This is a genomic window from Pseudomonas sp. LY-1 (assembly GCF_053502595.1).
The window spans coordinates 5,885,370-6,115,231 of sequence record NZ_CP094353.1; the positions used below are offsets into that span (position 1 = coordinate 5,885,370).

At 58.9% G+C, this 229,862-nt stretch carries 207 protein-coding genes, 2 tRNA genes, 1 other RNA gene and 11 pseudogenes (2 of these 221 cut by a window edge); 107 read left to right on the top strand and 114 right to left on the bottom strand.

What is annotated here, in order from left to right; all coding sequences use genetic code 11:
- The 10 genes from nusA to rlmE all read right to left on the bottom strand — a co-directional run.
- Positions 1–468: the 5' end (the start) of a transcription termination factor NusA gene (gene nusA, locus MOQ67_RS26990; RefSeq protein WP_008057419.1), read on the bottom strand. The gene continues 1,014 nt to the left of window position 1, outside the view; 468 of the gene's 1,482 nt are visible here — the first part of the coding sequence; its start codon is at positions 466–468; its stop codon lies off the left edge, out of view.
- 47 nt (positions 469–515) lie between these two features.
- A complete protein-coding gene (gene rimP / locus MOQ67_RS26995) occupies positions 516–974 on the bottom strand; it encodes a ribosome maturation factor RimP (RefSeq protein WP_026140087.1) in 459 nt (152 codons plus the stop codon).
- A gap of 141 nt (positions 975–1,115) precedes the next feature.
- Positions 1,116–1,192, bottom strand: a tRNA-Met gene (locus MOQ67_RS27000).
- A gap of 96 nt (positions 1,193–1,288) precedes the next feature.
- Positions 1,289–1,374: transfer RNA gene (locus MOQ67_RS27005), tRNA-Leu, on the bottom strand.
- Between the two features lie 22 nt (positions 1,375–1,396).
- A complete protein-coding gene (gene secG / locus MOQ67_RS27010; RefSeq protein ID WP_010206600.1) occupies positions 1,397–1,780 on the bottom strand; it encodes a preprotein translocase subunit SecG in 384 nt (127 codons plus the stop codon).
- 4 nt (positions 1,781–1,784) lie between these two features.
- The gene (tpiA, locus tag MOQ67_RS27015) at positions 1,785–2,540 is read right to left on the bottom strand and encodes a triose-phosphate isomerase (protein WP_026140086.1); all 756 of its coding nucleotides are present in this window, start codon (positions 2,538–2,540) and stop codon (positions 1,785–1,787) included.
- A gap of 66 nt (positions 2,541–2,606) precedes the next feature.
- Complete coding sequence (gene glmM / locus MOQ67_RS27020) at positions 2,607–3,944, bottom strand: phosphoglucosamine mutase (protein WP_017847420.1); 1,338 nt, start codon at positions 3,942–3,944, stop codon at positions 2,607–2,609.
- A gap of 16 nt (positions 3,945–3,960) precedes the next feature.
- On the bottom strand, positions 3,961–4,812 hold the full coding sequence (folP, locus tag MOQ67_RS27025; RefSeq protein ID WP_169884830.1) for a dihydropteroate synthase: 852 nt from the start codon (positions 4,810–4,812) through the stop codon (positions 3,961–3,963).
- 8 nt (positions 4,813–4,820) lie between these two features.
- On the bottom strand, positions 4,821–6,731 hold the full coding sequence (gene ftsH, locus MOQ67_RS27030) for an ATP-dependent zinc metalloprotease FtsH (RefSeq protein WP_017847418.1): 1,911 nt from the start codon (positions 6,729–6,731) through the stop codon (positions 4,821–4,823).
- Positions 6,732–6,931: 200 nt separating this feature from the next.
- Positions 6,932–7,582, bottom strand: coding sequence for a 23S rRNA (uridine(2552)-2'-O)-methyltransferase RlmE (gene rlmE, locus MOQ67_RS27035; RefSeq protein ID WP_017847417.1), 651 nt, complete (start codon positions 7,580–7,582; stop codon positions 6,932–6,934).
- A gap of 105 nt (positions 7,583–7,687) precedes the next feature.
- Here rlmE and MOQ67_RS27040 point away from each other — a divergent pair, with 105 nt between their 5' ends.
- Positions 7,688–7,996: a YhbY family RNA-binding protein gene (locus MOQ67_RS27040; RefSeq protein ID WP_017139256.1), complete on the top strand. Its 309-nt coding sequence runs from the start codon at positions 7,688–7,690 to the stop codon at positions 7,994–7,996.
- 9 nt (positions 7,997–8,005) lie between these two features.
- On the opposite strand, the gene MOQ67_RS27045 is transcribed toward MOQ67_RS27040, so the two are convergent.
- The 8 genes from MOQ67_RS27045 to grpE all read right to left on the bottom strand — a co-directional run bounded on the left by MOQ67_RS27045 (position 8,006) and on the right by grpE (position 18,472).
- On the bottom strand, positions 8,006–8,410 hold the full coding sequence (locus MOQ67_RS27045) for a hypothetical protein (protein WP_017847416.1): 405 nt from the start codon (positions 8,408–8,410) through the stop codon (positions 8,006–8,008).
- A 28-nt stretch (positions 8,411–8,438) separates the two neighbouring features.
- On the bottom strand, positions 8,439–8,915 hold the full coding sequence (greA, locus tag MOQ67_RS27050; protein WP_017847415.1) for a transcription elongation factor GreA: 477 nt from the start codon (positions 8,913–8,915) through the stop codon (positions 8,439–8,441).
- Positions 8,912–12,133, bottom strand: coding sequence for a carbamoyl-phosphate synthase large subunit (gene carB / locus MOQ67_RS27055; protein WP_017847414.1), 3,222 nt, complete (start codon positions 12,131–12,133; stop codon positions 8,912–8,914). Before carB ends, greA begins: the two co-directional genes overlap by 4 nt.
- A gap of 105 nt (positions 12,134–12,238) precedes the next feature.
- The gene (gene carA, locus MOQ67_RS27060) at positions 12,239–13,375 is read right to left on the bottom strand and encodes a glutamine-hydrolyzing carbamoyl-phosphate synthase small subunit (protein WP_026140083.1); all 1,137 of its coding nucleotides are present in this window, start codon (positions 13,373–13,375) and stop codon (positions 12,239–12,241) included.
- A gap of 259 nt (positions 13,376–13,634) precedes the next feature.
- Complete coding sequence (dapB, locus tag MOQ67_RS27065) at positions 13,635–14,441, bottom strand: 4-hydroxy-tetrahydrodipicolinate reductase (RefSeq protein ID WP_026140082.1); 807 nt, start codon at positions 14,439–14,441, stop codon at positions 13,635–13,637.
- A 10-nt stretch (positions 14,442–14,451) separates the two neighbouring features.
- Positions 14,452–15,576 carry a molecular chaperone DnaJ gene (gene dnaJ, locus MOQ67_RS27070; RefSeq protein ID WP_017847411.1) on the bottom strand — a complete coding sequence of 375 codons (1,125 nt, stop codon included), beginning with the start codon at positions 15,574–15,576 and terminating at the stop codon, positions 14,452–14,454.
- 316 nt (positions 15,577–15,892) lie between these two features.
- Entirely contained in the window at positions 15,893–17,809 is a 1,917-nt protein-coding gene (dnaK, locus tag MOQ67_RS27075) for a molecular chaperone DnaK (RefSeq protein ID WP_017847410.1), read from the bottom strand.
- Between the two features lie 102 nt (positions 17,810–17,911).
- Positions 17,912–18,472: a nucleotide exchange factor GrpE gene (gene grpE / locus MOQ67_RS27080; RefSeq protein WP_017847409.1), complete on the bottom strand. Its 561-nt coding sequence runs from the start codon at positions 18,470–18,472 to the stop codon at positions 17,912–17,914.
- Between the two features lie 254 nt (positions 18,473–18,726).
- Between grpE and recN the strand changes: the two genes are divergently transcribed.
- Positions 18,727–20,400, top strand: a complete 1,674-nt coding sequence (gene recN / locus MOQ67_RS27085; RefSeq protein ID WP_046382039.1) for a DNA repair protein RecN — start codon at positions 18,727–18,729, stop codon at positions 20,398–20,400.
- A gap of 89 nt (positions 20,401–20,489) precedes the next feature.
- Here the strand turns inward: recN and fur are convergent, their stop codons facing one another.
- A complete protein-coding gene (gene fur, locus MOQ67_RS27090) occupies positions 20,490–20,894 on the bottom strand; it encodes a ferric iron uptake transcriptional regulator (protein ID WP_026140081.1) in 405 nt (134 codons plus the stop codon).
- Positions 20,895–20,992: 98 nt separating this feature from the next.
- Between fur and MOQ67_RS27095 the strand changes: the two genes are divergently transcribed.
- Complete coding sequence (locus MOQ67_RS27095; protein ID WP_017847406.1) at positions 20,993–21,520, top strand: outer membrane protein assembly factor BamE; 528 nt, start codon at positions 20,993–20,995, stop codon at positions 21,518–21,520.
- A gap of 63 nt (positions 21,521–21,583) precedes the next feature.
- On the opposite strand, the gene MOQ67_RS27100 is transcribed toward MOQ67_RS27095, so the two are convergent.
- Entirely contained in the window at positions 21,584–21,886 is a 303-nt protein-coding gene (locus tag MOQ67_RS27100) for an RnfH family protein (RefSeq protein ID WP_104904440.1), read from the bottom strand.
- Positions 21,879–22,313 (bottom strand): type II toxin-antitoxin system RatA family toxin, encoded by a 435-nt coding sequence (locus tag MOQ67_RS27105; RefSeq protein ID WP_017847404.1) that lies wholly within the window; start codon positions 22,311–22,313, stop codon positions 21,879–21,881. Before MOQ67_RS27105 ends, MOQ67_RS27100 begins: the two co-directional genes overlap by 8 nt.
- A gap of 168 nt (positions 22,314–22,481) precedes the next feature.
- On the opposite strand from MOQ67_RS27105, the gene smpB reads away from it, so the two are divergent.
- Positions 22,482–22,964, top strand: a complete 483-nt coding sequence (gene smpB, locus MOQ67_RS27110) for an SsrA-binding protein SmpB (protein WP_017847403.1) — start codon at positions 22,482–22,484, stop codon at positions 22,962–22,964.
- A 38-nt stretch (positions 22,965–23,002) separates the two neighbouring features.
- Here smpB and MOQ67_RS27115 read toward each other — a convergent pair whose 3' ends face one another.
- A complete protein-coding gene (locus tag MOQ67_RS27115) occupies positions 23,003–23,770 on the bottom strand; it encodes an FCD domain-containing protein (RefSeq protein WP_017847402.1) in 768 nt (255 codons plus the stop codon).
- A gap of 261 nt (positions 23,771–24,031) precedes the next feature.
- Between MOQ67_RS27115 and MOQ67_RS27120 the strand changes: the two genes are divergently transcribed.
- From MOQ67_RS27120 to MOQ67_RS27175, 12 genes are all read left to right on the top strand, one after another.
- Positions 24,032–25,726: a lactate permease LctP family transporter gene (locus tag MOQ67_RS27120; RefSeq protein WP_017847401.1), complete on the top strand. Its 1,695-nt coding sequence runs from the start codon at positions 24,032–24,034 to the stop codon at positions 25,724–25,726.
- Between the two features lie 136 nt (positions 25,727–25,862).
- Positions 25,863–26,687: a (Fe-S)-binding protein gene (locus MOQ67_RS27125; RefSeq protein WP_198717770.1), complete on the top strand. Its 825-nt coding sequence runs from the start codon at positions 25,863–25,865 to the stop codon at positions 26,685–26,687.
- Entirely contained in the window at positions 26,684–28,135 is a 1,452-nt protein-coding gene (locus MOQ67_RS27130; RefSeq protein WP_198717771.1) for a LutB/LldF family L-lactate oxidation iron-sulfur protein, read from the top strand. Before MOQ67_RS27125 ends, MOQ67_RS27130 begins: the two co-directional genes overlap by 4 nt.
- Positions 28,135–28,806: a LutC/YkgG family protein gene (locus MOQ67_RS27135; RefSeq protein ID WP_198717772.1), complete on the top strand. Its 672-nt coding sequence runs from the start codon at positions 28,135–28,137 to the stop codon at positions 28,804–28,806. The genes MOQ67_RS27130 and MOQ67_RS27135 overlap by 1 nt, the downstream gene beginning before the upstream one ends.
- Complete coding sequence (locus MOQ67_RS27140; RefSeq protein ID WP_198717773.1) at positions 28,803–31,613, top strand: FAD-binding and (Fe-S)-binding domain-containing protein; 2,811 nt, start codon at positions 28,803–28,805, stop codon at positions 31,611–31,613. The genes MOQ67_RS27135 and MOQ67_RS27140 overlap by 4 nt, the downstream gene beginning before the upstream one ends.
- A gap of 137 nt (positions 31,614–31,750) precedes the next feature.
- Complete coding sequence (locus tag MOQ67_RS27145) at positions 31,751–32,035, top strand: hypothetical protein (RefSeq protein WP_198717774.1); 285 nt, start codon at positions 31,751–31,753, stop codon at positions 32,033–32,035.
- Positions 32,036–32,137: 102 nt separating this feature from the next.
- Positions 32,138–32,531: a transfer-messenger RNA gene (gene ssrA / locus MOQ67_RS27150) on the top strand.
- Positions 32,532–32,895: 364 nt separating this feature from the next.
- A complete protein-coding gene (locus MOQ67_RS27155; protein WP_448675717.1) occupies positions 32,896–33,111 on the top strand; it encodes a hypothetical protein in 216 nt (71 codons plus the stop codon).
- Positions 33,112–33,160: 49 nt separating this feature from the next.
- Positions 33,161–34,588 carry an ATP-binding protein gene (locus MOQ67_RS27160; RefSeq protein ID WP_217855393.1) on the top strand — a complete coding sequence of 476 codons (1,428 nt, stop codon included), beginning with the start codon at positions 33,161–33,163 and terminating at the stop codon, positions 34,586–34,588.
- Positions 34,589–37,276, top strand: a complete 2,688-nt coding sequence (locus MOQ67_RS27165; RefSeq protein WP_448675718.1) for a Z1 domain-containing protein — start codon at positions 34,589–34,591, stop codon at positions 37,274–37,276. It begins immediately after the preceding gene.
- Positions 37,269–38,252, top strand: coding sequence for a PD-(D/E)XK motif protein (locus MOQ67_RS27170; protein ID WP_448675719.1), 984 nt, complete (start codon positions 37,269–37,271; stop codon positions 38,250–38,252). The genes MOQ67_RS27165 and MOQ67_RS27170 overlap by 8 nt, the downstream gene beginning before the upstream one ends.
- Entirely contained in the window at positions 38,249–40,324 is a 2,076-nt protein-coding gene (locus MOQ67_RS27175; RefSeq protein ID WP_448675720.1) for an AIPR family protein, read from the top strand. The genes MOQ67_RS27170 and MOQ67_RS27175 overlap by 4 nt, the downstream gene beginning before the upstream one ends.
- A 410-nt stretch (positions 40,325–40,734) precedes the next feature.
- Here the strand turns inward: MOQ67_RS27175 and MOQ67_RS27180 are convergent, their stop codons facing one another.
- A complete protein-coding gene (locus MOQ67_RS27180) occupies positions 40,735–42,390 on the bottom strand; it encodes a DNA cytosine methyltransferase (protein WP_448675721.1) in 1,656 nt (551 codons plus the stop codon).
- Positions 42,391–42,704: 314 nt separating this feature from the next.
- Here MOQ67_RS27180 and MOQ67_RS27185 point away from each other — a divergent pair, with 314 nt between their 5' ends.
- Positions 42,705–43,163, top strand: a complete 459-nt coding sequence (locus MOQ67_RS27185; protein ID WP_448675722.1) for a very short patch repair endonuclease — start codon at positions 42,705–42,707, stop codon at positions 43,161–43,163.
- A 326-nt stretch (positions 43,164–43,489) separates the two neighbouring features.
- Here the strand turns inward: MOQ67_RS27185 and MOQ67_RS27190 are convergent, their stop codons facing one another.
- On the bottom strand, positions 43,490–44,248 hold the full coding sequence (locus MOQ67_RS27190; RefSeq protein WP_198718828.1) for an SDR family NAD(P)-dependent oxidoreductase: 759 nt from the start codon (positions 44,246–44,248) through the stop codon (positions 43,490–43,492).
- A 168-nt stretch (positions 44,249–44,416) separates the two neighbouring features.
- On the opposite strand from MOQ67_RS27190, the gene MOQ67_RS27195 reads away from it, so the two are divergent.
- A complete protein-coding gene (locus MOQ67_RS27195) occupies positions 44,417–45,349 on the top strand; it encodes a helix-turn-helix domain-containing protein (RefSeq protein WP_232925429.1) in 933 nt (310 codons plus the stop codon).
- Positions 45,350–46,153: 804 nt separating this feature from the next.
- On the opposite strand, the gene MOQ67_RS27200 is transcribed toward MOQ67_RS27195, so the two are convergent.
- Complete coding sequence (locus tag MOQ67_RS27200) at positions 46,154–48,121, bottom strand: sigma-54-dependent Fis family transcriptional regulator (RefSeq protein WP_052743382.1); 1,968 nt, start codon at positions 48,119–48,121, stop codon at positions 46,154–46,156.
- Between the two features lie 392 nt (positions 48,122–48,513).
- Between MOQ67_RS27200 and MOQ67_RS27205 the strand changes: the two genes are divergently transcribed.
- The 7 genes from MOQ67_RS27205 to MOQ67_RS27235 all read left to right on the top strand — a co-directional run bounded on the left by MOQ67_RS27205 (position 48,514) and on the right by MOQ67_RS27235 (position 56,684).
- Complete coding sequence (locus MOQ67_RS27205; RefSeq protein WP_198717805.1) at positions 48,514–50,655, top strand: hydantoinase/oxoprolinase family protein; 2,142 nt, start codon at positions 48,514–48,516, stop codon at positions 50,653–50,655.
- A gap of 37 nt (positions 50,656–50,692) precedes the next feature.
- Complete coding sequence (locus MOQ67_RS27210) at positions 50,693–53,011, top strand: hydantoinase B/oxoprolinase family protein (RefSeq protein WP_046487660.1); 2,319 nt, start codon at positions 50,693–50,695, stop codon at positions 53,009–53,011.
- Between the two features lie 75 nt (positions 53,012–53,086).
- Positions 53,087–53,587, top strand: coding sequence for an acetone carboxylase subunit gamma (locus tag MOQ67_RS27215; protein ID WP_017847353.1), 501 nt, complete (start codon positions 53,087–53,089; stop codon positions 53,585–53,587).
- Between the two features lie 109 nt (positions 53,588–53,696).
- Entirely contained in the window at positions 53,697–54,149 is a 453-nt protein-coding gene (gene secB / locus MOQ67_RS27220; protein ID WP_046487662.1) for a protein-export chaperone SecB, read from the top strand.
- 573 nt (positions 54,150–54,722) lie between these two features.
- On the top strand, positions 54,723–55,316 hold the full coding sequence (locus tag MOQ67_RS27225; RefSeq protein WP_198717803.1) for a LysR family transcriptional regulator: 594 nt from the start codon (positions 54,723–54,725) through the stop codon (positions 55,314–55,316).
- Positions 55,274–56,056 carry a class I SAM-dependent methyltransferase gene (locus tag MOQ67_RS27230; RefSeq protein WP_198717802.1) on the top strand — a complete coding sequence of 261 codons (783 nt, stop codon included), beginning with the start codon at positions 55,274–55,276 and terminating at the stop codon, positions 56,054–56,056. Before MOQ67_RS27225 ends, MOQ67_RS27230 begins: the two co-directional genes overlap by 43 nt.
- Before the next feature lie 25 nt (positions 56,057–56,081).
- Positions 56,082–56,684: a gamma carbonic anhydrase family protein gene (locus MOQ67_RS27235; RefSeq protein WP_102616936.1), complete on the top strand. Its 603-nt coding sequence runs from the start codon at positions 56,082–56,084 to the stop codon at positions 56,682–56,684.
- Between the two features lie 257 nt (positions 56,685–56,941).
- On the opposite strand, the gene MOQ67_RS27240 is transcribed toward MOQ67_RS27235, so the two are convergent.
- The 3 genes from MOQ67_RS27240 to MOQ67_RS27250 form a co-directional block, all read right to left on the bottom strand.
- Positions 56,942–58,306, bottom strand: coding sequence for a hypothetical protein (locus MOQ67_RS27240; RefSeq protein WP_198717801.1), 1,365 nt, complete (start codon positions 58,304–58,306; stop codon positions 56,942–56,944).
- Between the two features lie 399 nt (positions 58,307–58,705).
- Positions 58,706–58,984, bottom strand: a complete 279-nt coding sequence (locus MOQ67_RS27245) for a hypothetical protein (protein WP_017847346.1) — start codon at positions 58,982–58,984, stop codon at positions 58,706–58,708.
- 83 nt (positions 58,985–59,067) lie between these two features.
- Positions 59,068–59,985 (bottom strand): LysR family transcriptional regulator, encoded by a 918-nt coding sequence (locus MOQ67_RS27250; RefSeq protein WP_017847345.1) that lies wholly within the window; start codon positions 59,983–59,985, stop codon positions 59,068–59,070.
- 101 nt (positions 59,986–60,086) lie between these two features.
- Here MOQ67_RS27250 and ilvD point away from each other — a divergent pair.
- Positions 60,087–61,916 (top strand): annotated as a pseudogene (gene ilvD, locus MOQ67_RS27255) (dihydroxy-acid dehydratase); the annotation flags it as partial.
- Positions 61,917–62,085: 169 nt separating this feature from the next.
- Here the strand turns inward: ilvD and MOQ67_RS27260 are convergent.
- On the bottom strand, positions 62,086–62,529 hold the full coding sequence (locus MOQ67_RS27260) for a tautomerase family protein (RefSeq protein WP_017847343.1): 444 nt from the start codon (positions 62,527–62,529) through the stop codon (positions 62,086–62,088).
- A 95-nt stretch (positions 62,530–62,624) separates the two neighbouring features.
- Between MOQ67_RS27260 and MOQ67_RS27265 the strand changes: the two genes are divergently transcribed.
- Positions 62,625–63,587 carry a GlxA family transcriptional regulator gene (locus MOQ67_RS27265; protein WP_198717799.1) on the top strand — a complete coding sequence of 321 codons (963 nt, stop codon included), beginning with the start codon at positions 62,625–62,627 and terminating at the stop codon, positions 63,585–63,587.
- Positions 63,588–63,639: 52 nt separating this feature from the next.
- Here MOQ67_RS27265 and MOQ67_RS27270 read toward each other — a convergent pair.
- Positions 63,640–63,948: pseudogene (locus MOQ67_RS27270) on the bottom strand (winged helix-turn-helix transcriptional regulator); the annotation flags it as partial.
- Here MOQ67_RS27270 and MOQ67_RS27275 point away from each other — a divergent pair.
- Together MOQ67_RS27275 and MOQ67_RS27280 are read left to right on the top strand one after the other, a co-directional pair.
- Entirely contained in the window at positions 63,871–64,509 is a 639-nt protein-coding gene (locus tag MOQ67_RS27275; protein ID WP_332874902.1) for a hypothetical protein, read from the top strand. The pseudogene MOQ67_RS27270 and the gene MOQ67_RS27275 overlap by 78 nt on opposite strands.
- A 113-nt stretch (positions 64,510–64,622) precedes the next feature.
- Complete coding sequence (locus MOQ67_RS27280) at positions 64,623–65,219, top strand: NADPH-dependent FMN reductase (protein ID WP_082118832.1); 597 nt, start codon at positions 64,623–64,625, stop codon at positions 65,217–65,219.
- A 67-nt stretch (positions 65,220–65,286) separates the two neighbouring features.
- Here the strand turns inward: MOQ67_RS27280 and MOQ67_RS27285 are convergent, their stop codons facing one another.
- Together MOQ67_RS27285 and MOQ67_RS27290 are read right to left on the bottom strand one after the other, a co-directional pair.
- Positions 65,287–66,321 carry an alpha/beta hydrolase family protein gene (locus tag MOQ67_RS27285; RefSeq protein ID WP_198717798.1) on the bottom strand — a complete coding sequence of 345 codons (1,035 nt, stop codon included), beginning with the start codon at positions 66,319–66,321 and terminating at the stop codon, positions 65,287–65,289.
- Between the two features lie 129 nt (positions 66,322–66,450).
- On the bottom strand, positions 66,451–67,314 hold the full coding sequence (locus tag MOQ67_RS27290) for a LysR family transcriptional regulator (protein ID WP_017847337.1): 864 nt from the start codon (positions 67,312–67,314) through the stop codon (positions 66,451–66,453).
- A 108-nt stretch (positions 67,315–67,422) separates the two neighbouring features.
- Between MOQ67_RS27290 and MOQ67_RS27295 the strand changes: the two genes are divergently transcribed.
- Positions 67,423–67,815, top strand: a complete 393-nt coding sequence (locus MOQ67_RS27295) for a tautomerase family protein (protein ID WP_017847336.1) — start codon at positions 67,423–67,425, stop codon at positions 67,813–67,815.
- Positions 67,816–68,131: 316 nt separating this feature from the next.
- Here MOQ67_RS27295 and MOQ67_RS27300 read toward each other — a convergent pair whose 3' ends face one another.
- Positions 68,132–69,019: a LysR family transcriptional regulator gene (locus tag MOQ67_RS27300; protein WP_017847335.1), complete on the bottom strand. Its 888-nt coding sequence runs from the start codon at positions 69,017–69,019 to the stop codon at positions 68,132–68,134.
- A gap of 131 nt (positions 69,020–69,150) precedes the next feature.
- On the opposite strand from MOQ67_RS27300, the gene MOQ67_RS27305 reads away from it, so the two are divergent.
- Together MOQ67_RS27305 and MOQ67_RS27310 are read left to right on the top strand one after the other, a co-directional pair.
- On the top strand, positions 69,151–70,188 hold the full coding sequence (locus MOQ67_RS27305; protein ID WP_126588657.1) for an SDR family oxidoreductase: 1,038 nt from the start codon (positions 69,151–69,153) through the stop codon (positions 70,186–70,188).
- Positions 70,185–70,748, top strand: a complete 564-nt coding sequence (locus MOQ67_RS27310) for a histidine phosphatase family protein (RefSeq protein ID WP_017847333.1) — start codon at positions 70,185–70,187, stop codon at positions 70,746–70,748. The genes MOQ67_RS27305 and MOQ67_RS27310 overlap by 4 nt, the downstream gene beginning before the upstream one ends.
- A 57-nt stretch (positions 70,749–70,805) precedes the next feature.
- Here MOQ67_RS27310 and MOQ67_RS27315 read toward each other — a convergent pair whose 3' ends face one another.
- Together MOQ67_RS27315 and MOQ67_RS27320 are read right to left on the bottom strand one after the other, a co-directional pair.
- Positions 70,806–71,000: a hypothetical protein gene (locus MOQ67_RS27315; protein WP_017847332.1), complete on the bottom strand. Its 195-nt coding sequence runs from the start codon at positions 70,998–71,000 to the stop codon at positions 70,806–70,808.
- A gap of 32 nt (positions 71,001–71,032) precedes the next feature.
- Entirely contained in the window at positions 71,033–71,290 is a 258-nt protein-coding gene (locus MOQ67_RS27320; protein WP_104904411.1) for a hypothetical protein, read from the bottom strand.
- 119 nt (positions 71,291–71,409) lie between these two features.
- On the opposite strand from MOQ67_RS27320, the gene MOQ67_RS27325 reads away from it, so the two are divergent.
- Positions 71,410–72,285: a WYL domain-containing protein gene (locus tag MOQ67_RS27325; protein WP_017847330.1), complete on the top strand. Its 876-nt coding sequence runs from the start codon at positions 71,410–71,412 to the stop codon at positions 72,283–72,285.
- On the opposite strand, the gene MOQ67_RS27330 is transcribed toward MOQ67_RS27325, so the two are convergent.
- A complete protein-coding gene (locus MOQ67_RS27330; protein ID WP_232925402.1) occupies positions 72,251–72,910 on the bottom strand; it encodes an ankyrin repeat domain-containing protein in 660 nt (219 codons plus the stop codon). The genes MOQ67_RS27325 and MOQ67_RS27330 overlap by 35 nt on opposite strands.
- Positions 72,892–74,361 carry a hypothetical protein gene (locus tag MOQ67_RS27335; protein WP_198717797.1) on the bottom strand — a complete coding sequence of 490 codons (1,470 nt, stop codon included), beginning with the start codon at positions 74,359–74,361 and terminating at the stop codon, positions 72,892–72,894. The genes MOQ67_RS27330 and MOQ67_RS27335 overlap by 19 nt, the downstream gene beginning before the upstream one ends.
- A 550-nt stretch (positions 74,362–74,911) precedes the next feature.
- Between MOQ67_RS27335 and MOQ67_RS27340 the strand changes: the two genes are divergently transcribed.
- The 5 genes and pseudogenes from MOQ67_RS27340 to MOQ67_RS27360 all read left to right on the top strand — a co-directional run bounded on the left by MOQ67_RS27340 (position 74,912) and on the right by MOQ67_RS27360 (position 80,956).
- The gene (locus tag MOQ67_RS27340; protein WP_198717796.1) at positions 74,912–75,844 is read left to right on the top strand and encodes a chemotaxis protein CheV; all 933 of its coding nucleotides are present in this window, start codon (positions 74,912–74,914) and stop codon (positions 75,842–75,844) included.
- Positions 75,845–75,920: 76 nt separating this feature from the next.
- Positions 75,921–77,063, top strand: coding sequence for an HD-GYP domain-containing protein (locus MOQ67_RS27345; protein ID WP_232925403.1), 1,143 nt, complete (start codon positions 75,921–75,923; stop codon positions 77,061–77,063).
- Positions 77,064–77,507: 444 nt separating this feature from the next.
- Positions 77,508–78,458: pseudogene (locus tag MOQ67_RS27350) on the top strand (PDC sensor domain-containing protein); the annotation flags it as partial.
- A gap of 111 nt (positions 78,459–78,569) precedes the next feature.
- Complete coding sequence (locus MOQ67_RS27355) at positions 78,570–79,358, top strand: methyl-accepting chemotaxis protein (RefSeq protein ID WP_448125612.1); 789 nt, start codon at positions 78,570–78,572, stop codon at positions 79,356–79,358.
- A gap of 158 nt (positions 79,359–79,516) precedes the next feature.
- Entirely contained in the window at positions 79,517–80,956 is a 1,440-nt protein-coding gene (locus tag MOQ67_RS27360) for an ArnT family glycosyltransferase (RefSeq protein WP_017847324.1), read from the top strand.
- Between the two features lie 14 nt (positions 80,957–80,970).
- Here the strand turns inward: MOQ67_RS27360 and MOQ67_RS27365 are convergent, their stop codons facing one another.
- Complete coding sequence (locus tag MOQ67_RS27365; RefSeq protein WP_017847323.1) at positions 80,971–81,459, bottom strand: TIGR00645 family protein; 489 nt, start codon at positions 81,457–81,459, stop codon at positions 80,971–80,973.
- A gap of 163 nt (positions 81,460–81,622) precedes the next feature.
- Here MOQ67_RS27365 and MOQ67_RS27370 point away from each other — a divergent pair, with 163 nt between their 5' ends.
- Entirely contained in the window at positions 81,623–83,446 is a 1,824-nt protein-coding gene (locus MOQ67_RS27370) for a hypothetical protein (protein ID WP_082118835.1), read from the top strand.
- A 6-nt stretch (positions 83,447–83,452) separates the two neighbouring features.
- Here MOQ67_RS27370 and MOQ67_RS27375 read toward each other — a convergent pair whose 3' ends face one another.
- On the bottom strand, positions 83,453–83,770 hold the full coding sequence (locus MOQ67_RS27375; protein ID WP_017847321.1) for a PA4575 family protein: 318 nt from the start codon (positions 83,768–83,770) through the stop codon (positions 83,453–83,455).
- Between the two features lie 179 nt (positions 83,771–83,949).
- A complete protein-coding gene (locus MOQ67_RS27380; RefSeq protein WP_017847320.1) occupies positions 83,950–86,388 on the bottom strand; it encodes a Lon protease family protein in 2,439 nt (812 codons plus the stop codon).
- Between the two features lie 267 nt (positions 86,389–86,655).
- On the opposite strand from MOQ67_RS27380, the gene MOQ67_RS27385 reads away from it, so the two are divergent.
- The 5 genes from MOQ67_RS27385 (at position 86,656) to MOQ67_RS27405 (ending at position 90,449) form a co-directional block, all read left to right on the top strand.
- Positions 86,656–87,144: a DUF3015 domain-containing protein gene (locus tag MOQ67_RS27385; protein ID WP_017847319.1), complete on the top strand. Its 489-nt coding sequence runs from the start codon at positions 86,656–86,658 to the stop codon at positions 87,142–87,144.
- Positions 87,145–87,236: 92 nt separating this feature from the next.
- Positions 87,237–89,090: an Lnb N-terminal periplasmic domain-containing protein gene (locus MOQ67_RS27390; protein ID WP_198717794.1), complete on the top strand. Its 1,854-nt coding sequence runs from the start codon at positions 87,237–87,239 to the stop codon at positions 89,088–89,090.
- A gap of 34 nt (positions 89,091–89,124) precedes the next feature.
- Positions 89,125–89,430, top strand: coding sequence for a chorismate mutase (locus tag MOQ67_RS27395; RefSeq protein ID WP_198717793.1), 306 nt, complete (start codon positions 89,125–89,127; stop codon positions 89,428–89,430).
- 94 nt (positions 89,431–89,524) lie between these two features.
- Positions 89,525–89,881, top strand: a complete 357-nt coding sequence (locus MOQ67_RS27400) for a hypothetical protein (protein ID WP_026140185.1) — start codon at positions 89,525–89,527, stop codon at positions 89,879–89,881.
- 70 nt (positions 89,882–89,951) lie between these two features.
- On the top strand, positions 89,952–90,449 hold the full coding sequence (locus MOQ67_RS27405; RefSeq protein ID WP_017848264.1) for a GreA/GreB family elongation factor: 498 nt from the start codon (positions 89,952–89,954) through the stop codon (positions 90,447–90,449).
- Here the strand turns inward: MOQ67_RS27405 and gdhA are convergent.
- Both gdhA and ettA read right to left on the bottom strand, forming a co-directional pair.
- Positions 90,446–91,783, bottom strand: a complete 1,338-nt coding sequence (gene gdhA / locus MOQ67_RS27410) for an NADP-specific glutamate dehydrogenase (protein WP_017848265.1) — start codon at positions 91,781–91,783, stop codon at positions 90,446–90,448. The two genes, MOQ67_RS27405 and gdhA, sit on opposite strands and share 4 nt — an antisense overlap.
- A gap of 299 nt (positions 91,784–92,082) precedes the next feature.
- Positions 92,083–93,747, bottom strand: a complete 1,665-nt coding sequence (gene ettA / locus MOQ67_RS27415; protein ID WP_017848266.1) for an energy-dependent translational throttle protein EttA — start codon at positions 93,745–93,747, stop codon at positions 92,083–92,085.
- Between the two features lie 285 nt (positions 93,748–94,032).
- Here ettA and MOQ67_RS27420 point away from each other — a divergent pair, with 285 nt between their 5' ends.
- Both MOQ67_RS27420 and glyA read left to right on the top strand, forming a co-directional pair.
- On the top strand, positions 94,033–97,884 hold the full coding sequence (locus tag MOQ67_RS27420; protein WP_026140186.1) for a sensor domain-containing protein: 3,852 nt from the start codon (positions 94,033–94,035) through the stop codon (positions 97,882–97,884).
- Between the two features lie 247 nt (positions 97,885–98,131).
- Positions 98,132–99,385, top strand: a complete 1,254-nt coding sequence (gene glyA, locus MOQ67_RS27425) for a serine hydroxymethyltransferase (RefSeq protein ID WP_017848268.1) — start codon at positions 98,132–98,134, stop codon at positions 99,383–99,385.
- Between the two features lie 186 nt (positions 99,386–99,571).
- On the opposite strand, the gene yjiA is transcribed toward glyA, so the two are convergent.
- The 3 genes from yjiA to MOQ67_RS27440 form a co-directional block, all read right to left on the bottom strand.
- The gene (yjiA, locus tag MOQ67_RS27430) at positions 99,572–100,531 is read right to left on the bottom strand and encodes a GTPase (protein ID WP_198717311.1); all 960 of its coding nucleotides are present in this window, start codon (positions 100,529–100,531) and stop codon (positions 99,572–99,574) included.
- A gap of 156 nt (positions 100,532–100,687) precedes the next feature.
- Positions 100,688–100,885 carry a YbdD/YjiX family protein gene (locus tag MOQ67_RS27435; RefSeq protein WP_017737420.1) on the bottom strand — a complete coding sequence of 66 codons (198 nt, stop codon included), beginning with the start codon at positions 100,883–100,885 and terminating at the stop codon, positions 100,688–100,690.
- 15 nt (positions 100,886–100,900) lie between these two features.
- Positions 100,901–102,967 carry a carbon starvation CstA family protein gene (locus tag MOQ67_RS27440; RefSeq protein WP_017848270.1) on the bottom strand — a complete coding sequence of 689 codons (2,067 nt, stop codon included), beginning with the start codon at positions 102,965–102,967 and terminating at the stop codon, positions 100,901–100,903.
- Positions 102,968–103,142: 175 nt separating this feature from the next.
- Between MOQ67_RS27440 and MOQ67_RS27445 the strand changes: the two genes are divergently transcribed.
- Complete coding sequence (locus tag MOQ67_RS27445) at positions 103,143–103,511, top strand: PilZ domain-containing protein (RefSeq protein WP_126588655.1); 369 nt, start codon at positions 103,143–103,145, stop codon at positions 103,509–103,511.
- A gap of 54 nt (positions 103,512–103,565) precedes the next feature.
- On the opposite strand, the gene radA is transcribed toward MOQ67_RS27445, so the two are convergent.
- From radA to katB, 3 genes are all read right to left on the bottom strand, one after another.
- On the bottom strand, positions 103,566–104,933 hold the full coding sequence (gene radA / locus MOQ67_RS27450) for a DNA repair protein RadA (RefSeq protein WP_017848272.1): 1,368 nt from the start codon (positions 104,931–104,933) through the stop codon (positions 103,566–103,568).
- A gap of 35 nt (positions 104,934–104,968) precedes the next feature.
- On the bottom strand, positions 104,969–105,517 hold the full coding sequence (locus tag MOQ67_RS27455; RefSeq protein ID WP_046381982.1) for an ankyrin repeat domain-containing protein: 549 nt from the start codon (positions 105,515–105,517) through the stop codon (positions 104,969–104,971).
- A 138-nt stretch (positions 105,518–105,655) separates the two neighbouring features.
- Complete coding sequence (gene katB, locus MOQ67_RS27460; protein WP_126588656.1) at positions 105,656–107,197, bottom strand: catalase KatB; 1,542 nt, start codon at positions 107,195–107,197, stop codon at positions 105,656–105,658.
- Between the two features lie 287 nt (positions 107,198–107,484).
- Between katB and mscL the strand changes: the two genes are divergently transcribed.
- Positions 107,485–107,901: a large-conductance mechanosensitive channel protein MscL gene (mscL, locus tag MOQ67_RS27465; RefSeq protein WP_017848275.1), complete on the top strand. Its 417-nt coding sequence runs from the start codon at positions 107,485–107,487 to the stop codon at positions 107,899–107,901.
- Positions 107,902–107,946: 45 nt separating this feature from the next.
- On the opposite strand, the gene MOQ67_RS27470 is transcribed toward mscL, so the two are convergent.
- Entirely contained in the window at positions 107,947–108,723 is a 777-nt protein-coding gene (locus MOQ67_RS27470; protein ID WP_198717312.1) for a ferredoxin--NADP reductase, read from the bottom strand.
- Positions 108,724–109,123: 400 nt separating this feature from the next.
- On the opposite strand from MOQ67_RS27470, the gene MOQ67_RS27475 reads away from it, so the two are divergent.
- Both MOQ67_RS27475 and MOQ67_RS27480 read left to right on the top strand, forming a co-directional pair.
- Positions 109,124–109,834 (top strand): helix-turn-helix transcriptional regulator, encoded by a 711-nt coding sequence (locus tag MOQ67_RS27475; RefSeq protein ID WP_046381979.1) that lies wholly within the window; start codon positions 109,124–109,126, stop codon positions 109,832–109,834.
- A 169-nt stretch (positions 109,835–110,003) separates the two neighbouring features.
- Positions 110,004–111,128, top strand: coding sequence for a methyltransferase (locus MOQ67_RS27480; protein ID WP_046482168.1), 1,125 nt, complete (start codon positions 110,004–110,006; stop codon positions 111,126–111,128).
- 68 nt (positions 111,129–111,196) lie between these two features.
- Here the strand turns inward: MOQ67_RS27480 and MOQ67_RS27485 are convergent, their stop codons facing one another.
- Genes MOQ67_RS27485 through MOQ67_RS27495 form a run of 3 tightly spaced genes read right to left on the bottom strand, consistent with a single transcriptional unit; the run spans position 111,197 to position 113,825 of the window.
- Positions 111,197–111,364: a DUF2474 domain-containing protein gene (locus tag MOQ67_RS27485; protein WP_017848279.1), complete on the bottom strand. Its 168-nt coding sequence runs from the start codon at positions 111,362–111,364 to the stop codon at positions 111,197–111,199.
- 12 nt (positions 111,365–111,376) lie between these two features.
- Positions 111,377–112,384, bottom strand: a complete 1,008-nt coding sequence (gene cydB, locus MOQ67_RS27490; protein ID WP_017848280.1) for a cytochrome d ubiquinol oxidase subunit II — start codon at positions 112,382–112,384, stop codon at positions 111,377–111,379.
- Between the two features lies 1 nt (position 112,385).
- The gene (locus tag MOQ67_RS27495) at positions 112,386–113,825 is read right to left on the bottom strand and encodes a cytochrome ubiquinol oxidase subunit I (RefSeq protein ID WP_017848281.1); all 1,440 of its coding nucleotides are present in this window, start codon (positions 113,823–113,825) and stop codon (positions 112,386–112,388) included.
- A 317-nt stretch (positions 113,826–114,142) separates the two neighbouring features.
- Here MOQ67_RS27495 and MOQ67_RS27500 point away from each other — a divergent pair, with 317 nt between their 5' ends.
- The gene (locus tag MOQ67_RS27500) at positions 114,143–115,381 is read left to right on the top strand and encodes an MFS transporter (RefSeq protein ID WP_017848282.1); all 1,239 of its coding nucleotides are present in this window, start codon (positions 114,143–114,145) and stop codon (positions 115,379–115,381) included.
- Between the two features lie 48 nt (positions 115,382–115,429).
- Here the strand turns inward: MOQ67_RS27500 and MOQ67_RS27505 are convergent, their stop codons facing one another.
- The gene (locus MOQ67_RS27505; protein WP_046482566.1) at positions 115,430–115,876 is read right to left on the bottom strand and encodes a DUF4879 domain-containing protein; all 447 of its coding nucleotides are present in this window, start codon (positions 115,874–115,876) and stop codon (positions 115,430–115,432) included.
- Positions 115,877–116,098: 222 nt separating this feature from the next.
- On the opposite strand from MOQ67_RS27505, the gene MOQ67_RS27510 reads away from it, so the two are divergent.
- Both MOQ67_RS27510 and trmA read left to right on the top strand, forming a co-directional pair.
- Entirely contained in the window at positions 116,099–117,394 is a 1,296-nt protein-coding gene (locus MOQ67_RS27510) for an NCS2 family permease (RefSeq protein WP_017848284.1), read from the top strand.
- A complete protein-coding gene (trmA, locus tag MOQ67_RS27515) occupies positions 117,391–118,470 on the top strand; it encodes a tRNA (uridine(54)-C5)-methyltransferase TrmA (protein WP_017848285.1) in 1,080 nt (359 codons plus the stop codon). Before MOQ67_RS27510 ends, trmA begins: the two co-directional genes overlap by 4 nt.
- 6 nt (positions 118,471–118,476) lie before the next feature.
- Here the strand turns inward: trmA and MOQ67_RS27520 are convergent, their stop codons facing one another.
- A complete protein-coding gene (locus MOQ67_RS27520) occupies positions 118,477–118,914 on the bottom strand; it encodes a DUF2442 domain-containing protein (RefSeq protein WP_126588938.1) in 438 nt (145 codons plus the stop codon).
- Positions 118,911–119,339: a DUF4160 domain-containing protein gene (locus MOQ67_RS27525; protein ID WP_126588939.1), complete on the bottom strand. Its 429-nt coding sequence runs from the start codon at positions 119,337–119,339 to the stop codon at positions 118,911–118,913. Before MOQ67_RS27525 ends, MOQ67_RS27520 begins: the two co-directional genes overlap by 4 nt.
- Positions 119,340–119,612: 273 nt before the next feature.
- On the opposite strand from MOQ67_RS27525, the gene aroQ reads away from it, so the two are divergent.
- Entirely contained in the window at positions 119,613–120,053 is a 441-nt protein-coding gene (aroQ, locus tag MOQ67_RS27530) for a type II 3-dehydroquinate dehydratase (RefSeq protein WP_017848288.1), read from the top strand.
- Positions 120,054–120,058: 5 nt separating this feature from the next.
- On the top strand, positions 120,059–120,907 hold the full coding sequence (locus MOQ67_RS27535; protein ID WP_046482177.1) for a shikimate dehydrogenase: 849 nt from the start codon (positions 120,059–120,061) through the stop codon (positions 120,905–120,907).
- A gap of 64 nt (positions 120,908–120,971) precedes the next feature.
- Here the strand turns inward: MOQ67_RS27535 and MOQ67_RS27540 are convergent, their stop codons facing one another.
- Together MOQ67_RS27540 and quiC are read right to left on the bottom strand one after the other, a co-directional pair.
- Positions 120,972–121,637, bottom strand: a complete 666-nt coding sequence (locus tag MOQ67_RS27540) for a TetR/AcrR family transcriptional regulator (RefSeq protein WP_017848290.1) — start codon at positions 121,635–121,637, stop codon at positions 120,972–120,974.
- A gap of 81 nt (positions 121,638–121,718) precedes the next feature.
- Positions 121,719–123,617, bottom strand: coding sequence for a 3-dehydroshikimate dehydratase QuiC (quiC, locus tag MOQ67_RS27545; RefSeq protein ID WP_017848291.1), 1,899 nt, complete (start codon positions 123,615–123,617; stop codon positions 121,719–121,721).
- A gap of 210 nt (positions 123,618–123,827) precedes the next feature.
- Between quiC and MOQ67_RS27550 the strand changes: the two genes are divergently transcribed.
- Complete coding sequence (locus MOQ67_RS27550; RefSeq protein ID WP_046482183.1) at positions 123,828–125,162, top strand: MFS transporter; 1,335 nt, start codon at positions 123,828–123,830, stop codon at positions 125,160–125,162.
- A gap of 1 nt (position 125,163) precedes the next feature.
- On the opposite strand, the gene MOQ67_RS27555 is transcribed toward MOQ67_RS27550, so the two are convergent.
- Positions 125,164–126,042, bottom strand: a complete 879-nt coding sequence (locus MOQ67_RS27555; RefSeq protein WP_126588940.1) for a DMT family transporter — start codon at positions 126,040–126,042, stop codon at positions 125,164–125,166.
- A 185-nt stretch (positions 126,043–126,227) separates the two neighbouring features.
- Here MOQ67_RS27555 and MOQ67_RS27560 point away from each other — a divergent pair, with 185 nt between their 5' ends.
- From MOQ67_RS27560 to MOQ67_RS27570, 3 genes are read left to right on the top strand one after another with little or no spacing between them, the layout of a single operon-like run.
- Positions 126,228–126,641 (top strand): lipoprotein, encoded by a 414-nt coding sequence (locus MOQ67_RS27560; protein WP_126588941.1) that lies wholly within the window; start codon positions 126,228–126,230, stop codon positions 126,639–126,641.
- Positions 126,642–126,685: 44 nt separating this feature from the next.
- Complete coding sequence (gene ypfJ, locus MOQ67_RS27565) at positions 126,686–127,573, top strand: KPN_02809 family neutral zinc metallopeptidase (protein ID WP_017848295.1); 888 nt, start codon at positions 126,686–126,688, stop codon at positions 127,571–127,573.
- Entirely contained in the window at positions 127,574–128,554 is a 981-nt protein-coding gene (locus tag MOQ67_RS27570; RefSeq protein WP_198717313.1) for an alpha/beta hydrolase, read from the top strand.
- Positions 128,555–128,674: 120 nt separating this feature from the next.
- Here MOQ67_RS27570 and MOQ67_RS27575 read toward each other — a convergent pair whose 3' ends face one another.
- From MOQ67_RS27575 to MOQ67_RS27585, 3 genes are read right to left on the bottom strand one after another with little or no spacing between them, the layout of a single operon-like run.
- Positions 128,675–129,274: an HAD family hydrolase gene (locus MOQ67_RS27575; RefSeq protein ID WP_126588943.1), complete on the bottom strand. Its 600-nt coding sequence runs from the start codon at positions 129,272–129,274 to the stop codon at positions 128,675–128,677.
- Complete coding sequence (gene tesB, locus MOQ67_RS27580) at positions 129,271–130,140, bottom strand: acyl-CoA thioesterase II (protein WP_017848298.1); 870 nt, start codon at positions 130,138–130,140, stop codon at positions 129,271–129,273. Before tesB ends, MOQ67_RS27575 begins: the two co-directional genes overlap by 4 nt.
- 38 nt (positions 130,141–130,178) lie before the next feature.
- The gene (locus MOQ67_RS27585; RefSeq protein ID WP_046381964.1) at positions 130,179–130,748 is read right to left on the bottom strand and encodes a GNAT family N-acetyltransferase; all 570 of its coding nucleotides are present in this window, start codon (positions 130,746–130,748) and stop codon (positions 130,179–130,181) included.
- A 76-nt stretch (positions 130,749–130,824) separates the two neighbouring features.
- On the opposite strand from MOQ67_RS27585, the gene MOQ67_RS27590 reads away from it, so the two are divergent.
- Together MOQ67_RS27590 and MOQ67_RS27595 are read left to right on the top strand one after the other, a co-directional pair.
- Positions 130,825–131,745, top strand: coding sequence for a histone deacetylase family protein (locus tag MOQ67_RS27590; protein WP_126588944.1), 921 nt, complete (start codon positions 130,825–130,827; stop codon positions 131,743–131,745).
- 171 nt (positions 131,746–131,916) lie between these two features.
- Positions 131,917–133,143: a TIGR03862 family flavoprotein gene (locus MOQ67_RS27595; RefSeq protein WP_126588945.1), complete on the top strand. Its 1,227-nt coding sequence runs from the start codon at positions 131,917–131,919 to the stop codon at positions 133,141–133,143.
- A gap of 124 nt (positions 133,144–133,267) precedes the next feature.
- Here the strand turns inward: MOQ67_RS27595 and MOQ67_RS27600 are convergent, their stop codons facing one another.
- Both MOQ67_RS27600 and yedA read right to left on the bottom strand, forming a co-directional pair.
- Positions 133,268–134,602, bottom strand: a complete 1,335-nt coding sequence (locus MOQ67_RS27600; RefSeq protein WP_126588946.1) for a DEAD/DEAH box helicase — start codon at positions 134,600–134,602, stop codon at positions 133,268–133,270.
- Positions 134,603–134,662: 60 nt separating this feature from the next.
- On the bottom strand, positions 134,663–135,559 hold the full coding sequence (yedA, locus tag MOQ67_RS27605) for a drug/metabolite exporter YedA (RefSeq protein ID WP_057005123.1): 897 nt from the start codon (positions 135,557–135,559) through the stop codon (positions 134,663–134,665).
- 160 nt (positions 135,560–135,719) lie between these two features.
- Here yedA and MOQ67_RS27610 point away from each other — a divergent pair, with 160 nt between their 5' ends.
- The gene (locus MOQ67_RS27610) at positions 135,720–136,181 is read left to right on the top strand and encodes an Lrp/AsnC family transcriptional regulator (protein WP_046381959.1); all 462 of its coding nucleotides are present in this window, start codon (positions 135,720–135,722) and stop codon (positions 136,179–136,181) included.
- 180 nt (positions 136,182–136,361) lie between these two features.
- Here the strand turns inward: MOQ67_RS27610 and MOQ67_RS27615 are convergent, their stop codons facing one another.
- From MOQ67_RS27615 to MOQ67_RS27625, 3 genes are all read right to left on the bottom strand, one after another.
- Complete coding sequence (locus tag MOQ67_RS27615; RefSeq protein ID WP_017848307.1) at positions 136,362–136,973, bottom strand: 3'-5' exonuclease; 612 nt, start codon at positions 136,971–136,973, stop codon at positions 136,362–136,364.
- Positions 136,974–137,019: 46 nt separating this feature from the next.
- Positions 137,020–137,496 (bottom strand): LabA-like NYN domain-containing protein, encoded by a 477-nt coding sequence (locus tag MOQ67_RS27620; protein WP_017848308.1) that lies wholly within the window; start codon positions 137,494–137,496, stop codon positions 137,020–137,022.
- Positions 137,497–137,624: 128 nt separating this feature from the next.
- Positions 137,625–138,389 (bottom strand): DUF2076 domain-containing protein, encoded by a 765-nt coding sequence (locus MOQ67_RS27625; RefSeq protein ID WP_017848309.1) that lies wholly within the window; start codon positions 138,387–138,389, stop codon positions 137,625–137,627.
- 181 nt (positions 138,390–138,570) lie between these two features.
- Here MOQ67_RS27625 and MOQ67_RS27630 point away from each other — a divergent pair, with 181 nt between their 5' ends.
- The 6 genes from MOQ67_RS27630 to MOQ67_RS27655 all read left to right on the top strand — a co-directional run bounded on the left by MOQ67_RS27630 (position 138,571) and on the right by MOQ67_RS27655 (position 144,633).
- The gene (locus MOQ67_RS27630; protein WP_046381956.1) at positions 138,571–139,230 is read left to right on the top strand and encodes a YciC family protein; all 660 of its coding nucleotides are present in this window, start codon (positions 138,571–138,573) and stop codon (positions 139,228–139,230) included.
- A gap of 40 nt (positions 139,231–139,270) precedes the next feature.
- The gene (locus MOQ67_RS27635; protein WP_126588947.1) at positions 139,271–140,359 is read left to right on the top strand and encodes an endonuclease/exonuclease/phosphatase family protein; all 1,089 of its coding nucleotides are present in this window, start codon (positions 139,271–139,273) and stop codon (positions 140,357–140,359) included.
- Between the two features lie 459 nt (positions 140,360–140,818).
- Positions 140,819–141,745, top strand: coding sequence for a Pycsar phage resistance system effector protein PycTIR (gene pycTIR / locus MOQ67_RS27640; RefSeq protein ID WP_010562503.1), 927 nt, complete (start codon positions 140,819–140,821; stop codon positions 141,743–141,745).
- Between the two features lie 80 nt (positions 141,746–141,825).
- Positions 141,826–143,370 carry a Pycsar phage resistance system uridylate cyclase PycC gene (gene pycC / locus MOQ67_RS27645; RefSeq protein WP_003127475.1) on the top strand — a complete coding sequence of 515 codons (1,545 nt, stop codon included), beginning with the start codon at positions 141,826–141,828 and terminating at the stop codon, positions 143,368–143,370.
- Positions 143,367–144,140, top strand: coding sequence for an E2 domain-associated cysteine-rich protein (locus MOQ67_RS27650; protein ID WP_073624886.1), 774 nt, complete (start codon positions 143,367–143,369; stop codon positions 144,138–144,140). The genes pycC and MOQ67_RS27650 overlap by 4 nt, the downstream gene beginning before the upstream one ends.
- 319 nt (positions 144,141–144,459) lie before the next feature.
- Positions 144,460–144,633: a hypothetical protein gene (locus MOQ67_RS27655; RefSeq protein WP_016712140.1), complete on the top strand. Its 174-nt coding sequence runs from the start codon at positions 144,460–144,462 to the stop codon at positions 144,631–144,633.
- A 731-nt stretch (positions 144,634–145,364) separates the two neighbouring features.
- Here the strand turns inward: MOQ67_RS27655 and ltrA are convergent.
- On the bottom strand, positions 145,365–146,633 hold the full coding sequence (gene ltrA / locus MOQ67_RS27660) for a group II intron reverse transcriptase/maturase (protein WP_010562502.1): 1,269 nt from the start codon (positions 146,631–146,633) through the stop codon (positions 145,365–145,367).
- 519 nt (positions 146,634–147,152) lie between these two features.
- Positions 147,153–147,665 (bottom strand): annotated as a pseudogene (locus tag MOQ67_RS27665) (IS5-like element ISPst7 family transposase); the annotation flags it as partial.
- Between the two features lie 342 nt (positions 147,666–148,007).
- Between MOQ67_RS27665 and phnC the strand changes: the two are divergent.
- The 6 genes and pseudogenes from phnC to MOQ67_RS27695 all read left to right on the top strand — a co-directional run.
- Positions 148,008–148,835: a phosphonate ABC transporter ATP-binding protein gene (gene phnC, locus MOQ67_RS27670; protein ID WP_003118432.1), complete on the top strand. Its 828-nt coding sequence runs from the start codon at positions 148,008–148,010 to the stop codon at positions 148,833–148,835.
- On the top strand, positions 148,832–149,695 hold the full coding sequence (phnD, locus tag MOQ67_RS27675; protein ID WP_010562501.1) for a phosphate/phosphite/phosphonate ABC transporter substrate-binding protein: 864 nt from the start codon (positions 148,832–148,834) through the stop codon (positions 149,693–149,695). Before phnC ends, phnD begins: the two co-directional genes overlap by 4 nt.
- 8 nt (positions 149,696–149,703) lie before the next feature.
- On the top strand, positions 149,704–150,531 hold the full coding sequence (phnE, locus tag MOQ67_RS27680; RefSeq protein ID WP_010466252.1) for a phosphonate ABC transporter, permease protein PhnE: 828 nt from the start codon (positions 149,704–149,706) through the stop codon (positions 150,529–150,531).
- A gap of 8 nt (positions 150,532–150,539) precedes the next feature.
- Positions 150,540–151,550 carry a phosphonate dehydrogenase PtxD gene (ptxD, locus tag MOQ67_RS27685; RefSeq protein WP_003127732.1) on the top strand — a complete coding sequence of 337 codons (1,011 nt, stop codon included), beginning with the start codon at positions 150,540–150,542 and terminating at the stop codon, positions 151,548–151,550.
- A complete protein-coding gene (locus tag MOQ67_RS27690) occupies positions 151,544–152,413 on the top strand; it encodes a LysR family transcriptional regulator (RefSeq protein WP_003127731.1) in 870 nt (289 codons plus the stop codon). The genes ptxD and MOQ67_RS27690 overlap by 7 nt, the downstream gene beginning before the upstream one ends.
- A 107-nt stretch (positions 152,414–152,520) precedes the next feature.
- Positions 152,521–152,826: pseudogene (locus MOQ67_RS27695) on the top strand (IS5/IS1182 family transposase); the annotation flags it as partial.
- 97 nt (positions 152,827–152,923) lie between these two features.
- Here MOQ67_RS27695 and tnpB read toward each other — a convergent pair.
- The 6 genes and pseudogenes from tnpB to MOQ67_RS27725 form a co-directional block, all read right to left on the bottom strand.
- The gene (gene tnpB, locus MOQ67_RS27700; protein ID WP_010562499.1) at positions 152,924–153,259 is read right to left on the bottom strand and encodes an IS66 family insertion sequence element accessory protein TnpB; all 336 of its coding nucleotides are present in this window, start codon (positions 153,257–153,259) and stop codon (positions 152,924–152,926) included.
- Positions 153,256–153,573, bottom strand: a complete 318-nt coding sequence (gene tnpA, locus MOQ67_RS27705) for an IS66-like element accessory protein TnpA (RefSeq protein ID WP_010562498.1) — start codon at positions 153,571–153,573, stop codon at positions 153,256–153,258. Before tnpA ends, tnpB begins: the two co-directional genes overlap by 4 nt.
- Positions 153,574–153,632: 59 nt before the next feature.
- The gene (locus MOQ67_RS27710; RefSeq protein ID WP_017340928.1) at positions 153,633–154,127 is read right to left on the bottom strand and encodes an inositol monophosphatase family protein; all 495 of its coding nucleotides are present in this window, start codon (positions 154,125–154,127) and stop codon (positions 153,633–153,635) included.
- Positions 154,127–154,429 (bottom strand): hypothetical protein, encoded by a 303-nt coding sequence (locus MOQ67_RS27715; protein ID WP_003298444.1) that lies wholly within the window; start codon positions 154,427–154,429, stop codon positions 154,127–154,129. The genes MOQ67_RS27710 and MOQ67_RS27715 overlap by 1 nt, the downstream gene beginning before the upstream one ends.
- Before the next feature lie 90 nt (positions 154,430–154,519).
- The gene (locus tag MOQ67_RS27720) at positions 154,520–155,920 is read right to left on the bottom strand and encodes a DEAD/DEAH box helicase (protein WP_003127305.1); all 1,401 of its coding nucleotides are present in this window, start codon (positions 155,918–155,920) and stop codon (positions 154,520–154,522) included.
- Positions 155,917–156,324, bottom strand: a pseudogene (locus MOQ67_RS27725) (hypothetical protein); the annotation flags it as partial. The pseudogene MOQ67_RS27725 and the gene MOQ67_RS27720, both read right to left, overlap by 4 nt.
- Before the next feature lie 75 nt (positions 156,325–156,399).
- On the opposite strand from MOQ67_RS27725, the gene MOQ67_RS27730 reads away from it, so the two are divergent.
- Entirely contained in the window at positions 156,400–157,491 is a 1,092-nt protein-coding gene (locus MOQ67_RS27730; RefSeq protein WP_034114923.1) for an IS630 family transposase, read from the top strand.
- 4 nt (positions 157,492–157,495) lie between these two features.
- Here MOQ67_RS27730 and MOQ67_RS27735 read toward each other — a convergent pair whose 3' ends face one another.
- A complete protein-coding gene (locus tag MOQ67_RS27735; protein ID WP_448675967.1) occupies positions 157,496–157,678 on the bottom strand; it encodes a hypothetical protein in 183 nt (60 codons plus the stop codon).
- Between the two features lie 104 nt (positions 157,679–157,782).
- On the opposite strand from MOQ67_RS27735, the gene MOQ67_RS27740 reads away from it, so the two are divergent.
- Complete coding sequence (locus tag MOQ67_RS27740; protein ID WP_010562496.1) at positions 157,783–158,004, top strand: helix-turn-helix domain-containing protein; 222 nt, start codon at positions 157,783–157,785, stop codon at positions 158,002–158,004.
- A gap of 132 nt (positions 158,005–158,136) precedes the next feature.
- On the opposite strand, the gene MOQ67_RS27745 is transcribed toward MOQ67_RS27740, so the two are convergent.
- From MOQ67_RS27745 to hrpB, 5 genes and pseudogenes are all read right to left on the bottom strand, one after another.
- Entirely contained in the window at positions 158,137–158,565 is a 429-nt protein-coding gene (locus tag MOQ67_RS27745) for a hypothetical protein (protein WP_010562495.1), read from the bottom strand.
- A gap of 2 nt (positions 158,566–158,567) precedes the next feature.
- Positions 158,568–160,616 carry a hypothetical protein gene (locus MOQ67_RS27750; protein ID WP_003132545.1) on the bottom strand — a complete coding sequence of 683 codons (2,049 nt, stop codon included), beginning with the start codon at positions 160,614–160,616 and terminating at the stop codon, positions 158,568–158,570.
- Positions 160,613–162,541 (bottom strand): hypothetical protein, encoded by a 1,929-nt coding sequence (locus MOQ67_RS27755; RefSeq protein WP_003132543.1) that lies wholly within the window; start codon positions 162,539–162,541, stop codon positions 160,613–160,615. Before MOQ67_RS27755 ends, MOQ67_RS27750 begins: the two co-directional genes overlap by 4 nt.
- The gene (locus MOQ67_RS27760) at positions 162,538–164,004 is read right to left on the bottom strand and encodes a site-specific integrase (RefSeq protein WP_003132541.1); all 1,467 of its coding nucleotides are present in this window, start codon (positions 164,002–164,004) and stop codon (positions 162,538–162,540) included. Before MOQ67_RS27760 ends, MOQ67_RS27755 begins: the two co-directional genes overlap by 4 nt.
- 55 nt (positions 164,005–164,059) lie before the next feature.
- Positions 164,060–166,183 (bottom strand): annotated as a pseudogene (gene hrpB, locus MOQ67_RS27765) (ATP-dependent helicase HrpB); the annotation flags it as partial.
- Positions 166,184–166,272: 89 nt separating this feature from the next.
- On the opposite strand from hrpB, the gene MOQ67_RS27770 reads away from it, so the two are divergent.
- The 7 genes from MOQ67_RS27770 to MOQ67_RS27800 all read left to right on the top strand — a co-directional run bounded on the left by MOQ67_RS27770 (position 166,273) and on the right by MOQ67_RS27800 (position 175,692).
- Entirely contained in the window at positions 166,273–168,561 is a 2,289-nt protein-coding gene (locus MOQ67_RS27770; protein WP_448675723.1) for a hypothetical protein, read from the top strand.
- Complete coding sequence (locus MOQ67_RS27775) at positions 168,545–170,620, top strand: integrase (RefSeq protein ID WP_448675724.1); 2,076 nt, start codon at positions 168,545–168,547, stop codon at positions 170,618–170,620. The genes MOQ67_RS27770 and MOQ67_RS27775 overlap by 17 nt, the downstream gene beginning before the upstream one ends.
- Positions 170,617–171,222, top strand: a complete 606-nt coding sequence (locus tag MOQ67_RS27780; RefSeq protein WP_448675725.1) for a hypothetical protein — start codon at positions 170,617–170,619, stop codon at positions 171,220–171,222. The genes MOQ67_RS27775 and MOQ67_RS27780 overlap by 4 nt, the downstream gene beginning before the upstream one ends.
- Positions 171,219–172,634 carry a tyrosine-type recombinase/integrase gene (locus MOQ67_RS27785; protein WP_448675726.1) on the top strand — a complete coding sequence of 472 codons (1,416 nt, stop codon included), beginning with the start codon at positions 171,219–171,221 and terminating at the stop codon, positions 172,632–172,634. Before MOQ67_RS27780 ends, MOQ67_RS27785 begins: the two co-directional genes overlap by 4 nt.
- A 413-nt stretch (positions 172,635–173,047) precedes the next feature.
- Positions 173,048–173,473 carry a hypothetical protein gene (locus MOQ67_RS27790; RefSeq protein WP_046482213.1) on the top strand — a complete coding sequence of 142 codons (426 nt, stop codon included), beginning with the start codon at positions 173,048–173,050 and terminating at the stop codon, positions 173,471–173,473.
- Positions 173,470–174,291, top strand: a complete 822-nt coding sequence (locus MOQ67_RS27795) for a hypothetical protein (RefSeq protein ID WP_046482215.1) — start codon at positions 173,470–173,472, stop codon at positions 174,289–174,291. Before MOQ67_RS27790 ends, MOQ67_RS27795 begins: the two co-directional genes overlap by 4 nt.
- Positions 174,292–175,497: 1,206 nt before the next feature.
- Positions 175,498–175,692 (top strand): hypothetical protein, encoded by a 195-nt coding sequence (locus MOQ67_RS27800; protein ID WP_448675727.1) that lies wholly within the window; start codon positions 175,498–175,500, stop codon positions 175,690–175,692.
- An 83-nt stretch (positions 175,693–175,775) separates the two neighbouring features.
- On the opposite strand, the gene MOQ67_RS27805 is transcribed toward MOQ67_RS27800, so the two are convergent.
- From MOQ67_RS27805 to MOQ67_RS27815, 3 genes are all read right to left on the bottom strand, one after another.
- Positions 175,776–176,045 (bottom strand): DUF3800 domain-containing protein, encoded by a 270-nt coding sequence (locus tag MOQ67_RS27805; protein ID WP_046482219.1) that lies wholly within the window; start codon positions 176,043–176,045, stop codon positions 175,776–175,778.
- Between the two features lie 61 nt (positions 176,046–176,106).
- Positions 176,107–176,475 (bottom strand): hypothetical protein, encoded by a 369-nt coding sequence (locus tag MOQ67_RS27810; RefSeq protein ID WP_277784099.1) that lies wholly within the window; start codon positions 176,473–176,475, stop codon positions 176,107–176,109.
- 168 nt (positions 176,476–176,643) lie between these two features.
- Complete coding sequence (locus MOQ67_RS27815) at positions 176,644–177,516, bottom strand: restriction endonuclease (protein ID WP_277784098.1); 873 nt, start codon at positions 177,514–177,516, stop codon at positions 176,644–176,646.
- A 569-nt stretch (positions 177,517–178,085) separates the two neighbouring features.
- On the opposite strand from MOQ67_RS27815, the gene MOQ67_RS27820 reads away from it, so the two are divergent.
- Together MOQ67_RS27820 and MOQ67_RS27825 are read left to right on the top strand one after the other, a co-directional pair.
- A complete protein-coding gene (locus MOQ67_RS27820) occupies positions 178,086–178,574 on the top strand; it encodes a hypothetical protein (protein ID WP_448675728.1) in 489 nt (162 codons plus the stop codon).
- A 307-nt stretch (positions 178,575–178,881) separates the two neighbouring features.
- Positions 178,882–179,043, top strand: a pseudogene (locus MOQ67_RS27825) (arsenate reductase); the annotation flags it as partial.
- Positions 179,044–179,180: 137 nt separating this feature from the next.
- On the opposite strand, the pseudogene MOQ67_RS27830 reads toward MOQ67_RS27825, so the two are convergent.
- The 3 genes and pseudogenes from MOQ67_RS27830 to MOQ67_RS27840 form a co-directional block, all read right to left on the bottom strand.
- A pseudogene (locus MOQ67_RS27830) lies at positions 179,181–179,432 on the bottom strand (hypothetical protein); the annotation flags it as partial.
- Positions 179,433–179,434: 2 nt separating this feature from the next.
- On the bottom strand, positions 179,435–179,905 hold the full coding sequence (locus tag MOQ67_RS27835; RefSeq protein ID WP_169864251.1) for a hypothetical protein: 471 nt from the start codon (positions 179,903–179,905) through the stop codon (positions 179,435–179,437).
- Positions 179,906–179,947: 42 nt separating this feature from the next.
- Entirely contained in the window at positions 179,948–180,343 is a 396-nt protein-coding gene (locus tag MOQ67_RS27840) for a DUF6957 family protein (protein WP_017337050.1), read from the bottom strand.
- Between the two features lie 157 nt (positions 180,344–180,500).
- Here MOQ67_RS27840 and MOQ67_RS27845 point away from each other — a divergent pair, with 157 nt between their 5' ends.
- Both MOQ67_RS27845 and MOQ67_RS27850 read left to right on the top strand, forming a co-directional pair.
- On the top strand, positions 180,501–180,956 hold the full coding sequence (locus MOQ67_RS27845; protein WP_017337049.1) for a helix-turn-helix domain-containing protein: 456 nt from the start codon (positions 180,501–180,503) through the stop codon (positions 180,954–180,956).
- Between the two features lie 206 nt (positions 180,957–181,162).
- Positions 181,163–181,789, top strand: a complete 627-nt coding sequence (locus tag MOQ67_RS27850; RefSeq protein ID WP_448675729.1) for a hypothetical protein — start codon at positions 181,163–181,165, stop codon at positions 181,787–181,789.
- Between the two features lie 94 nt (positions 181,790–181,883).
- On the opposite strand, the gene MOQ67_RS27855 is transcribed toward MOQ67_RS27850, so the two are convergent.
- The 4 genes and pseudogenes from MOQ67_RS27855 to MOQ67_RS27870 all read right to left on the bottom strand — a co-directional run.
- Complete coding sequence (locus MOQ67_RS27855; RefSeq protein WP_031318513.1) at positions 181,884–182,918, bottom strand: AAA family ATPase; 1,035 nt, start codon at positions 182,916–182,918, stop codon at positions 181,884–181,886.
- Positions 182,903–184,465, bottom strand: a complete 1,563-nt coding sequence (locus tag MOQ67_RS27860; RefSeq protein ID WP_017337046.1) for an ATP-dependent nuclease — start codon at positions 184,463–184,465, stop codon at positions 182,903–182,905. The genes MOQ67_RS27855 and MOQ67_RS27860 overlap by 16 nt, the downstream gene beginning before the upstream one ends.
- 224 nt (positions 184,466–184,689) lie before the next feature.
- Positions 184,690–184,818, bottom strand: a pseudogene (locus MOQ67_RS27865) (DEAD/DEAH box helicase); the annotation flags it as partial.
- 129 nt (positions 184,819–184,947) lie between these two features.
- Positions 184,948–185,328 (bottom strand): annotated as a pseudogene (locus MOQ67_RS27870) (DEAD/DEAH box helicase); the annotation flags it as partial.
- 183 nt (positions 185,329–185,511) lie between these two features.
- Here MOQ67_RS27870 and MOQ67_RS27875 point away from each other — a divergent pair.
- A complete protein-coding gene (locus MOQ67_RS27875) occupies positions 185,512–185,931 on the top strand; it encodes a hypothetical protein (RefSeq protein WP_017848313.1) in 420 nt (139 codons plus the stop codon).
- 15 nt (positions 185,932–185,946) lie between these two features.
- On the top strand, positions 185,947–186,840 hold the full coding sequence (locus MOQ67_RS27880) for a cation diffusion facilitator family transporter (protein ID WP_017848314.1): 894 nt from the start codon (positions 185,947–185,949) through the stop codon (positions 186,838–186,840).
- Here the strand turns inward: MOQ67_RS27880 and MOQ67_RS27885 are convergent.
- Positions 186,837–187,856 (bottom strand): DUF6515 family protein, encoded by a 1,020-nt coding sequence (locus MOQ67_RS27885; protein WP_126588949.1) that lies wholly within the window; start codon positions 187,854–187,856, stop codon positions 186,837–186,839. The two genes, MOQ67_RS27880 and MOQ67_RS27885, sit on opposite strands and share 4 nt — an antisense overlap.
- A 114-nt stretch (positions 187,857–187,970) precedes the next feature.
- A complete protein-coding gene (locus tag MOQ67_RS27890; RefSeq protein ID WP_026139890.1) occupies positions 187,971–189,176 on the bottom strand; it encodes an ISL3 family transposase in 1,206 nt (401 codons plus the stop codon).
- A 411-nt stretch (positions 189,177–189,587) separates the two neighbouring features.
- On the opposite strand from MOQ67_RS27890, the gene MOQ67_RS27895 reads away from it, so the two are divergent.
- Both MOQ67_RS27895 and MOQ67_RS27900 read left to right on the top strand, forming a co-directional pair.
- Positions 189,588–190,067, top strand: a complete 480-nt coding sequence (locus MOQ67_RS27895; protein ID WP_003194418.1) for an Lrp/AsnC family transcriptional regulator — start codon at positions 189,588–189,590, stop codon at positions 190,065–190,067.
- Positions 190,068–190,232: 165 nt separating this feature from the next.
- Positions 190,233–190,442 carry a DUF2788 domain-containing protein gene (locus MOQ67_RS27900; protein WP_026140189.1) on the top strand — a complete coding sequence of 70 codons (210 nt, stop codon included), beginning with the start codon at positions 190,233–190,235 and terminating at the stop codon, positions 190,440–190,442.
- Here the strand turns inward: MOQ67_RS27900 and MOQ67_RS27905 are convergent.
- The 4 genes from MOQ67_RS27905 to MOQ67_RS27920 all read right to left on the bottom strand — a co-directional run bounded on the left by MOQ67_RS27905 (position 190,437) and on the right by MOQ67_RS27920 (position 196,887).
- Entirely contained in the window at positions 190,437–191,072 is a 636-nt protein-coding gene (locus tag MOQ67_RS27905) for a pseudouridine synthase (protein ID WP_017848317.1), read from the bottom strand. The two genes, MOQ67_RS27900 and MOQ67_RS27905, sit on opposite strands and share 6 nt — an antisense overlap.
- A 71-nt stretch (positions 191,073–191,143) precedes the next feature.
- Positions 191,144–192,616: an AMP nucleosidase gene (gene amn, locus MOQ67_RS27910; protein WP_162231494.1), complete on the bottom strand. Its 1,473-nt coding sequence runs from the start codon at positions 192,614–192,616 to the stop codon at positions 191,144–191,146.
- 155 nt (positions 192,617–192,771) lie between these two features.
- Positions 192,772–194,424, bottom strand: coding sequence for an acyl-CoA dehydrogenase family protein (locus tag MOQ67_RS27915; RefSeq protein WP_126588950.1), 1,653 nt, complete (start codon positions 194,422–194,424; stop codon positions 192,772–192,774).
- A 69-nt stretch (positions 194,425–194,493) separates the two neighbouring features.
- Positions 194,494–196,887: a hybrid sensor histidine kinase/response regulator gene (locus tag MOQ67_RS27920; RefSeq protein ID WP_126588951.1), complete on the bottom strand. Its 2,394-nt coding sequence runs from the start codon at positions 196,885–196,887 to the stop codon at positions 194,494–194,496.
- Positions 196,888–197,175: 288 nt separating this feature from the next.
- Here MOQ67_RS27920 and MOQ67_RS27925 point away from each other — a divergent pair, with 288 nt between their 5' ends.
- The 4 genes from MOQ67_RS27925 (at position 197,176) to MOQ67_RS27940 (ending at position 200,696) form a co-directional block, all read left to right on the top strand.
- Positions 197,176–197,973 (top strand): hydroxymethylpyrimidine/phosphomethylpyrimidine kinase, encoded by a 798-nt coding sequence (locus MOQ67_RS27925; protein WP_026140190.1) that lies wholly within the window; start codon positions 197,176–197,178, stop codon positions 197,971–197,973.
- 18 nt (positions 197,974–197,991) lie between these two features.
- Positions 197,992–198,621 carry a thiamine phosphate synthase gene (gene thiE / locus MOQ67_RS27930; protein ID WP_017848322.1) on the top strand — a complete coding sequence of 210 codons (630 nt, stop codon included), beginning with the start codon at positions 197,992–197,994 and terminating at the stop codon, positions 198,619–198,621.
- An 11-nt stretch (positions 198,622–198,632) separates the two neighbouring features.
- Entirely contained in the window at positions 198,633–199,916 is a 1,284-nt protein-coding gene (gene hemL / locus MOQ67_RS27935; protein WP_046482400.1) for a glutamate-1-semialdehyde 2,1-aminomutase, read from the top strand.
- A 225-nt stretch (positions 199,917–200,141) separates the two neighbouring features.
- Positions 200,142–200,696 (top strand): tetratricopeptide repeat protein, encoded by a 555-nt coding sequence (locus tag MOQ67_RS27940; protein ID WP_017848324.1) that lies wholly within the window; start codon positions 200,142–200,144, stop codon positions 200,694–200,696.
- Positions 200,697–200,738: 42 nt separating this feature from the next.
- On the opposite strand, the gene MOQ67_RS27945 is transcribed toward MOQ67_RS27940, so the two are convergent.
- Positions 200,739–201,065 (bottom strand): DUF1820 family protein, encoded by a 327-nt coding sequence (locus MOQ67_RS27945; RefSeq protein WP_003194436.1) that lies wholly within the window; start codon positions 201,063–201,065, stop codon positions 200,739–200,741.
- 131 nt (positions 201,066–201,196) lie between these two features.
- Between MOQ67_RS27945 and miaB the strand changes: the two genes are divergently transcribed.
- The 5 genes from miaB to lnt all read left to right on the top strand — a co-directional run bounded on the left by miaB (position 201,197) and on the right by lnt (position 206,573).
- Positions 201,197–202,522, top strand: a complete 1,326-nt coding sequence (miaB, locus tag MOQ67_RS27950) for a tRNA (N6-isopentenyl adenosine(37)-C2)-methylthiotransferase MiaB (RefSeq protein ID WP_017848325.1) — start codon at positions 201,197–201,199, stop codon at positions 202,520–202,522.
- A 184-nt stretch (positions 202,523–202,706) separates the two neighbouring features.
- Complete coding sequence (locus tag MOQ67_RS27955) at positions 202,707–203,708, top strand: PhoH family protein (protein WP_017848326.1); 1,002 nt, start codon at positions 202,707–202,709, stop codon at positions 203,706–203,708.
- Entirely contained in the window at positions 203,701–204,159 is a 459-nt protein-coding gene (gene ybeY, locus MOQ67_RS27960; protein ID WP_017848327.1) for an rRNA maturation RNase YbeY, read from the top strand. Before MOQ67_RS27955 ends, ybeY begins: the two co-directional genes overlap by 8 nt.
- Before the next feature lie 42 nt (positions 204,160–204,201).
- On the top strand, positions 204,202–205,041 hold the full coding sequence (locus tag MOQ67_RS27965) for an HlyC/CorC family transporter (RefSeq protein WP_017848328.1): 840 nt from the start codon (positions 204,202–204,204) through the stop codon (positions 205,039–205,041).
- A gap of 8 nt (positions 205,042–205,049) precedes the next feature.
- Positions 205,050–206,573 carry an apolipoprotein N-acyltransferase gene (lnt, locus tag MOQ67_RS27970; protein ID WP_017848329.1) on the top strand — a complete coding sequence of 508 codons (1,524 nt, stop codon included), beginning with the start codon at positions 205,050–205,052 and terminating at the stop codon, positions 206,571–206,573.
- 124 nt (positions 206,574–206,697) lie between these two features.
- On the opposite strand, the gene MOQ67_RS27975 is transcribed toward lnt, so the two are convergent.
- Entirely contained in the window at positions 206,698–207,459 is a 762-nt protein-coding gene (locus MOQ67_RS27975; RefSeq protein WP_079444780.1) for a YdcF family protein, read from the bottom strand.
- A 107-nt stretch (positions 207,460–207,566) separates the two neighbouring features.
- Positions 207,567–207,884, bottom strand: coding sequence for a hypothetical protein (locus tag MOQ67_RS27980; RefSeq protein ID WP_046381934.1), 318 nt, complete (start codon positions 207,882–207,884; stop codon positions 207,567–207,569).
- Positions 207,885–208,146: 262 nt separating this feature from the next.
- On the opposite strand from MOQ67_RS27980, the gene leuS reads away from it, so the two are divergent.
- The 5 genes from leuS (at position 208,147) to MOQ67_RS28005 (ending at position 214,237) form a co-directional block, all read left to right on the top strand.
- Complete coding sequence (leuS, locus tag MOQ67_RS27985) at positions 208,147–210,753, top strand: leucine--tRNA ligase (RefSeq protein WP_046381933.1); 2,607 nt, start codon at positions 208,147–208,149, stop codon at positions 210,751–210,753.
- Positions 210,754–210,842: 89 nt separating this feature from the next.
- Complete coding sequence (locus tag MOQ67_RS27990; protein WP_017848334.1) at positions 210,843–211,448, top strand: LPS-assembly lipoprotein LptE; 606 nt, start codon at positions 210,843–210,845, stop codon at positions 211,446–211,448.
- Between the two features lie 39 nt (positions 211,449–211,487).
- Positions 211,488–212,525: a DNA polymerase III subunit delta gene (gene holA, locus MOQ67_RS27995; RefSeq protein ID WP_046381932.1), complete on the top strand. Its 1,038-nt coding sequence runs from the start codon at positions 211,488–211,490 to the stop codon at positions 212,523–212,525.
- A gap of 160 nt (positions 212,526–212,685) precedes the next feature.
- A complete protein-coding gene (gene arfA / locus MOQ67_RS28000) occupies positions 212,686–212,850 on the top strand; it encodes an alternative ribosome rescue factor ArfA (protein ID WP_003176285.1) in 165 nt (54 codons plus the stop codon).
- Between the two features lie 61 nt (positions 212,851–212,911).
- On the top strand, positions 212,912–214,237 hold the full coding sequence (locus MOQ67_RS28005) for a lytic murein transglycosylase (RefSeq protein ID WP_046381931.1): 1,326 nt from the start codon (positions 212,912–212,914) through the stop codon (positions 214,235–214,237).
- 128 nt (positions 214,238–214,365) lie between these two features.
- Here MOQ67_RS28005 and MOQ67_RS28010 read toward each other — a convergent pair whose 3' ends face one another.
- The 13 genes from MOQ67_RS28010 to MOQ67_RS28070 all read right to left on the bottom strand — a co-directional run bounded on the left by MOQ67_RS28010 (position 214,366) and on the right by MOQ67_RS28070 (position 226,852).
- Positions 214,366–215,298 carry a S66 peptidase family protein gene (locus MOQ67_RS28010; RefSeq protein ID WP_126588952.1) on the bottom strand — a complete coding sequence of 311 codons (933 nt, stop codon included), beginning with the start codon at positions 215,296–215,298 and terminating at the stop codon, positions 214,366–214,368.
- A gap of 151 nt (positions 215,299–215,449) precedes the next feature.
- The gene (gene lipA / locus MOQ67_RS28015; protein WP_162231495.1) at positions 215,450–216,451 is read right to left on the bottom strand and encodes a lipoyl synthase; all 1,002 of its coding nucleotides are present in this window, start codon (positions 216,449–216,451) and stop codon (positions 215,450–215,452) included.
- Between the two features lie 26 nt (positions 216,452–216,477).
- On the bottom strand, positions 216,478–217,125 hold the full coding sequence (gene lipB / locus MOQ67_RS28020; protein ID WP_017848339.1) for a lipoyl(octanoyl) transferase LipB: 648 nt from the start codon (positions 217,123–217,125) through the stop codon (positions 216,478–216,480).
- The gene (locus tag MOQ67_RS28025; RefSeq protein ID WP_017848340.1) at positions 217,125–217,400 is read right to left on the bottom strand and encodes a DUF493 domain-containing protein; all 276 of its coding nucleotides are present in this window, start codon (positions 217,398–217,400) and stop codon (positions 217,125–217,127) included. The genes lipB and MOQ67_RS28025 overlap by 1 nt, the downstream gene beginning before the upstream one ends.
- Positions 217,401–217,485: 85 nt before the next feature.
- On the bottom strand, positions 217,486–218,643 hold the full coding sequence (locus MOQ67_RS28030; protein WP_102616986.1) for a D-alanyl-D-alanine carboxypeptidase family protein: 1,158 nt from the start codon (positions 218,641–218,643) through the stop codon (positions 217,486–217,488).
- 183 nt (positions 218,644–218,826) lie between these two features.
- Entirely contained in the window at positions 218,827–219,825 is a 999-nt protein-coding gene (locus MOQ67_RS28035) for a septal ring lytic transglycosylase RlpA family protein (protein WP_017848342.1), read from the bottom strand.
- Positions 219,825–220,835: a lytic murein transglycosylase B gene (gene mltB, locus MOQ67_RS28040; RefSeq protein ID WP_017848343.1), complete on the bottom strand. Its 1,011-nt coding sequence runs from the start codon at positions 220,833–220,835 to the stop codon at positions 219,825–219,827. Before mltB ends, MOQ67_RS28035 begins: the two co-directional genes overlap by 1 nt.
- 17 nt (positions 220,836–220,852) lie before the next feature.
- Positions 220,853–221,956 carry a rod shape-determining protein RodA gene (rodA, locus tag MOQ67_RS28045; protein WP_017848344.1) on the bottom strand — a complete coding sequence of 368 codons (1,104 nt, stop codon included), beginning with the start codon at positions 221,954–221,956 and terminating at the stop codon, positions 220,853–220,855.
- A 31-nt stretch (positions 221,957–221,987) separates the two neighbouring features.
- Entirely contained in the window at positions 221,988–223,886 is a 1,899-nt protein-coding gene (gene mrdA, locus MOQ67_RS28050; RefSeq protein ID WP_017848345.1) for a penicillin-binding protein 2, read from the bottom strand.
- 15 nt (positions 223,887–223,901) lie between these two features.
- A complete protein-coding gene (gene rlmH / locus MOQ67_RS28055) occupies positions 223,902–224,369 on the bottom strand; it encodes a 23S rRNA (pseudouridine(1915)-N(3))-methyltransferase RlmH (RefSeq protein WP_003176297.1) in 468 nt (155 codons plus the stop codon).
- A gap of 9 nt (positions 224,370–224,378) precedes the next feature.
- Complete coding sequence (gene rsfS / locus MOQ67_RS28060) at positions 224,379–224,873, bottom strand: ribosome silencing factor (protein WP_003176298.1); 495 nt, start codon at positions 224,871–224,873, stop codon at positions 224,379–224,381.
- A gap of 69 nt (positions 224,874–224,942) precedes the next feature.
- A complete protein-coding gene (gene nadD, locus MOQ67_RS28065) occupies positions 224,943–225,587 on the bottom strand; it encodes a nicotinate-nucleotide adenylyltransferase (RefSeq protein ID WP_017848346.1) in 645 nt (214 codons plus the stop codon).
- Positions 225,587–226,852 carry a glutamate-5-semialdehyde dehydrogenase gene (locus tag MOQ67_RS28070; RefSeq protein ID WP_126588953.1) on the bottom strand — a complete coding sequence of 422 codons (1,266 nt, stop codon included), beginning with the start codon at positions 226,850–226,852 and terminating at the stop codon, positions 225,587–225,589. Before MOQ67_RS28070 ends, nadD begins: the two co-directional genes overlap by 1 nt.
- A 174-nt stretch (positions 226,853–227,026) precedes the next feature.
- Between MOQ67_RS28070 and MOQ67_RS28075 the strand changes: the two genes are divergently transcribed.
- Together MOQ67_RS28075 and MOQ67_RS28080 are read left to right on the top strand one after the other, a co-directional pair.
- A complete protein-coding gene (locus MOQ67_RS28075) occupies positions 227,027–227,710 on the top strand; it encodes a DNA-3-methyladenine glycosylase (RefSeq protein ID WP_126588954.1) in 684 nt (227 codons plus the stop codon).
- A gap of 25 nt (positions 227,711–227,735) precedes the next feature.
- Positions 227,736–229,046: a bifunctional DedA family/phosphatase PAP2 family protein gene (locus MOQ67_RS28080; protein ID WP_448675730.1), complete on the top strand. Its 1,311-nt coding sequence runs from the start codon at positions 227,736–227,738 to the stop codon at positions 229,044–229,046.
- Here MOQ67_RS28080 and MOQ67_RS28085 read toward each other — a convergent pair.
- Positions 229,040–229,255: a hypothetical protein gene (locus tag MOQ67_RS28085; protein WP_026140195.1), complete on the bottom strand. Its 216-nt coding sequence runs from the start codon at positions 229,253–229,255 to the stop codon at positions 229,040–229,042. The genes MOQ67_RS28080 and MOQ67_RS28085 overlap by 7 nt on opposite strands.
- 102 nt (positions 229,256–229,357) lie before the next feature.
- Positions 229,358–229,862 carry the 3' portion of an LON peptidase substrate-binding domain-containing protein gene (locus tag MOQ67_RS28090; RefSeq protein WP_017848351.1) on the bottom strand. It continues 86 nt past the right edge of the window, so 505 of the gene's 591 nt are visible here — the last part of the coding sequence; its start codon lies beyond the right edge, outside the window; its stop codon occupies positions 229,358–229,360.

The window sequence follows — 229,862 nt, forward strand, 5'->3', positions numbered from 1 at the left end:
CAGGTCGACGATCACGTTGTCGCGGGTAACTTTTTTCACGGTGCCGGAGATGATTTCACCCAGGCGCTCGCGATAGGCGTCAACGACTTGAGCGCGCTCGGCCTCGCGAACCTTCTGCACAATGACCTGCTTGGCAGTTTGTGCAGCAATACGGCCGAACTCGATCGATTCGATCTTTTCTTCGACAACATCACCGACCTTGGCGCCAGGGTGCGTTTCAGCGACCTTGCTCGGCCAGGTTTCGATGGCCGGATCATCAAGATCGGCTTCTTCAACGACCGTCCAGCGACGGAAAGTTTCATAGGCACCGGTGTGGCGGTTGATTTCCACACGCAGATCAACTTCGTCTTCAAAACGCTTTTTGGTCGCAGTGGCCAGGGCCAGCTCCAGCGCTTCAAAAATCACGTTTGCCGGTACGCCCTTTTCATTGGATACCGACTCAACAACCAGCAGTACTTCTTTGCTCATCGTACGCCTCGCCTTTCGCAAGCCATTGGATCCGCGGGATCCGCGTCTCAGTCAAAACTGGGAATAATGTTGGCCTTGTCGATCATATCGATCGGCAACAGGAACTCATGGTCTTCTACTTGCACCACGACATCCTGCTCTTCTACACCGCGCAGAAGGCCCTGAAAATTGCGTCGCCCTTCAAAGGGAGATCGCAGCTTGATTTTCACTTGTCCACCGGCAAATTTTGCAAACTGCTCGAGAGTGAACAGTGGGCGTTCCATGCCAGGCGAGGAAACTTCGAGGGTGTACTCAACGGCGATTGGATCTTCAACATCCAGGACACCACTGATCTGACGGCTGACAATGGCACAATCGTCCACCAGCACGCCGCCCTCTTTATCAATATAAACGCGCAACATTGAGTGGCGACCTTGAGCCGAAAACTCAATACCCCAGCATTCATAGCCCAGGGCCACGACCACCGGGGCCAGCAAGGCCTGCAACTCTTCTAGCTTGCTCGACACCTGAACCCCCTCGTGCATGTATGTGCATGCTGTGCAAAATAAAAAAATGGGCGAAACGCCCATCCTTGAAACGCCGTCGAATAGCGGCGTTGAAAGTGTCCAGCTAACAAAAAGCCCCTTAATAAGGGGCTCCGCTAAAACTGGTTGCGGGGGCCGGATTTGAACCGACGACCTTCGGGTTATGAGCCCGACGAGCTACCAGACTGCTCCACCCCGCGACAAAGCTGGGGCGGAAGTATACGACCGATCCCTTACAGGGTCAATGTAACCTTCCACCTACAAGAAAGCCCGCAACAGCGGGCTCTCCTGATAATTGGTACCGAGAAGGGGACTCGAACCCCTACACCCTATGGGCACAACCACCTCAAGGTTGCGTGTCTACCAATTCCACCACCTCGGCAATACAGCGTTTACAACCCTTCTTACTTCTGCTCTTGAGCTGGAGGCACGTCAGTCGCTGGAGTAGCCGACTTTTGCTCTTGAAGCACCGGGACATCATCAGAAGCCGGTTTTGCTTTTGGTACTTCCAATACTGCTGGGTTTGGCAAACCTACTTGAGTCAGCACATGAGCTTTCTCTTTAGCAAAGTAACCTAACCCTAAGCTGGTTATGAAGAAACCTGCGGCAAGTATAGCAGTAAACTTACTAAGAAAGGTAGAGGAACCTTGGCTTCCGAACACAGTATTTGAAGCACCTGCACCGAAAGACGCACCAGCATCCGCACCTTTACCCTGTTGCAACAAAACCAGGGCAACTACGCCCAGGGCAGCCAACAGATGAAAAACGACTACGACTGTTTCCAGCATTTTTTCAGTTTCCCGCGGCGCGACAAATCGCACCGAACTCATCTGCATTCAGGGAAGCTCCACCAATGAGCCCCCCATCGATATCCGGCATGCCGAACAGTTCGACCGCATTGGCCGCCTTCACGCTGCCGCCGTATAGAAGCCGCACACCTTGTGCGACCTCAGAATTCTCTGCCGCCAACTGCGCGCGGATAGCTGCATGCACATCCTGCGCCTGTTGCGGTGTTGCAGTCAGCCCGGTGCCAATGGCCCAGACCGGCTCGTAAGCGATGACTGCCTTCGCAAACGCACCAACACCCAGCTCCTCGATGATGCTGCCCAGCTGACGCGAGACAACTTCAAGAGTCTTGCCCGATTCGCGCTGTTCAAGGGTCTCCCCTATGCACAACACCGGAATCAAGCCACAAGCCTGTGCCGCTGCGAACTTGCGATTGAGCGTCCCATCCCGTTCGCCCATCAACTGACGGCGCTCGGAGTGCCCGACAAGCACGTAGGAACAACCCGCATCAACCAACTGACTTGGCGAAATCTCGCCTGTCAGCGCACCTTGCATGGGTTCCATTGCGCAATTCTGCGCGCCGACCTGAATCGACTTACCTTTCAAGCCATCAACCACTTGGTTGATATGCAAGCAAGATGGAAAAACCGCGATATCAACACCGCTCGGCAAGGCCAAGTGACGAAGGCCATTGATCAGCTCAGCGACACTGGCGCGGGTACCGTGCATCTTCCAGTTACCAGCTACCATAGTGCGACGCATGCTGTACCTCGTCGGTCAAAGTGGGCGCAGATGTTACCCAACCACACCATCACTGGCAAGCCGAATTCAGGAGCAAACTTCAGTTACTAGTTTTGCCAGGTCTTCGGCATGCCCGCGAACCAGGGTTTCGTCCTCACCTTCGACCATGACGCGCACCAGCGGCTCTGTGCCGGACTTGCGCAGCAACACGCGCCCACGCCCCGCCATTGCCAGGGTCACGCGCTCGCAGGCCGCTTTGACAGCCGGGTGTTCGATTGGGTTGTCGCCACCGGCAAAGCGCACATTGAGCAGCACTTGCGGGCACTTGCGCAGGGCTTGACGCGCCTGGGCCAGGCTTTCCTGGCGACGGCGCAACGCCAACAGCACCTGCAGCGCGGCGATGATCGCGTCGCCCGTGGTGGTGTGCTGGAAGCACACGACATGCCCGGAGTTCTCGCCACCAATCTGCCAATTGCGCTCCAGCAGTTCGGCAATCACATAACGATCCCCGACATTGGCACGCACAAAAGGAATGCCCAGCTCGCCCAATGCCAACTCCAGCCCGAGATTGCTCATCAGCGTACCGACGACACCACCCTGCAAGCGGTTACGCTCATGCAGGTCGCGGGCAATGATGAACATCAAGTCATCGCCATCAACCACGGCGCCGGTGTGATCCACCATCAGCACGCGGTCGCCGTCGCCATCAAAGGCAATACCCAGGTCGGCATGCTCGGCCAGGACGGCAGCCTGCAATTGCTCCATATGCGTGGAGCCGCAGTTTTCGTTGATGTTCAACCCGTTAGGCTGGGCCGACAGTACCGTCACTTCCGCACCCAGCTCCTTGAACACGCTCGGCGCCACTTTATAGGTCGCACCATGGGCACAGTCGACGACGATCTTCAGCCCGGCGAAATTGGTGCTGCTTGGCACACTGCTCTTACAGAATTCGATATAACGGCCAGAGGCGTCGTTGATCCGCGACACCTTGCCCAGCTTGCTGGACTCGACCACCGTCATCGGCGCATCCAGCAGCTCTTCGATCATCAGCTCGATCTCATCCGGCAGCTTGGTGCCCTGCCCCGAGAAGAACTTGATGCCGTTGTCATCATGAGGATTGTGCGAAGCACTGATCACAATGCCGGCTTCGGCATGGAAGGTACGCGTCAGGTAAGCGATCGCCGGGGTCGGCATCGGGCCCAGCAGCATTACATCGGCACCGGCGGCGGACAAACCGGCCTCCAGCGCAGACTCAAACATATAGCCTGAGATACGCGTGTCCTTGCCCACCAGGATGCGGCACGCGCCCATGCTGCGGAACGCCATGCCTGCCGCCCAACCCAGCTTGAGCATGAAATCGGGGGTAATCGGAAACTCGCCGACCCGACCACGGATACCGTCGGTGCCAAAGTATTTCTTTGTCATAAGTGCTCCATCATTCTTATTCGGCCGATTCTACTGCGGCAATCATGCGGACAACATCCACGGTCTCAGCGACATCATGCACACGCAAGATACGCGCACCCTTGGTCACAGCAAGTGCCGCCAGCGCCAACCCACCATAAAGCCGCTCGCCCACCGGGCGATTCAGCGCCAGACCTATCATGCTCTTGCGCGAAACGCCGACCAACAAAGGTCGACCCAGGGCATGCAAGGCTTCCATATGCTTGAACAGACTTAGATTGTGCTGCAGGGTCTTGGCGAAACCAAACCCCGGATCGAGGATGATCTTGTCGGCAGCGATCCCTACGGCGGCGCATTGAGCAATGCGATCAGCCAGGAACCCGCTCACTTCGCCAACCAGATCATCGTAGTGCGGATTGTCCTGCATGGTGCCGGGCTCGCCCAGCATATGCATCAGGCACACCGGCAGGCCGGTCGCCGCGGCGGCGTCCAGCGCGCCATCACGCTGCAACGAACGCACATCGTTGATCAGCCCCGCACCCAGGCGCGCCGTTTCGCGCATCACCGCCGGGGTCGATGTATCCACGGAAATGATCACATCCAGCTCGCGAGCGATGCGCTCGACGATCGGCGCCACCCGCTCCAGTTCCTCCACGGGAGAAACCACGCGAGCACCGGGCCGGGTCGACTCGCCGCCGACATCGATCAAGGTCGCACCCGCCACCACCATCGCCTCGGCGTGACGCAACGCAGCATCGAGCTGATTGAAGCGACCACCATCGGAAAAGGAATCGGGGGTTACATTAAGAATGCCCATGACATGCGTATGGGCCAAATCAAGAACCCGGCTGCCGCAAGGCAACCGGGTGGAGGACGACGCAAAAGTCATTTCAAACCTTAGTGGTCAGCTGCAGGACCGCCGATCGGGTTTTCGGGGCGTTCGTTCTGAACCACTGGCGGCGTGCCAGAGGTGCCCGAACCACCTTCCCAATCGCGAGGTTCACGCGGTGTACGGCCCGCCATGATGTCGTCGATCTGATCGGCATCAATGGTTTCGTACTTCATCAGCGCATCCGCCATGGCATCCAGCTTGTCGCGGTTGTCGGTGAGGATCTGCTTGGCCGTGCCGTAGCACTGGTCAATGATGCTGCGCACTTCGGAGTCGATCAGCTTGGCTGTCTCACCGGAGAAGCTGGCACTTTGACCGCCACCGCCACGCCCCAGGAACACTTCACCTTCTTCCTCGGCGTACATCAAAGGACCGAGTTTTTCCGACAGGCCCCATTTGGTCACCATGTTCCGCGCAATCTGGCTGGCACGCATGATGTCGTTGGAAGCACCGGTGGTGACACCGTCGAAGCCCAGGGTCATCTCTTCAGCAATCCGGCCGCCGTACAGCGAGCAGATCTGACTGATCAACGCACGCTTGGAGAGGCTGTAGCGATCCTCTTCCGGCAGGAACATGGTCACACCCAGCGCCCGACCACGAGGAATGATCGACACTTTGTAGACCGGGTCATGCTCAGGCACGACGCGCCCTACGATAGCGTGACCAGCTTCGTGATAAGCGGTGTTCTGCTTCTCTTTCTCGGACATGACCATGGATTTGCGCTCGGCGCCCATCATGATCTTGTCTTTGGCCAGTTCGAACTCTTTCATTTCCACGATGCGCTTGCCGGTACGGGCCGCAAACAGCGAAGCCTCGTTCACCAGGTTGGCCAGGTCGGCACCGGAGAAGCCAGGCGTACCGCGGGCAATCACGGCCGGAGCGACGTCGTCGCCCATGGGCACTTTACGCATGTGGACTTTCAGGATCTGTTCACGACCACGGATATCCGGCAAGCCCACCACAACCTGACGGTCGAAACGGCCTGGACGCAGCAATGCAGGGTCCAACACATCCGGACGGTTGGTTGCGGCAATGACGATGATGCCGTCATTCATTTCAAACCCGTCCATCTCCACCAGCAACTGGTTGAGGGTCTGCTCACGTTCATCGTGACCACCGCCCATGCCAGCACCACGATGGCGACCAACGGCGTCGATTTCATCGATGAAGATGATGCATGGCGCGTGTTTCTTGGCCTGCTCGAACATGTCGCGAACACGGCTGGCACCAACGCCGACGAACATTTCGACGAAGTCCGAACCGGAAATGGTGAAGAACGGCACCTTGGCTTCACCGGCAATCGCCTTGGCCAGCAAGGTTTTACCGGTACCCGGCGGGCCGACCATCAGCACACCGCGTGGAATGCGGCCACCCAGGCGCTGGAACTTGCCCGGATCACGCAGGAACTCGACCAGCTCACCCACTTCTTCCTTGGCTTCGTCGCAACCAGCGACGTCAGCCAGGGTGGTCTTCACCTGGTCTTCGGAGAGCAGGCGCGCCTTGCTCTTGCCGAAACTCATCGGCCCGCCCTTGCCTCCTGCACCGCCTTGCATCTGGCGCATGAAGAACATGAACACGGCGATGATCACCAGGATCGGGAAGCTCGCCACCAGGAGTTGAGTCCAGATGCTCTGCTGCTCAGGCAGCTTGCCTTCGACGATTACGTGGTTATCCACCAGGTCGCCGATCAGACCGTTGTCCTGGATTGCCGGACGAATGGTCTTGAAGCCGTCGCCATCGTTGCGCTTGCCGGTAATCACGTAGCCATCAACCGCTACGCGCTCGACCTTGCCATCCTTAACTTGCTGGATGAAGTCGGAATAGTTGAGGGTCTGCGGCTCGTTAGGGCTGGAGAAGTTGTTCATCACCGTCACCAGGACAGCCGCGATGATCAACCACAGGATCAGATTCTTTGCCATATCGTTCAATTAACTACCCTCTGAAGCAAGCTCCGCTACTGGCGCGCGCTTCGCATGATATTCACCAGCCTAACTTACTACATTACCTACAACTCTGGCAGGCGCCGTCTGTAACCCTTTGTGAAACTTTGACTACACAATATTCGTAAAGCTTCGTGACGAAAGCGATATAAAAAAACCTATCGACTCCCCTCAAACCTTCAAAGGCGCTCATCACTCGCTGCACCTTCGATACCGCGGAACCCCCGCGCCAGCAGATATTGCTCGCGAGACCGATCCCGTGAGGAGTCCGGTTTGCGCATCTGCACCTTATCGAACAGCTTGCGGATGTTCTTGTGGTACTCGTCGAAACCCTCGCCCTGGAAGACCTTGACCAGGAAATCACCACCCGGACGCAATACCCGCCCCGCCAGATCCAGCGCCAACTCGCACAGAAACATGGCTCGCGGCATATCAACAGCCGGTAATCCACTCATATTGGGGGCCATGTCGGAAATCACAAGGTCCACCTGCGAATTTCCCACAGCCTGCAGGATCTCAGCTAACACCGCGTCCTGGGTAAAGTCACCATGGACGAAGGTCACATCCGGGATGCTGTCCATCTCCAGGATGTCGGAAGCGATCAACCGGCCTTGCCCGCCAATCAGACGACTGGCCACCTGGGACCAGCCACCCGGGGCGGCGCCCAGGTCGATCACGCTCATGCCGGGACGGAACAGTTTGTCCTTGTCCTGAAGCTCCAGCAGCTTGTAGCTGGCCCGGGAACGGTAGCCGTCCTTTTGCGCCTTTTTGACGTAAGGGTCGTTGAAATGCTCTTGCAGCCACTTAAGGCTAGTTTTGGAACGGGCCACGGGCCACCTCGAAAATAAAACGGGTCGTGATTAACTGGGCGGTCCCGGACTCGCTCGGGTAAACTGGCCGCCGCTTTTTACAAGATCAGACGCAGGGGTCAGATTATGCCGCTCACTCAAGAGCAGAAGAAACAGTACAAATCCATTGGCCACCATCTGAAACCAGTTTTGATCGTGGCCGACAACGGTTTGACTGAAGGTGTGTTAGCCGAACTTGAACGCGCATTGGGCGATCACGAACTGATCAAGATCAAGGTCAACATCCTTGACCGCGAAGCGCGCCTGGCCGCCATTGCAGAACTGTGCAAGGTTGGCAAGGCAGACCTGGTTCAGGTCATCGGCAAGATGGCACTGCTGTATCGCAAGAACTTCAGCGTCAACAAGCAACTGTCGAACGTTCATCGCTTCAAATGACAACAAGGGTCACGGGCGTGCTTCGCGCGCCCCGCCACTCCACCCAGGCGCCGGTTGCATCACCAGCACCAAGCCGGAAAACCCTAGCACAAGATAGCTGAATAGCTGCCAGCGCAACGCTTCCGGCAGCCACACATGCACGATGCAATACATTGCACATGCATACAGCGCCATCAACAGCAGTTGGCCGCGAATATCCCGCCACAAACTCCCCAAGCCTTCGGCCTTGATCAGCACCAGCGCCTGAAGCGTCACGCACGCCGCCGCAAAACCCACCAGCAGCGCACTCAGTAATCCATCGATCTCATCGATCAACAACGGCGCCAGGCCAATCAGGCCCAACGCCGGTAACACGCCAATATGCAACAACCACAGGCCGCCCACCCACAGCATCTGGGCAAACTGCCAAAGCATGGCGCCCGCACGAAGCGGGCGCCGCCTTTCAGACATGGCGAACTTCAACAATCTCGTACTCGATCACGCCACCGGGCGTTTTCACAACCACCACATCACCCTCTTCCTTGGCAATCAAGGCACGGGCCAGTGGCGAACCGACGGAGATCTTGCCGAGTTTGAAGTCAGCTTCGTCTTCACCGACGATGTGGTACACCACGCTTTCGTCGGTTTCGACATTGGCGATTTCCACCGTGGTGCCGAAAATCACTTTGCCGGTGTGCGGGATGGTCGTGACGTCGATGATGACCGCATTCTGCATACGGCCTTCGATGTCACGGATCCGCGCCTCGACCATACCCTGCTGCTCGCGGGCAGCGTGGTATTCGGCGTTTTCCTTCAAGTCACCCAGCTCGCGGGCCGTACCGATGTCCTGGCTCAGCTTTGGACGTACGACCTTGGTCAGATGGGCGTGCTCCTCTTCCAGGGCCTTGGCGCCCCGAACGGTCATTGGGTATTTGATCATGCCTTCAATCCTGCGTGTAGATCCTGCAAGCGACGCACGGTCTTTTCCGGACCGAACTTGAGCGCTTCGCAGATAGCTTCGCCAGCAGCAATGGTCGTGGTGCAGTAGATCTTGTGCTGCAAGGCATTACGACGAATGGAGTAAGAATCCGCAATCGACTGACGACCCTCAGTGGTGTTGATGATCAGAGTGACTTCGTCATTCTTGATCATATCGACCACATGCGGACGGCCTTCCGTCACCTTGTTCACGCGACGCACTTTCAGACCCGCCGCTTCAATCAGCCTGGCGGTCCCGGCGGTGGCCACGATCTCGAAGCCCAAGTTGATCAGATCACGGGCCACGCCTGCAACCAGTGGCTTGTCATCGTCGCGCACGCTGATGAAAGCAGTACCGCCGGTCGGCAGCACTTCGCTGGCGCCCATCTGGGCCTTGGCGAACGCTTCACCGAAAGTATCGCCCACGCCCATCACTTCACCGGTGGACTTCATCTCTGGGCCCAGGATCGGGTCCACGCCAGGGAATTTGGCGAATGGGAACACCGCCTCTTTCACGCTGTAGAAGTTCGGAATGATTTCCTTGGTGAAGCCGATTTCCTTCAGGGTCTTACCGGCCATCACGCGGGCAGCGATCATGGCCAGGGACACACCGATGCACTTGGACACGAACGGCACGGTACGCGAGGCGCGCGGGTTGACTTCGATGACGTAGATGTCTTCGCCTTGCAGCGCCAACTGTACGTTCATCAGGCCGACCACACCCAGTTCCAGGGCCATTTTCTTGACCTGTTCGCGCATCTCGTCCTGGATGTGCAGTGGCAGCGAGTAAGGCGGCAGCGAGCACGCGGAGTCACCGGAGTGAACGCCCGCCTGTTCGATGTGCTGCATGATTGCGCCGATGACCACGTCAGTACCGTCGCAAACCGCATCCACGTCCATCTCGATGGCGCAGTTGAGGAAGTGGTCCAGCAGCACCGGGCTGTCGTTGGACACTTTCACCGCATCACGCAGGTAACGCTTGAGTTCTTCTTCTTCGTAGACGATTTCCATCGCCCGACCGCCCAGTACGTAGGACGGACGCACCACCAGCGGGTAGCCGATCTTGCTGGCCGCACGCAGGGCTTCGTCTTCGCTGCGCACGGTAGCGTTTGGCGGCTGACGCAGGTTCAGGCGCTCGACCATTTGCTGGAAGCGCTCACGGTCTTCGGCACGGTCGATGGCGTCTGGGCTGGTGCCGATGATCGGCACGCCAGCGGCTTCGAGGGCGCGAGCCAGTTTCAGCGGGGTTTGGCCGCCGTACTGGACGATCACGCCTTTAGGCTTCTCGACGCGCACGATTTCCAGCACGTCTTCCAGGGTGACCGGCTCGAAGTACAGGCGGTCGGAAGTGTCGTAGTCGGTGGAAACGGTTTCCGGGTTGCAGTTGACCATGATGGTCTCGTACCCGTCTTCGCGCAGGGCGAGGGCGGCGTGTACGCAGCAGTAGTCGAACTCGATGCCCTGGCCGATACGGTTCGGACCGCCACCCAGGATCATGATCTTGTCGCGGCCCGACGGCGCGGCTTCGCACTCTTCCTCGTAGGTGGAGTACAGGTAGGCGGTGTCGGTGGAAAACTCGGCGGCGCAGGTGTCAACGCGCTTGTAGACCGGGAAGATGTCCAACTTGTGGCGATGAGTGCGCAGGTTTTTCTCAGTCACACCCAGCAACTTGGCCAGGCGCTGGTCGGAGAAACCTTTGCGCTTGAGGCGGAACATGGTGTCGCGGTCGATGCTGGCCAGACCCAGGGTCTTGACCTTCTCTTCTTCCTTGATCAGATCTTCGATCTGCACCAGGAACCACGGATCGATCATGTTCATGCCGAAGATGTCTTCGACGGTCATGCCGGCGCGGAACGCGTCAGCGACGTACCAGATACGCTCGGCACCCGGCACGGTCAGCTCGCGCTTGAGCACGCTCATGCTTTCCGGATTGCTCAGGTCGAGCTTCTCGTCCAGGCCGCAAACGCCGACTTCGAGGCCGCGCAGGGCTTTCTGCAGGGATTCCTGGAAGGTCCGGCCAATGGCCATGACTTCGCCGACCGACTTCATCTGGGTGGTCAGGCGCGCGTCAGCCTTGGGGAACTTCTCGAAGGCGAAACGTGGCAGCTTGGTCACGACGTAGTCGATGGACGGCTCGAAGGACGCCGGGGTCTTGCCGCCGGTGATGTCGTTCGACAGTTCGTCCAGGGTGTAACCCACAGCCAGCTTGGCCGCGACCTTGGCGATCGGGAAACCGGTGGCTTTCGAGGCCAGGGCCGACGAACGGGACACACGCGGGTTCATCTCGATCACGACCATGCGGCCGGTGTTCGGGCAGATACCGAACTGCACGTTGGAACCGCCAGTCTCCACGCCGATCTCGCGCAGTACCGCCAGGGAGGCGTCACGCAGGATCTGGTATTCCTTGTCGGTCAGGGTCTGTGCCGGAGCAACGGTGATCGAGTCACCGGTGTGCACGCCCATCGGGTCGAAGTTCTCGATGGAGCAGACGATGATGCAGTTGTCCTTCTTATCGCGGACAACCTCCATCTCATATTCTTTCCAGCCGATCAGGGATTCGTCGATCAGCAGCTCTTTGGTCGGCGACAGGTCCAGGCCGCGGGCGCAGATTTCTTCGAACTCTTCACGGTTGTACGCAATACCGCCACCGGTGCCGCCCATGGTGAAGGACGGACGGATGATGCACGGGAAGCCCAGGGTCTCGAGGACCGCATTGGCTTCTTCCATGCTGTGGGCGATACCGGAACGCGGGCACGCCAGGCCGATGGACTTCATCGCCTTGTCGAAGCGCGAACGGTCTTCGGCCTTGTCGATGGTGTCGGCGTTGGCACCGATCATCTCAACGCCGAATTTTTCCAGGATGCCTTCGCGCTCCAGGTCGAGGGCGCAGTTCAGGGCGGTCTGGCCGCCCATGGTCGGCAGCAGTGCGTCCGGACGCTCTTTCTCGATGATCTTGGCAACGGTCTGCCACTTGATCGGCTCGATGTAGGTGGCGTCGGCCATGGCCGGGTCGGTCATGATGGTGGCCGGGTTGGAGTTCACCAGGATGACGCGGTAACCCTCCTCGCGCAGGGCTTTACAGGCCTGGGCGCCGGAGTAGTCGAATTCGCAGGCCTGGCCGATCACGATCGGGCCAGCGCCGAGAATCAGGATGCTTTTTATGTCTGTACGTTTTGGCATGGGTTTGTCACTCAAATCCGCAGGTCAGTCGGCAAGCCGTCTTGAACAATCTTTGAAGAGCCTGCGGGGGCCACCGACAGTCGGGGCCGCCCGCAGGCCGCTCAGTCAGCGTCGCTTGGCCATCTCATTGATGAAACGGTCGAACAGCGGCGCTACGTCGTTCGGGCCCGGGCTGGCTTCAGGGTGGCCCTGGAAGCTGAACGCACTCTTGTCGGTGCGCTCGATGCCTTGCAGGGAACCGTCGAACAGCGACTTGTGGGTCGCACGGACGTTGGCCGGCAAGGTCGTTTCATCCACCGCAAAACCGTGGTTCTGGCTGGTGATCATCACTACGCCGGTGTCCAGGTCCTGTACAGGGTGGTTCGCGCCGTGGTGGCCGTGCCCCATTTTCAGGGTCTTGGCGCCGGAGGCCAGAGCGAGCAGCTGGTGGCCCAGGCAGATACCGAACACCGGGATCTCGGTCTCCAGCACGTCCTTGATCGCCTTGATGGCGTAGTCGCATGGCTCAGGGTCACCCGGGCCGTTGGACAGGAACACGCCGTCCGGCTGCAACGCCAGGACGTCGCTGGCAGGGGTTTGCGCCGGCACCACGGTCACGCGGCAACCGCGCTCGACCAGCATGCGCAGGATGTTGTACTTGATGCCGTAGTCGTAGGCCACTACGTGGTAGGGCAGATCAGCGGCGTCGATGGTCGCGTGGCTGTCGGTCTTCAAGTCCCAGACAGTGGAGCGCCAATCGTACTGTTCCTGGGTGCTGACGACTTTCGCCAGGTCCATGCCCTTCAGGCCAGGGAAGCCTTGCGCCGCAGCAATTGCCGCAGCCTCGGAGATATTCTCACCGACCATGATGCAGCCGTTTTGCGAGCCTTTTTCACGCAGGATGCGTGTCAGGCGGCGCGTATCGATACCGGCGATCGCCACAACGTTGTTGGCTTTCAGGTAATCGGACAGCGACATCGTGCTACGCCAGTTGCTCGCAACCAGTGGCAGGTCACGAATCACCAGGCCCGCGGACCAGACACGATTGGACTCGACGTCTTGCGGTGTAGTACCGGTGTTGCCAATGTGCGGATAAGTCAGGGTAACGATCTGTTGGGCGTAGGAAGGATCGGTAAGGATTTCCTGATAGCCGGTCATGGCAGTGTTAAACACCACCTCTCCAACGGTTTGACCGTCGGCTCCAATGGCTTCGCCGCGAAAAATGCTGCCATCAGCAAGGGCGAGTATGGCTGGCTTAGTCAAGAAGACCTCCCGTAAATAAAGCCTGAAAGGGCGATCGCAGGTTGTAAAAAAGCGGAGTGACGTATGGACACGTCACCCCGCTTTTTCACTGAATTATTCTGCGCGCTTTTAGTGGACACACTAAAGCTGTAGCTTACAGAAAAAGGCTGTTTTGGTCCACCGCTAATGAGCCTTAAAGGCAGGAGAATGCGACAGGACGTCGCTTAGCGGGTAAAAACGGGGCCTTAGGATAATCCCGAGGCCCCATTTTAGCTACTGATTAGTGCAGATCCAGCACATCGCGCATGTCATACAGACCCGGCGCACGCCCATCCAGCCACAGCGCGGCACGCACCGCACCCTTGGCGAATGTCATGCGGCTGGAGGCTTTGTGCGTGATTTCCAGACGCTCGCCTTCAGTGGCGAACAGCACGGTGTGATCACCGACGACATCGCCACCACGAACGGTGGCAAAACCAATGGTGTCACGCGCACGCGCGCCGGTATGACCTTCACGCCCGTACACCGCCACCTTCGACAAGTCGCGACCCAGGGCATCGGCGATAGCCTCACCCATGCGCAACGCGGTTCCCGACGGCGCATCGATCTTGTGGCGATGATGGGTCTCGATGATTTCGATATCCGCCTCATCGCCCAGCACGCGCGCCGCCAGATCCAGCAGCTTGAGCGACAGGTTCACGCCCACGCTGAAGTTGGCGGCAAACACGATGGGAATATCCTTGCCCGCCTCGACCAGCAACTGTTTCTGCTCAGCGCTCAAGCCGGTGGTGCCGATCACCATGGCCTTGCCCGCCTTGCGGCAGAACGCCAGGTTTTTCAGCATCACGTCCGGCAGCGTAAAGTCGATCAGCACGTCGAATTCGTCCGCCACCTGCTCCAGGTTGCCGGACAACGACACGCCGATACGCCCCAGCGAAGCCAGCTCACCGGCATCGGCGCCGATCAGCGTACTGCCTGGGCGAACGATCGCCGCGGTCAGGCCGGAGGCCGGCGAGCGCTGCTGTACCGCTTCGATCAGGGTTTTACCCATGCGCCCGGCAGCGCCCATTACGGCTATACGTCGCATACTCAATTCCTTACAAGTCGCCGAAGAAGCGCTTCACGCCATCGAAGAAGCCCGTGGTTTTCGGCGAGTGGGAGTCGTCTCCTTCCAGCGAACTGCGGAACTCTTCGAGCAACTCGCGTTGGCGACGGCCCAGATTGACCGGCGTTTCCACCGTGACACGGCACATCAGGTCGCCCGCACCGCCACCACGCACCGGCGCCACGCCTTTGCCACGGATACGGAACTGCTTGCCGGTCTGCGTCCCCTCAGGGATCTTGAGCTTGACCCGACCATCCAGGGTCGGAATCTCCAACTCGCCGCCCAGCGCCGCGTCGACGAAACTGATCGGCACTTCGCAGAACAGGTGCTTGCCGTCGCGCTGGAAGATCGAGTGCTCGCGCACATTGATCACCACATACAGGTCACCCGTCGGGCCACCCTGGGTCCCCGCCTCGCCTTCGCCCGACAGGCGAATGCGGTCACCGGTATCCACGCCCGCCGGTACTTTGACCGACAGGGTTTTGTACTCTTCGACACGCCCTTCACCATGGCAGGCATCGCACGGGTCAGAGATGATCTTGCCTTGGCCTTGGCACCGCGGGCAGGTTTGCTGCACCGAGAAGAAGCCCTGCTGCATGCGGACCTGACCGATACCACCGCAGGTCGGGCAGGTGATCGGCGAGGAGCCTTTCTTGGCCCCCGAACCGTCGCACGGCTTGCAGTTGACCAGCGTCGGCACGCGGATATTTACGCTGGTGCCGCGCACGGCTTCTTCCAGGTTCAGTTCCAGGGTGTAGCGCAGGTCGCTACCGCGCTGGGCACCGCCACGCTGACCGCCGCGGCCACCACCGAAGAAGTCGCTGAACACATCGCCGAAAATATCGGAGAAGTTCTGGCCGCCGAAGCCGGCACCGCCGCCACCCATGCTCGGGTCGACGCCGGCGTGACCGTACTGGTCGTAGGCCGCACGCTTGTTGGGATCACACAGGCATTCGTAGGCCTCGTTGGCCTCTTTGAACATTTCTTCGGATTCTTTGTTATCCGGATTACGGTCCGGGTGGTGCTTCATCGCCAGGCGACGGTAAGCCTTCTTCAGGTCCGCCTCGCTGGAACCGCGCTCCACACCCAATACTTCGTAATAGTCACGCTTTGCCATAAGTCTTTGCACTCTTAAGGACGTTCAGCCAGACCCTCCTGAGCCTTGCCGAACTCGTTGAGCCCCAATACAGGCCCGGACCCAACTCACGTCAATTCAACGATCCTGGTCATAACTGCTTTCAGCCAGGGACCCGGCCAAAAACGCGGTGACTGTCGCCGGAAAGCAGGAGCATTCCCGATCACACCGCCAGCATCCGAGCCTTGTCGCATGCTGTAAAAATTCGCATACCCCAGACACGCCAACGCGGGAGCAAGCTCCCGCGCGGCGACATCCTACCAGTCACCGCTTGATAGCGGTCAACCGGCCAAGCAGATTACTTCTGCTCTTTGACTTCTTCGAACTCGGCATCGACAACGTCATCGTGCTTGGCTTCAGGCTCTGCCTGATGCGCGGCACCGTCAGCTGGCTGACCTTGCTCGGCGTACATTTTCTGAGCAACCGGCGCGGAGACCTTCGACAGTTCCTCAACCTTGGCTTCGATGGCCGCCTTGTCGTCGCCTTTAACTGCGGCTTCCAGGGCAACCAAGGCCGCTTCGATTGCGGTCTTCTCTTCGGCAGTCACTTTGTCGCCAGCTTCAGCGATCATTTTGCGCGTCGAGTGAACCAGTGCGTCGCCCTGGTTACGGGCAGCCGCCAACTCTTCGAACTTCTTGTCAGCCTCGGCATTGGTTTCCGCATCACGAATCATCTGCTGAATTTCTTCATCAGACAGACCGGAGTTGGCCTTGATGGTGATCTTCTGCTCTTTGCCGGTAGCCTTGTCTTTGGCGCCTACGTGCAAGATGCCGTTGGCGTCGATGTCGAAGGTCACTTCGATTTGTGGCACGCCACGTGGTGCTGGCGGAATCTCGGCCAGGTCGAACTTGCCCAGGGACTTGTTCTGCGCCGCTTGCTTACGCTCACCTTGCAGCACGTGAATGGTCACGGCGCCCTGGTTGTCATCGGCCGTCGAGAACACTTGCGATTTCTTGGTAGGAATCGTGGTGTTTTTCTCGATCAGCGCAGTCATCACGCCACCCATGGTTTCGATACCCAGGGTCAGCGGGCTGACGTCCAGCAGCAATACGTCTTTCACGTCGCCGGCCAGTACCGCACCCTGGATGGCAGCACCCATGGCAACAGCTTCGTCCGGGTTCACGTCTTTACGTGCTTCTTTGCCGAAGAACTCGGTCACCAACTTCTGAACCAGTGGCATACGGGTCTGACCGCCGACCAGGATCACGTCGTTGATCGCACTCACTTCGATGCCGGAGTCTTTCAGCGCGATGCGGCAAGGTTCGATGGTGCGCTGAACCAGGTCTTCAACCAGCGCTTCCAGCTTGGCGCGCGAGATCTTCACGTTCAAGTGCTTAGGACCGGTAGCGTCTGCAGTGATGTACGGCAGGTTAACGTCGGTCGACTGAGCCGAAGACAGCTCGATCTTGGCTTTCTCGGCAGCTTCTTTCAGACGCTGCATGGCCAGCGGGTCACCCTTGAGGTTCATGCCGCTTTCTTTCTTGAACTCGTCAACGAGGTAGTCGATCAGACGGATGTCGAAGTCTTCACCACCCAGGAAGGTGTCGCCGTTGGTGGCCAACACTTCGAACTGGTGCTCGCCGTCAACTTCCGCGATTTCGATCACGGACACGTCGAAGGTACCGCCACCCAGGTCATAAACGATGACAGTGTGGTCGCCCTTGGCTTTGTCCATGCCGTAGGCCAGAGCGGCTGCGGTTGGTTCGTTGATGATACGTTTTACGTCCAGGCCCGCGATGCGGCCGGCGTCTTTGGTCGCCTGGCGCTGGCTGTCGTTGAAGTAGGCCGGAACGGTGATCACCGCTTCAGTCACGGCTTCACCGAGGTAGTCTTCGGCGGTTTTCTTCATCTTTTTCAAGATTTCAGCCGAGATCTGTGGCGGCGACATTTTCTGGCCGTTCACTTCAACCCAGGCGTCACCGTTGTCAGCCTTGGCGATTTTGTAAGGGACCATCTTGATGTCTTTCTGTACGACTTCTTCCTCGAACTTACGCCCGATCAGACGCTTCACCGCGTACAGGGTGTTGTGCGGGTTGGTCACCGCCTGACGCTTGGCCGACTGACCGACGAGGATTTCGCCGTCGTTGGCGTAAGCAATGATCGACGGCGTAGTACGCGCGCCTTCGGCGTTTTCGATGACTTTTGCAACGCCGTTTTCCAGCACGGAGACGCAGGAGTTGGTGGTCCCCAGGTCGATACCGATAATTTTGCCCATGATTTACTCTCCCGAAACTTGAATTTGGATGCCGCAGCAGTGGTGGCTAACTGCGGTAGCACTTAAACGCTTGACTTATAAATGGGGGCCTTGCGGCGTATTTCAAGCCTGCTCATCAATCGAAGGTGAAACCGGTGCAGGCGCCTTGCTGACCACGACCATTGCCGGACGCAGCAGGCGACCGTTGAGCTGGTATCCCTTCTGGAATACTTTCAACACGCTGTTTGGCTCAAGGTCATGACTTTCCTGCATCGCCATGGCCTGGTGATGCTCGGCATTGAACGGCTCGCCGCCTTGCGGATCGACAGCCTCCAACTGATAACGCTTCAGGGTGTCCTGGAACATTTTCAGGGTCAGCTCGATACCTTCACGCATCGGGCGGATGTTTTCGTCGTCCGGGTTGGACAACTCAAGGCCGCGCTCCAGGCTGTCGATGATCGGCAACAGATCACCGGCGAATTTTTCCAGCGCGAACTTGTGGGCCTTTTCTACATCCTGCTCGGCACGGCGGCGGACGTTCTGCAGATCGGCGGCAACACGCAAAGATTGATCCTGCGCAGCGGCCAATTGCTCTTCGAGCACTTGCACACGAGTCGCCAGCTCATCACCGGCAGCCGAATTGGCGTCTGGAGTTTGCGTATCCTGCGTCTGTTCGTCAGCCATAGATTTCTCCTTTCAAAATCATGCGCGAACTCAACTCGCGCTTCTGTTCCGGTATATGGGGCCACAATTTCCAGGTTCAAGGGTGCGGGCGTCACCAAAAGTCTTTCATCTGATCCAGATCAATTCCGACCCATTCATTCCTCTTCGCACTAAAAAAAACATCGAAGCAAGCAAATCGAGCTAAGCGCCAGGATTGTCAGCCCGGAACAAAACACTGTATAAATAACCAGACCTAAAGCCTGGGAGCGGCCGTCATGCTCGTGCACCTGTCCGTACATAACTACGCCATCGTTGAACATCTGGATCTCGAACTGGATCGCGGGATGAGCGTAATCACAGGCGAAACCGGCGCCGGCAAGTCGATCATGCTCGACGCCCTCGGCCTGACCCTGGGCGACCGCGCCGACAGTGGCGTGGTACGCCCCGGCGCAGACAAGGCCGACATCCTGGCGACCTTCGACCTGGCGGACATCCCCGAAGCCGAAGCCTGGCTTGCCGAGCGCGACCTTAATAATGAAGGGCCGTGCATCCTGCGCCGGGTCATCACCGCCGAAGGCCGCTCCCGTGGCTACATCAACGGCACGCCCTGCCCGCTGGGTGACTTGAAAGCCCTGGGCGAGCTGCTGATCGATATCCACAGCCAGCACGAACACCAATCCCTGCTCAAAACCGACACCCATCGCCGCCTGCTCGATGAATACGCCGGCGCCACCGACCTCGCCCGCCAGGTCCAGCTCGCCGCCCAACGTTGGCGCCAGACCCGCCTGGAACTGGAGCGCCTCTCCAATTCCGGCGACGAGCAACGCGCACGCCACCAATTGCTCAGCTATCAACTCGAAGAGCTCGAAAGCCTTGGCCTCGGCGAAAGTGAGCTGGAACAGCTTGAGCAGGAACACAAGAACCTCACCAACGCCGAAACCCTGCTGGGTATTTGCCGCCAGGTGGTGGAGCAATGCAGCGAGAGCGACTCGGGCAATGTGCTCAATGCACTGACCGTCAGCCTCAATCGGCTGTCCAGCGTGAACAATGCGTCCGGCTCGCTGAATGAAGCCACGACCTTGCTGACCAGTGCGCAAATCCAGGTAGAAGAAGCCGTAGGCGAACTGAACCGCTTCCTCGATCACTTCGACGCCGACCCGGCACGCCTGCAGGAAATAGAAGAACGCCTGGACACCATCTACACCCTGGCGCGCAAACATCGGATCCAGCCGACTGAAGTGGCAACGATGCAGCAGAAGCTGCTGGATGAAATCGAAACCCTGAACGCGAATGACGAGTCCATTGAGCGCCTGGGCGACGAACTGGCTTCTTTCGCCCGCCATTACCAAGAGAAGGCCCGCGAACTGAGCGATCTGCGCCATCAAGCCGCCACGAGCCTGGCCAGCGCGGTCGAGCAGGAAATCCAGCGCCTCGGCATGCCCGGCGGCCGCTTCACCATCGAACTGCACAGCAATACCAGTGCCGAACTGCAGCCCCACGGCCTGGAACAGGTAGAACTGCTGGTCAGCGCCAACCCAGGGCAACCGCTCAAAGCGCTGGCAAAAGTCGCCTCCGGGGGCGAACTATCGCGGATCAGCCTGGCGATTCAGGTGATCACCGCCCAAACCTCACGGGTGCCGACGCTCGTCTTTGACGAGGTGGACGTTGGCATTGGTGGCCCGACCGCAGAAATTGTCGGCCAACTGCTGCGTCGCCTGGGGGATCGCGGCCAGGTACTGACGGTTACCCACTTGCCCCAGGTAGCCGCCCAAGGGCATCAGCATTTGTTTGTACACAAAGTACGCGGCAGCGATGCGACACACACGGCGGTGTCCAAGCTGAACAAGTCGGAACGCGTGGAGGAAGTCGCGCGCATGCTCGGCGGTATCGACCTGACCAAGGAGTCCCTGGCCCACGCGAAGAAAATGGTGGTGGCGGCGAAGGCCTGACCGAACCGGCAATTTTCTCTCTGTAGAAAGCACGAAGGCGACCCGGGGGTCGCCTTCAATCGTTCCGCAGAGCGAATCTGCGTCGATTTTTACTTTTTCTTACGTACGTAAAGAACCAAATTGTGGTCCGACAGATCGTAGCCATGCTCCTCGGCAATTGCCTTCTGCAGCCGCTCGATTTCCGGGTTGGTGAATTCGATAACCTCACCAGTGTCCACGTCGACCATGTGGTCGTGATGACCACCATCAGCCAATTCGAACACTGCGTGACCGCCGTCGAAATTATGACGAACCACCAGCCCCGCGGCTTCAAACTGGGTCAGCACGCGGTAAACCGTGGCCAGGCCAACGTCCTCATTGGACTCCATCAGCGCCTTGTAAACATCCTCGGCACTCATGTGGCGCTGCTCAGCAGAATCGAGCATTTGTAGAATCTTGACGCGTGGCAGAGTCACTTTAAGACCGGCTTTGCGTAGTTCGCTATTTTCAACCATGGTTAGCTTTCTCGCGGATGCTGCTTCGCAGCTTCTCTTAATACGGGTATGATCGGCGTTTACGTTGTCCCAGCCAAGATAGTGGAAGTCGCCCACCGATGCAAAACACCAAGCTCTTGCTAACCAGTTTCACCTTTGTGGGACTGCTCGCACTCGCCGGTTGTTCATTCCCCGGGGTTTACAAAATCGACATCCAGCAGGGCAATGTCGTCACGCAGGACATGATAGACCAGTTACGCCCGGGAATGACCCGACGGCAAGTACGGTTTATTATGGGTAACCCCCTGCTGACTGACACTTTCCACGCCGATCGCTGGGATTATCTCTACAGCATCCAGCCTGGGGGCGGTGAACGCCAACAGGAACGCGTCAGCGTCATCTTTAATGGCAATGATCAACTGGTCAGTCTGTCCGGCGATTTCATGCCCGGCGTAAGCCGCGATGACGCCTTGCTGGGCAAGGATAACGGCACCAACGTGACTGCGCCTGCGCAGGAAGCCGAGAAGCCAAAATCCGAAGTACCGGCCAAGCCTGGCTCATTGCTCGACAAGATCCAGAAAGACGTCGACCGCGTACAAACAGTTCCAGTCCCGACGCCACAGCCTCTGGACACCAGCCCGCAGTAAGTTTGCGACGCTCGATAAAAAGCCCGGCATGCCGGGCTTTTTGTTGCCTGCAGATTCGCCGGCCTATGAACGCTGTTGCTTGGCCAACGCCGCCTTGGCCGCACGCAGCCGCCGCACTTCTTTGGGGTCGGCCAGCAGCGGGCGGTAGATCTCTATACGATCACCTGACTGCACGGTGCAGGTATCGGGGTCGACCACTGCCTTACCGAATACCCCCAACGGGCAATCAGCAAGGTTCACCTCAGGAAAGTGCGCAGCAATCCCCGACGCCTGCACCGCAACCCGCAGGCTCGTACCCGCTGGCACCGCAACCGCTACCAACACCTGGCGATCCACGCCGGCATACACCACTTCAATCTCAACCATGCAGTTGCTTGGCTCGCTGACAGAATGCGTCGACCAGGGTATTGGCCGCCTGATTGAACAAAGGCCCCAGCGTCGCCCGCACAATGGGCCCCGCATAATCGAAAGACAGATCCAGGCTGATCTTGCAGGCTTTCTCGGTCAACGCCTTGAACACCCAGACACCATGCAATTGGGTAAACGGCCCTTCCTGCAGATTCATTTCAATGGACTTGCCCGGCACCAGGACATTGCGTGTCACAAAGTGCTGGCTGAGCCCCCCCTTGGCCACCCCGACACTGGCAACCATGTGCTCATCACCGCCTTCCAGCACCTCGGCGGTCGAGCACCAAGGCAGGAATTCCGGGTAACGCGCCACGTCGTTGACCAGGTCATAAAGCACCTGGGCCGGATAGGGCAGCAGGGCCGAACGTTGAATATGCGTCGTCATGTGAGCGTTATTTCCACAGCTGAGCGGCAAACATCGCGAAAGAACAACCCGATCCGCGAGAGAAAAAAACCAAAGAACTGCCGGTATTGTCCGGGATTCGTCCAACACGCTCAAGCACGCAGGTTGACCGTAGCCGACACGCTCGCAACGCCCTATAATGCCGCCCCTATGGCTAAACAAAAGAAACACCCCACAGGGACCATCGCGCAGAATAAAAAAGCGCGACACGATTACTTCATCGAACATCGGTTCGAGGCTGGTCTGGTCCTGGCCGGCTGGGAAGTAAAAAGTCTGCGTGCCAGCAAGCTGCAACTGGTCGACAGCTATGTGCTGCTCAAGGATGGCGAGGCATGGCTGCTCGGCAGTCATATCACCCCGCTGACCACCGCGAGCACGCACGTGATTGCCGACCCGGTACGCACACGCAAGCTGCTGCTCAATGCCCGCGAACTGGACAAGCTCGCCGCCGCCGTACAGCAGAAAGGCTATGCCTGCGTCTGCCTGTCCTGGTATTGGAGCAAGCATCTGGTCAAGTGCGAGATCGCACTGGGCAAAGGCAAGAAGGAATACGACAAGCGTGACACCGAGCGCGAGCGCGATTCCGACCGCGAACTGCATCGCGCCGTGCGCAACAAGGGCAAGGAAGAATAATCCTTGTGCCGCTGTAGCCTAGGGCGCTTGGCCCCTGGCTACATGCCCTTGCGCCGCGCCGCCCGGGCCACGCGCTGAACTTCCTGACGTACTTCCTCCAACACCTCCTGCACATACAACAGGTGACGTGTTGAGACTTCCCGCGCTTGCTCGGCCCGCCCCTCGATGATCGCCAGGTACAAATCCCGGTGCTGACTGATCAGCATATCTCGGGTTTCCGTGCGCTGCTGGTACATGCCGCCAATGTTGGTCACCACGTTCCGCTTGAGCAGGTCGAACAACCCGCGGATGGTGTGCAACAGCACAGCATTGTGGCTGGCCTCGGCGATGGCCAAGTGAAACCGCGCATCCGCGGCCCCCTCCTCTGCGCGGCTGACCTTATCGTCGCGCGCGTAACAATCCTGTAGCGCTTCAAAGGCTGCCGTCAGCCGCTCACGGTCGACTTCGGTAGCACGCAATGCCGCGTAATAGGCACAGGACGCTTCGAGGGTTTGGCGAAACTCCAGCAAATCACGCTGCGCCTCGGGATTGTTTTCCAGCAGGTGCAACAACGGATCGCTGAACGTCGAGCCCAACGAATCAGACACATAATTGCCACCGCCCTGGCGACTGACCAGCAACCCCTTGGCCGCCAGTTTCTGAATCGCCTCACGCAGCGAGGGGCGCGAAACGCCGAACTTTTCAGCCAACGCGCGCTCGGCCGGCAAGCGCTCGCCCGATTTCAGCGTGCCCTCAAGGATCATGCCCTCAAGCTGCTCGACAATATCGTCAGACAAACGGCGCTGACGCACCTGATCAAACCCCATAACTCTCTCTCCACGATCCCGACCACTCGCCGGGGCCTCTATTCTGGCCTATCGCAACGCTTGCAGCACCCATCAGAACATCTTCGATTGATGCGATCAGAGCGCCCGCCCTCCCGCTTAAGAGCAAAGTTTCGCAGGCGGCAAATTGACACATACCTGCCTAGGCTTTTACTCTAGCCAACAGCGGCTGTAAATTGGTATTACCAATTACCCAAGCCGACTAAAATGTGCCTAACCAACAACAATTAGGGGCCACCCCATATGCAAACCTGGCAACAGCTCTACAGCCCGCTCGGCAGCCTCGGCCTGTCCGCACTGGCCGCCGTTATTCCAATCGTATTTTTCTTCCTGGCTCTGGCCGTGTTTCGCCTTAAAGGCCACGTCGCCGGCAGCATCACGCTGGCGCTGTCGATCCTGGTGGCGATCTTTGCCTTCCAGATGCCGGTGGACATGGCACTGGCCGCTGCCGGCTATGGCTTTGCCTATGGCCTGTGGCCCATCGCCTGGATCATCGTCGCTGCGGTATTTCTGTACAAACTGACGGTCAAGAGCGGCCAGTTCGAGATCATCCGCAGCTCGGTACTGTCGATCACCGACGACCAACGCCTGCAGGTCTTGCTGATCGGCTTCTGCTTCGGCGCCTTCCTGGAAGGTGCCGCCGGCTTCGGTGCTCCTGTGGCGATTACCGCCGCGCTGCTGGTCGGCCTGGGCTTCAACCCGCTGTACGCCGCCGGCCTGTGCCTGATCGCCAACACCGCGCCCGTCGCCTTCGGTGCCCTCGGGATTCCGATCATCGTCGCCGGGCAAGTGACCGGCATCGACGCATTCAAGATCGGCGCCATGACTGGTCGCCAATTGCCACTGCTGTCGCTGTTCGTTCCGTTCTGGCTGGTGTTCATGATGGACGGCCTGCGCGGCGTGCGCGAAACCTGGCCGGCCGCCTTGGTGGCAGGCTTGAGCTTTGCCATCACCCAATACTTCACCTCCAACTTCATCGGCCCGGAACTGCCGGACATCACCTCGGCCCTGGCCAGCCTGGTTTCCTTGACTCTGTTCCTGAAAATCTGGCAACCCAAGCGCACCGCCGGCGCGCAGATTGCCGGTGCGACCTCCAGCGCAACGATCACCGCCAGCGCCGGCGGCTTCGGCCTGCCACGCAGCACTGTCGCTTCGCCCTACAGCCTGGGGCGAATCTTCAAAGCCTGGTCGCCGTTCCTGATCCTGACCGTGCTGGTGACCATCTGGACCCTCAAGCCCTTCAAGGCGATGTTCGCCGCTGGCGGCTCAATGTACAGCTGGGTGTTCAACTTTGCGATCCCGCACCTGGACCAACTGGTGGTCAAGGTTGCGCCTATCGTGACCAACCCGACGGCCATCCCCGCGGTATTCAAACTGGACCCGATTTCAGCGACCGGCACTGCGATTTTCTTTTCCGCGCTGATCTCGATGCTGGTATTGAAGATCGACATCAAAACTGGTCTTACCACTTTAAAAGAGACCTTCTACGAACTGCGCTGGCCGATCCTGTCCATCGGCATGGTGCTGGCATTCGCGTTCGTCACCAACTACTCGGGCATGTCCTCGACCATGGCATTGGTCCTGGCCGGCACCGGCGCAGCCTTCCCGTTCTTCTCGCCGTTCCTCGGCTGGCTGGGGGTTTTCCTGACAGGCTCCGACACCTCGTCCAACGCCCTGTTCAGCTCGTTGCAAGCCACCACCGCCCACCAGATCGGTGTCAACGACGTCCTGCTGGTCGCGGCAAACACCAGCGGCGGCGTGACCGGCAAGATGATTTCGCCGCAATCGATCGCTGTGGCCTGCGCCGCTACCGGCCTGGTCGGCAAGGAATCCGACCTGTTCCGCTTCACCCTCAAGCACAGCCTGTTTTTCGCCACCATCGTCGGGCTGATCACACTGGCCCAGGCCTACTGGTTCACCGGCATGCTGGTGCATTGAGACCACAGGTAATCACGCAATAACCGACGCCGAACCGCGATTTCGGCGTCAGCTCTCCACAACCCTTCTGCCGGGCCGCTGAACACGCTGCGGCCCTGATGGACGGACAACCGGGACCACCCGGAGAACGCGCCTGATGAGCGAGCTTTTTTACAACGCCGTGCCGAATGCCACCCGTGTCGCGCCGCCTCTGGCCGAGCCACGCGAATACCCCCACGAAAAACCGCAGAAGGTCTACCTGTTCGGCACCTGCGTGGTCGATCTGTTTTATCCCGAAGCCGGCATGGACGCGATCCGCCTGCTGGAACGCGAAGGGATCTGCGTGGATTATCCCCAAGGGCAAAGCTGCTGCGGGCAACCGGCCTACACCTCGGGCTATACCGACCAGGCCCGACAAGTGGCACGCGCGCAACTGGCGCTGTTCGCCGGCGACTACCCGGTGGTGGTGCCATCCGGCTCCTGTGCCGGCATGTTACGTGAGCACTACGCCGACCTCTTCAAGGACGAACCCGACACCCTCAAACAAGTGCAGGCCCTCGCGGCCCGGACTTATGAGTTGGCGGAGTTCCTGTTGTTCGTGTGCAAGGTGCAACTCAACGACAGCGGGGCGCCGGTCAAGGTCGCCCTGCACACGTCGTGCTCCGCGCGTCGGGAAATGAACACCCACCTTCACGGCCGCGAACTGCTGGCCCAATTGCGCAATGTCGAACGCGTCGACCACAGCCACGAAAGCGAATGCTGTGGCTTTGGTGGGACGTTCAGCGTGCGTATGCCAGACATTTCCGGCGCAATGGTGGCCGACAAGACCCGAGCCTTGCAGGACTCCGGCGCCCATCAAGTACTGAGTGCTGATTGCGGTTGCCTGATGAACATCAATGGCGCCCTGGAGAAACAACAGGCGGCCTTACGCGGGCAACACCTGGCCAGCTTTCTCTGGCAACGCACCGGGGGTGAACGATGAACGCCGCGCTGATTCCCACCGTTGAGGTGTCAGAAGACTTCCGCACCCGCGCCCACCAGGCACTGGGCGACGCGCAACTGCGAAACAACTTTCGCAATGCGATGGATTCCCTGATGAGCAAACGGGCGGCGTCTTTCAGCGACGCCCACGAACGCGAACACCTGCGCGCCCTCGGTAACGCGGTGCGCGCCCGCGCCCTGTCGAAGCTGCCCGACCTGCTCGAACAACTGGAAGCCAACCTGACCCGAAACGGCGTGACCGTGCATTGGGCAGAAACGGTTGAAGAGGCCAATGCGATCGTGCTGTCGATCATCCGCCGGCGCGAAGCCACGCAGGTGATCAAAGGCAAATCCATGGTCAGCGAAGAGATGGAGATGAACCACGTACTCGCCGCCCAAGGCATCGAATGCCTTGAGTCGGACATGGGTGAGTTTATTGTTCAACTCGACCATGAGAAGCCGTCCCACATCATCATGCCGGCGATCCACAAGAACGCCAGCCAGGTCGCGTCGCTGTTCCACGAAAAACTCGGCGTGGAGTACACCAAGGATGTCGACCAGTTGATTCAGATTGGTCGCCGCGTGCTGCGGGAAAAGTTCTTCGAAGCAGATATCGGCGTCTCCGGCGTCAACTTCGCCGTGGCCGAAACCGGCACGCTGCTGCTGGTAGAAAACGAAGGCAACGGGCGTATGTCGACCACAGTGCCACCCGTGCATATCGCCGTGACCGGCATCGAGAAGGTCGTGGAAAACCTGCGCGACGTGGTGCCGTTGCTGTCGCTGCTGACCCGCTCCGCGCTCGGTCAGCCGATCACCACCTACGTCAATATGATCTCCGGCCCGCGCAAGGCCGATGAGCTCGACGGCCCCGAAGAAGTCCACCTGGTGCTGCTGGACAACGGACGCAGCCAGGCGTTTGCCGACAGCGAATTGCGTCAGACACTCAACTGCATTCGCTGCGGCGCCTGTATGAATCATTGCCCGGTGTATACCCGAATCGGTGGCCATACCTACGGCGAGGTCTACCCCGGCCCTATCGGAAAAATCATCACACCGCATATGGTCGGCCTGGCAAAAGTACCGGACCATCCCAGTGCGTCTTCGTTGTGCGGTGCTTGTGGAGAAGTGTGTCCGGTAAAAATTCCGATCCCGGCCTTGCTGCGCCGTCTGCGGGAAGAGAACGTAAAAGCGCTGGATAGCCCACACCCCGTGATGCGCGGCCAAGGCAGCAAGTATTCGCGCCAGGAGCGGTTCATCTGGAACGCCTGGGCCAAGCTCCACAGCTCACCGACGCTGTACCGCCTGTTCACATTCGCCGCCACGCGCCTGCGCGCCCTCGTACCGAACAACGTCGGGCCATGGACGCAAAACCATAGCGCGCCTAAACCCGCCGCCCGTTCGCTGCATGACCTGGCACGCGAGCATTTGGCCAAACAGGGAGCGCGTTGATGAGCGCCAAGCAAAATACCCTCGGCAAATTGCGCCACAGCCTGACGGGCACAACACCAGTGCCCGACAACTTCGATGAGACCCTGGTCACACAGATCTACACCTACCCGCCAGAGCAGCGCATCGCACAATTGCGCAAGCTGATGGAGGCGGTGCATACCGAGATCCACCTGACCCGCGGCGCCGAATGGCCAGCTTTACTCGCGCAGCTGCTGCAAAAACGCGAGCTGCCCAGCCTGCTCATCGCGCCGACAACCGAGCATGGGCGGCGCATCACCGAGCACTGGTCGAACCATCCGCAATTGCCGCAGCTCAAAGCCTACGACCGCCCTGTGGAAGAATGGAAAGCCGAGCTGTTTAATGACACACCGGCCAGCCTGACCACGACCCTCGGCGCCATCGCCGCCACCGGTAGCCTGATTCTGTGGCCCACGCGAGAAGAACCGCGACTGATGAGCCTGGTGCCGCCGGTACACTTTGCACTGCTCAAGGCCAGCGAGATTTACGACAACTTTTATCAGGTCCAGCAGCAATTCGCCTGGGCCCAAGGCATGCCCACCAATGCCCTGCTGGTGTCCGGCCCGTCGAAGACCGCTGACATCGAACAAGTTCTGGCTTATGGCGCCCACGGTCCGAAGGACCTGGTGGTGCTGATCCTGGAGGACCAATGAGTCTGCCTGCCGCTTTCCTTGCTGACGTCGCACAGCTGATCCCGAAAATTCGTCGCTTCGACGACCCACTTTCCACCTTGGCATTTGGCACAGACGCCAGTTTTTACCGACTGATCCCACAGCTGGTGATTCGCGTCGAGTCGGAAGACGAAGTGGTGGCGCTGCTGAAACTGGCCCAGCGCGATCATGTTCCGGTGACCTTCCGCGCAGCGGGCACCAGCTTGTCCGGGCAGGCCATCAGCGATTCGGTGCTGATCGTACTGGGGGACAACTGGAACGGCCGCGAAATTCGTGGGCAAGGCACGCAGATCCGCCTGCAACCCGGCGTGATCGGTGCCCAGGCCAACGCCTGGCTGGCGCCATTCGGGCGCAAGATCGGGCCGGATCCGGCGTCGATCAACGCCTGCAAAATCGGTGGCATCGTCGCCAACAATGCCAGCGGCATGTGCTGCGGTACGGCGCAAAACACCTACCACACCCTGGCCGGAATTCGCCTGGTGCTGGCCGATGGCAGCCGCCTGGACACCGAAGATACCGCCAGCGTCGCGGCATTTCGTCAGCAGCACGGCGCGCTGCTTGAACGCCTGGCCACACTCGGGCGGGAGACGCGGGCAAACGCTGAACTGGCCGCCAAAATCCGCCACAAATATCGTCTGAAAAATACCACCGGCCTGTCACTCAACGCCCTGGTGGATTTCGATGAGCCGCTGGATATCCTCAGCCACCTGCTGGTGGGCTCCGAAGGCACCCTGGGCTTTATCAGCGCAGTGACTTACGACACCGTCATCGACCACCCGAACAAAGCCTCGGCGCTGATCGTATTCCCCGATGTCGAGACCTGCTGCAATGCGGTGACCGTCCTGAAAACCCAACCGGTCTCAGCGGTTGAGCTGCTCGACCGACGCAGCATGCGTTCGGTGCAGGACAAACCCGGCATGCCCGCCTTCGTACAACATCTATCGGAAAATGCCTGCGCACTGTTGATCGAATCCCGTGCGGCATCGCCCTCTTTGCTCCAGGAGCAACTGGCGCTGATCATGGCGTCCCTGGCGGCGTTTCCGGTGGAAAAACAGGTCGACTTCACCGAAGACCCGGTGGAAAACGCCCGCCTGTGGGCGATCCGCAAAGACACCTTCCCCGCCGTCGGCGCCGTGCGCAAAACCGGCACTACGGTGATCATCGAAGACGTGACGTTCCCGGTCGAGCAGTTGGCCATCGGCGTTAACCGTTTGATCGAGCTGTTCGACAAACACCACTACGACGAAGCCATCCTTTTCGGACACGCTCTGGAAGGCAATCTGCACTTTGTGTTCACCCAAGGCTTCAACAGCAGCGAAGAAGTCGCACGCTACCAAGCGTTCATGGACGACGTCGCCCAACTGGTGGCCGTAGAATTTGGCGGCTCACTGAAAGCCGAGCATGGCACCGGCCGCAACATGGCGCCGTTCGTCGAGCTGGAATGGGGCAGCGACGCCTATCAACTGATGTGGCAACTCAAACGCCTGCTCGACCCCAACGGTATTCTCAACCCGGACGTGGTGCTCAGCGAAGATCCGCAGATCCACCTTAAACACCTCAAGCCGCTGCCTGCCGCCGACGAGCTTGTGGATAAGTGTATCGAGTGCGGTTTCTGCGAGCCGGTATGCCCGTCGAAAGGCCTGACCTTGAGCCCGCGCCAGCGCATCGTGATCTGGCGCGATATCCAGGCGAAGAAACGCGCCGGCATCGACACCACTGAACTGGAAACGGCCTACCACTACCAGGGCATCGACACCTGCGCCGCCACCGGGTTATGCGCCCAGCGCTGCCCTGTGGGAATCAACACCGGCGACTTGGTGAAAAAACTCCGGGCCCGCGACGCCGACCATACAAAAACCGCCGAATGGTTGGCCATCCACTTCGCCACTGCGCTACAAGGCGCGCGCTTTACCCTGCACGTCGCCAACGGCGCACGCATGCTGTTGGGCGCGCCGCGCCTGGCCAAGTTGTCGGCCACAGTGAGCAAGTTGTCCAAGGGACAAATCCCACAATGGACCAACGCCATGCCGCAACCGGAAAAAGCCATTCGCTTCAGCCCGGCAGTGACCGATGAGCGGCCACGCGTGGTCTACCTCGCGGCATGCGTCTCACGCGCCATGGGCCCGGCGGCTGGCGATAAAGAGCAAACGTCGCTGTACGACAAAACCCGCGGTCTGCTGGAAAAAGCCGGCTACCAAGTCGTCTTCCCCGACAACCAGGACAACCTGTGCTGCGGCCAGCCTTTCGCCTCCAAGGGCTATGCCGAACAGGCCGAACACAAGCGCCAGGAACTGATCGGCGCCTTGCTCCACGCCAGCCGCGGCGGCCTCGACCCGATCTACTGCGACACCAGCCCCTGCACCCTGCGCCTGGTGCAAGACCTGGGCGAAACACGCCTGGACCTGTACGACCCGGTACGATTTATCCGCACACACCTGATGGACCGCCTCGACTTCATACCGCAGGAAGCACCGATCGCCGTACACGTCACTTGCAGCACCCAGCACCTCGGGGAAAGCCAGGCCCTGATCGACCTGGCCCGCCGCTGCGCGAAAACCGTGGTGATCCCGGAAGGCATCCACTGCTGTGGTTTTGCCGGCGACAAAGGCTTCACCACCCCGGAACTCAACGCCCACTCCCTGCGCTCGCTGAAAGACGCCGTGCAATATTGCAGCGAAGGCATCTCCACCAGCCGCACCTGCGAGATCGGCCTGAGCCAGCATGGCGGCATCGATTACCACGGGCTGGTCTACCTCGTGGACCGCGTAACCCGACCGAGGGCGCACTAATCCTGCACAAAAACAGAACCCCTGCGCGGCGACGTAGTCATCTGCATAGGCCTCGGCGATCGAGGCTCATCAGTGATGTCGCTGGCAGCCCTTGAACGCCAGCAGCGTCGAGCCCTTTTTCGCAAGGAGATACCCTTATGAAGCATTCCGCTCTTGCTGGCGTGTTCATTGCCGCTGCGATGCTGGCCTCACCGGTGTTTGCCGCCGGAAAAACCGACCAGCTTTGTCAGATTAATCTCGACAAAATCAACAACGGCAAAGCCCTGCTCGCCACCGACACCACTGGCAAAAGCGGCGAAATCGACACCGCCGTGTCTCAAGCCAAAGCCGCCCACGCAGCAGGTGATGACAAGAGGTGCATAGAGATCACGTCCAAAGCCCTGCAAGACCTACAGAACAGCGACAAAGGCGCCAATCAGTAACACCCCGACGCTCATGGCCAACCTTCGGGTTGGCCTTCTGTGACCGTTTGGCGTACACTGCACAGGCTTGTCACTCACTAAGAAACAACGAGTTACAAGCACGGGGCCGTTTAGGATTCGACGCCGGTCGCGAAACTTTAGGTGCATGCCGAGTTGGTAACAGAACTCGTAAATCCACTGTTGCAACTTTCTATAGTTGCCAATGACGAAACCTACGGGGAATACGCTCTCGCTGCGTAAGCAGCCTTAGCCCTTCCCTCCTGGTACCTTCGGGTCCAGCAATCATCAGGGGATGTCTGTAAACCCAAAATGATTGTCATATAGAACAGAATCGCCGTGCAGTACGTTGTGGACGAAGCGGCTAAAACTTACACAACTCGCCCAAAGCACCCTGCCCGTCGGGTCGCTGAGGGTTAACTTAATAGACACGGCTACGCATGTAGTACCGACAGCGGAGTACTGGCGGACGGGGGTTCAAATCCCCCCGGCTCCACCACTTCAACATCTAAAGACGTCCACGGACGTCTTTTTTTGTGCCTGAAATCCAGTGAACACAGGGGTTTCAGCGCTTATGGGGGCTTTTCAGGTTTTCTGAGTTCCAGGCGCTTTGGTATCCCAGGTGGTATCCCGGACTGCCAGATGCTATTTTCAGGATACCAAAACGGTGCTGGAGGTAGCCCCCATGCCTACTAACGCAACCCGCCTCTCCGATCGCCAGCTCAAGGCAGTCAAGGCAACTGGTAAAGACTTCGTCCTCAAACGCAGCAGAAAACCTGCTTCAAAAGCTTCCTAATAGCCCCTTGGACGATGACATTTTCGGTTCTGAGACTGTTGGGACCGTTTGCTATGAGGTGGCCCTTATGCAAAACCTAGAAGTCGGGCCGCAGCTGGACTTCAAAGGCCATAGATATGTCTTCGAGCAGCGAGAAAGTCAATTTGCCACCATGGTCGGACTATATGTGGCAGATGCCGCGTTCGAGAGCTATCGACAACAACCGCATTTCAGATACGCTCGCCTGATGGAAGACAAAAAACGTTCAGCAGGGGCTCTTCCCCAGCGTCATGTGGCGAATTGAATGGGGACATATGAGGCATGTAAATAATCCTCCTGACGCGTCCGCGCTGATGGCCTCGGCGCGTAGCTTTGGGAATTACGACCTGTCGAGTGCTCTTGCAGATCTAATAGACAACAGCATCAAGGCAAGAGCCCACAGCATCGATATCAAATGCATCAGGAAGGATGATGGGCCCGAGGTCAGAATTTTGGACGATGGATCCGGAATGACAGCGGTTGAACTTCATCGGGCGATGAGACCCGCCAGCACTAACCCCAATGAGGAACGGGCTCCTGATGACCTCGGCCGTTTCGGGTGGGGCATGAAGTCGGCATCACTTTCACAATGCCGGCACTTGACCGTTGTCACGAGACAGAATGGCGCTCTGTCCGGCGCGTCTTGGAATCTGGATGATATCGCCAACTGGAAGATGGGAGTTCTTGATCCCGATGAGATTGAAGCTCAAGTCGATCAGCGCCTGCTTGAGCGCGACGGGACAGAGATCATCTGGAGCATGTGCGATCGCCTGTCCGAATATGGTCAAGTTGGCGGCAGGGGCTTCAATGATCTAGTCGCGCACGCCCAAAAGAAGCTGTCGCTCATTTTCCATCGCTATCTGGGAGGCGAGGAAGGCCTTCGGAAACTCAGAATCAGTTTCAATGGTAGCGTGCTGAAGCCGACGGATCCTTTTCTCCGCAACCATAATGCAACGCAGGCCCAGCCGAAGGAAGTTCTTAACTTCGATGGCCAGCCTATTGGGGTGCAGGCCTTCATACTACCGCACTATTCGAAGTTAACTGCGGGCGAGCACGATCAGCTCGGCGGTGAAGAAGGTTTCGTTCGCAATCAAGGTTTCTATGTTTACCGACAGCACCGGCTCATCATACACGGGACTTGGTTTCGACTGGTGAGGCACGGCGAGTTGTCACAACTTGTCCGGATCGCCGTCAACATCCCCAACGCCCTCGATGCGATATGGAAGATCACGCTCGACAAGGCAGACGCACAGCTGCCTTCGGGGCTCAAAAGCCGTTTGAAGGACATCGTCGGCGGACTCAAGAGCAGATCGGGAAAGGTATTTCAGTCCCGCGGCGGACGAATTCGCGAAGGAACTGGAAAAACGTCAGTCTGGGCTAAATACGTGCGAAACGGTGAGGTTCGCTATTACATCAACCGCGAGCACCCGTTGATAACCGGTATGCTAGAGGACGAGGATAGAGACAGAGCCAAAGCCTTTTCGGCAGCGCTCGGAATCATCGAAGACTGCTTCCCAATTATAAGCATCGGCGAGGACTATTCGTCTCGCCCGGAAATGATGAATCAGGGCGTACTAGACAGGGATAGATTTCTCGACAAATTCGACACAGCCCTCCCCTCACTGCTGCTTCACTCAGGCGGCGACATGAAAGCGCTGCGTGAACTTCTTGCATCAACTGAACCGTGGGCTAGTCAAGCCGACCTCGTCGTAAAACACCTCAAGGACAAAGGGTGGTGGTAAATGTTTGATAGCGAACTTGCGTATTTCCGCTCGATAATCAACAAGCAACATGGCGAAGACATTGCCCAAGGACAAGGCTTACCCGAAGGTGCGATCACTTCTATCGTTCGCAACGGGCCGTTTCAGCACCTTGGTGAACCAGCAATCAATGCGATTATCCGCGAATTGGAAGCTAGTTTTACGGTTACCCAGAAGCGGGGGGCGGTTATCACAAAAGGCCACCGGCCCTGGCTGGCAACAATGCGGCCAGCTCTTGACTTCTATTACTGGAATCGCCTACGCAAATACTATCTCGAGACGGGGACTCTCCCGTCGCCCGTGCTTGCCACCCTCGACTCCGACACGGATGAAATTCTCGACCAATGCGGCAATCCGAAAGACGAATTCTACGGCGCAGTTCGCGGCATGGTCATGGGAAATGTCCAGTCGGGCAAGACCACCAACTACTCTGCGCTGATCTGCAAGGCAGCCGACGCGGGCTATCGTGTAATTATCCTACTCGCAGGGATAACCAACTCGCTGCGCGCCCAGACGCAGGAACGAATTGACGAGACATTCATCGGCAAGGTCTCGATGTTTGGCGCGGCTGCACAGCAGTCGCTGCCGATCCAGAATTATGCAGCGACGCGGCGAATCCCCTCTTACGGCACAACTCGGGTAGCCGATTTTTCGAGCGGCACGGATGGAATCTATTTCGGTCTATCAGGTCATCAGGAGCCGATGATCTTCATAACCAAAAAAAACAAATCCATCCTTGAACGTCTCGCACACTGGATAGAGAAACAGGGAGAGACGGGCGGCTATGACCTGCCACTTCTGCTGATCGACGACGAAGCCGACAATGCGTCTATCAACACGGCCACTGACCCCAAGCGGACTACTGCCATCAACGGTATCATTCGACAGATTTTGTCGCGTTTTCCGCGCTCGGCATATATCGGTTATACCGCTACACCGTTCGCCAACATCTTCATCGACCCGGAAACGACGGCGGAAATGGAGACGGATGACCTTTTCCCCGGAAACTTTATCAAGGCGCTTGATCCGCCTACCAATTATGCAGGTTCACATCGAATTTTCCGAGAGGGCGGTGACTTACGCTCGAGCATGGTCAAGGTCATTGATGACTATCGAGCGCTGCTGCCGCTGAGACACAAAAGCGGAGACAATGTGACCGACATCCCGGAAAGTCTGCGCCACGCGATCCGTGTATTTTGCATAACGAGGGCAATAAGGGTATTCCAAGATAAGGGCAAAGCCCACTGTTCGATGATGATCAACGTCAGCCGATTCAATGCCATCCAAGACAAGATTCTCGGACTCGTTTACGAATATCTTACGGAGATCAAGGACGCAGTCTCGGTCCATGCATCGCTGCCGCTTGATGAGATCAACGATGACATCATGGCTCATCTCGAAAACAGTTTCACGGTCGAGTTCGGTAACTCTGGGCTCAACTGGCGCGATCTTCTCGAAGTTCTTAATGAAGGTGTCCAATCCATCGAAGTCCGCACCGTCAATATGCGGGGTGGCAAGCTCGATTATTCACTGCGCAAATCAGAAGGTCTTCATGTAATCGCCATCGGCGGGCTGGCGCTTTCACGCGGCCTCACGCTCGAAGGCCTCACGATCTCCTATATCCTGCGGAACGCTACTGCAAGCGACACCCTTATGCAGATGGCTCGCTGGTTCGGCTACCGACCGGGCTATGAGGAATATTGCCGCCTCTATCTGCCGCAGGTGTCCTTCGACCATTACGAATTTGTAGACGAAGCGACAGAAGAACTTAGAAGCGAGATCAAGCGTATGCAGGCCGCACGCCGCACACCGCGCGATTTCGGCCTCAAAGTCCGGCAGAGCCCGCTCGCCATCCGGGTAACTGCGGCAAACAAGATGCGGACGGCGGAAAAGCTTAAAATCGCTCAGGACTATTCCGCGCGTCACATCGAGGGTTTCGCGCTTCCAAATGATCCTGTCATCGGAAAAGCCCATCGCAATGCGGTCGAAAAATTTCTCATCGCGCTCGGAAGCCCCACTGAAATACACAAGGGCTATATTCACTGGGCCGCGGGCGGGCGAGACGTACTCAGTCTCATGCGCGAATTCCAGTTCGTGGATCATCCCGATCTCTCAGTGATTTCCGATACATCCCTTCTAGGGGACTATGTTCAGGACCGCGTCACGGATGAACTCGAAAAATGGGATGTGGTACTTCCCATGCGCCAGTCGGGCGACTCTACTCCATTTGCTGGTCAGAAGATCAATTTGAGGTCTCGGGACCAAGGAACAGTTCAGAAGGGCACTTATCGAGTTTATGGCAGCAAGAATCGCGTTGCCGATCCTGGGGACGCGCAGATCGGCCTGTCAGACTCACAGAAGGCAAAGGCAGATGCTGCCTACCGTGCTGAAACATACAAGAAGGAACGCGCCGCGTGTTCTGTACGAGAGCGGCCGATGATGTTGGTGCATGTCTTCAATGCGAAGCTGCGCGACGATCGAAACGATCGTGACGAGGATCTCAAACTTAACGATCCCATCGTCACGCTTTCTTTCTGCATGCCCGAGACAGGTAAACCCGCCAAGGAGAGAACCTACCAAGTGAATGCTGTCTATCGGCAGCAACTTGAGCACTTTGCCGCTGAGGAAGACGATGACTCTGAAGCGATGATGGAGGCTCAAGATGCTTAGTGAATGGAAAGCGATCGTGCCGCCAACAGACCCAGGTTGCTACAACATTCGACTTGCTGACAGCAGCCATCCGCTCGATTTCAGGATCGGCCGTGACTTTCACGGATGTTTTATCTTCCAGCTCGATGGCGAGTGCGCTTTGCCTGGAGTTCCTGACCTGCCGAAGATGTCGGCAGTGACCTGCGAGGTCCATCCGATGGCCGCTGGGCGTTCAAGATTAGTGCTGAGCCTGGGTGATGCTGCCGATCTCAGAAATTTCGCCCTTATGTGCAAGAGCCTCATGCTTGCAACAGACAAGTTTGCACCGACACAGTCCGGAAAGGGGCTGATTCAAGCCATCAAGGAGGTCCACCGTTGGCAGGAGATGCTGAGCCATAGGACCGACCGCATACTGTCAAAAGGCGAGCAGATTGGCCTGGTCGGCGAAATGCTGTTTCTACGGGATGTTCTTAGTGACCGCATCGGTTGGAATGCTGCAATCAAATGCTGGAATGGCCCTAGCGGTCATGAGCAGGATTTTGTCGTCGCCGGCACCATCTTTGAGGTCAAGACTCAGGTGGTGACTGCCGACCGGCGAATTCGGATTTCCTCCGAAGATCAACTCGATCCAGTCCAGGGGCGCATCCTGCTCTGCAATCAGGGAATCGCACCGCTGCCATCCACTGCCCCATCAGCTCGGACTCTCAATGCTCTTGTGTCAGAGATTCGAGAAGCTTTTGCCGAGGCTGGAGCAAACGCCTTGGAACTTTTTGAGATCGCTCTACTGGAAGCGAGATATCAGGAGCGGCAGGAATATAACGAAGAAAGCTGGGTTCTCATTGACCGTATTTTCTATGAGGTGTGCACTACCTTTCCTCGTATCGAGCGCAGTGATCTCCGCCCCGGCGTAGAGAGGGTTACCTACAGCATTCGGGTGAGCGACTGCATTCCCTTCATCATCAGCCATGATGATGCCTTTGAGGGAGTCGAAGCATGAGCGATTTGCAGCAAGCATTCGAAGTGCTACGAGAGGATATTCTTCTAGAAGCGGAGGTACGGGGCGTCTTCCAGCAAGAGGCTTTTTTCGAGCTCTATGCCGCATCGGCGTCAGACAACGGCGACACCATCGACTTGGAGTACACCCACAGTCACAAGGAAGGTGGACGGAGGCCATACCGAATCGACGGCTATGGGTTTGATACCGATCGCGGAACGCTCTATCTCGCCGTCTGCGATTACCGGGACGGAAAGGAACTGGAGTCTATACATAATGACCGCCTAACCTCAGTGTTCAAGCAAGCAACCGCCTTTTTCGAAAATGCCTGTTCATCGGTGTTCATCAATTCAATTGAAGAAACAAGTCCAGCATTTGCAGCGGCCTATCCCATCTATTCAACACGTGATCTCATCAAGAGAGTTCGCATCATCCTTTTTTCCAACGCCCGCCTGGCGACCAAACGACCGCCTCAGCTGGGCGAGCAAGTAGGCGGATTGCCGACTGTTTATAGCGTACTTGACGCGACTCGTTATTTCGAAATCCAAAAAAGTTTTCAAATTCCTGAGTCTATCGAAGTCAATATCGCAGAAATTGCCGGAGAGCCTATTGCCTGCCTCAAGGCCTCGACAAACACCGAAGAACATCAATCCTACCTCCTAGCCATTCCGGGCCCGGTGCTTGCTGAAGTCTACGGTCTATACGGAGCACGACTGCTCGAACAGAACGTCCGGACCTATCTCCAGGCTAAAACGAAGGTGAACAAGGGTATTCTGGAAACAATCAAGAAGACGCCAGAGATGTTCTTTGCTTACAACAACGGCCTAACCGCGACCGCATCAGCGGTTAAGCTCGAGATACTGGAAGACGGGCAGCTAGGAATTGCAGCTATTCATAACCTTCAGATCGTGAATGGCGGCCAAACGACGGCGTCTATCCTATACGCAAAGGATGTCGCAAACTCACCGCTCGAGCGTGTCTATGTGCAAATGAAACTCTCAGTAGTTCCACCTGCCCATATCGAGCAGGTCGTACCAAAAATTTCGCGATACGCCAACACTCAGAATCGTATCTCAGAGGCAGACTTCTTCTCGAGCCATCCGTTCCATCTGCAAATGGAGCGTTACTCCCGGATAATGACAGCACCACCTCAGAACGGTGCGATGACGGGCGACAAATGGTTCTATGAGCGCGCACGCGGGCAGTACCGCGACGGCATGGCGTACGCGTCCGTGGCAGGAAAGAAAAAATATCAGTTGGAGTATCCTAGGGAAAAGATTATCGAAAAGACCGACCTTGCGAAGTATCTCCTGAGTTTCGAAAGAAAGCCTTACATTGTATCTAGAGGCGCGCAGAAAGCCTTCATGGGGTTCGCCGATCAAACCGCGAAAGCTTGGAAGTCCGCTCCTACCCAATTTAACGAACTTTGGTATAGAAATGCTTGCGCGATGGGGCTGATATTCCGCTGGACCGATAAGCATGTTGCTGGCTCCGACTGGTACAAAGATGACCGAGGCTATAAATCCCAGACAGTTGCCTATACGCTTTCTTGGATTGCCGAGGAGATCGATCGCCAAGGCAAGGCAAGCCTAAACTGGGGACAAATCTGGAATACTCAATCCGTCCCGGAAGAGCTTCAAGAGCTTATCGCCTCTCTTGCCCCACAGGTTGCTGCCGCTCTCAGAAATACTTCTGCAAATGTTCGGAACGTCGGCGAGTACTGCAAACTGGAAATTTGCTGGCAAAATATCAGAGCTGCAGAATTCAACGTTCAGGCAGTACCTGATCATTTGGTGCTCGACGAAAATGAGATGACGCAAGAGAAAAAAGAAGCGAAGTCGTCTGCAAGGATCGATAGTGAAATCGACTTCGACGTGCTCCTTCACATGCTCGGACCCAAGGCCGAAATTATTCGTCAGACTGCCGAGCAGCATAGATTCCTGTCGCCAAAGGCTGACAGGGCCCTTCAGAAGATAGGATCGGGAGATCTCAACCTAGCAAGGCCAGATAAGAATGCAGTCAAGCTGCTTGTGAAGAGAATGGCGGAGGAAGGGATGCCAGTCGAAGATATGTAGGACGGCCTAACTAACGTATTCTGCCGAGCAGAAAGCCGATCTTGTGCGCTCGTTGAGCAGTGGTCACAATTCACCTCCAGCAATGCTGCCAACGCAGCCTGTCACAAGCTCGCCGTTAGGCATGAGCGAGTGGAGTGAGGTATCACTGGCGACAGCTCCATTGCACTGCATCGTGGTTTCCTAATGCTAGTTAGTACATTAGCTAAGGAGCAAAATGACCAACCACTACCGCCTGCGAGGCGCCTTTGGGCTGGTTCAGTAGCACTTTTTCGTGGGCCAAGATCACCAACGACCTAGTAACCACCAATACGCTACCGACCGTTGTCCGGAGCTCGCCCAATTTTCAAGTTTTCGCGACATCTTGCAGCTCAACTCTCGATAACTAGAGAGACAGTTGCGGTTTGCACCTGTCATTCACCCATAACATCTTTAGTTTCGGAAATACGCCGACAAACAACGTCATAGACTATTTTTGCGATTCTGTTCGCCAGTAGAGGCGGTACCGCATTACCCACTTGATGGTACTGCTGAGTTCGATTCCCTTCAAAATAGTAGTTATCCGGGAATGTCTGGAGCCGCGCAGCCTCGCGAACGGTCAGACTACGGCATTGCGCTGGGTCGTAATGGATAAAATAGTGCCCATCCTTCGAGATATGGCTAGTGATAGTCGTGGCCGGAAATTCTGCAAGCTGCACCCGGAAGCGGTCACTGAACTTACCGCTTTCCCAATTCTTATGAGCGGGCGCAAGGCCAGGAAGTGAGAATTGCTGATGGCCCTTGGGAGAATACTTATTGTGCGCAGCGAAGGTGCTAGCAAAGACGTATCGTCGCAGGTCCGAGCGCATATGGCTGCGGGCGTCGTGACTCATCCAATATTTGATATTGGCATCGTGATACCAAGCATCCAGCGATGGTATCCCTGTATTACCCTGACCTTTCTCCTTTGGCACCCTTTCAGCGCCTGAACTCCGCGGCGCATCGAAGAGTGCTCGCCGGGTAGCTTGAAGTGGGGAGATCATTTCGCCACTATCAAGCTCGGCATAATGCAGCAACTCATCTACTTCATCGGCAACAGTTCGATACCATTCTTCCTGACAATCCGAGCGCCGCGATAGCTTGCTTCTCAGCCTAGGAAGTTTGCCTATGGCTTGCTGAACCGACACTGGGTCAGTTTTTGTCAAAAGCTCATGCTCAGGAACGTTACCGTTCTCATCTAGAGCTATCCCAAGAAGGATGACGCGATGGCGGGCTTGTGGAATTCCGTACTTTTCAGCTTCGATGATATATGACTTTGGTTTCACACTGTCTATACAATCTAAAAAGCTGAACGCCTCCTCGGAAACCAGTGAACATATCTTGTATTTCTGCCCGCCCTCTTTGTTATCTAGTGCTTTGCTAGGATCAACCAGATCTTGCAGAATCTGCGAGAAAATCCCTTTGCCTCCGACTTTGGACGACAAGATACCTTTGACGTTTTCCATGACAAAGACGGTAGGTCGGTAGTCTTTGATGATGCGTAGATAATCCTTGTACAGAAAATGCCTATTATCATTCTCCGCGACGTAATCCTTCTTGGCTTTGTTTCTGGCTCGACCCACGATCGAATATGCTTGGCATGGAGGCCCGCCGATGAGTACCCATGGACGCCCTATCTTATTCAACCTAGCTTTGATGAGTCCATTTAACTCTTTGTCGCCCTCCTCCGAACCCAAGGTTATCTGCCGTGCTTCCTGCTCGGCACGGTTCCAGAATGCCGCGGTTTCAGGGGTGCTGCTAGGCTTTTCTGCCTCTCCATTGCAGTAACGGTAATAGTCCTGCAGCCCGGCAGGGTATTCGCGCTTGAGCAATCGGTAGTAAGCACGAAGTCTTAGCGTCCTCCTGGCAACAGGATCCATTTCAGCAGAAACGATGATATCGAAGTGCTTGCCTTCTCCTGAGGATGAAAAACCCTCACCCAACCCGCCAGGTCCAGCGAAAAGGTCGACGATCTGGATAGCATCCTCAACCGCAATAGCTGGCTTGGCGATCGTGTTTGGCGGGAAAAGGGAGTTCTGGTAGTCAATCATGGGCATCAATGGTCTAGATATCAGGAATGCAACAGCGTATGCAGCAGAGCCGCGCTACTTTACTAGGATTAGGGCGGTAGCGCAGCTACAGCCGCTCTGGCGACGATTACATCTACTCGGTGCCCATTTTGAAGTGGCCATCAAGTCAACCTGCAGCGGCGGAAACACAATTCCAGGTCACGGTCCATCCCTTGGCACACTAAAAACATTCCCAAATCCCCTAGAGGCCGTAAATAGAACAGTGATTTATATGGACTTAGCGAGCGCCAAGTCGTAACCCTACGCGAGAGTAGCCGCATCTGAGGGAAAGATTGATGGATATCGTCAGTAAAGAAGTCAGGTCTCGCATGATGGCCAGCATCCGCAGCAGCAATACAGCTCCGGAGATGAAGGTTCGGAAGCTGCTGCATAGGAATGGCTTCAGGTATCGTCTGCATTCACGGGAGCTACCAGGTCGCCCCGACGTGGTGTTGCCTCGCTACCGCGTCTGCATATTCATTCATGGCTGCTTCTGGCATAGGCACCCCGGGTGCAGATATGCGACCAACCCCAGTTCTCGCGAAGATTTCTGGCGCTTGAAATTCGAGCAGAACGTGAAGAGAGATACGATAAACAGAAGCGCGTTGCTACAACAGGGTTGGCGCGTCTTCGAGCTATGGGAGTGCGGGATCCGCAAACCGGAAGCAGAACTCAAATGGCTTCTGGAAGCTGTGCCTAATTGTAATCAACAATTCATCTCTTGGCCCTCTTTGCCTGCCGTCACCTCTAGCTGACCTCGATGCTCAGGCTCGGCGCCACAACTGCTCGTCGAGAGGCAAAGAATACTCGTCGCGGTATTCCAATTGGTATTCCGCCTAAAAGTAAAAAAAGATATTTACTATATAAATCATTTTCTTACCAGAGCAATTCAAATTACCCCGGCTCATCTAAAGACGTCCACGGACGTCTTTTTTTGTGCCTGAAACCCAGTAAATACGCCGGATAATAACCGTCTGGGCAAGGCCCCTTTTGTCGTTGATGCGACCAGATCAACCAATCACATGAACAGGATCGCAGGCCCAGTCGGTCAACACGGTGTAAGTGACAGAAATAGGCCCTATCAGGCTCCGGCGGGGACGCTCATCCCTCCATCCGCCATGACGACGGCGCCCAAAATATAAGATGCCCGCTCTGAGGCTAGAAACGCGACGACTTCAGCGATTTCCTCGGGCTGAGCGGCACGTTTGATCGGCGTCTTTTCACCATGCTGGGCAAGGAACCCAGGGCCGTCTTCAACAACATCGTTGAGGATATTGGTCACAACATCTCCGGAGCCGACTGCATTGACGCGTATACCGTAGTCAATGACCTCCAGGGCCAACGTGCGAGTCAGTTGGGCCAGCGCACCTTTTGAAGCGGTATAAGCCGCAATCGTAGGAAACGCCTGGTAAGCCGCATAGGACGCGATGTTGATAATGGCACCCGTTCGATTCGGGATCATCGCCTTTATGGCTTCCCGAGCATGTAAAAATGCCGCCGTGACATTGACCGCCTGGATACGCTCCCAATCATCGCGAGTCATGTCCACGACCAATTTGTTTATGATGATTCCGGCGTTATTGACCAATATATCCAGACGGCCAAAGTGTGTTATCGCTGTCGCCACTGCTGTTTCGGCAGCGCCATCTTCAGTGATATCCGCAATCAGTGGAACTAGGCCGGGCCGGGCGAGTTGCTCGACTGTCGGACTTTTGTCTTCAGCTACCACTTTAGCCCCGCGCTCATGCAGCATCAGGGCGACAGCCCGGCCAATCCCACTCGCTGCACCGGTCACCAGAACCACCCGACCTTCGAATTCACCACGTGTATCAACCGTCATCTTTCTCTCCAGAGAAGGCATCCAGCCGCAACAACTGCTGCTGTAGACGACGACACCTTCTCCCATTCTTTCGCGCGGTTCTGCCGCACTTTTGCCGGGCTGTCGGGATTTTGCTTTTAGTCGCCTGGACTCGCTACTCTGTCGACCCATCACTCGCGAAAACATGCCATGGCAACGCTTGGCCAACCATCCCGTTCAGATCATCATGAGCGGATTCCCGCCCATAAAATGCCGGACTACCTACCCGCTACGGCCCATCAGCCTTTTGGCCAAAGTTTGAACTCGCAGGTGCAGGTACAGATATTCAGGCATCGAACCACCCAGCAGAGTCTGATGATTCCTGCTGTCGCAGAACCTCTGCTTGTTCTGATCGTTTCAGGTGCTGCCGTCATAGAAGAGCGCATTGGGAACGAAGAGTGGACGGCCACCCCTGTCGCTGCTGGCGACTTTTTTCTGACAACGTCGCCCCTCCCCTATGAAATGCGATGGCAAACACAAAGCGATGGGGGCTTTGAAGTGATGCATGTCTATCTCAGCCAGCATCTGCTGGATCTTGCCGCGCGGGATATTGTTTCGTGTCCCGACGGAGTCCCGCGGCTACGAGAGGTTTCCGGCGAACGAGATCCCGAAGTTACGGGGCTGATGAGATCCCTCTATCACGAAGTGACTTCAAACCCGCAAGCCAGCTCTCTGTACCTACAAGGCGTAGGCCAAGCGCTTGCTGTGCATTTGGCCCGACGCTATGGCGACGGCAGCGAACCGTCCAAACGTATGAACGCCTTACCGGCCTACAAACTCCATAAGGCCATTGCGACCCTGCAAACAGGGATGGGCAGTGCATTCAGCCTGGACAGACTGGCATCCGAAGCGGGCATGAGCGTTTCGCACTTCAGTCGCCTGTTCAAGAAAGCAACAGGACGGAGCCCATCCCAGTACTTTATTCATCTGCGGATGGAAACGGCGCGGGAGCTGCTTCTGGAATCCGACCTCAGCATCCTGAACGTCGCCCTTGAGGTTGGCTATGCCAGCCCAAGTTATTTCGCTCAATTGTTCAGACGTCATACCGGCATAACGCCGCGTGAATACCGTCATCGGAGTTAAGTTCAGGTGCGCTGGTATGGACGGCCTACACCTGGCTAACTCGCGACTGCTGGTCGAACTGCTTGTCAGCGCCGCTAAAGCCTAAAACAAGGCAAAAACCGTAATCGTGCGAAAACGTCATTTTTTCACGCGGCTACGTGAAATCCGAGTCCAGCACCCTCTGCTCAAAACAGGGATTTCAATCTCAGACGTGTACTTTTCTGTCGTGAAAACCGAGACCGACTTTTTCAACAGAATCGGCCGGTTTCTGCCTGCTATCCCGAAAGCGGTAAATATGTCACTGCTTATCATGAACGCCAAGAAATGTTGCCAGATGGAACTTAACCGGCCGAGGGGAGGGTAAAGGGAGGTATTCCAATCAAAATTGAAAACAAACATTAACCATAATAATCAAGAGTATAAAAAACCGATTCAGATTACCCCAGCACTCATTTGCATCGCTCTTGACCAGGCGCTTGCATTCGACCTGACCAACGATTGCAACGGACTTGACCAGCACGCTTAGTAACCATGATCGGCAGAGAGCTGTTCATTGCTGCCGGTAACGACAGGCAGAAATCGGCCCATAGCGATCATTTTTTAACACCGGCCATGCCGCTACTCCGCAAACATCCGCGGAGCGGAAAGGCAGTGTCTTCGTGAGCCAACGCATCGAGGGGAATCTGCGGAGTAGACGAAAATATGCACTTTCAAGCCTATCCGGTTTTACTTTCGGCATAGCGGTGGGGCTCCTCACTTCCGGTAGCCGAGTGCCATTCGGGTCGGAGTGATTTATTTTTATTCACTCCGCCCTCCCCTAATGCGTCAGTCGGGGCGGGGCAGGTCATATTTTTTCAGTTTGCTATAGAGGGTGCTCTTGGCGATATTCAATGCCTTGGCCGCGCGGGTCAGGTTGCCGCCCTGCTCGAGAATGACTTCGGCGATCACCGCTTTCTCGGCCGACTCCAGGGGATGGTCACTGGCTTCCTCAACTCTAGCGGCCGAAGCGCAAAGGGTCACCGGCAAATCGGCGGGGGTCAGTTCGCCGCCATCGCAGAGGAAATAGGCGGCCGTCACCAGGTTGCTCAACTCCCGAATATTGCCGGGCCAGGAGTGGCCTTCGAGCGCGGTCTGTAAATCCAGGCTAAGCCGCTTGGGTACGCCGCCATGCTGTTCGACCAGCCGTGCCAGGATATGCTCGGCCAGCAGGGTCGTGTCCCCCCGTCGTTCTCGCAGGGCAGGCAGGGTCAGGGTCATGGACGAGATGCGGTAGTAGAGGTCCATCCGGAAGCGCCCTGCTGCGACCTCCTCGGTCAGGTCGCGATTGGTGGCGGCGATCAGGCGGAAGTTCACCTTGCGTGGACGGGTTTCACCGACCCGGCAGATTTCCAACTCCTGTAGCACCCGCAGGAACAGGGGTTGCAGGTCCAGGGGCATCTCGCCGATCTCGTCCAGAAACAGGGTTCCCCCATTGGCGGCCTCGATCTTGCCGGTCATCCCGCCACGCCGGGCGCCGGTAAAGGCCCCCTCCACATAGCCAAACAGCTCTCCCGCTAGCAGGTCACGGGACAGGCCGCCGCAATTGAGGGCGATGAAGGCGCCCTCGCAATGGGGGCCGGCCTCGTGCATCGCGTTGGCAAACAGCTCCTTACCGACGCCGGTCTCGCCCTGCAGCAAAATGGGGATGGGCGCTTTGGCCAGGCGTTGCGCCTGCTGTACGGTTTTGAGAAACAGCGGGCTCTGGCCGATCAGACGAGAAAAGCCTGCATGACGGGTCGTCTCCTGGGTGCGTTTGTCGTCCTTCTCCACGCGCGTAGTGCGCGGTCTGGGAAAGGGGATCACCGCGAAGTAACCGATCGTTTCTCCACGGTGGCGGACCGGCTCGATCCATTCTCGCGCTAACCGCGGCAGAATCAGTTCCACCCGTGGCGCCAGACGCCCCTCCCCGTTCAGGGAGAGGACGGGACTATAGGGGGTAAGGTCCAGCTTGATGCCGTGCGCCGCCAGCACACGCTCCGCGTGCCCATTGCCGCGCACCAGTCGCCCCTCCAGATCCATCAGCAACAGGCCGTCATTGCCAGGGGACGTAAAGCGCCCCAGGGTTTCGCCCAACAGCAGTTCGCGCTTGGACAGCAGCAGGTGAGCCAGTTGCCCTTCGATACGGTGGGCACCGGAGACGGCCAGCGCCAGACAGTAATCGTGCTGGGTGTTCTTGAGCCCGGAGATATTGACTGCGCCGAGCACCTTGTTTTCGAAGGGATCCCTGATGACGGCGGCGGAGCAGGTCCAGTTGCTGATGTTTGCACAGAAATGTTCGTAGGCGTGTACCTGCACCGGAGAGCCGATACGCAGCGCCGTACCTATGGCATTGGTCCCCGCAACACTCTCGGCCCAGTTGGCGCCAGGCACGAGCCGGAATTGATTGGCCAGTTCCAGCGTCTTCGGATCGCCGTGGCTGCGCAGGATCACGCCGGAAGGGGCCACCAGGTGCATGATGGTGCCGGATTGGGCCAAGAGATCGTGGGCATCACGCATGATGGTTTCCGAGGCACAGATCAGCTCCTGGTGAGCGGCCCGGATCTTCTCCAATTGCGCACTCTTGAGGTCGATGGCCTGCTTGGCCACCAGAGGGTTCACCTCTTTAGAGACACAACGTTGCCACGAGGCTTTGATCACCGAGCGGACGGTTTCGTCGGGAAGGGTGCCGATGCTCAGTAACCGTTCCCGCGCATCGGCGATGCGCCCGGGTTGCTCAACAGCCACCGATCTGCGTAATGGCGGGTTCTGCTTCATGATAGTCACCCCTTTAATTCTATTTATTATTAGAGAAGCTGTTCTTAGCTTGACCCCACCTTGACCTATTTACAATTGTTGGTTCAGGCCAAATCTGCGCCGATGATGCACTCTTTCTTTCTCATCCCAACGCTACTACCTGGAAGAGTTCGATTAGCGGTCGATAGGCGACCGATTTTCGAACGCAATACCATCCACTAAAGTTGGTTTTTTTAAAAAAACGAATGTTTTCTATTATTTTTGTTGGCTTATTTTTTGTTGGCACAACCGCTGCTATGTATTCAAGCAGTTGTCCAGGCCGGTGGGTTTGGATGACCTCATGTGCCGCTCCTGATCGGGAACGGGCAAACAGCGTCAGCAATCCGCAATAAGAATAATTAGAGGATATAACTTTGAATCAATTAGCGAATCCAGTAGAAGTCCTCGGTATTGATGCCGGTGGCACTATGACTGATACCTTTTTTGTGCGGGCCGACGGGACGTTTGTCGTCGGCAAAGCGCAGAGTAACGCCAACGAATCCCAGGCGGTGCTGGAGTCCAGCAAGGACGCCCTGGCCCATTGGGATAGAACGGTGGAGGATGTTTTCCCCGAAATGGTGACCTGCGTCTTCTCGGGAACCGCCATGCTCAACCGCGTCGTGGGACGCAAGGGGCTGCGTACCGGGCTGATCGTCAGCAAGGGATTTGAAGATTTTCACCGTATGGGGCGCGCCGTCCAGAGCTATCTGGGTTACGCCTTCGAGGATCGCATTCACCTCAATACCCATCGCTATGACGATCCCCTGGTGAGCATCAAGGACACCCGCGGCGTCACCGAACGGATCGACTCCAAGGGCAATGTGGTGATTCCGCTGCGCCTCCACGAGGCCCGGGAGGCCGCGCGGGAACTGATCGAACAGGGCTGCAAGACGATCGTCATTAGTCTACTGAGCTCCTACCTGAACGGGCATCACGAAAAGGCCGTCCGCGATGTCTGCAAGGAAGTCGCCCGGGAGATGGGGGTCGAGATCCCGGTGTTCGCCTCCGTGGACTACTACCCGATGCGCAAGGAAAGCCATCGCACCAACACCACCATCCTGGAGGCTTACGCGGCCGAACCATCCCGCGCCACCCTGGGGACCATCAGCAACAGCATGAAGGATGTCGGCGGCCAGTTCGACCTGCGGGTCATGGCCAGCCATGGCGGCACCATCAGCTGGAAAGCCAAAGAGCTGGCACGATCCTTAGTATCGGGACCGATCGGCGGCGTGATCGGGGCCAAATTTCTGGGTGAAAAACTTGGCTACGAGAATATCGCCTGTTCCGACATCGGCGGGACCAGCTTCGACATGGCGCTGATCACCAAGAACAATTTCGCCATCCATAAAGACGGGGATATGGCGCGCCTGGTGCTTTCTCTGCCGCTGGTGGCGATGGACTCCATCGGTGCCGGCGCCGGGAGCTTCGTGCGCATCGACCCCCATGCCAATGCCATCAAGCTAGGGCCGGACAGTGCGGGCTATAAGGTCGGTACCTGCTGGCCGGAAGGGGGGCTCGATACCGTCTCCGTGACCGACTGCCACATCATCCTCGGCTATCTGAATCCCGAGAACTTCCTCGGCGGGATCCTGAAACTGGATGTCGAGCGGGCGCGGCGCGAGATTGAGCGTCAGATCGCCGCCCCCCTGGGGCTCTCGGTGGAGGACGCTGCCGCCGGGGTCATCGAGCTGTTGGATCTCTCCCTGCGCCAGCATCTGCGCGCCATGATCACCGGCAAGGGCTACAGCCCCTCCGACTTCGTCTGCTTCTCTTACGGCGGCGGCGGTCCCGTGCATGCCTATGGCTATACCAAGGGGCTGGGCTTCAAGGAGACCATCGTGCCCGCTTGGGCGGCCGGCTTCTCCGCCTTCGGCTGTGCGACCGCCGATTTCGAGTATCGCTACGACAAAAGTGTCGATATCGGTATCAACGAGAAGTCCACCACCGAGGATATCAGCGCGGCAACTACCACCCTGCAGGCGGCCTGGAACGAACTGCGCATCAAGGTTCTGGAAGAGTTCCGGATCAACGGTTTCAAGGACGAGGAGGTCACTCTGACCCCCGGTTACTCCATGCAATACCTGGGGCAGTTGAACGATCTGGAAATCGATTCGCCGGTGGCGGAACTGTCCGGTGCCGAGGACTGGGACGACCTGGTGCAGTCGTTCAACGATACCTACGCGCGGGTTTACGCCGACGCCGCGCGATCGCCGGAATTGGGTTACGGGATCACCGGCGCCATCATGCGTGGCTCCGTGGAAACCAAGAAACCGAATATTCCGGAGGAGCCGGAAGCCGGCCCTACTCCACCTCCTGAATCACGCTTGGGTACCCGGCCCTTCTATTACGAAAAAGAGTGGGTCGACGCCGCTATTTATCATATGGAAAAGCTCAAGCCCGGTAACGAAATAAAAGGTCCTGCGGTCATCGAATCCGATGCCACTACTTACGTTATACCGCCGGGATTCCAGACTTTCCTGGATGTGAACCGTCTGTTCCATCTGATCGAATGCTAACTACCCAATTATAAATATAACAAGTAGAGGTCCTCTCATGACTATTCAAGAAACCTATGTCCAGGCGGGAAAACTGCTGGATAGCGGACTAACGCTCAATGATTATCGCAATCTGATTCTGCAACGCACGGAAAAAACCGGGTACTACAACGGCTTGGAACGGCTGGAATTTAAAGAGTCGGACCCCATCGGTTATGAACGGATCTTTTCCAAGCTCCGTGCGGGGTTGGTCAATTCCCGTGAAGTGGCCAAGAAGATTGCGGCATCGCCCATCGTCGAGCAGGAGGGGGAGCTGTGCTTTACCCTCTATAACGTGGCAGGGGACTGTATCGCCACCTCCACGGGAATCATTATTCATGTGGGGACCATGGGCGCCGCCATCAAATACATGATTCAGAATAACTGGGAATCTAACCCCGGAATTAACCCAGGTGACATGTTCACCAACAACGATTGCCAGATCGGCAACGTTCACCCTTGCGATATCGCCACCATCGTACCGATTTTCCATGAAGGTCAGTTGATCGGCTGGGTTGGCGGCGTGACCCACGTCATCGATGTGGGCGCGGTGGGCCCGGGCTCCATGTCCAACGGCCAGGTCCAGCGCTTCGGTGACGGAGTGCAGATCACCTGTCGTAAGACTGGCATCAATGACACACCGCTGCGGGATTGGCTCCACGAGAGCCAGCGCAATGTGCGCACCCCCAAGTATTGGATCCTGGACGAGAAGACCCGTATCGCCGGCTGCCATATGATCCGCGATCTGGTCGAGGAGACGGTCCGCGAAGAGGGTCTCGCCGCCTATACAAAATTTGCCACGGAAGTGATCGAGGATGGCCGGCGCGGGCTCATCAGCCGGATCAAGGCAATGACCATTCCCGGCAAGATCCGCACCGTCGCCTTTGTGGACGTGCCCTATATGCACGAAGATGTGGTCGTTCCGCCCTTCGCCAAGATCGATACAATCATGCATGCCCCTTGCGAAATCACGGTAAAACCCGACGCCACCTGGCGCCTCGATTTCGAGGGCTGCAGCCGCTGGGGCTGGCACACCTACAATGCCAACCCGGTGGCCTTCACCAGCGGCATCTGGGTCATGATGACCCAATCCCTGGTGCCCACCGAACGGATCAATGACGGTGCCCGTTACGCCACCGAATTCCGGATGCCCAAAGGCACCTGGACCAATCCGGATGACCGCCGTACCGCCCACGCCGATGCCTGGCACTTCCTGGTCTCTTCCTGGAGTTCCCTGTGGCGCGGCGTGAGCCGGACCTATTTCGGCCGCGGCTATCTGGAGGAGGTCAACGCGGGCAACTCCAACCCCTGCAACTGGCTCCAGGGTGGCGGTATCAACCAGGAAGGCGAGATCCATGCCGTCAACAGCTTCGAAACCGCGGCCTGCGGCACGGGCGCCTGCGCTGTCAAGGATGGCCTGAATCACGCCGCGGCAATCTGGAATCCCGAAGGGGACATGGGCGATATCGAGATTTGGGAACTGGCCGAACCCCTGCTCTATATGGGACGGACCATCAAGACCAATACCGGCGGTTACGGTAAATACCGCGGCGGTCTCGGATTCGAAACCCTGCGCATGGTCTGGGGTTCCGCCGATTGGACCATGTTCTTTATGGGCAACGGCTATATGAACAGCGACTGGGGGCTGATGGGCGGTTATCCGGCCGCGACCGGTTACCGCTTCGAAGCCCATAACACCGGTCTTTTGGATCGCATCAAGGCGGGCAAGTCGCTGCCCCTGGGTAAAGATCGTGACCCCGGCACCTGCGAATTCGAGAAACACCTCGACGCCGGTGCGCGGGTTAAGCGCGATAAGCAGTGCATCACCACCGAAACGATCTTCGAAAATGGCGATCTCTACCTCAACTACCTGCGTGGCGGTCCGGGCTTCGGTGATCCCTTGGATCGCGATCCGGCGGCGGTCGCCGAAGACCTCAACCAGAACTTCGTGCTGCCGGAATTTGCCCAAAAGGTTTACGGCGTAGTGATCTCCCAGAACAAAGCCGGCGACTGGGTAGTAGATGAAAAGAAAACGGCGGCACGCCGGCAGGCGATCCGCCAGGAGCGGATCGCCCGGGGCCAACTGACCCATCAATGGATGGAGCAGGAGCGTCAGAAAATTCTGGATAAGAAGGCATCGGTCCAGGTCCAGCAGATGTTCGCCTCCAGCTTTTATCTGTCAGAGAAGTTCCTCGCCGAATTCAAAACGTTTTGGGATCTGCCGGCCAGCTGGGAATTGAAAGAGGAAGAACTCGATATACCCATGTTTGGCGCCAAACACCATATGGATCTGAGCGAATTACCCGATGTTCACCCCGTGATCATGACCGAACAGTGATTGTCTACGAAGGGGATGCCTGAGCGTCCTCTTCAATGGCATCTCACAATTCAAAAAATAAAAGAGAGACTGATTATGTCAACTTATACCAAAAAACAAGTGTCCGATTTGGTCAAAGGGGATTTGGACTGGGATACTCTGCACCGCATGTTATCTTTGCCCAAGGACAAAGAGCGCTATGCCAATTACGTTGCCGTGTTGCAGGAGCAGGTATCCTGGAATGATAAGATCATCATGCCCTTTGGTCCTCACCTGTTTCTGGCAGAAACCCAGCAAGATAAAAAACTTGTCACCAAATGCTCCTGTGGTCATGAGTATGGCGATTACCAAAAAAACTGGAAGCTCAATGCGCTGATCTACGTGCGTGACAGCAAAGAGAAGATGCAGGAAGTTTATCCCACGCTGATGGCCCCAGACACCAATTGGCAGGTCTATCGTGAATACTATTGCCCAAGTTGTGGAGTGATGCACGATATCGAGGCCCCCACGCCCTGGTATCCGGTCATTCACGACTTCCAGCCGGATCTGAAAGCCTTGTTTGATTGGCTGGATCTGCCCGCCCCCGTGAACGCTTAATCGGCGTCCGCCCTAAGTGATACCCCGGCCGGACTCCGGCCGGAGTATTCCCAAGATTCCTCCCGTTGCAAGCCTGTTTAATAAACTAAAATGCATTATGAGGTGTGACATGTTGGATAAAAATAAAAATACCCACAGCGCCGAACAACCGTTCTTCGCATTACAAAAAATCTATATTAAAAGTTCATCCTTCGAAGCGCCGAATGCGGCGAAGGTTTTCAAGCAGAACTGGAAACCTGAGATCAGCCTGGATTTGAATGTCAGCCACGAATCGATCGGTGATGGCATCTATGAAGTGGTGCTGTCCATATCGGTCACCGCAAAAAACGACGGTATTCTCGCCTTCTTGGTCGAGGTCGACCAGGCCGCACTGTTTGTGATCAAAGGTTTCCCCGAGCAGAAACTGGATGAAGCCCTCAACTCCGCCTGCCCTCTGGTCATGTTTCCTTATATTCGTGAAACCCTCGACACCCTCATGCTGAAGGGGTGTTTCCCGCCGCTGATGCTGGCCCCCGTCAACTTCGATGCGCTCTATACGGAAAAAAATAGAGCCTGTGCTTAGAACGGGAACCAGGTTCGCGGGCTGAGGCCGATACTGAATTCGCCATACGCTTACAGCAATCATGTAGGGTCAGCCGTTCAGCGCACATGAAACCCGCCTGTTCTAGATGTGGCGAATTTCACAGCTGGGTCGCCGGCGGCTGGTTGCGATCGGCGAAGGTTGGGAAAGTGACTCAGAGCCAAATCCTGGTGGTGGTCAGTGGTGATACGCCGCTCCCCCTGCCGTCTGACGTCCGCGATATTCATCTGCGTTTCGATGACAATATCCGCAAGCGTTGTTCCGTTCAGCCCTCGATGATCTGTTGAGCTGAGGAGACTGATTTATGAATCTACCGCCTGAACGGCTTCCAATTTATAGAGAGAATACAAACTCGACAGTCAATTATAGTTGACGACTTGCGATTTGGTTCAACCGGGGCGAGTTCCCCGCATTAGTCTTCCTGCTTCAATCGATCCGGCTTTTCGGATTACGGCCAGTATGAAATGTATGTGATGGCAATACTGCCATGAGTACACGGATGTTCATGACCACGCGTTTTTAACGTTATTAACGCTGGTTCACAGGAAGGTTGACATGCTGGATCGCCAACAGTTGGAAGCATTTGCCTGCGTCATAGAACATAAGAGCTTTGAGCGTGCTGCATCGGCCCTTAATATTACCGACGGCGCTCTTTCGCAACGGATCAAGTCACTGAAAAACTCTCTTTCAACCATTTTAATTATTCGAGAACGGCCCATTCACCCCACGTCGGCAGGCCAGGCTTTACTACAGCACGCCTCGGCCTTGCGTTCGCTTGAACATGATGTTCTTAAGTTGCTCTCGCACAAAAGCAGTATGAGCTCAAAAGTTGCCATTGGCGTACATCCCGATTCACTCAATACATGGTTCGCACCGTTACTGATCGAACTGATGCGCGCTGAGCAGGTTTGCGTAGAAATCATCTCGGATGATCGATGCTCTAGTTTGAATATCCTCAAACGCGGTGACGTGCAAGGACGTGTATCGGTCGTTGCCGATGCGCTTGATGGCTTTGAAGTTCATCCACTGGCCATAGCGCATGCCTTCGTGAGCTGCTCGGGGTCTCGATCGCGCGATTTCCTTGTCACTATGTGCCGTCATTACCCATGGTTCAGGATGCTGTACTGGCCAGCCTCGGCTACACACTGATGCCTGCGGACATCGCTGCGCCGTTTCTGGAGGACGGACAACTGGTCAATCTGATGCCGCAAAGCAGTTCTACATGCTTACTACGCACAACTCGTCCGGGAATAATCACGACTCAGATTGCGCTTCGTGCCCTTCCCCGTCGGCTGCTGGCACTTGACTGCAATGAAACCAGTATCAAGGAAACGCGCGCGCAGCTCTCCAGCGCGGGAGTCAACGACGCACAGGTTCGTCAATGCAATCTCTATGACGACGCCCTGACCGAACCAGGGCAATACGACTTCAGCTATGCGCGGATGGTATTCCAGCATTTATCCGACCCATTGAGTGCGTTGCGCAACATCCACCGGAGTCTCGCTATCGGTGGACGACTCTGTATTTGCGACATCGACGACCGCTGGTTCGGCGCAGCGCCTCAACCTCCCGAGCTGCAATCTTTCCTGGCCCGTGTTGCACGGGCTCAGGCCGCTCGCGGCGGTGATCGCCATGTGGGCAGCAAGCTGGCAAATTACCTTGAGGAAACCGGCTACAGTGACATCCGCTGCAGCATGTTACTGGTGTCCACGTCGCTGATTGGTGCAACGGCATTTTGTGACCTGGTCTTTGGTTACAAGATGGAAGTGATCCCACAAGCCGAACTCGAACAGGCTCAGCGTGAAATGGCTGCGATCAAGGAAAGTATCGAGAGCCCAGGCGGCTGGGCGGGGATCGGGGTATTGTTCGTTTCTGGAGAAAAACAGTAACTGAATGGAATCACGGGAGCATTGTATGCCTGACAAAGCCAAACCGGACTCCGCTGTACGCCAGCAAATCGCCGCCACGGCGCGGATTGCATCGAGCGCTATCCTGGAAGGCAATATTTCTATCGGAGCGGGTACCGTTGTAGGTCATGGCGCGGTCCTCGTTGCAGAAGGGGGTACGCTGATGATCGGAGAGAACTGCATCATCATGGAAAATGCGGTAATTCGCAGTACGGCCCATGATGATTGCCACATCGGTAACCATGTGATGGTGGGGCCGCACAGTCATTTGAGCGGCTGCAGGATCGACGATGAAGTGTTTGTCGCGACCGGCGCCTCGGTCTTTAACGGTGCTTGCATCGGCAAAGGCGCGGAGGTTCGCATCAATGCTGTGGTTCATATCAGAACCAGGGTAGAAGCCGGCGCGACACTGCCGATTGGCTGGGTCGCCGTGGGCGATCCGGCGCAATACTTTTCCCCCGACCAGCACGAGCAGATCTGGAACGTACAGAAAGAACTGGATTTCCCCCGCTACGTTTTTGGCGTCGACCGCAACAGTGATGGTGTTGTCAGGCAAATGATGGAACGTTACGCACGCTTCCTGCGCAAGCAGCAGGTGGACGATGAATGACGAGTCCGAGCGCACCAGCGGACTAACAATTATCGATGGCCATAGTCACATTGCTTCGACGCACTTCACTCCCATGAGTTTCCTTGAAGGCGTGGCAGACAATATCGAGGTGAGACTTCGGCCGGCCGACGCCTTAATCGTGTTACTGAACTGACTGCGCTTACAGCGCTCTCAACTGGCTCCCAGCTGTTGTCTAATCCTGGCCGTAGCATCAAAGCTGAAGTTGCTGCAACTCAGTACCCCTTTGACCGTAGACCTCACCAAAACCAATACGGCAAAAACTTGGGTGTCGGCTCATTGGCCAACTCCAGGTGGTAAGTAACCGAGTTAAAGAAAAACATGTCCAGTATGAGGAAGGCGACAGCACCAAAAGAGAAAGTCACAAATTCACGATGTGGATGCATGCTGAAACGTGTCACCATCCAGGGCCTAACGGCAACAAGGGCAATCAACCCCATGGAAGCACCGAGATAGTTCGGCTGAAGTGGAGTCGTCGCATACAGACCATGAATAAACGCGAGCAGTAACACTCCCAGGCCAACCACTGGCAGGTTTAAGCAAAACCTCAGCAGTTTGTCTCGGGTACTTGCAAAGAGAGCGCTGCGATCCACGAAGATGTAGGCAGCCAACAAGGAAATAGCGGGTGTAATTGAAAGTATGTAACGCGCCTTCTTGGAGCTTGGAATCGTGAACAGTACGATCACCACAAGGAGCCAGCCCGAGAGATACAAGAGCATGTTCGTGGCCGGATCAGGTGAGCGTTCAAAAAAGCACTTCCCCTTCTTGACGATAACGTTCAAAGCGATAAGAGCTGTTACGCCATAGGTCAGCAAGCCGGCAGAGAAATAGAAGTAATAACGGGACGAGTGATCACTGCCAAACCGCCCCAACCCTTGCATGATCAATACCTCTTGTAGAAACGCGTCTCCACCTTGTACGTAGGCAGCCCATGTCAGCACCGCAATGCCTGTGGCCAGGACCAAGCCCGCCAGCAAGCAAAACACAACCAGCATGCGCCATTGCTTGCTCAAAAAATAATAAGCGGCGACCACACTGGCAGGGCCGATCAGACCAATAGGGCCACGAAATGCAAAGCCCAGCGCAAGGCCCGCGAGCACAAGCAGCAAGCGAAAACGCTGTTTGTATACCTCTCCCGTGTAGGCCAGATAAAAACACACCACTGTAAAAAGCGCGGGGTATATATCCAGTGCCAAGGAGTTCACGCCGTCCAGAAATGACCAGGTGAACAGGGCAAACACAACACCATATGCGCCCCATTTTTTCTCATGCAATGCACCGAGCTTGTAAACAAACACCAGCATCAAGGCCGCGGCAACACAGAAAGGAAGGCCCATTGAAAGAATCGATACACGACCAAACGGCAAAGAAACCAGATAAACAAGGAGCGTATTGATCACCGTGTAATCGGGATATGGCCGCAGATCATCCGCAATTGGAAACAGCGTCACCCCATGCGCGAGCATATATTGAGCAAAATCGACAAAGCGCGTTGTGTAATTGAGCACAGCAGGCTTGTATTGCAGCACTGCGAATATGAGAAATGTCAATATAAAAATAAATGAGCATGGCTTTTTTACAGCCATTTCCTTTAGCACTTTCATGTGGACCTGCTATCCCAAAAAACTCGCAGGCTAGCATTTTGCTTTTTGCGCCATCCAGATAAAAACAGTGAAAAGTTGTTAAACAACATGCGACCTATTGACTCAACTAATCAACTAGCATGCGAGTTCTGAACATCAGCTGAACACACTCTAAAAATATGCAAACAGCCCGACACCGGTATTGACTCTCTCACCAATAAACTCTATGGATTCGCCAATTTCGAACTATCGAGCACGGACTAGCACGTACATCGGCGTCATGTTGCATCCAGGGAAATCCCCCGCCGTCGGGTGATATTCGTCATTGCCCGTGTTGTAACCCACCGCACGGTCTATGGCAGCGCCGACCACCGTGGGCTCCAGATCATCAAGATAGAACGGGCCCTCCAGGCCAATGCATCACCAGTTCACAATCATCGGCAACCCGGGACGGAAATCGTGTGCCTGGCCGCTGGCGCCATGATCGATTTCCAGTAAGAGCAGGTGTTCATCACCCTGAACAATTTCAAATCCTTTCAGCTGGTTTGCGCAGGTGGCAGCGGTCGAAAACGCGTGGTGGTCGGGCATGATAACGCGCAACGATGTCATCTCGCGAAAGCCGTTGGGATGTTCAAACGGCTGCGCTCGCTCAGCAGGCGCCTCATCTGGCCTCTTGGCAAACGAAAGAAAAAACCACATCGGTATTAATTCCCTTTAATCCCAGGCGTTGATTGCCCAACCATGCGGCCACAGGTTAACAACCTCACTCGCCCGGCCTAGGATCAACTCATGTCCAGTTCGAGCAATTGACTGGCCATGTGCAGGAAGTTGGCAAGCGTCGGTGTCGTATCGTCGCGGCGGTAAACCAGGCCTGTTTCCAGATGCGGCGCATTATCTTCCAAAGCGAGATAGCGCACCCCCGAGCGAGCGAGATGGCGCAATGACGCCGGCACCAGCGCGATGCCCATGCCTGCCGATACCAAGCTAATGATCGTCTGCATCTGAATAGCGTGCTGGGCAATATGCAGGCTACCGCCGCACGCGGCGTAGTAGCCGGTGACCAGGTCATAGAACGCCGGTGCCGCACGCCTGGGAAAGACCACCAGCGGGCAAGATATCATCGCGTCCGAAGATAACCGGCCCTCCACATCGACCAGGCGCCCGTCCGCCATCCACGCTTGCGGCACAGCGGCAATCAGTGGCTCGACGACCAAAGACCGGTAGGCCAATTGATCGGGGATCGTGGCCCACGGGTTGGCAATGACAATGCCTGCGTGCCCCTTGCCCTCGAGCAGCGCAGCGATCTGAAGATCACTGGTAGCCTCCATCAACGAAAGTTCCACCGCCGGGTACAGGCTGCGGAACCGTTGGACCAGCACGGGAAGAATGCTGTAGTCAGCGGTACTGACAAACGACAGCTCCAACCCGCCGGCATCGCCGCGAAGGATGGCTTGCGCTGTATGACCCAGCGCATCGATAGCCCCCAGCGCGGCCCGCACCTGAGGTAGCCATTGCTCGGCGAACGGGGTCAGCGCCACGCTGCGCTTGGTCCGTACAAACAGCGAGGCGCCGACTTCGCGCTCCAGCGCCATGATCGACTGGCTCAACGGCGGCTGGGTCATGCACAGGCGTTGCGCTGCCAGGCTGAAATGCAACGTCTGGGCGACAGCGACAAAATGCCTGAGCTGGCGAACATCCATTCCTTATACCTCCAGAGACTTAATAAGCATTAAATAATATATTTCACAGCCATCCAACCGATCTTTAGCCTGAGTCCATACCGTCAGCCCAGGAGGACTCAATGCCCGCTTATCGTTCGAGAACCACTACCCATGGCCGCAACATGGCCGGTGCCCGCAGCCTGTGGCGCGCCACAGGCATGACCGATGACGACTTCGGCAAACCCATCATTGCCATCGCCAACAGCTTTACGCAGTTTGTTCCAGGCCACGTACACCTCAAGGACCTCGGCCAACTGGTTGCCGGCGAAGTGGCGGCGGCCGGTGGCGTGGCGAAGGAGTTCAACACCATCGCCGTCGACGACGGTATCGCCATGGGCCATGACGGCATGCTCTATTCACTGCCCTCGCGGGAACTGATCGCCGATGCCGTTGAATACATGGTCAACGCGCATTGCGCCGATGCGCTGGTGTGCATCTCCAACTGCGACAAAATCACCCCCGGCATGTTGATGGCTGCCACGCGCCTAAACATTCCGACCGTGTTCGTTTCTGGCGGGGCGATGGAGGCGGGGAAAGCGGTAATCAACGGCACGCGCCAGTCTCTGGACTTGATCGACGCGATGGTGATCGCCGCCGATGACGCCTATAGCGACGAGGAAGTCGCCGCGGTCGAACGCGCCGCCTGCCCCACCTGCGGCTCATGCTCCGGCATGTTCACCGCCAACTCAATGAACTGCCTGACGGAAGCGCTTGGCCTGGCATTGCCCGGCAATGGCACGGTGCTGGCGACTCATGTTGAGCGTGAGGGCTTGTTTCGCCAGAGCGGGCGGCTGATCGTCGAGTTAGCCAAACGTTGGTATGAACAGGACGACGCACGTGCGTTGCCGCGCAACATTGCCAACCGCGCGGCGTTTGCAAACGCCATGAGCCTGGACATCGCCATGGGCGGCTCGACCAACACGGTCCTTCACCTGTTGGCAGCTGCGCGCGAAGGCGGCGTGGCGTTCAACATGGCCGACATTGACCGGCTGTCTCGCCAAGTCCCGTGGCTGTGCAAAGTCGCGCCCGCCTGCAGCGATGTACACATCGAGAACGTGCATCGCGCCGGTGGCATCATGGCGATCCTTGGCGAGTTGGACCGCGCAGGCTTGATCGACACAAGCCTTCCGACAATCCACGCGCCCACCTTGAAAGATGCGCTGGATCGCTGGGACATCGCCCGTAGCCCAGACCAGCAAGTACAGACATTTTTCCGCGCCGCGCCGGGCAATGCCCTCACCCAGCGAGCCTTCAGTCAGTCAGCGCGCTGGGATGACCTGGACACAGACCGGTCAACGGGCGCGATCCGATGCGCTGAACAGGCTTTCAGCAAGGACGGCGGCCTCGCGGTGCTGTTTGGCAACCTGGCGCCGGAGGGCTGTATCGTCAAAACAGCCAGCGTCGCCCCCTCCATGTTGGTGTTCGAAGGCAAAGCCGTGGTTTTCGAAAGTCAGGAGGCGGCGGTGGCTGGCATCCTTGGCGACCAGGTGGTGCCTGGCGATGTGGTGGTCATCCGCTACGAAGGCCCCAAGGGCGGCCCTGGTATGCAGGAAATGCTCTACCCCACCAGCTATCTCAAATCCAAAGCGCTGGCCAAGTCCTGCGCGCTTTTGACCGACGGGCGATTTTCGGGCGGCAGCTCGGGCCTGTCCATCGGCCATGTCTCACCGGAAGCGGCGGAAGGTGGACTGATAGGCCTGGTGGAAACAGGGGACGTGATCAAGATCGATATTCCCAACCGTTCCGTTGAACTGAGGGTCGATGAGGCAACGTTGAACCAGCGTTACCACTCGATGGATGCCAAGGAAGGGCAAGCCTGGCAGCCCGCCGCACGGGCGCGAAAAGTGTCGGCGGCACTTCAGGCCTACGCGGCACTGACATCGAACGCGGCTCGCGGTGCGGTCAGGGATGTGACGCAGGTTCAGCATCGAGCTGGCGGCAGGCGAGCATCCCCCCTGCCCCACCGCGAATCGCAACACTACCGCCAACCGTTTTTCTCGACAGGGACTGAAACAACCGACGGTTCGACCGGGGGACGAATAAGCGTACAGGTGTACGCTTTCTGGCGGGCGCCTATCGTTAGTCAGCGAGATGTCCGTATCCGGCTGCACGGGTGAAGTCGGCCAAATGCCAGATCTCACCGTTCGCCCCCCACGTTCCGTCGACAACCTCCTCGATCTGTATCGAGCTCAGCAACCGGCGCTGATCCCCCGCCGCCAGGTTCGATTGTAGGGCGCCATGCAGTTCACTCACGTAGCGCTGGCGCATCGGTGCATCAAGGACGCCGGCGGGCACCTTGACGATGACCATGCACGGGACAACCTGGGCATGAGGAGCAACGCCTCCGCACAGCCATTGATCGGCCTGCACTTCCTCAATCAACACCCAGCACAACATACGTTGCTGAGGGGCATCGCCCATGTGTTCATTAATCATCGCCACGTCGCTCACGCTTCGAAGCAACTGGTGGCGCTGTGGCAGGTTGAAAGCGCCGGTAGGCACCTTGATCAGGATGTTTGGCATGGCGAAACCTCGCGGTTAACTGGAGGCGCCATTGGGCCAGTTATCCCTTCCCTCGATAAGTGACCGATTCGTCTTCTTTCGGGCATAATCGGACAATGTACGATTTCACTGTCCTCGTCTTTCCCGGGGCGTTCGCCTCGAGCGTCGCAGCCACCCTGGACATCCTCGACACCGCCGCAATACTTGCGCAGCGGCGCGGCCTTGCCGTGCCGCGCTGGCGCGTGTGTGGGCCGCAGCCAGGGTTGATTACGCTGGGCCAAGGCATGCTGCTGCAGGTTGACGCGCTGACCACAGATGTCGAGGACAACTCCTGCTGGGTCATTCCGGGCCTTGGCATCAGCGACTTCGACGTGCTGCGGCAGCGGCTTGAGGAAGACGTGGTCCTTCGGGCCCTGCCAGCACTGAAGGCACATGTGAATCAAGGCAAGGAGATTGCCGCCTCATGCTCGGCGGTCTTTCTCCTGCATGCCGCCGGGTTGCTCACGGGGCGACGGGTGACGACTTCCTGGTGGCTCGCCCCTTGGCTGTCGAGCATGGCGCCTGACTGCATTGTCGACCCCAACGTCATGGTGCTCCGCGATCCGCCGCTGACGACCGCCGGTGCAGCCTTCGCACAAACCGACTTGATGCTGCACCTGCTGCGCAGACGTCTGTCGCCGGAACTCGCCGACGCGGTGGGCAAGGCTCTGCTGCTCGATGGCCGGCAATTGCAGTCCCCCTTCATCAATCCGGCAATCATGGCCCAGGGCAATACGCTGGTCGCCAACCTCACCGCCTACATCGAAGCACGCCTGCCCCATCCGCCCAGTGTGCCAAGCCTTGCGGCATACGTCGGCATGTCTGAGCGAACGCTGTCGCGGCACCTTCGAAAAGCAACCGGTCTTTCAACTCGCAATCTGATCCAACGCGTGCAATTGAACAGAGCCCGCGTGCTGCTGGAAACCAGCAGGTACTCCGTTGAATCTATCGCCGTGCAGGTGGGATACCAAGATGCCACGGCCCTGCGGCGACTCATGCGCCGCCTGTTGAACGCCTCGCCAAAACAACTGCGCCAGTGAGTTCTAACCGCTGGCAGCCCTTGAGTGCCGCACTCATCCGCTGCACGGCGCCTCACTCAATCCGGTCAGCCACGCACCCGAACCGCTGACGCATGCCCGCGCTGGCCGCGGGTCCGGCCTGCACGCTGCACTGGTCCAGGGGCACAAGACGGCCATCGGCGACATCCGCCATCATCGGCAGCACCGGCCGCCCCGTCTCCCGCTCGACAATCTGCACGCTTTCCCCTTCTGGCGCGTAATGGCGATTGCCCCAGGCCACGAAGGCCATGAGCACCACGCGGAAATCTTCGCCCTTGGCCGTCGGCACGTACTGGTAACGCAGCGGGCGCTGACTGTAAGGCTGACGCTCGATCAGGCCCGCGATGGTTTCGTCATGGGTGAAGGCGCCGGCCTGCTGGTCATCGAAGAGTTGCAACATGCCTTGGCACGCGGCGCCACACCCATCGCCGAGCTGGTGGGCTATGGCACCAGCGCCGACGCGTACCACATGACCGCCGGGCCCGAAGATGGCGACGGCGCCCGCCGCGCCATGCAACAGGCATTGCGCCAAGCCGGCGTGGACGCATCCCAGGTTCAGCACCTGAATGCCCACGCCACCTCGACCCCGGTGGGCGACAAAGGCGAACTCGCGGCAATCAAAGCCCTGTTCGGCACAGACAGCGGCCTTGCGATCAGTTCGACCAAGTCCGCCACTGGCCACCTGCTGGGCGCTGCGGGGGGGATCGAGGCGATCTTCACCGTACTTGCGCTGCGCGATCAGGTAGTTCCGGCGACACTCAATCTGCAAACTCCGGATGCCGCTGCCGAAGGCCTGAACCTGATTCGCGGCCAGGCCCAGCACCTGCCCATGGAATATGCGCTGTCCAATGGCTTCGGTTTCGGCGGGGTCAACGCCAGCGTGCTGTTCCGACGCTGGATCTAAAACCGGATATTGCGTCCGGCTTCAGTGTGGTTGAGGTCTCGGCACCGAGAGGTCGAGACCTCAACATCGGGTGCCGCCAAGCTCCCCGCTGAGCGCTGGATGGCTATGCCGCAATGGTGAACGAAGCTCAGCTCGTGCGAAACTTCACCGACTCACGAATCACGAACGGTGTTGAAATGGTGCGTTTGCTTGCTGTCTCGGGAAGTCTGCGTCAGGCCTCTTCCAACTCAATTTTGCTACGCGCAGTTGAGCATCTATGCCCCGAAGAGGTACAGGTCGCACATTACGAAGGCATCGCTGAATTGCCTCACTTCAACCCGGACCTGCTCGAGAATCCCCCCGAGTCAGTCTTGGCGTTGCGCGCAATTATCGGGCAGGCGGATGGGCTGTTGGTTTCGTGCCCCGAGTACGCTCGAGGTATTCCCGGCGCATTCAAGAACATGCTCGATTGGCTGGTAAGCAGTGAAGAGTTTCCGGGCAAGCCTGTCGCGCTGTTCAACGCATCGCCCAGAGCCAGCCACGCGCAAGCGGCATTGCGGCTGGTCCTGGAAACGATGTCGGCGAGCATCATCGAGCAAGCGTCAATCACGGTTAACCTCCTGTCCAGCCAGTCGAGCGCCGAGGGCATTGCCGCCGACCCGGTGATGGGCCCGTTGATCCGTACTGCGCTCGGCGCGTTTAAACGGCGTCTCGAAACTCAGGAGCCTTGAGGCTCCAACATCGCTTGTCGAGTGGTTGCCCGCACGCATTGATTGCCAACGCTGGCCGCCAGTGCATTCACTGGCTGGCTCTGGCGTGAACCCACGCGTTTATCGTTTCAAGGGCACCTGGGGCGTAGGCAAGACGACCTTCCATGAGGAACCTCATCGTGGTGAACCAGGACCATTCGCTGGTGAGTTGCGTGTTGTAAGCCGCCGCCTTGAGTAGCCCATGGGTTGCATCCGGTATGACTTCAATCCGGTTGGCGGGATGGTTGCCGCCGAGCGCCTTTCGGTAGAGGGCTGCGCTGGCTTCGGGATCGACATTCAGATCGTCCGCGCCCCACAGCGCAAGCAGCGGAATGTCGAGTTTTTCCAAGGCACCGGTTGCGTCTTCGTGAAGATTGCGCCGCACAAACGCCCAGCGTTCTGCGCTCATGCCGTCCAGAAGGGCAACCGGCGGCACCTGCGCAGAGGCAAACAAACGCTCATCGGCGGCGGCGATCCGAGCCATCGTTGCGTCGATGTCGGGCTCGGACATCCCCGTGCGTTGCAACCGCGTCCGCGTGTAATAGTCACCTTGTCGTTGCCAGGATACCGCGCCCCCGACAAGCACCAGAAAGTCCGCATCCCCCGATGCCAGGCGGGGCAGTACCCAGCCGGCTTGTGAAAACCCAAGCGCACCGACAGGGATTGCTGGCAGCCTACTGCGCAGGGCAGACAACGCGCTGCGCACGTCCACGTAGCGGTCCGTCATCGACTGGCTGAGCCAATTCCCCGGCGAATCCCCAATGCCCGGTTTATCCCACGAAACAACCGCAATGCCGGCATCGAGAAGCGCGTTGATGAGTGGATCGTAACCCTGCTGCGACGTGCGATCCTGGGGGCCATCCCCGTGAACCAGAACCACTGCCGCTGTTGCCGCACGGTCGGGCAGCCAGAGCGTGCCGGCCAGGCGCAACCCATTTGCGTCGAATGCAAACGGTTCGCTGGCTCTGCGATCCAGACCATAAGTGTCAAGCCGCGCGAGAACAAGCAACGCGATAGCCACGATGAGACAAACGACGGCAATCAACTTTACGCGGTAACGTTTCATCCAGATTTCTTTATGCATAGTCACTCCTTTTTTCCCTTCAAGAGTTCCGGCTGACGGGCCCGAATCTCAGTGCCAATCCCTGACGCAGTGCATGCATTTCGCAACGCCCCCGTAGCGCCCTAGCGGCGCTGCTGGCTTCTCGGACGATTAACTGAACTGGCTCGCAAGCATTTCCCTGACGGCCCCGACCAAGGGCGATTCGCCAGGACGAGGGGGCAACAGGCTGAACTCAACATCCGGCAATCCCGGTAAATGGTGCGCCGACTGGCAGACCTGCGCGCCCATCGGTACAGCGGAGGCATTCAGACAAGCGACGCCCAAACCTGCCAATAACGCTGATTGCAGCCCCGCGACGCCGGACGCCGAATGCGCAACCACATAAGGCACCTCGTGAGCCTCCAAGGTCTCTCTGGCGAGGCGCTGCAGGCTGCACCCCTGCGGCAGTACCAAAAGTGGCAACGGGGTGTTTTCCTCCCGCTCAGCCTCGAACCCCGCGACCGACACCCAACGCAACGCCTCCCGTCGCACCGGCAAGCCCTCAGGCAGGCTGCGCCCGTCGAGAATTCGCATGGAAAGGCCGATATCGAAGTCGCCTGAATCTGCCCCGCTCTCGATTTGCATGCTCTTGCGTACCGACACATGCAGGCGAAGGTGCGGATAGCGCACTCGCAGTTTCTTCAACAGGTCGGCGATCGAGCTGGGCAGAAAGTAGTCGGTGATAGCCAGCCGCAACTCGCCGACAAAGGTCACGCCACGCACGCTTTCAAGGGCACGCTCACTCAAGGCAAGCATGTCGCGTGCGTGGACCAATAAGCGTTCGCCAGCCGGTGTCGGCCTGACGCCTTTTTTACCCCGCTCCAGCAACGTAACCCCGGTGAAGGCCTCGAGCTTGCGCAATTGCTCGCTTAACGCCGACTGCGACCGACACAACTTAGGCGCCGCCTGCGCGAGGCTGCCTGACTCCATCGCAACCGCGAAGGCTCGCAAAAGTTCGAGATCAAAGGGGCGCATGCTCATCCTGCCGTTTTTCCGAAGGATACGATCATATCTTCCGGCTTTTCAGCACTCAAGCCACTCCTTACTCTGAGCCAGACATTTACTTCCGACGAGGACTCCAACATGCCCGGCATCACACTCAAAATCTCTGGCCAACCTGACCTTGCGCGAGTCCAGGGGATCGTTTCCCAGCTCACCGCGCTAACCTGCGATGTGCTGGAGAAACGCCCGGAGCAGACGCTGGTGATGGTGCATTTCGTGCCTCATGAGCAATGGTTCATCAACAGTTGCTCGCTGGCCGAACTGGGTTACAACTCGTTCCGGCTGGAGGTCACCATCACCGATGAGACAAACACCAAAGCGCAGAAGGCGCGCTTTCAGCGTGAGGCTTTCGCGCTATTGGCCGAGGAAATCGGCAACCTGCATCCACACTCCAACATCCACCTCATCGATTGCAGGGCCAGTGCGTATGGGTATGGCGGCGTGAGCCAGGAATACAAACATCACCATCCCTGAAGTACTGCACGTGAACGGCGGGCTGTACATCGCCGGATGAGCCTTGCGCGCCTCGTTTTTTTGCCCGTTGAGCGGTCAAGCGAGAAATGAGCGCGCGCCCTTCAGGGGCGCGGGTTCATGGGGCCAGCGGCCGCACTTACGCGCTGGCAACCTGCAAAGAGCTACGCACCTTGCCTGGGCTGCTGCCGGTGATGCGCCGAAACCAATGACCAAAGGAATCCCCCGACGCAAATCCCAGGTGCTGTGCCAGGGTCTCGTTGGAGTGTTCGCCTGCCAGGCCTCGGTATGCCTCTTCGCGATCCGCACTGCGACGTTGTCAGCTCGCCCTTTGATGCGTGCCGACGCAGAGGACTTCGAGCAACACCTGCTCCAAGATGTCAAAGAAACATCTGATGTGCGCCTGTTTCAACGCCTGAGGCCGGGTTACCAGATAGACCTCCATCTCTGGAAGTTCCAACTCGGGGAACAACTCCGTCAGGCCCTTCGCCAGAATACGCGGCAGTACAGCCACGCCCATGCCTTGCCGCACCGACTCCAGTTGGACGGCGAACGAGTTCACGCTGATTTGCGCACGGTCCAGGCCCGCAGCCTTTGCGGCACGCATTTGAGGCAACATATCCAGCGGAGGAAGCAAGGCGATGTTGACCGCCGTAGCCAGGGTCACCCCGGGAGATCGCTTCAGGTACCCGGCCTCAGCGAAGACGCCATAGGCGAGCTTGCCGATGGGTCGATAAATCAACGATGGCTCGCCCAGGTGCGCTGTGCGTATGGCGATATCCGCCACCCCGCGGACGATCTTGTGAAAGTCGGTGGCGACCAGTAACTCCACGGAACAGCGCGGATGCAGGGCCGTAAACCGGCTCGCGGCGTCCAACACACAAGAAGAAAACCCCTCGCCGGCACTGACCAGCACGCTGCCACATAGCGCTGCGTGTTCCCCGGACAACTCCGCCGCCGTCTGACGCCTCAAGCCCGCCTCTGCTGCCACCGCGACGTCCACCAGGGCTTGGCCCCGCGAGGTCAACCAGCAGCCTTCAACGCCGCGTTCAACGAGCGGCTCACCCAGGGCCGCTTCCAGCTGGGTCAGGCGACGGGACACGGTAGACGCCGCGATCCCCAGCAACTGGCCAGCTTGAAGAAAACTGCCACGCCGCGAGACCGCCAACAGAAGACGAAGATCGTCCCAATTTGCCTGCAACGCCATACCTCCCGTCCTCCAGGGTTTGCATATATGCAAAGCCATTATGCAGTAGTCGCTGTTTTTCAGACGCCGCCTCAACGGTATATCTACCGGCCTTCGAAACGACTGGAATGAAATGTATGACTATGGACCCCATGCGCAACGCATTCGTCACTGGCGCAACCGGCTTGCTGGGCAACAACCTGGTGCGGGAACTGGTCGCACACGGCTACGCCGTCAAAGCCCTGGTCCGCTCACGGGCCAAGGGTGAGCAGCAGTTCAACGACCTGCCGAGCGTGGAACTGGTCGTTGGCGATATGGCCGACACCGACGCGTTCGCAACATCGTTGCAAGGCTGCGATACGGTGTTTCATACCGCAGCGTTCTTTCGCGATAACTACAAGGGCGGCAGCCACTGGGAAGCGCTCGAAAAGATCAATGTCGCCGGTACGCAAGCCCTGCTTCACCAGGCCTATCGCGCGGGAGTCCGCCGCTTCGTGCATACCTCGTCGATTGCCGTGCTCGACGGAGCCCCCGGCACCTCTATCGACGAGACATGCCTGCGGGCCGAAGCCGATGCGGATGACTACTACCGCAGCAAGATCCTCGCCGAGCGTGTCGTCTTGACGTTCCTTGAAACCCATCCCCAAATGCATGCCTGCATGGTGCTGCCCGGCTGGATGTGGGGCCCGGGCGATATGGGCCCGACCTCCTCCGGACAATTGGTCAAGGACGTGATCAACGGCAAGTTACCCGGGCTGATCCCCGGCACTTTCTCCGTGGTCGATGCCCGCGATGTGGCATGTGCCCAGATCGCCGCCGCCAAACATGGGCGGCGAGGAGAGCGCTACCTCGCGGCCGGTCGCAACTTGACCATGCGCCAGTTGGTACCTGTGCTGGGGCGTATCGCGGGCGTCAAAACCCCTGTTCGGCAACTGCCAGTGCCCGCGCTGTACCTGTTGGCGGCGGTGCAGGAGGTTTACGCGCGCATTACCGGCAAGCCTATTTTGCTGAGCATGGCGACGTTGCGCCTATTGATACGAGAGGAGCACCGTACCTGTTTTAACCACCACAAGAGCGAACAGGAGCTTGGCCTGAGTTTTCGAGTGCTGGAGCAGACCGTTTCTGACACTGTGGCGTGGTATCGGAAACATGGCGTGGTTAAGCCAAACAAGGACGAAAACACACGATGAGCAAAACCATCATCCTGATGCGTCACGGCCAGCCCAAGATGGCCGCGCGCGAAAGAATCTCAATGTTCGAGATGAAAGACTGGATCGAGCAATACAACCGATCCGAAATCATCCGCCATCCGGCTCCGGACGCCAGCCAGCAACTCGCCGCAGCCGCCACCCTGGTTGTTTCAAGCAGCGCGCCTCGTGCGCTGACCTCGGTCGAGGTGCTCGGGCTGAAGCCTGCTGTCGTCGACGCGCTTTTCTGCGAAGCGCAACTGCCTTATGGCCGTTGGCGATTGCCCCGGCTATCGCCGTTTACCTGGGCATTTATCTTCCGGGTCTTATGGCTGTGCGGTTACTCACGCAATATCGAATCCGCTGGCGCCGCAAGGTTGCGCGCCAACACGGCCGCTCAACGACTGCAGTCCCTCGCCGGTGAAGGGCCGGTTCTGCTGCTCGGTCATGGCGTGATGAATCGAATGATCGCCAAACACCTGCTCGCAGACGGTTGGACCCGCCAACAGCACAATGGCAGCCAATATTGGAGCGCGACGGTATATCAATACGCTGGTGTATAGACGGTGATCGGCTGAGCGTCGCCAAGATCCACGCGTTCAGCCTGTAGCTGTCGACGCCTACCGCCGCGCCACAAACTCCGCCACCGCCGCCTCCAGCCACCCGGCCGCGCGCATTTTCAGGGCTGTGCTGCCGCATTTCGGACAGCTCGCGAACCAGTCGCCGGGCATCAGCGCGTCACTGCGCGGCGCAATGGTTTTCTTCCACTTGCAGTCTTCACACACAAAGGTGAAGGGTCTGGGTTTTATCGGCATGAATGGATTCTCCTGGATGGCGATACTGCGGATTATTCTGTGACCGGGAGCAGCGCTTGCAGCAATTCCAGCTTGCGCTGCAACTGCGCGACGTGTTCTCGCTCGGCGCGCAACGCCGACCGCAGCTCGCGGTTTTCCACTTCCCAGATCTGCGCCAAACGCAGATCCTTCTGATAATGGGCAACCATTTTCCAAAGCTCGCTCAACTTCAAACAATGCTGTACCAGCACCAGCAGGATGATCCCCATCACCGCCAATGCCCCCGTCGAAACCACTTCCGACATACTCATGTTCACATCCTTCCATCCCTTCGAGATATTCAGAAGACAGCGACACGATATGTAGTGATTTACGACAGGTCTAGAATGTAGACTTATACAGGTAAAGTATTCACGCACATGGAGCAGGTATGAAACGCAAGCAATCCATCGAACAAGTGCGCTGGGACCTGGCACTTCGCTATCGTTTGATCGAGACCGTCGCCTGGTGGGAAGGCCGCCTGACCACGGGGCACTTGATCCAGAGCTTCGGCATCAGCCGCCAGCAAGCCTCCAAGGACATCAATACCTACATCAATGAACATGCGCCCCGAAACTTGACATATGACAAGCAACGCAAGGGCTATGTACCGAGCAAACACTTCAAGCCGCTGTTCATCGATGACAGCGCCAGTGCCTACCTGCACCTGCTTTACCAGAACAATGAACGGGCGCCGCACATCGAAGGCCTGGCCCTGGCTTATGCCCATACCAAGGTGCTCGAAGTGCCGGACCGGCCGATCCGGCCAGAGATCCTGCGCCCCTTGCTCGCGGCATGCCGCGACGGTCTGCGCCTGGAGACCGAGTACGTATCGCTCAATACCCCGAACGTGGAAATCCGCCTGATTGCCCCTCACACCCTGGTGTACACCGGGATGCGCTGGCATGTGCGCGCTTACTGCGAGAAGAATCGGCAGTACCGCGACTTTGTGCTGAGCCGCCTGCGCGGTGAGCCGGACCTGCTCGACGCGTCGCAGAACACACGGGAACTGGACGAAGACTGGAATACCGAAGTGCCGATCATCTTCGCCCCCGATGGCCGCTTGAACGCGGCGCAGCAGGCCATCATCGAAACCGACTTCGGCATGACCGACGGGCAACTGGTGGTGTCCAGTCGCAAGGCACTGGTGAAGTACGTCTTGCGCCGCTATCAGGTCGACCCGCGCAACCAGGCGACCAACCCCGAGGCCCAGCAGATCGTGGTCACCAATCTCAAAGAGTTGAGACCGTGGTTGATGCATGATTGAGGCGCATGTCCTGCCAGAGGCGCAGCGCACGCAGGCAATTGTCGATCTCGGCCGCGAGTAAGCGCTGTGCCAGTTCATGCTGGCCGTTGAGCTGAGCAATATTGCGCAGCGTATTGCCCTGGTGATTCTTCGCGCCCAGATCAAGACCGAACGTCATGGCGCGGTCGATGAAGTACCGCGCAGCCTTCAAGTGGCCATTGAGCAGCAGCCAATGCAGTGGCGTGTTCCCCAGCCCATCGCGGTCATTGAGGCTGGCACCCAGGCGGTAGCGGGCTTGCAGGGTTTTGACATTGCCGTATCGCGCAGGCAGGTGGATGTATTTGTCGTGGGGCATGAAGCTGCCCAGGCCGGCCCAGCCGCGAATCTGCGGGTTGCCCTGGGCACCGAGTGACTCCAGCGTGTCGATCAGGCCGCTGCGGTTCAGCCGGTAAGCCATGTCCAGCGGCGTATCGCCCGCCAGGTCGCGCTGATTCAAGCCGGACGGATCGAGAGGCGGCGCCTCATCGAACAGCACACAGAGGTGCCAGTCGCTGAGGCCAAGCTCGGCGCGATCATCGATGCGCTCAAACAGAGTGATCGGCCGCCCCGCACACAACGTCGTGAGCGTCACGCCTCGAGCGAACATGCGCCGAAGAAACGCTCGAAGAGCGGCGTAGGCAAATGCTTGTCGTCCAGCAAACCGAAGTGCTTGCCCACGTTGCGCCCCAGGGCCATCAGTGTGTTTGCGCTGTTTTTCGTGCCGGCGTACCCGGCGCTCAAGATCGACTCGACACGCGCGTCACCGGTCGACTCTCGCTGATACGCCCGCCCCGTGATCATGACGTCTACCAGACACACACTGACGCGCTCATCGCCCAAGGTGAAAGGCTCCAGCGCCTCGCTCGCCAAGACGGCACGCAAGCCGTCCTCGCCACCGGCGACAATCCGCTCTAGCGCTTCGAGTGAGCGGTCGAAGAGGTCGAACTCCTGCATCGAAAACGCAAAACAGTAGTCCTGAGCGGTAGCCCGCGAGATCGGACGCGCGTGGTGCGGATGAGTCGACAACCAGTCAACGAACGAGGCTTTATCGCTTTTTCCACCCTGGCGACGGAACAGCAGATAGTCGTTGATGACCTGACTGAAAGGGTTCCCCGTCGGCACCCAGCCCGTGCTGTCACGTTCGGGTTCCGGCAGGTCAACCACCGGCACGGCTGACTTAGGCGGCCACCCAAAGCACCGCAGGTCATAGCCAAGCACAAACAGGCTGGCCTCGAACGCATGGCACCGCGCAGGCAGCGCGCCTTGCTCGGCGAACCAGCCGGTGCGCTCAAGCACGGCGCGGATAATCCAGCCCAACCGCACTTGCCAGCGGGCCCATGTCTCATAGCTGATCGAAGAGAACTGAGGCGCGGCCAGGCCGTTCAAAAATGCTCCGGGGTTGCGGATCTGGCTGCCACGAGCGGCTCCGGACGGGAAAGCCAGCAAGGGTTTGCCGCTCCCCGTCCATTGCTGGCGAAACAGTGAATACAGCATGCCTATCGCTGCGCCGACGCGGCTGTCATAGATGGGGGAGCCCGACGAATCAAACAACGCATGAATCTTGGTCAGGCCCGCATCGAAACGCTCGACGCTGATCGCATCGAGATCATCCAGGTCATTTTTGCCGTCGAGCGACATCAGCCTGGCCATCTTTTGCAGATAGCTCGACAGCTTGCCGTTTGCGGCCAGCCGGTGCAAAAACGGAATGGCGCCCCGCACGCCGCCCCAACGAAGAATCTGCAGGCAGGCCTGAAGCGCTTGCTGGTCATTCCCCTGATTGACCGCACTCGTCAGCCATTCGCGAAGTTGCCCGAGAGAGCGTTGGGTTTCAGCCCAGGTGCGTGAATCCACCGAGCATTGGTGAGCATCCTGCCAGCTTGCCTTCCAGCAATAGTGCCCAAGCACCTGCTCGATGCCCTGGACATCAGCCGTCAAACCGCCAGGCACGAATTTGCTCGACTTGAAGCGCAGCTTGAAGGTCAGCGTCGGCAAATTCGCTGCAAGCCATGCGATGAAGGACTCAATTTCAGGTTGCGCCAGGAACTTTTCGCGCTGCATGCAGACCACCTTGCCAGTAATATCGAATGGCCACACCCTAAGCAAAATCAGCGACCCCGTCCACGATGTTTGTCCGTACAGGTAAACAAATGGAGCAGGTTCTCAGGCCCAGGCTAGACGCTTCTCGACCATCGCCAGGGTTCGGCCGAAACAGATATATGAGCTATTCAGACACCCCGCTTCTGTTTACACGCGGCCCATCGACTTATGCATCGGCGTGCCTTTGCAACGCATGTGCGAGATCGATATGCCCGGCACCCGCAAGGATCATCAGCGGCGGTCATGCCTCGACTCCGCCTAGGGCTATATGAATTATCGAATGTTGCAGATCATCTAAAACCTTCGATCTAAATCATTCTCAACAATAACAAACAATAAGTTAGCCAACTAAGCATTTAAAACAACTGTGCGAAAAGACATTCACCTGACTTCATATCGTTTTAACGACAAACCCTGGCATTCTTTTATTTTCACATATATTTTACATCCCCCTACATATGCTAATGTCATTACGACATCAGCGCTGTTCAACCAGGTTTAAGGAGTGTGTATGACCGGTGTACTGGCCTCCGTTAACAGCCGCACACAACTGGTCGGGCAGAACAGGCTCGAACTGTTGCTGTTCCGCTTCAACAATCACCAACTGTACGGGATCAACGTATTCAAAGTTCGTGAAGTTATCCGCTGCCCGAAGTTATCATCGATACCAAAGTCTAATAACAATATTTGTGGCGTGGCCAATATCCGAGGTCTCTGCATCCCTATTCTTGACCTGGCCATGGCAACGGGACTGCCCGGAGTCGAGGATCAGGAAAGCGCTTTTATAATACTTACGGAGTACAACAATCGCGTTCAGGGTTTCCTCGTCTACGCGGTCGAACACATCGTCAATCTGAACTGGGAAGACATCCACCCGCCGCCCAAGGGCAGTGGTGAGAACAATTACCTGACGGCCGTCACCCGCACGGACGACCGCCTGGTCGAGATCATCGATGTTGAAAAGGTGCTGACAGAAATATCGCCATCGTCCGAGGAAATATCCAGCGGCGTAATCGATCACGAAGTCACCCAGCAGGCGCGACACCTGCGGGTGTTGACCGTGGACGACTCGATGGTCGCGCGCAAACAGGTGACCCGCTGCCTGGAAACCGTGGGCGTCGAGGTAGTGGCCTTGAACGATGGCCGACAAGCGCTGGACTACCTGCGCGCCATGCTCGACGAAGGGCGCAAGCCGGATGAGGAGTTTCTGATGATGATCTCCGACATCGAGATGCCGGAGATGGACGGCTACACCTTGACCGCCGAGATCCGCAACGACCCGCGCATGGCCAACCTGCACATTGTGCTGCACACCTCGCTCTCGGGGGGCTTCAACCAGGCCATGGTCAAGAAAGTCGGGGCCGACGACTTCCTGGCCAAGTTCCGCCCCGATGACCTGGCCGGCCGCGTCGTCTCACGTATCAAAGCCGTCAACACGAACTGACGCTCTACGACAACAACACTCAAGCCAAGGAGGCTGTAAGGAAACGAATAAGAACAAAATCAACAGAGGGCAAATCATGTTGAAATGTAATGAGCTCTATCATCTGGCGCCAGACAGCGGCGAGGCCAGGCCCTTCTGGCAAGGCCGCGCACGCGACGCGCAGGCGGATATCCAATGCGCCATGGGCTGCGGCGCGCAACTACCCGAGACACCCCAGTCAGCAGAGCCGCCCTCTGCGCCCGCAGCGGCGACGATCACTCCCACCTGCATGAACGACGAGCTTGTTGCCGCCCAGGAAATCTGTGCCCGCGCCAAGACTGCCGTGGTCGAGATGTTCAGCCATGTCCGCATGGGCCGCGCCCTGGAGTTGGAGAATATCAGCGTACTGGTCGACGACATTTCCGCGTCGATCGCCCGCCATCCCAACGCCTTTATCAGCCTGGCACGCCTGAAAAGCCTCGACGATTACACCTACATGCATTCGGTCGCCGTGTGTGCATTGATGATTGCCCTGGGCAACCAGTTGAACCTGCCTGCCGTGTTGATTCGCCGGGTCGGGATGGCCGGCCTGCTGCATGACATCGGCAAAATGGCCATACCGGGCGCGATCCTCAACAAGCCCGGGCGCTTGAGCGGTGACGAATTACAACTGATACGCACGCACCCGCTGGAAGGTGAGAAAACCCTGCTGGCGACTTCGCAGATGTGCGACATGGTCGTGGATGTCTGCCTGCATCATCATGAGCGGGTGGACGGCAGCGGCTACCCCCATCAGTTGGTCGGCGACCAGATCAGTCTTTTTGCGCGAATGGCCGCCGTTTGCGATGTCTACGATGCAATCACCTCGGATCGTTCCTACAACCAAGGCTGGGACCCCGCGGTCGCCATCCAGCAAATGTCGACATGGGACGGGCATTTCGACGACGAGGTGTTCCGCGCGTTTTTGAAGTCCGTGGGTATTTATCCGGTGGGGTCTATCGTTCAGTTGAAAAGTGGCAGTATCGGCGTGGTGATCGAACAACACCCCGACTCTTTATTGACGCCAAAGATTAAGTTGTTCTTCGTGCCGGTGTTGAATATTTATATCACCCCAAAAATAATCGACCTGAGTGATCCCGAACAAACCGATCGCATCATTGCGCGCGTGCCGTCACAGCGTTATGGCTTTAAAAACACCGAACGTCTCTGGCTCGACGATGAGGCGCCCGAGCAGAACTAAGCGACGCCCCAGCTGTACTGCATTTATATGCTCAAGCAGCCCATGATCAAGCAGTAAGCCTTGCGAACAAAAAAAAACTGAAATGCCGCCATCCAATTATGTCGGCAACTACTAGCGTGGGCAGGAAATACCATGAAATTCAACTCATTACAGACTCGGATTTGCTTCACCGCCGGACTCTGCCTGTTAATCTCTTGCGCGAGCCTGGTGTTATATGGGTTGTACTCCTCAACCGCCAATCAAGCCTACGTGGGCACCGAAGTTTCAACATTGATCGAAAGCGGCACCATTCGCGAAGTACAAAACCTGGCGGAGTCCCGTGCCAATGCGATCAGGGCGAAACTGCAAAATGCCTTGGACTCGGCACGCACGCTGGCCAATACGCTGGGCGCGAGTAAAAGTGCGCAAAGCCCGCTGGCACTGGGCCGCGATCAAATCAATACAATGTTGCTCAGCGTGCTCAAGGACAACCCCGACTTCAACGGCACGTATTCGTGCTGGGAGCCGGATGCGGTGGATGGCCAGGACCAAGCGTTTCGTAACAACGAAGGCGGCAACAACCCGTTGACCGGCCGCTTCACGCCCTATTGGACACGCGGCTCGGACGGCCATATCGCCGTGCAACCGCTGGTCGAATACGACTCCGATGCCCGCCACCCCAATGGCGTGCTCAAGGGCGGCTGGTACAGCGGCCCCCGGGACACCCTGAAAGAAAGCGTGCTCGACCCCCTTCCCTACGTGGTGCAAGGCAAAAATGTGTGGCTGACCACGCTCTCGGTGCCGATCACCGCCAATGGCAAGTTTTACGGCGTGGTCGGCGCAGACTTCGACATCTCGTTTATCCAGAAACTCAGCGAGCAAATGTCCGCCGACCTCTACGGCGGCAAAGGTTCGGTGTCGATCCTGAGCAACCAGGGCTTGGTGGTCGCCGACAGTAAACGGCCGGAACTGATCGGCCAGTCATTGAAGGCATTGCTACCCGACACCTGGGACAAGGTGCTGGCCAATGTGCAAAAAGGCCAGGGCGACAGTCGCCTCAACCAGGACTCCCAGGAAATCGAAGTACAGATGCCGATCATCCTGGGCCGCACCGAAAAACCCTGGGCCATCTTGATCCACCTGCCCAAGGCGGTGGTCATGAGCCAGGCGATTGCCCTGGAGAAGGAACTGCAATCCCGTGGCGTCAGCAGCAGTATCTGGCAGGTCTCGGTCGGCCTGGGTATCTCGGTACTGGCATTGCTGGCGCTGTGGTTCGCCACCGCAAAAATCGTCGGGCCGATTCGTGAAGCCGCCGCCTTGGCTGCCACTATCAGCCTGGGGGATTTCTCGCGTCGCCTGGTGCAAAAATCCGACGATGAAGTCGGCCAGTTGTCCTTGGCCTTGAACGAGATGTCCGAAAGCCTGCAGCGTCAGGTCCGTGTGGCTGAACGTATCTCCGAAGGCGATCTGGACCTGGAAGTGCGTTTGTCTTCCCCCAACGACACGTTGGGCAAGTCCCTGGAAAAAATGGTCGGCAACTTGAACACCTTGATTTCCCAAGTGCAGGCCAGCGCCACGCAAATCACCGGCAGCTCCGCACAGGTCACCGAGTTGAGCCAGTCGTTGTCCGATGGTGCGTCCAACTCGGCGTCGTCCATCACTGAGATCAGTGCCGTCATGACGCAAATGGCCGCGCAGACCACCGACAACGCCGCCAACGCGAAAAAGGCCGACGAACAATCCCAGGCCTCACGCGCCGACGCCGGGGAAAGTGACAAGCTGATGAGCGAACTGATCGCCGCCATGACCGAAATCGACAACTCGGGCAAAGACATCACCGCGATCATCACCACCATCGACAACATCGCCGCCCAGACCAACCTGCTGGCCTTGAACGCGGCGATCGAGGCGGCACGCGCCGGTGAATTGGGCCGTGGTTTTGCCGTCGTCGCCGATGAAGTCAGGAGCCTCGCCGCCCGCAGTGCCGAAGCGGCCCAGCAAACCGCGGCGCTGATCGCCGACTCGTCGACCAAGACACAGCGCGGCATGGTCATCGCCGGTCGCACGGCCGACTCGTTGCGAAACATCGTCACCGGCACCAGCACCGTTTCCAGCCTGGTGTCGCTGATCTACCAAGCCTCGAGTGAACAGGCGTCCGGCTTGCAGCAAGCCAGTATCGGCCTGGAGCAGATCGACGAAGTCACCCAGCAGAATCAGGCCAACTCCCAACAATGCGCGGTGGCCGCCCGCAACCTGTCGGAACGGGCCAGCTCCATGCAACAAGGGTTGAGCCGGTTTAAAGTCAAAGCGACATAACCCCCATCCGCAATGAAGCCGGGGCGGAAATAAATCACCGCCCCGGTCCCCCTGCACAAACCTCGTACCCATTCATGAAATATTAAGAATCGCCCCCCTATACTCACCGATTGCGAGCCGTTCCCTCGAACGGCCCCCTGCCCCGGTAACCAGCCCCCATGACGCGTCCCGTTCCTCTGCTGCTCCTGCTTGCTGGCCTGTTGTTCTTCTTCGCCCTTGGTAACCATGAACTGCAAGGCTCCACCGAAGCCCGCGTCGGCGGGATCGCCATGGCCATGCACCTGGACAACGACTGGGTGGTGCCACGGCTGTTCCGTGAGCCGTTCCTGGAAAAACCGCCCCTGAGCCTGTGGCTCGACGCCGGCGCGATCCGCCTGTTTGGCGGCACGCCCGGGGCCGTGCGCCTGGCCTCGGCGTTCGCCGGGTTGTTCAGCGTGATGCTGCTTTACGGGATGCTGCGCACGTTCGGGCGGCCAAAGACACTGGCGTTCTGCGCGGCGCTGATCCTGGCGACCATGGCCAGTTACTGGAGCAATGTGCGCGGCGTCGGTGAAGATGCATTGCTCAGCCTGGGTGTGACCACCGCGCTGCTGGCGTTCTACCAGGCCATGCGGCCGGCGTCCGAGCGCCAGGGCTCAACCGCCTGGGCGTGGGCCCTGTTCACGGCCGGGATGGTGATCGCCACCCTGAGCAAAGGCGTGCTGGGCCTGGCGATGCCGGGCATCGTGATCTTTGTGTACCTGGCCTGCACCAGTTGGATGGACAAACGCCTGCGCATCGGCGACTGGCTGCGGCCGGCACTGTTTACCCTGCTGGCCTTGGTGCCACTGCTGATCTGGCTGGGGTTTCTGTTCCAGCGCGGCGGGCTGCAGGCGGTGGGCGAAGTGCTGTGGACCAACAGCGTCGGGCGGTTCAGCGGCTCGTTTGTCGAAGCCGGGCACTACGAACCCTTCTACTACTACATCGCCAAACTGCCCGAAGCCTTTTTGCCGTGGAATATCCTGGTGTACCTGGGGTTGTGGCACTTCCGTAAAAGCCTGGTGCGCAACCGCTACCGTCTGTTTTTCTGCGTCTGGCTGGTGGCGCAATTCACCCTGCTGACCCTGGCTTCCAGCAAGCGCACCGTATACCTGATGGCGCTGACGCCAGCCGCCGCCGTACTGGCTGCGGAATATGCGCAGGTGCTGCTGCACTGGCTGAAAGATCACAAACCGGCGCTGTATAAGCGGCATAAAATCGTGATTGGCGGCGTGTTCACCGTGCTCATCGCCTGCTACCTGAGCGCTGCTTTCTGGTTCGCGCCAAAAGCCGATAAAAAACAGTCCTTCGTGCCCGTGATGAGCCAGATCCAGGCGCTACAGGCCGAAGGTAAAAAGGTCGCGTTGTTCCGGCCCAACGAGCGCATCGACGGCGCCAGCGTGTTCTATCTGCAGGCCTACTTGCCGATTCTGCAAACCGAACCCGAACTGCACAGTTACCTGGACGCCGCCCCCGGCAACGTCGCGCTGCTGGATAACACGGAGCAACTGACCGGCAAGGTCACGGTGATCAAGGAGATGGCAATCAATCGCCAGCCTTACTACTTCATCGGGCAGTAAGGCCGGCGCGGGGATCAGTGCTTGGTGAGCTTGTCCAGGTAACCCATGGCGAACGCCGAGACCACAAAGGTCATGTGGATGATCACGTACCACATCAAATGCTGCGGATCGACGTTCTTGGCATCCATGAAGATGCGCAGCAGGTGGATGGAGGAAATCGCCACGATGGAGGCGGCCACTTTCATCTTCAGCGAGGAAGAGTCCATGGTGCCCAGCCAGTTGAGCTTTTCCTTGTTTTCATCGATGTCCAGCTGCGAGACGAAGTTCTCGTAGCCGGAGATCATCACCATCACCAGCAGGCCGCCGACCAGTGCCATGTCGATCAACGACAACAGCAGCAGGATCACTTCCGATTCGAGCATGCTGAAGATATTGGGAACGACGTGAATGATTTCCTGGAAAAATTTCAATGCCAGGATCAACAAGCCCAGGGACAACCCCAGGTAGATCGGCGCCAGCAACCAGCGCGAGGCGTACATCGTATTTTCGATAAAGCGTTCCATTGAATCTCACACAGCGTGGTTAGAAATGACGGTGAGTATACCAGCCGCTACCCAACACCTGTGACCGCGAGAAAACTGACCTGAGTGGCATCTGTAAGAGCGTTTTTCTGCTAGTGTCGAGGCCATCAACTCGGCTCAAAGACGTCGGACAGGAAAACTCAAGATGATGGATGTGCGTTCCCCTTGGGCCAGCATCGGCCTGTGTGCGGCATTGCTGCTGGCCGGTGGCTGTTCTCCCAGCGACGAGCAAAAGCAGACCACCCTTGAAGAGAAAACCAAGCAGTTCGAACAGTCGCTCGACAGTATCCAGGACCCCAAACTGCGCGACGCCATCACCGACCTCGGCGGTTCGCTGTTGTTGCTGGAACGGGCGCGGGTCAAGCTCGCAAGCAAGCCCATCGAAGCCGAATACGGCGAAGACAGCCTGGCCCTGCTCAAGCACTACCCCACGCCCCAGGCCCTGGTCGACACCTACATCAATGGCCTGTTCGTGCTGCGCAAGACCTCCCACTCCGACTACCTGACCGATCTGCAGCCGGTGTTCCCGTTCAACTTCAACACGCCCGACCAGTTCCCGTTCCCCCATGGCCTGGAATGGCAGTCGGTGACCTTGAGCAACAGCAAAGTCATCCCCTTCCAGCCGGAATGGTCGGAAACCGATCCCGGCATCCAGTTGAGCCCCAGCAGTTCCAACCTGACCAACCCCGATGACCTGACGGTGACCTACCCGTTCATCGACGGCATCGAGACCGACAACAAGAGCCAGCCGCAGCCCGTCAGCCTCAAAGGTACGGTCGAGGTGGTCGCGCCGGGCAAGGTGCTGACGTTCGACCTGTCGAAAAAAGACCTCGGCCACCCACGCACCGAGGGCAATATCACCCTCAACCTGCTGAGCCTGGAAAAAAACTACGCCGAGATCGAACTGACCAACCACGAACCGCTGGCGGCGGAGGTCGGCGACGAATCACCGGACCCGTTGCTGGTGCAGGCCCGCGACAGTACCGGGCAGTTCCTCACGCGCTCGGGCTCGATCAACGAAAATGCCGCGCAGGTGGCGTTCTACGAGAAACAACTGGCGCAGATGCAAAAGCAGAAAGCCTGGTCGGACGCGTTTGAGAAACAACTGACGGACGAGCAGAAAGCCTTCGAACACCAGCAAAGCAGCCATTACGCCAAGGTCTACTTCAATGGCCTGATCGACACGCTGCAGGTCGACGTGCTGGATTTTTCCAAGGCCACGCTGACCCGCAAGGACCTCGACCTGCCCGTATTGCGCTTCGACAAAAACAGCCTGCAGAAAACCGTGCAAGCCTTGCCGATGGCGGTAACGGTGTATGACGACAGCACCGCCAGTTGGCTGAAAACCGCGACGATGACCGAGGACCAGCTGAAAAACAGCGTGACCATCAGCCAGTCCGTCGAAGATGCCAGCGCCGCGCATATCGTGTTTGACCACCCCTACACCTTCAACGACGAATTGGCGGGCACCGAACGCAACAGCGACGAAGCCCCGGTGACGTTTTTCACAGCCAATGAAAAAGGCGAGCGCGGCGAGCCCATCGAGTTGCCGAGCGAAGCCTTCGAGCTGAACCCTGCACGCGGCACGCTCACCTACGACCTCAACCTGTTCCCGGAGAACCCGGCGTTTGTGGTGGGCTCGATTCCGCTGTTCCTGGCCAGCATCGACCAAGCCACGATCGACGTGGCCAAGCTGCCCAAGGGCCTGTCGCTCAAGGACAACGCGCTGATCGTCGACCAGGCGCAGTTCCCGTCCGACAGCTGGCGCTTCTATGCCAAGGACGCCAGCGGCAACTACCTCAAGGAAATCCTCGGGGTCAGCCACCACGCCGAGGAATACGGCACGGCGTTGTTTGATGTGCATTACTTCTACGGCCAGCCGACCCAGCTGGAAAGCTACCAGCGTACCAACCTGAGCACCGTGCAATACGGCTTCGAGGTCAAGCTGGACAAGCCCGAAAGCAAATAACCGGGCCTACAAGGCCAGGCATTCCTGCCCGTTATTGAGCTGGCGCAGGTGGGCCTGCAGATGCAGGCACCAGATCTGCGGCTCCTGCGCCAGCTCGTAGCCTTGCTGGGTCAGGTTTTCGACGATCGATTGCAGGAAGGTTTCGGCCACGAACGGCCCGGGAAACGGTCCCTGGGATTTGATGGTCGAAGGCTGCTCGCCGGTCATTCCAGCGGCAAACAACAACGTCCACATCCCGTTATCCCCCGCGAGAGGGCGAATGGAGCATTCGATGCGAGTGCCCAGGCCCAGACACTGGCGGGTCAGGCAAAGGTTGCGCGGCATGGCGGCGACCCTCGGTAGATCGGCGTTCAGCCTCAAGCACGGCGAGACTGTTTCTATCCTGCGACTCCGGTGGATATCCCTAGTGCTCAGAATAGAAGAAAAACGCGATAAACCAAGGTTGTAGAGACCAACGGGCGTTGGCCCCCAACCTGGAGTCAATTTAGTGGCGGGCTAACCGATCAGCTCGGTTTGGCTTCCGCCTGCGCGTGCAGCGCCAGTTCCTTCTCAGCTTCCTTCAAGTCTTCCTCGCTGATCATCTCGGCAATCGCGCGCAAACGCTCGACCACACGCGCATTCACCGTGCCTTCGGGGAATTGCCCTTCTGCGTCCGGCTCACCGGCCGGCTCGCCGACCAGCAGGCTCAACGCCTCATCCGCCTGGCGCACCGCATAGATATGGAATTGCCCGGCGCGCACGGCCTGCAACACCTTCTCATCGAGCATCAGCGTGGCGACGTTGGCCTGCGGAATGATCGCGCCTTGTTCGCCGGTCAGCCCACGCGCTTCGCAGAGGCGGAAGAAACCTTCGATCTTCTCGTTGACCCCGCCCACCGCCTGCACTTCACCAAACTGGTTGATCGAACCGGTGATGGCAAAACACTGTTTGAGCGGGGTTTTCGACAAGGCCGAAATCAAGGTACAGGCCTCGCCCAGGGACGCGCTGTCGCCGTCCACATAACCGTAGGACTGTTCCAGCGCGATACTCGCCGAGATCGCCAGCGGGAATTCCTGGGCATAACGGCTGCCCAGGTAACCGGTGAGGATCATCACGCCCTTGGAGTGAATCGGCTGGCCGAGGTTGACCTCACGCTCAATGTCGACGATGCCGCTGCCGCCCGGGTACACCGTGGCGGAAATCCGCGCCGGCACGCCGAACGCCGAATCGCCGACTTCCAGCACCGTCAGCCCGTTGCACTTGCCGACCGCCGCGCCGGCGGTGTCGATCAGGATCACCCCGGCGAGCATGTCGTCGAGAATCCGCGCCGACACCCGCCCGGTGCGCGTGGCCTTGGCCTTCAGCGCACGTTCGATGTGGCCGGCGTCGGTCATTTCGTCGCCCGCCAGGTGGCGAATGAAATCCGCCTCGCTGACCAGTTGGAACAAGTCGCCAATGCGCGCCGACAACCGCCCCTGGTGTTCGGCCAGGCGTGCGCTATAAGTGGCCAAGCGCGCCACCGCGTCCGAGGTCAGCGGCGCCATGCCCTCTTCCGAGGTGCGGGTTTTCAGCAACTGCGCGAACTGCTCGAGGCTTTCGTCGACCATCGGGATGTCTTCGTCGAAATCCACCAGCACGCGGAACATTTCCTGGAAGTCCGGATCGGCGTCCTGCAACGCGTAGTACAACTGGCGGGAACCGATGATGATCACCTTGACCTGCAACGCGATCATCTGCGGGTTGAGCGTCACCGTGGCCAGGCGGCCCAGCTCGCCCAGCGGCGACTCCATCTTCAGCTTGCGCGACTGCAGGGAACGCTTGAGGGCGTCCCACACAAACGGCTCGCTGAGCATCTTCTCGGCTTCGAGGATCAGGAACCCGCCGTTGGCCCGGTGCAAGGCGCCCGGACGCAACTGACGATAGGTGGTGTAGAGCGCGCCCTGATCGGTGCTGTATTCGATCCGGCCGAACAGGTTGTCGTAGGTCGGGTGCGGTTCAAACACCACCGGGGCGCCGCCGTTGACCGGATGGCCAACCACCAGGCTCGGGCAGTACTGTTCTTCGAGCAGCTTGCGGGCCTGGGCGTCGGTCTTGGCGTCGTCCACCAATTGCTCGACCACGGTTTTCAGCAAGTACACCTGCATGGCTTGCAGGTAACCGCATACGGCGGCGTTTTCTGCGTACTTTTCCGACAACGGTGACAGCAATGGCTGTAGGGCCAGGGTGATGGTTTCTTCGTTGAACTGACGCAGTTGGTTGTTCGACTCACGCTTCCACTGCGGCAGGCTGGCCAGCTCTTCGTTGAGGCGTTCTTCCAGTTCGGAAATATCGGTGTGGAAGCGCTCGCGATCGACTTCCGGCAACTGCGAGAACTCGGCCTCGTCCAGTGCCTTGCCGTCGAGCATCGGGGTGAACGCGATGTTGGAACTGTCGCGGTACAGCGCCACGTCCTTTTCCAGGGCCAGGCGTTCGATCACGTCCAATGCCTTGTCGTAACGCTGGTTGAACGCGCGGTCGATAGCGCTTTTGCGTTGTTGATACGTCGGGTGTTCGAACACTGCCGGGAAGGTCGCCACCAGGTTGTCGATCAAGCCGTTGATGTCGCTGATGAACGCCGCGGCGCCGCCTGCCGGCAGTTCCAAGGCGCGGGGTTCGCGGGGCTCATCGAAATTATTCACATAGACCCAGTCCGACGGGGTCTGCAGGCGTTTGCCTTCGGCCTTCAGGTAGCGTTTGACGAACGAAAAGCGGCCGGTGCCCGGCTCGCCCATGACAAACACGTTGTAACCGGGGCGTGGCATGGCCACACCGAACTGCAAGGCTTCAACCGCACGTTCCTGGCCAAGCACACCGCGAAAGGGCTCCAAATCATTGGTGGTCGAGAAGCTGAACTGTTCAGCGGAGAAAGGGCGAGTCAGCGCTTCGGGCGCTAGACGCAAGCTGGCAGCAACAGGATCAGGCATCGGGCTTCCTTACATCAGGCGGGGCAGATGGCGGCATTCTGGCTCTCTGTTACGCGCTCTGGCAAGGCGCGCCTGAGGTAAAGCATAGACACGGGCTGCGTCCTACAAAAAAATCGAGATATCTCTGATTGTTTTATTAAAAATCACGGAACCCCTGGAACCTGCCTAAACTCCAAACTGCGCGGGCTGGACTAATAACCGGCCCCTAAGGCGCGTTACTGCGCCTGAACCCTTGTCCATTGGTTTGCACACAAAGAGAACAAAGCTATGAAACGGATCCTTCTCGGTACTCTCTTCACCGTCGTTTCCCTCAACGCAATGGCTGAATCACCCGGTGGCCCGAACTGCGGTTGGGGCAACATGCTGTTCGAAGGCCAGCGCGGCACGCCGGCGCACTTCCTGGCGTCCACCACCAACGGCACCTCGGGCAACGCTACCTTCGGCATGACCTCGGGCACCAACGGTTGCAGCACCAACAGCGCCCTGACCTACGGCGGCAAATCGTGGATTGCCATGAATGGCATGATGAACGAGCTGTCCGAAGACATGGCCAAAGGCAATGGCGAAGCGCTGACCACCTATGCCGTGGTACTGGGCGTTGCACCGGAAGATCGCGAGCACTTTTCTGCCGTGACCCACGAGCACTTCCAGCAAATCTTCAGCAAGGCCGACGTGACCGCTGAGGATGTCCACAACAACACCCTGGCTGTACTGAAAAGTGATGCCCGCCTGGCGAAATACGCAACCCAGGCTTAAGCTCGAGCCGCCCGCGCCCTCCAAGGCGCGGGTCTTATTTTTGGACCCGCCTCCCCGCTTGGGTCTCACTTTTTCCGACTTAAGTTGCCCCTATGCTCAAACGCCTTGCCTGGATGGCACTCTTCGCCTGCGCCCCGTTGTATGCGGCGCCGCATCTTGATGATCAACGTTTGCAGCAATTGGCCAACGATCCGTTCTGGTTGTCCTTGGGCCATTACGAAGCCGGCAAAGTCAGTGGCTGGCGCAGCTATGTCAGCGACAAAAAATTCTTCCTCGCCGCCGATGGTGCCCATCACCCGGATGCCGAACTCAAGGCCACCGTCGACGCGCTCTACGCGCCGGCCAGCCTGGGTGAAAAACACCCACAATGCGTTTACCCCGCACGTACCCGCTGGCTCAAGGACCGGTTGCAACTGACCGACCTGCCCGCCGTGGGCTGCAACGAATTCAAGCAATGGTTCAAGGACGTCGCGCCCCATAGCGCGGTGATGATCTTCCCGGCGGCCTACCTCAACAGCCCTTCATCGATGTTCGGCCACACCCTGCTGCGCATCGACCAGGCCGACGTGCAGAGCAACAACACCGCGCTGCTCAGCTATGCGATCAACTTCGGCGCGTACATCGAAGGCTCGGACAACAGCATCCTCTACGCCTGGAAAGGCCTGATGGGCGGCTACCCCGGCCTGTTCGCCCTGGTGCCCTACCAGGAAAAACTCTCCGAATACCGCAGCCTGGAGAACCGCGACCTGTGGGAATACCGCCTGAACCTGACCCAGGTCGAGACCGAGCGCATGGTCGAGCACGTATGGGAACTCAAGCAGATCCAGTTCGACTACTTCTTCTTCGACGAAAACTGCTCCTACCGCCTGTTGGAGTTGCTGCAAGTGGCCCGCCCCGGCCTGCGCCTGACCGAGCAATTCCCGCTCACTGCGATCCCCACCGACACGGTCAAGGCCGTGAAAGACGCCGGCCTGGTCGAGAAGATCGACTATCGCCCGTCCCGTGAGCGCGAGTTGCTGGAACGCGCCAAACCGCTGGACAGCGACGAGCAGCAATGGGTGCTGAAAGTCAGCGACGACCAGAAACAATTGCAGGCGCCCGCGTTTAAAGCGTTGCCGCGCGAGCGCCAGGCGCTGATCATCGACGCCGCCTACCGCCTCGGCCGCTACCGCGCCAATGGCCTGGAGCGCGACACCGAACGCTCCCAACGCAGCTTCGAACTGCTGCGTGCAATCAACCAGAACGCCGCGCCCGACCTGAAGATCACGCCCCCAGGCCTGCCGGAAACCGGCCATGAATCACGCACCTGGCAAGCCGGCATCGGCACGCGTGGCGACAAAGCCTTCGGCGAATACGGCCTGCGCATGGCCTACCACGACCTCAACGACAACGCCGAAGGCTTCCCTCTCGGCGCGCAGATCGAGATCCTGCAAATGAAACTGCGCCAGTACGAAGGCAACCACTGGCAACTGCAGCAACTGGACCTGGCCACCATCCGCTCCCTGACTCCGCGCAACGCGTTGCTGCAACCCTGGTCATGGCAAGTCACCGGCGGCCTGGAACGCGTGCCGGGCAAACACGACGATGAAACCCTGGTCGCCCACGTCAACGGCGGCGCCGGCGGCACCTGGCAACTGCGCGACGACATGCTCGGCTTCGCCCTCGGCACCGTGCGCGTGGAACACAACAACGACTTCAGCGAAGCCATCTCCCCCGCTGCCGGTTTCAACACCGGCGTACTGTGGAAAAACCCGCTGGGCAACCTGAGCCTGGAAGCCAAGGGAGATTTCTTCACCAATGGCGAAGTACGGCGCAGCATCAGCCTGAACCAGCAGTGGGAATTGTCGCGCAACCTCGGCCTGCGCCTGAGCGCCCAGCGCGAGTACAGCCACTTGTCGACGCCGGTGAATGAGGTAATGCTTGAGATGAAGTGGTATCACTACTGACCAACGCCCAACCAGAATCAGGAGTTCACTCAACATGGCCGTTACCTGCACCACCCTTGAAGAAGTCCGAAGCAACATCGACCGCCTCGACCAGCAAATCGTCAGCCTGTTGGCCGAACGCGGCCACTACGTTTCCCAGGCGGCACGCTTCAAAAAAGACACCGACGGCATCAAGGCACCACAGCGCGTCGAACAGGTGATCAGCAAAGTGCGCGACCTATCCCACACGGTCGGCGCCAACCCAGACGTCACCGAACAGGTTTACCGCGCGATGATTGCGGCGTTTATTCAGCAGGAATTGGTTGAGCATGCTGCGCTGGCCAGCCACCAGACGACATAGCACCCAACACCTTTCTCACCTCCCTTTCACATCCCCCCAACGAATCCCCTTCTAAACTTCCCCTATCAGCCGTGAAACGGCCAGGGAGCGAGTAATGTGGCGGTATGCAGTAATGCTGTGTGCGGTGCTGGGGTTGTCGGGTTGCCAATCGACCCATCAGGAGTTGCTGGCCAAGGGCTATCCACCGGCGTTTGCCGATGGCTTCGATGACGGTTGCAGCAGTGGTCGCCAGGCCGCGGGGGTGATCACTGGGGAGTTTCGCAAGAATGTGCCGCGTTATCTGAAAGACCGCGTATACGCCGAAGGCTGGGAAGATGGCTTTCGCCAGTGCAAGGCCATGCGCGAAAACGAAGAGTTGCGCGACTACAAAGATCGTCACTGGGACGAGCGCGAGCGCGCCTGGCAGCAGGAGAAGGATCGCGACGCAGCCAAGGCTTATCGCTCGCAATAGGTCGCTTTCAGACATTCGTCGAAACTTAAGTGCGGCGAACATGGCCCAAACGCTATAGAGGGAGCCTGTCATGAGCCGAGCTTTTGTGAATGAAGACAGCGCCGCCGCCCAGGCCGACCCACCGGTCGAGCGTCAGGTCAGCGAGCAACCCAATCGCCTCACCGCGCGCGGGTTGGCGCAGTTACAGGCCAAGGTCGCGCAGTTGCAGCAGGAATACAGCGTCGAATCCGCCAAGGGCGAACAGGCCGACAAACAGCGCCAGGCCGACCTTGAGCGGGATTTGCGTTACTTCAACCAGCGGCTACAGAGTGCCCAGGTGGTGGCGCCGGCCGTGTCCACCGACAAGGTGCAGATCGGCAGTTGGGTGACCTTTGCCAATGAGCAGGACGAGCAACAACGCATTCAGTTGGTCGGTGAAGACCAGGCCGATGCTGGTGCGGGCCTGATCAACTGGGGTTCGCCCCTGGGTCGGGCGCTGCTCGGGGCCCGGGTGGGCGACGAGGTGCTGTGGCAGCGCCCCGTCGGCGATCAGTTGATCGAAGTGCTGCGCATCGAGGCCGAGACCTAGACGATGCCTTGGGCCAGCATCGCGTCGGCGACTTTGACGAAGCCGGCGATATTCGCGCCCTTCACATAGTTGATCCGGCCGTTTTCCTCACCGTAATGCACGCACGCGTGGTGGATCGACTGCATGATGTTGTGCAGTTTGCTGTCCACCTCACCGGCGGTCCACAGCAGGCGCATGGCGTTCTGCGACATTTCCAGGCCACTCACCGCCACGCCGCCAGCGTTGGACGCCTTGCCCGGGGCGAACAGAATGCCCGCGTCGATAAAGATATCCACAGCCTCCAGGGTGGTCGGCATGTTGGCGCCTTCGGCCACGCAGAGGCAGCCGTTGCGCAACAGGGCGCGGGCAGCGTCGGCGTCGAGTTCGTTCTGGGTGGCGCATGGCAGCGCGATGTCGCACGCCAGTTCCCACGGGGTTTTACCGGCGCGGAACTCCAGGCCGTAACGGGCCGCCAGTTCGCTGATGCGACCGCGCTGGACGTTTTTCAGCTCCAGCAACGCCGACCATTGCTCCTCCGTCAACCCGTTCTCGGCGTACAGGGTGCCTTCGGAGTCGGACAACGAAATCACCTTGCCGCCCAGGTCCATGACCTTGCGCGCCGCGTATTGCGCCACGTTGCCGGAGCCGGAGACCGCCACGCGCTTGCCCTCGACCCGCAGGCCATCGCGCTTGAGCATTTCTTCAGCGAAGTACACGCAACCGAAACCGGTGGCTTCGGGGCGGATCAAGCTGCCGCCGTAGGTCATGCCCTTGCCGGTCAGCACGGAAGTGAACTGGTTGCTCAGGCGCTTGTACTGGCCGAACAGGAAGCCGATCTCGCGGGCGCCCACACCGATATCGCCGGCCGGGACGTCCACGTCCGCGCCGATATGGCGGTACAACTCGCTCATGAACGCCTGGCAGAAGCGCATCACTTCGGCGTCGCTCTTGCCCTTGGGGTCGAAGTCCGAGCCGCCTTTGCCGCCGCCCATGGGCAACGAGGTCAGGGAGTTTTTGAAGGTCTGTTCGAAGGCGAGGAATTTCAATACGCCCAGGTTGACCGACGGGTGAAAGCGCAGGCCGCCCTTGTACGGGCCGATGGCACTGTTCATCTGGATACGGAAACCGCGGTTGACCTGAACCTTGCCGTGATCATCGACCCACGACACCCGGAAAGTAATCGCACGTTCCGGCTCGCAGATACGCTCAAGAATGCCCGAGGTCAGGTAGTGAGGATTGGCTTCAAGAAACGGCCACAGGCTGCGTAGGACTTCTTCTACGGCCTGGTGGAATTCCGGCTGGTCGGGGTCGCGTTTCTTCAGGCGGGCAAGAAAGGATTCAACGGATTCGATCATGAAAAGTCTCGGCAAATTTATTGTCGTTAAGGGCGATTGAGCCGGACTTTATCAATTCATGTCGCACCGCGACAGGGCAAAATGTCGCCTTTGTGAATTTAAATGGTGCATTGGATATAAATAAACCTGAAAAACAGGCATTTATCGCACCTAAAAGGGGATTTCAAAACGGCGCCATGCACCAACTGAAAAACCGCTATCGGAGGCAAGCCTCCTCCCACATTTGATCGATGTTCGTCAGGAAGTCATGGGCAAAAAAAACGGAGCCCGAAGGCTCCGCTTTTCCAAACCGACCCGAATCAGGCCAGTTTCTTGTGCCGTACACGGTGCGGCTGGGCAGCGGCTTCGCCCAGGCGTTTCTTGCGATCCGCTTCGTACTCGGTGTAGTTACCTTCGAAGAACACCGCCTGCGAGTCATCTTCATACGCGAGGATGTGGGTCGCGACGCGGTCGAGGAACCACCGATCGTGAGAGATCACAATGGCGGCGCCCGGGAAGTCCAGCAGGGCTTCTTCCAGGGAACGCAGGGTTTCAACGTCGAGGTCGTTGGACGGTTCGTCGAGCAGCAGGACGTTGCCGCCCTCTTTCAGGGTCAGGGCCAGGTGCAAGCGACCACGCTCACCACCGGACAGGTCCTTGACGAACTTCTGCTGGTCGCCACCCTTGAAGTTGAAACGGCCGACGTAGGTGCGCGACGGGATTTCATAGTTGCCGATACGGATCTGGTCGGAACCGTCGGAAATCTGCTGAAACACAGTTTTGCTGCCGTCGAGGTCTTCGCGGCTTTGGTCCACGCAGGCCAGTTGCACGGTTTCACCGACTTCGATGGTGCCCGAGTCCGGGGTTTCCTTGCCCATCAGCATGCGGAACAGTGTGGATTTACCCGCACCGTTACCGCCGATAACGCCGACGATCGCGCCTTTTGGCATGGAGAACGACAGGTTGTCGATCAACACGCGGTCGCCATAGCCTTTGGACACGTTCTTGAATTCGATGACCTTGTCACCCAGGCGCGGACCGGCCGGGATGTAGATCTCGTTGGTTTCGCTGCGCTTCTGGAATTCCTGCGACTGCATTTCTTCAAAGCGTTGCAGACGTGCCTTGGATTTTGACTGGCGGGCCTTGGCGCCTTTGCGCACCCACTCCAGTTCTTCCTTCATGGCTTTTTCGTGGGCCGATTGCTGCTTGGATTCGGCGGCCAGACGGTCGGACTTGGCTTCGAGCCAACCGGAGTAGTTGCCCTCGTAAGGGATGCCGGCGCCACGGTCGAGTTCGAGAATCCAGCCGGCGACGTTGTCCAGGAAGTACCGGTCGTGCGTGATCGCAACCACGGTGCCCGGGAAGTCGTGAAGGAAATGTTCCAGCCAGGCGACGGAATCGGCGTCCAAGTGGTTGGTCGGTTCGTCGAGCAGCAGCATGTCGGGAGCCGACAGCAGCAGGCGGCACAGGGCCACGCGGCGCTTCTCACCACCGGACAGGTGTTCGACCTTGGCGTCCCACGCCGGCAGGCGCAGCGCATCGGCGGCGACTTCCAGCTGGCGATCGAGGTTGTGACCGTCGCCAGCCTGCAGGATGGCTTCGAGCTTGGCCTGTTCGGCGGCCAGCTTGTCGAAGTCAGCATCCGGTTCGGCGTAGGCGGCGTAGACTTCGTCCAGGCGGGCCTGGGCGTCCTTGATCACGCTGACGGCTTCTTCGACCACTTCGCGCACGGTCTTGGCCGGGTCCAGGATCGGTTCTTGCGGCAGGTAGCCGATGTTCAGATCGGGCATCGGGCGGGCTTCGCCTTCGAACTCGGTGTCGACGCCGGCCATGATTTTCAACAGGGTGGATTTACCCGAACCGTTGAGGCCGAGCACGCCGATCTTGGCGCCGGGGAAAAAAGACAGCGAAATGTTTTTCAGGATTTCCCGCTTCGGCGGAACAACTTTGCCCAGCCGATGCATGGTGAAGACGTATTGAGCCATGGTGAACCTAGCGTCAGTGACTGATGAATTGAGCGGGCGAAGCCCGTGCCAGACCATGCGCCGCGCGGGCCGTTGACCTTGATCAATGCCTGCGAGCGGAAAAAGCCTGATTGTCTGGGGCTGGAACGCCCCCGCGTAACCGGCAAAGCTACCTGAATGCGCCAGGGCAGTCCAGCCAGGCAGGACTGGCACTTTGCCACAAGTCAAGGCATGCTAGCCGCCCTCCGGGCGCCCGGCTTATAGTGCATGTCGCGCGCCAGTCCAGCCAAACCGCAGGATCACAGTTTGTCCAACGTCACGCCGCCTACTCCCCTGCGCGCCGCTCACATAGCGCCGGGAGCGCCCCTGCACGGCACCCTCAAAGGCGCATTGGCGACGCTTGTCCTCATGTTGCTCGCGTTATTGTTCTGGCAACTGCTCGACCAACTGCAGCAGAACCAGAAAAACCAGCAGCAATACACCATCGACTACAGCGCCGACCTGGCGGAACAGATCAGCCTGAACATGGCCCTGAGCGCACAGATCGCGCTGAATCTGCTGCCGATGGTCGAGCCGCCGCGCAACGACGAACAGCAACAGGCGTTGATGCTCAGCTTGCAACGCTCTCTGCCGGAACTGCGCAGCTTCGCGCTGCTCGCCCCCAGCGGCGCGATGATCCGCGACACGGCCAAAGACAGCCAGGACAGCGACTTCCTCGAGGAACTGGTCAAGCGCAGCCATTCCCAGCCCTACTACCTGAGCAACGACAACAACGGCACCATCATCTATCTGCTGCTGCATCAGCCCAGTGGCGATTCGAAAATGTACTGGGCGCTGCGCCTGGCACCGAACTACCTGGCCAACCTTACCCGCCAGGATGGCCAGGGCCAGAGGCCGATGTGGGCCGTCGAGAATCGCCTGAACCACCACGTAGTCAGCCGTGACAGCGGCATGCCGACACAATTGGCCGCCGCCCTGACCCCGGACGAGTTGAAAAAAAGCGTGCTGGTCACGCCACTGAGCAAAAGCGACTGGCAACTGCGCGGCCTCTTCGACCGTAACGCCGTGCTGGAACAATTGCTGCCGGCGTTTATCGGCAAGTGCCTGCTGGGCCTGGCCTTCTCGTTGGTGCCGGTGATCGTGCTGTTGAATATGCGCCGCCGCCAGCGCCAGGTGAACGAAGGTCGGCGGCGTTATCAGGATATTTTCGAAGGCACCGGCGTGGCCCTGTGCGTGCTTGACCTGTCGGGGCTCAACGCGTTCTTCGACAAGGCCAAGATCCGCACGCGCGAGCAATTGCACGGGTGGCTGCAGGGCAACCCCGAAGCGCGTCGCCAGTTGCTCAAGGAACTGCGCGTCACCGAGGTCAACCAGGTGGCGGTGCGCCTGTTGAACGTCAGCTCGTGCGAGCAAGCCTGGGAACGCTTGATCGATGACTGCCCACGCAACGCCACGGCCATCGGCTATCAGGTGCTTGAGGCGGTGCTGACCCAACAGAACCAGTTGGAACTGGAAATCCAGCTCAACGATGTGCTCGGCAACAACCAATACCTGTGGCTGGTGATGCGCCTGCCGGAACAGCGCGACGACTTCAAGGCGGTGATCCTCAGCATCAGCGACATCACCAGCCGCAAGCTGATCGAACTGTCGCTGGTGGAGCGCGAAAGTTTCTGGTCGGACGTGGTGCGAACCGTGCCCGATCACCTGTATGTGCAGGATGTGATCAGCCAGCGGATGATTTTCAGCAACCACCACCTGGGCCACACCCTCGGCTATAACAAGGCCGAATTGCAGCAAATGGGCGAGTACTTCTGGGAAATCCTGCTGCACCCCGAGGACGCCGAGCATTACCACGACTTGCGCCAGCAGCAGCGCCAGGCCGGTTATTCGAACCAACTGCAATGCCAGTTGCGCTTTCGCCACCGCAACAATCAATGGCGCCGCTTCGATATCCGCGAGCAAGCCCTGGCCGGGGACAAGACCGCGCAGGTCACGCGCATCATCGGCGTGGCCAAGGACATTACCGATCAGATCGAGGCCAGCGAATCCCTGCGTGACAGCGAACAGCGCTACCGCATGCTGGCCGAAAGCATCAGCGACGTGATCTGCTCCACCGACAGCCGCCTCGCCCTCAACTACATCAGCCCCTCGGTCAACGCCGTGCTGGGGTATGACGTGGACTGGGTGTTCAAGAATGGCTGGCAGTCGATCATCGCCAACCCGCAGCAATTGGCCGGCATCTACAGCCTGGTCGAGCAAGTCAGCCGGGCCTTGGGCGACGCCGAGGCGCTGGCCAAGCTGCGCGATGACATCCACACCCAACTGTACCTGTTCGACTGCCTGCGCGCCGACGGGCGTAAAGTTCCGATCGAGCTGCGCCTGGTGCTGGTGTGGGACGAACACGGCGCCTTCGAGGGCATCCTCGGCGTCGGCCGCGATATCAGCCAGCAGCGCCGCGCCGAGAAAGACCTGCGCATGGCCGCCACGGTATTCGAGCACTCCACGTCGGCGATCCTGATCACCGACCCGGCCGGCTATATCGTGCAGGCCAACGAGGCGTTCAGCCGCGTCAGTGGCTACGCCGTGGCGGACGTGCTCGACCAGTTGCCGAACATGCTCACCGTCGACGAGCAGCAGGAAGCCCACCTGCGCTATGTGCTCAAGCAGTTGCACCAGCACAGCACCTGGGAAGGCGAAGTGTGGCTCAAGCGCCGCAACGGCGAGCATTACCCGGCCTGGGTCGGCATTACCGCCGTGTTCGACGATGAAGGCGACTTGGCCAGCTACGTCTGCTTCTTCAGCGATATCAGCGAGCGCAAGGCCAGCGAACAGCGCATCCACCGCCTGGCCTATTACGACGCCCTGACCCACCTGCCCAACCGCACGCTGTTCCAGGACCGCCTGCACACCGCACTGCAGTCGGCCGAACGGCAGAAGTCGTGGGTGGTGCTGATGTTCCTCGACCTCGACCGCTTCAAACCGATCAACGACTCCCTGGGCCACGCCGCCGGCGACCGCATGCTCAAGGAGATGGCTACCCGCCTGCTCGGTTGCGTGGCCGAAGACGACACCGTGGCGCGCATGGGCGGTGACGAGTTCACCCTGCTCCTGCAGCCGCGGATCAGCCGCGAAATGGCGTTGAACCGCGCGATTCACGTGGCCGAGCAAATCCTCGCCAGCCTGGTCAGACCGTTCGTGCTGGAAGGCCGCGAGTTTTTCGTCACCGCAAGTATCGGCATCGCCCTCAGCCCGCAGGACGGCAACGAGCTGAGCCAGTTGATGAAAAACGCCGACACTGCGATGTATCACGCCAAGGAGCGTGGCAAGAACAACTTCCAGTTCTACCAGGCCGACATGAACGCCAGCGCCCTGGAGCGCCTGGAGTTGGAAAGCGACCTGCGCCACGCCCTCGACCAGAACGAATTCGTGCTCTATTACCAGCCGCAATTCAGCGGCGACGGCAAACGCCTGACCGGCGCCGAAGCCTTGCTGCGCTGGCGCCACCCGCGCCGTGGCCTGGTGCCGCCAGGGGACTTCATTCCGGTGCTGGAAGAGTTGGGCCTGGTGGTGGACGTGGGCGACTGGGTGATCAGCGAAGCCTGCCGTCAGCTCAAGAGCTGGCACCAGAACAAGGTGCGGGTGCCGAAAGTCTCGGTGAACATCTCGGCGCGGCAATTCTCCGATGGTCAGTTGGGTGAGCGCATCGCCAGCATCCTTGAGGACACCGGCCTGCCGCCGGCGTGCCTGGAGCTGGAGCTGACCGAAAGTATCCTGATGCGCGAAGTCAACGAAGCCATGCAGATCCTCGCCAGCCTGAAAAACCTCGGCCTGAGCATTGCGGTGGACGACTTCGGCACCGGTTATTCGTCGCTCAACTACCTCAAGCAATTCCCCATCGACGTGCTCAAGATCGACCGTACCTTCGTCGACGGCCTGCCGTCCGGCGAGCAGGATGCGCAAATCGCCCGCGCGATCATCGCCATGGCCCACAGCCTCAACCTGGCGGTGATCGCCGAGGGCGTGGAGACCCATGAGCAACTGGACTTCCTGCGCGAGCATGGCTGCGATGAGGTGCAAGGTTATCTGTTCGGGCGGCCGATGCCGCCGAATCGGTTCGCGGCGCAGTTCAGCAATGATGCGCTGTTCATGTTCGACTGAGAGTTTGTGGTGAAGCCGGCGGCCCCATCGGGAGCAAGTCGAATCGTCGCACCGCCCCTCCCACACTTCGATTTGTGAATACATTCAAATGTGGGAGGGCGCTTGCTCCCGATGGCGGCGGCACAGTCCCCCCCCCCCCGCCAGATGAACACCACTTGTCCGCGACATGACGTCCTTTCATATGCCATCTAAAACCCATTAGGTTAGAATGCCTTCCTTTTCTGCCCCCCGATCCTTGAGGACCGCCATGTTCAGCCGTGATTTGACCATTGCCAAGTACGACGCCGATCTCTTCGCCGCCATGGAGCAAGAAGCCGTGCGCCAGGAAGAGCACATTGAGCTGATCGCTTCGGAAAACTACACCAGCCCTGCGGTAATGGAGGCTCAAGGTTCGGTTCTGACCAACAAGTACGCCGAAGGCTACCCAGGCAAGCGCTACTACGGCGGCTGCGAATACGTCGACGTGGTCGAGCAACTGGCCATCGACCGCGCCAAGCAACTGTTCGGCGCCGATTACGCCAACGTCCAGCCACACGCCGGCTCCCAAGCCAACAGCGCCGTGTACCTGGCCCTGCTGCAAGGCGGCGACACCATCCTGGGCATGAGCCTGGCCCACGGCGGTCACCTGACCCACGGCGCCAGCGTTTCGTCCTCCGGCAAGCTGTACAACGCCGTTCAATACGGTATCGATGCCAACGGCCTGATCGACTACGACGAAGTCGAGCGCCTGGCGGTCGAGCACAAGCCAAAAATGATCGTGGCCGGTTTCTCTGCCTACTCGCAGATCCTCGACTTCCCACGTTTCCGCGCCATCGCCGACAAAGTGGGCGCGTACCTGTTCGTCGACATGGCCCACGTGGCCGGTCTGGTCGCCGCTGGCGTCTACCCGAACCCGGTGCCGTTCGCTGACGTGGTCACCACCACCACCCACAAGACCCTGCGCGGTCCGCGTGGCGGCCTGATCCTGGCGCGCGCCAACGCCGAGATCGAGAAGAAGCTCAACTCTGCAGTATTCCCAGGCTCCCAAGGCGGCCCGCTGGAACATGTGATCGCCGCCAAAGCGGTCTGCTTCAAAGAAGCCCTGCAGCCTGAGTTCAAGACTTACCAGCAACAAGTGGTGAAAAACGCCAAGGCCATGGCCGAAGTGTTTATCGCACGCGGTTTTGACGTGGTATCCGGCGGGACTGAAAACCACCTGTTCCTGCTGTCGCTGATCAAGCAGGACATCTCCGGTAAAGATGCTGACGCCGCCCTCGGCAAAGCCTTCATCACCGTGAACAAAAACTCCGTGCCGAACGACCCACGTTCGCCGTTCGTCACCTCGGGCCTGCGTTTCGGCACCCCGGCCGTGACCACTCGTGGCTTCAAGGAAGCAGAGTGCAAGGAACTGGCCGGCTGGATCTGCGACATCCTGGCTGACCTGAACAACGACGCCGTGATCGACGCGGTCCGTGAGAAGGTCAAGGCCATCTGCAAAAAGCTGCCGGTGTACGGCGCTTGATTGCAGTTGCTTGAATAAAAAGCCCGGCTCTTGAGCCGGGCTTTTTTATGCAGATCAGGATTTGGAATATCGGCCAATGTGGGAGGGGGCTTGCCCCCGATGGCGGTGGGTCAGTCGACACATGTATGGCTGACACACAGCTATCGGGGGCAAGCCCCCTCCCACATTTTTGATCGTATTTCCAAGTTAGGCTTGATAGACCTTCGCAAAACCCTCGCGAATCTTGTCTTCCGGCAACTCATCGGCAATAAACACGATCACACTCTCCCGCGTTTCGCCCTCGGCCCATTCGGTATCCCAATCGAAACCGTAGAGCTTCAGCACGCCCTGGAACACCATGCGCCGATCTTCCCCGGCGATGTTCAGCACGCCCTTGTAGCGCAGCAGTTGCTTGCCGTGGTCTTCCAACAACTCGTTCATGAACTCGCTGAGGCGGTCGATATCCAGCGGCTGTTCGGTGCGCAGCACCAGGCTGGAGATGCGGTCGATGGACGGCGCGGTGCTGACCGGGCGCAGGTTCATGCCGGCGTTGAGGTTGAAGCCGCGCACGTCGAGCAGCTCGGCCAGGTCGATGGCGCCGTGGTCGACCACGCGAATCGGCGCGCGGCGGTTGATGCGGGTCAGGCGCTGGCTGAGGGCATCGAAGCTAGCGTCGTCCACCAGGTCGCGCTTGCTCACCAGCAGGCGGTCGGCAAACCCGATCTGTGCCTGGGCGATGGTTTGGGTCAGGTGTTGCTCGGCGTGGGCCGCGTCCACCAGGGTGATGATGCCGTCGAGGATGTAGCGCTCGCGCAGCTCTTCATCGATGAAAAAGGTCTGGGCCACGGGGGCCGGGTCGGCCAGGCCGGTGCATTCGATCACCAGGCGGTCGAAGGCGATTTCGCCGCTGTCGAGGCGCTCCAGCAGCAGGTACAGGGCTTTGGTCAGATCGGTGTGGATGGTGCAGCACACGCAGCCGTTGGACAGGGTCATGACTTGCACGGGCTCGTTGCCCAATAGCTGGGTGTCGATACCGGCGTCGCTGAATTCGTTTTCGATCACGGCGATTTTCAAGCCGTGCTCGGCTTTGAGCAGGTGACGCAGCAACGTGGTCTTGCCGGCGCCGAGGAAACCGCTGAGGACGGTGACGGGAATGGGAGAGGACAAAGACAGTTCTCCTGAAAATGGGGAGGTAAAAACAACTGTAGGAGCGCGCTTGCTCGCGAAGAACGTCAACGATAACCCGTGCTATCTGGATGCACGTGGTGTCCTTGCGTTGTTCGCGAGCAAGCTCGCTCCTACAGGTAAAGCGGTTTTACCAACTTAACAGCACTTGGGCCCACCCTTGCCGCCGTAACGGGCTTCCTGGCGTTCCCGGAAGAACGTCTTGTAGTCCATCATCGGCTTGTCCGGGTGTTTGGTTTGCATATGCTCGACGTAAGTGTCGTAGTCGGGCATGCCGACCATCAGGCGCGCGGCCTGACCGAGGTATTTACCGAGGCGACTGATGTCATTGAACATGGCTGCAATCCTCGATCATGCGTCCGGTACGGCCTGGAACGGGGCTTCTTTATCCGTGCGCTCTTTGTTGCCCCAGGCGGCGACGCCGACTTTGAGCGCATAGAACAGGATACTGAAGACCACGAACAGGAACAGCGCCGTCAGCGTTGCGTTGGTGTAGGCGTTCCAGATCACATGCTGCATCTGGTCGATGCTCTTGGCCGGGGCGAGGATCTGGCCGTTGGCCAGCGCATCGCTGTACTTCTTCGCCAGCGACAGGAAGCCGATCGCCGGGTTGGCGTCGAACAGCTTGATGAAGCCCGCCGTGGTGGTGCAGATCAGCAGCCAGACGGCCGGCAGCATGGTCACCCAGATGTAGCGTTGGCGCTTCATTTTGATCAGCACGACGGTCGCCAGCATCAGCGCGATACCTGCCAGCATCTGGTTGGAGATACCGAACAGCGGCCACAAGGTGTTGATGCCGCCCAGCGGGTCGATCACGCCTTGATACAACAGGTAACCCCACATCGCCACACAACCGGCGGTCGCGATCAGGTTGGCCGTCCAGGACTCGGTGCGCTTGAGCGCCGGCACGAAGGAACCCAGCAGGTCCTGCAGCATGAAGCGCCCGGCACGGGTACCGGCGTCGACGGCCGTCAGGATGAACAGCGCTTCGAACAGGATCGCAAAGTGGTACCAGAACGCCATGGTGTTTTCACCCGGCAGCACACTGTGCAGGATCTGCGCGATACCCACCGCGAGCGTCGGCGCACCGCCGGCACGAGCCAGCACGGTGGTTTCGCCGATGTCATGGGCAACGGCCGACAGCGCCTCAGGCGTAATCGCAAAGCCCCAGCTGCTGACGGTTTGAGCGACGGTGACCACGTCCGAGCCGACGATCGCCGCCGGGCTGTTCATGGCGAAGTACACACCCGGCTCGATCACCGAAGCGGCAACCATCGCCATGATGGCCACGAACGACTCCATCAACATGCCGCCATACCCGATGTACCGGGCGTGGCCTTCACTGGCCAGCAACTTCGGCGTGGTGCCCGAAGAGATCAGCGCGTGGAAGCCCGAGACCGCACCGCAGGCAATGGTGATGAACAGGAACGGGAACAGACCGCCCTTCCACACCGGGCCGGTGCCATCGATGAACTGGGTCAGCGCCGGCATTTTCAGGTCGGGCATGGTCACCAGGATACCGATGGCCAAGGCGACGATGGTGCCGATTTTGAGGAAGGTCGACAGGTAGTCACGCGGGGCCAGGATCAGCCACACCGGCAGTACCGCCGCGACGAAACCGTAGCCGATCAGCATCCAGGTGATCTGGATGCCGGTGAAACTGAAGACCTTGGCCCAGACCGGGTCGGCGGCAATCTGCCCGCCCAGCCAGATCGAACCGAGCAACAACAGCACGCCGACGATCGAAATCTCACCGATGCGGCCCGGGCGGATGTAGCGCATGTAGATGCCCATGAACATCGCGATCGGGATGGTCGCCATCACCGTGAAGATGCCCCACGGGCTTTCGGCCAGGGCCTTGACCACGATCAGCGCCAGCACCGCGAGGATGATGATCATGATCAGGAAGCAGCCGAACAGCGCGATGGTCCCGGGAATGCGGCCCATCTCTTCGCGGACCATATCCCCCAGGGAACGGCCGTTACGACGGGTAGACAGGAACAGCACCATGAAGTCCTGCACCGCACCGGCCAGTACCACACCGGCGATCAGCCACAGGGTTCCGGGCAGATAACCCATTTGCGCCGCCAGCACCGGGCCGACCAAGGGGCCAGCACCGGCAATCGCCGCAAAGTGGTGACCGAAAAGGATGTGTTTGTTGGTCGGTACGAAGTCCAGACCGTCGTTATTGACCACTGCGGGGGTGGCCCGTCGTGGATCGAGTTGCATCACGTTATTGGCGATGAACAGACTGTAGTAGCGATAGGCGACCAGATAGATCGCCACTGCTGCGACGACGATCCACAAGGCATTGATCGCCTCGCCGCGGCGCAGGGCCACTACGCCCAGGGCGCACGCACCTACTATGGCCAGTACCAGCCAGGGTAAGTGGCGTAGCAGGCTATTATTATTTTTCATTTTTTGTATTCCAGCCAGGGTGGACAGAAAGGACAACCAGCTCGAGTTTAGCGCTACTGGCCTTAAAGGCCAGCCCCCTACATTGGTCTAGAGCCTTCCCATGGCAAAAAAAGCAGAAATAACGCCTCAATAATGGCGTAGGGCTACAATCCCTTCATCCACAGAGGGTTTCACCATGACCGAACATGCGTCTGACCGCCGTCGTTTTCGCCGGATTGCCTTTGATGCCAAGACTGAACTCCGGCAGAACGGTCGGAAATGGTCGGTGCAACTGGTGGACTTATCGCTGAAGGGCTTGTTGGTGCAGAAACCGACGCCCTGGCACAGCATCGGCACCGAGTCGTTCGATGTGGATATCCACCTGGATGCCAATACCGATGTGCAGATGCAGGTCAGGCTGACCCATGACCAGAGCGGTCACCTGGGGTTTGAATGCGAGCACATCAGTCTGGAATCGATCAGCCATTTGCGACGCTTGATCGAGTTGAACCTGGGGGATCAGGCAGAACTGGAGCGGCAGTTGGGCGCGCTGCTGGAGCACTGACCACCGGTGGGAAGGGGCTTGCTCCCTCCCACATGTGTACTGCGGTGTTGCGGGCTACTCGAAAAGTGCATCCAACGCCTGCTCCAGCCGCGTCACCGCGATCACCTGCAACCCCGGCGGCGCTTCCTTCGGCGCGTTGCCCTTGGGCACGATCGCGCGCTTGAAGCCGTGTTTGGCCGCTTCCTTCAAACGCTCCTGACCGCTGGGCACCGGGCGCACTTCGCCCGACAGGCCGACTTCGCCAAACACCAACAGGTCGTGGGGCAGCGGCCGGTTGCGCAGGCTGGACATCACCGCCGCCATCAACGCCAGGTCGGACGCGGTCTCCAGCACCTTGACCCCGCCCACCACGTTAAGGAACACGTCCTGGTCATGGGTCGGGATGCCGCCGTGCCGGTGGAGTACCGCGAGCAGCATCGCCAGGCGGTTCTGGTCCAGGCCCAGGGTCACTCGACGCGGGTTGGCCAAATGGCTGTCGTCCACCAGCGCCTGCACTTCCACCAGCATCGGCCGGGTGCCTTCCCACGTTGCCATCACCACACTACCGGGGACTTCTTCCTGGGCACGGGTCAGAAAAATCGCCGAGGGGTTGGAGACTTCTTTCAGCCCGCGGTCGGTCATGGCGAATACGCCCAGCTCGTTCACCGCACCGAAGCGGTTCTTCACGGCGCGCAGCAAACGCAAACGGCCATCGGACTCGCCTTCGAAATACAGCACGGTGTCGACCATGTGCTCCAACACCCGTGGCCCGGCCAGCGCGCCTTCCTTGGTCACGTGACCGACCAGGAAAATCGCCGTGCCGCTCTGCTTGGCATAGCGCACCAGCAGCGCCGCGCTCTCACGCACCTGGGACACGCCGCCCGGGGCCGATTGCAGTTGTTCGGTGAAAATCGTCTGGATCGAGTCGATCACCATGACCTTGGGCTTTTCGATCCGCGCAGTGGCGATGATGCTTTCGATGCAGGTTTCGGTCATCACCCGCAGTTGGTCCTGGGGCAAGCCCAGGCGGCGTGCGCGCATGGCCACTTGTTGCTGGGATTCTTCGCCGGTGACGTACAACGCCGGCATGCGGCTGGCGATGCTGCACAGGGTTTGCAACAGGATGGTCGACTTGCCGATACCGGGGTCGCCGCCGATCAGAACCACCGAACCGTCCACCAGGCCACCGCCCAGCACGCGGTCGAGCTCACCGGACGCGGTGGAGAAACGCGGGACTTCCTCGACGCTGACTTCGGCCAGGGTCTTGATCTGCGCCTGTTGCCCGGTCCAGCCGGCACGGCCGCTGGGGGCCGCGGCGCCGCCGCTTTCGATCATGGTTTCGGTGAGGGTGTTCCACGCCCCGCACTCGGTACACTGGCCGGCCCACTTGGGAAAGGTCGCGCCGCACTCGGTGCAGCCGTACATGCGCTTGGCCTTTGCCATTTGAGAACCTCCAACCGAAAAACCGCGATGATAGCTCAGCGCGGCGCCGGGGTCCGGATTTCACCGCTGGCCAATCGTGAAGCACTGTTGCCGATCGGGTCTTCGGCATTCAGGTCGGCGCCTTTGGCCTTCAATTCGTCGAGCAGTTCGAGACGCTTGAACAGCCCGGCGTACATGGCGGCGGTCTGCCCGGCGCCGTTGCGCTGGTCGGGGTTGCAGTCGGTGGCCAGCAGGCGCTGGGCAATCTTCAGCTCGCCCTTGAAAATCGCGCCCATCAGCGCGGTGTTGCCGCGCTTGTCCTGCACACAGGCATCGGCGCCGGCGGCGAGCAGACGTTCAACGTAGGCGCTTTCGCCGTGGTAGGCGGCGAGGATCAGTGCGGTGTAGCCCTTGTCGTCCTGGGTATTGAGGGGGAAGCCGGCGTCGATGAAGGTATCGAGCATGGGCAGGTCGCCGCGACGTGCGGCATCGAAATAGTAGCCTTGCAATTGCGCCTTGAGCGCCGCTGCGTCATTGGGCGCAGGCTGCCCGGCAACCCCGCTCAGCGACCAGCAGGCCAGCAGCGCGCCGATGAAGGTACGCATTGATTCAACTCCTCTACAAAGCCCTTGTAGGAGCGAGCTTGCTCGCGAAAAACGTCAACGATGACGCGTGCATCCTGGATGCACGCGTTGCCTGGCAGATCTTCGCGAGCAAGCTCGCTCCTACAGGGGGGGGTGGGGTTAGTCGGTGAGTTTTTGTGCCAGCGCTTTCACGCGGGCCAGGTCACCTTTGGCGACCTTGGTCACGCCGGCGCCGTATTCCGGGTCGGCTTTATAGAGGAAGGACAGGATGATGTGCTTGCTCTCGTCGTCGGTGGTGGCCAGGGAGCCGCCGAAGTTGTCGATCAAGTCCTGACGTTCTTTCTTGCTGTAGGAGCGATACAGATCACCGGCCTGCTTGAAGTTCTGCTCACGCTGGATCTTCGCCTGCTGGGTACTGCCCGCCAGCGGCGACTGGCTGTAGCGCGCGGTTTGCGGCTCTTCCCGTGGCAGCAGGCGGCTTGGCTGGTAGTTCACGCCGGTGCTGGTCTTGGCGGAATTCATCGCGCCGTCCTGGTTGCCGTTGTTGACGGTAACCCGTGGCGCGTTGATCGGCAGTTGCAGGGCGTTGGCGCCCAGGCGGTACATCTGCGTGTCGGCATAGGAGAACACTCGGCCTTGCAGCAGGCGGTCTTCCGACGGCTCGATGCCCGGCACCAGATTGGCCGGGGCCATGGCCACTTGCTCGGTTTCCTGGAAGACATTGGCCGGGTTGCGGTTCAACACCATCTGCCCGACTTTGCGCTCGGGTATGCCGGGCCAGATCTTGGTGGCGTCCAGCGGGTCGAAATCGAACTTGGCCAGTTCCTCAGGTTTGAGCACCTGCACGTACAAGTCCCACTTGGGGAAGTCGCCCTTGTTGATATGGGTGACCAAGTCATTCGTCATATGGCTGTAGTCACGGCCCTGCACCTCAGTGACTTGCTTGGGATCAAGATTCTTGATGCCTTGCAGGCTCTTCCAGTGGAACTTGACGTAATGCACTTCGCCCTTGGCGTTGATCAACTTGTAGGCATGTACGCCGTTGCCGTCCATTTCGCGGTAACTGGCCGGCGTGCCGGAGTCGGAGTACAGCTCGGTCAGGGTGCGGGTGGCTTCGGGAACATGGGAGAAGAAGTCGAAACGACGCGAGTCATCATCCAGGTTAGTGCGCGGGTCGGGTTTGAAGGCGTGGACCATGTCCGGGAACTTGATGGCGTCTCGGATAAAGAACGTCGGGAAGTTGTTGCCGACCAGGTCCCAGTTGCCGTCGGCGGTGTAAAACTTGGTGGCGAAGCCGCGAGGGTCGCGCAGGGTTTCCGGGGAGTGATTGCCGTGTACCACCGCCGAGAACCGCACGAATACCGGGGTTGCCTCACCGGCGGCGAAAACTTTGGCCTTGGTCAGGTCGCTGAGGTTATCGGTGACGGTAAACGTGCCGTGAGCGCCGGTGCCACGGGCATGTACCACGCGCTCGGGGATGCGTTCGCGGTCGAAGCGTTGCAGCTTCTGAATCAGTTGCACGTCTTGCAGCAGCACCGGGCCGTTGGCGCCCGCGGTTTGCGAGTTCTGGTTGTCGCCGACGGCGGCACCATTGTCACGGGTCAGGTTGGCGGCCTGCACAGACAGCGAAAGCAGGCTGACGGTTGCCAGCACCAGCGCATGTCGCGCCAGAACGGGCGCGCGGCTCATTGGGTTGTTCATCGGGGTTTCCTCTGGTTTTTTTAATGCACATTCAGTTGTGCTTGCCAGAGGCTAGTGACCCGCGAGTCAGAAGATAAATAGAAAAACCCCAACGGGTCGATTGAGAAAATAATCTGGTAACTCACTGAAGTCGCGGGTATTTCGCGCGCGATTGATGGCACTTTGCAAACTATTTGCGATTTAATGTGTCGATAAAAACCGACAGTGTTAACAGTTGTGTCAGGCAAGCCCGCTACGACTGACTTACACTGACTTCCACCCTTCTCATCTGTAACAAGGAATAACCTATGGGCGTGATCAGTGAGTTCAAGGCCTTCGCGGTCAAAGGTAATGTGGTCGACATGGCCGTCGGGATTATCATCGGCGCCGCCTTCGGCAAAATTGTTTCCTCGTTTGTAGGCGACGTGGTGATGCCACCGATCGGTCTGTTGATCGGCGGTGTGGACTTCGCTGATCTGGCGGTGACGCTCAAGGCTGCGCAGGGCGATGTCCCGGCGGTCGTGCTGGCCTACGGCAAGTTCATCCAGAGCGTGATCGACTTCCTGATCGTCGCGTTTGCGATCTTCATGGGGGTGAAGGCCATCAACCGCCTGAAACGCGAAGAAGCCGTGGCCCCCAGCCTGCCGCCGACGCCGAGCAAGGAAGAAGTGTTGCTGGGTGAGATCCGCGATCTGCTCAAGGCACAGAACGACAAACCGCAATAAGCCGTATCGGTTTGAACGAAGGCGCCTCCAGGGGCGCCTTTTTTGTTACCAGTAGTTCTCCACCGCCACCTGGCCGGGGCGCCGGGACAGGCTCAATTGCATATCGCGTTGTTTGAGCAACTGACGGGTGTCGTCGATCATTTGCGGGTTGCCGCAAATCATCACGCGCGAATGCGCTGGGGTCAGCGCGACGCCGGCTGCGCGCTCCAGCTCGCCATTCGCGATCAGGGTGGTAATGCGCCCGTGCAGCGCACCGGGGTGCTGCTCGCGGGTGACCAGCGGCAGATAGGTCAGCTTGTGGGCGTACTCGGCCAGGTACTCACGCTGCGCCAGCCCCTGGATCAGCGACTGATAGGCCAGCTCCCTGGCTTCCCGGGCGCTGTACACGAGGATGATGCGCTCGAATTTTTCCCAGACCTCGAAGTCCTGCAGGATCGACAGGAACGGCGCCACTCCGGTGCCGGTGCCCAGCAACCATAAGTCACGACCATCGACAAACCGGTTCAGGGTCAGGAAGCCTGTGGCCTGACGCTCGACCATCAACGTATCGCCGACGCGCAGACGGCTCAGCTCGCTGGTGAACTCGCCACCGGGCACCACGATCGAGAAAAAATCCAGGTACTCATCAAACGGCGACGACACCACGGAGTACGCGCGCCATACCGTGCTGCCATCGGCCTTGGTCACCCCCAGGCGCACGAACTGGCCGGCGGTGAACCGAAAGCCCGGGTCACGGGTGGTGCGCAGGGTGAAGAGGCTGGGGGTCAGCGATTGCACGTCGAGCAGGGTCTGGCGGGTAAATTTCTCAGCACTGGCCGTCATGGGGAGCTCCGTTCTACAGGTGCCCTAGTGTCCCCCAAAGTCACGTGCGGAAACACCCGTAGTCGGTAGTGGCATTGTGAATAGAGCAAAAACCCCACAAGTTGATGGCTATTTAATTGCACTGCTAAACATTTGGCTATTAGTCCAAGACACATCACAACATCGCCCCATAGTGCGATTGTCAGTGACGCACTACAGACGCTAAAACCCACTAAAAAAGGGCAAAACTTCGCAAAAAGTTGCGGACGGAAGTTGCACACCTGCTTAAAGAGTCTTAGAACACGACGAACAAGAACGAAAATTTCCGCTGCAAGTGTAGTCCATGTCCTACACTAATTTGCGTGCAACATTGGGGGCCAGGACGTACCCAAGTCACAAAGAACTCCATGGAGATTTTCCGATGGTCAACTGGCGCAATACACGACTCCCTAAACTGGAAGGCGAGGACAAGATCACCAGTGTATTTGAAATGGTAATCAACAAAACCTACGAGCTTGGCTTCCAATTCTGTTCCTTCACGATGAGTTCACAACGACCCACACACCCATGCAAACCGATTTGCCTCAACAACTACCCAAATGAATGGAACTCCCTGTACGACCAGGCCCACTTTTTCGACGTAGACCCGGTTGTCACCCACTGCAAACGTTGCGTATTACCGATCGTCTGGGAGGAAAAAGTGTTCGGCGCCGCGCCGAATTTGTGGGAACTGGCCCGGTCCTCTGGCGTGCATCTGGGGTGGACCCAGGCGGTCCACGATTTCCAGGGCGTGTTCAGCATGCTGACCCTGGGACGCAGCAAGGGCGAGGTCAGCCCGGAAGAGCTGTACGAAAAGGCCGGCCAGGTATTGTGGCTCTGTCATGCGATGCATGCGGTGGTCGCACAGAAATATGCCGACAAGCCCAACGCGCCTTCGGCCTGCAAATTGACACCACGGGAGACAGAAATCCTCAAATGGTCAGCCCTGGGCAAAACGGCTGCCGATATCGCCGCCATACTGTGCCTGTCGGAACGCACCATTGGTTTTCATCTCAAAAGCATCTTCACCAAAATGGGCGTCAATAACAAAATCGCTGCGGTGCTCTGTGCCTCGAAAGCAGGCTTGTTTTAACCCGCTTTGAAACACCGCATGTAATCACTCCAAAAAAAAAGTAACATTTACGGCCAACTCTGAGTGTTGACGCAGCCCCTCGGTGCCGCCTCGCAGTTCACTCAGACGGTTCCGCCGGCCGCCACAGCGCCTGCCGAACACCCATCGATTACCCAGAGCCTCCCCCGCCATGCCCCTGCTCGAAAGCCCGTTCGCCCAGCTCGATCTGATCCGCCAACCCGAGCAGCACAATGATCCGCTGCAGGCCTTCGACGCCGCCGACGAGTATCTGCTCAGCTACCTGGCCGAACAGCAACCGAACGCCGCAACTCGCGTGCTGGTGCTTAACGATAGCTTTGGCGCATTGGCCGCCAGCCTTGAGGGCCATGTGCAGGTGACATCCAGCGGCGACTCGTTTCTCGCCGCCCAAGGCCTGGAAAAAAACCTGCTGCGCAACGGCAAGGCGTTCGATGCGGTGTCGTTCATCCCCGCCAGCCAAGTGCCTGTCGGGCCATTCGACCGGGTGCTGATCCGCGTGCCGAAAACCCTGGCGCTGCTCGAAGAACAGTTGATCCGCCTGCAGGGCCAACTGGCGCCGGGCGCTGAAGTTATCGCCGCAGCGATGGTCAAGCATCTGCCACGGGCCGCCGGTGAATTGCTGGAGCAGTACATCGGGCCGATGCACGCGTCCCTCGCGCTCAAAAAGGCGCGGCTGTTGATCGCCACCGTTGGGGAGCGCCCGGCCGCCGTCTCGCCCTACCCCACCCGTTACGCCTTGGACACTCCAGCCATCGCCCTGCTCAACCACGCCAACGTGTTCTGCCGCGAAAGCCTGGACATCGGCACCCGCGCCTTCCTGCCACACTTGCCCACGGGCCTTGGCAGTGCGCGAGTCGCCGACCTGGGTTGCGGCAATGGCGTACTGGCGATTGCCAGCGCCCTGCAGAACCCGGACGCGCATTACACCTTGGTGGACGAGTCCTACATGGCCGTGCAATCGGCCGCCGAGAACTGGCAAGCGGCCCTGGGTGATCGCGAGGTCATCGTCCGCGCCGACGATGGCCTGGCCGGGCAGGCACCGCAATCGTTGGATGTGGTGCTGTGCAATCCACCGTTCCACCAGCAACAGGTGGTCGGCGACTTCCTCGCCTGGCGCATGTTCCAGCAGGCGCGCGAAGCGTTGGTGGTCGGCGGCGCCCTTTATATAGTCGGCAACCGTCACCTGGGTTATCACAGCAAGTTGGCGCGGCTGTTCCGGGGCGTCGAGCAAGTGGCCGCCACGCCCAAATTCGTCATTCTCAAAGCGCGCAAATAAAAAAAGACCCCGCCCCTCCAAAGAGGGGCAGGGTCAAAAACCGTGCCGCAAGGCAACGGGATGGGATGTCAGTGCGTGGTCAGGCCGGCCGCGCTCATGAACAGGCGCATCAGGCTGGCCACGATGAACAGGGCCAGCACGCTGCCGCTCCAGATCATCGCCAACCAACCAAGGCGCCGCCACAGCGGTTGCTTCTCAGCCTGTTCAATCTCGTGCAACGAAGGTTTGCCGGACATGAAACGACCCTCCTAGTGATAACCGTCTTCATGGGTGACCTTGCCGCGGAACACGTAGTAGCTCCAGAAGGTGTAGCCCAGGATGAACGGGATGATGAACAACGTGCCCACCAGCATGAAGCCCTGGCTTTGCGGCGGCGCGGCAGCGTCCCAGATCGATACCGACGGCGGGATGATGTTCGGCCACAGGCTGATCCCCAGGCCGCTGTAGCCGAGGAAGATCAGCACAAGCGTCAGCAGGAACGGCGTGTAGTGCGCGTTGCGCGCCACAGCGCGGATCAGCCCGTACATGGTCACCAGCACCAGGATCGGCACCGGCAGGAACCAGAACAGGTTCGGCAGGGTGAACCAGCGCGAGGCGATTTCCGGGTGCGATAGCGGTGTCCAGATACTCACGATACCGATCACCGCCAGCACCACGAAGGCCAATGGCCGCGCCAGGTTGTGCATCTGCTCTTGCAACTTGCCTTCGGTCTTCATGATCAGCCAGGTGCAACCGAGCAACGCGTAGGCCACGATCAGCGCCACGCCGCAGAACATCGTGAACGGCGTCGCCCAATCCAGTGAGCCACCGGCAAACTGGCGATCGACCACCGGGATGCCGTCGATGAACGCACCCAACGCGACGCCCTGGAAGAACGTGGCCGCCAGCGACCCGCCGATGAACGCCTTGTCCCACAGGTGACGCTTGTGGTCCTTGGCCTTGAAGCGGAATTCAAAGGCCACGCCGCGAAAGATCAGCCCGATGAGCATCAGCATCAGCGGCAGGTACAACGCCGACAGCACCACCGAATAGGCCAGCGGGAACGCGCCGAACAATGCCGCGCCGCCCAGTACCAGCCAGGTTTCGTTACCGTCCCAGACCGGGGCGACGGTGTTCATCATTACGTCACGGTCGGTCTTGCCGGGGATGAACGGAAAGAGGATGCCGATGCCCAGGTCGAAACCGTCCATGACCACGTACATCATGATGCCGAAGATGATGATCACGGCCCAGATCAGCGGAAGATCAATACCCATCTCAATGCCCCTTATGCTGGAGGTCGACGTGATCGTCATCGCTGCCGTCATCGGCCGCCGACAACGGCCGCGCCGGTGTGCGTTTCTGGCCTGGGCCACCGTGGGTTGGCTCGATGCCGTCGTGGGCCACCGGGCCTTTGCGCACCAGGCGCATCATGTAGCCCAAACCGGCGCCGAACAGCGCGAAGTACACCACCACGAACAGCACCAGGGTGATGCTCATCTGCGCCAGGCTATGCCCGGAGGACGCATCCGCAGTCCGCATCAGCCCGTAGACCACCCACGGCTGGCGGCCGATCTCGGTGGTGAACCAACCGGCGAGAATCGCGATCAAGCCGGACGGGCCCATCCACAACGCCAGGTACAGGAACGGCCGGGACGTATACATCTTGCCGCCCCGACGCAGCCAAAGGCTGAACAGGCCGGTGAAGATCATCAGGAACCCCAGGCCGACCATGACCCGGAACGACCAGAACACGATGGTCGAGTTGGGGCGGTCCTCAGGCGGGAACTCCTTGAGCGCCGGTACCTGTTTGTCCAGGGAGTGGGTCAGGATCAGGCTGCCGAGGTAGGGAATTTCCACCGCGTACTTGGTTTTTTCCGCCTTCATGTCGGGCCAGCCGAACAGGATCAGCGGCGTCGGCTCGTTGCCGATGTTTTCCCAGTGGCCTTCGATCGCGGCGATTTTCGCCGGCTGGTGCTGCAGGGTGTTGAGGCCGTGGAAGTCACCGATCACTGCCTGGATAGGCGCGACGATCAGGGCCATCCACATGGCCATCGACAGCATCTTGCGGATCGCCGGGTTGTCCTTGCCGCGCAGCAAATGCCAGGCCGCCGAAGAACCGACGAAGAACGCCGTCGCCACAAACGCCGCCGTGGCCATGTGCATCAGGCGGTAGGGGAACGAGGGGTTGAAGATCACGGCCAGCCAGTCCGTAGGGATCACGCGGCCGTCAATGATTTCAAAGCCCTGGGGAGTCTGCATCCAACTGTTGGAGGCGAGAATCCAGAAGGTCGAAATCAGCGTGCCGACGGCCACCATCACGGTCGCGAAGAAGTGCAGCTTGCGCCCCACCTTGTTCCAGCCGAACAGCATCACGCCGAGGAAACCGGCCTCGAGGAAGAAGGCCGTGAGTACTTCATACGTCAGCAGCGGCCCGGTGACGGAGCCGGCGAAGTCCGAGAAGCGGCTCCAGTTGGTGCCGAACTGGTACGCCATGACCAAGCCGGAGACCACACCCATGCCGAAGTTGACGGCAAAGACCTTCGACCAGAAATGGTAGAGGTCACGGTAGGTATCGTTATGGGTCTTGAGCCACAAGCCTTCCAGCACCGCAAGGTAACTCGCCAGGCCGATGGTAATCGCCGGGAACAGAATGTGGAACGAGATAGTAAACGCGAACTGAATTCGGGCGAGATCTAGCGCCTCCAAACCGAACATAAGTCTTCCTCTGTCAGGTAATACCGAATGCTGGCTGGAGGCCGCATCCACTGCCCCCACGGATATGGAGTGTGGCGAATTTCAATTCGTTTCTTTTTTTACCAACCACGTAGGGAGTCAGGCCTTGCGGCCGCCAGAACAAATCCTGAAATAGCTTTGATCTGGATCAATCACAGTCAAAAGAGTAGTCCCATTTTGGTAATTGGCTTGTGTGGTCTTTTGCCGCGTGACAGCTTGCCTCAGCGCAGTTTCTGCAACTGTTTGTTACAGCTTGATGCTAATCTCGGGCTTCCCTACCGCGCTGGCCCGAACTCCCGATGCCCAATGAACCCGCGTTGCTGTTGCGTCACCACCGCCCTTTCATCGCGTTCTGGCTGGCGCGGATCTTCACCGCCAGCGGCTTCCAAATGCTCACCGTGGCCATCGGCTGGAACCTCTATCAACTGACCGGCAACGTGCTGGACCTCGGCCTGGTCGGCCTGGTGGAATTCGTTCCCCGCGTGCTGTTCATGCTGCACACCGGGCATGTGGCCGACCGCTATGATCGGCGCAAGGTGGCGGCCATCTGTCAGACCGTGCAGGCGCTGATTGCCGTGTCCCTGGCCATTGGCGGCCTGACCGGCAATGTGACCCGCGAGATGATCTTTATCCTCGCCTTCCTGCTCGGCGCCGCGCGCTCCTTTGAAATGCCCACCACCCAAGCGCTGCTCCCGAGCATCGTGCCCAGCACGCTGTTCCCGCGCGCCGTGGCCTCGTCGCAATCGGCCCAGCAACTGGCAACCATCGTCGCCCCGGCCCTCGGCGGTTTGCTCTATGCGTTCGGCAGCGTGTGGGTGTATGGCCCGACCGTGGTGCTGTACCTCATTGCCTGCACGCTGACCCTCAACCTGCCCGCGCGCCAGACGCCGCTGAACAAGGCCAAGGCCACGATGGACTCGCTGCTGGCCGGGATTCGCTTTATCCGCAGTCGCCCGGACATCCTCGGAGCGATTTCCCTCGACCTGTTCGCCGTGCTGCTCGGCGGTGCCACCGCGTTGCTGCCGGTGTTCGCCAAGGACATCCTGCTGACCGGCGCCTGGGGCCTGGGCCTGCTGCGTTCGGCGCCGGCGGTGGGCGCGCTGTTGATGTCGTTGTGGCTGGCGCGCTTCTCGGTCGACCGGCACGTGGGCCGTGTGATGTTTACCGCCGTCGGGGTGTTCGGGGTGGCGACCATCGCTTTCGGCCTGTCCACCTCGTTCTGGTTTTCCCTGGCGGTGCTGGTGGTGCTGGGCGCGGCCGACATGATCAGCATGGTGATCCGCGCATCCTTCGTGCAATTGGAAACCCCGGACGACATGCGCGGGCGGGTCAGTGCGGTCAACGGCCTGTTTATCGGCGCGTCGAATCAACTGGGCGAGTTCGAATCCGGGATCACCGCCCACTGGTTCGGCACCGTGCCCGCCGTGGTCATGGGCGGGATCGGCACGTTGGTGGTGACCGGGACGTGGATCAAACTGTTCCCGACCCTGGCTCACCGCGACCGCATGCATGTGCCGCTGGACGAAGCCAAGGGCTGAACCTCACCACCAGCCGCTGCGGATATCCGTGACGTTCAGGGCCATTGATCAGCGGATATTGAGCTGGGTATTCAAGGTATTTCGCGGCGCGTTGATCGACGTGTTGCTGTATTCGAACCAGCCTTGGGCTTCGACATTCAGGTCGAACACATAGATGTAGCCCATCAACGTGCCCGCGCCATTGCAGGCCTGGCTGACGTTGCCGACCTGGCACACCGCAGTGCGTTGCCCGTTGAGTACCGCGCCATTGAAGCGCCCCATCGGGTTGTTGCCCAGGCCAACCTCCATCACCGACACCTGGGTAGGCCCACGGTGCGTACACATCTGTGTGCTCTGGGAGCGCTCCGGAATCGTTTCCACACACCCGGCCGACTCGACCTTGAACACCCGCACCTCGCTCAAGGCCGGTGCAGTCGCGCCCCACGCCGGTGCCGCACCTAACCACGCGCTGATACAAGCGATCAGAGCTAGACTCCACCGGTTGGCTTTTTTCATGCTGTCGATGACCCTGAATTAAACATCGGCGCAGTATGCCTCAAGGCCATGATTCACAGCCATGCGCCACAAAGCCAAGCCCGTGCGCCACACGGCCTCGGCTGCTGGTATGATGCGCCGCTTTTTCCGATCCTCTCTGAAACCACAGGCGCTTGGCGCAATTTGTGCTTTGACTTAGAGGTCAACAAATAACGACGCAACATAGCGTCACAGGGAGCAGGCATGCTGGAAAAGCTGTTTCAACTCAAAGCACACAACACGAACGTGCGAACCGAGATCCTCGCGGGCATCACGACATTCCTGGCCATGGCCTACATTTTGTTCGTGAACCCGAGCATCCTCGGCGAAACCGGCATGGACAAGGGCGCAGTGTTCGTCGCCACCTGCCTGGCAGCAGCCATCGGTTCGACCGTGATGGGCTTGATCGCCAACTACCCGATCGCGCTGGCGCCGGGCATGGGCCTCAATGCCTTCTTTACCTACACCGTGGTCCTGCACATGGGCCATACCTGGCAAGTGGCGCTGGGGGCGGTGTTCATTTCGGCGGTGCTGTTCTTCATGCTGTCGATCTTCCGCATCCGTGAATGGATCATCAACAGCATCCCCCTGCCCCTGCGCTCGGCGATTGCTGCCGGTATCGGCCTGTTCCTGGCGCTGATCGCCCTGCACAACGCCGGGATCGTGGTGAGCAACTCGGCCACCATGGTCGGCCTGGGCGACCTGAAACAACCGGCACCGATCCTCGCCGCCCTCGGTTTCGCGCTGATCGTCGCGCTGGAAGCCCTGGCGGTACGCGGCGCGGTGCTGATCGGCATCCTGGCGGTGACCATTGTCTCCATTCTGCTCGGCGTGACCCCGTTCGGCGGCGTGACCTCGATGCCACCGTCCCTGGCCCCGACCTTCCTGCAGCTGGATATCAAGGGCGCGCTGGACATCGGCCTGGTCAGCGTGATCTTCGCGTTCCTGTTCGTCGACCTGTTCGACAACTCCGGCACCCTGATCGGCGTGGCCAAGCGCGCCGGGTTGATGGACAAGGATGGCCACATGCCGAAAATGGGCCGTGCGCTGATCGCCGACAGCACCGCCGCCATGGCCGGTTCGCTGCTGGGCACCTCGACCACCACCAGCTACATCGAATCCGCCGCGGGCGTGAGTGCCGGTGGCCGCACCGGTTTGACCGCGGTCGTGGTCGCGATCCTGTTCCTGCTGGCGCTGTTCTTCTCGCCACTGGCCTCCAGCGTACCGGCCTTCGCCACTGCACCGGCGTTGCTGTTCGTGGCCGTGCTGATGACCTCGGGCCTGGCGGAAATCGACTGGGATGACATCACTGTTGCAGCGCCGGTGGTGATCACCGCCCTGGCGATGCCCTTCACTTACTCCATCGCCAACGGCATCGCCTTCGGTTTCATCGCCTGGACCGCCATCAAGCTGCTTTCGGGCCGCTACCGTGAGCTGAACCCGGCGCTGGTGATTCTGTCGATTCTGTTTGTGATCAAGCTGGGCTGGTTCAACGCATGACTTTTGACGCCGCAAGCTACACCGTTCAACTGCAAGACAAGGTCACGCGCTTGCGTGACCTGCTGGCACCGTTCGACGCGCCACAGCCTCAGGTCTTCGACTCGCCCCTGCAGAACTTCCGCCTGCGCGCGGAATTCCGCCTGTGGCGCGAAGCAGGGGAACGCCACTACGCAATGTTCTCCCAGGACGACAAGCGCACGCCGATCCTGATCGACGAGTTCCCCATCGCCAGCCAGCGCATCAACCAGTTGATGCCGCAGCTCAAGGCCGCCTGGCAAGCCAGCGCCGCCCTGAGCCACAAGCTGTTCCAGGTGGAGTTCCTGACCACCCTGGCCGGCGACGCGATGATCACCCTGTGCTATCACCGCCCGCTGGATGAGCACTGGCACACCGCCGCGAACCAACTGGCCGCCGACTTGAACGTGAGCATCATCGGCCGCTCCAAGGGCAAACGCGATGTGATCGGCCATGACTACGTGGTGGAAAAACTCGACGTCGGTGGCCGCACCTTCAGCTATCGCCAACCCGAAGGCGCCTTCACCCAGCCCAACGGCACGGTGAACCAGAAGATGCTCAACTGGGCATACGACGCACTCGGCGATCGCCCGGACGATCTGCTGGAGCTGTACTGCGGCAACGGCAACTTCACCCTGCCGCTGGCCACCCGCGTGCGCAGCGTGCTCGCCACCGAAATCAGCAAGACCTCGGTGAACGCAGCCCTGAGCAACCTCGATGAAAACGCAGTGGATAACGTCACCCTGGTGCGCCTCTCCGCCGAAGAACTCACCGAAGCGCTGAACGACGTGCGCCCGTTCCGACGCCTGCACGGCATCGACCTGAAAAGCTACGAATTCGGCAGCGTCTTCGTCGACCCGCCGCGCGCCGGCATGGACCCGGACACCTGCGAACTGACCCGGCGCTTCGACAACATCCTCTACATCTCCTGCAACCCGGAAACCCTGGCGGCGAACATTGCGCAACTGCATGACACGCACCGGATTACCCAATGCGCGATGTTCGACCAGTTCCCATGGACGCACCATATGGAGTCCGGGGTGCTGTTGACCCGTCGATAACCTCCCTTACGGTTCCTTGCGCGGCCGACCGCCCTTCTTGCCATTGGCTCGGGCGGCGGCGGATTTGGCCGCGCTGCTTTTGCGGCCGTTGTGCGACGCCACCAGGCTCACGGCCAGATCCATCAAGGGCTGGCTGGTCGCAATCAGGCCGGTGATGGAAACATGCAGGTCGCGGGCTTCACAGCACAGCGCCTTGCCGCCAAAGCCGACCTCCAATTGCTCGAAGTCCTGCGTGGAAAACCCTTCGAACTCCGGAAGACCGGCCACCGGCAACATGATGCGACTGCCATCGCTGAAGCCGATGGAGATGCAGTCATCCTCGTAACGCACCGAGCAGGCATTGGCGTACACACGCTTCAGTTTGCGCCCCCGCACTATGGCCTTATCGATATCGGCCTCAGTGATCGGTACATCGGGCAAGCTTTTGGCTTTTACGATTTTCATAGATCAATCTCCACACAATCTGGCGCCCTGACCAGATTCAAAAGGGTTCGCTGCCCCGCCACATCGTGTCGGGCGTTTGCAATCACATAGACGCCACGCCGAATGATCAACCCCGGCACCACCTCGTCGGCGTCCCAATCCCAGGAATGGTTCTCCAGGCAAACCGTTTGCAGTTTTTCCCACCAGATCCTTCGTACACGAGCCAGGACGTGTCGCTGCATCAACGTCTGGCGAATGCCCTCCAGAATCCCGGGGGGTGGCCGCCGCCGTTCGGGGTCTACATCCCAAAGCTCCACTCGCCCATCCAGAAAGCTGAAACGAAAACGCGCATCCCATTGCTTTCCCCTGAAATGCACGTGAGGCGGGCAATGCTCATCCCTGAGAAACACCGCAATCACATGTCCTTTGTAAGTGCCTACTTTCATCGTAACCCATCCGTTAGGTTATTTTCCGCCGGGTAACACTTTTCCATGCATCACCCGACAACCGGCTCCTTGATCAGGGCGTTTTTCACAGCGTAGTAACAGCGGGCAAACCGTCGAATACGGTCTTGTAACGACTCATGGCAGCACCTGGAAATGCCCGGTCTCACTGATTAACGGTTCGATAATCGAACACATCTACCGCCATCGATTGACCAAATTAACCATTCAGTACATTTTATCCGCACAACGAACAATAACTGTGGAGATCCCCTTATGCCGCCCATCGTGCTGGTGCTCAACGGCCCCAACCTCAACCTGCTCGGCACCCGTGAGCCCGCCACCTATGGCCATGAAACCCTGGCCGACATCGCCGCGCTATGTGGCCGCAGTGCCGAGCAACTGGGGCTGACCATCGAATTTCGCCAAACCAACCACGAAGGCGAATTGCTCGACTGGATTCACGGCGCCCGCGCCCGTTGCGCCGGTATCGTGATCAACCCGGCGGCCTGGACCCACACCTCGGTGGCGATTCGCGATGCGCTGGTGGCCAGTGAAGTGCCGGTGATCGAGGTGCATTTATCCAACGTGCATGCGCGCGAGCCGTTTCGTCATCACTCGTTCGTGTCGCCCATCGCCAAGGCGGTACTCGCCGGGTTTGGCAGCCACGGCTATCACCTGGCCCTGGAACATTTCAGCCGCACGGTGAAAGGATGAGCCCGATGAAACCGCGCGTCCTCGCCGGCCTGATCGGCGCCGGCATCCAGGCCTCCCGCACGCCCGCCCTGCATGAACAGGAAGGTGACGCCCAAGGCCTGCGCTACCTGTATCGCCTGATCGACCTGGAACCGCTGCAGTTGGACATCAATGCCCTGCCCGACCTGCTGCAGGCCGCCGAGCAGATGAACTTCACCGGGTTGAACATTACCTACCCGTGCAAGCAGGCGATCCTGCCTTTACTCGATGAATTGTCCGACGAGGCCCGGGGCATTGGGGCGGTCAACACCGTGGTGTTCAAAGCGGGCAAACGCATCGGCCATAACACCGACTGCCTGGGGTTCGCCGAAGGTTTCCGGCGCAACTTGCAGGATGTCGTTCGGCGACGCGTGGTCCAGATGGGCGCCGGCGGCGCAGGCGCGGCGGTGGCCCATGCGCTGCTGGCGGAAGGCGTTGAGCACTTGAGCATTTTCGACGTAGACGCCAGCCGCGCCCAGGACCTGGCGGATAACCTCGCACACTGTTTCGGCCCGGGACGGGCCCAGGTCGGCACCCATCTGGAAAACGCCATGGCCGAGGCCGACGGGTTAGTGAACACCACGCCGATGGGCATGGCCAAACTGCCCGGCACGCCCGTGCCGCCGGCCTTGCTGCACGCGCAATTGTGGGTCGCGGAAATCGTGTATTTCCCACTGGAAACCGAACTGCTGCGCAACGCCCGCGCCTTGGGTTGCCGCACTCTGGATGGCGGCAACATGGCAGTATTTCAGGCGGTGAAGGCGTTCGAATTGTTCAGTGGCGTAGTGCCGGATGCACACAGGATGTTGGCGCACTTCCAGAGCATGAAGAGCTGACGGCCGAAACCGCATCCAAATGTGGGAGGGTGTTTGCCCCTCCCACCGTGAATCCGCGCTAACCTCAGGTTTGCAGGTAACGCAGCACCGACTCGCAAATCATCTGTCGATGCCGCTGCTTAACGGCCTCGTCCGACAATTCGATCTGAAAAATCTCACTGAACGTATGGCGGTTGGATACGCGATAAAAACAGAATGAGTTGATCAGCAGGTGAACGTCCAGCGGCTCCAGCCCCTCGCGGAACAGCCCCATTTCGGCGCCACGGCGCAAGGTCGTGCCCAGCGCGTCCAGGATGTTGCTGTTCATCGCCTTGATTGAATCGGAGCGCTTCACGTACTCGGCATTGTGGATATTTTCGATGCAGACGATACGCACGAAATCCACGTTCCGGTCGTGGTGATCGAAGGTGAACTCCACCAGCCGACTGATCGCTTCGCGCGGCTCCAGGGCCGTGAGGTTCATGCGTGATTCGGTGTTGCGGATATCGCCGTAGAGCTTCTCCAGCACCTCGACGTACAACTGCTCCTTGCTGCCGAAGTAGTAATAGATCATGCGTTTGGAGGTGTGGATACGCTCGGCGATCGCATCCACGCGAGCGCCGGACAGGCCCTGCTGAACAAACTCGACAATGGCTTCTTGCAGTATGTTTTCGCGGGTCTTTTCCGGGTTGTTCTTGCGACTCTTGCGCGGTGCGTCTGACACTGCGGAGAGATCGGGAGTCAAGGTCATGGTGCGCTCACGGCCGTTTTTTATTGTGCAGGCCGCGATTATGGGCCGCGGCGCTCCCCGAAGGAAGCACCGGCCCTGCCGTCACAACCGTGCCTGGCGTACCGCACCACTGCGCGACTTGGCCATCGCCGCCAGACGCACCGCCACATTGGCCGCACCGTAGCCGGCGTAGCCATGCTTGCGCTGGATGATCTCGAAGAAAAACCGTCCTTCGAACGGCTCGGTGTACACATGAAACAACTCACCGCCCTGGGCGTCGCGGTCGTACAGCACGTTGTAGTACGCCAGCTCGCTGAGGAACTCGTCGTCGAAATCGAAGCGCGCCGCCAGGTCGTCGTAGTAGTTGAGCGGGATATCCAGCAGCGGCACACCCGCCTCCTTGGCCCGGCGCACTTCGGCGAAAATATCCGCGCAGTCGAAGGCAATGTGATGCACACCCGAGCCGCGATAGCTCGACAGCGCGTGGGAAATCGCGGTGTTGCGGTTTTCGGAAATATTCAGCGGCAAACGAATCGAGCTGCAACGGCTGCGCAGCGCACGGCTTTTCACCAGGCCATACGGATCAGGCAGCACCACTTCGTCATCGGCCTCGAAATCCAGCAAGCTCTTGTAGAACAGCACCCAGCTGTCGAGGCTGTCGGCAGGCAAGGCCATCGCCATGTGGTCGATGCGCAAAAGCCCACCGCTGGTGGCAGCGCCCGGTTGCAGATTGAAATCGGTGTCGTATACGCCTTCGCTTGGGTCCACCAGGTAAATCAGGCTACCGTCCGGCGCGCGCACCGCCGCCAATTCCAGTTCGTTCGGCCCGACCAGGCCACGATACGGCTGGCCCTTGTAGGCCACCGCCCGTTCCAGGGCCTTGGCGCTGTCCTTGACCCGAATCGCGGTGGCGCACAGCGACGGCCCATGCGCCTCGAAAAAGTTGTGGGCGAAGGAGTAGGGCTCGCAGTTGAGGATCAGGTTGATATCGCCCTGACGCAGCAGGCTGACGCTCTTGGAGCGATGCTGGCCGGCCTTGACGAAGCCCAGGCGCTCCAGCCATTGGGTCAGCTTGGCGCCGAGGTCTTCGTCCACGGCAAACTCAAGGAACTCGATGCCGTCGTATTCGCTGGCGGGCGGGGTTTCGAAGAGGATATCCAGCGGTACGGCGGGGCGTTCCTGCGCCAGGCGTTGGCGGGTTTTCTCTTCCAGGTAGAGCAACGAGCGCAGGCCGTCCGCCGCGTTGGCTCGGGTTGGCGCGGCGCGGAAGCCGTCGTTGAAGATTTCCAGGGACAGCGGCCCGGTATAGCCGCTCTTGATGATCGGCGCGAGAAAACCCGCCAGGTCGAATTCGCCTTGGCCGGGGAAGCAACGGAAGTGTCGGCTCCACTCCAGCACATCCATGGCCAGGATCGGTGCGTCGGCCATCTGCACAAAGAAGATCTTGTCGCCGGGGATCTCGGCGATGGCGCTCGGGTCGCCCTTGAGCGACAGGGTGTGGAAGCTGTCGAGCAACACCCCGAGGCTCGGGTGATCGACCTGACGCACCAGGTTCCACACCTGCTGCCAGGTGTTCACATGCCGGCCCCAGGCCAGCGCTTCATAGCCGATGCGCAAGCCACGGCGGCCGGCGTGTTCGGCGAGCAGGCTGAGGTCATCGAGTAGAATACGTTCATCGCCCACGCAATCGGCCGAGGCGTTGCTGCACACCAGCACCAGGTCGGTGCCCAGCTCGTGCATCAGGTCGAATTTACGCTCGGCGCGCTCCAGGTTGCGCGCCAGGCGGTCGCGGCGGCAGCCTTCAAAGTCGCGGAACGGCTGAAACAAGGTGATGGCCAGGCCCAAGTCAGTGCATATTTGCCTGACTTCCCGCGGGCTGCCGTCGTAATACAACAGGTCGTTCTCGAAAATCTCGACCCCATCAAACCCGGCGGCGGCAATGGCTTCGAGCTTTTCCGGCAGGGTGCCGCTCAAGGAAACAGTGGCGATGGAACGTTGCATGGGGCGACTCCCGGCAATTGTTATTTACAGTAAATTATTCGCCCCCTAGCCTAATGCAGCAATTGAAATGTACGAACCAGTTAGTTTTCAGGGCGATTATCGAACACAATGGGCATTGGCGAATTGACGATTTTTTAGCCACTGCGCACCATCGATTCCGTAACAAAACCCAGAACACACCATAAAAATTTCAAAAACGGGTAAACCCTCATGCCTTCGCAAAACTCAGTCCTGGCTGCGCGCCCGGCCAACCCGCACGCCGGCATCGGCGACAAGATCCGCGGTGCAATGGCCGTCGGTAAAACTCGCTGGGGCATGCTGGCCCTGGTGTTCTTCGCGACCACACTCAACTACATCGACCGCGCCGCCCTCGGCGTAATGCAACCGATCCTGGCCAAAGAAATGAGCTGGACGGCGATGGACTACGCCAACATCAACTTCTGGTTCCAGGTCGGCTACGCGATTGGCTTTGTGCTGCAAGGCCGGCTGATCGACCGCGTAGGTGTCAAGCGCGTGTTCTTCTGCGCGGTGCTGCTGTGGAGCGTGGCTACCGGCGCCCACGGCCTGGCCACCTCGGCCGTCGGCTTCATGGTTTGCCGCTTTATCCTCGGGCTGACCGAGGCCGCCAACTACCCGGCCTGCGTCAAGACCACCCGCCTGTGGTTCCCTGCCGGCGAGCGCGCAGTGGCCACCGGCATCTTCAACGCTGGCACCAACGTCGGCGCGATGATGACGCCGATGCTGCTGCCGTTGATTCTGCATGTGTGGGGCTGGCAAGCGGCGTTCCTGTGCATGTCGGCACTCGGTGGGATCTGGCTGCTGTTCTGGGGCTTGAAGTACTACAACCCGGAAGAGCATCCGACGGTTAAGCAGTCCGAACTGGACTACATCCAACGGGAAGTCGAACCGGAACAGCCCCGCGTCCCCTTCAGCCGCATCCTGCGCATGCGCGGCACTTGGGCCTTCGCCATCGCCTACTCGCTGACCGCGCCGGTGTTCTGGTTCTACCTGTACTGGCTGCCGCCGTTCTTGAACCAGCAATACAACCTGGGCATCAACGTCACGCAGATGGGTATCCCGCTGATCATCATTTACCTGACCGCCGACTTCGGCAGCGTGGGCGGTGGGATTCTGTCGTCGTTCCTGATCGGCCGCGGGATGAATTCGATCAAGGCGCGGCTGCTGTCGATGCTGCTGTTCGCCTGCTGCATCATCGGGGTGATCATGGCCGCCGGCTCCAGCCAGTTGTGGGTCGCGGTGTTCGCCATCTCCCTGGCGATTGGCGCACACCAGGCCTGGACCGCCAACATCTGGAGCCTGGTGATGGACTACACGCCCAAGCACATGATGAGTACGGTATTCGGCTTCGGCGGCATGTGCGCGGCCATCGGCGGCATGTTCATGACCCAGATTGTCGGCCACATCCTGACCGTGACGAACAACAACTACACCGTGCTGTTCACCCTGATCCCGGCGATGTACTTCATCGCGCTGACCTGGATGTACTTCATGGCACCGCGCAAGATTCCCAGGGTCGACGCCTGATTCAGCGCCGCCGCTGCTGCCAGGCAGCGGCCAACCCGCTCATGCAGATCACCCCGATGCCGACCACCGTGGTCAAGTCGGGGGTATGCGCAAACACCAGCCAGCCCAACACGCCCGCAAACACGATCTGGCAATAGCCGAACGGCGCCAGCAAGGCCGGCGCCGCGAAGCGGAAGGCCTGGGTCAGCAGCAAGTGCGCGGTCATCCCGCAGGTGCCCAACGCCAGCATCAACACGCCGTGCCACAGGGTTGGCACTTGCCAGAAGAACGGCACCATCGCACTCATCACCAAGGTATTGCACAGGCCGGCGAAGAAGTTACTGGTGGTGGGCGTGTCGTATTGGCTGAGGATGCGCGTGAGCAGTTGGTAGAAGCAGAAGAACAATGCCGAGCACAGCGGCAGCAGCACCGCCGGGGTGAACAGTTCACCGCCCGGGTGGATGATCACCAGCACCCCGACAAACCCGCAGATCACCGCCAGCCATTGGCCACGCGTCACGTGTTCACCGAGCAGAGGCACCGACAGCGCCGTCACCAGGATCGGCGCGAGGAAGTTCACTGCGGTGGCTTCCGCCAGCGGGATGTAATGCAGCGCGGCGGTAAAAAACAGGCTGGTACCCAACAGGCACAAGGCCCGCACCACCTGCATCCCCGGCCGCGTGCTGCGCAGCACGCGCAAGCCCGATTGCGGCAGGAAAATCCCGGCCATCAACAAGGTATGCACCAGGTAACGCGCCCACACCACCATCACGATCGGGTAGAACCCGGCCAGGAATTTGGACAAGGCGTCGTGGCTGGAGAACAGAAAAGTCGCCACCACAATCAGCAGAATGCCTTTGAAGGGATGGTTGACGCCGGAAAGTGGGGTGCTGACAGTCATTGAATTCTCTTGCGTGGCGGGCTGAACGCGGTGGTACTCAACCCGTTAATCTAGCAGCCGGGCATGCGTCTGCCCCAAGAGCATAACCAAACACCGTGCGAACAGCGCACTAAATCACTGCAATCGAGTCCAACGCTGCACGTTCGCCCCGGCGTTGCACACTTTTTAACCAAGGCCTTGCCGCTATGAAAAAAACTGTCTTTCTTCTGTCTACCCTTGCCCTGCTCGCCGCGTGCAACCAAGAGTCCAAGGCGCCCGCCAAACCGGCGCCGCCTTCCGTGCAAGCGACCCTGGTGCCGCAAACCCCACCCACCGACAGTTGGGTCGGCAAATGGATCGGCGTCGAAGGCTTGCACCTGACCATCGCCAAGGACGACGGCATCGGCCGTGGCCACTACCTTCTTACCATGCAATACGGCCTCGACGCCGACGCCGCCGGCACCTTCAAAGGTGAAGCGGCCGAAGACGGCATCGCCTTCACCCGCCCCGATGGCCCGCAACAGCTGCGCGCCGGTGACGGTGCGGCAACCGGGTTGAAATGGCTGGCGGATAAAAAGAACTGCCTGATCGTCGCCACCGGCGAAGGCTATTGCCGTTAATCACGACCATAATCAATCACGCTTAGCACACAGAGGATTGCCCCATGCTATGGAAAAAAGGCCGACGCAGCGACAACGTGGTGGATGCCCGCGATGACAGTGGCGGTGGTGGTGGCGGCATGCGTTTTGGCGGCGGCAAGGGCCTGAGCCTGACCGCGATTGTGTTGATCGTCGGCATCGGCTGGCTGACCGGCCAGGACCCGCTGCAGATCCTCGGCCAATTGACCGGCCAGCTGGAGCAGGCGCCCTCGGTGAGCACCCCGTCGCGCCAGGCGCCGCCGGCCAATGATGAGCAAACCGACTTTGTCCGTGCAGTGCTCGGCGATACCGAAGACACCTGGGCCCAGGTGTTCCAGGAAAACGGCTTGGCCTACAAGAACCCGAAACTGATTCTGTTCCGTGGCCGGGTCAATTCCGCCTGCGGTGGCGCCACGTCCGCCAGCGGCCCGTTCTATTGCCCGGCGGATCAGCAGGTGTACCTGGACCTGGATTTCTTCCGGGAAATGTCGCAACGCTTCCAGGCCGCCGGCGATTTTGCCCAGGCCTACGTGATCGCCCACGAAGTCGGGCACCACGTGCAGACCTTGCTCGGCATCTCGTCGAAGATCCAGGCTGCACGCCAGCAAGGCCGGCAGATGCAAGGCGACGGCGGCCTGCTGGTGCGTCAGGAGCTACAGGCCGACTGCTTTGCCGGCGTGTGGGCCAACCGCGCGCAAAAACGCCTGAACTGGCTGGAACCCGGCGATATCGAAGAAGCGCTGAATGCGGCCAACGCGATTGGCGATGACCGTTTGCAGCAACAGGGCCAGGGCCGTGTCGTGCCGGACTCGTTTACCCACGGCACCTCGGCGCAGCGCGTGCGTTGGTTCAAGACCGGCTTTGCCCAAGGCCAGATCACTCAATGCGACACCTTCGCGGCCAAGAGCCTTTAAATGCATACGCGATTGCGAATGCTGCTGGGTGTGCTGGTCGCCTGCAGCGCCTCCACCTGGGCCGCCGAGCAGGGGGTCAAGGCGGTCAGCCCCGAGCGCTTTCACCTACCGGCCGGCGACCTCAGCCTCGGCTTGAGCCAGGACTGGAGTAAACCCCTGCCCAACGTCACCCGTGCGTTGATCATCGTGCATGGTCGCCTGCGCAACGCACAGACCTACCTGCAGAGCGCTGAAGACGCCGCCGAACATGCCGGGGTTGGCGGCACGACGCTGGTGGTCGCGCCGCAGTTTCTCAATGACTCGGACGTGAAACGCCATCACCTGGCCCCGCAAGTGCTGCGCTGGAACGGCAATGACTGGATGGCCGGCGAGCCCTCCACGGGCCTCGGCCAGGTCAGTTCCTACGGCGCCCTGGACCAGATTATCGAGCACCTGGGCAACCGCACCGTGTTCCCGGCACTGAAAGAGATTGTGGTGGCCGGCCATTCCGGCGGCGGCCAGGTGGTGCAGCGCTTCGCGCTCACCGGCCAGGCTCAACCGAGCCTGCAAAGCGCGGGCATCCGCCTGCGCTATGTGGTGGCCAACCCGTCGTCCTACGCCTACTTCAGCCCGCAGCGCCCGGTGCCGTTCAAGGTCGCCGACTGCCCTGGCTTCAATGACTGGAAGTACGGCATGCAACACCTGCCCGCCTATGCCAAGGGGCAAAGCGCCGAGCAACTGGAACAGGCCTATGTGTCGCGTGACATCACCTACCTGCTGGGCCGGCAAGACACCGACCCGAACCACCCGGCGCTGGATAAAAGCTGCGAAGCCGAGACCCAGGGCGCGTACCGCCTGATTCGCGGGCACAACTATTTCGACTACCTCAAGCAGCGCCACCCGCAACTGACCCAGAAGCTGGTGGAAGTGCCGGGGGTTGGGCATAACGGCGATGGGATCTTCACTTCGCCTGAAGGGCAGAAGGCACTGTTCTCTCAGTAACACCTGCAGAAACCGGCTCAACCTGTGGGAGGGGGCTTGCCCCCGATTGCGGTGTAACAGTCAGCAAATTTTTAACTGACAGACTGCTATCGGGGGCAAGCCCCCTCCCACATTTGAGCTCTATTGCCCGGGCTGGATCATCCGGCGCAGTACCGCGCAGTCTGCGGCATGCCAATCAGCCAGCTCGGGCCACGGGTTTTCCGGCAGGTTGACCAACACCGTTCTGGTCCCCGCCGCGCGGCCGCAATCCAGGTCAAAGCGGTAATCCCCCACCATCACCATCGCACTGGGCGATACATCCCAGGCCGCCGCCAGTTTCAGCAGGCCGCCTGGGTCGGGCTTGGGCGGCGCATCATTGCGCCCCAGTACATCCTCGACGGCAAAGCAGTCCGCCAGGCCAATCGCTTCCAACGTCACATGCGCCAGCTCCCGCGCATTGCGGGTCAGGATGCCCAGGCGACAACCCCGCCCGGCCAATTCCCGCACCAGTTCCACCGAGCCTTGCGCCGCGACCGAACCCAGCGCCAGCTCGCGCTCATGCTCCAGCAACCAGGCATGTTTGGCCGCCGCGACATCCGCCGGCAATGCTGCGAGGTGGGTGAGGATGTCATCCTCGGGCGGAATATCCAGCGCTACGCGAATGGCCGCGAAATCATGCACGGCCACCGTGAGGGTGCCGTCCATGTCGAACACCCAATGTTTAATCTGCGCCAGGCTCACGCCCAGTCCTTACGGTGGCGGATCAGGCCTTCCTGAGTGACCGAGGCCACCAGTTGCCCAGCGCGGTTGTACACGCTGCCCCGTGAGAAACCACGGGAATTGCCGGCCCACGGGCTGTCCATGGCGTAGAGCAACCAGTCATCGGCGCGCAGGTCGGCGTGGAACCACAGCGCGTGGTCAAGGCTGGCGACCTGCATGTCTTTCTGCCACACGGTCTTGCCATGGGGCAGCAGCGACGTGGTCAGCAAGCCGAAGTCCGAGGCGTAGGCCAGCAGGTACTTATGCAGCGCCGGCGTGTCGGCCAAAGCGCCGTCGGCGCGGAACCACACGTACTTGACCGGGTCGGACGGCTGCGGGTTGAACGGGTCTTTTTCGGTCACCGGGCGCACTTCGATCGGCTTGGGGCACAGCAACTTGTCGCGCATGTGCTCGGGGATCAGGTGGACGCGCTGCTTGGTCAGTTCCAGCTCCGACGGCAGGTTTTCCGGGCCGACCACCTCGGGCATGCTGGTCTGGTGCTCGAAGCCGGCTTCGTCGTACTGGAACGACGCGCTGCAGGTAAAAATCGGGTGGCCCTTCTGGATCGCCGTCACGCGGCGTGTGCTGAAGCTGCCGCCATCGCGCACGCGGTCCACCGAATACACCACCGGCAATGCGGCATCGCCGGGGCGCAGAAAATAACCGTGCAAAGAATGCACGTGCCGCTCGGCTTCTACGGTCTGGCTGGCAGCCGACAGCGACTGGCCGAGCACTTGCCCGCCGAACAGTTGGCGAAAACCCAGGTCCTGGCTGCGGCCGCGAAAGAGGTTTTCCTCGATCGGCTCCAGGGTCAGCAAGTCCACCAGATCTTCCAATACTTGGCTCATAGAGCAACTCCTACAATCTATGGGGCATTCCGGGCTGCTTATCCGTGCAGCGTGTCCAACCATTGGGCGCGGGTGATGCGGTACAAAACATGCGGGCGCAGCGGGTCATCAGCCGCGACCTTGGGGTGTTCAAAATCTGCCTGGGGATCGTAATGCATCCCGATGGCTTGCATGACTTTTTGTGATGGCAGATTGGTTTGGGTGGTGAAGGCGACGATTTCGTCCAACTGCAGGCGGTCGAAACCACAACGCAACGCGGTCCATGCCGCCTCGCTGGCATACCCCAGGCCCCAATGCTCACGCGCCAGGCGCCAGCCGATTTCCACCGCAGGGGTGAAGGCGGTTTCAAAGCTGACATTCTGCAACCCGGTCAGGCCGATGAACTCGCCGCTGTCCTTGCGCTGCAAGGCCCACAGGCCGAAGCCGTATTCGGCGAAATGCCCACGAATCCGGCCGATCAACGCGGCGCTTTCCAGGCGGTCCAATCGGGCCGGGAAATAACGCATCACCTGCGGGTCGGCGCACATGTGCGCAAACGCCGGCAGGTCGGCATCGCGCCATTGGCGCAGCACCAGGCGTGCGCTGTGCAATTCCAGTATCGGCTCCATGGGTCCCCCTCCCTTGCCATGTGCGTGAGTGTACCGCGCTGTTAAGATCCGTCGCAGGTTCCCGTCAGAAAATCCCATGCCTTTGCCATTGATCTACCACGATGATTACAGCCCCGAGTTCCCGGCGGACCACCGCTTCCCGATGGACAAGTTCCGCCTGTTGCGTGACCACTTGGTGTCCACCGGGCTGACCCAGGACAGCCAACTACTGCGCCCACCGCTGTGCCCGGCGGACATTCTGGCCCTGGCCCATGAACCTGGGTATATCGAACGCTACATGAGCGGTGAGTTGTCCCGCGAAGACCAACGGCGCCTCGGCCTGCCCTGGAGCGAAGCCCTGGCGCGGCGTACCGTGCGCGCGGTGGGCGGTTCGATCCTGGCGGCGGAGCAGGCGCTGGAGCACGGCCTGGCCTGCCACCTGGCGGGCGGCACCCATCACGCCCACTACGATTACCCGGCGGGCTTTTGCATCTTCAATGACCTGGCCGTGATCAGCCATTACCTGCTGGCCAGCGGCCGGGTCAACCGCGTGCTGATCTTCGACTGCGACGTCCACCAGGGCGACGGCACCGCGCGCATCCTCCACGACACGCCGGACGCGATCACCGTGTCGCTGCACTGCGAAAAGAACTTCCCGGCGCGCAAGGCCCAGAGCGACTGGGACATCCCGCTGCCCATGGGCATGGGTGATGCCGATTACCTCAAGGTGGTGGACGACGCGCTCAACTACCTGCTGCCGCTGTACCAGCCGGACCTGGTGCTGTACGACGCGGGCGTCGACGTGCATAAGGACGACGCCCTCGGCTACCTCAAGCTGACGGACGAAGGCGTCGCCGCCCGCGATGAGAGCGTGATGCGCCATTGCCTGGGCCGCGACATTCCGATGATGGGCGTGATCGGCGGCGGCTACAGCAAAGACCGTGTGGCCTTGGCCCGCCGCCACGGCATCCTGCACCACAGCGCACAACGGGTGTGGACGTCATCAGGTTGTCATTGAAATATGGGCGTTACCCACAATGCCTGTGGAACGGCCTGTGGATAACTTGAGCGTAAACGTCTGAAAGCCAGTAACCGCATAGCCTGTAGGAAGCTGTACGTTTTTTGATCAGGAACTTGCGCCGTCCTCGGGTAGAATGCTCGGCCTATTCACGCGACCGTAGCCCTGCCCATGCCTCAGACCCCTGCCCAACACGTCACCATTATCGGCGGCGGCCCTGCCGGCCTGATGGCCGCTGAAATCCTGAGCCAGGCGGGCCTGCGGGTGGACGTGTACGACGGCATGCCCTCGGTGGGGCGCAAGTTCCTGCTGGCCGGTGTGGGCGGCATGAACATCACCCATTCCGAGGCTTACCCGGCGTTCCTGTCACGCTATGCCGAACGTGCGCCGCAGATGGCGCCGTTGCTGCGTGCGTTTGGTGCGCAAGCGCTGTGCGAATGGATTCATGGCCTGGGCATCGACACCTTTGTCGGCACCTCCGGCCGAGTGTTTCCCACAGACATGAAAGCCGCCCCGTTGTTGCGTGCCTGGCTCAAGCGCCTGCGCGACCACGGCGTGGTTATCCACACCCGCCATCGCTGGCTGGGCTGGAGCGCGGACGGCGGTTTACTTATCCACAGCCCGGACGGCGAAAAAACCATCCACAGCGACACCGTGCTGCTCGCCCTTGGCGGCGGCAGTTGGTCACGCCTGGGCTCCGACGGCACCTGGCTCAAGCGGCTGGAAGCTAAAGGCGTGCCCTGCGCGCCGTTACAGCCGAGTAATTGTGGCTTCGAGGTGTCGGCCTGGAGCGAACTGATGGTCAGCAAATTCGCTGGCGCACCGTTGAAAAACGTCGCTATCGGCCTGGGAGATGACAAGCCGCGCCTCGGCGAATGCGTGATCACCGCCAGCGGTATCGAGGGCAGCCTGATCTATGCGCTGTCGGCACCGATTCGTGAGGCGATCAATCGCAATGGCGCCGCCACGGTGCACATCGACCTGCTGCCGAGCAAGCCGCTGGACAAGGTCCAGGCCGCCTTGGCCAAGCCGCGTGGGTCGCGCTCGATGAGCAAGCATCTGCACAGTCAGTTGGGGTTGGATGGGGTCAAGGCGGCGTTGTTGCGTGAGCTGGCACCCGCCGAACACTTCAACGACCCGGCGCAATTGGCTGTGGCTATCAAGGCATTGCCCCTGAGCCTGGTGAAAACCCGGCCGATGGATGAAGCGATCAGTACGGCGGGCGGTGTGCCGTTTGAGGCGCTGGATGAGCGGTTGATGCTCAAGCAATTGCCGGGGGTGTTTTGTGCGGGGGAGATGCTGGACTGGGAGGCGCCGACCGGCGGGTATTTGCTGACGGGGTGTTTTGCCAGTGGCAGAGCGGCCGGGCGGGGGATGTTGGAGTGGCTTAAGCGTTGAGATCTGTGGTGAATTCAAAGCCGTCATCGGGGGCAAGCCCCCTCCCACATTTTGAATGTATTCACAGATCAAAACTGTGGGAGGGGGCTTGCCCCCGATGACGGCCATCAGCAGCGCCGCAAAATCACTTCTTCTTACGCGGCCCGGTATTGAACACCGGCACCTTGCGCACCGGCTTGATCGACGGCTCGGCAGGCGCAACCTCGCCACTGTCCACCCACTTGCCCAGGTTGCGCTTGCCGCCACCACCGGAAGCCTTGGGCTTCTTCGGCTTTTTCGGTTTCTTCACCACTTGCCCACTGGCATCGGTGTCCGGCACGCGGTGTTCCGGCTCGAAATCCTGTTCCATATGCCGGGTCAAGGTCTGACGCGTGAGCATCTCGATGGCCGACAGCATGTTCACTTCATCGGCGCACACCAGGGAAATCGCCTCGCCGGTGTTGCCCGCGCGGCCGGTGCGGCCGATACGGTGGATGTAGTCTTCAGCCACAATCGGCAGGTCGAAGTTGACCACCAGCGGCAGGTCTTCGATATCCAGGCCACGGGCCGCCACGTCGGTGGCCACCAGGATCTGCACGTCGCTCGACTTGAAGCGGTCCAGCGCGCGTTGGCGGGTCGCCTGCGGCTTGTCGCCGTGGATGCCGTCAGCATTGATGCCCAGGCCCTGCAGCTTATCCACCAACGCGTCCACGCCGTTACGGGTCTTGGCGAACACCAGCACCTGCTTCCAGCGGCCCTTGCGCATCAGGTGGACAAACAGCTCCGGCTTGCGCTTCTTGTCCACCGGCACCACCCATTGCTTGACGGTATTGGCGGCGACGTTGCGCGGGCTGACTTCGATGCTCAGCGGGTCGTTGAGCATTTGCCCGGCGAGCGTGCGGATTTCATCGGAGAAGGTCGCGGAGAACAGCAGGGTCTGGCGCTTTTTCGGCAGCATGCGGTAAATATTCGCCAGCTCCTCGGAGAAGCCCAGGTCGAGCATGCGGTCGGCTTCGTCGAGCACCAGGGTTTGCAGTTGATTGAGTTTCAGCGCGTTCTGGCGAAACAGGTCGATCAGGCGGCCAGGCGTGGCGACCAGCACGTCGACGCCTTTGCGCAGCTTCATCATCTGCGGGTTGATGCTCACGCCGCCGTACACCGCGTAGGTGGTGAGCGGCAGGTTTTGGGCGTACTCAGCAACGCTGGCGTGAACCTGCTCGGCCAGCTCGCGGGTCGGGCACAGAATCAGCGCACGCGCCGAGTTGGCAGCGACTTTCGGCCCTTCCATGGTCAGCAGTTGCAGGAGCGGCACGGCGAAAGCAGCGGTCTTGCCGGTGCCGGTCTGGGCAGCGGCCATCAGGTCGCGGCCGGCCAGCACCGCCGGAATGGCTTGCGCCTGCACCGGCGTCGGGGTCTGGTAGCCGAGCGTCTCAAGGGCGCGCTGCAAGGGTTCGATCAGGCCAAGTGTGGCGAAAGTCATGTGGTTACCGTAGGGGAAATTCAGCGCCTAAGCGGGTAAAAAGGCGTTATGCGCGGCAGTTTACCTTATTTTCGGCCCAGGCTTTCGCCACTGGGGCAGGCTGATCAACAGCACGGCGCTGATGATCACCAACATGGCCAGTGCCTCTTCGATGCCGATGGACTCGCCGACAAACACGATCCCCAACAACACCGCCACCGCCGGGTTCACATAGGCATAGCTGGTCGCGGCAGCCGGACGCACGTGCTTGAGCAGGTACATATACGCGTTGAAGGCGATGATCGAACCGAACACCGTCAGGTAGGCCAGGGCCAGCCAGCCCTCCAGCGGCGGCATGGCTTGCAGGTGCTCACCGGACACCGCGCTGCCGAGCAACAGGGCCGCACCGGCCACCAGCATCTCCGCCGCACTGGCCATCGCGCCCTGGGGCAGCGGCAGTTGCCGGCTCCACACCGAACCGAACGCCCACGAAGCGGCGGCGAACAGCAGTAAAGCCGCGCCGATCGGGCTCGATTGCAAGGTGCTGCCCATGTTGAGCATGGCAATGCCGATAATGCCCAGGATCACCCCCGCCCACTCCAGACGGGTATTACGCGCGCCCCAGAAGTAACCGCACAGCAAGGTGAACAGCGGCACGGTCGCCACGGCCAGCGCAGCGACACCGGACGACACCCCCGCGTGCTCCGCCAACGTGACGCCGCCATTACCGAAAGTGAGCAGCAAAATCCCGATCATCCCGGCGGACTTCCATTGCACCCACGTCGGCGCCGGCACTCCACGCCAGCGCAAAAACGCGTACATCAGCGCCCCCGCCGTACAGAACCGAATCCCCGCCAGCAACAGCGGTGGCCAGTACTCCACACCGATCCGGATCACCAGGTAGGTAGACCCCCAAATCACATACAACGCAAAAAAGGCGGCGATCAACGGTAAGGGAAAGCGACGTGGGCCAGGCATTGGGCAGCTCTGCGGCAGAAAAAGAGAGGCTTATTCTAAAAAGACAGGTGCATAAACATAAGTTACAAAACCTGTTTAAACCGCCCATACACTTTTCAAAGCATGGTTATGAGGGCTATAAACCATGCTTTCGAAAGCCACCTGACGCTGGAGCCTTTTCATGGACAAATACGACCGCATGCTCCTCAGCGCCCTGCTCGAAGACGGCCGCGCGTCCTACGCGCAACTCGCGCGCACGGTCAACCTCTCCGCCCCCGCCGTGGCCGAGCGCGTGGCCAAGCTGGAAGCCAGCGGCGTCATCACCGGCTACCAGGCCAAGGTGGACCTGTCCAAAGTCGGCCTGCCGATCCAGTGCGTGATCGAACTGCGCCTGACCAACCATGGCAGCCAGAAGGTGTACGACGCCCTGGCCGAAATCCCCGAACTGACCGAATGCCACCGGGTCACGGGCGATCCGTGCGTGATCATGCAAGCGGCGGTAGGCACCATGCCGGAGCTGGAGAGTTTGATTAATCGGATAGCGAAGTTCGGGTTCAGCAAGACCTCGATCATTTTGTCGAGCGCGATAGAGCGGCGGGTGCCGTTGGGGCAGTTGGAGGGGAATGGGAAAAGTGGTGGCTGATCCAGCGCCATCGGGGGCAAGTCGAATCGTCGCACCGCCCTTCCCACTTTGATGGATGAACACAGTCAAAATGTGGGAGGGGGCTTGCCCCCGATAGCAGTGGATCAGTCAGCTTATGTGTAGCTGACCCACCGCAATCGGGGGCAAGCCCCCTCCCACATTTTGAACGGCGTTGTTCTATCAGAACCCGCGATGCTTCTTCAAATGCTCATTGATCTTCGCCGCCGGGACTTTCTGCAAGGTACACAGCAGGTCGTGGGACAGCTCGCGCAAGCCATGGGTCCGTCGCAGTTGCTCGGCCAGATGCGCCGTCAGGTTAGCCGCCATCTCCGCATCGGCCATGGCCCGGTGAGCCTGGCCGGTGTGGGGCAGTTGGGCGTAGCTGTTGAGGGTGCCGAGTTTGTGGTTGGGTGCAGCCGGCATGAGGCGGCGGGCCAATAGCAGCGAGCAGGCGAATTTTTGCAGGCGGGTGCGGCGGATCAGGCCCAGTTCGAAGTCCCAGAACTTCTGGTCGAACGCGGCGTTATGCGCCAGCAGCGGTGTGGTGCCGACGAACTCGTTGACTTCGTTCATCACCCGCTCGGCCGGCGGCGCGCTGCGCAGCATGGCGTTGCTGATGCCGGTGAGCTGTTCGATAAAGCCCGGCACGCGCACGCCTGCGTTCATCAGGCTCTGGTAGCGGTCCACGATCTGGCCACGTTCGAGGATGACCACCGCGATTTCCGTGGCCCGGCAGTGGCTGCTCGGGGTGATGCCGGTGGTTTCAAAGTCGATGACCGCTATACGTTCCAAACCTGTTCCAACTCCGTCTAAGCATTTATCTATTGAACCGCAGCGCTTATTTGAGCAGCAACGCGCCTTCGATCGGCACGTAGCGGCTGGCGGCGCGTATCAGTGAGTTGGCCGTCAGCCCCGGCACGCCGTAGGCCACGGCTTCGACGCCATGCTTGTGGATGATGCGGTCGAGCAGCATGTCGAAATCACCGTCGCCGGAAGCCAACACCACTTCGTCAACGTTAGCGGCGGCGTCCATGATGTCGATGGTGATACCCACGTCCCAGTCGCCCTTGGCCGAGCCGTCGCTGCGCTGGATGTAGGGTTTGAGCTTCACGGTAAAGCCCAGGTTGCGCAGGATCTGCTGGAATTGCTGCTGCTTGCTGTCACCACGGTCGATGGCATAGGCATACGCCTCGACGATCTGCCCGCGCGAGCTGATGTCAGCCCACAGGGCGGCGTAGTTGAAGTGGCAGCCATACGCCTGGCGCACGGTGTAGTAGAGGTTTTGTACATCGGCGAACACTGCAATTTTCTTCACCGCACTTCCCCATGACTGCCGCTTGGACCCCGGACGCGAAGGTCCGCAAAGGTTGCCAGTATGCCAGCCACGGGAAAGTTTCCGGGAAAAATCAGCCCGGGGCGGCAAAGCGCCCCGGCCTGGATGCGTCAGACGAAGGAATCGTCGTCGTCGAAGGAGGACGAGTTGTCGGAATAATCACTGTCCGCGAAGCTGTCGGAATTGTTGCTGCCCCAGTTGTCGTTGCCCGCAAACTTCTGGTCATCGTTGCCCCAGTTGCTGTTGTCACTGGCAGGCGCAGGCACTTCACGGATGATTTCTTCCACCACTTGCGGCTGTTGCGAGTTGTGGTTGAACAGGCTGCTGATACCTTCCGCCAGCATCACACCACCGGCCACACCCGCTGCGGTTTTCAGGGCGCCACCGAGAAAGCCACTGCCGATGGGGGCGGCAGCGGGTTGTTGCGGCTGTTGGTAATTCTGCTGCGGGGCGGCGTAGTTTTGTTGCGGTGCAGGTTGTCCGAAAGACGGCCGAGCCGGTTCACGCCAACCGCCGCCGGATGAGGCCGGAGCGCTCTGTGGCGGTTGCGCGTCACGGGAACCGCCGCCGAAAATGCTCGACAGAAAGCCACCGCTGCTCGGCGCCGGTTGTGCCGCCTGGGACTTGGCCCGCTGCAGCTCGTCTTGCAATTGCTGGATCTGTTGCGCCTGCTGCTTGTTCTGCGCGTCGAGGTTCTTGAGCGCGTGTTCCTGCACCAGGATCGACTGGGTCATGTAGTACCCGGCCGCCGGTTGGCGCGTCATATGCTCCTTGATCCGCGCTTCGGCCTGCGCGTCGCGGGGGGCTGAGTCCGTTTCGGCCTGTTGCAGCCGTGAAAACAGTCCATCGATCAGGGTTTGCTCTTCGCTGTTCATGGCGACCTCGTTAGATTGCCGGTAAAAATCATGGTCCGGCCTGTGATCAGGCTCGGTCCTGCTAGTTATGGGGGTGTTACCAGTTGTTTCAATGGTCTTTACTCAAGGTTTACGTTTGCTTGCTCACGGCACCTATCGGTTAAAGTGTGCCCCTGCTTTTTTTCGGCCTGTGATGACTCTGATGAATCCGTTAGATGTGCTGCGCGACTCCCTCCGTTTCACCCAGCGCAACCTGGGCGCCATCGTCCAGCTGTGCCTGCCGCTGGTGATCCTCGAAGCCCTGCTGCAACAGGTGCTCGACCACACGCTCGGCCCGGACGCCTTCCCCGGCTACAGCGTGGTGGTGGGGTTGCTGGTGTATCCGCTGTACACCGGGGCGCTGATCCTGTTTCTCGACGCCCGCACCCGTGGCGAATCGCCGCGCACCAAGGATGTGTGGGCCATGGCCCTGACGCTGTGGCCGCGCTTCGCCCTGCTGACGGCGATGAGCACCCTGCTGATATTGCTCGGGCTGTCGCTGTATTTCCTGCCGGGCCTGTGGCTGATGGTGGTGCTGGCGTTCGCCGAGTACCTGCTGGTGCTGCGCGGCATGCCTGCACTGGCGGCGATGAAGGAAAGTTTGCGCCTGACCCGCGGGCATTTCTGGCGAATCCTGGTGTGCCTGCTGTGCGTAATGACGCCACTGTGGCTGCTCAAAGGCGCCAGCATGGCCGCGTATCCCGAGCCCGCGCCGTTGCTGGGCGTGCTGATCGACAGCGCGCACAGCTTCCTGCAGCTGTTTACCAGTGTGGTGCTGTTCCGTTTATTTATGCTGATCGGTGGCGACGCCGACGTGCGGTGATATGCTCCGTGTCACCCCTGACACGCTATAAGCCGAGCCGATGACCCGTTTATTGCGCATCACCTTGCTGGGCCTGCTGATCATCGCGGGCCTGCTGACGGCCCTGATCTACAGCCTGACCTGGCGCCCCGCCGACAAGCAAACCCTGCCCGTGAGCTGCATCGCGCCCCGTGCGCCGACCCTGTTGCCCGGGCAGGCGCTCAAGGTGATGACCTGGAACGTGCAGTACCTGGCCGGCAAGAACTACGTGTTCTGGTACGACACCGCCGACGGCAGCGGCCCGGACGACCGCCCCACCGTCGAAGACATGGCCTTCAGCCTCGACGAAGTGGCCCGGGTGATTCGCGACGAACAGCCCGACATCCTGCTGTTGCAGGAACTCGACGAAGGCGCCAAGCCGTCCCACTACCAGGATCAGGTGGCGCTGCTGCAAGAGCGGCTCGTCGATCTCTACCCCTGCAGCGCCCAGGCCTTCGACTGGAAAGCCGACTTTATCCCCAACCTGCATATTTTCGGCAGCGTCGGCCGCAAGCTGGTGACCCTGAGCCGCTACCAGATCGAACACGCCGAACGCCTGCAATTGCCCGTACCGCCCGCGGATTTCATCAGCCGTCAGTTCCAACCCAAACCGGCGTTGCTGCTGACCTATCTGCCCTTGAGCGACGGCGGCCAACTGGCGGTGCTCAACACTCGCCTGGAGGGCGACGCACCCGGGCGCAATGCGGTGCAAGCACAAGTCCAGGCCACGGTGAAACTGCTGGATAAGTTCGAAAGCCGCGGTACGCCGTGGTTGATCGGCGGGGATTTCAATTTGCTGCCGCTGGGGCAATTCCTGCGCCTGGATGCCGGTAAACGCGGGCAGTATTCACCGGACAGCGAACTGCATCTGCTGTGGGACAAATACCCGATGATCCCGAGCAACAGCGAATCCACCGGGATTGATCGTGAGCAGTGGCTGACGCACTTTCCGAATGACCCGAGCCTGGACGGGCCGGATCGCACCGTCGATTATCTGTTTTACAGCTCGCGGATCAAGCGTGTAGAAGCCAAGGTGCGCCAGGCGGATACGTTGCGCATTTCCAACCATCTGCCGGTCATCGCCCGCTTCCTGCTGCCCGCCGCGCAATAACCGCCCCTCCCACATTTGAATCGCGGTCACGCTTACTTGCGTGGTTTGATTCGGGCGGTGGCCTCGGCCACCAACGGGTCATCCGGCCAGTAATGTGACCTATCAAATTACGTTCCTTCGATTGACACCGCCAAATCGCCCGTAATCCCTACCTATGATGCTATTTCGGCGACTCCCCATTGACCGTCAAACTCACCCCCATTGATTGACAAAAACTGACGCCAATCAAGAGAAGGTTTGACAGGTGTACCAGAGCACGTCAGGTCTTACAGCACAAAATGTTTGACACTGAACATTCGGCCCACTACTCCCGAATGCAATCAAACAGAGTTTGAACCTGCGTCCCTGAGCGCCCGCCATGCCCAGATCTTTTCTTCAGCGCCCCTTGAAAGGGTGACGCACGTCCCCATTTCTCTGTGAACGCCCCCGCAACCTCTTCGCAAGGGAATGCTCACCATCATGACTACTGGGAAGTTGATCGATCGCTTTGAAGGGCCGTCAGGCCGCGCCGTTCTTGAGGAAGTACTGCTTGAGCAGAAGCTGGTACTCGGAAATCAAGACCTAGCACGCCGCCTCGCAGAGGTAGGAACGCTGGAGGAGATCGCTAAGGATGCTGTGCTCATTACCGAGGACGCGGAGGACTCCGAGGTTTATTTCATCATCACAGGGCATTTCCAGGTGAAGGTCCATGATCGTGAAGTCGCAACACGAGGGGGCGGCGATCACGTCGGAGAAATGGCTGCTCTGGTCCCAACAGCGAAGCGCTCTGCTACTGTACTGGCCACCGAGCCCTCGATTGTCTTGAAGGTCAGCGCGGCAGACTTCAAGTCCATTGCGGACGCGTATCCCTCGGTTTGGCGACAGGTCACTCGGCAACTGGTCGATCGACTACACCAGCGAAACGACATGGTGCTTCCTGCCCATCAGTCATCCCACGTATTCATCATTTGCTCGGTCGAGGCACTCCCTATTGCCCGGGCAATCGAGAATAACCTTGAGCACGACAAGTTCTTCGTAAAGACCTGGACACAAGGCGTTTTCCGCGCATCGCAGTACGCCCTTGAAAGCCTCGAAGAGCAACTGGACGAGTGCGATTTTGCCATCGCAATCGCACAGCCGGACGACTCCGTCACAATGCGCGAGGAAACCAAGAATACGCCGCGCGACAACGTCATTTTCGAGCTTGGCCTGTTCGTAGGACGACTTGGCAGGGCACGAACCTTCCTTCTTGAGCCTAGGGGTGACGAGGTACATCTGCCGTCAGATCTGAAAGGGCTGACAACCATCGGATATCGCCTAACGAAAAGTGAAGACCAGCTGCCCTCCAGCCTATCTCCAGCCTGCAATCAGCTACGCACCATTTTCAACAAGCTAGGACCGAAGTAACGGATATCTGTCAACAAGCAAATTTGGCATGCGCTTGCCTACCGCATTGCAGCGCGCCCAATCACCCGAAGGAGTGATCGATGAGCAAGAGCTGGAACCATGATCGCGCTGCAAAACACATAGACCAGAAGATCGCTGATGTTGAGGAAATCACCATCAAGGATTACGTGCGCGACATGTCGTTGGAATCGATTCCTACCAGTACCGCGTACCGCGTGGATGGGGTCCACATGTATGCGGACATCATGAATCTCGAGGACATGCTGAACATCACTGCAGTCGAGGGCACAGAGTGTCACAAGCGCACGCTGCGCTTTCTTGACCAGCACTACCGGGCAGTCAAGCGAATTCTCAACAAGGTTGATGCGCGCCGCGTCGACTTCCACAGTCAGCGGCTGCACTCCCTTTTCACTAAGCCGTACAACACTGAGTCCGGCGCTGAGACCAAGCGTGTTCAACGCGCCGTTGCGACTGCGCAATTGATCATTGACGTGCTTGCAGAGACGGGCGACGACGATGAGCAAATCCCAGCAGCCAAGGTTCGAATTGGCATCGATACCGGCCTAGCTCTTGCTGTAAACAATGGCCGCAGCGGGTACCGCGAACCCTTGTTCCTGGGCGATCCAGCGAACCATGCCGCGAAACTGGCCAGTAATAACAAGGCCAGGGGTATCTATCTGACCAACAATGCTCGTAAGGCCATCGGCCTTGCGGAAAGCGATGAGCCGGAAAAATCTGCCCTAACCGCGATAGAGATCAAGGCATGTCAGGATGCGGCCAAGCTGGATGTCACGTCCGACGAGATCGTCGAGGAGTGGCGTGAGGATCTGAAAAAGAACCCCATTGGCGGTTACCAGTTTTCCCGCCAAACCCCACCCCTGCGTGATATGGACATTTACTCGCTGACTCCGGCCAACTCGAAGCGACAGGAGATGGTGAGCCTCTACGCCGATATTGATGGCTTCACAGCCTACGTGGCCGATCACATCAACGAGAAGACCGACGATGTCGTGCGGACTTTGCATGTCATCCGCTCCGAGCTGGAGCGGGTCGTGACTTCCGACTTCGAAGGGCGCCGGGTGCGCTTCATCGGAGACTGCGTGCAAGCCCTATCCTGTGACGGCACCGCGCATACTACTGACGAAGAGAAGTCAGTATCCGAGGCCACACGGCTAGCAGGTGCACTGCGCAGCAGCTTCAATCTCGCAATTGAGCGGCTGAACGCCGAAGGTATTGAAACCGGCGACCTCGGCCTCGCGATTGGCTTCGATCTGGGCCCAATAGCCGTCACGCGCCTGGGCGCCAAGGGTAATAGAGTTAGGTGCGCTATCGGGCGTAGCGTGATCGAGTCTGAGAAACGCCAATGCGCGTGTTCGGGGGTGGAAACCGCGATCGGGCAAGTAGCTTACGACGCAGCATCGAAAGCTGTGCAGAACCTGTTTGGGAAGAGTCGTAAGACATCACACCTGGACTACAACGAAGCTACCGAAGCCCTGGCAGATGATGGGGACGCATCTGCGAAGCAAGCTCGCTCGGAAGCCTATGCGGGTTCCGCCGCCATCATTCGCGCAGATGAGCGTCAGGTGCAGCCCCACTCCCGCCAGAAAGTAGACGGCAGCCGTTGAGCACAGCGCTCGACCTGATTGCACAGGTCGCCCCAGATTTCGGGGGTACCTGTGTAACATCCGTTCCGCAGACAGCAACGCTTGATCTTCCGATTCGGCTGGTGGACGGGAGAACGCTCCCCTACAAGCTGCATTTACGCCAAGACGGTGAATGGATAGAAGCACGCGAAAGCACACCACATCACTTGCCAGGCTTTTGCCCGGAACGGCACATCAATTATGATGGTACGTTCTGTCTGTTTTACGCGGGCGCCAATCCGCTTCCTGTCTCAGACGAGCCGTCCGCTCGTGCCTGGCTTGAGACAATCTACAAATACCTAAAGCTTCAAGAGCGCGCTCGCACTCTGCGCAGATGGCCGAATGGTTCCGCGTGGGCACACGGCGACGCAGCTCGACATCAACTGCGAGCGCAGAAGGCTGCGAGCGCAATCAGTGGCAAAATCGCTAACGATCTTGCGGTAAATCAGCTAGGGCTCAAGCGCAGAAAGTCCAAAGAGCGACCTATCTTGGATGTGATCTCCGGAACAGTGCCTTTGTTTAGCGTGTGGGAAAAGTCCCGGCGGGTAATCAACCAAAAAAGGCGCTGCTTCTGCGGCCTGTATGGACGCCGCCGTCCTAAACGAATTCGACGCTGCCATGACCATGCAAAGCAGGCTACCGAACTGGCTTTCGCATTGCGGGACTGGGAAGAGGCTGAGCGGCAATATTGGGACTCCATGCACGGCAAGCCTTGCTGTGGTTCCTGCGATAGCTGCCCACTCAGCCCATAAGTCCCGGTGTAATTCGGGCTGGTCCCCAGGCGAGTCGGCATCTGGACTAGCAGCCCGCCGCTCATACCGGGGACGTTTCGTCTGATCAGGCAACTGGCAGGAGCAACAACAGGATCTTAACCCTGAGCAGTCGAAGGCCATGATGACCGGCCGGTACCCCGTTTTTAGTACTTGGCAGAAGTAACGGCCAGGCCACGGGGGCCTACCTCAAGATGCTCCTAAAAGAGAAAATAAATTAATGTACGCCAGGGCTTCCAGCCCCTCCCCTTCGAACATAACATCACGTCACGTTACAAACCTAAGCCAGGTGCCCATGCCTATGAAAACTAGCAATCGCGTTGTGATCGAGGTTGATCCTGCCCAAAAGCAGCAGATCTACGCCGCACTCAAGGCGCGTGGGTTGACCATGCGTGAGTGGTTTCTGCAGCAGGTGAGTCAGGAGCTTTCCATTCCGCAGCCCACCCCACCCTCCAGTCAGTCGAGCAACGATTAAGTATTTCTCAGGGAGTCGAGCAGATGCTCAAGACAGTCAAGCAGGCATGCACATTCAACCCCATCATTCGCGACTACCCAACTAGGCGAAGAGGAAGCCATCAAGCCCTACTGGGTCAATGGCCCTCGCGCGGTCGATCAGGCTGGCTGGAAGAAAATTATCGGGGACAAACCGACCCTGATCATGCTCGATGAGTTGCCGCCCTACCTTGAAAACGCGAGCACTACTGTCATCGGCGGCGGTACGCTGGCTACCGTGAGCACCTACACACTCAGCTGCCTGATGAGCGCCGCTCTGGAGTTACCGCGTTGCTGCATTGTGATTGCCAACCTATCCGGCAGCTATGTGGCTCAGACCAAGGCAATTGCCGAAGCAATCTCTAACCTCCAGCAAGAAGCCAGTCGCCAAGCGAGCACCATCACCCCCGTGCAGTTGGCGGGTACCTGTTCATCCCTAGCGCCTCTCCGCCTTGATGCTGGCAGATTCAGTCTGGCCTCGCGGTTCGACCTACCGAAATATCGGCGGTTACATTGTCCCCAGAGCTTCAGACCCGGCTGTTACCGGCCACGCCTGTCTGGGTAGGGAACGAGTGGTGGAACAGTCGGTTCCGTCGGGCGTTAACCTGCGGAACAGAAACCCATGCGACTTTCAGGTCGCACTGCCGAAATGGTGAGTCGGCCGCGGGAACTGCCCCCGCAGCCGCTCGCAGAACCGTACGTGACACTCTCGCGTCATACGGCTCCCGTTATCCAACCTTGCTGCCCGGTCACTCGCCAGTGATGAAACAGCCGGGGTACCACAGTCCGCATCTTGTCCAGCCATTGGCTAATGCGCCGCTTGCGCCTATGAAGGGCCTTGTATTTTCGTCGGGCCCAGCGTTCAAGCGCGCGGTCAATGTGCTGGAAGATGCCAAGCATGGCTGTCCGATAGAACGAGCCATAGTATTGCCACCACCCCTGTATCACTGGATTGTAGAGCCGAGCCACGTCGACCAGCGTCACGTGGGTTTGGCGATTGAGTCGCCACCTGCGTACCGCTTGCCGCATCCGCTTTAAGGCATCCGCACTCGCTCCCGGAAGGAAGCTCGTGAAGAGCTGGTCTTGTTTGCTGAGCGCCTTCCTCGGCCTAAAGGTGAAGCCGAGGAAGGTAAAGCTCACATGCGGATAACCTGCGCGACGGTTACTGTCCTTGCAGTACACGACTTTCGATTTCTCCGGGTGCATCGTCAAGCCACAGGCAGCCAGCCGTGAAGCAATGGAGCGCATCACGTACTCCGCTTGCTTTCGACTGCGGCAGTGCACCACCGCATCATCGGCGTAGCGGGCAAACGGGCAGTTGGGGCTGGTACGTTGCATCCAGGTGTCGAAGGCATAGTGCATGAACAGATTCATCAGGAGGGGACTGAGCACTCCACCTTGCGGGGTGCCGCGTTCGCGTGGGACGCGCATGCCGTCATCCGTTTCGAACGGCGCAACCAGCCACCGCTCGATGTACAGAAGTATCCAGTCCTCCTTGATGTGCAGGCGCACCGCCTTCATCAGCAACCCATGATTGATCTGATCGAAGGCTGCCTTGATATCAAACTCCACCACCCAGTCGTATCGCCAGCAGCGCTCACGCGTGATCGCCACCGCCTGCTTCGCTGATCGTCCCGGCCGGTACCCATAGGAGTCCGAGTGGAAGATCGAGTCCAGCTCCGGCTCGATGAGAAGCTTGACCACGGTTTGCGCGACACGATCACCAACCGTGGGCACTCCCAGCTTGCGCGTGCCTCCCGATGCCTTGGGAATTTCTACTTGCTTGACCGGAGGCGGGAAGTACGACCCCGACGACATCCGATTCCACAGCTTGTAGAGATTCTTAGACAGATCCCGCTCGAAATCGGCGATGGTTTCATCGTCGATGCCGGCAGCACCGCGGTTGGCCCTGACCTGCTGGTAGGCGTCCCATACCGTGCGTTTCGCTATGTCATAAGGTTTCGCCGAGCTCACGCCACTCATCCCCGGAGGTTGGCAACGCTCGTCGGCCGGATAACGCCGCCCCTTCGCTCCACCTCCATTACAGAGGCTTCATCGCTACTACGGGAAGCTCCGCCCCTCGTTCCAGCATCGGTATTCTTCCTCATGGTGTTGGCCATTTGTCATTTTCCTTCGCATCTGGAACAAGGTTCTCACGTTCCGTACCAAAGCCTGTATGAAGATCATGCCGCCTATACACCGGCTGCCATCGGGTCCGTAAGCAGGTAACGCCCCGACTTGTCCTGAAGCCAGTACTCCACCTCAGTTTCGGCAGCACCTTGGGCATAACGATGCGTCATCGGACGGTTTGCTTTCGCTCATCTTCTCCATACTCACCTGCCATCCTCAGGGATGACTTTTCCTCGGTCGCTCACCACCACACCTTTTGGATGCAGCAGCACCGGGTGGTTTGAAGTCCGCTCCTGCAAGCCGACTTCGGAAGGCCTACTTCCATCTTCGGCACAGCAGCACAGGTCATCTGACCTGTGTTCGTGACACACAATACTGGTTTCCCTTCTTGGTCTGGTGCATTTCCGGGTCGCGCTTGCCGTCCTTGTTCTTGGTCGAACTGGGCGCATTGATCAGCGTTGCATCGACGATGGTGCCCTGGCGCAGCGACAGGCCGCGGTCGCCCAGATAGCCATTGATGACAGCGAGGATGCCGGCCGCCAGCTCGTGTTTCTCCAGCAAGCGGCGGAAGTTGAGAATGGTGGTTTCGTCGGGGATGCGCTCCAGGTTCAGCCCGGCAAACTGGCGCAGGATCGTGGTTTCGTACAGCGCTTCCTCCATCGCTGGATCGCTGTAGCCGAACCAGTTCTGCAGCAGATGCACACGCAGCATCGCCATCAACGGGTAGGCCGGACGGCCACCTTCACCTTTCGGATAATGTGGCTCGATCAAAGCAATCAAGCCCTTCCACGGCACCACCCGATCCATCTCGATCAGGAACAACTCCTTGCGGGTTTGCTTGCGCTTGCCAGCGTACTCGGCGTCGGCGAAGGTCATCTGCTTCATCGGGAAACTCGGTGGGTGGAATCCGGGTATTTTGCCAAAATCTGGAAGTCTTCTTCAGAGTTTCCCTAGTGTGCGCTCTCTTGCTTGGATGGCATTACGTTCTGGCCCAACGTTACTGTAGCGAATCCGCAGCAGTATCAATCAAAGCCTCCTGTATCCCGCGTGAAGAAAGACGCTACGTTGCGCCCGTTCTTCCACGGCTTCGCTTGCCGCCCCGCTACGGCAGATTCGAAGTATTCATCGAAATGTCATCCTTTAGAAACAGTGCGTTAACAAGGAATTTCTACCCTTTGCATCGCGAACCGCAATTGTGCGGCCAGCAATATTGCGAAAGGTGATCAAATGACGCCCCATCCGATACAGGACGCCGTGCTGCGGGTCGACCGGTTGAGCGTCGTCTATCCAGGCGGCGTGACAGCCCTACGCGATACCTCGATTGCATTTCGGCGTGGTGAGTTCACCGTGCTGCTTGGTCTCTCGGGCGCAGGCAAGTCGACCTTGCTCCGTAGTCTCAATCGACTCGTCACGCCCACTGGCGGCAGTGTCACCAGCGAACTCGGTGAACTCGGCAGCGGCTCGGCCTTGCGTCAGCATCGTCGGCGTACCGCCATGATCTTTCAGCACCACCAGCTAATCGAACGTCAAAGCGCACTGGCTAATGTGCTTACCGGTCGGCTGGCCTTTCACAACACGCTCCGCTCGCTGTTTCCTCTGCCGCGTGCCGATCAGGAGATTGCGCTCAGTTGCCTCGCTCGGGTCGGTCTGGCAGACAAGGCGCTAAGCCGGGTGGACAAACTGTCCGGTGGCCAGCAGCAGCGGGTAGGCATCGCGCGTGCGCTAGCGCAACAGCCGGCGATCATTCTGGCCGATGAGCCGGTAGCCAGTCTCGACCCGGCCACTTCGGTCCGTGTTCTCGGATTGCTGCGCGACATCTGCAAGGAAGACGGCATCACCGCCATCGTTTCGCTGCATCAACTCGAATATGCCCGCCGCTTCGCCGATCGCGTCGTCGGGCTGGCCGATTCTCAGATCGTTTTCGATGCCGCGCCCTCGGAACTCACCGATGCGCAGCTTGAGCGCATCTATGCAGGCCGCTCTACGACTCAGCCAGCGAATGCTCCGGCTGAACCACCTGTCATGCTCGAACCTTCACTGGAGATGTCCCGATGAAACGCTTATCCGCGCTCTTATTGACTTGCTTGCTGTCCGCTGTTTCAAGTTTGTCCGCCCTAGCGGCCGATGCCGATCCGGATGTGCTAAAGGTTGCCCTGCTGCCGGACGAAAACGCCTCCGAGCTGATCAAGCGTAACCAGCCGCTGAAGGATTATCTGGAAGAGCATCTGGACAAGAAGGTGCAGCTGATCGTAACCACCGACTATTCCTCGATGATTGAGGCGATGCGCTTTGGCCGTATCGACCTGGCGTATTTCGGTCCGCTGTCCTACGTCATGGCCAAAAGCAAAAGCGACATCGAGCCCTTCGCTGCCATGGTCATCGACGGCAAGCCGACCTATCGCTCGGTGATTATCGCCAATGTGGCGTCAGGCGTGAATGAGTATGCCGACCTTAAGGGCAAGAAGATGGCCTATGGTGACCGGGCATCGACGTCCAGCCATTTGATTCCCAAAGCCGTGCTTCTTGAGACGGCCGGTTTGACGGGTGGGCAGGACTACGAACAACATTTTGTGGGCACGCATGACGCCGTTGCCGTCAACGTGGCGAACGGCAACGCCGATGCGGGTGGGCTGTCGGAGGTAATTTTCAATCACGCAGTCGAACGTGGCCTAATCGATCCGAGCAAGGTGAAAGTACTTGGTTACAGCGGCGAATACCCCCAGTACCCCTGGGCGATGCGCTCGAACCTGAGCCCCGAGCTGAAAACCAAGGTGCGGGATGTATTCGTCGGTATCGACGATCCCGAAGTGCTGCGCAACTTCAAGGCCGAGGCCTTCGCGCCAATCACCGACGCCGACTACGATGTGATCCGCAACATGGGATCGCTGCTCGGCCTCGACTTCGCCACGATGTGAGCACCGATATGTCTACTCATTACGACGTGCAGGCGCTGCCTGCAGAGCAACGCGAGCACATCCTTCGAGGCTTCGGCCTCGGTTGGTGGCGCCAGCTGGGGCAGGTGGCGATTGTATTCGGAGTGGTGCTGTTGGCCTGCTGGTACGTGGGGCTGCTCGATGCCACCACGCTGCTGAACGGGCTGCCCTCCATCGCGACCCTGGCAGGCGAGGCCATGCCGCCAGACTTTTCGGGCTATCGAAGCTGGATTCGCCCCTTGATCGACACCTTGGCGATGAGCATCGCCGGTACGGCCATCGCAGTGGTGTTCTCGCTGGTGGTGGCCTTCGTTGCAGCGCGCAATACGGCGCCGCACCCCCTTGTGTTCGGTGTTGCCCGGGTGCTGCTCAATGCCCTGCGGTCGGTGCCGGAGCTGATCATGGGCATCATCTTCGTTGCAGCCGTAGGGTTCGGCGCCTTGCCGGGCGTGCTTGCCCTGGGTCTGCATTCGGTCGGCATGGTCGGCAAGTTCTTCGCCGAGGCCATCGAGCACGTCGACGAAGCGCCGGTGGAAGCCGCTCGGGCGGCGGGGGCTACGCCGATGCAAGTGCTGCTGCACGCGGTTTTGCCACAGGTGACGCCGCAGTTCGCCGACGTGGCGATCTACCGCTGGGAATACAACTTTCGCGCCTCCACCGTGATGGGCATGGTTGGCGCCGGCGGTATCGGCTTCGAACTCATGGGCTCGCTGCGCATCATGCAGTACCAGGAGGTTGCAGCAATCCTGCTGGTCATCCTGGCCATGGTCACGCTAGTAGACGCCTTCAGTGGCGTGCTGCGCAAACGTTTCAAATAGGACAAACCATGCTGCCGAAACTCGTTATAACTCACCGAGTACACGATGAGATCCTGCAACTGCTGGCGCCACATTGCGAGCTGATGACCAACCAGACCGACAGCACGCTGCCGCGCGAGGAAATTCTGCGCCGCTGCCGCGATGCTCAGGCGATGATGGCGTTCATGCCCGATCGGGTCGATGCAGACTTTCTTCAAGCCTGCCCTGAGCTGCGTGTAGTCGGCTGCGCGCTCAAGGGCTTCGACAATTTCGATGTGGACGCCTGTACTGCCCGCGGGGTCTGGCTGACCTTCGTGCCTGATCTGTTGACGGTCCCGACTGCCGAGCTGGCGATCGGACTGGCGGTGGGGCTGGGGCGGCATCTGCGGGCAGCAGATGCGTTCGTCCGCTCTGGCAAGTTCCAGGGCTGGCAACCACAGTTCTACGGCACGGGGCTGGATAACGCTACGGTCGGCATCCTTGGCATGGGCGCCATCGGACTGGCCATGGCTGATCGCTTGCAGGGATGGGGCGCGACCCTGCAGTACCACGAGGCGAAGGCTCTGGATACACAAACCGAGCAACGGCTCGGCCTGCGCCGGGTGGCGTGCAGCGAACTCTTCGCCAGCTCGGACTTCATCCTGCTGGCGCTTCCCTTGAATGCCGATACCCAGCATCTGGTCAACGCCGAGCTGCTTGCCCTCGTACGGCCGGGCGCTCTGCTTGTAAACCCCTGTCGTGGTTCGGTAGTGGATGAAGCCGCCGTGCTCGCGGCGCTTGAGCGAGGCCAGCTCGGCGGGTATGCGGCGGATGTATTCGAAATGGAAGACTGGGCTCGCGCGGACCGGCCGCGGCTGATCGATCCTGCGCTGCTCGCGCATCCGAATACGCTGTTCACTCCGCACATAGGGTCGGCAGTGCGCGCGGTGCGCCTGGAGATTGAACGTTGTGCAGCGCAGAACATCATCCAGGCATTGGCAGGTGCGCGCCCAATCAACGCTGCGAACCGTCTGCCCAAGGCCGAGCCTGCCGCATGTTGAATCCGGTCTGGCTGAAGAGCCTGGTAGCGATCGTTCAAACAGGCAGTTTTCAGAGCGCGGCGAGGGCGTTGGGGCTGGCCCAGCCGACGGTGTCGCAGCACTTGCAGAAGCTTGAAGAGCAGGTCGGCGTAACGCTGGTGCAGCGCAGTCGTAGCGGCTGCCAGCCTACCACACGGGCGCTGGCCTTCATGCCGCATGCGACCGCCTTGCTCGACATGCACGCCCGGGCGCTAGAAGCCCTGCATGGCAATCGTGAGCGCGTCGGGGCCAGCTCCAACATCGGCACCTACCTTCTCCTGCCATTCGTGCGCAACTATCTGACGACCGCAAATGAGAGGGGCGAGGTGGATCTGCGCATCGCCGCCAACCCGGATGTGGCCGACCAGCTACTGGCGGGCCAGCTCGACGCCGCGATCATGGAATGGTGGCTACCTCACCCCGACTTCGAACACCGCCTCTGGCGGGTCGAGCCGCTGGTGCTTATCGTCAGCCCCGACCATGCGCTGGCTGAAGCAGGGTGCATAGAACGTGATCGTCTGGTGGACCTGCCGATGCTGGGAGGTGAACCGGGTAGCGGTACCGGACGGCTTCTGACCGAATACTTTGGCGAACTGGGCGTGCCTCGCAGCGGTATGCAGCTAGGCAGCACCGAGGCAGTCAAACAAGCAGTGAGGGCGGGACTCGGCGTGTCGTTGGTGATGGCTTCCGCAGTACAAGACGAAGTTCGCAGTGGCGCGCTGGTAGCTCTTCCCATCCCGGGGCTTGAAAAGCGTCTCCAACTGATCTGGCGCAAACCTCCCGGAAATCTGCACCCGCCGGGATTTGTGCGGCACTTATTGGAGGAGGCAGATCTAGCTGGATAAGGTGATGGATGGTTGCGATCCAGCGCTTGGCTTGTCAGCCTAGGGAAACTCTGAAAAAGACTTTCTGATTTGGCAAAATACCGCGACCCCACCCACCGAGTTTCCCGATGAAGCAGATGACCTTCGCCGACGCCGAGTACGCTGGCAAGCGCAAGCAAACCCGCAAGGAGTTGTTCCTGATCGAGATGGATCGGGTGGTGCCGTGGAAGGGCTTGATTGCTTTGATCGAGCCACATTATCCGAAAGGTGAAGGTGGCCGTCCGGCCTACCCGTTGATGGCGATGCTGCGTGTGCATCTGCTGCAGAACTGGTTCGGCTACAGCGATCCAGCGATGGAGGAAGCGCTGTACGAAACCACGATCCTGCGCCAGTTTGCCGGGCTGAACCTGGAGCGCATCCCCGACGAAACCACCAGGTGTCAGTTGGTCGAGATTGGGCGAGGAAGTCATGCCGCTGATTGTGCCAGAGCAGGCGATCAGCGCAGATAAAGCGATGGGCTAATGGCCGGCGCTACAGCACTGTGATCGCACCGGCTGCACCAACCCGCTGCCAAGGTAAACCGAGCACCAAAGCCTGAAGCTGCTCGGTGTCGAGTTCAACTTCCGAGCCGCGGTGGATGCCTGGCCAGTGAAACTTGCCCTGGTTCAATCGCCGCGCGGCCAGCCAGATCCCTACACCGTCATGCACCAACACTTTCATGCGGTTGGCGCGGCGGTTGGCGAACAGATAAGCACAGTGCGGCTTCGCCGCACCGAATACCTCCACTACACGGGCCAATGCGGTCTCGGTGCCGGCGCGCATGTCCATCGGCTCAGTGGCAAGCCAGATGCTATCGATGCGGATCACGGGGCAAGCCCCCGGACAAAGCGGGCGCAGCCGTCAGGATCGGACACTGGCCATTTCACTGTGACTGACTGCTCGCCAAGCGATAGCTCAATAATCACCGATGCTGCAGTCGGCCGTTTGGGCGTAGCCCTCAATGGAACGAACGCCGGCAACGCCGCGGGTAGCTGATCTCGGTAAAGCGGTAGCCATTTTCGAATGACGTTGGCGTTGATGCCATGGCGGATGGCAACGCTGGAGACGGTCGCACCCGGTTGTAGGCATTCCTGAACGACCTGGACCTTGAACGGTTCGGGGTAAGAGCTTCGTTGGCGCATGGAAATCCTAACGTTAAGGACGAACGCGTCCGCTTAAAAATACGCGGACACCATCGCCCTTAATGCTGGAGTTCGGAAGGTGACTTGGCTGGACGCTTACCCAAGATCGCAGATTGCAGGTCATTATTCACGGGACGACCATTACGCAGTAAAGCCGGTGCACCCTCAGCCCATGCTATGCAGTCAGGACCACTAGGCGTGACGGGGGCGTAAACCACGCCCAGCACTGGCGTTGCGTTATGCAGCAATCCGATAGAAATGGCAGAGCCCGGCCGACGATTGAGGAAGTCGCCTGTTCCATCATTGGGGTCAACAACCCAACTAAATGGGTGGCCTGATAGCTCGCAGCCCGTTTCTTCTCCGACAAAATCGCAATTAAGGATGTGCTTCAGTCGCTGTCGCAGAAGTACCTCGATTTCAACATCGACGTCTGCCTTAAAGCCACTGCCCCTTGGGCCGTCTGGTCTATTAAGCTCTGACTCAATAAGTAGGCCTGCTTCGTAAGCAAGCTGCATGACGGGTTCAAGAAGATCGCTCAGCCGCAGTCCTGTCATCAGCTCTTTTCCCAGTAGTTACCCTTGCTGACCAAGCCAAAATCCTCAGAGGAAAATGGCTGCTCATCATCGAACATGCCATTGACCATACACTCCCGACGCAATCCACTCAGCACCCTGAAAAAGCAGGGCTCGCAGAGATGCACCCGATAGTGCTTTCCGTCATGCTGTGATCCATATCCCCATTGGGCTTCAAGCTTGCCGTATTGAAGGCCATAGCCAGGGATACGAGTTCCAGAGCGGCACACGTCGCAGATCACATCCTCAACGACATCGACCAATGCCTGCGACCTAACCTCCATACGCACCTCACGATTACGTTCCACGCGGCACCGGCCGGTTATGGATTCATGCACACCGGCATCATTCGAGCAGCCTCGACTGGCTGAGCATCAGAAACAAGCCAGTAGCTGCTGCCGGTAATGCTGGGAAAAGCTGACCTGGTAAGCGGGCTCATTTGCAAAGCCACCCAGCGAAATGATGTTCGTAGCCTGCGACCCAATACCAGGTTCTGCGCCACCTAACCCAGCATCGCCGATACCCTTGACATGGCCCGAAGCACCCATCGGTTCAGGCCTTGAGTCTGGATTAAATCCAGGCATCTGCACATCTCTCAAAACGGCCAGGTCATCCGGCAAGTCATCTGCAATTCGCTCCGCAAAGCCCTGAAGCTTCGGTTCTGCCAGCATGAATAGCCAAGCCTGGTCATCCGATTCACCTGTGCGTCGCAGTACCCGTCCCAGCACTTGCCGGTAATGCAGTTCGGTGCGGATACGGCTGAGATAGCAGCACACTTGCAGGCGTGGAATGTCGGTGCCTTCGCTGATCATTCCTACGGCGACAATCCAGCGGCAGGTGTTGCTGCGGAATGCATTGATCACTTGCTGCGCATCCGGGGTTTTGTTGGTCACGATACGGCACTCTTCACCCATTGTTTCCAGAGCCTGGGCTATTTGCTGAGCGTGTTCGATGTCGGTAGCCACCACCAAGCCGGCGGCATCAGGCTTGATCTGGCGTAGCTCGTTGAGCTTGCTGTAGCCAAGGTCGAGGATTGGATTGATCACGTCGTCATGGCGCAGCAGTTCCTCATAGGTGACAGGTGACTCCCCCAAAAGCTTGGCGATGCTGGGAAACAGCCTGACGGAGCTATCCGCGCCAAGTTCTTCAGTGAGTTTCACCTTCTGATTATCGAGCAACACAATGCGAGGGGATCGGCACACGCCGTCGGCAATGGCGTCTTTCAAGCCATAGCGGTAATCGCAGATCAAATGCCCTTCGGGCGACGAATAGCGAGCCAAGGCAATGGCCTTGTCGTCCGAACGCCAGGGCGTGCCAGACAGGGCCAACGTGAAGACAGCGCGATCCTGTATCCGGTGCAGTATCTGCTGCCCCCAGGCATTGCTGAGGAGCGGATCGTGGCCGGCGCAATGGTGGATTTCATCGAAGACCACAAGCACCCGGTAGTCATCAAGAAGCTGCCAGAATCCCTCATCACGGTATTCCATGGCCTGATAGGTATAGGCCGCCCCCACGGCACCCATCTGGCCATCGAGACGTCTGCCTAGCACTTCCGAAAAAGTCGAACGAAAACCCTCCACGACCTGGCAGGACGGCGCAAAGCACAGCACCAGGTCAATTCTGTCCTGCTGAAGCAGTCGGCTGGTCAGCTCCGCGGCCATGCGCGTCTTCCCGGCTCCCGGCGTTGCCTGGCAGAAGAAGTGCTGCGTGACGGTAAGGTGCTCCAACGCCTTGGTGATGCAGCTGTTCTGCCAGCTGCGTAGCGATCTGCTCATCGTGGCGCTGCGAGCGTTTTGAGGGTCTTTTCTATGGCGCGTAAATGGCCCAGAAGGCGAGAACTGCGATCCCTGGCCTCCAGGTAATCGCCTTCAACCTTGTCGCGCAAATGCGGCATCTCGTCCAGAAGCAGCTTGAATCGCTCTGCCTCGCCCATTGAAGTGAGAAAGTCCAAGCGGATTTCCTTGTGGAGCGCCTCCAACTGCAAATCCGTATTGGCCGGCAAAGCCTCCACGTCGCGTACCGCCGTGTCTGGTTCGGGCACTCCGGCAGCCATAAGGCTGCTCTCAAAACCGTTGTCGATCAGTTCCAGTTGTAGGTGTGCCGGAATCGGCTGCAGGTGGTAGACCTGTCCTCGGACACGACGGTCCTCGTCCAGTGCAACCCAGCCCGCGCGCACTAGTGGACTGAGCGGTTAATTCATTTATCTAATGGTAACGATATACTGTGCGTCCAATGTCATGGATTGGTTATGCGCATGGCCCGACCGACTTCCCCCTTCGCTTTAATGCCTTCCGATCTCATCGCCCTGCAAGGTTGGTTGCGTATGAGTACGCTGGAACAGAGCCTCGCCCAGCGAGCGCGCATCCTGCTTCTACTGGCTGACGGATTGACGCCCAAGGCCGTCAGCGAGCAGTTGCAGGTCACGCCGCCGACGGTATTCAAGTGGCGAAAACGTTATCTGGAGGCGGGAATCGAAGGGTTGAGCGATCTGCCGCGCAGCGGCCAGCCACTCAAACTTGGGCCCGATAAAATCAACGAAATCCTGACACTGACCACCCGGCGTGTACCCCAGGAAGCCACTCACTGGAGCGTCCGTTTGATGGCCAAGTATGCGCGGGTCACCACGTGGCAGGTTCGGCAGGTCTGGGCCGCTTCCGACCTCAAACCCCATCGTCTGAAGACCTTCAAAATCAGCAACGACCCTCATTTCGCCGACAAGGTAGTCGACGTGGTCGGGCTCTATCTGAACCCACCGGATAATGCCCTGGTGTTGTCGGTTGACGAGAAAACCCAGATCCAGGCGTTGGATCGCACCCAACCGATGCTCCCGCTACGCCCAGGTCAAGTTGAACGCCGGACGCATGATTACAAGCGCCATGGTACGGCGAGTCTGTACGCGGCTTTCGACATCCTAACCGGCCAAGTAATCGGACGGATTACCCAGCGCCATCGAGCCAAGGAGTTTCTGGCTTTTCTGCAACAGATTGAACGCAGCACGCCAGCCGGACTGGATCTGCATGTGATTCTAGATAACAGTTCGACCCACAAAACGGCTGCAATCAAGCAGTGGCTGGAAAAGCATCCGCGTTTCAAATTGCACTTCACACCGACCAGCGCGTCTTGGCTGAACGCCGTGGAAGGCTGGTTTGCACAACTGGAAAGACGAGCGCTATACCGGGGTGCCTTCACCAGCGTCGCCGACCTAAAAGTCGCTATCCGCCAATTTATCGAGGCTCACAATGAGCATTCAGCCAAGCCGTTCAAGTGGAATAAAACGGCTGAGGCCATCATTAGCTCGGTACATAAAGCGAAGCTGAGTGTGATAAAAAATAAATTAATGGATTAACCGCTCAAGCCACTAGTCGACGGATCTGCTCATACACATAGCGTCGCACATCGGCGATACGGAAATGTGTGCCATTCAGGCGAGCAGCATAGGCATCGCGCAGTTCACGGGTCGTAAAGGTTGTACGCCCTGGCTCCTGAAGCAGCTCATACAGACGCCTGTCGAAGATAAACGAGGCCGATTTCATTGAGGCACCAGAAGAGTTAGCGCGAAAGAAATGCGGATTATAATCCGTGGCCTGTGCGTCCGCAAACGCACGATAGTGCCGCCTCAAGTTGAATTGAGACGGTCATGGATAAGTTGGCGAAAGCGTTAGGGGAACGCATCCGAGTGCAGAGGAAGGCCTGCCGGATTTCCCAGGATGCACTGGCGCTGGCGTGCAATATCGACCGCAGCTACGTAGGGCGGATCGAACGTGGCGAGGTCAACATCACCGTCGAGAAGCTGTATCGCATCGCAAGCGTGCTTGCATGCGATCCATGCGGCCTACTGCCTCAGGCGTCAGAGCTTTAGCCCACCTGATCGACGCTGGCGCTCAAGAAGGCTTGAAATTGCATTAATGCTGTCGGCCCTAACCTCATTATCCAGACTACTAGCTAGAACATTCCCCGACGCTTGTGATGCTGTCGAGGAGGCGTAAATCTATCAATGATGTAGCCGAACCCGGCGTGACTTGTTCTGACGCTCAGCTAGTTCCAGTTCTCTCACGCGCGCCCATAGCTGGAGGTTCTGTGTAAGCGCTCGATCACGCTGCGAACTGACCATCGCCAGCTCTTTTTCTAAAAACAAAACTTTATCTGCTAAACGTTTAATGCTTTTACCACTTGATGAGCCGCAGCCCTTGTCAGCCTCAGCACGACAAGCCTCGATCTTTGCGAGTAATGGCAAATGTGTTTTGCGAGACTTTTTCAGATAACCACGGTCAAATCCAGCCTCATGACTGACGATGCTCGCGGTAAGTTTGGATAGGTCTAGCCCTACATGCTCGGGCATAAAAGGCTTCCCATCGAGAAGGCGCTGCAAAGCTTCCTGACAGGCACCAACCCCCTTGCTTATTCCTTCACCAGACTTCATGACTAAAGCTCCACAGTGTCGATCAGGCGAGTCTTGAAAACCATTAGGCGCTCAATATCGCCCTTCACAATTTGATATTCGCCTGAGTCTTCTGCGTAGTTTGACAACTCGTTTTTCGCATCCTCAATGGCCGCACTTAACCTGGAGGGCTTGATAATCGCACCCTCGCAGGACAAACATTCAGTATAGTCACCGAGCATGAAGGAATCGCAGCGGCCCACCTTGGTGCAACCACCGAGTAGCGTTGGCCGATAGCTAATTGCACCGTTCTTCACCCGAAGCTCTGTATCGGCACGAATATCTTCAATCTTTATCTCGCCAGCTTCAACACGTTCTTTCTGCCTCTGCATGTATGAACCGGTGCCACCAAACAGCGGTTCTTCTTTGAACAGCAGATCTGCAATCAACTGATTGGCCACCGACATCGGCATGGCCATCTGGAACTCGAAAGCAAAGTGGTTATATGGTAGCACGAAGTCTATTTTCTTCTCGTCATAGTAGCCAAAAATGGTGCGCAAGTTATCAAAGCCATTCGCATAATAGCGCGCCATCTGAATGGTCATATGCTTGAACTGCGCTCGCAGAGTCGGTAGCGAGAGAAAGCCGCTACTGCTTCCATAGAAGGCCAACGAACGTCGGAATTGATGGCTAGTCAGCGGCCAGGGCTGGCCTACTGCAAAATCTGGCTCATTGTAAAAGTCACGAGAAGGGTCGCTCTGAGCCAACTCTTGTAAATCCTCTGATTGAATCGATAAGGATTTCAAAGCACTGCCCATCGTTGCTCTCAATGTAAAGTCTGTTACACCAACTTCTGCACAATTCTTCGTTTTACACAGGACGGACGGATTGATGAATAGCGGACAACGATCATCCAGTTCAATCCTATAGAGCCGGGCTAAACCACGACAAATCGCCTGGCCAACCTCGACCGCCTTGACGACTTCGCCTGCCGCGAACCATGCGCTTTCTTTCTTGTAACCGCTAAACTTCGTGGTAGTCGATAATATGTGTACTGATTGCGGTTGATCGCGCATAAAACCTTGATCATCAACCACTGAACATCTCACGACTTGATCAGATAAGCAGTTATAAGACATACGCATCACCTCTTGATCACGCATGCCGGTATATAGGTGTATCACCATTCTCACCACATACTGCATCTTGAGAAGGACTCGCTGCAGCTTTCTCTTTTCGGAACAGGCAAACTCACCGACAAAAACCGCAGCCAGACCATATTCCTCTATTGCTTGCTGAATACCGGGGCGATAGCGCGACTTACCACCAACCCCCAAAGATTTTTGACGGTGCGGAGTAAGACCGAAATACTCATCAGCAAAGCACGATATAAATGAATCAATATTCCCAACACCCAAGTAAAGATGATCGAGCAGGTCGCCACAAATATTTATTAAATTCAAATAAAGGCGTGTCGGAATTACCGGATGCTGTTTAGAATCAGGTCTTCTCAAATCAAAAACTCTTGGATTCAGCACAACATACCCTAGGCGTTCCTCGCCCACACTAATCAATCCGTGCAATATCCCACTAAGAACCGTCTTGTCAAAATTACTTTCACTAACAAAAGCCGCTAGATAAACAGGCACGGTAAAAAGCTGCTGCAAGGACAGCACACCAACCATTGACTTCTTTTTCTGCGCATAGCAGAACTTCATAGCGATGCGCAGCACAACCCAATATGAAATAATCGTAGATGCACTCAGCTTACCAATCCGCCCACCGCCAGCGAAATAAATAAGACAATACAGAAGATATTTGGCTTCTTCGATCAGCGCTTGCTGATCATGACCATAATCACCGAACACCATATCGAAGCGTATTCGGCCAATTTTTTTTGCACTCAGCCTGTACGGGTTAAAGTCCCATACAGACTCGCCGTACACTGCCGTTGCATTGCCATACTCAGTGCGACAGATAACAAAATCCGACGCGGGCTTCCCATACAGCTGAGCCGCACTATCTGGCTGGCTGGTGACTGGAAACTGGCCGCTAGAAAAAAGACTACCTATCGACTGAACAGCAGCACTCAAAATACGATCCCCATTTTTTCATAGCGACCCAACCGGACTTCCCAAAACTTAGTTAACTCGCCGTATTCAAACACCTTAGCTTTAACCTTTTCGACTGTCTGTTTCACCGAGCTAGAGCGCTCACTAAGAGCATCGACTATAAACTCGATCCGGATAGATAACTCTTTGAAAAGTGCCTCAGTATGCGCTGCATCGGGGGCCGATTTACGCACGGCATTGACCACGTATTGCAAACTCAGAATTTTATGCAGATCCTCCTCATCGCCGTGACATAAATAGTTTTCGCAGTACAAACAACCATATTGGGTGCGGCAGTTCGGCTCTATAATCAATCCCACATCAGTGGCAGACGTCGGCTTATTGAAATCCTCGCAGTGACCCGCCGCTATTGCGACACTACTTGCTACAGCCTTGCGGCTTCGCTCACGCACAACATGAGCAGCGTGGCGTATTGCATCCCAAAACAGGCTGAACTCGGATTGCTGCTGTTCAGGTGTTGCCTCTGCATAGGTAGAAAGATTCACCGCTTCGGTGTGATTGAGGGATGCCGCTACCGTGGACGGCGACAAACGTGCAGAGTGCATTTCAGTGCTTTTGTGCTTGCGTATTTTACGAGTTGAAAGTCTTGGTACAGTCGGATCAAGAAAGACCCCGCTAATAAACTCATAAAATTTTTCTAAGGAGCTTGTCACGTTAAGATCACCAAAGCTTTTGCAAGTTCTAAGCTGACCAGACGTAGGCATTGCAAAGAATAGTCGCTCATGTCTCGCACCATCCAAAATCCACGCACGCAGCTTTAAATACTCTTTCAGCAGCGACAAACCCGAGCCCCGCCCAATGTTGTAAAGCGTTGACTTTCCGCCAGCCCGAAATTTCACAGCCGACAACTCTTTCTTGAGAGGGGACTTTTCAACTTTGAGTGCGTCTTCGTAACTAAACTGCTCAAATTCAGCCGGAGTGGCACCTGTAATCATAAAAAAAAGGATAGCATAGGCTTTCGCCGCAAGACTCGCTAGATTAAGACGATGCCAGTTGCGCCCATCTTCATTAGCCGCATCCAAAGATGCCTGGGAGCTTCTTAGTTCGCGCGCGACATTATAATTTCTCGGCTTTTTTCGGCCAAGCCTCTCGAAGGCCGCGAAGTATTCTTCGGCCGTAGCAATTCGCCGCTCAGCTGAGTTATATGAAGGAGCAGCATCCTTAAATGGGCTGCTCGCGCCTCGGTTGGACGGAAATATAACAACTTCATAATCTCTAACTCCAACCACGAGCGGGTAAGGTTTTTTATTCAAGATAAAATCACTGCACTGCTGGGCAATGGCAAAGCAAACATCTCTATACAACTCGACATGAGCAGCGCCTGCTGTTGCAGAACCTCTATCTGGAACAATCCTTACTGCACCAGCAAGAATATGGACACTATTATCTGGATAAAGTAATTTGATCAGGCTGGATGCTCTAGTTTGGTAGCTTGACGCGGTCCGGGGCTTCAGCTTTTTATCGGATATTTTTTGATTTAGATGCGCTGTATAATCTCGATATGCCTTTTGAGCATCCACGCTACTGGAAAATATTTCTCGGTAACCCTCAGCGTTCAACCAATCAATAAAATATTCGGTATGGAAGAAATTTGCCAAGACTGACTTATCACGCAGACCGACAAAAGACTCCAAAACTCTCACAATCAGCTCACGACGACTTTCAACGAACGACTCAATCACCAATGGCGTCCCGCGATCATCATGAACACTTTTATTCTTACCACGAATGAGATATGCAAAACTACCAATATCTAACGGCTTCTTTTTAACCTTAACGGTCAGCTGCAATCGCAAACGCTCAGGTTCGGAAAACTCCTGAACCAACTCATTTAGCGTAATAATTTTTGTATTTTCGCGATGCTCTAACAGCTGCCGACTACTCATTCTTGGACCGTCAATTTCATGACTTCGTAGTTACCGTTAAACAATTTCTTCTCCCACACCTCTTGGGCGATGACTTTTTCGTGAGTCATATTGAATAACTTTAGATAGTTTTCAGTTGTTTCCCTAGACTCGTGATGCATACGTTTTTGAATAAAATCAATATCCTCCCCTAATTTCAAAACGCCTTCTTGAACCAACGGTTGCAGGCGCTGGTAGAGTTGATAGGCAAAAGTCGCTCGCAGCCAGTGATATGTAAAATCTTTTGGAAATTGGCTAGAAGCTGTACTCTGCAATTTTCGCTTTATTGTTTCCGTCACCTGCCCTGTCTGTGGCGACCTAACAATTGCGTAACGCGGATCATTTGAAGCCATGTAATAACAATTGCCTTGATCGGAGAGAAACAAATACATATCGTCCTCTTCTATCAACAGACCGGGATGACTGACTTCTAATTGAGCACGAAATTTTTCCCGCCGTCTCCTCATCATCGGACTACGTGCAAGCGTGACCAATTCTTCAGCAAGTTGCTTTGGAACATACAGAACTTGAGTTTTGTCAAATTTCGTATCAATGCCTGTGCGCGGGCCGGCATGCAATTTATAGGCACATTCCGGCACTAGTTTGTCTTCTGTAAATCCTTTCAAATGCTTCAAGCGTATGGTCAAAACACTTTGCTTACGAGCTCCAGTCATCAGAGACGTGAGAAGAATCAACCGCTCAATCGTTGACCATTTCTTTTCATTAATGGCCTCCAAAAGCGCGCCTAACTCAAGATTGGAGAGAGGTCGAAGATCCTCGCCATCTTCACGCACGAATCCCAAAGGAACGGAGCTACTAGGCGGCGTACGCCGCGTTTGGCTGCGCTTTTCAGCATCGATGATTTTCGCGCCTTTTGGGCTCTGCACGATAAGCCGCACTTGCTTGATCGTATCAACACGCTTTAGATCGAGGTAATGCCAATGCTCGGAAACGTACTTATAAAAGTGATAGACCGCAGCGGTATATTGATTGATGACCTGATTACTGCGACGGCCTTCTTTAATCAGGTGATAGAAGTACTTGTAAGTCGGGCGAAGCGAAGGACGGGCACCGGAAAAGTCGAGCCAATCCAGATTGTTATCCTCACAGAATAGGAGGTAATCCAACAGTTTACTGGCACGACGCCTAACATCATCAGTGCGTCGACTTGCAGGAGCCCTATCACGCATGAGACTCAGCAAGTAGTCGTTCGCTTCGTGCCAAGGGTTGCCATTAGCACTAAACAAAAATGGGAAATTGAACAGGGCACGGTCATTCCCTGAACCGACTTCATCGCATTTATAAAGCAGATTGGATTCAGCCCCCTCAAGCGCTGACTCAATAGAGCCGCGAGGCGCTTCACTGACATGCAGGATAGCGAAGGCATCCTGCAAATTCGGGATGAGAATCAGACGACCTTCGTGACGCGGATTGGTGTAGGACATTCGCCCCCCCTGATGAATCAGTCAATCCTATATGTTATGCGTCAGTTTACAATCGCTACCTGTCAATCTTTTTGTTGTTAAGCGATTCAACCCAAGGGTCTAACTTATGGAATAGTTTGGGATAGCGCCCTTTCAGATCTTTCTTCACCTCGGCGTAGGTACTGCGCCAGAAGTTCGCCAGATCCTGGGTCACCTGCACCGGCCGTCGCGCCGGGGACAGCAGGTGCAACTTGACCACCTGGCGCCCGCCGGCAATGCGCGGTGTATCCGCCAGGCCGAACAATTCCTGCAGGCGCACCGCCAGAATCGGCGGATGCTCGCTGTAGTCCAAGCGCACCGACGAACCCGACGGCACTTTCAAATGGCGCGGTGCCAGTTCGTCCAGGCGTTGGGGCAACGGCCAGGGCAACAGGTTGTGCAGGTAGCTGGAAACATCCAGATTGGCGAAATGACTGAGGCGCGAGACCTTGCCCAGGTAAGGCATCAGCCAGTGCTCTAGGCTGGCGAGCAAGGCGCTGTCGCTGACGTCGGGCCATTCGCTGGTGTTGCCGGTGTCCAGTTGGCGCAGCAACATCACACGGGCCTGCCATTGGCGCAGTTCCGGAGTCCAGGGCAACAGCTCCAGGCCTTTGCGCCGGACCAGGTTGACCAGCGCCTGGCTGCGGGCGTTTTCGTCGAGGCCGTTGAGGGGTTCGCGGCTGAGTACCAGTTCGCCGACTTTGCGCTGGCGCTCGGCGCGCAGCACGCCTTCGCGCTCGTCCCAATCCAATTGGTCGACGGTGCGTACTTGTTCGGCGAGGACCGTGTCGAACAGCGCCGGATCAAAATCCGTCGCCAGGTAGATGCGTTCTTCGCGCTGGCCCTGGCGGCTGCCCAGGTCGGCAATCACCAGCCAGGCTTGTTTCATCAGGCTATCGGCCTCGGCGAACAAGGCGGCGCGGCCATTGGCCAGGCGGTATTCGGCGCTGCCGGGGCGGCGTTGTTGGGCCACGCGGTCGGGATAGGCCAACGCCAGCAGCGCGCCGAGCCAACGCGGGTGTTCGGGGTCGGCCACCGGCTGGGTCGCCTGGCCGCGCAAATAGCCGCGATATTGCCGGGCCAACTGCTTGGCGCGCTGAACACCACCCTGGGTGCCCCGCGCGCGTTCTTCACCGGACAATAACGCCAGGCGACTGTGCAGATCCGCGCCGCCCCCGCGCAGGATATCGCGCTCGCCCAGCAGCGCGGCGACATCACACGCAGTGGCCGCCAGCCCCAGATCCTGCCCGCGCAGCAGCAGATGGGCGATGCGCGGATGGGCCGGCAGCTCGGCCATCTTCTGGCCGTGGGCGGTCAGTTTGTCGTCATTCAAGGCGCCGAGGCGTTGCAGCAGGTCCTGGGCCTGGGCATACGCGGCAGCGGGCGGCATGTCGAGCCACACCAACTGCGCGGGCGCAACGCCCCAACGCGCCAGTTGCAAGGCCAGCCCGGCGAGGTCGGCGGCGAGGATTTCCGCGCTGCCATAGGCGGCCAGGCCTTCGTGCTGGTCCTCGGACCACAAGCGATAGCACACGCCCGGTTCCAGGCGCCCGGCCCGGCCGGCACGCTGGGTGGCGCTGGCGCGGGAGATGCGCTGGGTGTCGAGGCGGGTCATGCCGCTGCCGGGGTCGAAACGCGGCACACGCGCCAACCCGGCGTCGATCACCACGCGCACGCCATCGATGGTCAGGCTGGTCTCGGCGATGTTGGTGGCCAGCACCACTTTGCGCTTGCCGGCGGGCGCCGGGTCGATGGCGGCACGCTGGGCGTTCAGGTCGAGTTCGCCATGCAGCGGGCAGAGCAGCACATCGCGGCGATCACCGAGCGCGTCTGCCAGTTGCTGGTTGACCCGGCGGATCTCCGCTTGGCCGGGCAGGAACACCAGCACGCTGCCGGTTTCGTCATGCAAAGCGTCGAGGATGGTCTGCACCAGGCGCGGCTCGATGAATTCACCGGCCTGGTACGGCCGCCCCCAGCGCATCTGCACCGGGAACATACGCCCTTCGCTGCGCAGGATCGGCGCGTTGTCCAGCAGCGCGGCCAGGCGCTCGCCTTCGAGGGTGGCGGACATCAGCAGGATTTTCAGCGGCTGCTCATCGCGAAACAGGTCGCGGCCATTCAGGCTCAGGGCCAGCGCCAGGTCGGCGTCGAGGCTGCGTTTGGACACTTGACCGATTGCACAATTCTGTCAAAATCTATAAAACGCACTAAAATCAGACACTTAGTGCGACACAAACAGAGACAAAGTAATTGACAATCATCAGAAAAACCGCACCGCTGCCCAACTATCCTTTCAGAGCGCTGTCGCCCGAGGTAGTTGCCCTGATGGAGCAAGCTGCGAAGGATTTTCCAAGCATCCCGTCAGCGATTCCGCTCAAGCTATTCGAATGCTATTGCGATCTGATGGGGGCAAAGGTCTCGTATCTCACGCTGTCTAGCCCGTCGTACTTTGAGCTGGCTAGGGGCTTCCTGGGAGCGATGAGGAGTACCTCCTTTATCGACAACGATCCGACTTCACGTCAATCGTTTGTTCGCTTGTTCACTGGTATCCATAACGTTATCCGGGCGCAGGTTCCGGCTATGGAAGAGCTGCGGGCTGATCCGGCAAGCATGCGGGATAACGTAGCCCTGTGGGACGAATGCCGCTCGAAGCTGAATGAAGAAAGCCTCCGGTATTGGAATGGATGGGGAGTCACATCTCCGAAGGGTCGAGAATACTTTCTCAGCCTGCCCTGCCTGTGGTTGAGCCACGGCAGAGACTTCACTGAGGACTTCTACAATCATTGGGTGCTTTTTTTTAAGAAGCAGGCCCGCCCTGCGTACACAGAGGTGAATAAAATGGCGAAATTCCTTGCGGAGCATCGCGAGGATTGGCCCGCTGTAACCTTCCAGCACCCTCAAATGATCAAGGCGTTCTTCCTAGCTTTCATGAAGGATTTTTTCCTCAAGGCTCATGAAGAAAAAAAGAACATTAATGGCCAGATCAAAAACTGGAGGCGGTTTATCGCCAACTGTGAGGAAATTTTCGTCGAAACCGGCGTTTGGGCCTTGCCGTACCAAGGTGGACTTCCTAAGCCCCTGGAGAGGCCAGATTTAGGCTTGGGCACGAGGAAAAAAACTCGTGAGGACGGTGTGGTTGTGCATGAAAAGCTGATCACGCCTGTGCCACTTCACGTTACAGATGAAGAGGCGATTGAGATCATCTTCCATAACATCGAGACAGATGTGTCGGTGATTAAACTGTGGGCGACAGAGCAATGTCGACAGCTTCTCTCAAAGGTTAGGGAGCGCAAGGCAATGGCCAAAATGGGCCGGCCTATCGTCAGGGGTGGTACCTTGAAATCGATTGAGCAGCTCGGTATTGAAAACATCTGCGCGACCTTTGAAGCTGATGGTTTTCGAGCAGAGAGAAACTATCTGAACTCTCATTTTGGCAACGGCAATCTAGTGAGGGTTTCTGGCTTACTCGGCTTGCCTACTGCTGACAAGCTCTATCCATATCAATGCCTGCTGGTAACCGAGCACCCGGAAATTACTCACGGCTTTCTTGATAAGCTCATTCTCCTTGATGACAACGGGGATTCGATTGGCTACATCAAGGATGACAGCGGGGCTAAGCTCATTGGTTTTAAGGATCGTCGGGGCAAGGAACTAAGCGAGCAGGTTATCCAGTTGACCGCTCAATCCCAGCAGTGGATCGAAGAAATTCTCGAGATTACCGAGCCGTTGAGAGAATCGCTCCGTCTTGCGGGAAATCCTGTGTACAAGGAACTGTTTATCACTTGTGGATACGGTTTTTCGACTCCGAGCAGCGTCACTCAACCGGCGTGGAATCGCTCCAAATTCAATTCGATGCCCAAATCGCTCGAAGTGCTTGTCAACCAGTTCGCCCCCTATCAACACATGTTGCAATGTGACCTTCGCCAGTTTCTGGAACGGGTAACGCTTACTTCGATTCGTTCATCCTGTGGCGTGATGGTCTACCTGCGAACAAAAAGCGTTACTGAAATGGCCAAAGCCCTAGGTCACGTCCGTTACGATGCGGTACTGCTTCGGCGGTATCTCCCTGAGGCAATCCTGTCTTTCTTCCAAACACGCTGGATCCGAATTTTCCAGCGCAGCTTTATCTGCGAGGCGATGAAAGACAGCCCTTATTTGCTTGAGGCAACAGATTTTTCGAGCATGGACGAACTTCACGGTTTCCTGAAAAACCACGCGCTGAAGGATATCCCGAGTCACCTAAGAAACCCGGAAAACAAGCCTAGCGCTGAGCAAATCGAGTCTCGCAGTAGTCAGGTTTACATTTCTATTGATGTAGGAATTATGACCGCCCTGCTTTCCTTGGAAGCCGCCGTCGCTAGCTCTGAAAAAGCCCATGAGGTATGTGGCAAAGCTAAGTATTGGGCAGATGTATCTAAAGCCGTCAGCGACGAAATCTTACGAGGCAACGATGCCCTGCTTAAAGAACACCTCAACGTAGCCAGAGCTCATTGCAACCCGTCTCGCATGGAGAACATTATTTATGTCGCTGCCGCCTGAATTAGATTTTCTTGAGCCGTACTTCGTTGACTCCTATCAATCTTTGAGGTCTACAGACTGGCTGCTTAGCGACTTCGACGAAAACGTATGGATGTACAGCTTTGGCTTCAAGAATCCGAAAAGGATCGAATGGGATGTGGAACTCAGCGACGGCAGTCGCTTGATCGACAAAAAAAATAAAGAGCTTCTGGATGGCTTGAAATATTATCTGACAGGCTCAACCCAGGCTAATTCAGCTTCCAATTCGAGCGGCGTGCGATCAAGTGAGCTTGCACGCGCACTGCATATCGTCGACTTCTTGCTGCTTAATTGCGAGCAATTCAAACTTGCCCAACATGGCCTGGCCGGTCTTGGCAGAGACAATTTGAAGTTGATCCTGTCAGAAATCGGTTCTAGCAGTGACACAGCAGAATCTATTTATGCCTGGTCAAAGCGGATGTCCCTTTACTGCTTGAAGCTCGTTCTTGAAACCAGCCAGGTTGAGATTGATCTTGCGCTTAAAGACTGGCCTGATCTCGCGATCATTACTCCACAGCAAATAGACGAGAACGCGCTGGAAGTCCCACTGAATTTGATACCAAAAATCAGAGCAGCTCTGTATCTGAAGGGGTTGTATCGAATATCTCGTGACAAGGGATACAACCCCAATTCTGTAACGGTATCAAACGAAGTCTACCGAAACACGCTCAAAGGTAGGTTCGATGACAAACCCATTATCGGAATCCTGTCCGTACAAAGCGGGGATGATTTTGTACGAGAGTTGCTTCCAATTCCTGTGGCGACAGGTAGTCGGGAAAAGATGGGAGATTCGAATTTCAGCGAGTACAGAAGGACTCTCTATAGCCTAGGAAATCTGCACGACCTTGGTTTACCCGCCCCGTCAACGGAGGACTTAATCAGCGCCAAAAACTTCACGATTGAAACGGAGGCCGCAGGAAGATTCAGGACGCTTCCGTCTCAAGTCGTGTTTGGCGCAGTGCGAAATTCTATTGAGTTTTACTTAAAACATGGTTCAGATATCGTAGATGGCTATTGTCGAGCGGCGCTGTATTGTAAAAAGCAGCAGATATCCCTGAACGATTTAACCGACAAACAGCTCCAGAAGGTGGTTGGCCATCGCCTAACTTCAATAGGAGTGGAAAGCCTTGGGTTGTCACGGCGTAGCGCAGGAACACAATACGCTAGCACCACTAAGGGCATGAGATCCGAATACTTTACCAAACTTCGCTCTAATCATGGGCTGATTGAAATGGTAAAAGTGCTTATTGGATGCACTCAAGTCGTTGTTGGTGCACTAATGGGAAGGCGTATTGGCGAACTATTGGATCTGCACGTCACAGACTGTTTGGATGTGACGGAAAAATGGCTGGTGTTTGTGAATCGCAAAAGCACCTATCTGCTTTTCGGCACACGTCAGATTGAAGCACGGCCAATTGAACCAATTGCCGTGAAGATGATTAAAAGTCTTATCAGGATGCAGAAAATCCTTAAACGCATTGGGTTCTTAAAAGAACTTAAGGGCCTATTTTCCAGCCCATCCGGAAAGGGTAATGCTGATTTTTCCCAGGTTGCTGTTTACGGTTTTAACCAAAACCTCGACTTCTTTTGTGATTACTTTGAAACTGATACGAACGAAGAGGGCCAACGGTACTACATCCGTCAGCATCAGCTTCGCCGCTTCTTCGCAATGCTGTTCTTCTACTCCAGCAGCTTTGGCGGACTTGAGACTTTGCAATGGATGCTTGGGCATACCGATGTGCAACACGTCTGGCACTACATCACCGAGTCTATGGATGGTGCCACCCTCCGAGGGGCTAAAGCACAATTTGTGGCCGAAGCACTCCACAGCGGCGATGTAGCCAGCTTTGAAAGCCTGGCTGCCCTGTTGAAAACCCGCTATGGCACAGAAGATTTCACCATTGTCGACACCGAGGAGCTCGAAGATTACCTTTCGGATCTCATGGAAGAAGGCTCCGTGGAGATTGAACCGGAATTCATCAAGGACGATGAAGGCCAAAGCTTCAGGGTAGTTGCTCGGGTCATGAAGGTAGCAGCATGAAGAAGACTGATGCTCGTGTGGAACGCAACACATTGGCGCTTTTCACCCTCGTTGAGTGCCTGCAACAAATCCATAGGGCTCCCGACAGCTACAGAGGCAACAAAGAACTGCTGGCGGCCCTGAAAAGTCAGGGTTCAACTGCAGCCCTGAGCATCAGTTTCACGGTAGGCGAAGAGACGAAGGCAACTACCCCTGTCAGCCTGAACACTCTGAAGACTTATGCTGAAAGCAACCTGCCTACGGGTTTCGACGGGCTGAACAAACTTCGTGTCGCGGCCCTTGAAGCTCTGGAGGCTGCAGAACGGCGCGAGGAGCGCTCCAATAAGCGAACCAAGGTGGGTCTGTCGCTGCGAGTTGCGGAGCTGGAGCAGAAACTGGCCTTGCACCAAAAAACAAACCTGACACTGCTTCATGCTCTGGGCAATGCTCGCGATCACATCAAAAGTGTCAGGGATGCGCCGAACGCTGGCGTCAGGTCACTACGGGCTCAGGAGGCCATCAAAGCGCTTACAGCGATGGCATCGCTGAACGCCCCACCTTACGACAAGATTCCTACGCCCAATGGCCCTTCTGTTGTAAACCTTGATGAATACAGAAGATGACGAAGAAAAGCCAAAACCAGCTGTTCTCGGTCTTGGAAGAGACGACGCTGTTTTCCCACATGGCGCTGGGAACGATTGAGACAAGGACATTCAACAGTGTCCCATTTGTAACCTGGCCGCACGGTGCGCCCTGTGTGCCGGTGAATCAGTACATTCTGTCGATGATGGAGCGGCCTGGTCGCAACGGCAACCGCAACCTATCTACACGGGGATCTAAAGGCGGAACCTTCGGCGAGTACGCCTCCAAGATAAGCCACCTAGTTCGTTATTGCTATCATGCCAACATCGACTTCATTCACCTGACTGACTCCAGTTTTACAGAGTTTATCGATTCCCTTAGAGACGAAAAGTCTCGAATTTACCCAACCGCGAATAAACGGACTGAGCCTACAATTCTAGGTATAGGTCGAGTTTGCCTAGCCTTTCTGGAGTTTGTTGGTAGGCTTCACGAGAATCCAAGTTTTGTCGCTGTCGGCGGGACAATCAGAATAACCATGCACGCCTTTACGATTAAATATCGGAATGGCCGCACGTTGAAAAAAGAGTTTGTACATCATCACTCGCTAAGCCTAGGCGGACGGGTTCGGTCGATATTCCCGATTTCAGACGAAAACATAAAGCGCCTGCTGGACGCGGTGGACAGGGATTCTAAATCACGATTTATTGATTCCAGAAGAAAGATCATGCTTCTCCTGTTGGAGCACACCGGTGCACGCAGGGGGGAAATCTCGAGAATATTGGTTAAAGACATCCTTAATGCACTGGAGATGGATGAGCCAATGCTTAGGCTAGAGACTTGGAAGCAAGGGGTGTCTAGCCAGCGGTTCATTCCTGTTCACAAAATGGTTCTCAGCGATATCAAAAAACACATCGACTTCATGCGCAGAAAGATCGTCAAGGGGAAAGTAGACGATGGCTTTCTGTTCATATCACAAACTTTTGCAAAGGGGATATCTCCGGACACAATCACCTCGGAAATTTCCCTTCTGAAAAAGGCTGCTGGTATTAAAGAAAAAATATCTCCGCATATGTTCCGGCATGCCTTCATTACGAATAAATTTGTCCAGCTGATTAAACAGCATGAGCTAGAAAATCCTGATCAATTCAGGCAGTCCTTGCTGAGCAGCCAAACCTTCATTACCGAAGTGATGATGTGGACGGGACACAAGTCTGCAGAGGCTGTTGAGCGCTACATCCACCTGGCGTTCAATAAGGTCGCAAATTACGCTGCGACAGTATCGTCAGTGCACTTAGCCTCAGCCATGCAGCTATTCGACCGTAAGCAGCGCGAATTACTCAATCGACTCAAGGCCGGTCTCGCCGTTGAAGAATATGAGGCCGAGGTGTTAGAGCTTCAGCGTCTTAGGGATGAGGACTTTGAGATTGCTGGCAGGCGGGTGAGCTCCAACTGAATCTCTCCCTGGTTGTCTCACTTGCGGGGCTTGCCCCTTCGGGGACGGCTGTCGTAAACCAAACCCTGGCTGCGCCAGGTTTTGGCCCTACGGGCTTCCATCCTCAAGCCTTTGGCCCAGAGGGCCGACGCGCTCCGCTTGCACTAGAAAGATAATGCATGTAACTACTCGAACGGTCATGCATATACCGGGGCTACCTTGGGATCCGCTAGCGCTCCTTAAGAATCACCCTGCGCCGTCCGTCCCAGAATAGACCTGCTCGATCACCGCAGTGGTTGAGCCGATAGCCAGGAAAGCCGCTCGCCAGACGTCCCAGATCATACTGACTTTGTAAGCTGTAGCAGCGCTACTGCAATCGTCTTGCCTCCCGGCTGTCATCCCGCCATCATTGCCAACCCTCATGGAGCGATACGATGACTACAGACGATCTCGAAAGTATCTTAATCACAGCGACCCAAGAACACTGGACGACGACGGGCGGCCCTCTACTTCTCAGCAATCTTCCTGCGGATCTCCGCAATCGAGGCGTTAGCGATTACAAAACGATTCTGAGAGATAAAACCTTGAAAGGTTTTGCCCTGGAGCTCGAGCAAAAAGGACTTCTCAAGGTTGCTACCCATCCGACACACCTTGCAAAGGTTGCTCTGGTACCTAAAGACGAAACCTACGCTTACCCTCTCGACCCGGATAGCACGAAAACGAAACCGCTTTCACAGCCCCGGTCAGGCAAGACCGCTGCCGTAAGGCTGTTGGACATCCTCGGTAATTTAGACGTAGGTGATCTGGAGATGGTGACGATTCCAGCGACGGTGCTGGTTAAACTCCACAAGTTGCCATGAAGATCTTGGTTGCACTTGTCACGGAGAACGATTTCCTGAGGAAGGAGTTCGTCAAGCTGCGAAGCACTATTCGCTTGCCAGCCAACCTCAGTCGCCTACCGATGACGCTCGAATTGGATGCTCCGGATCTCAGTCGCTCACCTACGCTAGAGCCTTACTTTCACACCAAGGCAACGAGCTGCGGGGCTATGGTTGTTCTAGCGGATCGACGTTGCGAAAGCAGGCTCAATTTCACTGAAACCGCTCTATTTATCCATTGGCTGGACGTCCCTCGCCGAGTTGAGTTGCCGTCTAGATTCCTCAATCATCATTCTTCACGTCTCCTTACTAGCTTCGCCACATTCAGGCAGGAGGTGATGCGTGGGGAGAACCTCACAATGTGCATCCTTCCGGCCAAGAATTTTGATGCTGACGAGTGGCGTCAGTTAATCACGATGGTATTGACCCAAGCACAAGAGGATCTTTTCGTAGTCGATGCGACTGCTTTGTTGGTGTTGATGCGCAGGAACCGGCGCAAGCAGCGTCGTAAAGACCCAACCGGTAGATATTTTTATATCGACGATGATGATAAACACTTCATCTATGGGCCTGAACATCACTCTAAATTTGCAACAGGTGAGCCTCACACTAAGACGTGCGAGCTCAACGGGACATTTAGGTTTGGTGCAAAAGTCGATGATATCCATCGCCACTTCAACGTCAACCGAGGGCCTGGCAAAAATCCTTCTGTCAAAGGCAGTTTCTATGACTGCCACTGCGCGCCAAGGGTAGTGATCAAGACGAGTCATCTGAACATGTTTATGAACGACTACTTCTGACGAAAACGCAAAATGAGTACGAAATCGTAAGGCCTACAATCGCGGGACAATCTAAGCGAGTGCTGACGTTGATAGAGCTGCGGGATATTGGGGGATTTTGGAATTTTCGCCCACTGGGGGCTCAGGGCGCTGTAAACATAGAGGTGCAGCAACCTAGCCCACCCGCACGCCCGCATAGGAGTCGGGGCGACCGATGCGAAGACATCAAAAAGGTTTATTTCAGACAAAAAAAGGGGAATCAACATGTTGATCCCCTATCTGCAAGCCTATCGCGTGCTCCACCCGCTGCGTCAATGGCAAGAATTACAGCTCTAAAACCTTTGGTTTCTGGTGCTTTCCCGGCCATTGGCAACGCACTCACCTGTGAAGGTAGCCCGGTCGGTGTCCAAAATATTGGATTCAGCAACCCGGACGGCGTGGTGCGTAGTGCTATGAGTCGATATTAACACTTGCGATAACTGGATATCAACTATCCACCGGCGCCTCAGACCAGCTTGGACGCCCGATGGCCTATCTTGCTACTAATGGTCATCAAGGTCGCCCCGTACCTGTGCCCAGATAGCCTCTTGATCGAGCGTGCCCTGAAACGTGTGTAGCTCAGCTACTCCAATCGGATTTCTGACCCATCTGGCTTCAATCAGATACGTCTCTTTTCCGAGCTGACGCTTTCGTCTATCTGCTCACCAACCAGGCTGAACGGCGAGCAAGCCTGAAGCTTCGATGAGTCAAAGAGCTCTTTGAGAAAACCTTCGAATTCGTAACCACGTTTCTGCGGAGGCAGACCACGCAGATCGTATAACCGCTGCTTCAGGGCCTCGAGGATTGTGCCCTGTCAACCACCGCTACCGCAGCAAAAGGACTTCGTACCACCTCGGCGTGCTGCCCTGGCGGTCTTATTGACTCAAGCAGGGAGAGAAGGTGGCCTTCTGCGTTCACAACGTCTTCCTCACCCGACTATAGCCGCTCAGGCCTCTCTCACCCGCCATATTGGGTTTTCAGAATTTGCGAAAACCATGCAAACCCCTCCCGATGACACAGCTAAACGCTGGTGAAAATAGCGCCTGCAATTGGTCGTGACAGCACGATCAATAGATCACACTGCGAGCGAGGCCGCGATGACGAAGCAAAAAAATGGCAAACAACCCTGGTCGGGAAAAAACTGCCGTTATACCGACTGTTGCCCTCGAAAAAGGAGGTGGGCAACTGATGACTAAAAAAGATCTGAAAAAAACGCTGCTGAACCTGGCCGTAGGGATTTTGAGTGGTTACATCGTCACGCGGCTCCCACAGCCGAGCAACCTGCCGAGAGCCGAGCCTCAGTTGCACCCGCAGCTGATGTACGTTCAGCACCAGGCGCCGGCAAATGCCCGCGACCAAATCTCGGTGACAATGCGGTGGTAGACAGTGATAGAAATTCCGACTGGTTACGGACAGAGCACAAGTTCAGGCGGATCCATGTTTGTGAGGTATCCACTTTAGCTTCGCTACTCGCGCACCGAAAACGAACCGACCCATTGAGAGTGTCTTGGCGCCAAGTTCCAGTGATCTGAATCCTTCGGCTTCAGATTGCTGGATTTGATCTCGCCTGTTTGAAAATGGCGCTTGCGGAGTGCTTCAGCTTGGGCATAAGCAGCATCTAGGTCTTTCTCTGCCACCAGAATGGAGCACACGATGAAGAAGCCCGAGCTTCCTCCCTTTGACGTATCAAGGTCGGAATTCCCGGACTCATCCACGAAGGCATATGTTCTGTCCATGAGCTTGCTCCATCAACAACGTACTGAGCGCGGTGGGTCGCCCAATGGCAAGGTGGCGAACTTAGTTCGTCGCAGTGGTACTGCCTGGAGCGGGGCCTTCGCTGAACGTGTAGTTGATGACCACATCATTTCGGATCAAGACGTCGAGAGTTTTCTGAGTGCCCGTAGTCGTCACCTTCATGGTGACCACGTAGCTTTGAGCATGGGCTGAGCCGTTGGTGTAGGTGTATATCCACTTCTCGTCAGTCTCGCTGACTGCACTCTTGGCGTAGGGCTCACCGAATAGCGACTTCAATTCAGCAGTGGTGGTTTTACCCTTGGTGATGCTCGCCACACTGGCCGACGGAAAGTCTCGGCCTGCGGTGTAGTGCGAAGTAGCGCAACCGCCAAGTGCGGCACACATCCCCATGACTGCGATGAGCTTTTTCATATCCTTCCTTGATCGTAGAAAGCCCCAAATCTAGCTGGCATCAAGGCTAAAAGCCATCAACAATGCTCATCAGATTCTTCAGCGCTTTCACGACAAACTCAGAACACTCTCGGAGCGCCCTACTTGATCGCAATTGCCTTCTATTTCTGAGGCCCAGATAAATTTCTTCTAGAACAGCTTACTCAACGGTACAAATACTGAGCCAGTTTCAGCTGCGGCCCTCACTTTACGGTCGATAACGTCTGCAATAGGTATCTGCTTTTCCAGGGCGTCGTGAATATCCTTTCCCGAAATACACACTAGGCTTTTGCCACGCCCGAAAGCTTCCAGTCCAACTTCCGTGAAGCCGTAATAGCTGATGAAAACTCCTCGCGTCCAAGCGGCCTTTTCGCTGATCTTACCCTGAAGGATATGGAGCTCTCCTGCGCCAACAGGATTGGCTACCCACTTGGCCTCAACGAGATAGATATCCCCGCGACACAGAAAGCTTCCATCTATCTGCTCACCCGTATTCCGGAATGGGGCACGAGGCTGGAGATTGGAGGATTCGAACAACTGCTGCAGGAACGTTTCAAAAGCGTAGCCACGGGCTTGAGGCCCGAGCTTATGAATATCCAATAAAGCCTGCTTCAGATGAGCCGCCTGATCGATGCTGACCTGGCGCACCGCAGCGAAGGGATCGCCTATAGCGTCATCAATTGGCGAGCCAGCCTCCAAGCCTCGGATCAAGGTTAAGAAACGCCCCTCAGCATTCACCACGGGCTCATCTTTGTGCTGGTTGGACAGAGTGACCTGCCGATACTGCCAGAGTGACTTCAGCGCTCGTACACAGGTCGTCGTATCCGCAAGTGTTAAAAAACAGCGGAGGCGCCTCGCCTTGGAAGTACCGTCCGCAGCAAAAAGCGGGTCATCAATGTCAATCTCCAGCTCTCCAAGGAAGAACTGGGACAAGGTACGATTTGAGAAATCCAGCACGTAGCCCTGCTCCATCTCGAAAAGAAGGTCGAGGAGCTTCATATCCAGCGGTTTTATCTTCGGCATGCGACGTCTTCCTCTCGATTGGTACGCCCGGGGGCTTGCTTCAATATCAGCGGATTACCTGGCGGGCCATCTTCATTATTGGTCGCATTACTCGCTCAGCTTAATGTACCCAAACGGGGTCATTAAGCCTAAAAATGATGGTTAGTGTGCTGTATTGGGAACATTAACTTTGCATGTCATAACACCTACCCCTAGCGCTCGACTCCAGGATTGCAGTCCGAAATTCTAACCGATCCGATTCCAGTGCTCGATGGTCGACCGGCAAACGAGCGCAGCGCACCTGCTGATTAAGGTGCATTAGCCCAATGCCAGATTAGCGCTCTATCTAATCACTCTTTTCCTTGTCTGCATTTAACCACCAATGTCCGACGCAACGCGTTGGAGGGTCGTGGGGAATCAGCTACAGTTTAGCGACTGCCGGAGGGGTGAAGTATGGACTGTCGAATATGCGGCTCGTTGGTTCGGATGCCTGAGACCAATTTTCCTGTTGTGATTGTCGATTTTGTTGAGCGTGGCATTTACGTAGTCAGCGCCGACGTGGTGAAACAGAATGAATTCCAAGGAGGCACATGGACGTTGAATCTTTGACCAAGCAGATAACACTTGTTGGTGCGGTGATTGCGGCTTGTACTGGCGTCTGTAGCCTCTGGCTGCAAATGCGTGGAAAGCGCGACCATTACTCTGTCGGCACAGGAACCGTGCGCCCGGAGATCATCAGAGAAACAATGATTCATGTTGTAAGTCACAGTGATCATCCGATCTATCTCGCGGATTACGGATTTATCGATCCAAACTTCCAGTTTTCCTTAATTCCTTTGGAGCAGGAGCTGCACGATTTTCAAGACAGTCATGTGTACACCCGTGGCGGCAGCAGTCTTGAGAAGCGCAGCGACTTCTTCGAAATCGGTTACATTCGGCGCGACACTCCCATCGGTGCGTTCGCAAGAACCGTTACTCAAACTAGGCCCAGCATCGGATTTGCGTACGATACACCGACATGGAAGAAGCTGTGGGTTCGTGCCCTGCTTTTGGTGAAAGGGCGAGGGTATTTGCGATGACATCCTTCTCAGAGACCTCCGGAATCCGCTGTGCTTTATTCATCAGGCCAGCGGATCCTCAGACTGCGCAGTCAGCCCGTTCGAATGTAATTCCTTACAAAGATAGCAAGCCGAGCCAGGGCAAAGCCCCCTGAACTGCTCCGTTTGAGAAATCAGAGGTGGCGCTGAGCCTCGTTGATTTACTGCATAGCCCTGCTGCTCAAAAAAGCCTGACGCAGTTGTTGTCAGCAAATGAAATCGAGCGATTCCCTGCTCGGCGGCTTTCGCTTCAATGACCCGAAGCACCGTGACACCGACCCCTAGCGATCACCCCATCCTGATCAATCGCCCCATAGTCGTGAAGCCCTTGGGCACACGCTTGTGTCGCCCGTCAGAGGCAGCTCTAGACCTTCTACCGCAAGAGCAGCGCGGCAGCTCCGTCAAAGAAGATGGACAAGTCGTCATTGATGAGAATGGCCGCAGGGTTTAAACCAATGTGAAGCAGATGGGCCTGGAGGGATGCTGGTGAATCAAAACTCGAAATTTGATGCAGTGGTCATTGGCTGTGGCCAATCCGCGCTCACCGTTTGCATGAGGCCTAATTGCCGGCTGGCCAATGGCAGCTTTACCTTCCTTCGTAACGGACTGAATGTCCGATGTCCGAATCAGCCTACCATCTGCAAATCGTTGGTACGGCCCAGGGCAAATGTGGCTGAACACAACGCCAACGGCACTGCACGCATGAATATGGACATTCACCAGATAGGCTGTGACTAGCCGGTCGCAGTCTTGACTCACTGCTTTAGCGATGCGAAGGAGGTCGAAGTCCGAGTAGCGCTTTTCGTGTAAATCGACTGCGACGGTATTGATGTAGTCCATGGTTACACGGCCTCCGACGCTGAGGCTACGCCGGTGCTCGCAGCACTGTGCCGATATAACTCCCTGACCCCAACCAAGGCATCAACATCCAGATCGCGCTGATGAGTATTGACGTACACCTCACCACTCTCGACCTGCAGAACACAGATTGGCACTTCTGCCTGGTTGAACCCCATGGAAAGTGATTTCAGCTTTTCCATCTTCCAGCCTGACCCTTTGTTCATCCATGCCGGGGTAACGACCTGGACATCTTGAATGACCATGCTCTCGTCTTGGGAGACCAGCAGCTCCACCAAGCGAGGCTCATCGTTCAGCATCTCTTCATAAGCTACAAATCGCCCCTCATGCCGGCGCTTGAGGCTCACGTGATACCAATGGGTAACCAAGGATCGCGACATGGCGTGAAAGTGAGCGAGACCATCCCCGAACATACCCACCGGGCCGGCCTGGTCTTGCATGCTAATCCTGAACATCGTGTATCTCGTGTTGAGCAGGCCCGCGAAGTGCGCCTGCGATTAACATAAGCCAAATATTGTCTTCAGCGAGGCAGTCATCTCGCGCCCTTTTCCCACGAGCACGTACACCGTGTTTCGCGTCTCGAACAGGCAAACACCGTCGAACGATTTACACAGGGTCGAGCGCACCCAGCCCCCTGGCGGAAACCGGCCATGACCGTCATGGATGACGCAGTGGGCATACATGAACATCGGCTCCAGACCAGTAGCTCGTACTTTCGCGAGCGACTCTGGGGATTCGTCGACGTGGAAGATGACCCAGTCCTCGACGGTGCAAAAAGGCTTACGACCGAAGCGCCCCGCGACCAATACTTCCACTTCTGCATGAGACAGCGACGTGCCAGCAGAGGAGATTTCCCCCTCCCGCAGCAGCTCGTGCTCAGAAGAATTAGTCATAAATTGATGATCCTATTGGCGACAAAGGAAATAGGGCTCTGCGCACGCACAGATCGCAAAGGTTGCGCATCTTTCGTCCCATCGCAATGACTATATACATTTGTGTGGAACTCATCAAACGGGGCATACCGTCTCCTTTTGTGGAGAGGTGCGCTGGATGTCTTTGCGGAAGGCATATGCGGCAACGCTACAGTGGCTGAGGGTTCGACATGGGTTGTCGCAAGCAGACCTCCAGCAACAGACTGATCAAGCACACATAAGCCGCTTGGAAGCATCGACGACATCGGCTACCGTCGATCTCAGTGCCGATTTAGCTAAAGCGCTAGGCCTAATGCCACTCTCCTTTCTCACACTGGTGGCCGCAGCCGATGAAGGCAAGACCGCGCGCTCAGTTCTGAATGACACAATGAAAGAACTCATGCAGCTCGGTGTTCTTGATGAGCAGCTACCTGCCGAACCCCAAAAGCTCACTACGCCCCAGAGGATCGCTGCCGCAGAAAGACTCAAAGCGGTGCGCGATCTCAAGGCGGCAGGCCTTTCTCAAGCGGAGGTTTGCCGGCAATTAGAACTGCCCAAGAGCACAGTTAACCGGCTGTGGTACGTTGGCGGTTGAGACTCAATTAGGCACCAAACCCTGCCCAGCATGGATCAGAGCCATTTTTCGATGTCAGTATCCAGCAAAAAGGACAATGTGACCTCAGCCTTGGATCACGCTTTCTCGCACAGTAGTCCACGCTAGAAAACCACTTACAGGTTGCCGGTAGTCCACCCAGACTCGTAAAGTTCTGAACCATGGACTGGCCAACGTGAGAAGACGACATGGATGAGGAATCGCCACCGATGCTCGACCCGGAGCTTGAGGCCATCCAGTGGCCGGCAGACTTCTCCGGCCAGCAGCTGTTTATCCAGGGTGTAGATTGGCAGTACAACGCGATGCTGAACTGGTCTCACTTTCGTGTCGACCTCTATGCTTTTGCATACAAAGATGCCGCTGACGGACTTGTGGAGGCGATGGCGAATCGTCAGGTGCCATTGGATAGCGGCATTTACCCTTTGCTTTTTCTATACCGCCACTCCTTGGAGCTGCAGTTCAAGCTGATGCTAAAGAGTGCTCGCGCTCTGACAGGCAAAGAGCCCAAGAACTACGACAAGCATCCGTTGATGCCTCTGTGGTCGGAGTTGCGTCATCTGCTCAAGGGCATGGGTCTAGAGCGCTCTGACGCCAATGCTACTGCTGTTCACGAGTTCATTCGCCAGTTGGACAACGTTGACCCAGACTCGATGGCGTTTCGGTATGCGACGACCAATAGTGGTAAAGACCATCTCCCAGACGTTACGCACATCAACATCCGGCACTTGCGCGAGGTGCTCAACAGCGTCTTCGTTTGGCTAAACGGCACATACAGCTGGATTGGGGAGATGGAGCAGGGAAAGCCTGGCGACTGATCACGCTAGGTGTGATGCCAGGCAGTTACCCTTCATGCTGATCATGCTTGCCGGGCAAGATCTTAGGCCAGAGATCACCGCCTATGGCTCCGACCTAATCTGTTTTAAATCGTTTGAAAAGTTTTTCGGGCGCCAGATACAACCTCCCGCGTGTCCGTGAGAAGGCAACATAGAGTTTGTTTTTTGTCTGTGGAGGGAGATCGGCAAGCGAGGATTTTTCGTAGACCTTCCAGTGAGTAGTACCCAGCACAACGCATACATCGTTGTAGTGATCCAGACCTTTACTGGCACCCCAGTTGTTAGACAGACACCCGTATTTATAATGTTCCTGGTAGAACAGCTTCACCACGTTGCCATCGGCGTGCACGGCGTTAGCATCGACTTGATTGGCCAGAGGAATGATTTCGGTTTCATACGTGTGCTGTGACTGCATATCAATCTGCAGATGTGCACGTATGAAATCACATACGGTGACGCCACACCTCCAGCTTCGACTCAGTGTCTCCTTGTCGACAGTCACACCCGCCTTTTGAAAAAGCTTTTCGTATTTCCCAATGTCAGCGTGTAGCGAGCTGTTCACGTTTCCATCACGACTGGTGTCGAACGTATGCTGATAGAAGTCACCTACAAATAGCATTTCAACCTTGGCTTTCGCTAATGCCATTAGCAGGTTGAAATCATGACCTGCTAGGTCTTGAACTTCGTCGACATAAAACTCATCGTAAAAGCGCTCCATTCGCGCCATCACGTCAGGAATTGCATTAACGGTCTCTAGGAGCTTTGCGAGGCGATTGTGGTAAACGCTGCCGCTTGTAGTAGCGTAATACGCCATATTGTCCCGTTTGAGCTTTAGCGTACGGGCGTGCGGAGCTCGAAAGCTGATTCCCCGCGTCTGCATATGCACTTGCAGTAGAGGGCGATAGCAGAAGCTATAAAGGAACGTGAAATAACTCAGCAGGTTGATGTTTTTCGGCACATGGCCAAACCGTTTGATGATGCTATCGCGCAAATGGCGATAGTTGTTCTCCGTGTAGGTGATTATCAGTGCGCGCTTTTCTAGGCTCAGACGCTTCACTAGCAAGGTGGTCTTCCCTGAACCTGCCACAGCGAACATCACTCGTTTATCCATTGGATTGCCTCCGCGATGTAGGCAGGAACGGTGAGCTCGCCTGGCTTTCCCTTGAGCAGCTCAAACGCGGCTTCTGCCTTGTTTGCCAGCATGTATTCCAAGGGGGAGAGGGTTTTTCGTCCTGGGCCGAAGACGGTCTTGCAGGTTTCCTCGTTGTCGTTGTGCAACCCTATTTCGAAGGTTGAACGGGCATTGTCTTTGTCGGCAAAGACTTTGGCATTATCCGAAGCGAAGTCGACGTAGTTTTCTACGCAGTTTTTCTGATAATCCTTGTCATTGTCTCGTATGGCTGCGACTCGAATTCCGAGCAGGTTAGCGAGTTCCATGTACCTTTTGAAGCTGGTGCCCCCAATAGAGATTATGTGGACGTCATCGACATGCGGTAGACGCCCATTTGTACATTGCTTATAGAACTCTTCCACCAGGATGAATTCAGCATCACCTTCAACCAATATCACCTTCTTCGAGAGCGCGAACTCCAGGACGTTGTTATCCGGGGCCTTCATGAAGAATTCTGCGGTGTCAGGTGATAGGGCTTTAAGTGAGCCAGCGGCTGCATTCGGGCCGATCAAAAGGGCATGCCGAAGATCAAGCCTTGAGCAGATATGGCTGCTGTGGGTTGCAATGAAAAGCTGGGTGCTCTCGTTCTCCGCTAGCTTGGCGACAAGTGCTTTCATGGAGGAATGGCTGAGGTGGTTCTCAGGCTCCTCCAAGAGCATTACATCCAAGCCGCCTTGCTTGTGCTTGCTCAGCGCAAATTCAGTCTTGATGAAGCACTGCCTTCCTTTGCCGTGGTTCTCAAGCGGAATATTGTCTTCCGTGATGATTAGGTCAGTTTCCAGGTTCGACCGGACGCTACTCCGTACGTCAAACTGATACGCGGGTAGGTCAGCGTTGAGGGCTGCGAGATGTTGTCCTGTAAAAGCCTGCTTGCCTTGGCGATACAGGTTTTCAAGCTTATAGCGATCTTCAACGGGGGCGTTGAAAGCGTACACAGCTCGGGTGTATTCACGAGATGCGTGGTCGCCATCAATACGTGAACCGTCTAGCATCATGTGTTTGATGGGTCGGTTGAAAGCTGCATAGGGCCTGCAGGCGAACGTTTCAAACCGCACCGCGTAATATTCGAACGGGAAGTTCGGTTGATCATCAGCCAAGATGGCTTGCACCGCTTCGCCATACTCGGCCATCACCGCAAGGATCATGCGCACGCCGTCAGTCTGGCGCTGGTGGGAGTTGTTGGTTCCATACAGGCCTTCGTCGTCACCTTCCTCTAGGAAAACGTCGACTATCAGCTCAGGTAGTTTTTCTAGGGTCTTCTCCCCTGCGAGGAAGGTGTTCACCGAATCCTTGTTGAGCAGTGTTTCTGCACCCAGAGCTTCAATGCGGTTGCGACTCCCGCCGAGCGCGAGGTCTAGCGCGAGCAAAATGCTGCTTTTTCCTGCCTCATTGTTGCCAATCAGCACATTCTTCCCAGACTCAAAATCGAGCGTGAGCGTTTTGAATTTTTTGAAATTCTGAATTACCACTTTCCGTATGGTGTGCATGTTTAGCCCTGAGCTGGAAAATCAAAAATGAAGTTGAACCACATGGTTGTTGAGTCAGGTGGTTACGGATTCATAGCCAATACATATCCATCTGCAACGAAACCTCGTCAAGAGATCGGCTCGTTTACCGGCTAAAGCGCCTACGAGAGTGTAATCCCCCGCAAGACGCCATCAGATAATCGCTCAAACGCCGTACCGTTTGTTACCGCCAGAGGTAATGCAGTATCGACCACCCCTAGGGGCACTCGAGTGGTCTTGCCCGCACCAGGAGGAGCTTCAAGTATCACTTCGTGGCGGTTGGCCAGGGCCTCTCGTAGGTCTGGCAATACGAGGTCAATAGGTAGTGAAATCATCGAGGCTCCCAAATCAGGGAGGCAGTATACGACGGGGGATCAAGCGTGGAGATTAAGCGGTCAGACTGAGATGGCGTTGCTTGAGAGTTTTTGACAAGAAAGTGATGGTTTCTGTGCATTCAGCAAAACGTGGAATTCGTCGAAGATCAGCAGGCCCACGCCGTCCAGCGCCGGGTCGTCCTGCAGGCGGCGGGTGAGGATGCCTTCGGTGACCACTTCGATGCGCGTGTTGGGCCCCACTTTACTGTCGAGGCGGATGCGATAGCCGACGGTTTCACCGACCTTTTCCCCCAGCTCGCTGGCCAGGCGCTCGGCGGCGGCGCGCGCGGCCAGGCGTCGGGGTTCGAGCATCAGGATGGTCTGCCCGGCCAGCCAAGGCTCATTCAACAAGGCCAAGGGTACGCGGGTGGTTTTACCGGCGCCGGGCGGTGCTTCCAGCACGGCTTCATGGCGATTCGCCAAGGCGTCACGCAGGGCGGGTAAAACATCATCGATCGGCAACGAATTCATACTGGCTCCAAAGCAGAGCGGCGAGTATAACGGCGAACTGTCGGATACCGGTGGTGGTCTCCCGTAGGCGCGAGCCTGCTCGCGAAAAATCACAGAGCACCACGCACATTCAGGCAGCACGCGGTATCGTTAACGTCTTTCGCGAGTAAGCTCGCTCCTACAGTGACTGACAGGAGATTTTCCATGCGTATCGCTTCCCGTGTCATCGGCGGTGTCCTCGCCGTCACTCTGCTGAGCCAACTGACGGCCTGCGGTTCGATTTTCTATCCCGACCGCCGCGGCCAGATCGACGGCAAGATCGACCCGACGATTGCCGTGCTCGATGCCGTGGGCCTGCTGTTCTACGTGATCCCTGGCCTGATCGCCTTCGGCGTCGACTTCGCCACCGGCGCGATCTACTTCGAACCGGGCAAGACCGCACAAGTCGCCCCGGAGAAACTGCAGCAAGCCATCGGTGCCGACGGCAAGGTCGACACCGCCAAGCTGCAGACCATCATCCAGCAGGAAACCGGTCGCACGCTGCCGCTGGACGACCCGCGCATGATCCAGTTCAAGGGCAGCGTGCAACAACTGGCGGCCCTCGGCTTACAACCGTCCGCCTAAGGATCTGACCCGCTTATGACCAGCAGTCCCGAACACGCCCGGCTCTTGCGCCTGGCCACGCGCGCCTCGGTGGGCGTCGCCTCTGTGCTGATTGTGACCAAGGCCATCGCCTGGTGGCTCAGCGGCTCGGTGAGCATGCTCGCCGGGTTGACCGATTCGCTACTCGATGGTGTCACCTCGCTGCTCAATCTGCTGGCGGTGCATTACGCCCTGCGCCCGGCCGATGACGATCACCGTTACGGGCATGGCAAGGCCGAGTCGCTGGCCGGGATGGCGCAGGCGCTGTTTATCGCCGGCAGTGCGGTGCTGATTGCGTTGCAGGCATTCGAACGGATCAAGCATCCCGAACCGGTGGGCGCGCCGTGGTTGAGCATTGGCGTGATTATCTTGTCCCTGGCGCTGACCGTGGCCCTGCTGGTCCTGCAACACCATGTGGTGCGGGAAACCGGCTCAAGCGCCGTGCGCGCCGACTCGCTGCACTACCGCTCGGACCTGCTGCTCAATGGCAGTATCTTGATTGCGCTGATCCTGGCCGGTTTCGGCTTCCATCAGATCGACGCCTGGTTTGGCCTGGGCATCGCGGCCTACATTCTGTGGAGCGCGATCCAGATCGCCCGGGAAAGCTTTGCCGTGCTGATGGACGAAGAACTGCCGCCGGACGTCAGCCAGCACATGCTGGAATTGGCCCGTGGCGTACCCGGCGTGCTGGGCGCACACGACTTGCGCACGCGGATTTCCGGCAACCACTGGTTTGTGCAACTGCACCTGGAATTGCCGGGGGAATTGACGTTGTCTGTCGCCCACGGCATCAGCGACCAGGCCGCCGATGCCATTCACAAAGCCTACCCGCGGGCCGAAGTGCTGGTACACGCCGACCCGTTGGATGTGGTGAGTGGCGCCCAGGCCTAGTACTGCACCTGATAGCCGCGACTGCTCAGGCAGTTGCCCTGGGCCTGGCGATAGGCTTGCACCACTGCCGGGGCCGGAGCGTAGGTGACCGCTTGCGGGTCAAAGCCACTTTGCTGCACGGCCCAGCGATAACAGTCGTAACCATCCTGCTGCACCTGCGCCGGTGACTGGCCGTTGGCGGGATAGGCCACCACGTCATAACCGTTACCCTGGGGCGCTGGCTGCGGTGCCGGTACGGCGGTCGGCGGTTCCACCACCACGTACTGCTGGGTACTGTTTTCGTAGGTGTAATAGGCACCCGCCGCGAGGAAAAACAGCGCACCGCCCACCCACACTTCGCGCGCGTAGTCCGGCAAGTAATGCACGCGGATGCCATATGGCGGCGCCACCACTACATAGCGCGGGCCTTGCGGGCGATACCAGTAGCCGCCGGAGAAGAAATAATCCTGGCCACGGTAAGGCACGCGGTAATTACGCTCGGGAAAACGATCCACCATATACCCCGGGCGATACTGCGGGCCGGGGCCCCAGCCGTTGCCGTGCCCATCGGGGCGACCTGGCCAGCGATTATCACCGGGACGCCCATTGTGGTAGCCGCCGTCGTTGCCTGGACGTGAACCGGGGCCGCCGGCCTCCCAATGTTGATTGCCGTCGTTGCGGCGCGGGATATCGCGGTAGTAACCCTCACGCGGTTCCTGGGTCTGGCGCACCGTATCAGGCCGCCCCTGGATCGGCAGGCTGTTCGACGGTTGTGGCTGCGGTGCCGGGCGACCCGGCTCATTGCCCTGGGGCCGGCCTTGCCCCTGACCGCCGCCGTTCGGGCCGCCGCGATCAAAATGTGGGTTCTGCGGGCGCGGTTGATTATTCTCGGGCCGCCCGCCACCTTCAGGGCCGCGTTCATGCTGCCCGCCGCCCTGCGGCCGCTCGGGTGAATTATCGCGCTCGTCCGCTGTTACCTGCGCGCTGACGCTGACCACCAACAAACCAACACCTGCCATTCGCCAGATGCGCTTCATGCTCTTCCTCACTGCGGTTTAGGGCTTATCAATGAGACTGGAAAAGCCTCGCCCGGTTCTGGAACAGGTTATCAGTCACGAGAACTATTTTCTTAAGGCAAAAAGAAAGGTTCTTCACGGATTGCCGGGAAAGACGCTCTTGATCTTCATGAAAAAGAATTCGCTGTCCCGGTAACCGTACGCCATTCGTTTGATGACCTTTATTCGATTGTTTATTCCTTCCAACTGACCGGTGTGCATTGGCCAGCGTACCCGGCTCACGATGCCCCGCCAGTAGCCTTTTAGTCGCTTTGCGAACTGGATCAGTGCGGGTATTTCGCTTTCTTGAGCATGACGCAGCCACTGCTTCCAGGCTGATCTCCAGTCCCAGGCATCGCTCGGCGCCCAGAGCATTTTGAGCTCGGCCTTCATCAAGTAGACCGTCATTAACGATTGGTTAGCGGCCAGCAGATCCTGTAAATGAACCTGCTGTTCCGGCTTTTTCAGGTTCTCCGGGTTACGCAATAGCAACCATCGCGCTTGCTTTATGATCTTTCGAGCGGGCTTGTCATGGCGCAATCGGTTCGCCTCGTCAACGCGAACACGATCAATCACTTCTCGGCCATATTTGGCGACCACATGGAAAAGGTCATAAATCACCCGTGCTTTTGGGCAGTGTTGGCGAACCTCCAGGTCATAAGCCGTGTTCATGTCCATCGCTACCGCTTCAATTCGGGCGCACCCTTCTGGCCCCAGCTCTTCGAAAAACGGTCTGACTGCCGCTCGGCTACGGCCTTCGCCGATCCAAAGCACTCGCCGAGTATCAGCGTCCAACACCACGCTGGCGTAGCGATGACCTTTGAATAACGCGAACTCGTCCATTATCAAGCGCCGTGGTTGGGCCTTGGGTAAGGCACTCAACGCCGCTTGCAGAGCGCGCCGCTCCAGCAACCGAACGGTGTCCCAGTGCAGCCCGAACATTTGCGCAACATGCAGTGTAGGAAGGCGTTCGCAGGCTTGAATAACGGCCTCTGCCAGCCGGCGCGTCATGCGGGCATAGCGATCCAGCCAACTGACGACCTCCATGCGCTTGCCACAATCACGGCAACTAACACGCCTGAGCTGCACGTTGAGGCGGACTGCACGACCGAGAATCGGCAAGTCACGCACGACTCGATCGCAGTACTCATGAGTTGTTGAACAGAGCTTTTGGCAGCCACCACAGGTGGGAAATCGCGTGGCCTGGGGGATCAGATCGATTTGAAGGGCATCGCCGTCAGGTTTGATCGCAACGACAGAAAAGCCCTCCCAAAAAGGAAGGAAAGTATTAATATTGCGCATAAGAACGCCGGTTTTTTAGATGTGTTTGCTCGCACGAACATCATCCATCAAATCGGCGTTCTTGTTTCTGTGTTTCCCGGGATTCCGTGAAGAACCAAAAGAAAGGGGCAGCCCGTCGGCCGCCCCTTGAGAACTTCGTCCTGGCTCAACGCTTATGACGTTGGCTCACCTCACGCCGTCTTGTGGACAGTGTGCAGCCTGGAGGCCGGCTCAACCCTGCTGGGGTGGCGGCCGCAGCGGGCCTGATTGGGCGAGCTGCAGTGGACTATGTCCAGGCGGTGATTCTGTTGGTAATCATAGACGCAGCGCCCCGGCAGATGATTGCGAAGATTGCGTCAATAAACAGTGCTTGCGCAATTTTTAACCCTTAAGGGATAATTCACCGCAATAGTTACGACAAAGGCCAGCCCCATGAGCAAACTTGACCGATACGACCTGAGTATTTTGGCGGAATTGCAGCGCGACGCGAGGATCTCCAACCAGGAGTTGGCCGAGCGTATCGGGCTGTCGCCGTCGCCCTGCTCGCGCCGGGTCAAGCAATTGGAGGACGACGGCTACATCGCCCGCCAGGTCGCGCTGCTCGACCGCAAGATGCTCGGCCTGAGCCTCACCGCCTACGTGCTGATCGGCATGGACCGCCACACCCCCGAGCGCTTCGAGAACTTCGAAGCCGCCATCCGCACCCTGCCGCAGGTGCTGGAATGCAGCCTGGTGACCGGGATGGATGCCGACTATCAGTTGAAAGTGGTGGTGCCCGACATGGATCACTACCAGAAGCTGCTGCTGGGCCACCTCACTCGGATCGAAGGCGTGACCAGCGTGCGCTCGAGCTTTGTGCTGAACCAGGTATTGAACAGCACCGAGCTGCCGCTGACCCACCTGCGTACTTGAGATCGGTGACGGTCAAAGGTGGGAGTGGGCTTGCTCCCTCCCACATTCAGCCTGTGTTTCAACCGTGAAGTCTGCCTGCGACGCACCGACGCAGGTCAATGCTCAGCCCGAGCACTGCCGTATACTTCCCGCCTGCCCTGTCGGAAAAATTACCGAATGAACTCGATTGACCCCGCACTATTCGAAGAATGGATGATGACCGGCCTGGTCACGATTCTGATCATTTTCATGGGCTTCATCGTCTGGGACCTGGCGAAGAAATCCAAGGCCGGGCGTTTTGGCTCGTTCATTCTGTTCTTCGTGCTGGGCCTGGGCGTGGCCGCGTTCGTCATCAAGAGCGTGGTGATCGGCCTGATCGAGTCCGGCGCCTTATAAGCGCGCCGGCACGGCCTTCCATTGGCCCTGATCCAGGCCGTCGATGGACCAATCGCCAATCCGCACGCGCACCAGGCGCAAGGTGGGCAACCCCACCGCTGCGGTCATGCGCCGCACCTGGCGGTTTCGCCCCTCACGAATCACCAACTCCAGCCAGTGGGTCGGCACGCTTTTGCGAAAACGCACCGGCGGGTTGCGTGGCCATAACTCAGGCTCGTCCAGTTGCCGGGCTTCGGCGGGCAAGGTCATGCCGTCGTTGAGCTCCACCCCGTCGCGCAGGCGTTGCAGTTGTTCTTCGGTAGGTTCGCCTTCCACCTGCACCCAGTAGGTTTTCGCCAGCTTGTGCTTGGGGTCGGCAATCCGCGCCTGCAATTGACCGTCGTTGGTCAACAGCAGCAGGCCTTCGCTGTCACGGTCCAGGCGGCCCGCCGGGTAGATGCCGGGGATGTCGATAAAATCCTTGAGAGTCGCCCGCCCGCCTTCGTCGCTGAACTGGGTCAGCACGTCGAACGGTTTATTGAACAGGATCAGCTTCGGCTCGGCCGGTGGCGCCTTGGCGACGCGACGGGCTGCGGAATACGGGGCTTTCACGCCAGGGCGACGCGAATCGGGACGGCTGGGACGGGACATGGCGAAGGAACATCTAACGGTCAGGACCGACAATGCTAGTGGCCTGACCGCTAAATGACCATCCCAACCGCTTAGCGGAACGGCGGCTCGTCGAAGCTGCGCAGTTTGCGCGAGTGCAGCGAGTTGAGCTCGGTGCGCAACAGGTCGACCGCCTCGATGCCGATCTTCAAGTGCTGGCTGACCGCCCGCTCATAGAACGCGTTGGCCGAGCCCGGCAGCTTGATCTCACTGTGCAACGGCTTGTCCGAGACACACAGCAACGTGCCGTAGGGCACGCGCAAACGGTAGCCTTGGGCGGCGATGGTGCCGCTTTCCATGTCCACCGCGACGGCGCGGGACAGGTTGATCAGCGGCCGTTCCTGGGCCCAGCGCAGTTCCCAGTTGCGGTCGTCGTAGGTCAGCACGGTGCCGGTGCGCAGGCGCTTTTTCAGCTCTTCGCCTTTTTCGCCGGTGACGTTGGCCGCCGCTTGCTGCAAGGCCATCTGCACTTCGGCCAGGGCCGGGATCGGGATGTTCGGCGGCACTACGCGGTCGAGAATGCCGTCACGGCGCATATAGGCGTGAGCCAGGACATAGTCGCCGATGGTCTGGGATTGGCGCAGGCCGCCGCAGTGGCCGATCATCAGCCAGCAATGCGGACGCAGCACGGCCAGGTGGTCGGTGATGTTCTTGGCGTTGGACGGGCCGACGCCGATGTTGACCAGCGTCACCCCGTGGCCGTCACTGGCCTGCAGGTGGTAGGCCGGCATCTGGTAACGGTGCCAGACCACGCCTGCGGCAATGGCGGACGCTTCGCCGTGGTCCATGCTCTTGTCGATGATCACGTTGCCCGGCAACACCATGCGGATAAAACGCGGGTCGCTGCGCAGTTGCTCCAGGCCATGCACGATGAACTGGTCGACATAACGGTGGTAGTTGGTCAGCAGGATCCACGGCTGTACATGGCGCCAATCGCTGCCGGTGTAATGCACCAGGCGGCGCAGGGAAAAGTCCACGCGGGCCGCGTCGAACAGGGCCAGGGGCAGCGGGTCGGTGTTTTCCCAGTCGTACAGGCCGTCGGCGATGCCATCGGTGGCGGCCGACAGGTCGGTGCTGGGGAACACCCGCGCCAGGGTCGCGGCGGTCACGCCGGAGCCGGCCAGTTCGTCGCCCTGCTCGACCACATACGGGTAAGGAATATTCTGCTGGCTGACGCCGACTTCCACCGTCACGGTGAAGTCGTGCATCAGCGGCACCAATTGCTCCAGCAGGTATTTACGGAATGCCGACGGATGGGTGACGGTGACGCTGTAAGTCCCCGGCAGTTGGACCTTGGCATACGCCCGGGTGGTTTGTGGGACTTCGCCATGGCACTGGTAAGTCAGGCGCAGCTCCGGGTAGCGAAACATCGCACGTTGTTCGGCGTCGGGCTCGACGCGGTCCTTGAGGTATTGCTTGAGGGCCTGATTGAGCGCGCCGGTAGCACGCTCATGCAGAGCCGCCAGCCGGTCCACGGCTTCTTCGGCGGTTTGAACGACAACAAAAGCTTCGGTCACGGTAAGCATCCTGTGTGCTGACTTGCAGACCTTTATCTTGCCTGTATCCCTGTCAGACGCAAACTTTGAATTGGCATGCCTACTCAAGAAGAGTTCAGTCCCTGTGGGAGGCTGGCACACCGCGATCGCAGGCAAGCCAGCTCCCACATGTTGACCGCGTGTATTCAAAGGGCCTGTGGCGTGGACCGCGCGACAATCGCCTCAACATCCACACCGCGTGGCAAGGTGCCATACACGCGCCCCGACGACTGGCCCAAACGACTGGCGATAAACCCATCGCTGACCGCCGCGTTCCCGGCCTCCAGCAACAACTTGGCCTGCAACGCTACGGCAATGTCCTCGGTCAGTTGCCGCGCGCGGTACTGGATATCCTGGGTGTCCATGAACGCCGATTTCAGTTGCTCGACATGCCGCGCCAACTGCCTGTCGCCATGCCCGTCGCCCAGTTCGACGAACAGCGCTTCCAGCACGCCCGGTTCTTTGGACAAGGCGCGCAGCACGTCCAGGCACTGCACATTGCCGGAACCTTCCCACGTCGAATTCACCGGCGCCTCACGATACAAGCGCGGCAGGATACTGTCCTCCACATAACCGGCACCGCCCATGCACTCGGCGGCTTCGTTGATCATCGCCGGCGCGCGCTTGCAGATCCAATACTTGCCCACCGCCGTCACCAGCCGGGAGAACTTGGCTTCCTGCTCATCGCCCAAATGATCGAGGGCGCGGCCCATGCGCAAGCTCAAGGCCAGCGAGGCCTCGCTTTCCAGCGCCAGGTCGGCCAGCACGTTTTGCATCAGCGGCTGCTCGCTGAGTACGCGACCGCCGACCGAACGATGGGCGCAATGATGGCTGGCCTGGGTCAGCGCCTGGCGCATCAAGGCGCTGGAGCCGACCATGCAATCGAAGCGGGTCATGGCGACCATCTCGATGATGGTCGGCACGCCACGGCCTTCTTCGCCGACCATCCAGGCCAGGGCGCCGCGGAACTCGACTTCGCTGGACGCGTTGGAGCAATTGCCGAGTTTATTTTTCAGACGCTGGATATAGAACTGGTTGCGCGTGTCGTCCGGACGGTGCCGAGGCAGTAGGAAGCAGGTGAGGCCCTTGTCGGTCTGGGCCAGGGTGAGGAACGCATCGCACATCGGCGCCGAGCAGAACCACTTGTGCCCCACCAGCTCATAGGCTTGGCCGGGACCGCCCGCGCCCACGGGGTAAGCACGCGTGGTGTTGGCGCGCACGTCGGTGCCGCCCTGTTTCTCGGTCATCGCCATGCCGATGGTGGCACCGGCCTTGTGGGCGATGCCGACGTTGCGCGGGTCGTAATCGGTGCTGAGGATTTTCGGCAGCCAGGTCTGCGCCAGATCCGATTGCAGGCGCAGGGCCGGGACGCAGGCAAAGGTCATGGTCAACGGGCAGCCGGTGCCGGCCTCGGCCTGGCTGTGCAGGTACGTGAGGGCAGCACGGGCCACATGGGCGCCGGATTGTGGATGAGCCCACGGCAGCGACGGCAGGCCATGCTCGACGGCGGTGTGCATCAGCTCATGGTAGGCCGGGTGAAACTCCACCAGGTCGACACGGTGACCATAGCGGTCATGGCTGCTGAACTGTGGCTTGTTCTGGTTCGCCAGGAACCCGGCCGCCATCAGCGGCCCACCGGCCAACGCGCCATAGGCATCGAAGCGCGGTGCTGCCCAGCCGGCGTCGAAGCGGCGCGACCAGTCTTGCAGCGGCACGTCGATGCGGTACAGGTTGATGCCGTCCAGGGAGGGCGGCTGGTTGGTGACGTCGTGGGTTTCGGCGAACTGGTGCAGGTTCATGACGGGCCTCCTGGAAAAAAGGCCACCTGGGGTTGCGGCCCGAATTTCAGTTAAGCACCGTCATCTCGCTTAAAAAAGTGGCATACGCGCCGAATGTCCGGCGCTTTCGCCCTCTGACGGACACAGCAGCCGACGTTCCAGCAGCGCTTGCAGCGCGTCGAAACGTACCGGCTTGACCAGGCGCTCGGTGATGCCGATGCCATGGCAGCGCTCGCGTTCGGGCACATTCAACGTAGTGCTCAGGGCGATCACCGGTAACTCGCCGCAGCCGGGCAACGCGCGAATCTGACAGCACAACGAGAAACCGCCTTCCGGTATATCCAGCAACACTGCGTCGAAGGTTTCCCCCTGCAACGCCGTCAACGCCGCCGGCCCGCTGTCGACGGTTTTCACCCGATAACCGAGCTTGAGCAACATGCCGCGCACCACCAACTGGCCGACGCTGTTGTCGTCCACCAGCAACACCGCACACTGCGCAGGCGTGCGTGCGTGCGCGGGGCTTGCCGGGCGTGGCTCGGGCTGCAGCGGGGTGACCGCCAGTTCCAGCTGAAAACGACTGCCCTTGCGCGGTTCGGAATGATGGGTGAGGCGCCCGCCGAGTAATTCGATCAGTTGCCGGCAGATCGCCAGACCAATCCCCAGGCCGCCGTATTCGCGGGTCGTCGAGCCATCGAGCTGGAAGAACCGCTGGTACAGGGTGGCCTCGTCGAGGAACGCAAAGCCGATGCCCGTGTCGGTGACGATAAAACTCAGGCGCACTGCACCATCGCTCAGGGGCACGCCGACCACCCGCAGACGCACGACGCCTTCGTGGGTGAACTTGAAGGCGTTGTCCAACAGGCAATCCAGGCACTGGCTGAGTTTGTCGGCATCGCCGCGCAGGCGATCGGGCAAGTCGTCGGCGACATCGATGGAAAAGGCCAGGCCTTTGCTCTGGGCGCTGGCGCTGAACTGCTGGCGCAAGGTGTCGAGCACGCCGCGCAGGCTGAACACCTTGGGCTGGGCACTCAGGCGCCCGGCCTGCAACTCGGTGAGGGTGAGGATGCCATTGACCATCCGCATCATGTCCCGCGCCGAGCCGGCGGCGGTTTGCTGGTAGTTCGCCAGGTCGTCGTCCAGAGGCACGGTCTGCATCAACTCCAGGGAGCCGATCACCCCATTCATCGGCGTGCGCAGTTCGTGGGTCAGGGTGGCGAGGAATTCGTCCTTGAGCCGGTTACTGCGGGCCAACTGCTGGTTGAGCACTTCGAGCTTCTGGCTCGCGTCGTAGAGGATCTGCGCCTGTTGCTCGCGCATGGCGTTGATGCGGTCTGCCAGGGCCAGGGACAACAGTGCCACTTCGATCGCCGAGCCGATCTGGCTGGCGTACATGGTGAGGAACACATTCGGCAGGTAACCCAGCACCATCAAGGTGTTGACCACGCCGCCCAGCAGGAACGCCGACCAGGCGATGATGAAATAACGCGCCACCCGCTGGCCGCAGTACCAGGCCTTGATGGCGGCGACGAAGATAGTCACGGTGAACACCAGCGCCAGGCCGGTGGCCAGGCGCAGCGCGAGAGCGTAGCTGGTCATCAGTGAGAGCAGCATCACCACCGCGCCACAGGCCACCAGCGCCAGCAACAGGCGATTGATCCAGCGGCTGTGCTGGGCGGTGTGCAGGAAGCTGCGGGCGAACAAGCTGCCGAACAAGGCCGCCGAGCCGATCATGAACGGTGTTGCGGCATTCGCCCACCAGGGGTTGTTCGGCCAGAAATACTCCACCGCCGCACCGTTCACCGACAGCTGGTACAGACCGAACGAGGCGATATAGAAGATGTAATAAAGGTAGCTGGTGTCGCGCACGCTGAGGTAGATGAACAGGTTGTACACCAGCATCCCCAGCAACACGCCATAGATCAGGCCCAATACATATAGGCGCAGCGGTTGTTGTTCCAGGTAGGCAGTGCTGGACCACAGCGTCAGCGGCGCCTGGATCGAACCTTCGCTTTGCAGGCGCAGGTAGACGGTCTTGGTTTCGCCCGGCGTGAAGTCGACCTTGAACAAGTAGTTGTTCTGGCGAATCTCGCGGCTGGAGAACGCCAAGGCATCCCCGGTGCGGCCGGCCAGGCGATAGTTGCCGGTGCTGTCGGGCAAGTACAGGTCAAGGTGGTCGAGGGGCGGATAGGCCAACTCCAGCAGCCAGGTGCGCTGGGTTTCAGGCGGCTTGGGCTGGTAACGCAGGTTGACCTTGAGCCAGAACACCGAGCGCGAATAGCCGGCGTTGAGGGTGTCTTTGTCGTGGGGCTTGAACTGTGTGGCAGCGGCGGGAGCGCTCACATCGGCGATGGTCAGGGTGTTGGTCGGGTCTTCGAGCACTTGCATGGCCCGGCCCAGCGGCAGGCTTCGAGTGTCTTGGGTGAACTCAATGGCGTCGGCGAGCAGCGGTAGCCCGCACAATAATAAAATCAGCAAATAACGCATAGAGCCCCAGCGTGACCTGTCCGGTCATGTCAAAAAGCCCCCCATTCCTTTTGAGAAGACGTATACCGGCGATACAGTAAGTTGTTTCGAATCACTTTAGCATAGCCGCTAAAGGCCATTAGACACCATTGATATAATTTTTCTAAAGGCTCTAGAACAAGGCTTTCAGCGGACTTCACAACTAAAATCCGATACTAGCAAACAGCCATAATCGCCCATGGTTCCGGGCGAAATTCAGCCATCGCCAGACGGCCACGCCAAAAGCGTTTGGTGGTAAGCTCGCGCACCATGAATATCTACAGCTCTCGCCCCGTTGTCCTCTGTCTCTCCGGCCATGATCCCAGTGGTGGCGCCGGCTTGCAGGCAGATATCGAAGCCCTGCTCGCCCAGGGTTGCCATGCGGCCCCGGCCGTTACCGCGCTGACGGTGCAGAACACCGTCAACGTCAGTGATTTCCGCGTGCTCGACCGCGAGTGGGTGCTGGCCCAGGCCAACGCCGTGCTCAGCGATTCGCCAGTGGCGGCGGTCAAGCTGGGCATGCTCGGCTCCACCGCGATGGTCGACACCGTGGTCGAACTGCTGCAGGCGCACCCGCACCTGCCGGTGGTGTGCGACCCCGTGCTGCGCGCCGGTGGCGGCGGCAGCCTGGGCAAGGACGAAGTCGGCTACGCCATGCGCGAGCGGCTGTTGCCGTTGTCGCTGATCGCCACGCCCAACCTGCCTGAAGCACGCATCCTTGCCGAACTGCCTGAGGGCACGGCGGACGAATGCGCGGAAAAGCTGTTGCCGTTTATCAAGCACCTGCTGATTACCGGCGGCCATGGCGATGAGCACCAAGTCCACAACCGCCTGTACAGCCGCGACGGCACGCGCCAGACCTTTACCTGCCAGCGCCTGCCCGGCAGCTATCACGGTTCGGGGTGTACGCTGGCCAGCGCGCTGGCGGGCCGGATCGCCCAGGGTGAAGGCCTGGTCAGCGCCGTGCAATCGGCCCTCAACTACACTTGGCGCACCCTGCGTGACGCCGAACAACTCGGCCAGGGCCAGTTCGTGCCTCGCCGGCTGCCGCTGGATTTCTGCTCGTAACACCAAGAGGCCTGCCCGATGAAACTACGTGGCCTTTATGCCATTACCGACAGCCAATTATTGGCCGGCAAATTCCTCGCCTACGTCGAAGCGGCGCTGGATGGCGGCGTGACCCTGTTGCAGTACCGTGACAAAAGCAGCGACGAGGCCCGGCGCCTGCGTGAAGCGGAAAAACTCCGCGAATTGTGCTCGCGCTACAAGACCCAACTGATCATCAACGATGACGCCGAACTGGCCGCGCGCCTGGGCGTCGGCGTTCACCTGGGCCAGACCGATGGCCCCCTGACCACGGCCCGTGCGTTGCTGGGCTCCAAGGCGATCATCGGCGCCACCTGCCACAGCCAGATCGAACTGGCCGAACAGGCCGCGAAAGAAGGCGCCAGCTACGTCGCCTTCGGCCGCTTCTTCAACTCCAGCACCAAGCCCGGCGCCCCCGCCGCCAGCCTCGAAATGCTGGCCCAGGCCCGCGCGCGCCTGCAGTTGCCGATCTGCGTGATCGGCGGCGTCACCCTGGAGAATGCCGAACCGCTGGTGGCCCACGGGGCCGACTTGCTCGCCGTGGTACACGGCCTGTTTGGTGCCGACAGCACCCAGGAAGTCACGCGCCGCGCCCGCGCTTTCAACGATCTTCTTAAATCTTCAGTTTAGAGAGCCCGATCATGTCCCGTTCCGAAACCCTGTTTGCCGATGCCCAGAAACACATCCCCGGCGGTGTGAACTCCCCCGTGCGTGCATTCAAGAGCGTCGGCGGCACGCCGCTGTTCTTCAAGCATGCCGAAGGCGCCTACGTCACCGACGAAGACGACAAGCGCTATGTGGACTACGTCGGCTCCTGGGGCCCGATGATCCTCGGCCACAGCCACCCGGACGTACTCGACGCCGTGCGCCAGCAGTTGCAACACGGCCTGTCCTACGGCGCCCCGACCTCGATGGAAACCGAGATGGCCGATCTGGTCTGCTCGATCGTGCCGTCGATGGAGATGGTGCGGATGGTCAGCTCCGGCACCGAAGCCACCATGAGCGCGATTCGCCTGGCCCGCGGTTTCACCGGCCGCGACAGCATCATCAAGTTCGAAGGCTGCTACCACGGTCACTCCGACAGCCTGCTGGTCAAGGCCGGGTCCGGCGCGCTGACCCAGGGCGTGCCAAGCTCGGCCGGTGTGCCGGCAGACTTCGCCAAACACACCCTGACCCTGCCGTTCAACAACATCGCCGCCGTCGAGCAGATGCTCAATGAAGTGGGCCAGGAGGTGGCGTGCATCATCGTCGAGCCGGTCGCTGGCAACATGAACTGCGTACCGCCGGCCCCGGGCTTCCTCGAAGGCCTGCGCGCACAGTGCGACAAGCATGGCGTGGTGCTGATTTTCGACGAAGTGATGACCGGCTTCCGCGTAGCCCTCGGTGGCGCCCAGGCGCATTACGGCGTAACGCCGGACCTGAGCACCTTCGGCAAGATCATCGGTGGCGGCATGCCGGTGGGCTGCTTCGGCGGCAAGCGCGAAATCATGCAATACATCGCGCCGCTGGGCCCGGTGTACCAGGCAGGCACCCTGTCCGGTAACCCGCTGGCCATGGCCGCCGGCCTGACCACTCTGCGCCTGATCAGCCGCCCGGGCTTCCATGCCGAGCTGACCGACTACACCTCCCGCCTGCTCGACGGCCTGCAACAGCGCGCCGATGCCGCCGGCATTCCGTTTGTCACCACGCAAGCAGGCGGCATGTTCGGCCTGTATTTCAGCGGCGCCGACGATATCGTCACCTTTGAGGACGTGATGGGCAGCGACGCCGGCCTGTTCAAGCGCTTCTTCCACCTGATGCTGGACGGCGGCGTTTACCTGGCACCGAGCGCCTTTGAAGCCGGCTTCACCTCGATCGCCCATGGCGACGCCGAGTTGAAACTGAGCCTGGATGCTGCCGAGCGCGCCTTCGCCGCCCTGAAATAACCGGCACAGCATTCTGACGTCGCCCCCCGGCGGCGTCAGATTTGCTACTTTGCTTACAGACTTTTCCTGGTTTTCTCGAGAAATCACCTGCAATCCGGCAGATAACTTGCCCAACCGGCAGAAAAACGAGTAAAGACTTTGTAAGCAGAGGTCTGCTTATTTCATAATGCGCGCTTATTGGACCCCCGAGGGTCCGCGTGCCCCGTCAGAGGTAAGTCGATTCCCATGAAACGCACCGGCCGCACCCTGGTCCTGGGCTGCCTGTTGCTCCTTCAGCCGCTGCTGGCACATGCACAAGCAGGCGGCAACTCGTTGTTAATCCCAGCGATGGGTCGTTGCACCCTCAATACCCAGCCAGACAGCCAGGCCGAAGCCCTGAGCGCGTGCCAGAAACAGGCCGACGGCGGGGATGCGCAGGCGCAATACGAGTTGGGCGAGTACTACCACGACGGCAAGAACCCCGCGCGCGACCTCAACAAAGCGTTGAACTACTTCGAAAAAGCCTCGCTGCAGGGCCACGCCCAGGCGCAATTCCAGTTGGGCACCATGTTCTTCAAAGGCGAAGGGGTGCCGGCCAATAACGTCCAGGCGTATATCGTGCTGAAAATGGCCGCGGTCAACGGCGCCGAAGACGCGCTGGACACCGCCGACGAAGTTGCCGAACACATGCAGCGCGATGAACTGGAACTGGCGACCCAGGTGCTGGGCCAGATCTTCCGCAATTATCTGCAGGAACTGCAGAGTGCGGATGGGCGCTCGCCGTTCTCGCCCCTGCCCTGATCGACCGGTGACGAGGGAGCCAGCGCCCTCGCTACAAACGCCCTACTTCTCTGGCATCGGCATCGGAAACGGCATGACATTGCTCGTGCCACGCGCTTCGCTGATCTTCGGCGTGCCCAGGCGCTCGACTTCATCGATACGCACGATCGAATGCATCGGCACAAAACTGCGCACCACGCCTTCGAACTGGGCCTTGAGTTTTTCCTCGCCCGGGTCGACGACCAGCTGTGTGCGCTCGCCAAAGACGAACTCTTCCACTTCCAGGAAGCCCCACAGATCACTTTGATAGATCTGCTTGGCGTACATTTCGAACACCTGGCCCTGGTTGAGGAAAATCACCTTATAGATTGGAGCTTCACGTTTGGTCATGGTGGGCGGGGAACACATCGGGGATATAAAAGAGGGCGCGAACTATAGCATGGCACCCGATGCACAGTGCTAGGAACCGATGGACATGACCCCTATAATGCGCGGTTCTTTACCACCAGTTGACGATTCCCATGGCCAAGAAGCTCTACATTGAAACCCACGGTTGCCAGATGAACGAGTACGACAGCTCGCGCATGGTCGATCTGCTGGGTGAACATCAGGCCCTGGAAGTCACCGCCCGCGCCGAAGATGCCGACGTGATCCTGCTCAATACCTGCTCGATCCGCGAACGGGCACAGGACCGCGTGTATTCGCAGCTGGGCCGCTGGCGTGAATTGAAACTGGCCAACCCGGAGATGGTCATTGCCGTCGGCGGCTGCGTCGCCAGCCAGGAAGGCGCAGCCATCCGCGACCGTGCGCCCTACGTGGACGTGGTCTTCGGCCCGCAAACCTTGCACCGCCTGCCGGAAATGATCGACGCCGCACGCCTCACCAAGCTGCCCCAGGTCGACGTCTCGTTCCCGGAAATCGAAAAATTCGACCATTTGCCCGAGCCGCGCATCGATGGGCCGAGCGCCTACGTGTCGGTGATGGAAGGTTGCAGCAAGTACTGCACCTTCTGCGTGGTGCCCTACACCCGTGGTGAAGAAGTCAGCCGGCCGTTTGACGATGTAATGTCAGAAATCATCCACCTGGCCGAAAACGGCGTGCGTGAAGTGACCCTGCTGGGCCAGAACGTCAACGGCTATCGCGGCCAGACCCACGACGGGCGCCTGGCCGACCTCGCGGAGCTGATCCGGGTTGTCGCCGCGGTGGATGGCATCGAGCGCATTCGCTACACCACCTCGCACCCGCTGGAGTTCTCCGACAGCCTGATCCAGGCCCACGCCGAAGTGCCGGAACTGGTCAAGCACCTGCACTTGCCGGTGCAATCGGGTTCAGACCGCATCCTGTCGGCGATGAAACGCAACCACACCGCCCTGGAATACAAATCCAAACTGCGCAAATTACGCGCGGCAGTGCCGGGCATCTGCATCAGTTCGGACTTTATCGTCGGCTTCCCCGGCGAGACCGAGAAAGACTTCCAGCAGACCATGAAGCTGATTGAAGACGTCGGTTTCGACTTTTCCTACTCGTTTGTCTACAGCCAGCGCCCCGGCACGCCTGCCGCCGACCTGCTGGACGAGACCCCGGAAGAGCTGAAAAAAGAGCGCCTGAACGCCCTGCAACATCGCCTGAACCAGCAGGGGTTCGAGATCAGTCGACAAATGGTCGGGTCCACCCAGCGCATCCTGGTCACCGACTACTCGAAAAAAGACCCGGGCGAACTGCAAGGGCGCACCGAGAACAACCGCATCGTCAACTTCCGTTGCGACAACCCGACCCTGATCGGCCAGTTCGCCGATGTCCACATCGATGCGGCGCAACCGCACTCGTTGCGCGGCTCGCTGGTGTAATAAATGTGCGAGGGGGCTTGCCCCCGATTGCGGTACATCAGCAGCACATGAGCTGCCTGACACTCCGCTATCGGGGGCAAGCCCCCTCCCACACTGGATCGGGTTGGATAAGTGCTTTCGCACACTGGCGCGTGGCGTTATCCTCTCTTTCACCTCAACAGCCAAAGGGCGGCTAAAAGCGACCTTGAACGCACCCATCGAACCCCATCGTTTTCTCCTCGAGCCGTTTGAGGCTCGCCGTTTCGCCAATTTGTGCGGACAGTTCGACGAGCACCTGCGCCTGATCGAACAACGCCTGAGCATCGAGATCCGCAACCGCGGCAATCAATTCGAGCTGATTGGTGAACCCCAACACACCACGTCTGCAGAAAACCTGCTCCGCCGCCTCTACCGCGAAACCAAGGGTAGTGAGCTGTCGCCGGAAACGGTCCACCTGTACCTGCAGGAATCGGCCGTGGAAGACCTGGCCAACAACCCGGTGGCCGAAGCCAGCGTGGCCTTGCGCACCAAAAAGGGCATGATTCGCCCACGCGGCTTGAATCAGCAGCGCTACGTCAAAGAAATCCTCGGTAACGATATCAACTTCGGCATCGGCCCCGCCGGTACCGGCAAGACCTACCTGGCCGTGGCCTGTGCCGTCGACGCCCTGGAGCGCGAGCAAGTGCGCCGCATCCTGCTGGTGCGCCCGGCGGTCGAAGCCGGCGAAAAGCTCGGCTTCCTGCCCGGCGACCTGGCCCAGAAGATCGACCCGTACCTGCGCCCGCTCTACGACGCGCTCTACGAGATGCTCGGCTTTGAATACGTGGCCAAGCTCATCGAGCGCCAGGTGATCGAGATCGCCCCGCTCGCCTACATGCGCGGCCGGACGCTGAACAACAGCTTCATCATTCTCGACGAAAGCCAGAACACCACCGTCGAACAGATGAAAATGTTCCTCACCCGTATCGGTTTCGGCTCCACCGCCGTGATCACCGGCGACGTCACCCAGGTCGACCTGCCCAAGGGCACCAAGTCGGGCCTGGCCCAGGTGATCGAGGTGCTCAAAGACGTGCCGGGGATCAGCTTCACGCACTTCATGCCCAAGGACGTCGTCCGCCACCCGCTGGTCCAGCGCATTGTCGAAGCCTACGAGCGCTTCGAGCACCGCGACGACGCCCCGGCCAAGGACACCCGCCGCGATGCTTGAGCTTGACCTGCAACTGGCAACCGACGCGCCCGCCCCCAGTGAAGAGCAGTTCCGTCAATGGTGCGCCCTGGCCCTGCGCCAGCGCACCGCCGACTCGGAGCTGACCATCCGCCTGGTGGACGAACCCGAAGGCCGCGAACTGAATCACACCTGGCGCCAGAAGGATTACGCGACCAACGTGCTGTCCTTCCCCGCCGACGTACCCGACGAACTGCTGGATATCCCGTTGCTGGGCGACCTGGTGATCTGCGTCGAAGTCGTCGAGCGTGAGGCGCAGGAACAAGGCAAGGCCCTTGAAGCCCATTGGGCTCATCTGGTCATCCACGGCTGCTTGCATCTGTTGGGTTACGACCATATAGACGATGACGAAGCCGAAGAAATGGAAGCACTGGAACGATCGTTGCTTGCAGAATTGGGTCACCCCGATCCGTATGCAGATGACGAAAACTGATCAACACTCAACTGAAACATCAAAGGATTTAGAGTAATCGCTATGAGCGAAGACCGATCGAGCAACGGGCAAAAGTCATGGCTGGGTAAACTGACCCAGGCTTTTGCCCACGAGCCGAAAAACCGCCAGGAGCTGCTGGAACTGCTGCGCGAGGCCCATCAGAACAAGTTGCTGGACAGCGAAGCGCTGGCCATCGTCGAAGGCGCCATCCAGGTGGCTGACCTGCAAGTTCGGGACATCATGGTCCCGCGTTCGCAGATGATCAGCATCAAGGCGCCCCAGACCCCACGGGAATTCCTCCCGGCCGTGATCGACTCGGCGCACTCGCGCTACCCGGTGATCGGCGAAAGCCATGACGACGTCATGGGTGTCCTGTTGGCCAAGGACTTGCTGCCGCTGATCCTCAAGGAGAACGGCGACAGCTTCAACATCAAGGACCTGCTGCGTCCGGCCACCTTCGTCCCCGAATCCAAGCGCCTGAATGTGCTGCTGCGCGAGTTTCGCGCCAACCACAACCACATGGCCATCGTGATTGACGAATACGGCGGCGTCGCTGGCCTGGTGACCATCGAAGACGTGCTGGAACAGATCGTCGGCGATATCGAAGACGAGCACGACGTCGAAGAAGACAGCTACATCAAGCCGCTGCCGAGCGGTGATTTTCTGATCAAGGCGTTGACGCCGATCGAAAACTTCAACGAGTTCTTCGACAGCGAATTCTCCGACGACGAGTTCGACACCGTCGGCGGCCTGGTGATGAGTGCGTTCGGGCACCTGCCCAAGCGTAACGAGACCACCGAGATCGGCGCTTATCGCTTCCGCATCCTGAATGCCGACAGCCGCCGGATTCATCTGATTCGCCTGACACCTATTGCCCGTTAAGGACTGACATGCGCCGTTTCATCGCACCCGGCTGGCCCGGCAACTTGTTGGCCGTGGTGGCTGGCGCCATCACCACCCTGGCGCTGGCGCCATTCGATCTGTGGCCGCTTGCGTTGGTCGCGGCCGGATTGTTCTATATCGGGCTGCGCGAGCTGTCCCCACGCCAGGCCCTCGGCCGTGGCTGGTGTTTCGGTTTCGGCCTGTTTGGCGCCGGCACCAGCTGGATCTACTACAGCATCCACCACTTCGGCGGCGCTTCGGTGTTGCTGGCTGGCTTGCTGATGCTGGCGTTCACCGCCGCCATTGCCTTGTTCTTCGCCCTGCCCGCCTGGTTGTGGGCGCGCTGGCTGCGGCGCAATGAAGCGCCACTGGCCGATGCCCTGACGTTTGCGGCGCTGTGGGTCGGCCAGGAAGCGTTCCGGGGCTGGTTCCTGACCGGTTTTCCCTGGTTGTACTCCGGTTACAGCCAACTTGACGGCCCCCTCACCGGCCTCGCGCCGCTGGGTGGGATGTGGCTGATTTCCTTCGCCCTGGCCTTGACCGCCGCCCTGCTGTGCAACCTGCCGCGCCTGCTGGCGACCCAGCGCAACGCCTTCATCGGCGCTGGCCTGTTGCTGCTGGTGGCGCCCTGGGCCATCGGCCTGGCCCTCAAGCATCACGCCTGGACCTCTCCGTCCGGCGACCCGCTGAGCGTGGCGGCGATCCAGGGTAACGTCGAACAAAGCATGAAGTGGGACCCCGAGCAGCTCAATGCACAACTGGCGCTGTACCGCGACATGAGCTTCAGCTCCAAGCGGGTCGACCTGCTGATATGGCCGGAAACGGCCGTGCCGGTGCTCAAGGAGTCCGTCGAGGGCTACCTCGGGATGATGGGCAAGTTCGCCGCCGAACGGCACACCGCGCTGATTACCGGCGTGCCGATTCGCCAGGAAGTGCATCACCAGAAGCGCTACTACAACGGCATCACCGTCGTGGGCGAAGGTGACGGCACCTACCTCAAGCAGAAGCTGGTGCCCTTCGGCGAGTACGTGCCGCTGCAGGACATGCTGCGCGGCTTGATTGCCTTCTTCGACCTGCCCATGTCGGACTTCGCCCGCGGCCCGTCCGACCAGGCGATGCTACAGGCCAAGGGCTATCAGATTGCGCCGTTCATTTGCTATGAAGTGGTCTACCCGGAATTCGCCGCCAGCCTCTCGGCCCAGAGCGACTTGCTGCTGACCATCAGCAACGACACCTGGTTCGGCACCTCCATCGGCCCCTTGCAGCACCTGCAAATGGCGCAGATGCGTGCGCTGGAAGCCGGCCGCTGGATGATCCGCGCCACCAACAACGGCGTGACCGGGCTGATCAACCCGTATGGGCAGATCACCGCGCAGATCCCGCAGTTCGAGCGCGGCATCCTCTATGGCGAAGTGGTGCCGATGCACAACCTCACGCCGTACCTGCAATGGCGTTCGTGGCCGCTGATCGTGGTGTGCCTGGTGTTGTTTGGCTGGGCGCTGCTGGCCGGCCGAATGTCCAAAACCGTCTAACAGAATCAAACCGAACCCAATGTGGGAGGGGGCTTGCCCCCGATAGCAGTGTGTCAGTCAGTAGATTTGATACTGATACACCGCAATCGGGGGCAAGCCCCCTCCCACATTTTGATTTGCGGTGCTATCGGTAGAACAACCGATACCCCACCTGCCCCACCGCCTCATTGAGCAACTGCCCGCTCTGCCACACCGACTTGAACTCCGGCATCCAACCACCCAGCGGCCGCGCGTTATCCTCGCCGAGGAAGCCGACCGGCGCCGGCACCACGCTGAAACCGGCTTTTTCAAAGCTCCAGACCGCACGCGGCATATGCCAGGCCTGGGTCACCACCACGACGCGCTTGATCCCTTCGGGCAACAGAATCTCGGCACTCATCTGCGCATTTTCCCAGGTGGTGCGGCTGCGCTCTTCCTTCCAGCGCACCGCCACATCGAAGTCGTCCCGCATCGATACCGCCATCAACTCAGCTTCGCTGGGCGGTGTGCCGTAATGCAAACCGCCGCTGGTCAGCACCGGCAGCCCGGAGGCCTTGGCCAATCGCGCGGCGTAGCGCTGACGCTCCAGCCCGATGCCGGTTGGCTGGTCCGAACCCCAGGCCGGGTCGCCACGCTCGCGCCCCGAACCCAGCACCACAATGGCATCGGCGCGCCGGGCCAGGCTCGACCAGTCCTCCCGGGCCAACGGCGGCGCCGTCTCCAGGGCGCGCGCTCCCCACTGCACCATGATCGGCAGGCTCATCAGCCACATCCCGCCCAGGCCGAGGGCAAAGCAGCAGCCGGCCAGGCGCGGGCGGCTGCGGCGAAACCACCAGGCAAGGGCCAGCAACAGCAAGAGAATGCCGGGCGGCAACAGCAGTTGTTTGATGAAATAACGAATAGGCATCGAGCATCTCCATAGATGCCCGAAGCCTAAGGTGTAACGGGGTTTAGCGACAATCTTTACAAGAACGAAGCAGAGTCAGCGATGATCAGGAAACTAAGGGGCATGTATTACTTGAACCGCACGGACCGATGTTTTTCCGGACCGCGAGCGGCTGACACATCCTTGAGCCACACCACCTTGGCCGACCGCACGGGCTCGTTGGGCGGCGTGCTCGCCACGCCGGTAAAAGCCGAACGTTCGTTCCTTGCCAGGTAAGCCTTGATCAGTTCCAGCTCCGCGTGGCTCAAGCCTCGCAGTTCCAACTCGACGGGCTGCTCATCACGCAATCGACCCGCCGTACTTGCTGCATCCAATGCACGACCCAAACGGTCGATGAGTCCTTGGTACACATCCGGTTTAGATAACATTCGCTGCGATTCCACCATCCCCTCACCTCATTGAAGATAAGACTCACTCCCCAATAAACAGCGTAGCCCCCATGGCTGCGCCTGCCCGGCGCCGCGACAGACGGCCTCGACCGCGCAATCAGGGTTTCCCTCGATAGAGTGGGGTCATGTATGCTACGGCGCTTCCTGTAACTCCACTTCCCGCAGGGTTTGGGCACGGACGCGGCGCTTTATGGTGTCGGCCAGCTCGGACAATGCACCGAAGAGGATTAGGCCACCCCTATTCAGTTCAAAAGTAGCCATGCACGAACAATATCAGCCCCGTGAAATAGAAAATGCCGCCCAAACCTTCTGGGACGAGCAAAAGTCCTTTGAAGTCAGTGAACAGCCGGGCAAGGAGACGTTCTATTGCCTATCGATGTTCCCTTACCCCAGCGGCAAGCTACACATGGGGCACGTGCGTAACTACACCATCGGCGACGTGATTTCCCGTTACCAGCGCATGCAAGGCAAGAATGTCCTGCAACCCATGGGTTGGGACGCCTTCGGCATGCCGGCGGAAAACGCCGCGATGAAGAACAACGTAGCGCCCGCCAAGTGGACCTACGAAAACATCGCCTACATGAAGACCCAGCTGCGCAGCCTGGGCCTGGCGGTGGACTGGTCCCGCGAAGTGACCACCTGCAAGCCGGACTACTATCGCTGGGAACAATGGCTGTTCACCCGCCTGTTCGAAAAAGGCGTGATCTACCGCAAGAACGGTACCGTGAACTGGGACCCGGTCGACCAGACCGTGCTCGCCAACGAGCAGGTGATCGACGGTCGCGGCTGGCGTTCCGGCGCGCTGATCGAAAAACGCGAAATCCCGATGTACTACTTCAAGATCACCGCCTACGCGGATGAACTCTTGTCGAGCCTCGACGACCTGCCGGGCTGGCCTGAACAGGTCAAGACCATGCAACGCAACTGGATCGGCAAGTCCAAGGGCATGGAAGTGCAGTTCCCGTACAACGTCGATTCGATCGGCGAAGCGGGCACCCTCAAAGTCTTCACCACCCGTCCGGACACCCTGATGGGCGCGACTTACGTCGCCGTGGCCGCGGAACACCCGCTGGCCAGCCAGGCCGCACAGAACAACCCTGAGCTGCAGGCGTTCATCGCCGAATGCAAAGGCGGCAGCGTGGCGGAAGCCGACGTCGCCACCCAGGAGAAAAAAGGCCTGCCGACCGGGCTGTTCGTCGAGCACCCGCTGACCGGCGAAAAATTGCCGGTATGGGTCGCCAACTACGTGCTGATGCACTACGGCGATGGCGCAGTAATGGCTGTGCCGGCCCACGACGAACGCGATTTCGAATTCGCCACCCAGTACAACCTGCCGATCAAATCCGTGGTACGCACCAGCTCGGGCGACACCAACCCGGCCCCGTGGCAAGACGCCTACGGCGAGCACGGTGAACTGATCAACTCCGGCGAGTTCGACGGCCTGGACTTCGCCGGTGCTTTCGACGCCATCGAAGTCGCGCTGATCAAGAAAAACCTCGGTGCCTCGCGCACCCAGTTCCGCCTGCGCGACTGGGGCATCAGCCGCCAGCGTTACTGGGGCTGCCCGATCCCGATCATCCACTGCGAAACCTGCGGTGACGTGCCGGTGCCGGAAGACCAGTTGCCGGTGGTCCTGCCGGAAGACGTGGTGCCGGACGGCGCCGGTTCGCCTTTGGCGCGCATGCCTGAGTTCTACGAGTGCAGCTGCCCGAAATGCGGCCAGCCAGCCAAGCGCGAAACCGACACCATGGACACTTTCGTCGAGTCCTCGTGGTACTACGCCCGTTATGCCTCGCCACACTACGAGGGTGGCCTGGTCGAGAAATCGGCGGCCGACCACTGGTTGCCGGTGGATCAGTACATCGGCGGTATCGAACACGCCATTCTTCACCTGCTGTACGCGCGCTTCTTCCACAAGCTGATGCGCGACGAAGGCCTGGTCAGCTCCAACGAGCCGTTCAAGAACCTGCTGACCCAGGGCATGGTGATCGCCGAGACGTATTACCGTCGCGAAGCCAATGGCAGCTACACCTGGTTCAACCCGGCGGATGTCGAGCTCGAGCGCGACAGCAAAGCCAAGGTCATCAGTGCCAAGCTGATCGCCGACGGCCTGCCGGTGGAAATCGGTGGCACCGAGAAAATGGCCAAGTCGAAGAACAACGGCGTCGACCCACAGTCGATGATCGACCAGTTCGGCGCCGACACCTGCCGCCTGTTCATGATGTTCGCCTCGCCGCCTGACATGAGCGCCGAATGGTCCGACTCCGGCGTCGAAGGTTCGCACCGTTTCCTCAAGCGCGTCTGGCGCCTGGCCCATGCCCATGTCAGCCAGGGCCTGCCGGGCAAGCTGGATGTGGCCGCCTTGAGCGACGAGCAGAAAGCCATTCGCCGCAGCACCCACCTGGCCATCAAGCAAGCCAGCCAGGATGTGGGCCAGAACCACAAGTTCAACACCGCCATCGCCCAGGTGATGACACTGATGAACGTGCTGGAAAAAGCCCCGCAAGCCACCGAACAGGAGCGTGCGCTGGTTCACGAAGGCCTCGAGACGGTCACCTTGCTGCTGGCCCCGATCACGCCGCACATCAGCCACGAACTGTGGCACCGCCTGGGCCACAGCGAAGCCGTCATTGACGCCCGCTGGCCGGTGCAGGATGACAGCGCGCTGGTTCAGGACACGCTGCAACTGGTAATTCAGGTCAACGGCAAACTGCGTGGCCAGATCGACATGCCGGCCAGCGCCAGCCGCGAAGACGTCGAAGCGGCCGCGCGCTGCAACGAGAACGTGCTGCGCTTTACCGAAGGCCTGACGATCCGCAAAGTGATCGTCGTGCCGGGTAAACTGGTCAATATCGTCGCCAGCTAAATCGGATCGGGCGCAGGGCTTGAGCGCTGCGCCGAACTAAACCTTCAGGGCCTCGATAAGGCCCGCATGGTTTCAAGGGGAGCAATAAAATGATCAAACGCAATTTGCTGGTGATGGGCCTTGCTGTGCTGCTGAGCGCTTGCGGCTTCCAGCTGCGCGGTACCGGCACCAATGAACTGACCATCAAGGAATTGGACGTCAGCGCCCGCAACGCCTACGGCGAAACCGTTGTGCAACTGCGCGACACCCTGAAAAACAGTGGCGTACACGTCTACACCGGCGCGACCTACAAGCTGTTCCTGGCCGACGAGAAAGAAACCCAGCGTAACCTCAGCTACGCCAGCGCCGGCCGTGCGTCCGATATCGAGCTGATCACTTCGTTGACGTTTGAAATGCAGGGCCGCGACCATCTGCCGTTGATGGGTGACAAAATCGAAGTGCAAAAGGTCGTGAGCCACGATGGCAACAACCTGGTGGGCTCGGACTCGGAAATGACCCAGGTGCGCAAAGAAATGCGTCGTGAGCTGGTCCAACGCGTGATGCTGCGCCTGCAACAGCTGACGCCGGAAAAACTGGAACTGCTGCAACAGACCGCCGACAACAAGGCCAAGGCTGACGCCGACGCCCTGAAAGCCGCGCAAGAGTACGAAAACAACACGCCGAAACAATCGCCTGTTGAAGTCCCTGTAGACTAAGCCAGACGGGGCGCCCCAGGCGCCCCGTTCATCGCGCCTATGAAACTCGCCCCCGCCCAACTCGCCAAACACCTGCAAGGTGCTCTCGCGCCTGTCTATATCGTCAGCGGCGATGACCCGTTGCTGTGCCAGGAAGCGGCAGACGCCATTCGCACCGCCGCGCGCCAGCAAGGCTTCGACGAACGCCAGGTGTTCAGCGCCGACGCCAGTTTCGACTGGGGCACGCTGCTGCAAGCCGGCGCGAGCATGTCGCTGTTTGCCGAAAAACGCCTGCTGGAACTGCGCCTGCCGTCGGGCAAGCCCGGCGACAAGGGCGCGGCGGCCTTCATCGAGTACTGTTCGCGGCCTGCCGAAGACACGGTGTTGCTGATCAGCCTGCCCAAGCTCGACGGCAGCGCGCAGAAAACCAAGTGGGGCAAAGCGCTGGTGGAAGGGGCACAGACCCAGTTCATCCAGATCTGGCCGGTGGACAGCAATCAGTTGCCGCAGTGGATTCGTCAGCGCCTGTCCCAATCGGGGCTGTCGGCCACGCAGGACGCCGTGGAACTGATCGCCGCCCGGGTCGAAGGCAACCTGCTCGCCGCCGCCCAAGAGATCGAAAAGCTCAAGCTGATGGCCGAAGACGGGCAGATCACCGTCGAAACCGTGCAAGGCGCGGTGGCTGACAGCGCGCGCTTTGACGTGTTCGGGCTGGTGGACGCCATCCTCAACGGCGAGCCTGCGCACGCCCTGCGCATGCTCGAAGGGTTGCGCGGTGAAGGCGTGGAACCGCCGGTGATTCTCTGGGCGCTGGCTCGCGAGTTGCGGGTACTGGCCAATATTGCGCTGCAATACAGCCAGGGCACGCCGTTGGACAAATGCTTCAGCCAAGCCAGACCGCCGGTCTGGGACAAGCGCAAACCGCTGATGAGCAAAGCCCTGCAGCGGCACTCGGCGCAACGCTGGGCGCAACTGTTGCTCGAAGCCCAGCGCATCGATGCGCAAATCAAGGGCCAGGCGGCGGGTTCGCCGTGGATGAGCCTGAGCCGTTTGTCACTGCTGATGTCTGGCCAGCGCCTGACATTACCTGCCGAATAACCCCCCGCTTAAAAACACCGCAAAACCAATGCGGGACGGGGCAACCCCCCTCCCACATGTTGGCTGCATTTGTATTTCAAAAAACTTGTCGGGCTTTACAGCGGCCAGACTTCGGCAGATGATTTGCACCGCTGCATCCCACCTGAAGAGAGTAACGACCATGAGCAAAAAGCCATCTAAGCATGGCCCCAACAAGGCCAAATCCATCATCGCCCAGCCACTGTTCCGCAGCCGTCAGGAACGCGCCGGCAAGGGCAAAGGCAGCTACCGCCGCGAAGCCTTCCAGTCTAATAGCTGGGAGGCTTCTTACTTTCTGGCCGCCTGAAGGCAAGCGCCCCTCCGGCATGATAAGGTCAGCACTTGATTTGTAATCCCTGGACCTGTGCATGCCCTCTAGTCTTTCCCGTCGTTGGCACCTTCGCCAATTGATCGCTGCCTCCAGCCTCATTCTGCTTGTCGCCTGCGCGGAAAAACCTACCGCCGCAGATGCTCAACCCTTGCCGACACTGTCGACCGCACCGGTCGTAGCGCCCGCTGTCGTGGCCCCGCTGGCTGTGGATAACCTGGACATCCAGCCCACCCAGACCTTTGCCGAATGGCAGGCCGGTTTCCGTGCGCAAGCCTTGAAGGCCGGCATTACCCCAGCCGTGTTTGATATCGCCTTCGCCAACGTCACCCCGGACATGGCGGTGATCCGCGCCGACCGCAGCCAACCGGAATTTTCCCGCCCGGTGTGGGAATACCTCGACGGCGCCCTGTCGCCAGTACGCGTGCGTAATGGCCAGGCACTATTGGTCAAGTACGCCGACATCCTGCAAAGCATCGAGCAACGTTATGGCGTCGACCGCCAGGCGCTGGTCTCGGTGTGGGGCATGGAAAGTAACTTCGGTCAGTTCCAGGGCAATAACTCGGTGATCCGTTCCCTCGCGACCCTGGCCTACGAAGGCCGGCGCCCGGCCTTTGCCCAGGCGCAATTGCTTGCGGCGCTGCAAATCATCCAGCACGGCGATATCCAGGCCGACCAGATGCGCGGTTCGTGGGCCGGCGCCATGGGCCAGACCCAGTTCATCCCGACCACCTACAACACCCACGCCGTGGACTTCGACGGCGACGGTCGCCGCGACATCTGGAACAGCCCGGCCGACGCCCTGGCCTCCACCGCGCATTACCTGCAAAGCTCCGGCTGGCAGAAAGGCCAGCCGTGGGGTTTCGAAGTCAAACAACTGCCGGCCAACTTCGATTACACCCTGGCCGACGGTGGCGTGCGCAAGACCGTCGCCGACTGGCTGAAGCTGGGCATCCAGCTGCCACCGGGAGCGAGCATGCCGCCTAATGTCGACCAGCTCTCCGCCGCCCTGCTGCTGCCAGCGGGTTACCGTGGCCCGGCGTTCCTGGTGCTGGATAACTTCCGCGCAATCCTCAAGTACAACAACTCGTCGTCCTACGCACTGGCCGTGGGCCTGCTGTCGGAACGGTTCGGCGGAAGTGGTGTGATTCGTGGCGATTGGCCGAAAGATGAACTGCCGCTGAGTCGTTCCCAGCGCATTGACCTGCAGACCGTACTCAGCAGCAATGGCTATGACGCGGGCAACCCGGACGGGATTATCGGCGCCAACACGCGCAAGGCGATCCGCGCGGCGCAACAGTCACTGGGCTGGCCGGCGGATGGTTATCCGACGGTGAAATTGCTGGAGTCGTTGCAGAACCGTTAGATCGGCTTATGGCGACTACCGCTATCGGGGGCAAGCCCCCTCCCACATTTTGACCGCGTACATCCTTTGAAATGCAGTCAAATGTGGGAGGGAGCTTGCTCCCGATAGCGGTTTAGCAGACCACAGATTCAGCGGTTGAACACCACATCCTGCTCCAACACCACCCGCTGCTCCCCCGCATCCAACCGCACCCGCGCGCCCATCGGCAGCGTCAGGTTCGGATCGCAATGCCCACTGCGCCAGCCAGACAGCACCGGAATGCACAGCGGTTCGAAGGTCTGCTTCAGCAGCCGCTCCAGCCCGGCGCTATCCACCCCCGCCACGTCCCCCACCAACACACCCGCTACCTGAGCCAGCTTGCCGGTCAGGCGCAGATGCGTCAGCAAGCGGTCGATGCGGTAGATCGGCTCGTTGACGTCTTCGATAAACAGGATGATGCCCTCGGCATCGATTTCGTAGGACGTCCCCATCATGGCCGCGATCATCGACAGGTTGCCGCCGAGCAAGCGCCCACAGGCGATACCGGGCTCGATCGTGGTCAATGGGTAGGCCACCGGGTGCGCCAGCACGCTGCCTGCACCCACCTGGCCACGCAGCATGTTGAACAACGACGACTCGGTGGGGGGCTGCTTGTCGCCGAGCAGGTCGGCATTCAGCATCGGGCCGTGGAAGGTCACAAAACCGGCATAGCGGTTGATTGCCAGGTGCAGAGCGGTCAAGTCGCTGTAACCCACAAAAGGCTTGGGGTTGGCGCGCAGCAGGTCGAAGTCCAGGCGGTCCAGCAGGCGGGGCGTGCCGTAGCCGCCGCGCAGGCAGAAAATCGCATCGATATCAGGGTTGGCGAAGGCGGCGTGCAGGTCGCGCAAGCGCACGTCATCGCTGCCGGCCAGGTAGCCGTCGCGTTCATATACTCCGGGGAAGATGCGTAGCTCATAGCCACGGGCGCGCATCCATTGCCCGGCTTTTTCCACGTCCAGCGCGGCAGGGCCGGCGGGTGCGATCAGGCCGATGGTGGCTTCAGAACGCAATGCAGGTACGGCGGCGGCTAGTCGACTGGTCATCCCTGATTCTCCCTATATGACGCGGAACGAAATGTGGGAGGAGGCTTGCCCCCGATAGCGCTGAATCAGCCAGTACCTGTAGCGACTGACACACTGCCATCGGGGGCAAGCCCCCTCCCACATTGGATCTGCGGTGTTGCGCAGATCTGTATTACGAAATCAGGCTAGCCTTGACCAGCTTGGCCTGCTCATCGGCGTGGTACGAGGAACGTACCAGCGGGCCCGACGCGACGTTCTTGAAGCCCATCTTGTAACCTTCCTCGGCGAACCAGGCGAAGGTGTCCGGGTGAACGAAACGCTGTACCGGCAAGTGGCTTCGCGATGGTTGCAGGTATTGGCCGAGGGTCAGCATGTCGATGTCGTGCTCACGCATGCGCTGCATGACTTCGATCACTTCCTCGTCGGTTTCGCCCAGGCCGAGCATCAGGCCGGATTTGGTCGGGATGTGCGGCATCATCTGCTTGAATTTCTGCAGCAGGGTCAGCGACCACTGGTAGTCCGAACCTGGACGCGCCGCCTTGTACAGGCGTGGCACGGTTTCCAGATTGTGGTTGAACACATCCGGCGGCTCGGCGGCGGTGATTTCCAGCGCGACGTCCATGCGGCCACGGTAGTCCGGCACCAGGGTTTCGAGCATCACGTCCGGCGACAGCTTGCGGATTTCGCGGATGCAGTCGGCAAAGTGCTGGGCACCGCCGTCACGCAGGTCGTCACGGTCGACGGAGGTGATCACCACGTACTTGAGTTTCAGGTCGGCGATGGCGATGGCCAGGCTTTCCGGCTCGTTGACGTCCAGCGGCTTCGGCCGGCCGTGGCCGACGTCGCAGAACGGGCAACGACGGGTGCAGATGTCACCCATGATCATGAACGTGGCAGTGCCGCCGGAGAAGCATTCGCCCAAGTTCGGGCAGGACGCTTCTTCGCACACGCTGTGCAGCTTGTGCTTGCGCAGCAACGCCTTGATACGGTCGACTTCCGGCGAAACCGGGATACGCACGCGAATCCAGTCAGGTTTTTTCGGCAGTTCGGTGGTCGGGATGATCTTGACCGGGATGCGTGCAACCTTCTCGGCGCCGCGCAGCTTGACGCCGGCTTCCACCTTGGCACGCGGGGCCTGGGCCGGACGTTCGGTGACGTCCAGCGTCGGGATCATGGTTTGCACTGCATCAGTAGTCATAATCAGTCGATTCCGCCCGTAAGGGTCGTCTGCTCAGCATAGTCGAGGTGTTTGACGAGCTGCGCACGCAGCCGGGTACTTACCTCGGCAAATTTAATCGGTGTGGCGTGGTCGCTCAACTGGGTCATCGCCAACCCGGCATAACCGCACGGGTTGATGCGCCGGAACGGCGCCAGGTCCATGTCCACGTTCAACGCCAGGCCATGAAACGAACAACCGTGGCGAATGCGCAGCCCCAGGGAAGCGATTTTCGCACCATCCACATACACACCGGGTGCATCGGGCTTGGCCACGGCGCTCACGCCGTAACTGGCCAACAGCTCGATCAGGCAAGCCTCCATACGGTTCACCAGGTCGCGCACGCCAAACCCCAGCTTGCGCACATCCAGCAGCAGATACGCCACCAGTTGACCGGGCCCATGGTAAGTCACTTGACCCCCTCGGTCGACCTGCACCACCGGAATATCACCCGGAAGTAGCAGATGCTCGGCCTTGCCGGCCTGGCCCTGGGTGAACACCGGCGGGTGTTCCACCAGCCAGATCTCATCGGGTGCCGAGGTGCCGCGCTCGTTGGTGAAGCGCTGCATCGCGTGCCAGACGGGCTCGTAGTCCATCCGGCCGAGCTCGCGAAAGCCCAGGACCTGTGGCATCACAGCACCATATGTACGAAGCCGGTGGCCCGCAGTTCGCTGTTGATGTCGTAAAGCTGGTCTTGACCGGTCGCAACGATGTGCAACTGGATCGTGGTGTACTTACCGTTGGTGCTCGAACGTTCATCCACACGGTTGTCGTTGATCGTCGCGTGTTTACGCACGATGTCGAGAATCTTGTCCTTGTTGCCCACACCGGTATCGCTGATCACCTTGACGGGATAATCCGTCACCGGGAATTCGATCTTTGGCGCCTTTACTTCTTTATCGGTCATGGCGTAACGGCCTCGTAAGCGTAAGCCGTGGCGACGGGCAAAGCCCCGCGTCGGATCAACACGGGGCTTTGCAGGTGCACACTTATCAGTTGAACAAGCTGTAGAAGAACAGGCGGATGCTATCCCACACGCGGCGGAAGATACCACCCTCGTCGACGGCATCCAGGGCGATCAGGTCGGCACTGTGTACCACTTTATCGTCCAGCTTCACTTCGACCTTGCCGATCACGTCGCCCTTGGCGATTGGCGCAACCAGGTGCGGGTTCATGGTCATGCTGGCCGCGAGCTTTTTCAGCTGGCCTTTAGGCATGGTCAGGGTCAGGTCTTCAGCCAGGCCGGCCTTGACTTGCGAGGTCGCGCCTTTCCATACCGGCGCGGTCGCCAGTTCAGCACCCTTCTGATAGAAGGTCTGGGTTTCGAAGAAGCGGAAACCGTAGGTCAGCAGTTTTTGCGTCTCGGCCGCACGGGCCTGCTCGCTGTTGGTGCCGAAGACCACGGCGATCAGGCGCTGGCCATCACGCACGGCGGACGACACCATGCAATAGCCGGCTTCTTCGGTGTGGCCGGTTTTCAGACCGTCGACGGTCTTGTCGCGCCACAGCAACAGGTTGCGGTTAGGCTGCTTGATGTTGTTCCAGAAGAATTCCTTCTGGGAGTAGATCGCGTAGTGGACCGGGTCGACACGAATGATCGCGCGCGCCAGGATCGCCATGTCGTGAGCCGACGAGTAGTGCTCTGGGTTCGGCAGACCGGTCGGGTTCATGAAGTGGCTGTTGGTCATGCCCAGGTCGGCCACGGTTTTGTTCATCATGTCGGCGAACGCGTCTTCGCTGCCGGCGATGTGCTCGGCCAGGGCGACGCTGGCGTCGTTACCCGACTGGATGATGATGCCGTGCAGCAGGTCGCTGACCGTCACCTGCGAGCCGACCTTGATGAACATCCGCGAACCACCGGTGCGCCAGGCGTTTTCGCTGACGGTCACCGGGTCGTTTTCGCCGATCTGGCCGCGACGGATTTCCAGGGTCGCGATATAGGCTGTCATCAGCTTGGTCAAGCTGGCAGGCGGCAGGCGCTGGTCACCGTTGTTTTCCACCAGCACGTTGCCACTGGCGGCATCCATGAGGACCCAGGCCTTGGCGGCCAGTTGCGGTGAAGCCGGCACCATTTCAACCGCCCAGGCGGCCGGGGTGATGATCAGCGAGATAAGCAGGCACGTGCGTTTGGCTAAGGTGATGATGTTCATCCGTCTCTCGAAATTACGTATGGAAACTTGCCCTCGCGGGCAAAACTTATTCAGACAGCCCGTTACCGGTCTGTCGCGTGTTCGGTTGCGTGCTCACCCCTTGCCCCTGGGTTTTATTGTTCAACGAGCCAACAACCAGGGCCCAGGGCCGCGCACGGACCTGAACCATCAATCCTTTACGGTTTATTCGGCGCTGACCACGCTGGGTTGCCCCAGGTTGGCCAGGCGCACGCTGTTCTGCACTTGCGCGACCTCGCTCGGCGAACCGATCGGGCCCATACGCACACGGTGCAGGGTCTGTTGATTACGCACGATGGAACTGATGAAGACCGGCGCATTGACCATACTGCTCAGCTTGGACCTTAACAGCTCTGCCGCATCCGGGTTGGCGAAAGCGCCCACCTGCAGGTATTGCCCACCGGCAGCCGAAGCACCCGGCGCGGCGCGAGGCACCACGACCGTGTCGGGCGCGTGCTGTTGCGCGGGTGGCGTCCACTGCTCGATCTTGCCGGTCGAGGCTGTGACTTGCGGTTGCGCGGCCTGCGGCTCGTTGAGCATCAACGGTGCCGGTTTGCCACGCTGGGCCCAGTATTGCGCGGGGTCGATCCCTTCGACCTTGACCCGCGCGGTACCGGTTTCGGCATAACCGAGTTTCTTCGCGGCGGCGTAGGACAAGTCGATGATCCGGTCCGAATAGAACGGCCCGCGATCGTTGACCCGCAGGATCACCGTGCGGTTGTTGTCCAGGTTGGTCACGCGCACATAGCTGGGCAGCGGCAGGGTCTTGTGGGCCGCGCTCATGCCATACAGGTCGTAGACCTCGCCATTGGCGGTGTTCTGGCCATGGAACTTGGTCCCGTACCACGACGCCGTGCCCGACTGCACGTAGGTCTTGGAGTCCTGCAGCGGGAAGTAGCTCTTGCCCAGCACGGTATAGGGGTTGGCCTTGTACGGACCGGTGTGCAGGGTCGGCGTGGCATCCGGGATTTTCGACACGTCGACGTCCCACCACGGCGCACCGTCTTTATGCGCGCGGTTGATGTCCAGGCCCGGCTGGGAACGAATAGCGGTGCCGCCGGACTTTTGCGTCGGCGCGCGGCTGGTGGAGCAACTGACAACCAGCAAGGACAACGCGGCAAACGCCACCAGCTTGAGCGGTTTTTTCAACGGCGATGCCCGCATTACTTGTTGCCCCGTGCTTGGACCAGCATGTCAGACAGTTGATGCACAGCCATGGCGTACATCACACTGCGGTTATAACGCGTGATTGCGTAGAAATTCTTCAGGCCCATCCAGTATTCAGGGCCGTTTTCGCCTTCCAGGCGGAAAGCCGTGACCGGCATATCATCGCGCAGCGCATCATGACTTGACCAGCCCAGCGCCCGCAACTCCCCGACCGTCTTGGCCGGCTCGATGCCCTGGGTCAGGCCTTCATCGGCGCGCTCGCCGCTCACGTCGGCACGGCTGACGACCGGTTCGCCGCTCACCCAGCCATGGCGCTTGAAGTAGCTGGCCACGCTGCCGATGGCATCGTCCGGGTTGCTCCAGATATTGATATGGCCATCGCCGTCAAAATCCACCGCGTAGGCGCGAAAACTGCTCGGCATGAACTGCGGCAAGCCCATCGCACCGGCGTAGGAGCCTTTGAGGGTCAGCGGGTCGACCTGCTCTTCGCGGGCCAGCAGCAGGAATTCACGCAGTTCCTTACGGAAGAATTCAGCGCGGGGCGGGTAATCGAAGCTCAAGGTCGACAAGGCATCGATCACCCGGTAACCGCCAGTGTTGCGCCCGTAGAAGGTTTCAATGCCAATGATCGCGACAATCACCTGGGCAGGCACGCCGTATTCCTGCTCGGCACGGGCCAGCGCGGCTTCGTGCTGGCGCCAGAAGTCCACGCCCCGGGCCACGCGGGCGTCGGTCAGGAACATCGGGCGATAGTCCTTCCACTGCTTCACGCGCTCGGCCGGGCGGGAGATGGCATCCAGGATCGCCTGCTTGCGCTGGGCCTCGCGGAACACGCCCATCAGCTGTTCACCGGCGAAGCCATAGTCACGGGTCATCTCACCGACGAATTCGGCGACCTGAGGTGAGCCATCGTAGTCACCGGCCTGCGCTTCGTGCATGGCGCCCAGCAGCCCGATCAGGCTCATCCAGGACGCATGCCGAGTCGCCCAGCCGCGCAATACTTGCATTGACATCTTCACCTTATTCAAACCTGTGCGATCCATTTGCGATGCGTGTGAATCGACATCAAAACCCCAAACGCTGACATCAATGTCACCAGCGAAGTTCCGCCGTAGCTAATGAACGGCAACGGCACCCCAACCACCGGCAAGAGGCCACTGACCATACCGATGTTGACGAAAACGTAAACAAAAAAAGTCATGGTCAACGAGCCCGCCAGCAATTTGCCGAACAACGTCTGCGCCTGCGCGGTGATCACCAGGCCACGCCCAATCAACAGTAAATAGATCAGCAGCAACGCGCAAATGCCCACCAGGCCGAACTCTTCGCCCATCACCGCAATAATGAAGTCGGTATGGCTCTCGGGCAAAAAGTCCAGGTGCGACTGGGTGCCCATCAGCCAGCCCTTGCCAAAGACACCGCCGGAACCGATGGCCGCCTTCGACTGGATGATGTTCCAGCCCGTGCCCAGCGGGTCGCTCTCCGGGTCGAGGAACGTGAGAATCCGCTGCTTCTGGTAGTCATGCATAAAGAAGAACCACATGGCCACGGCCACCGGCACGGCAGCGGCGAGCACGCTGAGAATCCAGCGCCAGCGCAAGCCGCCCATGAACAGCACGAACGCACCGCCCGCCAGGATCAGCAGCGATGTACCGAGATCCGGCTGACGCACGATGAGGATGAACGGCACGCCGATCAGGATCAGGCTGATCCCCACATGCTTGAGTTGCGGCGGCAAGGTGCGCTTGGACAGGTACCAGGCGATGGTCGCCGGCATCAGGATCTTCATGAATTCCGACGGCTGGAAGCGAATCACCCCCGGAATGTTGATCCAGCGGGTCGCGCCCATGGCGTTGTGGCCCATCACGTCCACCACCACCAGCAACAACACGCCGGCGACGTACCCCAGCGGCACCCAGCGCGCCATGAAACGCGGCTCCAGCTGGGCAATCACCACCATCGACAACAGGCCCAGGCCGAACGACGACGCTTGCTTGATCAGCAGGTCCCAGTTCTTGCCGCTGGCCGAATACAGCACGAACAGACTGCCGGCCGCCAGGGTCAGCAGCAGGATCAACAACGGGCCATCAATGTGCATGCGCTGCAGCAACGTCGCGCGGCGACGCATCACATCCTCACTGGAGAGGATGCGGTCAAAATTACTCTTCACTGGCCGTAACCTCGGTGCTTGAAGGGGGGCCGCCATATTCGGGCTTGAGCTTGCCGTCATCGGTCAACAGCCAGGCATCCATCACTTGACGGACCACCGGCGCGGCGACGCCCGAACCGGACTCGCCGTTCTCGACCATCACGGCGACCACGATCTTCGGGTCGTCCGCCGGAGCGAAGCCGACAAACAGGGCGTGGTCGCGGTGGCGCTCCTGGACTTTGGAACGGTCATATTTTTCGCCTTGCTTGATCGCAACCACCTGGGCCGTACCGCTCTTGCCGGCAATGCGATATTGCGCGCCGATCGCCGCCTTGCGCGCCGTGCCCCGGGCGCCGTGCATCACCTGCTGCATGCCGTGGTTGACCTTGGTCCAGTCCGACGGGTCACGCAGCACAATGTCCGGGATCGGGTTTTCATCCACCGGCTTTTCGCCTTCGATGGTGCGGGCCAGGTGCGGACGGTTCCAGACGCCTTTGTTGGCCACCAACGCCGTGGCCTGGGCCAGTTGCAGCGGTGTCGCCTGCATGTAGCCCTGGCCGATGCCAAGAATCAGAGTCTCGCCGGGGAACCACGCCTGGCGGCGGGTGGCACGCTTCCATTCGCGCGACGGCATCAGGCCTGGGGATTCTTCGAACATGTCCAGGGAGACTTTCTGACCCAACCCGAACTTGCCCATGTAGGCCGATAGGCGATCGATCCCCAGCTTGTGGGCCAGGTCGTAAAAATAGGTGTCGTTGGACCGCATGATCGCGGTGTCCAGGTCGACATAGCCGTCACCGGTGCGGTTCCAGTTACGGTATTTGTGGTCGTAATTAGGCAGCATGTAGTAGCCGGGGTCGAACACGCGACTCGACGCCGTGACCACGCCCGCGTCCAGGCCGGCAATCGCTACCGCCGGCTTGATCGTCGAACCCGGCGGATACAGGCCGCGCAACACCCGGTTGAACAGCGGCCGGTCGATGGAATCGCGCAGCTCGGCGTAGGCCTTGAAGCTGATCCCGGTCACGAACAGGTTGGGGTCGAAACTGGGCTGGCTGACCATGGCCAGGACTTCGCCGGTACTCGGGTCCAGCGCCACCACCGCGCCACGGCGCCCGCCCAGGGCCATCTCGGCCGCTTCCTGCAACTTGATGTCCAGGCTCAGCACAATGTCCTTGCCCGGCACCGGATCGGTACGCTTGAGCACCCGCAACACGCGGCCGCGGGCGTTGGTCTCGACCTCTTCGTAACCCACCTGGCCGTGCAGCTCGGGCTCGTAGAAACGCTCGATGCCGGTCTTGCCGATATGGTGGGTGCCGCTGTAATTGACCGGATCGAGGCTTTTCAGCTCTTTCTCGTTGATCCGCCCCATATAACCGACGGAGTGCGCGAAGTGCGGCCCTTGCGGGTAATGCCGCACCAACTGCGCCACCACTTCCACGCCCGGCAGGCGGAACTGGTTCACCGCGATCCGGGCGATCTGCTCTTCGGTCAGCTCGAACAGGATCGGCACCGGCTCGAACGGCCGACGCCCCTGTTTCATGCGCTTTTCGAAGATCGCCCGGTCTTCCGGGGTCAGTTGCAGCACGTCGACGATCACATCGAGAACCTGCTGCCAGTCGCCGGAGCGTTCGCGGGTCATGCTCAGGCTGAAGCTGGGCCGGTTATCCGCGACCACCACGCCGTTGCGGTCGAAAATCAGGCCACGGGTCGGCGGAATCGGCTGCACATGCACCCGGTTGTTTTCCGACAGAGTGGAGTGATAGTCGTACTGGATCACCTGCAGGAAATACAGGCGCGCGATCAACACCCCGATCAACGTCACTACCATGATCGCGCCAAAAACCACGCGCGAGCGCACCAGACGTGCGTCTTTCTCGTGGTCCTTGATGCGGATCGGCTGAGTCATCGGGAGGGGCGCAGACTATTTGTGGTAAGGGTGCCCGGACAGAACTGTCCAGGCGCGATACAGCTGTTCACCGATCAGAATCCTTACCAACGGGTGCGGCAACGTCAGCGCCGACAGCGACCAGCGTTGGTCCGCCCGCGCGCAGACTTCCGGCGCCAGCCCCTCGGGGCCGCCGACCATGAAGTTGACGGTGCGCGAGTCCAGGCGCCAGCGATCCAGTTCCACCGCCAATTGCTCGGTGCTCCAGGGCTTGCCGTGGACTTCGAGGGTGACGATGCGCTCGTTGGGACCGACCTTGGCCAGCATGGCTTCGCCTTCCTGACGGATAAAGCGCGCCACGTCGGCGTTCTTGCCCCGGGTATTGAGCGGAATTTCCACCAGCTCAAGCGACAGCTCGGCGGGCAGACGCTTGGCATATTCATGCCAGCCTTCTTCCACCCACTTGGGCATGCGTGAACCGACAGCGATCAGACGCAGGCGCACAGCCGTTCCTTATTCCTGGTCTTTGTTGAGCTTGTCGAAGTGCGCGTGGCCCACTTCCGGACTGTGGTGCTTGCCATCAGCGGCACGGCTCTGTTCGGCGCCTTTCCACAGACGCTCCAGGTCGTAGAACTGACGGGCGTTGGAGGTCATCATGTGAACGATCACGTCGTCCATGTCCAGCAGCACCCAGTCGCTGTCGCCCTTGCCTTCTTCACCCAGCGGCTTAACGCCCTGGGCTTTGACGGCTTCGCGCACTTTGTCGAGCATCGCGCCGATCTGGCGGTTGGAGGTACCGGTGGCGATGATCATGAAGTCGGTGATGCTCTGCTTGTCGCGCACGTCCAGCACCTGGATGTCCTGGGCCTTGACGTCTTCCAGGGCCGCCACGGCGACTTTCACCAGTTCTTCGCCAGCCAGTTCCGGGCCAACGTGGGCTTCAACCGGCAGTGGCGCGCTTTTGAAGGTGCCTTTGCGCTTAACTTTGCTTACGTCTTTGTTCGTCATATAAAACTCGTTTTGCTCGTATGTTCGGGCGCTCGCTGCACGACTGTTCGTGCGTTCAAGCGCGCCTTTTCAGTTCGACGCACGGTAAAGCCCGTGCGCATCGATGTAGGCCAGGACCGCGTCAGGCACCAGGAAACGTACCGACTTCCCGCTGGCCAGCAGTTGACGGATCTGGGTGGCGGACACCGCAAGCGGGGTCTGCCAGACGAATGCAATATTCCCGTTCGGCCCGGTCAGGGCCAAGGGGTCACTTACCGACCGCGCGGCCAGCAGGTTGCGCAAGGCATCCGGCGGTTCGCTGTCGGCATCCGGGCGTTGCAAAACCAGGATGTGGCAATGCTGGAGGAGTTCCTCCCAGCGATGCCAAGAGGGCAGGCCGCAAAATGCGTCCCAGCCCAAAAGCAGAAACAACTGGTCGTCCGCGGCCAACTCGGCACGCATCAGTTCCAGGGTGTCGACAGTGTAGGACGGTTTATCGCGCTTGAGCTCGCGGTCGTCCACCACCAGCGGCGGTATGCCGGCTACGGCAAGGCGCACCATTTCCAGGCGCTGCTGCGCTGACACCTGCGGCGTATCGCGGTGCGGCGGCCGGGCATTGGGGGTCAGGCGCAATTCATCCAGCGCGAGGGCATCCGCGACTTCCAGGGCACTGCGCAAATGGCCGATATGCACGGGGTCAAAGGTGCCGCCGAGCAACCCGATGCGTTTACCCATCAAGCGCGCACATGCCCGTCGCCGAACACTACGTACTTCTCGCTGGTCAGGCCTTCCAGGCCAACCGGGCCGCGTGCGTGGAGCTTGTCGGTGGAGATACCGATCTCCGCGCCCAGGCCATACTCGAAGCCGTCGGCAAAACGCGTCGAGGCGTTGACCATCACCGAAGCGGAGTCCACTTCGGTGAGGAAACGCCGGGCATCGCTGAAATGCTCGGTAACAATGGCATCGGTGTGCTTGGAGCCGTATTTGTTGATGTGCTCGATGGCCTGGTCCAGGTCGTCGACGATGCGGATCGACAGGATCGGCGCCGTGTACTCGGTGTACCAGTCTTGCTCGGTGGCTTCGATCACGTCCACGCCGAGCAGCGCACGGGTGCGCTCGCAACCGCGCAGCTCAACGCCCTTGTCGCGGTAGATGGCAGCCAGCGGCGGCAGCACGCGATCGGCAATGCCGGCGTGCACCAGCAGGGTTTCCATGGTGTTGCACGGCGCGTAACGGTGGGTCTTGGCGTTGTCGGCGATGCGGATCGCCTTGTCGATGTCGGCGGCGATGTCGATGTAAACGTGGCAGACGCCGTCCAGGTGCTTGATCACTGGCACCTTGGCATCACGGCTGACGCGTTCGATCAGGCTCTTGCCACCGCGCGGCACGATCACGTCGACGAATTCCGGCATGGTGATCAGCGCGCCGACGGCGGCGCGGTCGGTGGTTTCCACCACTTGCACCACTTCGGCCGGCAATTCGGCCACGGCCAGGCCCTGCTGGATGCAGGCGGCAATCGCACGGTTGGAGTGGATCGCCTCGGAACCGCCGCGCAGGATGGTGGCGTTGCCAGACTTGAGGCACAGGCTCGCAGCGTCGATGGTCACGTTCGGGCGCGACTCATAGATGATGCCGATCACGCCCAGGGGCACGCGCATCTTGCCGACCTGGATGCCGGACGGCAGGTAACGCATATCGCGGATTTCACCGATGGGGTCAGGCAGCTTGGCCACCTGACGCAGGCCTTCGATCATGTCGTCGATACGCGCCGGGGTCAGCGCCAGGCGGTCGAGCAACGCCGGTTCCAGGCCATTGGCGCGGCCGCTGGCCAGGTCCAGTTCGTTGGCGGCGGTCAACTCGGAGCGCGAAGCATCCAGAGCATCGGCGGCGGCCAGCAAGGCACGGTTTTTCTGCGCGGTGCTCGCACGGGCGATCAACCGCGAGGCCTGACGGGCAGCGCGACCCAGGCGGGTCATGTAGTCAAGAACGGACTCAGTCATGGTCAGGGAGTCTTGGCAAAGAGGAAAGCGGCAGATTATAGCTGTGACGCCGCCCGACTGACAGCGGTGAGGGGCGGATGGTCGAAATGAACTGTAAAAACCTGGGGTTCAGCCGTAATTAAGGTAGGAGTTGTTATTATTCCGTCACATTTAGCCGTATTAACCCTGAAGGCCATGTCGAGTTTCACCCCCCAACTCCCTGCCAGCGCCCTGCCCGACCGCTTCTTCGACCGCGATGCACAACTGCTTGCGCGGGAATTGCTCGGCAAAATCATCCGTCATCGGGTCGGCGATCTCTGGCTTTCGGCGCGGATTATTGAAACCGAAGCGTATTACGTGGCCGAAAAAGGCAGCCATGCCTCACTGGGCTACACAGAAAAGCGTAAGGCTTTGTTTCTGGATGGCGGTCATATCTATATGTACTACGCCCGTGGCGGCGATTCGCTGAACTTCAGCGCCCAGGGCCCGGGCAATGCAGTATTGATCAAATCCGCCTATCCCTGGGTCGATGAGACCTCCAGCCCGGCCAGTTTGGCGCAGATGCTGCTGAACAACCCGGACGCCAATGGCAGGCCGCGCGCCTCGCAGAAGCTCTGCGCCGGCCAGACCTTATTGTGCAAGGCGCTGGGCCTGAAAGTGCCGATGTGGGATGCCAAGCGCTTCGACCAGGAGCGGCTCTATGTAGAAGACGTCGGCCAGGTGCCGATGCACATTATCCAGACCACCCGCCTGGGCATTCCCGGCGGCCGGGACGAACACTTGATGTACCGCTTCGTCGATGCAGGCTATGCGCCTTATTGCACGCGGAACCCGCTGCGCCGGGGCCAGGTCGAAGGCCGCGACTATTTTTTGATTTGAAACGGTGACGAGGGAGTGAAGAAATATGGGCCAATGGCTCGATAGCATCACCGGCTGGCTGACCCTGAACCCCCAATGGCTGGCGGCGGCGGTGTTTATCGTGGCGTGCGTGGAATGCCTGGCCATTGCCGGTTTGATCGTGCCCGGCACCGTGCTGCTGTTCGCCATTGCCGTGCTGGCCGGCAACGGTGCGCTGTCGTTGAGTGAAACCCTGCTGCTGGGTTTTCTCGGCGGCCTGGTGGGCGATGGGGTGTCCTACTTCCTGGGACGCCATTTCCACCAGAACATCCGGCGCCTGCCCGGCCTGCGGCATCACCCTGAATGGATGAACGGCGCCGAGACCTACTTCCACAAGTACGGCATCGCCAGCCTGCTGGTCGGACGTTTCATCGGCCCGTTGCGCCCCATGCTGCCGATGGTGGCCGGCATGTGCGACATGCCGTTCCCACGCTTTGCCCTGGTCAGCATTCTCGCGGCGGCCGGTTGGACAGTCGCGTACCTGCTGCCGGGCTGGGCGACAGGCGCGGCTTTCCGCCTGCCATTGCCGGCGTGGCCCGAGGCGGGAATTGTCGCGGCATGCCTGGCGGTGTTGCTGGGGCTGAGCTTGAACAGCAGCCTGCGCGGCCATCGCCGCGCCACAGGATGGATAGGTTGCGCCAGCCTGACCCTGTTGATCGCCCTGTTTATCGGCTACCCGCACCTCAACGACTTCGACCAGGGGCTGAGCGCCCTGGTGCAGGAGCATCGCAGCGCCTGGCTGGACGAGACCATGGTGAGGCTCACCCAACTGGGCGAGTTCAAGAATATGTTTGTCGCCAGCGCCCTGTTCACCGGCCTGTTGTTACTCGCACGCCAATGGCGCCACGCGCTGTTTGTCGGCATCACGCTGGGCATGGCCGCAGTGATCAATACCGCCACCAAGCTGTTCTTCGCCCGCGGTCGCCCGGAAATCCTCACCGACCCACTGAGCAGCTTCAGCATGCCCAGCGGCCACTCCTCCGGCGCATTCGCGTTTTTCCTGGCGTTAGCCGTATTGGCCGGGCGCGGGCAGCCCACGCGCCTGCGCCTGACCTGGCTGCTGCTGGGCTGCATCCCCGCGGCATTCATCGCGTTGTCGCGGGTTTACTTGGGCGTCCACTGGCCCACCGACATCCTCGCCGGAATGTTGCTGGCGATGAGCGTGTGTACATTGAGCCTGGGCGCAATCCAATACCGCAGCCCGCTGCCGCCGATGTCGCAGAAAGCCTGGTGGCTGGTATTGCCTGCCCTGGTGGCGGTGCTCGGTTTCATCGCCTTCAGCGACACCTCGCAGGCCCTGTTCAAGTATGCCTACTGACCCTTGGCCGGGCCGATCCAATCGATTGGCGCGGTTCGGCGCTCAACGCAACGTTCGCGCCGCTCCAGCAGCATTTCATCGGCAATTTCTGCGGCACGCTCGGCGATGTATTCCGGGCCGCGCTGTGCATCCTGCGCGAGCAGTTGTGAGGTAATGCTGACAAAAAAAGCGTCCCAGGCCGCCTGCTCCGATTGCGCTAGCCGAATCATGTTCATCCCCTGATCAGTGGTTGTGTGATCGGAAACTATTTCAGCCCGTGCGATGGGAGCAACGCAGAAACGTCTGAAAGCAGCACCAGACAATTCTGAAAATCAGGTGAACAGCTCACCTTGCAGTTCATCCAGCAGCCTCTGGATCGCATCCAGCCGTTGTTGCGGATCGTCGAGTTGCAGCAGGTCGATCTTGTCGGCCTCGGTGAACGGCAGCAAATACGCCAATTGATTGCCCAGGGCCTGCTGGCCGTCGGCATCGGCGCCCATGTCCAGCGAGGCCACCATCGGGTGTTCGGCCAGGGCCTGGAGCAAGGCCTGCAGGTCGGCGTCCGCCTCTTCCAGCGCGTGGTCCGGCCGCTCTTCCAGCCATTGCACCTCGGCCACCAGCAACTGGTCCTTCTGCACCTCGGCATCGCGGACACGGAAGCGCCGCCCGCCCTCGACGCGAATGCCCAGCAGGCCGTTATCCTGCTGTTTGAAGTCGCGAATCAGCGCTTCACAGCCGATCAGCGCGTAGCCATCCGGGGCCGCGCCCACCTCTTTGCCGTCGAAGATGCACACCACGCCGAAACTTTCGCCCTTTTTCATGCAGCGGCTGATCATG

Bases quoted from the DNA above. Each gene is read 5' to 3' on its own strand.
- MOQ67_RS27330 (WP_232925402.1), bottom strand. From the start codon at position 72,910: ATGTTCGCTCGAGGCGTGACGCTCACGACGTTGTGTGCGGGGCGGCCG.
- MOQ67_RS27295 (WP_017847336.1), top strand. From the start codon at position 67,423: ATGCCCGGCATCACACTCAAAATCTCTGGCCAACCTGACCTTGCGCGA.
- MOQ67_RS27535 (WP_046482177.1), top strand. From the start codon at position 120,059: ATGAAACCGCGCGTCCTCGCCGGCCTGATCGGCGCCGGCATCCAGGCC.
- MOQ67_RS27265 (WP_198717799.1), top strand. From the start codon at position 62,625: ATGTACGATTTCACTGTCCTCGTCTTTCCCGGGGCGTTCGCCTCGAGC.
- MOQ67_RS27845 (WP_017337049.1), top strand. From the start codon at position 180,501: ATGTCTTTGCGGAAGGCATATGCGGCAACGCTACAGTGGCTGAGGGTT.
- MOQ67_RS27610 (WP_046381959.1), top strand. From the start codon at position 135,720: ATGGACAAATACGACCGCATGCTCCTCAGCGCCCTGCTCGAAGACGGC.
- MOQ67_RS27895 (WP_003194418.1), top strand. From the start codon at position 189,588: ATGAGCAAACTTGACCGATACGACCTGAGTATTTTGGCGGAATTGCAG.
- mscL (WP_017848275.1), top strand. From the start codon at position 107,485: ATGGGCGTGATCAGTGAGTTCAAGGCCTTCGCGGTCAAAGGTAATGTG.
- folP (WP_169884830.1), bottom strand. From the start codon at position 4,812: ATGACTTTTGCGTCGTCCTCCACCCGGTTGCCTTGCGGCAGCCGGGTT.
- quiC (WP_017848291.1), bottom strand. From the start codon at position 123,617: ATGCAACGTTCCATCGCCACTGTTTCCTTGAGCGGCACCCTGCCGGAA.
- MOQ67_RS27655 (WP_016712140.1), top strand. From the start codon at position 144,460: ATGAAAACTAGCAATCGCGTTGTGATCGAGGTTGATCCTGCCCAAAAG.
- hemL (WP_046482400.1), top strand. From the start codon at position 198,633: ATGTCCCGTTCCGAAACCCTGTTTGCCGATGCCCAGAAACACATCCCC.
- ybeY (WP_017848327.1), top strand. From the start codon at position 203,701: ATGCTTGAGCTTGACCTGCAACTGGCAACCGACGCGCCCGCCCCCAGT.
- tesB (WP_017848298.1), bottom strand. From the start codon at position 130,140: ATGAGCCAAGTATTGGAAGATCTGGTGGACTTGCTGACCCTGGAGCCG.
- glmM (WP_017847420.1), bottom strand. From the start codon at position 3,944: ATGACAAAGAAATACTTTGGCACCGACGGTATCCGTGGTCGGGTCGGC.
- phnD (WP_010562501.1), top strand. From the start codon at position 148,832: ATGAAACGCTTATCCGCGCTCTTATTGACTTGCTTGCTGTCCGCTGTT.
- MOQ67_RS27335 (WP_198717797.1), bottom strand. From the start codon at position 74,361: ATGCAGCGCGAAAAGTTCCTGGCGCAACCTGAAATTGAGTCCTTCATC.
- MOQ67_RS27340 (WP_198717796.1), top strand. From the start codon at position 74,912: ATGACCGGTGTACTGGCCTCCGTTAACAGCCGCACACAACTGGTCGGG.
- phnE (WP_010466252.1), top strand. From the start codon at position 149,704: ATGTCTACTCATTACGACGTGCAGGCGCTGCCTGCAGAGCAACGCGAG.
- MOQ67_RS27690 (WP_003127731.1), top strand. From the start codon at position 151,544: ATGTTGAATCCGGTCTGGCTGAAGAGCCTGGTAGCGATCGTTCAAACA.
- MOQ67_RS27100 (WP_104904440.1), bottom strand. From the start codon at position 21,886: ATGGTTGAGATTGAAGTGGTGTATGCCGGCGTGGATCGCCAGGTGTTG.
- greA (WP_017847415.1), bottom strand. From the start codon at position 8,915: ATGATCAAATACCCAATGACCGTTCGGGGCGCCAAGGCCCTGGAAGAG.
- MOQ67_RS27560 (WP_126588941.1), top strand. From the start codon at position 126,228: ATGAAAAAAACTGTCTTTCTTCTGTCTACCCTTGCCCTGCTCGCCGCG.
- MOQ67_RS27625 (WP_017848309.1), bottom strand. From the start codon at position 138,389: ATGAACAGCGAAGAGCAAACCCTGATCGATGGACTGTTTTCACGGCTG.
- MOQ67_RS27120 (WP_017847401.1), top strand. From the start codon at position 24,032: ATGCAAACCTGGCAACAGCTCTACAGCCCGCTCGGCAGCCTCGGCCTG.
- MOQ67_RS27165 (WP_448675718.1), top strand. From the start codon at position 34,589: ATGTTTGATAGCGAACTTGCGTATTTCCGCTCGATAATCAACAAGCAA.
- MOQ67_RS27225 (WP_198717803.1), top strand. From the start codon at position 54,723: ATGCTGGATCGCCAACAGTTGGAAGCATTTGCCTGCGTCATAGAACAT.
- leuS (WP_046381933.1), top strand. From the start codon at position 208,147: ATGCACGAACAATATCAGCCCCGTGAAATAGAAAATGCCGCCCAAACC.
- MOQ67_RS27305 (WP_126588657.1), top strand. From the start codon at position 69,151: ATGCGCAACGCATTCGTCACTGGCGCAACCGGCTTGCTGGGCAACAAC.
- lnt (WP_017848329.1), top strand. From the start codon at position 205,050: ATGCGCCGTTTCATCGCACCCGGCTGGCCCGGCAACTTGTTGGCCGTG.
- MOQ67_RS27780 (WP_448675725.1), top strand. From the start codon at position 170,617: ATGAAGAAGACTGATGCTCGTGTGGAACGCAACACATTGGCGCTTTTC.
- MOQ67_RS27480 (WP_046482168.1), top strand. From the start codon at position 110,004: ATGCCCCTGCTCGAAAGCCCGTTCGCCCAGCTCGATCTGATCCGCCAA.
- MOQ67_RS27570 (WP_198717313.1), top strand. From the start codon at position 127,574: ATGCATACGCGATTGCGAATGCTGCTGGGTGTGCTGGTCGCCTGCAGC.
- tpiA (WP_026140086.1), bottom strand. From the start codon at position 2,540: ATGCGTCGCACTATGGTAGCTGGTAACTGGAAGATGCACGGTACCCGC.
- MOQ67_RS27990 (WP_017848334.1), top strand. From the start codon at position 210,843: ATGATCAAACGCAATTTGCTGGTGATGGGCCTTGCTGTGCTGCTGAGC.
- MOQ67_RS27860 (WP_017337046.1), bottom strand. From the start codon at position 184,465: ATGCACACCATACGGAAAGTGGTAATTCAGAATTTCAAAAAATTCAAA.
- MOQ67_RS27835 (WP_169864251.1), bottom strand. From the start codon at position 179,905: ATGTTCAGGATTAGCATGCAAGACCAGGCCGGCCCGGTGGGTATGTTC.
- MOQ67_RS27180 (WP_448675721.1), bottom strand. From the start codon at position 42,390: ATGATTGACTACCAGAACTCCCTTTTCCCGCCAAACACGATCGCCAAG.
- MOQ67_RS27925 (WP_026140190.1), top strand. From the start codon at position 197,176: ATGAATATCTACAGCTCTCGCCCCGTTGTCCTCTGTCTCTCCGGCCAT.
- MOQ67_RS27195 (WP_232925429.1), top strand. From the start codon at position 44,417: ATGGCAACGCTTGGCCAACCATCCCGTTCAGATCATCATGAGCGGATT.
- cydB (WP_017848280.1), bottom strand. From the start codon at position 112,384: ATGGGTATTGATCTTCCGCTGATCTGGGCCGTGATCATCATCTTCGGC.
- MOQ67_RS27375 (WP_017847321.1), bottom strand. From the start codon at position 83,770: ATGCCGCGCAACCTTTGCCTGACCCGCCAGTGTCTGGGCCTGGGCACT.
- MOQ67_RS27820 (WP_448675728.1), top strand. From the start codon at position 178,086: ATGGACGTTGAATCTTTGACCAAGCAGATAACACTTGTTGGTGCGGTG.
- ptxD (WP_003127732.1), top strand. From the start codon at position 150,540: ATGCTGCCGAAACTCGTTATAACTCACCGAGTACACGATGAGATCCTG.
- thiE (WP_017848322.1), top strand. From the start codon at position 197,992: ATGAAACTACGTGGCCTTTATGCCATTACCGACAGCCAATTATTGGCC.
- MOQ67_RS28070 (WP_126588953.1), bottom strand. From the start codon at position 226,852: ATGACTGAGTCCGTTCTTGACTACATGACCCGCCTGGGTCGCGCTGCC.
- MOQ67_RS27385 (WP_017847319.1), top strand. From the start codon at position 86,656: ATGAAACGGATCCTTCTCGGTACTCTCTTCACCGTCGTTTCCCTCAAC.
- MOQ67_RS27630 (WP_046381956.1), top strand. From the start codon at position 138,571: ATGAATCCGTTAGATGTGCTGCGCGACTCCCTCCGTTTCACCCAGCGC.
- aroQ (WP_017848288.1), top strand. From the start codon at position 119,613: ATGCCGCCCATCGTGCTGGTGCTCAACGGCCCCAACCTCAACCTGCTC.
- MOQ67_RS27245 (WP_017847346.1), bottom strand. From the start codon at position 58,984: ATGTGGTTTTTTCTTTCGTTTGCCAAGAGGCCAGATGAGGCGCCTGCT.
- MOQ67_RS27395 (WP_198717793.1), top strand. From the start codon at position 89,125: ATGGCCGTTACCTGCACCACCCTTGAAGAAGTCCGAAGCAACATCGAC.
- MOQ67_RS27555 (WP_126588940.1), bottom strand. From the start codon at position 126,042: ATGACTGTCAGCACCCCACTTTCCGGCGTCAACCATCCCTTCAAAGGC.
- MOQ67_RS28035 (WP_017848342.1), bottom strand. From the start codon at position 219,825: ATGCGGGCATCGCCGTTGAAAAAACCGCTCAAGCTGGTGGCGTTTGCC.
- dnaJ (WP_017847411.1), bottom strand. From the start codon at position 15,576: ATGGCAAAGCGTGACTATTACGAAGTATTGGGTGTGGAGCGCGGTTCC.
- MOQ67_RS28075 (WP_126588954.1), top strand. From the start codon at position 227,027: ATGTCGAGTTTCACCCCCCAACTCCCTGCCAGCGCCCTGCCCGACCGC.
- MOQ67_RS27040 (WP_017139256.1), top strand. From the start codon at position 7,688: ATGCCGCTCACTCAAGAGCAGAAGAAACAGTACAAATCCATTGGCCAC.
- amn (WP_162231494.1), bottom strand. From the start codon at position 192,616: ATGCTTACCGTGACCGAAGCTTTTGTTGTCGTTCAAACCGCCGAAGAA.
- MOQ67_RS27740 (WP_010562496.1), top strand. From the start codon at position 157,783: ATGGATAAGTTGGCGAAAGCGTTAGGGGAACGCATCCGAGTGCAGAGG.
- MOQ67_RS27505 (WP_046482566.1), bottom strand. From the start codon at position 115,876: ATGAAAAAAGCCAACCGGTGGAGTCTAGCTCTGATCGCTTGTATCAGC.
- MOQ67_RS27810 (WP_277784099.1), bottom strand. From the start codon at position 176,475: ATGAAAAAGCTCATCGCAGTCATGGGGATGTGTGCCGCACTTGGCGGT.
- MOQ67_RS27980 (WP_046381934.1), bottom strand. From the start codon at position 207,884: ATGGTGGAATCGCAGCGAATGTTATCTAAACCGGATGTGTACCAAGGA.
- MOQ67_RS28025 (WP_017848340.1), bottom strand. From the start codon at position 217,400: ATGACCGATAAAGAAGTAAAGGCGCCAAAGATCGAATTCCCGGTGACG.
- MOQ67_RS27170 (WP_448675719.1), top strand. From the start codon at position 37,269: ATGCTTAGTGAATGGAAAGCGATCGTGCCGCCAACAGACCCAGGTTGC.
- trmA (WP_017848285.1), top strand. From the start codon at position 117,391: ATGACTTTTGACGCCGCAAGCTACACCGTTCAACTGCAAGACAAGGTC.
- pycTIR (WP_010562503.1), top strand. From the start codon at position 140,819: ATGACTACTGGGAAGTTGATCGATCGCTTTGAAGGGCCGTCAGGCCGC.
- yedA (WP_057005123.1), bottom strand. From the start codon at position 135,559: ATGCCTGGCCCACGTCGCTTTCCCTTACCGTTGATCGCCGCCTTTTTT.
- MOQ67_RS27260 (WP_017847343.1), bottom strand. From the start codon at position 62,529: ATGCCAAACATCCTGATCAAGGTGCCTACCGGCGCTTTCAACCTGCCA.
- phnC (WP_003118432.1), top strand. From the start codon at position 148,008: ATGACGCCCCATCCGATACAGGACGCCGTGCTGCGGGTCGACCGGTTG.
- MOQ67_RS27360 (WP_017847324.1), top strand. From the start codon at position 79,517: ATGACGCGTCCCGTTCCTCTGCTGCTCCTGCTTGCTGGCCTGTTGTTC.
- MOQ67_RS27230 (WP_198717802.1), top strand. From the start codon at position 55,274: ATGGTTCAGGATGCTGTACTGGCCAGCCTCGGCTACACACTGATGCCT.
- MOQ67_RS27595 (WP_126588945.1), top strand. From the start codon at position 131,917: ATGCCTCAGACCCCTGCCCAACACGTCACCATTATCGGCGGCGGCCCT.
- MOQ67_RS27445 (WP_126588655.1), top strand. From the start codon at position 103,143: ATGACCGAACATGCGTCTGACCGCCGTCGTTTTCGCCGGATTGCCTTT.
- dapB (WP_026140082.1), bottom strand. From the start codon at position 14,441: ATGCGACGTATAGCCGTAATGGGCGCTGCCGGGCGCATGGGTAAAACC.
- MOQ67_RS27310 (WP_017847333.1), top strand. From the start codon at position 70,185: ATGAGCAAAACCATCATCCTGATGCGTCACGGCCAGCCCAAGATGGCC.
- rsfS (WP_003176298.1), bottom strand. From the start codon at position 224,873: ATGACGAACAAAGACGTAAGCAAAGTTAAGCGCAAAGGCACCTTCAAA.
- MOQ67_RS28085 (WP_026140195.1), bottom strand. From the start codon at position 229,255: ATGATTCGGCTAGCGCAATCGGAGCAGGCGGCCTGGGACGCTTTTTTT.
- gdhA (WP_017848265.1), bottom strand. From the start codon at position 91,783: ATGATCGAATCCGTTGAATCCTTTCTTGCCCGCCTGAAGAAACGCGAC.
- fur (WP_026140081.1), bottom strand. From the start codon at position 20,894: ATGGTTGAAAATAGCGAACTACGCAAAGCCGGTCTTAAAGTGACTCTG.
- MOQ67_RS27300 (WP_017847335.1), bottom strand. From the start codon at position 69,019: ATGGCGTTGCAGGCAAATTGGGACGATCTTCGTCTTCTGTTGGCGGTC.
- MOQ67_RS27885 (WP_126588949.1), bottom strand. From the start codon at position 187,856: ATGAAGCGCATCTGGCGAATGGCAGGTGTTGGTTTGTTGGTGGTCAGC.
- MOQ67_RS27940 (WP_017848324.1), top strand. From the start codon at position 200,142: ATGAAACGCACCGGCCGCACCCTGGTCCTGGGCTGCCTGTTGCTCCTT.
- MOQ67_RS28030 (WP_102616986.1), bottom strand. From the start codon at position 218,643: ATGAACATCATCACCTTAGCCAAACGCACGTGCCTGCTTATCTCGCTG.
- MOQ67_RS27730 (WP_034114923.1), top strand. From the start codon at position 156,400: ATGGCCCGACCGACTTCCCCCTTCGCTTTAATGCCTTCCGATCTCATC.
- mltB (WP_017848343.1), bottom strand. From the start codon at position 220,835: ATGCAAGTATTGCGCGGCTGGGCGACTCGGCATGCGTCCTGGATGAGC.
- MOQ67_RS27920 (WP_126588951.1), bottom strand. From the start codon at position 196,887: ATGCGTTATTTGCTGATTTTATTATTGTGCGGGCTACCGCTGCTCGCC.
- MOQ67_RS27235 (WP_102616936.1), top strand. From the start codon at position 56,082: ATGCCTGACAAAGCCAAACCGGACTCCGCTGTACGCCAGCAAATCGCC.
- holA (WP_046381932.1), top strand. From the start codon at position 211,488: ATGAAACTCGCCCCCGCCCAACTCGCCAAACACCTGCAAGGTGCTCTC.
- MOQ67_RS27130 (WP_198717771.1), top strand. From the start codon at position 26,684: ATGAACGCCGCGCTGATTCCCACCGTTGAGGTGTCAGAAGACTTCCGC.
- MOQ67_RS27315 (WP_017847332.1), bottom strand. From the start codon at position 71,000: ATGCCGATAAAACCCAGACCCTTCACCTTTGTGTGTGAAGACTGCAAG.
- MOQ67_RS27915 (WP_126588950.1), bottom strand. From the start codon at position 194,424: ATGAACCTGCACCAGTTCGCCGAAACCCACGACGTCACCAACCAGCCG.
- katB (WP_126588656.1), bottom strand. From the start codon at position 107,197: ATGAACAACCCAATGAGCCGCGCGCCCGTTCTGGCGCGACATGCGCTG.
- MOQ67_RS27815 (WP_277784098.1), bottom strand. From the start codon at position 177,516: ATGCCGAAGATAAAACCGCTGGATATGAAGCTCCTCGACCTTCTTTTC.
- MOQ67_RS27485 (WP_017848279.1), bottom strand. From the start codon at position 111,364: ATGTCCGGCAAACCTTCGTTGCACGAGATTGAACAGGCTGAGAAGCAA.
- pycC (WP_003127475.1), top strand. From the start codon at position 141,826: ATGAGCAAGAGCTGGAACCATGATCGCGCTGCAAAACACATAGACCAG.
- MOQ67_RS27875 (WP_017848313.1), top strand. From the start codon at position 185,512: ATGCGTATCGCTTCCCGTGTCATCGGCGGTGTCCTCGCCGTCACTCTG.
- MOQ67_RS27215 (WP_017847353.1), top strand. From the start codon at position 53,087: ATGTCAACTTATACCAAAAAACAAGTGTCCGATTTGGTCAAAGGGGAT.
- grpE (WP_017847409.1), bottom strand. From the start codon at position 18,472: ATGGCTGACGAACAGACGCAGGATACGCAAACTCCAGACGCCAATTCG.
- MOQ67_RS27320 (WP_104904411.1), bottom strand. From the start codon at position 71,290: ATGAGTATGTCGGAAGTGGTTTCGACGGGGGCATTGGCGGTGATGGGG.
- MOQ67_RS27280 (WP_082118832.1), top strand. From the start codon at position 64,623: ATGGTGAACGAAGCTCAGCTCGTGCGAAACTTCACCGACTCACGAATC.
- MOQ67_RS27880 (WP_017848314.1), top strand. From the start codon at position 185,947: ATGACCAGCAGTCCCGAACACGCCCGGCTCTTGCGCCTGGCCACGCGC.
- MOQ67_RS27400 (WP_026140185.1), top strand. From the start codon at position 89,525: ATGTGGCGGTATGCAGTAATGCTGTGTGCGGTGCTGGGGTTGTCGGGT.
- MOQ67_RS27435 (WP_017737420.1), bottom strand. From the start codon at position 100,885: ATGTTCAATGACATCAGTCGCCTCGGTAAATACCTCGGTCAGGCCGCG.
- rodA (WP_017848344.1), bottom strand. From the start codon at position 221,956: ATGCGTCGCCGCGCGACGTTGCTGCAGCGCATGCACATTGATGGCCCG.
- MOQ67_RS27175 (WP_448675720.1), top strand. From the start codon at position 38,249: ATGAGCGATTTGCAGCAAGCATTCGAAGTGCTACGAGAGGATATTCTT.
- MOQ67_RS27155 (WP_448675717.1), top strand. From the start codon at position 32,896: ATGCAAAACCTAGAAGTCGGGCCGCAGCTGGACTTCAAAGGCCATAGA.
- MOQ67_RS27540 (WP_017848290.1), bottom strand. From the start codon at position 121,637: ATGACCTTGACTCCCGATCTCTCCGCAGTGTCAGACGCACCGCGCAAG.
- MOQ67_RS27975 (WP_079444780.1), bottom strand. From the start codon at position 207,459: ATGCCTATTCGTTATTTCATCAAACAACTGCTGTTGCCGCCCGGCATT.
- MOQ67_RS27045 (WP_017847416.1), bottom strand. From the start codon at position 8,410: ATGCTTTGGCAGTTTGCCCAGATGCTGTGGGTGGGCGGCCTGTGGTTG.
- MOQ67_RS27520 (WP_126588938.1), bottom strand. From the start codon at position 118,914: ATGAAAATCGTAAAAGCCAAAAGCTTGCCCGATGTACCGATCACTGAG.
- MOQ67_RS27250 (WP_017847345.1), bottom strand. From the start codon at position 59,985: ATGGATGTTCGCCAGCTCAGGCATTTTGTCGCTGTCGCCCAGACGTTG.
- MOQ67_RS27105 (WP_017847404.1), bottom strand. From the start codon at position 22,313: ATGACGACGCATATTCAACGTTCGGCCCTGCTGCCCTATCCGGCCCAG.
- MOQ67_RS27855 (WP_031318513.1), bottom strand. From the start codon at position 182,918: ATGGATAAACGAGTGATGTTCGCTGTGGCAGGTTCAGGGAAGACCACC.
- MOQ67_RS27125 (WP_198717770.1), top strand. From the start codon at position 25,863: ATGAGCGAGCTTTTTTACAACGCCGTGCCGAATGCCACCCGTGTCGCG.
- MOQ67_RS27735 (WP_448675967.1), bottom strand. From the start codon at position 157,678: ATGAAATCGGCCTCGTTTATCTTCGACAGGCGTCTGTATGAGCTGCTT.
- MOQ67_RS27095 (WP_017847406.1), top strand. From the start codon at position 20,993: ATGCAAAACACCAAGCTCTTGCTAACCAGTTTCACCTTTGTGGGACTG.
- MOQ67_RS27290 (WP_017847337.1), bottom strand. From the start codon at position 67,314: ATGCGCCCCTTTGATCTCGAACTTTTGCGAGCCTTCGCGGTTGCGATG.
- mrdA (WP_017848345.1), bottom strand. From the start codon at position 223,886: ATGACTCAGCCGATCCGCATCAAGGACCACGAGAAAGACGCACGTCTG.
- MOQ67_RS27455 (WP_046381982.1), bottom strand. From the start codon at position 105,517: ATGCGTACCTTCATCGGCGCGCTGCTGGCCTGCTGGTCGCTGAGCGGG.
- MOQ67_RS27805 (WP_046482219.1), bottom strand. From the start codon at position 176,045: ATGGACAGAACATATGCCTTCGTGGATGAGTCCGGGAATTCCGACCTT.
- MOQ67_RS27285 (WP_198717798.1), bottom strand. From the start codon at position 66,321: ATGCATAAAGAAATCTGGATGAAACGTTACCGCGTAAAGTTGATTGCC.
- MOQ67_RS27240 (WP_198717801.1), bottom strand. From the start codon at position 58,306: ATGAAAGTGCTAAAGGAAATGGCTGTAAAAAAGCCATGCTCATTTATT.
- MOQ67_RS27500 (WP_017848282.1), top strand. From the start codon at position 114,143: ATGCCCAATGAACCCGCGTTGCTGTTGCGTCACCACCGCCCTTTCATC.
- MOQ67_RS27365 (WP_017847323.1), bottom strand. From the start codon at position 81,459: ATGGAACGCTTTATCGAAAATACGATGTACGCCTCGCGCTGGTTGCTG.
- arfA (WP_003176285.1), top strand. From the start codon at position 212,686: ATGAGCAAAAAGCCATCTAAGCATGGCCCCAACAAGGCCAAATCCATC.
- secB (WP_046487662.1), top strand. From the start codon at position 53,697: ATGTTGGATAAAAATAAAAATACCCACAGCGCCGAACAACCGTTCTTC.
- MOQ67_RS27905 (WP_017848317.1), bottom strand. From the start codon at position 191,072: ATGTCCCGTCCCAGCCGTCCCGATTCGCGTCGCCCTGGCGTGAAAGCC.
- MOQ67_RS27510 (WP_017848284.1), top strand. From the start codon at position 116,099: ATGCTGGAAAAGCTGTTTCAACTCAAAGCACACAACACGAACGTGCGA.
- smpB (WP_017847403.1), top strand. From the start codon at position 22,482: ATGGCTAAACAAAAGAAACACCCCACAGGGACCATCGCGCAGAATAAA.
- MOQ67_RS28080 (WP_448675730.1), top strand. From the start codon at position 227,736: ATGGGCCAATGGCTCGATAGCATCACCGGCTGGCTGACCCTGAACCCC.
- MOQ67_RS27585 (WP_046381964.1), bottom strand. From the start codon at position 130,748: ATGGAGCCGATACTGGAATTGCACAGCGCACGCCTGGTGCTGCGCCAA.
- carB (WP_017847414.1), bottom strand. From the start codon at position 12,133: ATGCCAAAACGTACAGACATAAAAAGCATCCTGATTCTCGGCGCTGGC.
- recN (WP_046382039.1), top strand. From the start codon at position 18,727: ATGCTCGTGCACCTGTCCGTACATAACTACGCCATCGTTGAACATCTG.
- MOQ67_RS27210 (WP_046487660.1), top strand. From the start codon at position 50,693: ATGACTATTCAAGAAACCTATGTCCAGGCGGGAAAACTGCTGGATAGC.
- MOQ67_RS27600 (WP_126588946.1), bottom strand. From the start codon at position 134,602: ATGACTTTCGCCACACTTGGCCTGATCGAACCCTTGCAGCGCGCCCTT.
- MOQ67_RS27190 (WP_198718828.1), bottom strand. From the start codon at position 44,248: ATGACGGTTGATACACGTGGTGAATTCGAAGGTCGGGTGGTTCTGGTG.
- MOQ67_RS27800 (WP_448675727.1), top strand. From the start codon at position 175,498: ATGACTAAAAAAGATCTGAAAAAAACGCTGCTGAACCTGGCCGTAGGG.
- lipA (WP_162231495.1), bottom strand. From the start codon at position 216,451: ATGATCCCGACGCTGGACGTCACCGAACGTCCGGCCCAGGCCCCGCGT.
- MOQ67_RS27590 (WP_126588944.1), top strand. From the start codon at position 130,825: ATGCCTTTGCCATTGATCTACCACGATGATTACAGCCCCGAGTTCCCG.
- MOQ67_RS27795 (WP_046482215.1), top strand. From the start codon at position 173,470: ATGAAGATCTTGGTTGCACTTGTCACGGAGAACGATTTCCTGAGGAAG.
- ltrA (WP_010562502.1), bottom strand. From the start codon at position 146,633: ATGAGTGGCGTGAGCTCGGCGAAACCTTATGACATAGCGAAACGCACG.
- MOQ67_RS27405 (WP_017848264.1), top strand. From the start codon at position 89,952: ATGAGCCGAGCTTTTGTGAATGAAGACAGCGCCGCCGCCCAGGCCGAC.
- MOQ67_RS27370 (WP_082118835.1), top strand. From the start codon at position 81,623: ATGATGGATGTGCGTTCCCCTTGGGCCAGCATCGGCCTGTGTGCGGCA.
- MOQ67_RS27720 (WP_003127305.1), bottom strand. From the start codon at position 155,920: ATGAGCAGATCGCTACGCAGCTGGCAGAACAGCTGCATCACCAAGGCG.
- ftsH (WP_017847418.1), bottom strand. From the start codon at position 6,731: ATGGCAAAGAATCTGATCCTGTGGTTGATCATCGCGGCTGTCCTGGTG.
- MOQ67_RS27355 (WP_448125612.1), top strand. From the start codon at position 78,570: ATGGTCGGCAACTTGAACACCTTGATTTCCCAAGTGCAGGCCAGCGCC.
- MOQ67_RS27890 (WP_026139890.1), bottom strand. From the start codon at position 189,176: ATGCGCAATATTAATACTTTCCTTCCTTTTTGGGAGGGCTTTTCTGTC.
- MOQ67_RS27475 (WP_046381979.1), top strand. From the start codon at position 109,124: ATGGTCAACTGGCGCAATACACGACTCCCTAAACTGGAAGGCGAGGAC.
- MOQ67_RS27760 (WP_003132541.1), bottom strand. From the start codon at position 164,004: ATGTCCTACACCAATCCGCGTCACGAAGGTCGTCTGATTCTCATCCCG.
- lipB (WP_017848339.1), bottom strand. From the start codon at position 217,125: ATGCCACAGGTCCTGGGCTTTCGCGAGCTCGGCCGGATGGACTACGAG.
- MOQ67_RS27160 (WP_217855393.1), top strand. From the start codon at position 33,161: ATGGCCTCGGCGCGTAGCTTTGGGAATTACGACCTGTCGAGTGCTCTT.
- MOQ67_RS27840 (WP_017337050.1), bottom strand. From the start codon at position 180,343: ATGACTAATTCTTCTGAGCACGAGCTGCTGCGGGAGGGGGAAATCTCC.
- MOQ67_RS27200 (WP_052743382.1), bottom strand. From the start codon at position 48,121: ATGAAGCAGAACCCGCCATTACGCAGATCGGTGGCTGTTGAGCAACCC.
- ypfJ (WP_017848295.1), top strand. From the start codon at position 126,686: ATGCTATGGAAAAAAGGCCGACGCAGCGACAACGTGGTGGATGCCCGC.
- MOQ67_RS27850 (WP_448675729.1), top strand. From the start codon at position 181,163: ATGGATGAGGAATCGCCACCGATGCTCGACCCGGAGCTTGAGGCCATC.
- MOQ67_RS27145 (WP_198717774.1), top strand. From the start codon at position 31,751: ATGAAGCATTCCGCTCTTGCTGGCGTGTTCATTGCCGCTGCGATGCTG.
- MOQ67_RS27550 (WP_046482183.1), top strand. From the start codon at position 123,828: ATGCCTTCGCAAAACTCAGTCCTGGCTGCGCGCCCGGCCAACCCGCAC.
- nadD (WP_017848346.1), bottom strand. From the start codon at position 225,587: ATGGGTAAACGCATCGGGTTGCTCGGCGGCACCTTTGACCCCGTGCAT.
- MOQ67_RS27745 (WP_010562495.1), bottom strand. From the start codon at position 158,565: ATGAAGTCTGGTGAAGGAATAAGCAAGGGGGTTGGTGCCTGTCAGGAA.
- dnaK (WP_017847410.1), bottom strand. From the start codon at position 17,809: ATGGGCAAAATTATCGGTATCGACCTGGGGACCACCAACTCCTGCGTC.
- MOQ67_RS27715 (WP_003298444.1), bottom strand. From the start codon at position 154,429: ATGGAGGTTAGGTCGCAGGCATTGGTCGATGTCGTTGAGGATGTGATC.
- tnpA (WP_010562498.1), bottom strand. From the start codon at position 153,573: ATGCGCCAACGAAGCTCTTACCCCGAACCGTTCAAGGTCCAGGTCGTT.
- MOQ67_RS27775 (WP_448675724.1), top strand. From the start codon at position 168,545: ATGTCGCTGCCGCCTGAATTAGATTTTCTTGAGCCGTACTTCGTTGAC.
- ettA (WP_017848266.1), bottom strand. From the start codon at position 93,747: ATGGCTCAATACGTCTTCACCATGCATCGGCTGGGCAAAGTTGTTCCG.
- MOQ67_RS27755 (WP_003132543.1), bottom strand. From the start codon at position 162,541: ATGAGTAGTCGGCAGCTGTTAGAGCATCGCGAAAATACAAAAATTATT.
- MOQ67_RS27140 (WP_198717773.1), top strand. From the start codon at position 28,803: ATGAGTCTGCCTGCCGCTTTCCTTGCTGACGTCGCACAGCTGATCCCG.
- MOQ67_RS27635 (WP_126588947.1), top strand. From the start codon at position 139,271: ATGACCCGTTTATTGCGCATCACCTTGCTGGGCCTGCTGATCATCGCG.
- MOQ67_RS28005 (WP_046381931.1), top strand. From the start codon at position 212,912: ATGCCCTCTAGTCTTTCCCGTCGTTGGCACCTTCGCCAATTGATCGCT.
- MOQ67_RS27185 (WP_448675722.1), top strand. From the start codon at position 42,705: ATGGATATCGTCAGTAAAGAAGTCAGGTCTCGCATGATGGCCAGCATC.
- MOQ67_RS27495 (WP_017848281.1), bottom strand. From the start codon at position 113,825: ATGTTCGGTTTGGAGGCGCTAGATCTCGCCCGAATTCAGTTCGCGTTT.
- MOQ67_RS27115 (WP_017847402.1), bottom strand. From the start codon at position 23,770: ATGGGGTTTGATCAGGTGCGTCAGCGCCGTTTGTCTGACGATATTGTC.
- glyA (WP_017848268.1), top strand. From the start codon at position 98,132: ATGTTCAGCCGTGATTTGACCATTGCCAAGTACGACGCCGATCTCTTC.
- miaB (WP_017848325.1), top strand. From the start codon at position 201,197: ATGGCCAAGAAGCTCTACATTGAAACCCACGGTTGCCAGATGAACGAG.
- MOQ67_RS27790 (WP_046482213.1), top strand. From the start codon at position 173,048: ATGACTACAGACGATCTCGAAAGTATCTTAATCACAGCGACCCAAGAA.
- MOQ67_RS28010 (WP_126588952.1), bottom strand. From the start codon at position 215,298: ATGACCAGTCGACTAGCCGCCGCCGTACCTGCATTGCGTTCTGAAGCC.
- MOQ67_RS27390 (WP_198717794.1), top strand. From the start codon at position 87,237: ATGCTCAAACGCCTTGCCTGGATGGCACTCTTCGCCTGCGCCCCGTTG.
- MOQ67_RS27525 (WP_126588939.1), bottom strand. From the start codon at position 119,339: ATGAAAGTAGGCACTTACAAAGGACATGTGATTGCGGTGTTTCTCAGG.
- MOQ67_RS27325 (WP_017847330.1), top strand. From the start codon at position 71,410: ATGAAACGCAAGCAATCCATCGAACAAGTGCGCTGGGACCTGGCACTT.
- MOQ67_RS27135 (WP_198717772.1), top strand. From the start codon at position 28,135: ATGAGCGCCAAGCAAAATACCCTCGGCAAATTGCGCCACAGCCTGACG.
- secG (WP_010206600.1), bottom strand. From the start codon at position 1,780: ATGCTGGAAACAGTCGTAGTCGTTTTTCATCTGTTGGCTGCCCTGGGC.
- MOQ67_RS27710 (WP_017340928.1), bottom strand. From the start codon at position 154,127: ATGACAGGACTGCGGCTGAGCGATCTTCTTGAACCCGTCATGCAGCTT.
- MOQ67_RS27945 (WP_003194436.1), bottom strand. From the start codon at position 201,065: ATGACCAAACGTGAAGCTCCAATCTATAAGGTGATTTTCCTCAACCAG.
- MOQ67_RS27440 (WP_017848270.1), bottom strand. From the start codon at position 102,967: ATGAAAAATAATAATAGCCTGCTACGCCACTTACCCTGGCTGGTACTG.
- MOQ67_RS27380 (WP_017847320.1), bottom strand. From the start codon at position 86,388: ATGCCTGATCCTGTTGCTGCCAGCTTGCGTCTAGCGCCCGAAGCGCTG.
- radA (WP_017848272.1), bottom strand. From the start codon at position 104,933: ATGGCAAAGGCCAAGCGCATGTACGGCTGCACCGAGTGCGGCGCGACC.
- MOQ67_RS27470 (WP_198717312.1), bottom strand. From the start codon at position 108,723: ATGACGGCCAGTGCTGAGAAATTTACCCGCCAGACCCTGCTCGACGTG.
- MOQ67_RS27965 (WP_017848328.1), top strand. From the start codon at position 204,202: ATGAGCGAAGACCGATCGAGCAACGGGCAAAAGTCATGGCTGGGTAAA.
- MOQ67_RS27785 (WP_448675726.1), top strand. From the start codon at position 171,219: ATGACGAAGAAAAGCCAAAACCAGCTGTTCTCGGTCTTGGAAGAGACG.
- MOQ67_RS27345 (WP_232925403.1), top strand. From the start codon at position 75,921: ATGTTGAAATGTAATGAGCTCTATCATCTGGCGCCAGACAGCGGCGAG.